A 230,686-nucleotide genomic window follows, 5' to 3' on the forward strand; every position below is an offset into this window, starting at 1 on the left:
CCCAATAGGCTATTGCAGTTCCTAGTAAAACAGAAACTACCACACCCAAATGCCAGCGTTTGATTTCTTTCAGGATCATAAATGCGCTGACCAAAATTAATCCGCAGAAAAATGACCAAAGGACTACAGGATGCTCAATCATCAGATAGGTGATGAGCCTGGAAAGAGTAAAAATACTGGTGAGTATCCCCAATAATAAACTCAGGAGAAAGCTGCCATTTACTGATTTGTAAAATCCCTTGAGATCAAACTTGACCAGCAATGTCAAATTTTCCCGATTGAAGGAATTGATACTATCCAGCAATCTTTGGTAGATCCCGGTGATCAGGGCAATAGAGCCTCCCGATACTCCGGGTACAATGTCCGCTGCCCCCATGGCCATCCCTTTGAGGTAGATCAGTAGGTATTTTTTGATTAAATCCATGAACAAAAATAAAGGCTGACCAGAATGAATTCTGATCAGCCCGATTAGATTCTGCTAATTACAATTTGATTTCTCCCAAAAAATGGTCGAATGTGTCGCCTCTGAGTCCGAGACGAATGGTCTCCAAAGGAATCACTTCCGCTGGACTGATGTTTCCAAGGTTTACATTGGCACCCAAAAGCTTGATAAACCAAACCTGCTGGGACTTAATTGGGGCTTCCCAAATGATGCGCTCTTCAGGAACTTGAGTGAGGATCTCCTCAACCAATCCCTGACGTACTTCACCCGAGTCTCTGAAAAGTCCTACGTTTCCACCTTCTCTGGCTTCCCCGATTACTTTCCAAGCACCCGCCTGAAGCTCGGTTTGCATCTGCTCGATCCACTTATAGGGAGGGATAATCTTGGCAGCGTCTTTGGAACCCACCTCAGACAAAACAGTCACCTGCTGGGAAAGGGTGGAAATAAACTCACACTTTTTGTCGTGATTTAGGGAAATGGAGCCGTCGGAAACCTCTGCGTAACCCAAGTCATATTTATCCAGAACCTTTCGGTAATCATCAAATTGACCTCGTACGATAAAGGCTTCGAAAAGTGTTCCTCCAAAATAAACCGGGATGCCGGCGGATTTATAGATCGCGATTTTCTCAGCGAGATGCTTGGTCACGTAAGATGTGGCCCATCCCAATTTGACAATGTCCACAAAATCGGAGCAGCTGTCTACAAAATCTTCCACGGCACGAAGGCTGAGGCCTTTGTCCATGGCCATAGTAAATCCCGTGGTACGCGGCTTTTCAGTACGTACAGGGATGTTCTTTAGCACATAATTCATTCGCTTGTATTAGTTTAGGGCTGGAGATTCTCATCTCTATACTGGGCAATCAGCTTGTAGATGGCCTTTTGCTTTTCCAGCTCGGGCATCAAATCATACAAAACTGTATGCCGATCAAAGTCCAAAGTTAAGCCATTTTCCAAATATGAAAACGCCTCTTTGTAATTGCCCATTTTGATTTGATAAACAACCATTCGATAATAGAGCTCCGCCTCCTCGGGCAACTCCTCTATTCCTTCCCGAATTACATCAATCGCTTCCTCGAATCTGTTCTGGTCAAAATAAATCACAGACAGGTTGACATAGGTTTCCATGATGCCGGGCTCCAGATTGATGGCCTCTTCATAGGCTTCCGAACTGGCCTGTAGATTTCCCAGGTTAAATTCCGCATCTGCCAATCCTACCCAATAATTCGGGTTTTCTTTGCTGAGATTCAGTGCTTTTTTGAAATAGTGGATGGCTTCAAAGAATTTCTCCTTTTTGAGCATGCACATTCCCAAGCCAAACCAAGCATCGTCATACTCCTCATCCAGCTTGGCGGATTTTTTGAAATATTTGAAGGCTTCATCAACTTTTCCCAACTTTTCATAGGCAGCACCCATGTAGCAGCAGTTTTCCGCATTGGCGCCTTCACAGTTGATGGTATTCTGGTACGCCTCTAAAGCAAGCTCGTATTGCTGGGTATTCATCAGGGCATTGCCCAAATTGAAATAAGCTGAAGCAAAGGAATCATCAATCAAAAGCGCATAATCATAGGCCTTGATGGCTTCTTCAAACCTGCCAAGCCGGTTATAAACTACCCCCAAATTGTACCATGCACCCGCACTGTAGGGATCTTGATCGATAAATTCCTGATAAAAAGTGAGGATCTCGTCAAAAGATCCATCCTCTTCGGTGATCATGGCCAGCTGAAACAGGGCGTCCTCATGGTTGATCCGGATCTTCACCGCCTCCTTGAAAGCCTCACTTGCTTTCTCATTGTCCCCTTTGGCTCGAAATAGATTTCCCAAGGAATAATAAACCTCGGCCTTATCCTCTGCAAGTGGAAGAAAACGCTCCAACAACTCAATGCCCTCTTGGGGATTTCCAGCAAGAATATAGGCATTGCCCAAGGCAAGTATAATTTCCTCGTTATTGGGAGAGATGTTGTTGATGTTTTCCAGGATACCCAACCCTTCCTCCAATTCATCATTGAAGATCAGGCACTGGGCTTTCAGTAATTTGATTTCCACTGAAAACGGGAATTTCTCCAGGGCGAATTCAGAGGCTCTTAAAGCTTTTAGGAATTTTTGCTGATCGAAATAAAATCGAATGATGTCTTCCAGTTCTTCCTCTTCAAAATAAAGATCGAGATTGGCTTTCAGGGAATTCTCAAACCGCTCAACAAGCTTTTTGTCGTTTTCCCAATCTTGGTCGTGATCTCCTGTCATTCAGATGTGTTATGGTTTACTTAAGATACCAAATATTCCGGTCTCTCAAAATCGTGATTTGTTAAATTTTTCCAAGCCTATCACTTTCTATTCAAGCTTGGAGTTGGTCTGCGGAATGTGGATAACGAAGGGGATGAAAAATAAGTTTATTTAGCCCATAAAAAGGTGTCTTTCAGGTCTCTGTATTTGAATTCTAGCAGGCTGGTAGCTTTGGTGTTGTCGTAGGTGATTTTTTGGGTTGAAAGCATCGCAGTTTTATTATTTAGGGGGTTTTTGCTCAACCCCAATTTTCTGGAAATTGAGGCATAAAGAACTGCAAGTCGCAACATCAGGGAATTGGTAGGACGGTGTGGCGCTTTTTTTCCAAAGGCCTCGGCCATTATCTGGAAAAACTCCTTATAAGGCATGCTTTCTTTATTCAGAATAAAACGCTTTCCCCAGGCTTCCTTTTCCACCAATAACCGCACCATCTCTGCAGCATCTCGCACATCCAGATAATTCACATTCCCGGAAGGGTAAAATGAATTTTCTTCCAGCACATAGTGATAAATGGCGGTACTGCTTCTATCGTCACTGATCTTCCCCAGCAAAACAGATGGGTTGACTACCATTAAATCCAGGCCTTCCTGTTCCCCTCTCCAGGCCTCTAGCTCTCCCCAGTACTTGGAAATGGCATAATCCGTATTAAAGGGAGATTCAGTCCATTTGAAATCTTCATCATAGAATTGCTGTTCCGGGGCTCTACCGATGGCCGCCACAGAACTCACATGAACAAGCTTTCTGACTTCGGTTTGGAGCATTGCATTGACCAGATTTGCTGTACCCCTGACATTGGTTTCATAAAGCTGATCTGTATCTGCCGGATCATAGGAAACCATTCCTGCCACATGAATTACCAGATCTTTTCCGGAAATAGCTGATTCCAGGGAATCCACATCCGATAGTGCTCCCTCATGCCAATGAATTGGAAAATCCACATCCTCAAGCAAACGCGTAGATGAACCGGGTCTTTTGATCCCATGGATCTCTCCAAGGGAGGCAAATTCCTTTGCCAAATAACTTCCCAAAAGTCCAGTGATACCGGTAATGAGGATTTTCATGCGTTCAAATTCTTATAAATCCGTGTTTTTCCAATTGGCCTCTTGAAGTTGCCGATAATATTTTGTTTGCGGAAGGGTCCCCAAGACCTCCAAATAGCGGTCATTGTGGCAATCCGTACCCAAGAACTTGATCAGGCCTTTTTTCAAGAGCATTTCTGCAAATTCCTTCACCTCTCTGGAATAAAAGCCGGTGAAGGAAAGCAAATTTACCTGAAACAAAATATTGCGATCAATCAGATCCTTGAGCAATTCCTTGTTGAAAATAAGATATTGATAGCGTTCAGGATGTGCAAGAATTGGTTTGTATCCTGCCATTTCCAATTGGAACAGTACTTCAAAGAGCATCTGGGGCTTATTAACAAAGCCTGTTTCCACCAAAATATACTGATCCCCAAAAGTAAGCAGTGGTTCACCGGCCTCCACCTTTTCCAAAAGAACCTCGTCCATGAAATATTCCGCTGCCGCTTCGATTTCCATAGCTATTCCCTCCGAGGCAACCTCCCGTTTCAGATCTTCCAGCCCCATGTGGATGATTTCAGGGGTGTTTCTGAAAAATTCCGACATGATATGAGGGGTAGTAATGAGTTTTCGAAGTCCAAAGTCAGCTAGTTGCTTGATCAGTCTAATTGATTCTTCCATAGACTTGGATCCGTCATCAATACCGGGGATCAGGTGGGAATGCATATCCACCTGCATCCAACTCAAATCCAGTGGCTCTTTGACTTGCTCCTTTTTTTTGAAAAAATCAAAAATCCCCATTACAGTCCTCCTTTGCTTATTTGCTTAAACTCCTCAAGAGTGGGCCAATAGCTGTCTTTTTCAGAAATAATGGGTTCACTGACCTGCCAGTCAATTCCCAAATCGGGATCGTTCCAGATGATCCCTCCTTCAGCTGGTTTATTGTAGTAATTGGAGCACTTGTAGACGAATACAGCATCCTCCAACACGGAAAACCCATGTGCAAATCCCGCTGGAATGTACAACAGGTTATGTTTCTCAGTGTCAAGGGTAACAGTCAATGATTGACCAAAGGTTGGGGAATCCTTTCTGAGATCCACAACGGCATCCAGTACTTTCCCTTGAATGACCCGCACTAATTTGGCCTGGGCAAAGGGCGAATGTTGGAAATGCAATCCTCTAACGGTTCCCTTTTGGGAATAAGACTGATTGTCCTGCACCCAGCCATGATCCACCCCAAAAGGGCTTAGCCAGTCCTCCCGGTACGATTCAAAAAAATAACCTCTTTGGTCCTTGAATACAGTCGGGAAAATCTCCAAAACACCGGAAAGTGATGTTTCTTTTACTTGAGCCATAGGGAGCTGTTGGTTTAATTCAAACAGACAGTAAAATAACCACGAGCAAAAACACTATCCTAATCAATTTTGGAGAAATATACCGAACTTTGCAGGCTACAGGCTGATTTTCAGTAGAGCATCCGTTTGATTCTGTTCAGAAAAGAAACTAAAAATCCCAAAGCCTGCTTTTATTCCTAGATTCAAACAGCACATGAGCAAATTTTCGCGCAAGCTTCAAAAATTACACGATACTGCACCCAAGCAGGAAACCGCAGTCTTAGTCAGCGTCATCCGACAAAACCAAAGCGAACAGGAAACGGAGGAGCATCTGGATGAACTGGCCTTCCTGACCGAAACTCTAGGCGTAAAGGCTGTTTACCGTTTTACCCAAAAAATGGAAAAACCCGATATCCGCACCTTTGTGGGTAAAGGAAAGTTGGAGGAAATCCAGGCCTATGTGGAGCATTTTGGGGTGGATATGGTCATTTTCGATGATGACCTTTCTCCTTCGCAGATGAAAAACCTGGAGAATGAACTGAAGGTAAAAGTCTATGATCGGTCTTTGTTGATTCTGGATATTTTCCTGAAACGGGCTCAAACAGCCCAAGCAAAAACCCAGGTGGAATTGGCCCGCTACCAATACCTTTTACCAAGATTGACCCGCATGTGGACGCACTTGGAACGTCAGCGAGGAGGAACTTCTACCCGAGGCGGTGCCGGTGAAAAGGAAATCGAAACGGATAAGCGGGATATCCGAAATAAAATCTCCCTCCTTAAAGCCAAATTGAAGGAGATTGAAAAACAAGGAGAGACCCAGAGAAAAGGCCGAAAGGGTATAGTCCGTGTTGCTTTGGTTGGTTATACCAACGTAGGAAAGAGCACCTTGATGAACCTCATCACCAAAACTGATATTCTGGCCGAAAACAAACTGTTTGCGACTGTGGATTCAACGGTTCGGAAAGTTGTCCTGGATAATATTCCCTTTCTGCTTTCGGATACGGTTGGGTTTATCCGAAAACTTCCGACCCACTTGATCGAATCCTTCAAATCTACCTTGGACGAAATTAGAGAAGCGGACCTACTGGTCCATGTGGTGGATATTTCACATCCCAGCTTTGAGGATCATATTTCCGTGGTCAATCAGACCCTGAGAGAAATCAAAGCCGGTGACAAGCCCGTTTTGTTGGTTTTCAACAAGATAGACTTGGTGGAAACTATGCCGTCCGAAGAAAAAATCCAAGAGATGAGCGAATTGGAACTGGAGGAAGCCAACTATTTGGATTTTCAGGCTTTATCCGATGCTTATGAAAAGAAAAATGGGATCAAGCCGGTATTTATGGCAGCAGCAAGTGGACTCCATGTTGAGGAATTCCGGGAGGCTCTGGTCAACGAAGTCAAAAAGCAGCATAGAAAAATCTACCCGCATTACCTGGAAGATCAGGTGGTCTCTTTTGATCAGACCGAAGAAAAGTAAACTGAATTTTGAAGGCCCTTTTCACTGAATCAGTCCAGAACTAAAAAAGTCCTGCTTCTCATGAGAGGCAGGACTTTTTAAATACCTAAAAACAAACTTTTAGAACTTCATACTCACTCCCAACAGGAAGTTGGTTCCTGCCATTGGGTAATAGTAATTTTCTGTAATCAATTCTCTTCCTGAATCTCCCGGCACGAAATAGCTAAAGGTGTAGCCATTCGGCTCATACATCTCATTGAAGATATTATTGATCAGGAGATTCACTTCCAATCCCTTGAAGAAACGAGGCTGTGCCACATAACTGATCCGAAGGTCATTGGTAAAGAATGCATCCAAAGATCTTGATTCATTGGAGGAATTGTCCAAAAACTGTCTGCCCACGTATTTGCTCAACCAGTTTAGCGAAAGGTTTTTCACCGGTTTAAATTCTATCATGGCTGAACTTACCACGTTTGGTGAAAATGCGATATCTGTATCGGTGTAGCTGAAGCTTTCCTGACGGAAATCCTCCACACTATAGTCATCCACATATTCGGTAAACTCCTTGATCTTGTTTTGGCTCAGGGCAATATTAGCTCCCAAGGTCCAAGCTTTGGATACTTGGTAAGCTCCGTCCAACTCAAGTCCTGCCCGGTAGGAAGAGGCCACGTTTTCGCGGATATAGGCTCCGACATCATTGATCTGTCCGGTAAGGATCAACTGATCTTTGTAGTCCATGTAGTAAAGGTTGGCATTGTAGGAGAAATTTCCTGCCTTGGCTCTGACACCAGCTTCAATATTGTTCAAGCGTTCCGGTCTTGGCACTTCGGTGATCGGGTTATCGGTAAAATCTGATCTGGTGGGTTCACGGTTTGCTACGGCATAACTAGCATACCAGGTCTTTCCTAGATTTTCATAGCTCAGACCAAACTTGGGATTGAAGAAGGTATAATTTTCTCCACCATCTACAATTCTTTGATCATCATTGACGCCTTCAAAAGAGTAATTAATCCCTCTTACCTGTAAATCACCAAATAGATTCAGGCCTGTACTTACCTCATAGGTTGCTTTTGCATAAATATTCCTATCATCCTTGATGGCATTGTTATCATAGTAGCGATCTCGGATATTGAGATCTCCGGCAATTCGTGCCCAGATGATTTCTCCAAAATGCCCTCCATCATATCGGTTGGCTCCTCCACCCAGAACCAAGTCCAGTTTACCATCTGTGGAAACGTAATTGACAGAGCCCACGAACCCAAAGAAATCATTGTCCAGCCATCTTCTGCGGATGATGTCTGTGCGGGAAATCAACTCCTCTCCGATCTGCACGTCTGGTAATCCGTACCTGGAAAACTTGTCATCAGCCCGAAACTGCTCATAATATCCTCTTCCATATGTATAATGCAGGGCCAGATTGGTCTTCCAGTTGGAGCCGTACTTTCCGGTATAGATCAACTGGTAATGATCCTGCTGATAATTGTCCGTTTCGTTATCGTAGGTGTAGTAATTGGAGGTTCTGTCAGTCTCCAACAAATACTCCGGAAGACCCCACCAAGACTGGTAGGTTTGCTCTTTTCCGGAGAAAACATTGACCTTCACCACATGCTTTTCACCATAATATCCACCGGAAACAAAATAACTTCCCAAATCCGAAAAGGCTCTGTCCACATATCCGTCAGAAGTAATTTTGGAAAGTCTGGCATCCACGGCAAAATGGTTGTTGAGCAATCCGGTCCCAGCCTTTACAGTGTGCTTCCACGTGTTGAATGAACCCACACTGTTGTCCACTTCTGCATAAGCCTCATCTCTACGGGTGTCGGTCTGGAAGTTCAAGCTGGCCCCAAAAGTAGCCGCACCGTTGGTGGAGGTACCCACTCCTCTCTGGATCTGCACATTGTCTACAGAGGAGGCAAAATCCGGCATATTCACCCAAAAAACCCCGTGTGATTCTGCGTCATTAAGCGGGATTCCGTTTACTGTTACGTTGATTCGGGTTTGGTCTGTGCCACGGATTCTTAGCCCGGTATAACCTACCCCTGCACCAGCATCGGAGTGAGTCACCACAGAAGGCGTAAAATTGAGCAGGATTGGAATATCCTGACCCAGATTTCGCTTTGCGATGTCTCTCTTGCCAATAGTTTGGAAAGTGGTTGGAGTTGTTTCAGAGGCCCTTGTGGAGGAAACGATAAATTCCTCTGTCATAAAATCCTGACTAGTCAGCCTGATTTCGAGCTCCCCAGAAAAAGGAAGAGTCAAAGTTTGTCTATAGGTCTCATATCCTAGATAAGAAACCCTCAGCTCAATTTCCCCTTGGGGTAATTTGCTCAATGTAAAATTTCCTTTGGAATCAGTAACGGCACCTCTTCCCAGTTTTTCAGTCCAAACGGAAGCTCCTGTAAGTGGCTCCCCGCTTTGGGCATCCAGAACTTTCCCGCTCAATGATTCCTGAGCCATAGCTGAAAATGCGGCCAGCCAAAAGGCCAGACCAAGTAATACGTTTTTCATTTGTTTTTACCCTTTCGGGTGATTGAGTGAAACATTAGAAAACTTAGGGGAAGCTTTCCGTGATTGTTTACCCGTGTCGCGCAATGAAATGGAACAGGAAAAACCGAATGGTACCAAGTCCGGCACTCCGAATTCAAATACTCTTTTACGCTTTCTCATTTGCCTTCGCCGGCATTACCCGGATCAGGTCGTATGGGTATGATCTCAGCCCGTTGTATTAAGGCACCCCTTATGATCTGAGAGCAAAGGTACAGTGGAAAAGTTTGTTTCCAAGGCTTCAAAACAAAAAAAGGGGCTTCAAAAAAGCCCCTACTTAAAATATCAAGAGAATTTCTTTACAAATCATCCTCCTCAAAATCGTCCTCTTCTCCGGCTCCCATATCAAACATAGAGCTGAACAAATCCTTGAACTGCAGACCTGTATCGAGCATTTTTTTACTCAATTGGGAATATTCGGCCAAACCATGCAGCGCGAATTCCATGAAAAATTCCTTCTCCTTTTCAGGAAGATTCTTGACCATCTGGGTCACTACATCTTCCAATCCCGGTACAGAATGCAGCAAGGTCTTGTATTCCTTATCGGATTGGGAGGCTAAAATGTCCAGGACATTTCCCTCCCCAAACCAGGCCAACGGAATCACGTAGGGGTTTCCTTCCCGGTCTTTTTTCTTTTGCTCCGGAGATGGAAAATAATTGGCAAACTGAGTTCGAATAGCTTTACCGATCAGATTGTAAGCCACCAAACCTGCACCTTCCTGCTCTCCCTCATAGACCAATTCCACTTTTCCGGTAATGGCCGGGATCACGCCAATGAGATCCGCAACCCGGACTACGGTATTGTTTTCCCCGTTCAGGTACAAACGTCTTTCCGCTGCTGAAATCAAATTCTCATAGGCAGAGATGGTCAATCGGGCAGAAACCCCGCTTTTTTCGTCCACATATTCAGAATTTCTGGCCTCTATCGCGATCTGCTCGATCAGATCCTTCATCAGCTCAGGTACATGGATTTGCTGTACGGGCTTCCCGTCCAAATTTGCCTCTTGAGCGGTAATCCTTTTTCCGATCTCAATGGATTTGGGATAGTGGGTAATAATCTGGCTTTCGATCCGGTCCTTCAGCGGGGTTACGATACTTCCCCGGTTGGTATAATCCTCCGGGTTGGCAGTAAAGACAAACTGAATGTCCAAAGGCAATCTCAGCTTAAATCCACGGATCTGAATATCTCCTTCCTGCAATATATTGAACAGGGCCACCTGGATTCGGGCCTGCAGATCCGGCAACTCGTTTATCACAAAGATGGAACGGTGGGAGCGGGGTACCAATCCGTAATGTATCACCCGCTCGTCATTATAGCTTAGCTTCAAAGTAGCTGCTTTAATGGGATCCACATCGCCGATCAGATCCGCAACCGAAACATCTGGTGTAGCCAGTTTTTCGGTATAGCGATCCTCTCTGTGCCACCAAGAAATCGGGGTCTGATCACCTTTGGACTCTATCAATTCTTTCGCATAGGAACTCAAAGGATGAAGTGGATCATCATTGAGTTCAGAGCCTTCTACTACGGGAACATACTCGTCCAGCAACAAAGTCATCATTCGGGCAATTCTGGTCTTAGCCTGTCCACGAAGTCCCAACAAATTGATGTTGTGACGAGACAAAATAGCCCGTTCGATGTCCGGTATCACGGTGTCCTCATATCCCCATATTCCGGCAAAGACATTTTCCTTTGCCTTGATTTTCTCAATCAAATTATCCCTAAGCTCCTCCTTGATGGATTTGGGAAGGTATCCGGCAGCTTTGAGCTGTCCCAGGTTTTTTATTTGGAGCAATTCGTGTGCGGTAAGTTTTTTATAATCCATGCTCAAAAGCGTTTCGTACGGTTTCTTCTGTAATCTTCGAAAATCAGGTCCCCAAGTCCTTTCAGGCTACTATAGTAAGCATTGCCGTTGTTGACTTTGGTAAACTCCTTGACAAATTCCTTCAGATAGGGGTCAGAAGCAATCATAAAGGTGGTTACCGGGATTTTCAGTTTTCGGCATTGAGCGGCCAATTTGAGGGTTTCACTCAGAATTTTGCTGTCTATGCCAAAGGCATTTTTATAGTATTTGATCCCAACTTTCAGACAGGTAGGCTTTCCATCAGTGATCATAAATATCTGCTTGTTTGGATTTTTCCTTCTGCGCAGGAGGTCCATGGCCAATTCCAATCCTGCTACCGTATTGGTATGATAGGGTCCAACTTGGAGATAAGGCAAATCCTTGATTTCGATTTGCCAGGCATCATTTCCAAAAACGATTATGTCCAAGGTATCTTTAGGATATCTCGTTTTGATCAGTTCGGCCAAGGCCATGGCAACCTTTTTGGCTGGAGTGATTCGATCCTCTCCATACAAAATCATGGAGTGGGAAATATCGATCATCAACACCGTGGAAGTCTGGGAACGGAATTCCTTTTCGTGGATTTCCAGATCATTTTCCGTCAGGAGGTAATCGCCCGAAAAACCATGATTGATTTGGGCATTTCGAAGTGAGTCTGTCAGGGCAATCTGATCCAGGTTATCGCCAAATTCATAGGCCCGACGGTCGGTGCCCCGCTCTTCTCCCTGACCTGAATGGGTGGTCTTATGCTGACCTGATTTTCCCCGCTTCAGTTTTCCGAAAATCTCTTCCAAGGCGCTCTTTCGGATGCTTTGCTCGGCTTTTCCGGTGATTTTGAATTCTCCTTTTTGGTTTTCCTCAGTCAGATAACCTTTGGTTTTCAGGTCCTCAATGAAATCGCCAATTCCATAATTGGGGTTAGTGAGATTATATCGTTTATCCAGATTGCTTAACCAACTCAATGCCTCGGCAACATCCCCACCGGACATGGTTACCAACTGCAAAAATATATTGAGCAGGTTCTCAAAGGTGTTTTTCTCAGGGTCCTGAGTTGGTATATACTGGGAAAATCGGAATCCTTTCATATGGGAAACAACAAGAGAAGGGGCTTTGGAGTTTAATAGATAGGACAATTTCAGAAAAAAGATGAAGAACTATCACCTAGCAGTGGGAATTGTGACGGGGGTTTTGATTGTTTTCGTCACGCTGATTCAGTTGGAAGTAGCCCTAGTTTTGATATGGCTTATTTTTATTTCGGGGCCTGTACTGATTTTTTGGATGGTCTGGGCTGTGCTGAAGGCCCCTGTAGAAATCAAGGACAGCTTTGATAAAAAGTGGTATCAAAACCATTGATTATTCCCATATACATTGAAATGAGTTTGATCTAAAATTTCCAGGAAAAGTATATATTTAACTCAACTGGAATCCATTAAAATCAATAAGCCTCAATTTTTCGATGCGTCTGAAATTTCTATTGAAAGCTTTTTTTGTCATTGTTTTATGGATAGGTTTTCAATCAAGTATTGTAAGAGCCCAATCAACAGCAATACTTTATGATGATTGGGCAGAAAAATTTCAGGAGCTGACATCAGAACAAAATTTTACAGATGAATCCTTATTCCGCAATTTATCTAGTCTCGATTCCCTAGAAGTGAACCGTTTTTTATTAGAAACTGAAAAGCAAATCCGTTCCGAATACCCTAATGCTTTAGCAAAATTCCTTTTTTTCAAAGTCCAATTTATGTTGGCGAAAAATCCCCATTTGGATTTCAATACGATTTTAGGCCTATTAAACGATATGTTATTGGCTGCTTATGAATCCCAAGACGAATTACTTATAGGACAAACTTACCGGAATTTTGCCTTTATAATGGTCCATTTTCAGCGGTACGACTTTGCTGCACCTTATGCCTTGGGAGGTGTGCAATTAGTAGAAAAAATAAAACCAAAACTCATTCAACCCTTTGATTATCTTATGCTGGGAGGGTTGCTTTTCGAGGCTAGAAATTATGAAGAAGCGATCTTCTATGCCAAAAAGGGTCTCACAGGCACAGAGAGTAAAGAATCAAAGGATCACATTATTTTCAATACCATTGGGCAGAGTTTTGAGCGGCTGAATCAATTGGACTCTGCAAAATCCTATTATAATCTGGTAGACAGCATCTGCGATCTAAATGGCCACCGACTGTGGAAATATATTAATCTCCAAAACATAGGAGAAATCCAATTTAAAGAAAAAAACATACCTGCGGCTAAGGAATCTTTTAGGTCTGTGTATAAAAATGGCATCGATGAAGTTTCTGAAATAGCTGCAAAATCTTTGGTTTGGTTGGCAAAAATCCAGCTTCAGGAGAATAATCTAGACAGTGCCTTAAGTAGCTTGGATGAGGCGGAATTCATTTTAAAAAATTTTTCGGACAGAAGACTGCAAACTGAGTATTTTCTGGAAGACTCCTATTTCACCAAATTAGTAGCATTTGAAAAACTGGGCCTTTCGGATAGCTCCTCTTTTTACTTTAGAAAGTATCTATCTCTTCATGACTCACTTGCGCATTTGGCATCATTGGCTGATTTGTCTGTCGTCCAGACGCGAATTGATCATGCGGAGAAGACCTACAACCTAGGTTTATTAAAGGTTGAAAAATATAAAGCCGAGCAAAGGCGAAATGCCATTATTGTAGCCATCTTAGTTTTTTCTGCAATTGGTTTCACCTACTTCAATTGGCAAAAAAAGAGGCTCCAATACAAGAATAAGATTACAACTTTAGAAAAAGAAGCTAAAGAATCGGAAATCAAAACCGTAAAAAATCAACTCAAAAGCTTCACCAATCAGCTTTTAGAAAAGGCTAAGCTTTTGGAAGAGTTGGAAAATGAATTGGATTCTAAAAACGAGGCGGAGTTACACTCTGAATACTTGGCAAAACTAAATTCATCCCGGATTCTAACTGATAAAGACTGGAGCGAATTCAAATTGTTGTTTGAAAAAGTATATCCAGGATTTTTTACTTCCATCAAGGAAAAATTCCCAACAATCACTCCTGCAGAGATGCGCATATCCGCTCTCATTCGATTACAATTTTCCGCCAAAGAAATGGCAGATATCCTTGGGGTCTCAGTAGACAGCGCTCACAAAACCCGACAAAGACTCCGTCAAAGAATGGAGCTTTCTTCTGACACCAATCTAGAAGAGTTTATATCAAATTTTTAAAATCCCTTTTCTGTGCATCAGGAAGGTTGTTTTGAAAAAGGAATGACAAGATTGTCCACTTTTTGTCCAGTCCCAAACTGATCATGTAATTCCTTCAATTCTCAAATTTAGGGTTCAACTAAAGCCCATATCTATGAGAAAATTTTACTTACTTTTCTTGATACCATTTTTTCTTTTGCACGGAAAAAATGTTCATGCACAAGCTGCTTTTGCAACACCCAATGCCGGAGATTTGATGGATGCATTGACCAAATTACTAAATGATCCTTCATTAACTGCCAAAGTTGATACTCTTGATTTAAGCCTAAACGGGATAGACGGGTCATCATACGATCTTTCCGTAATCCCTTCAAATGGGTTTCCGAGTAAAGTAAAAGTTACCGAAATCCCCTCGGATCCAGAAAATGTTCTTTTGGAAATAACGATAGATGGCGAAACCCAAACCCCGACGATGACTAGGACTTTTGGGGAATTTAAATTGGAAATTGTCCCATGGACGGGGACCTTGATTTTTGTTTACAATTGCGATGTAACTGCAACTTTTACTCAGGAGCAAGGGCAATACTATTGGGAGGATAAAGATGGGGACGGTTACATTCTAGAAAGTAATCCCATATTCGGATGCACAAGGCCTCCAGGATTCATTTCGGAGGAAGAAATATTGGGCCTCGATTGCGATGACAGCACAAGCTCTATTACCACCCAATGCTGTCCCCCGATTGAAAGCATCAATTACAATAACCCTGAGATCCAACTAATAGACGGTCAGGCCACTTGGACTATAGAAGGCTGTAGCTTGGGCTATTTGGAGTTGGTTACTGGATTGGGCTATTACACGGAATATGTTCCGAAACCCATTAGCATTTCTGATTTTGAGGAATTGGTAGGTACTATCGAAGGGGTTGACGGATGTTTAACGTCTGCAGGATATAAAGATGAACTGGTGCCCAATTCTAATGGATATTTAGAGGTCCATAGAACGTTTAGCTTACGAAATAGATATTATGGCAGAGGAGTCCCAAATACCCAATTGAAGTTGGTTATCATTATAAAAGATACCACTGCCCCATTTCCAGAATATGAAAGACTTCCTGATTTGGAAGCAGAATGCAGCTTTACACTTTCCGGAAATCCTCCCAGAGCATTTGATTGCGGTGTTGTCAATGGAGTTTTAACATCTGGACAGACTGAATTTACTAAACAGGGGATCTATACCTTGATTTGGACTTATTCAGATGGAAGAGGAAACCAAACCACTCAAGAACAAAAAGTAATAATTAATGATACCAGTAAGCCTGTTCCACATATACAAACTCTTCCTGATTTGGAAGGAGAATGCTCGGTACAGGTAGGCAATATTCCAACAGCTACAGATGCTTGCGAAGGAATAATCATTGGTGAAACTACAGATCCTCTTTTCTATGCTGAGCAAGGAGAATACTCAATTACTTGGGTGTTCGATGATGGAAATGGCAACCAAACCACTCAAGAACAAAAAGTAATCATCAAGGATAACTCCGCACCTGTTCCAGATTCGCAATCTCTTCCTGATCTGGAAGGAGAGTGCGAGGTGCAGGTACACGATTTTCCAACAGCGACAGATGCTTGCGAAGGAATAATCATTGGTGAAACTACTGATGACCTTTACTACACTGAACAGGGAGAACGCACGATTACTTGGGTATTCTATGATGGAAATGGCAACCAAACCACTCAAGAACAAAAAGTAATTATCAAGGATACTACCGCTCCTGTACCTGATCTGGAAACGCTACCTGATTTGACCGGGGAATGTTCTGTAGAAATCACAACCAAACCAACTGCTACTGATAACTGTGAGGGTCGAATAGAGGGATATGCCGATTCAATGATCTTTAGTAAGCAAGGTGAATTTACTGTCACATGGTCCTTCGATGATGGAAACGGAAACGTTTCTACTCAATATCAAAAAGTAATCATCAAGGATGTAACTCCTCCTGTGTTGTCACTTAAACCAATAGGAGTACGCCTCGATGATACAGGTAATGCCAGCATTTCAATGGATGATATTGATAATGGTACCAGTGACAATTGTTCCTCCTTTGAATACTTGGTATTTGAAATTTCACAGACTGAATTCAATTGTACAGATTTGGGTGAAGTTACTATTGAAGTTAAAGCAACAGACTCGGAAGGAAATACAAGTGAACCTTCATCTGTAATTATCACCATCCTTGAACCTCTTAATCCTTTGAATACGGTGATTGAATCTACTGTTTCAAAGAATGCCAATGACAATGTGGTGATTTTCTCAAATGCTCCTGCTTCTTTGGGACTGCCAAGTCAAACAACTTTGACCGCCGGAAACATACCTGGTACTTATACTGGTCTTTCTTTCAAATGGTATGTTGATTTGAATGAATCCGGTGACTTTGAATTAATTGATGGAGAAAACAACTCAACCTTAGAAGTGATTTCTTCTGGTGACTTTGTAGGGGTTTACAAAGTAGTGGTGACCAGTGATTCTGGCTGTGTCGCTGAGGATCAGATCAAAATTGTTTCTGTAGAAGCATCCTGTGATAAAGGAGGTGATAACAAAGTTCAGGTTTGTCACATTATCGGAGGCGATTGGAACAAACGAAAAACCATCTGTGTGAATGCAAATGCTGTGGATGCATTACTGGCAAACAGTCCTGGTTCATTCTTGGGAAGTTGCAGTGTCACCTACAGAGTGGAAAAAGAACCAGAGTTGATAGTCGTTCCTTGGAATTTTTCAATTCAGAAGATTGAGGAAAAAATCAATGAACAGGCATTGACTTGGTTTGCTCAGAAAAAACTGAAACTCAACATCTCATCAGCAGGTTTCGACCCTATCAAATCCGGAGTTTATGAATTTGAGGTGGATCTTGATGGATCTGAAGGATTCATTTTGGATGAACCGGTGAAAGTTCAAGTTCAAGTCTTGGAAAAGGACGCACCAATAGCAATAGAACTAAGCAAGACATCTGTTTCAAATCAATTGCAACATGGTGATGTGGTAGCAGAATTGAGAACGATCGATCCAGTTGACAATATCCATACGTATAGTATCGATTCGAATCCAAACTTTGCTATTCAGGGAAACAAACTCCTTTGGATTGGATCAGGTATACCTCCAGTTCATATGGAAATCAACATTTCCAGTATGGATAGAGCCGGTCAAACTATCAGTAAAAACATAAATCTCTATCGAGAAATCTTACCAAACGACTTTTTGGTATACCCTAATCCAGCGAAAAATGAAACGAATGTAGTGGTCCAACTTGAAGGAAGTTCATCAGTAAGCATTTTGCTTTTTGATGCATCAGGCAAGGTGATTTTCAATGAGACCGTTGTACATGAAGAGACTTTTGAGCAAAGGATCAATTTGGAGGGATTAGCACCGGGAATCTTCTATGTTCAGGTCAAGGTCGGCTACCTAGTCATGACCAAAAGGCTGATTAAAATGTAGAATTTTAATTCCCTGGATTTTTAAAAGGTATAGCCGTTCGATCAACATTGAACGGCTATTTTTTTTAATCCTGACAGAGAATTCCAATCCAGAGATTAATTTTTCAGGAAGTTTAGTCTCTTATCTTTACTTCATGAATTCCGCCGAAAAACATGCCCAAACCCTCAAAGCTATCGCTCAGCGTTTGGGCTTTGACTTCTGTGGAATTGCCAAGGCGGAATTTTTGGAAGACGAAGCTCCCCGATTGGAAAACTGGCTCCATCGGAACTACCAAGGTGAGATGGGCTATCTCGCCAATCATTTTGACAAGCGACTGGATCCTACCCTCCTCGTTCCCGGAGCAAAGACGGTCGTTTCCCTGATTTATAATTATTACCCCGAAAAAAAGCTTCCCGAAGACCCCAACTCCATCAAATTGGCCAAATATGCCTATGGAGAGGATTATCATTTTGTGATCAAGGAAAAGCTCAAAACCTTTTTGGAAATGCTGCGAGAGGAGATAGGCGAAATTGATGGTCGTGCCTTTGTAGACTCAGCCCCTGTGATGGAGCGGCAATGGGCTCAAAAAGCCGGACTTGGATGGCTAGGGAAAAACAGCCTGCTACTGAACCGCAAAATGGGAAGCTTCTTCTTTTTGGCAGAGCTGATTATCGATTTGGAAGCAGAACCTGACGCTCCCTTAACCAAAGACTTCTGTGGTACCTGCACTGCCTGTATCGATGCCTGTCCTACGGAGGCTATAGTACAACCGGGTGTTGTGGATGGAAGCCGCTGTATTTCCTATTTAACCATAGAGCTGAAAGATTCCATTCCTTCGGAATTTGCAGGGAAAATGGAGAATTGGGCTTTTGGATGTGATATTTGCCAGGACGTCTGCCCCTGGAACCGCTTTTCAAAACCCAACCGGGAGCAGGCCTTTCAACCCCATCCGGAATTGGCTGAATTTACCAACCGAGACTGGGAGGAAATGACTGAAGAGACCTTCCGAAAAGTCTTTAAAAAATCCGCACTAAAGAGAACCAAGTACTCCGGACTCCGCAGAAACCTCGAGTTTTTGAAACTTGGAAAACCAGAAAAATAGAATTTAGAAAGCCTTCAAGCTGATATCCATGCTTTTGACCGAATGGGTCAGGGCGCCCATGGAAATATAATCGACTCCACACTCTGCTACATCCACCAAAGTTTCCTCGGTAATCCCTCCTGAAGCTTCGGTTAGGTACCGGTCACCAATGAGATTGACGGCAGTTCGCATGGTCTCATAGTCCATATTGTCCAACATGATAAAATCCACGCCGCCAACTGCCATAACTTCTTCAACTTCTTTGAGATTTCGGGTTTCAATCTCAATCTTTAGATTCAGATTGTTGGTTTCCAAATAGGCTTTGGTCCGTTCGATCGCTGCACGGATTCCTCCTGCAAAATCCACATGATTGTCCTTCAACATGATCATATCATACAGAGCAAATCGGTGATTGGCTCCCCCTCCCAGATGTACAGCCCATTTTTCCATTAGGCGGAAATTAGGGGTAGTCTTCCGAGTATCCATCAGCCTTGCTTTGGTATGAAGGATTTGTTGGGTAAGGCGATGGGTAAGGGTGGCAATGCCACTCATTCTCTGCATACAATTGAGCACCAAACGCTCAGAAGAAAGGATAGATGCTGCTGGCCCGCTGACAATCAAACCTATATCCCCGTGTTTTACCTCAGCCCCGTCTTCAATCAACACCTCCACTTCCAGAGTTGGGTCGAAGGACTTAAAAACAAGAGTCGCCATATCTACCCCAGCTAGGATTCCCTCGTCCTTGATTAGGAGTCTGGCCTTTCCTGTTTTTCCCTCAGGAATGGAGGCAAGAGAAGAATAATCTCCCGGACCTATATCTTCCGCAAAAGCTGATTTGATAAACGTATCCAGGGCTTCTTCTGTAAGGTATGCAGGTCTCATGCCGCAAAAATAGGGATAAAGAAGGGATTAGCGGCTTTTTAAAAAAAATACCTCAGACTTTGACAAAGCCCAGGCTGTAGACTTTAGGTCTATTGTCCTGCTGATTTACTTTGATAAAGACCCGATAGGCAAATTGGCCACTTTGATAATCCCCAATGTAGGAACTCAAACTGGGATTATTTTCATCCCTAAAAACCAAGCTGAAGCCCATAGGAGGATTTTTCTTGAAAAAATCCCTCAGGATAATCTCTGCCTGATTCCGTGAAAAATCTCCCGTCTGCCCGTTGATATTCAGAAAAATGCTGGAATCAAAATAGCCGGCCAACTCATTGACCGAACCAGCGTCTATTGCAGACACTACCGGATCTATTGAAATTGGGATCTTTGATTCTCTGAGCGGAATAGCCAGCCAAAGCAGGATAGACAATATTAAATGATAAGGCAGCATAATGCCTTCTTTTGGCAAATACTACGCCAAAAAGAATCTTTTTAACTCAATTTTGGGTTTTATTCCCGAATCCGGATTCCGCACCTATGATGATTAGAATCAGGAAAGTTTGGAATGAAAAGTAATATATTTACGCCATGGAAAAGAAAGTACTTTTGATGATTTTGGATGGTTGGGGCCTCTCAACTGATCCCGCTGTTTCAGCAATTGACAAAGCAAAAACTCCATTCGTGGATAGTCTATATGTAAAATACCCTCATGCAACTCTGGAAGCGTCAGGCTTGGCAGTAGGATTGCCGGAAGGTCAGATGGGCAATTCCGAAGTAGGACATATGAATATAGGTGCAGGAAGAGTAGTCTATCAGGATTTGGTAAAAATCAACCAAGCCGTCAAAAATGGAGAACTCAATAACCATCCTGTTTTAAAAGAGGCTTTTGCCAAAGCAAAGGCAGAAAATAAAAAAGCCCATTTCATTGGTTTGGTTTCAGATGGGGGCGTTCACGCCCATATCAACCACCTAAAGGGACTTTGTGACGCAGCCAAGTTCAATGACATGGAAAATGTATTTATCCATGCCTTTACCGATGGACGTGACACCGACCCTAAAGGAGGTATTCATTATTTGGAAGATCTTCAAAACCACCTGAAAAACTCCGTTGGGCAGATTGCCTCTGTAGTGGGAAGATATTACGCCATGGACCGGGACAACAGATGGGAAAGAGTCAAATTGGCTTATGATGCCATGGTCCATGGAGAGGGAGAAAAGTCCAAGGACATCCTAGCCGCTATCAAAAAGTCCTATGCCAACAACGTCACCGATGAATTTATCAGACCGATCATCCATGTTGGCGCCGACAATCAACCTTTGGCTACCATTGAGGAGGGAGATCTTGTGATTTGTTTCAACTTCAGAACAGACCGAGGCCGTGAAATCACTCAAGTGCTTACACAGCGTGATTTTGAAGATTACAACATGAAAAAACTGAATCTGGAATACATCACCTTTACCAATTACGATGATACATTCCAGAATGTGAAGGTCCTTTTCGAAAAAGACAACCTCAACAATACCATAGGAGAGGTCCTGGAAAAGGCTGGAAAAAAACAGATCCGAATTGCCGAAACTGAAAAGTATCCACACGTGACTTTCTTTTTCTCTGGGGGAAGAGAAAAGGAATTCGAAGGCGAAAGCAGAATCCTTTGCCCTTCACCAAAAGTCGCTACCTACGATCTGAAACCGGAAATGAGTGCCTTTGAAATCGCCTCAAAAATTACCCCTGAACTGAAAAAGAAAAGCGCTGATTTCATCTGCCTCAACTTTGCGAATGCAGATATGGTTGGGCATACAGGAGATTTTGATGCAGCCATAAAAGCCTGTGAAGCGGTAGACAAAGCAGCAGAAAAAGTGACCGCAGCTGCCCTTGAAAACGGATATACCGTAATGGTGATCGCCGACCACGGCAACAGTGACCTGATGATCAATGAAGACGGAAGCCCAAATACGGCCCATACTACCAACTTGGTTCCATTAATCATGGTGGATAATCAGGAACAGATCAAAGTGAAAGACGGAAAACTGGGAGACTTGGCACCGACTATCCTGAAATTGATGGGTGTGGAAATCCCAGCAGAAATGACAGGGGACATCTTGCTAGCCTAATGAAAATCAAAGCATACCACCTACTTTTCTTCAGTATCCTTGTAGTCTGGACATCTTGCAGTACCCCTTCGGAAAATTCCAATGGGAAAATGGAAGTATTGCCCTACTATGACCTGAAGGGATTTATTGAACAGGAAGTAGACAAATTCGATACGGCTCAAGTAGTTATTTTATCCCGGATCAATCAAGAGGAGAACCAATCTACTGTCACGCTAGGCAGGACAGAATTATTGGAAGAACTGGACGTATTTTTGCGGGCAGATATCAACAAGCCTTCGTTGGTCAATTCTTATACTACAGAAGTGGTACGGGACTTTCTGATCCATCAATCAAAACCTAAGGAAAAAACCAAGGTAAAGGAAATCAAAGTCCGAATTATAAATGACAGGCCTGTTTGGATCACTTTCAAAATGGCCGAGGAAAACATGTTTTATACCTCATACACCATTGGGGAACTTTACATGAACAGCCAAACTGACCGAATTGATCATTACTCCATAGAAACCAGTCAAAAGATTTGGTTTCTGAAAGCAAACAACATGAAAATAAGCGGTGTGATCAAAAACTAAAAAGCTGCCCCAGGTCAGTTCTGGGGCAGCTTTTTTTGAATAAATCATTATCGATTGAACAGGGGTGGCCTTTTTGTCTGCCAATCGGAATTGTCCTGAATCAATTGCCCAAGCATTACCAATTTTTCCTCATCAAAGAGATTTGCCAATAAAGTTATTGAAGTAGGACTTCCACTATCATTAAATCCATTTGGTAGGCAGAGAGCAGGATGCCCTGTCAAATTGGTGATCTGTAATTGCTGCCCTGCGAAAGAAGGGGTCACAATCACATCATAATCCTTCATCAATTCATGCATTTCCTGGATCAGGAGACTTCTTTGTCTACTGAGATTGACGTATTCTACGGCAGGTATAAAACGTGCTGCACGGAACAGGTTCGGCCAGGCATTTCTATGCTGGGCCACCAACTGATCATCCCATCCTAGTCTGGTCAGTTCATCAAATGCCGCGGCTCCCTCCACCATCAACATCATGACAATTGGCCCCGCTTGTACGGAAGTTTTCAATTCCAATGGCTGCAATTCTATCCCTTGACTTTCCAGTAATTCCAGTACTTTTTTGTCATTTTCAAGATTGGGTCTGTCTCCTTCAAAAAATGGCTTGAAGTAACCAACCTTTAGTTTCTTTGGGTCATTCTTCGCAGAAAAGTTAAAACTGGCCTGAATAGAACTTGCGTCTTTTGCATCTTCCCCGTTGATGACAGAAAGCACGATTCCGTTGTCCAAGGCAGATCTCGAGATAGGGCCAATTTTGTCCATTGACCAGCTAAGGGCCATAGCCCCGTGCTTGCTCACTCTTCCATAGGTAGGGCGTAGGCCCGTGACACCATTTCGGGTTGATGGGGAGACAATAGAGCCCAGCGTCTCGGTACCAATTGCAAAAGGAACCAAACCGGCACTCACCGCTGAAGCTGATCCGGCAGAAGAACCACTGGATCCCTGCTCCAAATTCCATGGATTTTTGGTCACACCTCCATACCATACATCCCCCATGGCAAGGGATCCCAAGGTAAATTTACCTACCAGAACTCCACCCGCATCATTGAGCTTTTGGACGACTGTTGCCGTTTCATCAATCATCTGGTCCTTATAAGGCATGGCCCCCCAGGTGGTCTTGGTTTCTTTTACCGCCAACAAATCCTTGATTCCATAGGGGATTCCGTGGAGAGGCCCCCTATATTTTCCAGAAGCCAACTCCGCGTCCATGCTCCGTGCCTTTTCCAATGCAGAATCCTCCATCAAGGTAATTAGACATTGCAAAGTGTCGGAATATGTCTTGATCCTATCCAAATAAATCCGGGTCAGGCGTTCACTGGAGATTTGCCGGTTTTTGATCAAGACTGCCAATTGATGCACGGGCATGTAGGCGATATCGGAATCTTTTTCGGGCAAGGATATCTTCTCATCCAATCCCCAAATGATAGGGTGTTGCTCCTGGCTTGGGGAATATCCTGTGGGCAGGGGATTGAAGACTAAGGCTGGCGCCACCGAGTTATCCAGCTTTATTTTTCTGGAGTTTTCGATATTATTGAGCTGATTCTTCAGCGTATTGATCATGCTGTCTTTTTCGGCAGGGGTAAAGGACAAGCCGATCAAATCCGAAGCACCTTCAATGGACTGTGGGGTGATTTCTCCAGCCAACCTGCCAAAGGTAAAGCCTAATATCAGGCAGGATGCAGCTCCCAGTCCGATAAAAGCAGCATATCTTAATCTGTTTTTTCTTTCCATAGCTTAGTTTTGTATTATGCAAAAACATGAAGCCCTAAGGTGTTCATAAAGCAGAATAAAATCAAACCACCCATGGATCAAAAACCCACCTTTCCCGTATTTCCCATGCACTTCAGAGGCATCCTCCTTTTGGCAGGGATGTATACGATAGCTTGGTCAGCCTTCTTCAAATGGTTTGGCCCTGCCCTTTTGACTTGGCTGGCAATTGACAACGGTGTGATGGATAATCTTCCCGCTTCATATTATGGTTCCTTTGGACTCGTTGTAGGACTGCTTATTTTCATCAGCGCCTTTTACCCGGTCACTTGGGTCTACCTCATCATGGCGGGAATTACCGGAAAAATAATTTTGGCAATTTGGTTTAGCCTGGGGTTTCTTCCAGAACTGGGATGGAACAAGCGAACAGGATTCCATTTAATTTTCAATGAAATCCTCTGGCTGGTTCCTCTTTGTCCTGTCTTCCTTAGGGCTCTCCAGGTCAAACAGTATCTCAAAAGCCATGAATAAACCTCTTCGTTTTTTTGAATATAAATCCACTTCCGGCTTCCCTCAATTCGAAACAGAAGCGGATGGACAAAAAAATTGAAGGGGAATAGAATTCTTATAGGATAATAATCAGCAAAAGAATGATGATGATTGCCCCGGTGGAAATAAAAATCCCCCCACCATGTCTTTCTCTATATCTTTGCTGCATTTCCTTTAATTCCTCTTTGAGCTCCTTTCTTTCAACCTTGTCAAGGGAAGAAAAATCCATCGCACGGATTTCGGAAATTCTAGCCTCTATAGCGGCTATTTCTTCCAATTCGGCTTCCGTCAACTCCACTTTTTCCTTCTTCTCGGAATCTTTAAGCTTTTCAGCTGGGTAGGCAAGTGATACAGTCATCATCAATCCTGCCATTAGGATTAGTTTTTTCATGATTTGGAATTTTTCTTTCTCCCTAATTTATCAATTCCTGACTGAATTATTCCTAAGTTTTGGTAAAAGACATTGCCTTCCTTCCAAGGGTAATTTTGTACCTTAGACCGATATTTAGTCTGCTTTTTCATCGAAAAATCAAACAATGGCTCAAACACAACCGCATAAATTATTCCTGCTCGACGCAATGGCTCTCATCTACAGAGCCCATTTCGCATTCAGTAAAAATCCCCGCATCAACTCCAAAGGACTCAATACCGGGGTAATGCTGGGCTTTACCAACACTTTGTTGGAAATACTCGAAAAGGAAAAACCAAGTCATATTGCCGTGGCATTCGACACCAAAGCGCCAACCTTCCGTCATGAGCAATACGAGCCATACAAAGCCAACAGACAAGATCAACCGGAAGATATCACGGTGGGTACTCCCTGGGTGAAAGAAATTGTAAAGGCATTCCGTATTCCTGTGCTGGAAATGGACGGATTCGAAGCAGATGATATTATAGGAACCATTGCCAAAAAAGCTGAAAAGGAACACTATACTGTCTACATGATGACCCCGGACAAGGACTACGGACAGATTGTGGATGATCATATTTTCTTGTACAAACCTGCCTTCATGGGAAATGGGGTGGATGTTATGGGCCCTAAGGAAGTGTGCAAAAAATGGGGCATAGAGCATGTGGACCAAGTCCGGGATATCCTTGGGCTAATGGGCGATGCTGTGGACAACATTCCGGGAATTCCTGGAATAGGTGAAAAAACCGCGGTAAAACTTCTCAAGGAATTCGGCAGCATAGAAAACCTGCTAAAAAACACAGATAAACTCAAAGGCAAGCAGAAAGAAAACGTCGAAAACTTCGCCGAGCAGGGTTTGCTTTCCAAAGAACTGGCCACCATCAAAATCGATGTGCCTGTGGACTTTGTAGAGGAAGACTTGAGGTATGAAGGTTTTGACGAGGAAAAATTGAGAGCTCTATTTACTGAACTTGAATTCCGTACCCTTTCCAAAAGGATTTTCAAAGAACCCGGGAAAAAAGCAGCGATCAGCAAACCAGAGCAAATGGATCTTTTCGGTGCTCCTGCTCCTCCAAGCAAAGTGGCTCATGAAAAGATAGAATTTGAAGAGGAAACCGTCAATCCAGAGCCAGTAATGCTCGAAACCATCTCCGGCAACCTCCACCAATATCACAAGGTGAAAGGAAAGGATGCAGTGAGCGAACTCGTGGAATTCCTACTCCTGCAAAAAGCCATCTGCTTCGATACGGAGACCACGTCCCTGGATGCCATGCAAGCCGAACTCGTAGGTTTGTCTTTTGCCTACATCAGTGGGGAAGCCTACTACATCCCTGTGCCGGAAGATCAAAAGGAAACTCAAAAAATTCTTGAGCTCCTTCGCCCGGTCTTCGAAAACGAGAAAATCCTGAAAATCGGGCAGAATGTGAAATATGACATGCTCGTCCTGAAAAATTACGGGATTGAAGTCAAAGGCAAACTCTACGATACCATGCTGGCCCATTACCTGATCGAACCGGAAGGAAAGCACAACATGGATTGGCTGGCCCAGCAATATTTGAATTACAAACCGGTCTCTATCGAATCTCTGATCGGAAAAAAAGGAAAAAATCAGGGAAACATGCGGGATGTGGATGAGGACGAAGTGACCGCCTATGCATCTGAAGATGCTGATATCACCCTGAGGCTGAAGGAAAAATTTGATCCAATTCTAGAGAAAAACGAGTTGGAAAAACTCTTCAATGAAGTAGAAAACCCCCTGATCCGGGTCCTATGCGACATGGAGTTCGAAGGGGTAAAAATTGATACAGAAAGTCTAGGCGAGCTTTCCGGTTTACTGGAAAAGGAAAGCCAGGAAATAGAAAAACGAGTATATGAGCTCGCTGGAGTACGATTCAACCTAGCTTCTCCGAAGCAACTTGGGGATGTGCTCTTCGAAAAGCTCAAATTGGACCCCAAGGCCAAAAAGACCAAAACCGGACAATACGCCACCGGAGAGGAAATTCTCAGCAAATTGGCCAACGAACATGAGATCGCCCAAGCCATCTTGGACTACAGACAAATGGTCAAACTGAAATCCACCTATGTGGATGCACTACCCACCATGATCAATCCCAAAACCGGCCACATTCACACTACTTACAACCAGTTTGTAGCGGCTACGGGAAGGCTCTCTTCTGTCAATCCTAACCTACAAAATATCCCCATCCGTACCGACCGTGGGAAAGAAATCCGAAAGGCCTTTGTGCCAAGGGACAAGCACCATGTCCTGCTTTCTGCGGATTATTCCCAAATCGAACTCCGAATCATGGCTGCATTCTCGGGAGATGAATCCATGATAGAAGCCTTTAAAAAAGGCAGGGATATCCATGCCACTACCGCAGCAAAAATTTTTCAGGTACCCTTGGAAGAAGTCACATCCGACATGCGTCGGAAAGCCAAAACGGCCAATTTTGGGATCATCTACGGCATTTCAGCATTTGGCCTTTCTCAGCGACTGTCCATTCCCAGAACCGAAGCCAAGGAAATCATCGATGCTTATTTCAAAGAGTTTCCGGCTGTCAAAGAATACATGGACGGCGCCATTGAAAAGGCCCGAAAAAATGAATATGTAGAAACCATTCTTGGACGAAGACGCTACCTCCGGGATATCAACAGCCGTAACCAGACCATGCGGGGATTTGCAGAACGAAACGCCATCAATGCCCCTATTCAAGGTTCTGCTGCCGACCTGATCAAAGTGGCCATGATCCATGTATACGAATGGATGAAAAATGAAAAGCTCAAGTCAAAAATGATCCTGCAGGTACACGATGAATTGGTGTTCGATGCACATAAGGATGAGGTGGATCTTCTGAAAAAACACATTCCCAAACTCATGGCCAACGCCATTCCTCTGGCAGTGCCATTAGAGGTAGAAGTTGGGGCAGGAAATGACTGGTTGGAGGCACATTAATAATCAAGTGTTAACTCTCACAATTCAGGAATTCCTATGGCTAAAATCAAAACCTCTTTCTTCTGTCAAAACTGTGGAGCCCAAAGCCCAAAATGGCTTGGAAAATGCCCCGCCTGTGGGGAATGGAACACCTATGTAGAAGAAATCATCCAAAAGGAAGAAAGTGGAAAAGGGAGTTGGAAGCCTCAGGGCTCTTCAAGCAAAAAAGCCAGCAGTCCCAAAAAAATAGCTGAAGTCAAGTATGAGGAACAGGCCCGATGGATCACCGGAGATCCTGAACTGGACCGAGTGCTGGGCGGGGGCATCGTTCCGGGCTCCCTGGTTTTGATTGGGGGCGAGCCTGGAATCGGCAAATCCACCCTCATGCTTCAAATCGCCCTGACCTTAAAAGGAAGGACCATTTTGTATGTTTCTGGAGAGGAAAGTGAAGCCCAAATCAAAATGCGGGCAGATCGAATGGAAGCCCAAAATCCGGATTGCTATGTACTCTCCGAAACCAACACCCAACAGATTTTTCAGCAAATCGAAATCCTCAAGCCGGATTTCCTGATCATTGACTCGATCCAAACACTCAACAGCCAATATGTAGAATCCGCCGCTGGCTCAGTTTCCCAAGTTCGGGAATGCACTGCCGAACTCATGAAGTTTGCCAAGGAAACGGGCACTCCGGTTTTTCTAATAGGACATATTACCAAGGACGGATCCATTGCCGGCCCCAAAGTTTTGGAGCACATGGTGGATACCGTACTTCAATTCGAGGGAGACCGACATCTTACTTACAGGATTTTAAGAACTTCCAAAAACCGCTTTGGCTCTACCCATGAACTGGGAATCTATGAAATGAGAGCCGAAGGACTCCGTTCTGTAGCCAACCCATCTGAAATCCTGCTTACCCAGCGTGAAGAAGTGCTCAATGGGGTAGCCATAGGGGCTATGATGGAAGGAAACCGGCCCTTGCTGATCGAAATCCAATCCTTAGTAAGTCCAGCAACTTACGGAACACCCCAAAGAAGCAGTACAGGACACGATGCCAAGCGTTTAAACATGCTTCTGGCCGTATTGGAAAAACGAGGAGGCATGCGGGTAGGCAATCAGGATGTTTTTTTGAATGTTGCTGGTGGCCTCCGGGTAGATGACCCGGCCTTGGACTTAGCTGTTTGTGCCAGTTTGATCTCCAGCTATGAGGACAGCCCTGTTTCGGAACATATTTGCTTTGCAGGAGAAGTCGGGTTGGGAGGAGAAATCCGGGCGGTTTCACGGATAGAAAACCGGATTGCCGAGGCAGAAAAACTGGGATTTCAGAAAATCGTGGTTTCAAAATATGCCGTCAAGGGACTTGATTTCAAAAAATTCAAAATCCAAATCATTCCAGTCAGCAAATTGGAGGAAATGTATCAGTTGATATTTTGAAAAGAGATGGGAAGGGGCTTTTTCTAATTTAAGAAGCTTAAGATTTAAAAATCCACACAGCATTGAAGAAGGATAAGATTTTGAAGGGATTCCTAAATAAACCAAATGAAAACCCCTGAACTATGGCAACCTCAGCTGAGCATGATGCACGTATAGCTAAAATGACTTTCGCATCGGTCTACCCTCATTATCTGGCTAAGGCGGAGAAAAAAGGGAGAACAAAAGAAGAACTGGATCGGGTAATAGAATGGCTAGCGGGTTTTGATACAAAAGAAATCCAGAAACTGATAGAGGAAAAGGTAACTTTTGAAACCTTCTTTGAGAGAGCAAAATTGAACCCCAGCGCCCAACAAATTACCGGAGTGATTTGCGGGTATAGGATAGAAGAAATTCAAACTCCATTAACCAAACAAGTTCGGTATTTGGACAAGTTGGTAGACGAATTGGCAAAGGGCTCCAAAAAATATCGTTCGATTTGGGAGAAGGAATGAAAATAACAGATTGGCTAGCTGAAAAACCTGAATTTGAAGATTGCAAAACGTATCTTGGATAATGGTTAGTGGAAGAAAATATCCTGTCCGGCTAGCCACAAAGTCCAATGAATGAAAATGACATCAGGCTTTCCTTTAGAAACCGAAAAATAGTCGGGATTACCATTATTTCCCTGATTGCTTTACTCCATATTTTTGGTTTGGGAAGAAAGCTGAATGGCAATCTAAGCACCCTTTACCTAAGCTATGGCTCAGATCTGATCATGCCATTTGGAATCTATTTTCTACTTTGTATCAGTCAAATTCATATTACAATACTGGAAAAATGGTATGTGAAAGCTGCTCTGATTTTCGGATTGACCACAGGATTGGAAATTTTACAGTTTTTTGGAATATATGCACTAGGAGCAACATTTGACCCGATGGATATTCTTGTATATGCCTTGGGAGTAGGGATTGCCGTAGTGGTTGACAGATTCATATTTGATCGTTTAATTCCCTATTGGAGCATCTCAGACTCCAAACATTAACCCACTGAAAAATGAAAAAGGACAAAAGCCATTTGGAGGATTATTTAAGTCCTCATTTTATAACACGAAGCAATTGGCTGAGAGCATCTGTGCTTGGCGCCAATGATGGAATCTTATCCACAGCCAGTATCGCAATCGGTGTTGCAGCAGCAAGCGATGCACGGGACCCCATATTGTTGGCTACACTAGCAGGTTTGGTTGCTGGGGCTTTGTCCATGGCTGCAGGGGAATATGTATCCGTAAGCTCTCAAACCGATGTGGAAAGTGCGGATATCGAAAGAGAAAAACAGGAGTTAATCGATATGCCAGAATTAGAGCTACAGCGGTTAACTGAAATTTATGAACAAAGAGGACTGAAAAAGGAAACAGCCTTACTGGTAGCAAAAGAGTTGACGGAGAAAGATGCTTTAGCGGCACACGTGCGGGATGAGTTGGGGATCAATGAAATCAGTCAGGCCAAACCGATTGAGGCAGCTTTGGCTTCGGGAGCCTCCTTCACCGCCGGGGGGATTCTTCCATTTTTGGTTACGCTCTTGCTTCCTTTAAAAGGGATGGAATATTCCCTTTATGGATCCGCTATATTCTTCTTGATTGTGCTGGGAGCTATTGCTGCCAAAACCGGTGGATCTAGCATATCAAAGGCAATAATTAGGATTACATTTTGGGGTACAGCGGCTATGGGGCTGACAGCCTTGGTTGGATACTTTTTTGGAGTCAGTGTCGGTTAAAATTTTAAATCCTTAAAAACCGATGTCTGTTTGATTGATCCGAATTGGTGAAAAACAACTCTACAAATCTCCAAACCAAAACTCCCAGTGTTTACCACTTGGAAATGGGGGAGCATACCGGCACCCACGTAGATGCGCTCAACCATTTGGGAAGACAATTTGCCGGGCAATTAGACAGCATGCCGCTGTCCATGTTTTATACAGAAGGGATTTTGTCTGGATTTTTCACACAAAAAACTTAAAGATTTGATAGAGCCCGAGGAAATGGAACAGGTTTGCCAGCAGGCCAAAGTCGAAATTCACCAAGGGGACACTGTTTTGATTCGGACTGATCATTTTAGCAGGCATTTTGGAACAGAAAACTGGGGAAATGGACCGGGAATTTCCACTGCAGCGGCACGCTGGTTGAGAGCAAAGAAAATAGCTGCATTTGGAGTGGAGACCATGTCTCCGGGGATTCCAAAAATCTCAAACAAAGAAGTCCATTTGATCTGTGGGGAAATGGGCTTTACCCATTACGAAAACTTGATCAATTTGGACCCTCTCACTGGAATAGGACGTTTCCGTTTTATTGCTTTGCCCTTAAAAATCCGAGGGGGAACCGGCTCTCCGGTCCGGGCGATTCTTAATTAAAATCATACGGGGAAAGAAACTTTCTAGAAATTCCAATCATTCAGAGTAGATATTTCTATTTGGAAAATCGATTTTTAACTTAGGATTTAAGCTCAAGACCAAATAACAAATAAATACGCGCCTTCGGTAATTACCCTTCTAATAAATGGGCCCCATATGAACATTAGAAAAGCCTCTCCTTCAGACTACGACTCCATTTGGGAGATTTTTTCTGAGGTGATCCAAAAAGGGGACACGTATGTTTTCGACCCCAACACTCCCAAATCCGAACTGCAAAAACATTGGTTTGCCGATTATATGGACACTTTTGTGGCGGAGGAGAATGGACAAATTCTAGGAACCTATATTCTGAAGCCTAACCAACTTGGACTGGGAAATCATATAGCCAATTGCAGTTATATGGTAAGGTCAAAAGCCCAGGGAAAAGGAATTGGAACTGCCCTTTGTGAGCATTCCATCCAGTTTGCCAAAGAAAGTGGATACTTTGGGATCCAGTTCAATATAGTAGTCAGTACCAATACCAGAGCAGTAGACTTATGGACAAAATTCGGGTTTCAAATCATTGGTACTACACCCAAAGGATTCAGGCATTCCAAATTTGGGCTGGTAGACACGTATATCATGTTCAAAGAATTATAATCCCCATTGCTAGTAATTTAAGGGCCCGAGTTTCCACATTATCTTTCAGTCCATGAACCCAAAAGTCGATCTGTATTTCATTGAAGGCTGTGGCCGGTGCAAACTAGGGGGTACACCCCAGTGTAAAGTTCACACTTGGGAGGATGAATTACAGGAGCTGAGAAGTATTATTCTTGAAACTGGACTCAATGAGGAACTGAAGTGGAGTGTTCCCTGCTACACTTTTCAGGGAAAAAACTTACTTCTACTGGCGGCCTTTAAAGAGTACTGTGCCCTGAGTTTTTTTAAGGGCTCTTTGCTTAAAGACGAAAAGAAACTCCTCCACCAGCCAGGAGAAAATTCCCAAGCTACTCGGCAGTTCAGATTTACCCAACTCGGTGAGATCCAAGAGATGGAATCAATCCTAAAGGCTTATATCCAAGAAGCCAAAGAGCTAGAAAAAGCAGGATTGAAAGTGGATTTTAAGGAGAAAAAGGCACTTGTTTTTCCAGATGAACTTCTTCAGAAGTTCGAAGAAAACCCGGTGTTGAAAAGAGCTTTTGAGGCTTTGACTCCAGGGAGACAAAGGGCCTATACCCTTTATTTTTCTGCTGCTAAACAATCCAAAACAAGAGCATCAAGAATAGAAAAGTGTATTCCCCAGATTTTTGAAGGAAAAGGGCTTAACGAATAAGACCCAGTTTTTGGGATAACTAGACTAGGTAGCTGCATTCTAAATTTTCTAATTTTAACATTAGTATTTAGCTAAAAATCAGTACATTAAAGTTTCCCAACTATTGTTTAGACTGATCTTTTCACTCCCAAAACTATATACGCATGATCAGGAAAATTTTAACAGGGCTTGTACTGTTCGTACTTGTCCTTGGCTTGGGATTGATTATTCTAGCTCAAACCCGTTATGACCGTACTTTCGAGGCTCCCTATCCGGATATTAGGGCCAGCACCGATTCCGCCTTAATTGCCCGTGGCAAATACCTGGTTTATGGCCCTTCTCACTGTGCACATTGCCATTCCCCCATGGAGAACATCGCATTAGTTGATCAAGGTGAAATCACTCCTCTTAGTGGCGGATTCAATTTTGAACTCCCCATTGGTACCGTCTATTCCCCAAATATCACCCCAGATCCAGAAACAGGTATCGGAAACTATACCGATGGGGAACTGGCCCGAGTTCTTCGGTATGGGGTCAAAAAAAATGGCCAGGCTTTGATGGATTTCATGCCCTTCTATGATATGAGCGAATACGATATTACCGCTATCATTTCATTTCTGAGAAGCCAAAGCCCTATCAAAAACGAAAGGCCAAACCATGAGTTTAATCTGCTTGGAAAATTGGTTTTTGCCCTGGCCATCCAGCCTCAGGGTGACGGGGATGTCCCACCTACTCCTGCTGCTGAACCGACAGTTGAATACGGAAAATACTTGGTCAATACTGTGGCAAACTGTAAAGGCTGTCATACACAACGGAATATGGCTACTGGAGCCTACACTGCTCCGGACCTGTCTGGGGGTGCTCCCTTTGAATACATCACCGACGAAGGAAAAATTGACTTCAACCAGTATTTCCTTACCCCAAACCTGACTCCTGATCCTGAAACCGGAAGGCTTGAAGGGTGGACCGAGGAAACCTTTATCAACCGCTTCCGACAAGGAAAGTTAATTACTGGAAGCCCCATGCCTTGGGGTCCTTTCACTCGAATGAGTGACTTGGAGCTTTCTGCGATTTTTAAATACCTCCAATCTTTGCCACCCATTAAGAATCCTGTTCCTCTAGGAGTACAGCAAGTGAACGCAGAATAAGCTATTTGAAAAGAGGAGAGAAAAATCAAAATACCGATAAATGAAAATCGAATTGCTGAAAGGAGATATTACCCAGCTAGAAGTAGATGCCATAGTCAATGCTGCCAATTCCTCCTTATTGGGAGGAGGGGGTGTTGACGGTGCCATCCACCGGGCCGGGGGACCAGAAATACTCAAGGAATGCCAGGCTATCAGAGACCGACAGGGAGGATGTGAAGCAGGAGAAGCTGTCATCACGGGCGGAGGTAAGCTGAAGGCCCGATATGTCATCCACACCGTGGGTCCCGTTTGGCAAGGAGGTCATGCACAGGAGGCCGAAAAACTGAGACTTTGCTATCTAAATTCCCTCAAAATCGCCAGTGAACATCAGGTAAAAACCATTGCCTTCCCCAATATCAGCACCGGGATTTTTGGCTATCCTTTGGCTGAGGCTGCAGACATAGCCATTCAGACTGTTCGAGATGCCAAGTTCCCTGAGATCGAAAAAGTGCTTTTCGTCTGCTACAATGATGAAAATTACAGGCTTTATCAGGAGCGCTTGGACAAACCAAACTGAATTTCTTCAATGCCGATAAAGCCGGAAATTTGGAATTGAATACTTTTTCTTCTCTTTTCTGGCTTGTAGTCTTCACATCATCTCAATACCTTAGAACGACTTCGGGTTTTCTGGCTTTTGGAACAAACTAGCATTCCTTTTTCCAAACAGTTTTGGATTTCCTCGCATAAATGAATATCACCCTTACACAATGGAAAAAATCAAGGTATCAACCGCACAGTTTGAGAACAAAAGCGGAGACAAGGCATATAATCTTTCTGTCATTGAAAAACTGTCCAGAGATGCAGCATTAGAAGGTTCTCAAGTCATTGCCTTTCATGAATGTTCCATCACCGGCTATACATTTGCCAGGCATCTTTCTAGAGAACAGTTGTTGGATTTGGCGGAATTTATTCCCGAGGGGGAAAGCATACAAAGGCTTCAGGAAATTGCGGAAAAGTATAATATAACCGTGATGGCAGGCCTGTTTGAAAAAGATAAAGAAGACAAACTCTACAAAGCCTATGTCTGCGTGGACAAAGGAGGTTTGGTGGCGAAATACAGAAAGCTGCATCCCTTTATCAATCCCCATCTTACTCCGGGAAAGGAGTATTGCATCTTTGACCTCCATGGCTGGAAATGCGGTATACTGATTTGCTATGACAACAACATCATTGAGAATGTCAGGGCAACCCGCTTGCTGGGTGCACAAATCATTTTTATGCCTCATGTAACTATGTGTACTCCATCGACGAGACCGGGGGCAGGCTTTGTGGATTCCAAACTCTGGGAAAACCGTGAAATGGATCCAACTTCTCTTCGTTTGGAATTTGACGGAATGAAAGGAAGAGATTGGTTGATGAAATGGCTTCCTTCGAGAGCCTATGACAATGCTGTTTATGTAGTTTTTTCAAACCCAATTGGCATGGACGATGATCAACTGAAAAACGGCTGTTCCATGATCCTAGATCCATACGGAGACATCTTGGCTGAATGCCGAACCTTGGGTGATGACTACGTCAGCAGCACTCTTTTTCCGGAAAAGCTCAAACTTGCAGGAGGATATCGGTACATTCAAGCAAGAAGACCGGATTTATATAGGAACATTTTGGGTCAGGAACACCAATCGGAGCAAAAGGTGGTCTGGCTTTCTCCTGATACTAATCAATAGGTTACGGCTCTTTTGAAAAATACAACCTGAAGGCAATGAAAAAAGCCCAATTATTCGGCCTGGACAAAAATGTCTTTTTTACAGGACTGATAAGCTTTTTCACGGACACTTCCACCAAAATGGTATACAGTGTGATGCCGCTTTTTCTCCTTTCACTCGGAGCGTCCAAAACCTCGATTTCCCTGATCGAGGGAGTAGCTGAAAGTACCGCATCACTTCTAAAAGCATTTTCTGGTTACTGGAGCGACAAGATTGGCAAAAACAAGCCTTTCATGGTCATAGGCTATGGACTCACGGCCCTGATCACCCCGATCTATTCCCGGGCGACGGCCCCAATTCAGATCTTATTACTGAGGTTTTTTGAACGTATCGGCAAAGGCCTGAGAACGGCCCCAAGAGACAGTCTCATCAGTGCTTCTGTAAAAAATCATGAGGCTGGAAAAAACTTCGGATTCCACAAAGCCATGGACAACAGCGGAGCGATTTTAGGTCCTTTAATTGCATTTGTACTCCTTTATTTCTTTCCCTTGGATTATTCGGAAATTTTTTTGGTAGCGACAATTCCGGCACTTTTGGGATTGTTGTCCATTGTTCTTTTCATCAGGGAAGCCCGCAAACCCTCCCACACAAAGCCTGAAAAATTTCGTTTCAGGCAATTGCCGAGGCGTTATTATTTTTTTCTCCTGATCATATTTGTCTTTACCCTGGGAAATTCGGCAGATGCATTGCTTCTGGTCAAAACTACCGAAACAGGAATTGATCAGGCATACATCCCATTTGTATATATGATTTTCAATTTAGTCTCCGTCTTTCTGGCAATTCCGATTGGGAAGATTTCAGATAAAATCGGTCGGGAAAAACTGATCATCGCCGGATTTCTGGTTTATGCCATCACCTATTTCTCCTTCGGTAGATTCAATAGTCTTGGTGTTTTTATCCCGCTTTTTATCCTATATGGTCTCTACAGTGCCCTTACGGAAAGCAGTCAAAAGGCCTTTGTTTCCGATATAGTAAGCCCCGAAGTAAAAGGTACCGGTTACGGAATCTATCATTCAGTACTGGGCATAACGCTATTACCTGCCAACCTGATTGCTGGCTTGCTCTATGATAAGGTAGATTCCAGTGCTCCATTTTACTTTGGCTCTTCCATGGCAATCTTAGCATCTTTACTGATGGTAGTATTTACTTTAAAAGTGGGAAAGAAGCCCCATTCATCCCTTGAACTTTGTTGACGAAATCCTCCTATTTTAATTGGAAAAACCTACTTTTTTAAAAGATAAAATGGTTAACTTCCCAAAGGAGGCGAAGCTGAATCCATTCTGCTAAATGGAATCAAATTTTCATTTTTAGGAAGATTCGGCAGGTAGTTCACATCAATTTTCTACTTACATGAGCAATTCCAACAACCAAGGCCAAGAAGAGAGCAGTCCATATAATCCAATAGGGGAAGGGGGCGATGGCCGGGCTCCAAAAAAAATCCCTACAGGTGGAAAAACCTGGTTGGCCTTCCTGGCAATTTTGGTCCTGAATTACCTTTTGGTGAAATTCTTTTTGCCTGAAACCAGCCCTGCGGTAACTATTCCCTACACCCTGTTTAAACAGGAAGTAGCTGAAGGAAATGTAAAGGCGGTTTATACCAAGGGAGAACTGATTTCTGGAAAATTTTCAGAGGAAGTCAATTATACTGCTCCCCCACAAAATGAGGATGAAAGTGGTAAAACCACTCAAGTTGGCCATTTTAAGACTTTTGTGCCTGCTTTTGCCGATGAAGGACTGGAAGCCCTTTTGATAGAGCACCAAGTAGAAATCCTTGCGGATCCCATTGTTGAGGAGAGCAGTCCCTTTTGGGGCTTTTTGGCTTCCTTCGGGCCGGCCTTGCTGATTATAATATTTTACGTTTGGTTGTTTCGCCGGGCTCAATCCCAAGGAGGTCTGGGAGGAATGATGGGGATGGGACAAAGCAAAGCCAAACGCTTTGACGAAAATACCACCGAAAGAGTCACCTTCGATGATGTAGCAGGAATTGACGATGCCGAAAATGAGCTGGTAGAAATTGTGGATTTTTTGAAAAATCCCGAGAAATATACCCGACTTGGAGGAACCGCCCCAAAAGGGGTGCTTCTTGTGGGAGCTCCGGGAACAGGAAAAACCCTCCTTGCCAGAGCCGTAGCGGGAGAATCAGGAGTCCCTTTCTTTTCAATGAGCGCTTCTGAGTTTGTGGAAATGATCGTGGGCGTTGGTGCCGCTAGGGTTCGGGATCTTTTCAAGCAAGCCAGGGAAAACGCACCCGCCATTATATTCATTGATGAGTTGGACTCCATTGGGAGAGCAAGGGGTCAATACATCATGAGCGGCTCCAGTGAGCAGGAACAAACCCTCAACCAAATCCTAACCGAAATGGATGGTTTTTCCAGCAAAGAAGGAATCATCGTTTTGGCTGCCACCAACCAGCCGGATATCTTGGATAAAGCCTTGTTACGGGCGGGACGATTTGACCGACTGGTCATCGTCAACCCTCCAGACAAAAAGGGGAGGATTGACATACTCAAGGTCCATACGCGAAAAGTGCCTTTGGAAAAAGGTTTTGACTTCGAGGAAATTGCAGCTGTCACACCTGGGTTCACTGGTGCAGACCTCAAAAACCTGGTCAATGAAGCCGCCATGCAGGCCGCCCATAAAAATGCGGATTTTGTTTGCTTGGATGACTTTATGAATGCACTGGAAAAAATTGTGCTGGGCCCCGAAAGACCTATCATTTTGAGTCCCGAAGAGCGAGAACGGATCGCATACCATGAAAGCGGACATGCGATTCTGGGACTATTGGTTCCTGGAGCAGATCCGGTAAATCGCGTAACCATTGTACCCCGAGGACAGGCATTGGGCGTTACTTACCAACGCCCTGAAAGCGACCGTTACAATTACGAAGAAGAATATCTCCGGGCAAGGATCATAGGGATTCTCGGAGGGCGCTCGGCAGAGGAAGTGGTTTTTGGAACCAAAACGACCGGTGCCGAAGGCGATATTCAGCAAGCCTCGGAAATTGCCAGAGGAATGGTCACCCGCTGGGGTATGAGTGAGGAATTGGGGCTTATTCAGCTTTCTCCTCCCATCAACGAATACTTGGGAGTCAGTTACGGGGACATCTATTACAGTGAGGAAACTGCTAAAAAAATTGATGCTGAAATAGTAAAAATCATCAGTGAGTGCCATAAAGAAGCGGTTCGCTTACTGACCAAGAACAGGAAGCGTCTAGATGCCTTGGCCAGTGCCTTATTGGAAAAAGAAACCCTGGATGAAGAAGATATCCTGAAAGTCACCGGACTTCCACCTGCTCCTCCACTTCTTATCAAAAAGCTTTGAAAAGAGGGTTTAAACCAAGTTTTTCTTGCTGAAAATTTTGGACCTTTGCCGGATTTAATCCGGTTTTATGAAAGGACTACTCACCATTCTATTGTTGGTACTTTCCAACTCTTTTATGACCCTTGCCTGGTATGGGCATTTAAAATTTGCCGAATGGAAATGGTTTAGCAAACTGGGACTGTTCTCGGTCATCCTGATCAGCTGGAGCATCGCCCTTTTTGAATACATGTTTCAAGTCCCCGCAAACAAAATAGGATTTTCAGGAAATGGAGGTCCTTTTTCCCTGGTTCAGTTGAAAGTATTACAAGAGGTGATTACCCTGCTTATTTTCATGATTTTCACATTGATTGCTTTCAAATCAGAGACATTGAAACTCAACCACCTCATCGGAGCAATTTTCCTGATCTTGTCTGTTTATTTTATCTTTAAAAAGTAATTCAGGCAACTCCCCCCGGAGAATTCCAATCATTTCGGAAAAAAGAAAGCCTGATCAACCAACATGACTGAAGAAACCAAAAAGGATTTGACCCTTGATCCGCAAGACTGGGAAGCCATGCGAAGCCTGGGGCATCAGATGATCGATGATCTATTTGACTATTGGAAAGGAATCCGGGAGCAAAAAATCTGGAGACCTATTCCGGATGAGGTAAAGGAATATTTAGACCAACCCCTTCCTGAAAAAGGAGAGGCTCCAGAAAAAATCTACGAGGAGTTCAAACACTATATTTTCCCTTATAACAAAGGAAATATTCATCCCCGATTTTTTGCTTGGATACAGGGTACAGGAACACCCCTGGGAGTTTTGGCGGACTTACTGGCTTCAGGCATGAATCCCAACTGTACCATTGGAGAGCATTCTGCGATGTATGTGGACCATCAAGTAGTCAACTGGTGCAAGCAACTGATGAATTTCCCTACTGAGGCATCAGGAATCTTGGTCAGCGGTGGTTCCATGGCCAATATCACGGCTCTTACTGTAGCAAGAAATTCCTTTGGAGATGAAAAAATAAGAAGTAGGGGACTAAAAGCTGCCTCTGCGCAGTTGGTTTTATATTGCTCTGTGGAGACCCACTCCTGCATCCAAAAGGCGGCTGAAATCATCGGGCTGGGAACAGAATCCGTAAGAAAAATCGGAGTAAATGAGCGTTTTGAAATGCGGGTAGATGAATTGGAATCCCAAATCCAGGAAGATTTGAAAAATGGCTTATTACCCTTTGCTGTGGTTGGAACTTCCGGTACGGTCAATACTGGAGCCATTGATCCTATGGATGAATTGTTGGCCATTTCGAAAAAATACGGGCTTTGGTTCCATGTGGACGGGGCATATGGTGCATTGGCCAAACTGAACCCCAATTATTCCGGGAGATTAAAAGCCCTAGAAGATGCAGACAGTATCGCCTTCGATTTACACAAATGGCTTTATGTGCCTTATGAAGTCGGATGTACCTTGATCAGAGATTCCAAAAAACACCGGGAGGCTTTTGCCATTACTCCCAACTATTTACTTCAGGAATCAAGAGGTCTTTCGGGAGGCCTCGATTCCCTGAATAATTATGGTTTTGAATTGTCCAGAGGGTTCAAAGCTTTAAAAATCTGGATGTCTCTCAAGGAACATGGTCGGGAAAAGTATGCCCAAATGATCACCCAAAACAGTAATCAGGCTGAATATTTGGGAAAATTGGTTGAAAAAAACCCTAAATTGGAACTGACTGCTCCAGTCTCCATGAGCATTACCTGTTTCAGAATGATCAAAGAAGGATTTTCTGAAGAGGAATTGAGAGAGCTAAACCGGGAAATTTTACTTCGAATCCAAGAAGAAGGTATTGCTTCTCCAAGCTCCACCATTCTAAATGGCAAGTTCACTCTCCGCATTGCCAATACCAACCAGAGAACCCGAATGGAGGACATGGATTTACTGGTAAAAGAAGTATTGAGAATTGGAGATGAAATAATCAATGAGTGGGTAAATTCTTGAGATCTATCCCATTATTATGAAAATCCGAAAAAACTGAAGCTCAATGGATGGAAATTTCTTTGGAAAGGACAATGTTGGCTTAGTTTTCGCACTAGTATCTATTTATAACTCCTTTTTAAAAACCAATTATTTATGAAACTCTTAAAAATTTTCTCACTGGTTCTTTTCTTAGGCCTATTTGCAGCAATGGAATCTCATGCACAGGAAGTGGGTATCCGATTTGGAAATGTAAACGGTAACGATGTTGCCCTAGATGCTGTTTTCTCTCTGGGCGAATTCAGCAGGGTTCATGGTGACCTGAGCTTTGGAAATTCCGGTATGGGAATAGATTTGCTCTGGAACCCAATTTACCGACCTATTGAAAATTCTGATTTCAATTACTACATCGGTTTTGGACCATCCTTATTTTTGGGAGATCCTTTCAGGTTGGGAGCTGCCGGTGAAATCGGTGCAGAATACGCCTTTGCTGATGTTCCTTTGGTAATCGGCCTGGATTGGAGACCCTACTTTATCTTAGTTGAAGACACGGATTTCAATGCAGGAGGATTTGGCCTGAATGTGCGCTGGAGACTGAAATAATCCGATACAAAAATGAAAAGAGGCTGATTCACTTATTTTGATCAGCCTCTTTTTTTTCCTTAAAATTCCACAATGATACCTACGGTAGGCAAAAGGGTCCCAGCTGTATTTTCCAATTCTTTCAATTGATATCGGCTGGGATCATTGGGGTCAATCGAAATGCTTCCATCAGCAGCTCGAACCGGAACTAATAACGGAGCTTGTTTGGCTTGGAAATTATAGGCATTCTGAATATCCACATACCAGTTAAGGTTCCAGTTTTTGAAATAGTATTTCTTGTCCAGCCTCAAATCCAATTGGTGAAAGGCCTGTAGGCGGACTCCATTGATTTGGTTGAAATTCAGAATTCCCTGATTCCTTAAATCCCAATTGGCAATCAAGCTAGATGCTTGAAGATCAAATGGAGTATAAGGTGTTCCTCCCAAAAATCTCCATCTGGAACCAATCTCCCAATTTTTTCCAAAACGCTTTCCTGCTGTCAAACTGACAATAATTTTATTGTCCCAAGAAGATGGGACAAAACCATCCGTATTCGGATTGGTAAATTCACTCCGGACCAAAGTAAGAGCTGCGATCCCGTAGAAATTGTTGAGCAAGCGTTGCTGAGCCAAAAACTCCAATCCATAGGCACGGCCTTCTGCGTTGGAAATCACCGGCTCATTGCCAATTACACCGAAATCAGCTCCCAAATTTGCCAGTGCGATCCCATTTCTTAAGGAGGAAGGGTAATTGCTGTATTTTTTGTAAAAAGCCTCAGCTGTAAAACGCCTGTTCTTTTCCGGAACCACCAGTTCAAGTCCTGCAATTAGCTGTGAGTTACGGATGTAGCGTACGTCATTGTCACGATTGACCAGTGCCCCTTCATTATTCCGAAAACCCAACACTGTATAAGGTGGCTTTTGGTAATAAACACCGGCATTGGCAGTGGCATAGAGATTTGGACTTAATTGATAAGAGACCGATACTCGGGGACTGATTTGTCTAAAAGGATTGGAAGCAGTAGCAGCAAAATCACCGCCATCCAGTCGGACTCCACCACTCAACAGCAGACGATCTCCTGAATAATTTTTGCTCCCAGATACAAATGCACCATAGGTACTGAAATTGGAAGTCGAAGAGATGTCTATGACTTGGCCAATCGCTGACAGGGTAGCCCGGTCAAAATTGTCAATGAAATATCTGGAATATTGGTAATTGACTCCATATTTGAGCGTATAACCTGATCCAAAAATGCTGTTTTCGGCCCTAAACTTATTTTCGGATTCTTGAGATTTGTAATTGTAGAGTAGCTTATCCTCATCATTTTCCTGATTTCCTGCATACTTATATGCGGAATTGTCCAGCATATTCCTACTCAAAACAAAGGTCCAAAAACCATTGTCCCGAAAACGCTTCAACTTTACCCCCGTGGCATAATTCCACTGTGATTGCACTGGCAGGACATCGAGGAGGTAAAGCCGGTTTTCCAGATCTTCCCCGCTTTCATCATCAGGAATTTCCTTATTCAAGACAAAGTTGTCAATGGCACCCAGGCCCAAAATCGTTAATTCGGTTTTTTCATTCAGCTTGGTCTTGCTTTTAAACTGAAAATCATTGAAAGTGGGCAAGAAGGGAAGCCCCAGCAATCGGAACAAACCTTGCAGATAAGATCTTCTTGCGGAGAATAAATAGGTGGTTTTTTCACCAATTGGTCCTTCGTTGGAAAGTGTGAGTTCGGAAGCTCCCAAGGTCAATTGTGTAAACATTTTATCCCTGCGTCCTTCCTTGAGTTGAATCTCAAAAAATGAACTCATGGCATCCATTCGATTTGCAGGGAAACCTCCGGTGATAAGGTCCACATTTTTGATCAGATTCACATTCAAAATCCCTACTGGTCCTCCGGAAGAGCCCTGGGTAGAGAAATGGTTAATCACCGGAACTTCGATTTCATCCACAAAAAATTTGTTCTCGTTTGGCGCACCTCCACGAATCAGAATATCATTCCGAAAGCTCGGAGTACTTGCTACCCCAGGCAAAGCCTGTATCACTCGAGAAATGTCCCTATTGCCTCCCGGATAGCGTTCGATTTCATTGGTATTGAGCCTTCGGATAGAAAGTGGAGTTTCTTCTGAACGGGAAAACTCACTGCTAACTACCACCTCGCTGAGTTCAGCAGTTTCCTCCTCCAGCTCGATATCCAATTGTACCGGTCGCGCCTGACTTACTTGGATCTCATAAATTGTTACTGTCTTGAAACCCACAAAACTTGCCCTCAAATTGTAGAGCCCGGAAGGAATATCGCTGATTTCAAAAAAGCCATCCTCATCCGAAATGGTGCCAAAATCTGTGTCTAATATCAGAATGGAGGCAAAAGGAACAGGGTCATTATTGACAGGATTGATCACCCTTCCACGGATTATCCCCTGTGAAAAGACCTGAGCGGAAATGAGAAAAAAGAGTAAAATAAGAAATCTACTTTTCATGGGTAGTTGGTATAGCTTGTTAAGCAACAGGTAGAAGAAATACTCGAAATTTAAAGGCGTCAGATAACTTGCTATTCTTTCATCCTCCAAAGCCTCCACCAGGGAGTACCTGGAGAATCATGATGCTCAAAGTGATATCCAAAGAAATAACAGCTCAAAAACGCCCAAAGATGGTTTTTGGTTTGCGTATGGGAATGATGCACATTGTCCACTTCTCCACGATGCGGCAAAAAGGTACCAAAGTAAAACAGTTGAAATGTGGACAAGACTGCCGGCAGCATCCAAAATACAATCAGGTTTTCAGTTGGTAAAAAGAGCTTCAGGATATTGAAGGTTATGGCCATTAAGAAAATCTGAAAAAGACTTAGGTATTGTTTGATAAAACTGAAATACCAAATCAGAAACTTCCCGGAGGGATGAAAATCCGGATCATCTTCCGTAGCCACATGTCGATGGTGTGCATGATGTTTTGGAAATAGCCTCCAGTAGAAATTAAAGGAAAACAGAAGGGCAGCGATCCATCCTGTGAGATGGTTGAGTTTTTTGTTGCTGCTAACTACTCCATGCATGGCATCGTGAGCGGTAATGAAAAGCCCGGTATATAGATGCATTTGAAGCAAAACCCCAAAATATGTCAATGGGCTTTTCCAGTTGATCTGTACCTGCAACAAAAAATAAAGACAAGCAGCCCATAGTATTATAATGGACCAAGCGATTAGCAATCCCTTGGGGTCAATTTTTGAAATTCTGTGAGAAGTGTTCATAGGCTTTTCGCCATTTTCACTCAAAAGGTAAGGATTCGGGCTTTTACTTCCTCCATCAACCACATAGGTGTGGAAGTAGCTCCACAAATTCCGACTTTTTCATTCGGACCAAACCAGCTTTCATCAATCTGATCTGAATGGGAAACAAAAAAGGTGTTTGGGTTTTTCTCCTTGCAAACATTGAACAGCACCTTTCCATTGGAGGATTTTGTTCCGCTCACAAATACAATTTTATCAAACCTCGAGGCAAACTCTCTCAATTCCTTGTCCCTGTTGGATACCTGTCTGCAAATGGTATCATTGGTATTAACGGAAATTCCATTATTACGAAGAATCTCATTGATCTCGTAAAATTTATCCGTGCTTTTGGTAGTCTGGCTGTAGAGGGTAATATTTCTGGGTAGCTTTTCCAGATCCAGCTCAGAAATATCCTGAAAAACTACTGCCTCATTGTTGGTTTGACCCAAAAGCCCTTTTACTTCAGCATGTCCATGTTTCCCGTAAATGAAGATTTTCTCGTCTTTATCGTAGGAATTCTTGATGCGGTTTTGAAGTTTCAAAACCACAGGGCAGGAAGCATCTATTAGTGTCAGGTTATTTTTGATAGCCAATTCATAGGTTGAAGGAGGCTCTCCATGGGCCCGGATCAGGACTTTCTCGTCTTTTAAACCGTAAAGATCTCCATGATTGATGATTTTTAGCCCCTTTTTAACCAGACGGTTAATTTCCTCATCGTTATGGACGATATCTCCGAGACAATAAAGGCTGCCTTCTGCTTCCAAAATCTCCTCTGCCATTTCAATGGCATAGACCACACCGAAGCAAAAGCCGGAATGAATGTCAATTTCTACCTGGAGATTTTTCATAGCCTATTAACTTCTAGATACCTGAATTGTTTTTGGACTTCTGATTCTTTCGAAAATACTCACGTTTATCAACAACAAAGTCATGGAATAAATACTGTCCTCAATAGGAACTGTCCAGATTCTCAAACCCAGATTTTCTGCATTGTTGTAGATCACCACCGGCTCTTCGGTCACCCCGCCTGTTAGGATTCCATTACAAATAAAGAACGGAATCAAATGCACCAGATATGCGAAAAGAAATCTTCCCAGATACCGGTCATTGAATACCAAAAAATGGACAAGCAATACAACTGCTCCAATTAGAAAATTGACAGAAGTGTACATTTTGTCCAAATGCATGAAAGCCAATCCTATAAGAAAAGGAACCAAGACATAAACAAAAGGCTTGGCCCATTTCTGAAAATAATCCTTGGGAAAGAAATAGATCAAAACCTCATAAATAAAGATACAGGCAAAGGGAATGACAAAAAAGAAAAGCCATTCCTCTACCGGAAGATTCAAAAGATACCAACCGGAAATATAGGTTGGGTTAAATTCCCAGACGCCTATAGCTGTAAACCAAATATCCCATAGGATAAAAAAGGCCGCCGTAATAATCATCCCAGGTAAAATCTGCCCCCATTTGGTGGCATAGCGGATTCGATGCTCGAAAGATTGAGCTAAAGGATACGATATGGCAAAAAGTAACACACCGAAATACAGGTATTTTTCCATTAGCCCAAGCCCAGTTTGGTTTCAAAGTAGGTTCCCAACAACAAGGAAATCTTTCTTGAATTGGGGATTCGGATTCTCTTCTTTGTAATGGTCTCTGCAGGAAGCCCTTTGATCTTATCAAAAAGCTTCTGGTAATAGAGATAGGCGACTTTTACGCCCAATTTTGCTCCTACCGGAAGCTGCTCGATCCCAATCAAAGCCTCATCAAAATCCCGCTGTATATCCTCCTCAATCTGTTTTTTGATGGTTTTATCAAATAGTCGGTAATCCACTCCGGGGAAATATACTCTTCCTCTTTCTTCAAAATCACTTTTGATGTCGCGAAGAAAATTCACCTTTTGGAAAGCCGATCCAAGTTTACAGGCTGGCTTCCTTAAATGCTCATATACCGCTTGATCACCCTCACAAAAAACTTTTAGACACATCAGTCCCACCACTTCGGCCGATCCATAGATATATTCATTGTATCTGGAATCATTGTAGGTCTTGAAGTCCAAGTCCATCTCCATGCTTCGCAAAAATGCTTCGATCAAATCCCGATCTATCTGGTATTGGTTGACAATCAACTGAAAGGCATGAAGCACTGGATTCAGGGAAATCCTGGCTTCAATTGCTTCATAGGTGTCTTTTTTAAAACGCTGAAGTAAAGCTCCTTTGTCTTGATCATGGAAGGTATCCACTATCTCATCCGCATACCGGACAAAACCATAGATGGAATAAATGGCCATATGAAACTTTTTATCCAAAGTCTTGATGCCCAAGGTGAAGCTTGTACTATATCGCTGGGTAATTAACCGACTACATTCAAGAGTGGTTTGATCGAAAAGTTGTTTTGCATCCATGATTTAAATACCCATTACCGTTTAAAATGTTTCGCGCATCACTTCTTTGGCCACCACTCTTCCTGAAATCAAAGAAGGAGGAACTCCAGGACCCGGAACAGTAAGCTGCCCGGTATAATATAAGTTTTTTACTTTTTTATTCCTTAGGGACGGCTTCAATATTGCCGTTTGCAGGAGTGTGTTTGCCAAGCCGTAGGCATTGCCCTTGAAGGCATGATAATCCGCCTTGAAATCAGAATGGGCATAGGAGCGCTTTAAAACCACATGGGACCGTATTTCCTGCCCACTGATTCGCTCCAACCTATCCATAATAAGCTCGTAGTATTTTTCCCGCATATCCTCTGAATCTTCCAAATCCGGAGCCAAGGGCACCAAAAGGAACATGTTTTCCATTCCCTCCGGCGCTACAGTCGAGTCGGTAACAGAAGGAACTGAGGCATAAAACAAAGGCTTTTCCGGCCATCTTGGATTCTTGTAAATCGCATCAGCATGAGGCCCCAAAGGTTCATCAAAGAATAGATTATGATGCCTTAGGTTTTTTAATCGCTTGTTGATTCCCAGATAAAAAAGTAGGCTGGATGGCGCCATTACACGCTTTTCCCAGTATTCTTCGCTGTAATTACTGTAGTTAGGGTTCAGAAGATGCCTATCCACATGATGATAATCTGCTCCTGCTACGACTACATCAGCTTCTATTTTTTCTCCTGAGACCAGTCGGACCCGTTTTGCCAGGCCATTTTCTATTTCGATTTCTTCCACCTCCGCATCATATCGGATTTGGACTCCTTTTTCCTCAGCCAAGGCGACCATCCCCGAGATGATTTCATGCATTCCCTTTTTGGGATACCAGGTCCCCAAAGCAATATCCGCGTAGTTCATCAGAGAATACAGCGCAGGAATATTATTGGCAGTTTCTCCCAGAAAAAGTACAGGAAATTCCATTAGACGGATGATCTTTTCTGACTTGAAAAACTTGCGGACATGCTTGGACATGGACTGAAAAATATCCATTCGAATCATATCCATCAGTAATTTGGGAGAAGTAAACTCAAATAAGGAACGGCTGGGTTTATGGACTAGATCATGTATCCCCACTTCATATTTGTACTTGGCTTGTGCAAGAAACCGATCCAATTGTTTTCCGGCTCCTTGCTCGATTTTATCCAGCATGGCCTTAAACTCATCCAAATCTGCAGGAATGTCCAGAATCTCATTTTCCCCATAGACCACAGAATAAGAGGGATCAAGTCTGACGAGGTCGTAGTAGTCTGACGGCTTTTTACCAAAATGACTGAAGTAATCCTCGAAGACATCAGGCATCCAATACCAACTTGGGCCCATATCAAAAACAAACCCCTGGTGTTCGAACTTTCTAGCTCTCCCCCCGGGGGTATTGTTTTTCTCTAAAAGGGTGACTAAACAACCGGAATTTGCGAGATGGGTAGCCGCTGAAAGCCCAGCAAAACCTGAACCAATCACTACCACTTTTTTGGGATCCATACTTTAGTTTTTATGCTTGTAAACCACCAAGTTTTCTTTGAGGAGCTTTCTGGCAATATGGATTCTATTTTTTACAGTTCCAATTGGGATTTGGAGCTTGTCTGCAATCTCATGATACTTAAATCCCCGGAAATGCATCATGAAGGGAACTTTATATACATCCTCCAATTTGGAAATCGCATCTTGGATATCGTCCATGGCGAAATTTCCATAAACCCCGTTTTCGATCTGAACATCACTGGAGTTTAGGTAGTGCAGATTATCAGTGGTGTCCACAAAAGTCCCTCTTCTCACCATTCGCTGATAATTGGTGATAAAGGTGTTTTTCATAATGGTATATAACCACGCTTTCAAATTGGTGCCTTCGGTAAATTTCTCCCGATTGGTAAAAGCTTTGACCATGGTATCCTGCAAGAGATCATTCGCATCATCCAAATCTCTCGTAAGCTTCAGGGCAAATGGTTTCAGTGAACTGGAAAGCTTGTTTAGCGAGTAACTGAATTCAAGAGTCGTCATGGTTTTTGTTTTTGTTTAATCAAAGCTATAAAAGATTAAACAAAATGAAAAGCGTTTGTAAAATATTTTCTGAAAAATATTTCAGTATAAAGCCAGATTATCAGATAGTAGGGGAAAAAATAGGTTTAAAACCAAAAAAAGCATCCTGATACGGATGCTCTTTTGTTTAACAAATAGATGTTTTGTTTCAACTATTTTTCTTGAGGGATTTTAGAGATTTCATCCAGCATCGTCTTGATATCCCGGATATAATTGAGCTGGATGACATTGGAAGGCATCTCCAGATCCTGACCGATCACCTGATATCCAGTCAATAAGATTCGGGAATTTTCAAATTGTCCTGCCAGCTCATTGATATAAGCTTGAACACCCTCGGGACTTGGAGAACTGGTAATTACGGTTAGTAGAAAATCAGGATGATGCAGTTTATACACTGCAAGTAGATCTTCATTTGGAGTGCTTTGTCCAAGATAAATTACCTTATGTCCCTGGTTTTTGATGAGGTAAGCTGCAAAAAGCAAGGAGATTTCATGCAATTCTCCTTCTGGGAGATATAAAAGAAACTTTTTCCCATCGGAATGCGAAATCTGCCCGTCAATGGCAACAATGAGCTTTTGACGGACTAGATTGGAAATGAAATGTTCTTGGGCCGGATTGATAGCACCTGTCTGCCAAAGCACCCCAATTTTTGACATAAAGGGGTAAATGATATTGAGCATCGTCTGCTCAAAGCCCAATTTGAGAATGTTAGAGGATAGAATTTTTTCAAAGCGCTCTTCATCCATCTCTATCATACAGATGGTCAAGGCATTGATCTGATCGTCATGAACGAGGGATCGCTCGGTCAATTTCATCACTTCCTCTTGGATTTCCCCGGGTTTCATGGATGCGATCTTGCTGATCTTAAACCCATTGTCATTGAGCAAAGCTACATTGAGGATGAGTTTGAGATCATCGTCATCATAATAGCGAATATTGGTTTCAGTCCGTTTCGGGCTTAACAAATTATGCCGCTGCTCCCAAATTCGTAGAGTATGGGCTTTAATACCAGATAAATGCTCTAAATCCTTGATAGAATAGGTACTCACTTAATCTTCCTTTTTAAAATACGCCTTGGGTACAACAAACAATCCAAACGATACAGCATCATCCTTTTGATTCGTCTTATGATGAGCTTGATGCGCTTTGAATATTCCTTTGAGAAATGTGTTTTTGGGACGGTCAAACCATTTCAACCTTCGATGAACCATGATATCATGCAAAATGAAATAAAAAAAGCCATAGAGGCTGATCCCTACTCCTAACCAAAACCTATAATCCAATTCCCCAACCCCCAATAGGATCAATACTACAGCAATGCTTCCAAAGAGGACTGAAAACAGATCATTTAATTCAAAAAAGGATTTGGATGGCTGATGATGGGTTTTATGGATCATCCAAAGGGGGCCATGCATGATATATTTATGGATAAACCACCCTGAAAATTCCATCAATGCAAAACCAAGAATACCAAAAACAATTGCCTCAACCATTTAGAATTAACCAGTTTATGTAACTTTTGTTTTAACCTGTGATCACAAGATTTGTTTAGGATAATTATAAATATATTTTATCAAAACTCCTTTAGATTCAATCGAGTACAGTAAAATTCAGGATGGTGAAAAATAGGATCATGCTGACCAATAGAAAAAGAGCCAGGCGATTTTCCTTCTCAAAATTAGCCTTTCTATAGATGAAGTGGATCAGATAAGCAACCAGAAACCATCCTAGATAGTTGCCGGGAGGAATCACATCCCACTTCCAATACCAAAAGTCCAAGGCTACCGCTACCGGCTCAAGGATATAATCGATTGCTGTCATCGCCAAGGACCCCAAAAATGCCGCGTAATAGTCATTGGGAACCTTTTGGAAGACCGCTCCGGTTAGATACACAAGAATAAACCAGTTGACCCCGATGATGATCGGAACTTCCCAAAGCTGAGGACCTAATGTAGGCCCGTATACATAATCCCCAAACAAATAGCCCGTATGAATCCCGATGAGTTCAGCCCCAAAACCTATCCAAAAAGCGGATGCGGCAAATATTGGAAAGGCGTCATTCCAGCCCCTGTGGTAAGAAAGAATCAGGAATAGCGTGACCAAAAGCTGGGCAGGAGTAAGTAGGAGAAAGGTTTCTTTGAAGGATGGAATACTCAAACCAATCAAACCGACTCCATAAATCAAGACTATGAAAATCTTGGCAAGAGTTAATTTAAGGGAATTTCCTTTGGCTCGCTCGGGGACAACTTTATGCATGACAAGGTGTTTGAAAAAACCGAATTGAATAATTCAGTTTGGGATTCCTAACTTTGGATTCCCGAATTTGTTAACAAAAAAAGAAAATTCTACCCGTAACAGCGATATGATCCTCTATAACATCACCATAAATGTAGCTTCAGACATTGAGGAAGATTTCATTCAATGGATGAAAAGCACCCATATCCCCGAAGTAATGGCCACCGGAATATTTACAGAGCATAAGTTTCTGCGGCTTTTGCACGAATCCGAGGATGGCAGTACCAATTATGCCATTCAGTATTTTACTCACAGCCTGGATCATATGCAGGAATATGAAAACAAATACGCGGCATCCCTTCGTGCAAAGACTCAGGAACGGTACAAAGACAAGGCTTTGGCCTTCCGTACCTTACTCGAAATTCTTTAACTATGCCCAATTGGCTCAAATTAACCATTAGCCTCATTCTTCCACAACTGGTCGGTGGAACAGGGGCTTACTTCACCATTTCTTCGGTTGGAAGCTGGTATCAAACCATTGCCAAACCAAGCTTTAATCCACCGAGTTGGCTTTTTGGCCCGGTATGGACCACCTTATACATCCTGATGGGAATTGGTTGCTATTTAATTTGGAAAAGCGATCACCCCCAGAAAAAAAGCCTGTTGACCTTGTATTCTGTACAGCTTGCCCTAAATGGAATCTGGTCGCCGGCATTTTTTGGGATGGAATCTCCGATCTTAGGCTTGGTAGTGATACTTCCACTGTGGATCCTGATTTTCCTGTCGGTGAAAAACTTCAAAAAAATCAACCCTTGGGCATCCTGGCTAATGATTCCCTATTTGGCTTGGGTAAGTTTTGCGAGTGTACTCAATTTTTCGATTTGGTGGTTAAATTAGTGAAACACCAGTAAATCAACGAGTTTAACAAATTTTCACTAGTTTTTTAGCCGTAAAAAATTAGTTTTATGGGGAGTTTTACTGTTTTAGATGAAAAAATACATTCCCCTTTTATCCATTCTTTTGCTTTTTGCCTGTAAAAACTCCAATCAAGAAGGAGAAAAAAAACCAGGCTCTACTCAAACCTATACCGAAAACCAACTTGAAAATCTTCGAATTACAATGGACACCGTCAAAGTGGACGTCGGAGAAGAAATCATTAATGCCACTGCCTATTTTGGCTTTGGACTTAGCGCGGATAAGGAACGAATCTATTTAGCAGATGGCATGAATACGGAAGTTCATGGGTATAATTTGCCAGAAAGGAAGCTGGAGCATCGAATTGTTTTTGAAAAAGACGGGCCGAATCAAGCCCCGGATTTTATCAACTTTTTTCAAGTTCTCCCCAACGAAGAATTCATGCTAGCCAACTATGCCATTCAAGCAGTTTTTAACAATCAGGCAGAAAAAATCCTGGATATCAATGCCCAACCTGAAGAATACGAAGGTTTGGATGAATCCTTGAGCAGTCTGTATGGCTTTTTACATGTCAGCCCGAATAAAAAGTTGGCCATTTCCAGACCTTTAGAATACGGAAAGGAGTCCGTAAGCCTCGTTTTGATGGATTTGGAAAACAAAAAAGGACAAGTACTTTCTTTACCCGGATTGGAAATCACCAAGAAATTCAGGGCTTCCTTTTCACAAGGTGGAGGCACCACGACTATGGGGGATAATCTGATTATTCAGGAAGTTCGCAATCAACTTGTCATATATTCTGCCAGTACAGCCGACATCTATATATATGACTGGAATAGTAAAGAATTGAAATTGATCGAATTTGACCATCAATTGGTCCCCAATCAAAAAAGCGGCGAGTTTCCAACTGAGGCAGGATCGCGAGAGGAACTGATGGAAATTGCACAGCAAATCCGGAATCAGGTCTCTTTCATGGGTTTCCTTTGGGATGAGAGCCGTCAGCAATATTTCCGTTTTGCCTACAAACAAAATGGCCTTTTGGAAACCGGTGAACCGCGAAAATCCGATTGGTATCTTTTTTCATACGATGAAAACTTCAACTTACTCGGCGAAACCGAACTTGAAAAGCTCTCCACTTTCTTTTATCAAAGCTTTTTCTATGAAGGGAAAATATACAACTACCTTCCAGTGGACGAGGATCCCGGCTTTGTGATCATGACATTAGAATTCTGAACAGCTCTTTTATGAAAAAACTCCTTTTTCCAACCCTATTCGCAGCCTTGGCTTTTTCTTGTGGCGGAGAAAATGATTCAGCTGAATCAACACCATCCAATATCCTCGAAAACTTCACTTTCAGTGTGGATACGCTGGTTGTCGATCCAGGGGAAGAGATTATTAATTTATCCATGGGGGTGAGAAAAGGTTCCTTTAATGAAACCAAATCCCACTTTTATCTTTTTGATGATGCCACCACGAAGATCAATAAAATCAATTTGGATGAATTGGTGCTCGAAGAACAAATTCCATTCGAAAAAGAAGGACCGAATGGGGTGGGTTCCAATTTTATTGCGACAGCTCGATACCTGCCCGGCGAGGAGTTTCTTTTTTCTAATTTTCAATCAACAGGAGTTTTTAACAAACAGGGACAGAAAATACTCGATCTGACCCTTAAGCCGGAAGAGCTTGACATTGAAGGTCTGGGAGAAAATGCGAAATACAACATCACCAATTCCATCCGCTTCTCTCCTGACAGAAAAATAGCCTATTCGCTTCCAAGTGACTTTATGGAGGGTACCACCCAACTGGCAAAAATCAATCTGGAAACCAAAAGCGGAACTGTTCTACCCATTCCAGCCATGGAGATTGTGGGTGATTACCGAATTCTCCTTCAGTCCGATGATAGGATGTCTATCTATGTCGAGGAGATTTCATTTCAGGAGATAGAAGGTAGGTTTTATATTTCTGGAGCTACAACCAACAGCATTTATCGATTTGAGACGGGCCAGGATTCTTTGGAGTTGTTTGAATATGATTTTTCATTAGTGCCAAATCAAAAGGAAATCCCTATTCAACGGAAAGTGTCTTCCATGGAGGAGTTTCAGGCTGAAATGGAAAAGGCAAGAACCCAGATTGGGTTTGAAAAATTCCTGTATGATGAGCAAGCCAAGCTCTTTTATCGCTTTGGGAGAATCTATGAGCCCAGAGGTGATGATCCCGAAGCCCCTTCCAAAGCACAAGTTTTTCTTTTCGCTTTTGATGAAAATCTAAATCTTATTGGTGAGACTGAAATCCCGGAATTGGACCAAACGCCCAGTAACCCCTTCTTCAAAGACGGCAAGCTTTGGTCCTATGTCAATGTGGAAGATGAGCTAGGCTTTGCCGTGATAGATTTTAACTTTTGATAGACTATGAAAAAACTAACTCTGCTACTTTTACTTCCCTTGATTTTTTCCTGTGGAGGTACTTCTTCTGAGGACGATACCAATACCGGTTTCTTAGAAAATTTCTCCTATACCATTGATACCGTGATGATCGATGCAGGAAAGGATTTTATTTTTCTCCAAAGTCTGAATATCTCTTCACTTTCCCCTGACAGAAATCTGTTATACATCTACAATTACAAGGATGTGCAGCTCGAGGTGGTTGACCTGAATAAGTTTCAACTCAAGGAAAAAATAAAACTGGATAAGGAAGGGCCGTTGGGAGTAGGGAATCCTAATTCCTTGCTTATCGCCGAAAATGGGGAGTTTTTCTTCTCAGGCTTTCCGGGGATTCATCGCTTTGATCCTTCCCTTCAGCAGATGACCCAATTTGCCCTGAGAAAACAAAAGTTTGAAGCGCTGGAAGAGGATGAGGCGTTGGATTATGATATTTCGGTGTCGCAGGATGGTCAGTGGGCCTTTGGTGCTTATGGCAAAGATAATATGGAAGAATCCAAGAAAGGCCTTGCGGTCATTTCTTTAAAGGATCTGAGTCTTCGTAAAATTCCTGTCTCTATTTGGGAGACTCAAAAACCGTATGTCAGAACCTTGATTGAGGATGGGCAAATGCAGATGCAGACCATCGAAAAGGTATACGTGTATCCTCAGGATAATCGTATCATTCTTTCTTCAGGTAATATCAATGAAATCTACCTTGTTGACTTAGCGACCGATTCGGTTCGGACGATCAAGTACACATCTCAATTGACTCGAAATGCTAAAGCAGTTCCTGAAAAAACTATCGTAAATACCAATGAAGAGATGCGGGAGATGTTTCAGCAAGCCAACAGGGATGTGGAGTTTCGCCAGTTCTATTTTGATGAGCAAAGCCAAAAATTTTTCCGGTTTTCCAGAGATGTGTCCAAGACCATCGGGGATTCTGTAGTCTATAAAACGGTGATGACTTTATTTGATCAAGACCTTCAGCAGATTCACGAGGAGGAAGTTCCTTTGGACATTTTCAGTTTGAAATTCTTCAAAGATGGCAAGCTCTGGTCCTATGTCAATGTAGACGATGAGTTGGGCTTTGCGGTGATGGATTTAAACTTTTAAATACACTTTACTATGAAAAAACTACCCATTTACCTTTTGATCCTTACGCTTTTTTCTTGCGGTGGAGATCCTGAAAATTCTAACGCTACCGGTGACCTAGAGATCACCTACGTAATCGACACGGTGATGGTAGATCCGGGAGATCATTTCATCTTTGTACAATATGGTTTGGGGATGTCTGATGTAGATAAAAGCCAGAAATTGCTATATAATTTCAATAATCAGGATATGAAGATGGAAATCATCGATCTAGAAAACTTAAAACTGAAAGAGCTCCGGCAATATGAAAAAGAAGGTCCAAATGGGATCGGAGGAGGATTTATTATGCGAATTCAGGTGCTTCCTGATGAAAGTGTTTTGTTTTACGATTTTGTGGGCATCCATCATGTCGCCAAATCGGGTGAAAAACTCGCAACCTATAAATTGGAAGAAATAGCCTGGGAAGGAGACGCTTTAGCGGAGGAGGAAGAAATCAACGTTTCAAGTCTGGATACCAAGGATGGAAAAACCTTCTATGGCTTCTATGGTACCCAAGGGTTTGAAAGCAAAACCAATGGAATCGCCCAACTAAACGTGGAAGACAAAACCTTACGGCTTCACCCATCCGATTTCTTACAGTTCACCACAGCTTTTGACATCAGTTTTGAAATGGATGGAAGAGGTGCAGCCAAGTTTCCGGAGCAAAATCGCATCCGAATGGTGGGTGACAAAATCCTCATTACGACCACTGCCAAGAATGAATTATGGCAATGGGATTTGGCACAAGACAGCTTGATTTCACATAATTATCAATCTCAATTAACCTCGAATATCAAAAAGGGAAACTTTCCCATGCAAGTGAGTTCCCCAGAAGAATTTAGAGCTGCAATCAAAGAGAAAGATAAGGAGGTAAGTTTTGGAGAATTTACATTTTCCCCAGATCAAGACAAGTTTTGGAGATATCATAAGGAAATGGACCGAATGACAGCTGGTGATACGATTATTTACAAAAACGTACTGACTGCCTTTAACATCGATCTGAGCATGTTGGGAGAAACGCAGATGCCCGAGGACTTCAAGAATGGTAATTCTGTTTTTTACCTAGACGGAATGCTCTGGCAGTTTCTAAATATCGACGATGAGGTGGCGTTTGTACGGGTGAAACCGAGTTTGAAATGAAAAAAATGGCTTTTTTTTGTGGGTTGACACTATTTCTATTCGGATGTCAAGAGAAGCATGCAGGTTCAAATACTTTTAAAATTCCCACAGATTCACTCGAAGTCACCTTAAGTATCGACACGATATTGATTGATGCAGGTGATGACTTTATCTATTTAAACCACTATCTAAGACTGTCCGATTTTTCGGCTGATAGACGGTTTTTACATAATTTCAATCCCCTGAATTATGAAATGGAGCTGATTGATCTGCAGGAAAAAAGGTTGGTCGAGAAGTATAGGATAGAAAAAGAGGGGCCGAAAACCGTTCCAAACCACTTTTTCTATCGGCTACAAGTAGCTGAAGAGACTGAAGAACTGTTTTTTCAAACCACCAGTCATATTTATAAAACTGATCTTCAGGGGAAAGTCCAATCTAGTTATCGATTTATGAATGATAGCTTGAGCGACTTTCGATACAACCCCGAAAACCAGATTAATCTTCAAGGCTTTGTGTCTGAAAATGGGAAACATTTCTATTCATTCTATACCGATACTTTTCCAGATAGAAAGCGAAAAGGACTCGTACGAGTGGACTTCAAAGAGAAGCAAGTCGATTTCCGGGAGATGGATTTTTTTCATTGGGCAAATGATTTCGACCTCTATTATAGAGAGCCCGATGGACGATACAATCGAGGAGAATACCCTGAAATGAGTGGGATGGCCTTCAAAGGAGACAGTATTATTTTTTCGATTTCGGCTGTCAATAAACTCTGGGTTTATCATTTTCAATCTGGATACTTGAAAGAGCTTTCTTACGAAAGTACCCTGACTAAAAATCAGAAAGAAGGAAATTTTCCTAAAAGAGTGGAGTCCATGGAGGCTTTTCAGGAAGCAGCCAAACAAAAGAATGAAGAAGTTTATTTTCACCCTATTCAATACGATCCCAAAAACCAACGCTTTCTGCGAGTCACCACACAGTTTGAGGGCTATGACAAGAATGGAGAAGCTATTTATAATTCCTATCTCACAATTTTTGATAAGGAACTACAGCCTATTCAGGAGCAGCTTATCCCGGAGCCTGGCTTTTACCCTTCTAATTCCAAATCCTTTATCAAGGATGGCGTATATTATTCCTACCTCAATATGGACGATGAATTGGCATTCATTCGCTTAAAGGTTGAATAAGATGAAGAATATTATTTCGATTTTTGCGTTCGTCGTTCTTGTTTCTTGTCAAGAGAAGTCCCTAGAAAAAACTGATCCTATTCAATTTAAAATTAGCATCGACACGTTTTCCATCGATAGTCAGGACCATCTTTTATTTGTAGGCTATGGAATACCCAAAGCCAAGCTATCTCAAGATGAACGCTTGTTGTTTTTCTATGATTACATGAATCATTCGATCGAAACCATCGATTTGGAAGAAAACAAATGGATTCAATCGCTATATCTAGAAAAAGAGGGACCAAAAGGCGTAATGGATCGAAGCCGTTTTGACTTTATCCCACTTACAGACAGCACCTTTCGGTTTTTTACTCAACGAAATTTCATTGAGCTAAACCAGCGCAATGAGTTGCTTTTTGAGTCTCCAAGATTTGACAGCATGGTTCGGATAGCTCCCGAGAAGAACTTTGAAGCTTGGGCTAAACTGTCATCAGATAAGCGATATTTAGTTGGTCTGACCTCTAGTTTCAAGCAAGATCAAATGCTAGGCTGGGTGGATTTTAAGGATTCTGTCTATCGGGAGGCGAGACTTGATAGCATGGACTATCGAAAGGATTTAGAAATCAAAAACAGTCGAGTAATCATAAGTAGTCAAATCAGTGCTGATTTTATTCAGGAAAAATTCTTTGTCTATCATGCCGATGGGATCGATGTCTATAGGATTGATCCAAAAACTGGTGTGGCAAAATTCAAAGACAATTCCCCTCATCTTTTCCCAAGACGGAAATCAGGAAATTTTCCAAAAACTGCCGAGTTAGGAGAGTTTGATGCTGTATTTGAGAAAAAGGAATTAGAGATTTCTTACCGCGATTTGGTTTTTGATCAAGAGAATCAGCTTTTTTATCGATTTGCAGGAATGAATGCTCCCGAAACAGGGCGATCTCTTCAGTATTTTATGATTTTTGACAAGGAGATGAATTTGATCCATGAAATGGACGTAAGTGAAATGGGAATCGGCTTTCTGGAATATTTTGTAAGAAAGGGTAGACTTTACGTCAGAAATAAGGAAACGGAAGAGTTGGAGTTTTTTGTACTCAGAATCGAAAAAGAGTAGTGAGTTTTAATGAGCCCTTTTGCGATGAAAATGATGACACATAATCATATTGACCCTGTATCTCAGCGAGAAAATTTCCCAAATGAGTCAATCCAACCTCGGCAAACTCAACTTGTATTTCATCGCTATTAAGCGTATCCCTATGATCACCGACATGGAGATCAAGAGGTTGTAATTGCGGTGTACATCATATAGATCCAAAAAGACATATAAAGCTGCTCCCACCAAACAGGCAGTGGCATAGATTTCCTTTCGGAATAAAATTGGAATTTCATTCGTCAAGGTATCCCTAATGACACCTCCCATCACGGCAGAAAACATTCCCATGATAGCCGCAATCTCTGGTCTTACCCCCAAACTTAGGGCTTTTTCTACACCCAAAACCGTAAAAAATCCAATTCCCAAAGTATCAAACAGGAAAAAGGTTTTGCGCAGCTTGCTTAAGAAATTTGGAAAAATAAAAGCCCCCAATACTCCACCCAAAATGGCATACAGAAACCAAACATCCCCAATCCAAACCAAGGGATAACTCCCCAAAAAGATATCCCTCAAAGTTCCTCCACCAATCGCTGTGATAAAGCCAGTAAACCCAGCACCAAACAAGTCATGCTCCTTTTCCTTGATCGCCAAGGCCCCGGAAATTGCAAAAACAAATGTTCCTAAAAGTTCAAGTGTATACTGGAGCGTCATTTAATTTGTTTACAATTTAATTTTATTATTGACTTTTAATTGTCCGAAAACCTCGATTCAAGCACATTCAGCTAGTTTTTTCCAGAATAAAGACTCCCATTTCCCGCTTTCCAAAAAGAAAAACGGTCTTAGGGTCTTCCAAAAATCTAAAGCCTTTTTCCAATAACTCCTCCATCAACTTTGGAGTAAGTACGAATCGCTCTGTTCCGTCAGGTAAAATAAACCTTCCTCCCCCCAAGTCCTTGCTTCCTTCCAGCACATTCCCAAAATTGGTACACATTCTAAACCAGAAAATTCCTCCCGGCTTTAGAACCCGATGGATTTCGGCAACCATTTGCCAAAAGTTATCCACACTTTCAGCAAAATGCAGCACGGCAGAGCATATAACCACATCAAATGCCTGGGAATGAAACGGGATATCTTCCAGTTTTCCCGGTTGGAAACGATGCACATCATATTCTGGATTCAGACTTTTAGCCATATAGCGACAATACTGAATCGCAGTCTCATTAGGATCAATCCCAAAAGCCTGATAACCCGAATTGATAAAGAAAACGGAATTTCGGCCTTCCCCACAACCGGCATCCAGAATTTTCATTTCCTTTGAAAAACGCCCTTTCAGTATCTGGTCAAGGAGGTAGACATCAATATTTCCTAATAAACGGTTAAGTTCAGCTATTTCCATTTTCCCATTTGTCTAAAGCGTCTTCGGCTTTTTTTCTGCCAATTTCTATTAATTCCCCTGCCCTGTAAAACTCGAGCGTCCCAGCTTGGTTTCTGCTAATTTGAACCAATATATCCGGTTGATGAATTTCCAGAACCAAAGCAGAAAGTTGATCCTGAAGCAAATCAAAGGAGCGGTTGAGCAGGTCTATGGAGCCCAAGGACTCCATCTTTTCACTTTCTTCTTCTTCGAAAAATGACGTTAATTTAGTGGTATACTCCTTCATCCAAGATGGCATTTTTACCATTGACTTTTTCGTCTTGTTGGTAATTTTCTCTTTAAAAAGATCTGCCTCTCCGCCATTCAAACCAACCGCCAAGACAATATGATCCTCCCCGTCTTCTACTAGGGAAAGGGGAATGGGATTCATAATCCCTCCGTCAATCAATTCCTGCTGATGGTACTTTACAGGCTGCAGCACGGATGGAATACTTACCGAAGCCCTGATGGCCGTCATCAAAGATCCAGCGTCAAAGACCACTTCTTTACCTTTGGAATAGTTTACAGCATTGCACCGAAATGGGATGGATAAATCTTCAATTTTACAGTCCTTGACTACTTTTTCCAATGCTTTAAACACCCGATCTCCTTTGATAAAGCCCCGGCTTGAAAAAGTAAAATCCATCAGACTAAAAACATCAATCCGGTCAAGATTACAAATCCACTCCTTGAACTCAGGTAGCTTTCCAGCCGCATAAATCCCTCCCACCAAAGCTCCAGCAGAGCAGCCAACCACCTCCCGTATCTTATAACCTCTTTCTTCCAATACCTCAATTACTCCTATATGAGCCATCCCTCGGGCACCTCCGCTGCTTAATACCAAGGAGATAGATTTATTTTCGGACATACAATATTGGGGAATAAAAACTAAATTCAGGACTCAAAAATCACCAAACGAAAATACAGAATATGAGCCAATTTAAACCCTTTCACCTGGCTTTCCCTATCCGGGATATTGAAGAAACCCGCAAATTTTATGGGGATCTATTAGGATGTGAAATCGGAAGAAGCACAGACAAATGGATTGATTTCAATTTTTTCGGCCATCAGCTTTCCGCTCACATCAAGCCTGAAGAGTTAGCCAATGCAAAAACCAATATTGTAGATGGAAAAAATGTCCCGGTTCGTCATTTCGGGGCAATTCTTCCCTGGGATGAATGGCATGAATTGGCCGACAAACTGAAAGCCCATGGAATTGAGTTTGTCATCGAGCCATATATCCGATTCAAAGGAGAAGTGGGCGAACAGGCTACCATGTTTTTTCTGGATCCCTGTGGCAATGCCCTGGAATTTAAGTCCTTCCAAGACGAATCTCAGATCTTCGCAAAATAATCGTATCTCTTGAATACTATCTACCTAGATGAAAGAATAGATCGGGTTATCCACATACAAGGAGAGGATTACCTGTATTTCAGTGGAACATCCTATTTGGGAATTGGACAATCCGAGGACTATAAAAAAATACTGGTAGAAAATATATTCAGATATGGTCCAAACCACGGACAAAGCCGGAACAACAATGTCCGGCTCCGTGTATTTGGGGAATTTGAAGAAGAATTCGCTAAGGGCGCAAAAGCAGAGTCCTCCCTTGTCTTTAGTTCGGGCTATTTGGCGGGAATTGCTGCATGGCAGGTCCTTTTTCCGAATTCAGACCTATGCTGGGTAGCTCCCGACACTCATCCGGCCATAGTACCCAGCACATTAAAACCCAATACACAATTGGATTTTATACAATGGAAAAACACCTGTCTAGAAGTAGCAGAGTCCATTTCTCCACAAAAAATCCTAATTCTGGGAAATGCATTAAACCCCTTGTCTGCTGAAATTCACAGCTATCACTGGGTCGAAGAAATCGCCAAAAAACACGAAGTTACTCTGTTGATTGACGATAGCCATGCATTTGGTGTTTTGGGAGAAGGGCTTTATGGAACCTATCACAGGCATGCAAGCCCCAATTACGATTTGTTGGTTTCCGGCTCTTTGGGAAAAGGTTTAGGAATGCCAGCAGGAATCATACTAGGCCAATCCAAACACATAGAAAAAATCAGAAACCAAGCGCTCTATGGGGGGGCTTCACCTGGCTCACCGGCAAACCTTCAGGCATTTTTAGATTCAATTGATATCTATCTCCAGAAAAAAGAATGGCTAAACTCACTTTGCCAGTCTTTTTATCATAAAACAAAGGATATTAAACAGCTAAAAGGAGGTATTGACCTTCCTGTTTTCATTTATTCTGAGGATAGCTGGGTGGAGAAACTAGAAAAGGAAAAAATCATCACTTCATCCTTTCCCTATCCAACTTCGCAGGACCCAAGGGTTAACCGAATCATTATTTCAGGGTTTCACAGGGAAGAAGATCTCTTATTCCTAACAGAAAAATTGAACGAATTAAGCACTAGCTCATGAAGAACATCCTCTTTTCAATTGCCTTTCTATGGATCGTATTTTTTTCCTGCAGCCCAAAAGAAAGCATCCCTTTTCAAGACGGCTTGGAAGGTTATCCTGTTCTCAAAAAAGCATTAGACAGTTCTGACAAGTATCAGGTCCAGATTCTTTTTTCAAGAATAGACAGAAATGAGCATGGGAATCCCTTAATGGAAACATTCTCCTACAACCTAAATGATCAAACCTATTTTTATCCGGCCTCCACGGTAAAGCTTCCCGTTGCTGTTTTGGCTTTGGAATGGCTGGAAGAGCAAAATGTGGATAACTTGACCGCAGAAACCACTTTTTTGATCGATTCTGTTCGTCCTTCTCAGATCCCAGCCTATGTGGATAACTCTTCCAAAGACTCCCTTCCCAGCATTGCCCATTACATCAAAAAAATTCTTCTTGTTTCAGACAACGATGCCTATAATCGCCTCTATGAGCTTTTGGGGCTAGATTATATCAATAAAAAGTTGAAGGAAAAAGGCTTGGAAAACACGGTTATTTCCCAGCGCTTAAGCTTCTCTATTTCCCCTGAAGAAAACCGCTATTTCAATCCCGTCAAGTTTGTGGATAAGTCCGGAAAAATAATCTTAGCATTACCCGAAAGGCATACTGAAAAGATCTATAAAGTTGATTCAGAACCCAAAATCGGGAAGTCTCATTATGTCCAAGACTCCTTGGTGGATGGGCCCATGGATTTTACGTTCAAAAATAAATTTGCCCTATCTGACCTCCACGGTGTTGTCCAGAGAATAGTGTTTCCAGATGCTTTTATGGAAAAACAGCGCTTTCACATCAATGAGGAGCACCGCAACTTTATCCTCAAATACATGAGTATGCTACCGGGAGAAAGTGACTACCCCAAGTATAAGCTTCCGGATTACTATGACAGCTATTCAAAGTTTTTCAAGTTTGGAACAGATAAAAACCCCATTCCTAAAAATTTCCGAATCTTCAATAAGACAGGCTGGTCTTACGGTTATTTGATAGACGGAAGCTATTTCGTTGATTTTGAAAATAATGTGGAGTTTTTCGTTTCAGCTGTGATTTACGTCAACAAAGATGAAATCCTAAATGATGACAATTACGAATACGAAGAAATGGGCTTGCCTTTTTTTGCAGAATTGGGGGATTATCTCTACCAACTGGAGTTGAAACGAAAGAAAATGATTCTGCCTGAATGGAAGGAATTAAAAATAGATTATTAGTTTAGAAGGGAATCATTATTTCTCCTTGAATATGAAAAAAACTCATTTTCCAGAAGTTAAACTTTTTCTGAAATCACAGGGGTGGTGGATTATTTTAGTGAGTATTGTTCAACTTATTATCGTACAAGGAAACTATAGGTTAAAGCTGGGATTTGATTGGAGTTTTATTGATCGTCCGGAATCATACTTTATCCTTTTCTTTAATTGTATTTGTTGGTCCGCCTTCCATTACTTTATTTTTTGGAGGCAAAACCCAGCTTTTCGAGAGAAAATGAGGGAAAAATTCCAACAGAAAAAATAAGTTATCCACCAAGATCTTATCTTTTCAATTGCTTTCCATTTCGATCATTGCTTGTGGATAAGTTTTGTCTAGTTCTATGCCCAACTTTTGAAGTTCTGACATAGACAGATCCCAAGGCTGATGGATATCAAATCCTTGAATCATTGCCAATTCAGGAATCCAGAGTCGTACATAATCCCCATTTTTGTCATAATTTTTCCCCTGTCGCAAAATATTGAAATACCGATTTTCTCGAGGGTCATTGCCCACTCCTCCGACATACATCCAGTTGCCCCAATTGGAGCAAACATCATAATCGACCAGTATGCTTTCAAAATAGCTGGCTCCCCAAGTCCAATCAATCCCCAAATCGTTGACCAGAAAACTCGCTACATTCTGTCGGCCCCGATTAGACATGAATCCGGAATTTTTAAGTTCTCGCATATTGGCATCTACAAAAGGGACTCCTGTCTGCCCCTCACACCAGCGTTGAAAATCAACACGATCCCTTCGCCAGGAGTCCTCTTGATGTTTGATACCACCAATGTGGAAAACTTGACTGCCATGCTTTTTACAGATGAACCGAAAATAATCCCGCCAAATCAGCTCAAATACCAACCAATAGGTGCTTTGATTCTTTTTTCGCTCACGCTCATAGCGCTTAACTTCCTCATAGATGGTTCGGGGAGAAATACAGCCTAAGCTTAACCAAGCTGAAAATTTGGAGCTATAATCCGCTCCGATTAGCCCGTTTCGGGTTTCCTTATACACTTTCAATCGATCCTCTTCCCAAAAATAGGTTTGGATTCGCCTGAGACCGGCACTTTCTCCACCCTCAAACTGCATCACCGACCGCTGCTCAGCCTCAGGCTCCTCCAAACCATAGGTAGTTAAATCTGGAAGCGTTACTTCCAAAGGAATAAGATCTTTAGTTGGAAAATTAATGGAAGTTGGCTGTGGAAAAGTAGAACGAACAGATGCCATTTTTTCCACTGATTTTCGAAACTGCGTAAAAACCTCCGGAATTTGAGCTACCGGAAAAGGAAGGTCATCAATGTGATACAAGGTGCTCTGCCAAAAGCTTTCGGTCGCAATTCCCTTGGCCCATGCCGCTTTTTCTAGGGACTTATCCACATTTCGCTCCTCTGCCGTTACTTCTTCTGAGAAGAAAATGGCATCCGCCGCAATCCGTTCCGCCAAAGTGACAACTTCTACTTCTGGTTTACCTCTTAATAAGACCAGATTTCCACCCAATTCCTTAAAATTTTTCCGCAGATCGGAAATTGATTCCAAAAGAAATTTAGCCCGGAACTTATCCGTCTTGGGAAAGCCGAGGACTGTTGGTTCAAAATGTCTAGGATCAAAACAATAGACAGGTATCACCTCAGCACCTGTCTGGCAAGCCTTAAACAAGGCTTCCTGATCCTGAGTACGCAAGTCATTCCGAAACCAAACAATGATTCTTTTGAAATTCATGTCTTTCAAACAGACTGTGGAATCGAAGTGTTTGGGATTTTCTAAAAATGATTTCTAACCCAAATACCTTTTGCATTACACCTGATTAAGTATTTGAGGTCCATTACGGTTTAAAGGGATAAAGTACTTTAGCCTGTAACACGGGATAGTTTTGGACTGAATTGAAAGGCAGGTTAAAAAAAAGGCAGAAAAATCAATTTCTGCCCCCCATTCTTTAAATCCCGCGTGGGTAAAATGATTAAATATTCAGCCAATAATTCAGCTTAAACACCAAAGACCGCTGTTTTGGAAGAAAATCTCCGGGAAAATAGTTGTCTGTATACACAATAAACAAGTCTGAAACTGGAGCATATCTCCACTGCAGTCGGGTGTTGATGTTCAGGTTGTCAATTTGGTTGTTGTATTGGATGAAGGTCGTCCAGAAGAGACTTTTGGTAAAAGTCAAATCAATCCTTGGCCCAACTAAAAGGAGGTTGGCATCAGCCTGTGGCTCTGGAAGACGGATTTGAGAATAACTGAAATTCATGGAAATATTCGCCTTGTAGCCAATTCGGGCACCCATTTCACTTTTTACCTGGGCAAAATTGCCGGTATAATACTCCCCAAATTCAGTCTCCAAATCTATTCGGAACAAATTTCTAGGGTTACTTGCATATTTTACTCCGTAGGTTTTTGTCTTGTAATCGGAGCCTGCCGGTAATGGCTCTGCCCCGGTTCGAGTTGGGTCAAAATCATTGAACAAATACACGTACCGGTTTTTCTGGGTCAATGTCAACCTGGAAAGAGATTGGAAGCGAACCTCATAGCTCAGGTTTACGTCGCGGTCGGTTGTTCCAAGCGTTTCATTCCAATACCCTTCAAATTCAACTTTGGGTCCATGTCGGTTGATCAAATTGGATTTAGGGAACCATATATAAGCCAGATCCGGATTAAATCGCTTGAAGTCCACCCTTGGAAGATATCCAACTTCAGGATTGAAACTCTTCCCCACATCCTGAAAACTGAAGCTCCCTGCCCAATGAAGATCATTGTACAATACATAAGCATTGAAGGAATAGGGCTTATCCAAGTCCTGATCCTGGAAAGTCCGGTGGTAAAACACCTTTCCGGTCCAACGGTTGTCAGAAGAAGCCAGATTATAATCAAAACCCACTAAGCGGTTGAAACCAGTGGGGTCAAAAAGAGACTGATATTCGTCCAGAGCCAGAGATTCTTTGTTCACAAAGATCATCCCAACGTTGGATCGTGCAAAAATCTTCTTCTGAACAGCCAGCACAGAGTAATTTTTTCCATTGACTCCTGCCAGTTCATCGGTTGCGGTTTGCATATTCATCAAACCAACGCGCCAGTTTTCATTTACTTTTCCACTTAATCTGGCCCCATAGATGATTTTACTCTGAATATTCTGGCCTGTATTTTCATCCCTGTCAACACCAATTCTCCTGGAGAAAAAAGGCCTAGAACGAGGCTGTCCAAAACTTTCAAACAGGTCTGCATTTTCCAAAAAAAACTGCCTTCTCTCTGGAAAGAAAATCTCAAACCGGTCCAGATTGGTAACCTGCTGGTCCACTTCCACTTGGGAAAAATCCGGATTAAAGGTCAGATCAAGGTTCATTGCCGGCCCAATTCCGATTTTAGCATCTCCACCAACAGCAGGACTTAAGTCTTCAGAAGTTCCTTCCAGAAAATTTTTAGACGTTCTGGCCGCTACATAGGGAATCAATGAAATGTTGGCCGAATTCTTACGAAGGGGTTCCTCAAAAATCAGCTTACGGCTAAATGCAGTAGAAATAATAGGGAAATTTCTGGGAATGGGCGCCCAGGTACTTCTTTCTCCCAAATGGCTGTCAATTCTGTAGAAATTCACATTCCAGTTTTGGCCACCATCTTTGTATCTCAACGTGGATAAAGGAATGATCGCTTCCACCAACCAGTAGTTTTCATGGATCGTCGCCTTGGCATACCATTTATTGTCCCAGGCTAGATTCAGGTCTTCCGAACGGGAGCCTCCATTTGCCAACAAAGCCTCACGCTGCACTCCATAAGGATTTACCCCAAATTGAAACGCATTAGTTTTATCGTTGAAGGTATCAAACACAAAGCTGATCCCGTCATTTTGCTCTCCTCTGTAATCCCTGCGTAAGGAGGTGGACACATATTTTCTGGGTCCGTCATTCTCCATAATGGCAGCGATGTAAATATTGTTATCATCAAAAGCCACTTTTACCCGTGTTTGCACATTGGCTAGGGAGGTGTCCGATGGAAAATATTGCATGAAATCACTGTTCCAGCCTTCTTCGGAATCCCAAATTTCTTCATCCAGGACTCCATCCAACAGGATGGGCTCATTGATTTTAAAGGCAAAAGCATTGGGCTGTTGAGCCTGGCTCCAGGCATCAAGGCTAATACCGAGGAACAACCCCAAGGCAGTAAAACAGAGGGAGATTCTCATAGTCTAGTTGATAGCACAAAAATAAAATTGTTTGAACCTAAGAGACCGACATTTTTATAAGTGGTCTCATGCGAGTCTCAAACCAATTTATGTAGTGCCAAAAACAGTGAGAATCAGCATTCTTGGACTAGCATGTCTCCGAAATTCACATAGGTAAATTCCCTGCCAAATTCCCAATGCGAGTTTTCCACCTGAAATGGGAATTTGAAGGCTGGAATCAAAAAAACTGGCTTTAATGTGCGCAGGCATATCATCCGGACCCTCGTAAGTGTGCACAAAGTGTGGATAATTCTCCGGAATCAATTCATTTACAAAGGTTTGAAAGTCCTTTCTTACCGTTGGATCGGCGTTTTCATTGAGGGTAAGGGCTGCGGAAGTGTGCTGAATAAAAACCTGTAAAAACCCGACTCGGATCTGCTTGATTTCCGGAATGGCGTCCTCCACCATTTCAGTAATCAAATGGTACCCTTCAGGAAAAGCAGGCAAGCGGAGATTTTTTTGGAAAAATTCAGTCATCCAGCAAAATAAAAAAGCTGTTCCATTTATTGAAACAGCCTTTCAGTCAAATTCCATTCTTTCATTCCTTCGTAAAAAATAGAATAGGGCCATCGCAGGCATTCCAAGAACCTGTTAAGGTATTGGAGTCTTGGAAAGTTAGAGTTTCTGAACCTGGACTACAGGAGTGGATCAAAGGAAAACCATCCGAATCCTGATGCAATTGATAGGAGCTTTGACTGTATTCCAAAAGCATATACTCTCTTTGGTTGACCGGATCTTCTTTGAGTTCATAGCTGCCTGACAATTCATATGTTCCCAAAAACTTTGTAAAGCTCCCATTCTCATTGAAGCGATAGATGTACAAAGAATCAGAAATGGGATGGAAGTTCATGTCAGCAGACCAACTGCTTTGATATCCCGAAAAAACCCACTCCCGACTAAACATAGAATTCTCCGGGTTGGAAGTTTCCTGACAGGAAAAAAGAGTAACAAGTACTAAACTAAAAAGGATTAATTTTTTCATAAGAGCTCTGGTTTACCTTATTAGGACGAAACTCTGAAAAGAATAGCTACAGGCTTCTCAGATTTTCCCCACACGGTTCATCAAGGTTCCGATTCCGGCTATGCTGATCAAAACTTGATCCCCTTCCTCAAGTGTAAAGTCATCCGGAACAATTCCTGTCCCCGTCATCAGAAAGCACCCAATTGGAAATGTATTGGCACGGAAAAGCCAATCCGCCAATTCCTGTGGCTTTCGCTTCATTTGCTCCAGAGTTGTCAGACCGGAAGCCTCCATTTTTCCATCTCTATAAATTTCCAGGCTGATTTTGGTGGAATCCTCCAGAGGCTCTTCCTGAACCAAAATACATGGACCAATCGCCGCACACCCTTGATATACTTTTGCCTGGGGAAGGTAAAGTGGATTTTCTCCCTCTATGCTTCGGCTACTCATATCATTGCCAATAGTGAAGCCCTGTACTTTTCCTGAAGGGGAAATCAACAAGGCCAATTCAGGTTCGGGTACATCCCAGGTTGAGTCTTTTCGAATGTTGACAATTCCACCGGGAGGGGAAACACGGCTTGCGGTGGCTTTAAAAAACAACTCCGGTCTGTCTGCCATGTAAACCTTATCATAAAAATCCGCTCCACCTGCATCCTGAGATTCCTCCATCCGGGCTGTCCTGCTTCGATAATAGGTCACACCGGCAGCCCAAATTTCCTGATTCCCCATGGGAGCCAATAAGCCATCTTCCATGACCTTTCCGGCCTCTTCTTCGGTAATACTTGTCCAATGAGCAGACTCTGTAAGCAGCAACTGACCTAAATGCTCTCTTCCAAGTAGATCATCCCAATCTAATTCTGGGCCAAGAAAATAATTTCCTTCACGTTCAAGTAAAACACCGGAGGTAAGTTTGTATAGCCTCATAGCAATAGGTTTTTTAGGTTTAGAAATGCAAAATAACAATTAGCAGCAAAGGAACTAAGGCAGGAAATCCCTGAACCCAAAAGATCTTTTTGCTGGCGGTAAAACTGCTGTAAATCCAGGCTGCCAAAACCTTTGTTTTTGGAAAGAACTCCGAGGAAAACTGACGAAAAATCTTTTTTCCAATAGTTCCCCAGGCGAACATTTCAAACCCAAGAAAAAACAGGTGCAATAGGGCTACGAGAAAAATGATCCCTTTCAAGGCTACTTCCATACGTTTGGGTTTTCCTGAATTTACAATAATTCAGTTGATATACAGATTCCTAACGGACAGGATGCCCCTTCCTCAACTAATTTCCATTTCCCTATCTTTGCCCAAAATTCATCCCATGACAACAATCCAACTTCCTCCTGCTTTTGAAAAGCAAATGATTCATTTGTTAGGAGAGGAGGAATATGAGGAATTTCGAAATGCCATTGATCAGGAACCGAGAACCTCCATCCGGATCAACCCCTTCAAGCAATTTTCTCTTCCTGGAAATACGGAAAGAATTCCTTGGTCAGTAAATGGTTATTTTTTAGAAGAAAGGCCTTCATTTACCTTAGATCCGGCATTTCACGCGGGAGCTTATTATGTACAGGAAGCTTCTTCCATGTTCATTGAGCACATTCTAAGAAGTCATGAAATCCCAAAAGGCCTGTACTTGGATTTGGCTGCAGCTCCTGGGGGAAAATCCACTTTACTTGCCAGCTATCTTGGGGCAGATGGTTTTTTGGTTGCCAATGAAGTAATTCAGGCCAGAGCACAAGTGCTTAAGGAAAATATCATCAAGTGGGGTCTGGGCAATACCTTGGTCAGCAACAATGATCCAGAGCATTTTGAGCCTTTGGAAGGCTTTTTTGATCTCGTACTTGTAGACGCTCCATGTTCAGGAGAGGGGATGTTTAGAAAAGATCCACAGGCACGAGAGGAGTGGTCGCCAGATCATGTAAACCTGTGCAGTCTTCGTCAAAAAAGAATCATGGATAAGGCCGGTGCACTGGTAAAGGCCGGAGGCTACCTGATTTACAGCACCTGTACCTTCAATGAATCCGAAAATGAGGAGATGATCCGCTTTCTGACTGAGGAATTTTCCTATGAACCCGTCAGGATAGACCTTGACCCCAGTTGGAAAATCAGGGAAACCCAAACCCAAACTGAAGAAGGAATTTTTTATGGCTATCGCTTTTATCCACATAGGGTTGCTGGAGAAGGGTTTTTCATCACCGTTTTGAAAAGACCTGAGGATGCCTATTCTTCAGAACCGGGAAAGACGAAGGAGTTCAAACATCCCTTTTTGAAAGCCCAAAGTCAAAGGGAATCACAGGATTTGGACAGTGAAATCGGCTTGGATGGCAATGGACAATATTATATGTTGAATGACTCCTATTTCCGCATTGATTCTCAGTGGAAAGCTTATTTCGAAAAGCTAAGCCAACATCTCAGCATCCGGTATTTTGGTGTAGAGCTTGGGAAAAAACAAAAAATGGACTGGATTCCGAGCCATGAATGGGCTTTGTCAATATTGCCTAAAAAAGGTTTTCTAAAATTTGAACTCAATAAAGAGCAAGCCTTGGAATTTTTGAGAAAAAATGACCTGGAATTATCCGGGCTTCCATTGGGATGGGTCATGGTCACCTACCAAAACCTGCCTTTGGGATGGGTGAAAAACCTAGGCAATAGAGTCAACAATTACTATCCCAAAGAGTGGAGAATTCGTTTGGTCTAAGCTAAACTCTTCCCATACCTAAATAAAAAATGGCTTTGAAAGAAACACCTCCAAAGCCATCATCTATTTCGTTTTAATAGATCAACCGTAAATTTCTTCCAAAATCTGGGCAAGTCGCACACTTGCAGCAATCATACGCTCTTCAGCAATATGGTAGTTTTCATACATGTACTGATAACTGATTCTTTTGCTTTCAGGTAAACCATATACCATAGGTCTCAGGTTGACCGCTTCTTTCAACCATTCTTCCATCGTTGCGGATCGATATTTTTTCTGCAGTTCAGGAGTAATCCTTCGATAGAGTTCATCCGCAATTTCTGAATAGCTCATTCCTTGTCTTTCAATCATTCCACTGTCCCAAAGAGCATGAAGATTGGTAGGCTGGCCGAAAAATTCGATTTTCACGTCATTTCCTCCACGGTCTTCACCAGTCCCCACATGAAGAGGCTGATGAATATCTTCCACCATGTGGATTAGCATCTTCAATTTCTCAGCTTCATCCTTTGCAGACAGTCCACCTGCTTTCAGCTCTTCTTTTAATCTGTTGATTGCCTCATAAGCGTCACCGGTAGTTTCCTGATGAGCAGGATCATACTCCCCGTTTTTACTGGTGAGATAATGCCAAGTGGTTGCAAAATCGTAAGCCCTATCGGATCGGATTTCATCCATCCAAGTACCGCTTCGACCCAAAGACATAGGGTTGATGACTTTTTCCACTTTACTGAGCGTGGACTTTTTCATTTGTCTTTCCGCCATCAAACCAATCAGGTAATGGCCCAATTGACCCCAAGCAAAAGACTGGGAAGCCATCATCATAAAAGTCAGGCCTAAAGCAATTGTTTTTAGCTGTTTCATAGCTCAAAATTTTGAGATAAAATTAAGAAGGTATTGGGGTAAAAAGATGAAGTTAAGATTAAGCTTTCTGCAATTCGGAGACTGCCAGCCACGCCATTAATCCAGCTCCGATTTCCAGAGCATCTTCCTCGATATCAAAAGTAGGCGTATGCACCCCGGAGGTAATCCCCTTCGCTTCATTCCGGGTACCCAGACGATAAAAGCAACCGTTGATTTCCTGTGAATAATAAGCAAAGTCCTCAGCGGCCATCCAAATATCCAAATCCAGGACATTTTCCTCACCCAGGTACTCTTTTGCAGCTTCTGTGGCACTGGCAGTAAGTTCAGGATCATTTTGGAGGAAAGGATAGCCTTTTCGGATTTCAAAGTCCAGTTCTCCGCCCATTCCTTCAACTATACCGCTCGCAATTTGACGCATTTTTTGATGGGCTTTCGCTCTCCATTCCTCGTTGAGGGTGCGGAATGTTCCCTGAATTTTGACCTCATTGGGAATCACATTGGTCGCTCCAAGCGCCTCCACTCTACCAAAGGATAGGACCGAAGGGATTTTTGGACTTGCCGCACGACTGACCACCTGCTGCAGCGCAACAATTAAATGGGAAGCGATCAAAACCGGATCAATCAAGGTTTCGGGCATTGCTCCATGTCCTCCTTTTCCTTTGACGGTAATGTATAATTCATCCGCACTGGCCATGTACACACCCTGACGGAAACCAACTTTCCCCGCGGGGATGAAAGGCATCACATGTTGTCCGATAATTCCGGAAGGTCTTGGGTTTTCCAAAACTTTATCCTTGATCATGTAAGAAGCCCCACCGGGAGCAACTTCTTCTCCAGGTTGGAAAATCAATTTGATGGTTCCCTCAAACTGATCCTTAACTTCATTTAGAATTTTGGCCGCCCCAAGTAGGGAAGCAGTATGAGCATCATGACCGCAAGCATGCATGACACCGGGATTTTGGGATTTATAGGAAACCTCATTGGCCTCAATGATCGGGAGAGCATCCATATCCGCTCTCAGAGCAATTACCTTCTTATCAGGGTTTTTACCCTTAATCAACGCAGACCAGCCTGTATTGGCTTTTTGTTCAATATTGCTTACACCAATTTCCTCTAGCTTTTGCTTGACAAATTTGGCAGTTTCAAACTCCTGATAGGAAAGCTCCGGGTGTGAGTGAAGATGGCGACGGTTTTGAATTACTTCCTCTTTATAAGCCTTTGCCAAGGCTTTAATTTTTTCCTTCAACATTTTCATCGATGGTGGGGGCGGTAAATTCCTTTCTTTGGATACGATCCTGGATTATTCTCGCCGATGGAAATTCAGTTTTGATTAGGTTAAAGGTTTTCAAGGCTTCCACCTTATAGGCATATCTGCCGACTTTTACCAAATATCGGGGTTGCTGGTATTGGATTTCCGCCTGGAAATCAGGATATAATTCATTCAAGTCCTCCTGGGTTTTGAAAGCCAAATCCCGGTCCAGTCCTGAATATACCAACACCTTATACCCATTGAAATAGGGCTGGGTTTTGTTTTTTTCGTACTGGTAGACAGCAAGCTGGGCCAATTTGGAATCCAATGCCTGTGGGGAACTACTTGGCTCTTTGCTTTCCAAAGCTTCCAATTGCTCCTTATAATTCGGATAGACTGGGAGCGCATTGGAAAGATCCTCACTATAATTGGCATAAGCACTAGCTCCGGAAGTCATAGTTCCGGAACTTTTACATGCACCCAAGATCAACACAGAAGCCAATACCCAAAATACCCTCATATTTCCGCTGTTTAATGTTCAATAATTACACACTTGCCGTCATGAATGTCCTGCTCCACACTCTTGTACTTCACATCTTCCTTAGTGGAGCCATTGGTGTATTGAACAGTCACTTTGTCGTTTCGGCCATAGGTTTTATCGGACTTTCTAGGTGCAACTACTTGAGGAGCCGGTCTACCTGCTGAAGCAGCAGCGGCGGCGGCTCGGTTGGCACCTGGGTTCAAGGTACTGGATACCTCAGCTTTGGATGCCTGTACCTTTGGTTCAGAAGGTCTTTGGGCCTGAGCGGCAGTTACCTGTCCTGGTTCCTGGCGAGGCAAATCCGCACGGGTCAGGAAGGAAATCATATCTTCGTTCAGTTTCCCGATAAAGCGCTTGAACATCTCAAAAGCTTCAAACTTATAAATCAATAAGGGGTCTTTCTGTTCGTAAACCGCATTCTGAACAGACTGCTTCAGGTCATCCATATCCCGAAGATGTTCTTTCCAGTTTTGGTCGATGATGGCCAAAGTCACGTTTTTCTCAATAGCTCGGATCAAATCTCGCCCTTCAGTCTGGAGCAGGTGCTCTAAGTTGACCACGACACCGATTTGCTTGATTCCATCTGAAATCGGAACCATTATATCTTTTACCGTAGCGCCACGCTCCTCCTGTACTCTTTGAAGAATAGGAAGAGCTGTTTTGATGATCGTTTCGTTTTTCTTCTGATAGCTTGCAAAAGCCTCAGCGTAAAGCTCCTCGGTAAGTTTAGGGGCATCTTTTGCCTTCAGATCACTTTCGGAGATAGCATAATCCAATCCCAAGGTGGTGAAAACGTTCATTCTGAAGTTTTCCATATCCTCGGTGGATTTGCCCATTTCGACAAGACTTTCGCATACATCATACAAGATGTTCAAAATATCAAGCTCCAGTCGGTCTCCTTTAAGTGCATTTCTACGACGTTTGTAAACCACCTCACGCTGGGAGTTCATTACGTCATCGTATTCCAAGAGTCTCTTTCGGGTACCGAAGTTGTTTTCCTCCACCTTTTTCTGAGCTCTCTCTATGGATTTTGTGATCATGCTGTGCTGAATCACTTCTCCTTCTTCCAAGCCCATTCTGTCCATCAGCTTGGCAATACGATCGGATCCAAAAAGTCTCATCAGGGAATCTTCAAGAGAAACGAAGAACTGGGAAGAACCCACATCCCCTTGACGACCTGCACGACCACGCAACTGTCTATCCACACGACGGGATTCATGTCTTTCGGTACCGATGATTGCGAGACCACCCGCAGCTTTGGATTCAGGGGTCAGCTTGATATCTGTACCACGACCGGCCATGTTGGTCGCAATAGTTACCGTTCCGGCCTTACCAGCTTCAGCTACCACATCCGCCTCACGGGCATGTTGCTTCGCGTTCAAAACCTGGTGAGGGATTTTCTTCAAGGTCAGCATTCGGCTGAGTACTTCTGAGATTTCTACTGAAGTAGTACCTACCAAAACTGGTCTTCCCTGAGCGACGAGTTCGTTGATTTCATCCACTACCGCATTGAATTTCTCCCGAACGGTCTTATAAACCTTGTCTTCTCTATCTTGACGTTGAATTGGACGGTTGGTAGGAATTACAACCACATCCAGTTTGTAGATTTCCCAGAATTCTCCTGCTTCCGTTTCCGCTGTACCGGTCATACCCGCAAGTTTGTGGTACATTCTGAAGTAATTCTGCAAAGTGATAGTCGCATAGGTTTGGGTTGCGTCCTCCACTTTTACATTTTCCTTGGCTTCAATTGCCTGATGCAATCCGTCGGAGTATCGGCGACCTTCCATCACACGGCCTGTCTGCTCATCCACGATCTTTACTTTTCCATCCACAATGATGTACTCCGTATCCCGCTCAAACATACAATACGCCTTCAGCAATTGGTTGACGGTATGGATACGCTGGGCTTTTACTCCATAATCCTTGATTACCTCTTCTTTTCGGACCAGTTTTTCCTTTTCGTCAATGGACTCGTCCTTTTCAAGCTCTGCGATCACTACTCCTATATCCGGAAGAATGAAGAAATTGGCATCTTCATTTTTAGTGGTCATGGTCTCAATACCCCTGTCAGTCAAGTCCACCACATTGCTTTTCTCATCAATGGTAAACAAAAGCGGCTCGTCTGCCTCAGGCATGTTTCTCTTATTGTCCTGCAGGTAATAGTTTTCCGTTTTTTGAAGAATTACGCGGATTCCAGGCTCGGAAAGATATTTAATCAAAGGCTTGTACTTAGGCATCCCTCGATAAGCACGGAACAAGGCCAAGCCTCCGTCTTTTTCATTTCCTTCGGAAATCAATTTTTTGGCATTGGCCAGGAATCCCTGAACCAACTTTCTCTGCTCATCCACCAATGTAGAAACTCTAGGTTTCATCTGGTCAAATTCATGTACGTCTCCTCTTGGAACCGGCCCTGAAATAATCAAAGGTGTTCGCGCATCATCAATCAATACTGAATCGACCTCATCGACCATGGCGAAGTGGTGTTTTCCCTGAACCAAATCACCCGCATCGCGGGCCATATTATCTCTCAGGTAATCAAAGCCGAATTCATTGTTGGTACCATAAACGATATCACATGTATAGGCCTTCTTTCTAGCTGGGGAATTGGGCTGGTATTTGTCGATACAATCCACAGTCAATCCATGGAATTCAAACAATGGAGCATTCCATTCAGAGTCCCGCTTGGCCAGATAATCATTGACCGTTACGACGTGAACGCCTCTTCCGGCTAGTGCATTGAGGAAGGAAGGAAGGGTAGAAACCAGAGTTTTACCTTCACCTGTGGCCATTTCTGCAATTTTTCCTTTGTGGAGCACCATACCACCGATCAGCTGCACATCATAATGGACCATGTCCCAAACAACTTCATTGCCAGCTGCCAACCATTTGTTGTGCCAGATTGCAGTATCTCCATCAATTTCCACGTTCGGCTTACTTGCCGCCAATTCCCTATCCCGGAGATTTGCATTTACAACAAGTTTCCCGTTTTCCTTGAATCGCCTGGCAGTTTCCTTAACTACAGCAAAAGCAAGGGTCATAACTTGCTCCAAGACTTCTTCCAAAGCCGCATCCCGCTCTTTTTCAGTTTGGTCGATTTGGTTGAAAAACTGGTCTTTTTGATGGATAGCCTCAGCAGGAAGCTGTTCAATCTGAGCCCTCAATTCAGCGATTTTTTCGTCATAAGACTTCAGATGCTCATTGATCCGGTTTTTGATTTCCGCGGTTTGAGCACGGAGTTCATCATCGCTGAGACGCTGAAGACCCGAAAAAATCTCATTGATCTCCTTAACCTTGGGGAGTAATTCTTTGATATCTCTATCAGACTTGGTTCCGAATACCTTAGCAAGTCCTTTTGCAATTAAATCTAACATGTCTAGTAAAATGGGATTCTGAAATCAGGCTTTAAAATTAAGCCCTTTTTGTAATAATTGATAATTAAAACCTGAGCGGTGGCGATTAAGGCTTAAAGCTCGATTTCTCCTTGAAAAACCTGCTCAGCTGGCCCTATCAGCCAGATTTGATCAAATCCGCCTCCGTCTTTTTTGTGAAAGCGAACGGAGAGGTTGCCTCCAAGGGTTTTTATTTTTACTTCTGCTTGGTCTTTTTCCTGTGCATAGGCTATGGCAGCAGCAGTGACTCCTGTACCGCAAGACAAGGTTTCATTCTCTACACCACGCTCATAGGTTCTTACGAAAATCTCTCCATCAGAAATTGGCTGCACAAAATTCACATTGGTTCCTGCTGGAGAATATTCCTGAGAATAGCGTAAAGATTTTCCTTCTTCAAAAACGGGGTAATCCTCGATGTTTTTTACGAAACGGATATGGTGAGGAGAGCCTGTGTTGATAAAGCATTCCTCATTTTTCTTGGAAATTCCAGCCACATCACCCATCAAAAGCTCAACCTTATCCTCTGCGAGCAATGCTTCATGCGGTCCGTCGATAGCCCGAAAACTTGTTTTTCCTTCGATAATCCCAAGAAAACCGGCAAAAGCCACAGCGCAGCGGGCACCGTTGCCACACATGCTTTGACTACCATCGGCATTGAAATAAATCATTTCGAAGTCATAATTCGGGTGATTTCTGATCAATATCAGACCATCTGCCCCTATGCCGAATTTACGGTCACAAAGCCGGGAAACAAGTTTCAGGTCCTGATCATCAAATGAATGACTTCTATCGTCTATCATTACAAAATCATTACCGGTCCCCTGATATTTATAGAAGGTTTTTTTCATATTTTTTCTATTCCGCATTAGGAGTTCAAAAACCCGACCACGGACTTTTACAGTCTACAAACTTAACCAACTTGTCATAAAATCAGACTTATTGTCTGATTGTCAATTTCAAATTCTGATCAGAATAGTTAGCTTCATGAATAATTTCTTAAAATCAGCAATCCACAAATTGATTTTCTATACGATGAAAACTCCCGAAAGACTATTATCAAGAAGAGAATTTATGTCCAACAGTACCAAGGCAGGGCTGGCAGTAGGCCTAGTTGGAAGCGGTATTTTGACTGCATGCAGCAATGAAGTGAAAGGAGATGCCCAAGCCGTTTTGGCAACTAGCTTCACACAAACACCTCTTGCCTATGATTTTGCGGCATTGGAACCTCATATAGATGCCCAAACTATGGAAATCCACTATACCAAACATGCAGCTGGATATGCCAAAAACCTAGGCGATGCAATCGTCGATGAAAAAGTAGATACCAACAAGCCTTTGGAGGAAGTTCTGGCAAAAATCTCCTCCTATTCCACAAAAATGAGAAACAATGGGGGAGGACATTACAACCATGAATTGTTCTGGAAAATCATGAGCCCTCAGGGCGGAGGAAAACCGGAAGGTGCATTGGCTGAAGCCATCAACTCTGGGTTTGGAAGCTTTGAAACTTTTGTTGAGCAGTTTGAAACAGCCGCAAAGACCAGGTTTGGCTCCGGATGGGCTTGGTTGGTAGTGGGAGAAGATCAAAAACTGGCAATAGGATCAACCCCAAATCAGGACAATCCATTGATGGATATTTCAGATTTCAAGGGAACCCCATTGATGGGTCTGGATGTGTGGGAGCACGCTTATTATTTGCACTACCAAAACAGAAGACCCGAATATGTTTCCGCTTTTTGGAATGTAATCAACTGGAATGCAGTAGCTGAGCGATACAATGCTATCATCTGATTGGAAATAAACAAAAATTAAAAGGCCGGTTTTCCGGTCTTTTTCATTTATTTCAACCTCTGTAATAATTACCTTTTACCTTATGCAAGATCCTAAATCACTCACATCAGTAGCCCTATTTCACGAAACTTTCAAGCACCCGGTATTGGCTGAGCCTGCTATTCCCTCACAAACCCGTTGTAACTTGAGGGTGTCCCTTTTGGCCGAGGAACTCAAAGAGCTGGAAGAAGCCATTGAAAACAAAGACTTAGTGGAAATCGCCGATGCACTTTGTGATCTCCAATATGTGCTTTCGGGAGCGATCCTTGAATTTGGCTTAGGAGAAAAATTCAAAGAGCTTTTCGATGAGGTTCAGCGATCCAACATGAGTAAAGCCTGTAAATCAGAAGAAGAGGCCAAGGCAACTGTTGCACATTACGAAGCTAAAGGAACTCCCTGTTTCTATGAAAAAGAAGGAGATCTCTTCCTTGTGTTCAGAGAAGAGGATCACAAAACCCTTAAATCCGTCAATTATTCACCGGCTGACCTTGCCGGGATTCTGAAAAAATAAAAGACTTTTCAGGAATTAAGTAGGATAATCAAGCCGGTGTTTCGATGCCGGCTTTTTTATTGGAAAAAACTGCTGTTTCTCGAAATAAAGAAATGGCCATAAAACACAAAAGCCCCGCATAATTGCGGAGCTTTGAGTACCAGGAGCGGGAATCGAACCCGCACGGCCTAAAGGCCACAAGATTTTAAGTCTTGCGTGTCTACCTATTCCACCATCCCGGCGAATGATGTAAAGTTCGTCTAAACTTCTTTAAACAACAAAGCCCTTTGACAAGGGCTTTTATCGAGCGAGAGACGAGATTCGAACTCGCGACCCCGACCTTGGCAAGGTCGTGCTCTACCAACTGAGCTACTCTCGCTTATATTAAACCCGGAACTTGATCCGAGCGAATTGTGGATGCAAAGGTAAGTTCCCGATTGATTTATCCAATAATTAGAACAGGAAATTTTTTCAAAAATTATCAGAAAACCTCACATACACCTGATTTTCAGTGATTTTTTCAAAATTCATAGGAAGCTAAAATTTTGATCATTTCCCCAATATTGCGAGCACCTAGCTTTCTTAGGATATTTTTTCGGTGGGTAGCCACTGTATTAATGGAAATGTTGAGCTTCTCTGCTATTTCTCTGGACTCCATCCCTTCAAGCAAAAGGATCACTATTTCCTTTTCCTTTTTTGTAAGCTTCACCTCTTTGGAATTAGGAGAGTTCTTGCTCACAATTACACGTGTGCCATCCTCCTTGCTGTAAGAATAATTCCAGTCATAGCCTTTTACCTTGGGTGGATTAAATAGCTGAATGATAATGTGCAAATCCATGGCGAAGTTACCGTCCGAATCAATAAGATAGGGTCTTACTTTTCCCTGAACCCAGATTACTTCCAAACTTGTCCTATGAACCCATCGCGTGGTATAGGCAAATTCAAAAGTGTGCCGCTCTTTCAAGGTAAGTGAATGGAAAGCTTCAAAGACTATCTTTTGGAACTTGAACAGCTCATCCCTGTCATCAGGATGTATCAGGGTAAAAGATGCTTCCATCCCCTTTTTCCGTAAAATTGATTCGGGATAACCTGTGATCCTCTCCACATCACCAGTAAAGAAGTGAAGGCTCAAATTTCGATAATCAAAACAGGCAATAATAAAGCCCTCCTTGATCCCAATATTGTGACCAAGTTTCTGCAAGTCTTCAATTAGTTTAGGCTCATCAGGATGCTCTTTAAATTCCTGATTGGCCCAATCCTGAAAAAACTTGGTAAACTTCTCTTGCTTTTTAAGGTCTTTGATTAATACCTTATCCATGAAAGCTGCTTTAATTAGAACATTAGGAGGGAAAATAGTAAAAAAACTAAACTTATTATTCTAATTTTTTTTTGATTTCATGGAGTTTAAGAAGTGCTTCAATCGGTGAGATGGAGTTTATATCAATTTGATCCAATAAGTCCTTGACTTCCGAAAACTTAGGATCCATTTCAAATAAACTCAGCTGGAAATTATTTTTTGGGACGGATTTAAAAGTTTCTTTTTTTTCCAGATTTGCTTTGTCTTTTTCCAAATGGGACATGATTTCTGAGGCGCGCAAAACGACCGGGTTAGGCATACCAGCCATTTGTGCCACATGGATACCAAAGCTGTGTTCGCTACCTCCTTCTTTCAGTTTCCTCATGAAAATCACCTTATTGCCCACCTCTTTGACGGCAACATTGAAATTCTTGATTTTTGGAAAATCTGAAGCCAATTGGTTGAGTTCATGGTAATGAGTAGCAAAGAGCGTTTTCGCCTTATAGCTAGGATGATTGTGTAAAAACTCAACGATGGACCAAGCGATGGAAATACCATCATAGGTGGATGTACCTCTCCCGATCTCATCCATCAGGACCAAACTTCGGTCAGAAAGGTTATTCAAAATACTGGCCGTTTCGGTCATTTCCACCATAAAAGTGGACTCTCCCTTGGAAAGATTGTCCGAAGCCCCAACTCGGGTAAATACCTTATCGATGATCCCAACTCTAGCAAAGGAAGCCGGAACAAAACTGCCCATTTGAGCCATTAGAACGATTAAAGCGGTCTGCCTAAGCAAGGCAGATTTACCGGCCATATTGGGGCCGGTGATAATCATAATCTGTTGGCTATCATTGTCAAGATAGATATCGTTGGGCACATAGTCCTCTCCCGGAGGCAATTGCTTTTCAATGACCGGATGACGCCCGTCTTTGATTTCCAAAGTTTCCGTATCCGAAACTTTAGGTCTGCTATAGCCATTTGCCTGGGCCACGCTCGCAAAGGAAATCAATGAATCAAGAGTTCCGATAATTTTTGCATTCTGCTGGATCTGGGTTACAAACTGAGCCGCTTCCTGCACCAATTCCTGAAAGTATTTTTGCTCCAAGGCAATCATTTTATCCTCAGCATGAAGAATTTTCTCTTCATAATCCTTCAGTTCTGGAGTAATGTACCGCTCAGCGTTGACAAGGGTCTGTTTCCTGATCCACTCCTGAGGCACCTTGTCTTTATGCGCATGAGTAACCTCCAGATAGTAGCCAAAAACCTTGTTGTACGCGATTTTGAGTGAAGTAATTCCAGTATTTTGAACTTCTCTTTGCTGAATCTGTACCAGATAATCCTTACCCTTATTTGCGAGATTTCTGTATTCATCCAATTCAGCATCCACCCCATCCTTGATCACTCCTCCCTGATGAAGAAGCATGGGAGCATCTTCCTGAAGTTCTTTTTCAATTTTTTCAAGCAAAAACTCACAGGGGTGAATCTGATCCGAAAGCCTTTGTAGAGTAGGGTGGTCCTGATCTTTCAAAAGTGCCTTTATCGGTAAAGTAGCTTTCAAGGCCCGCTTGATCTGGTTCATCTCACGAGGATTCACTCTTCCCACTACCACTTTGGAAATCAATCGTTCCAAATCACCAATATGTCTTAGGTGTGATACGGCTTGCTCAATGAGTTCGGGGTTTTTATAGAAAAAATCTACTACGTTGAGGCGTTCCTCTATTTGAGCCTTATCCTTTAGAGGCAAAACCATCCATTTTTTCATCATTCTGGAACCCATAGGGGTCACAGTTTGATCCAAAATCTGGATCAAAGGAACTCCTCCCTCATGCTGGGGAAAAACCAATTCAAGATTGCGGATGGTGAATTTATCCAGCCAAACGTATTTTTCTTCGGCAATCCTGGAAATGGCCGAAATATGCTGGACCTCCTTATGCTCCGTTTCTTCCAAATAGTATAAAACAGCGCCAGCAGCTATAATTCCGGATTCCAAATCCTCTATTCCAAACCCCTTCAAATTGGCAGTACCAAAGTGATTTTTGAGTTTTTCGTAGGTAAAATCAAACTGATAAACCCAATCCTCACAATTGAAGGTGATGTAATCATTCTTGATGATTTCCGAGGCTGTCTTTTTTGCTGCCTTGGAATAAATGATTTCTGAAGGGGCAAAACTCTGCAATAGTTTTTCGAGGTAGGCAGCAGTTCCTTCAGCCGCCATAAACTCCCCAGTGGAAACATCCAAAAAAGCAATCCCGTGCTTTTCTTTTCCAAAATGGATAGAAGCCAGATAATTGTTTTTTCGGGTATCCAAAACCTGGTCGTTGTAGGATAATCCCGGAGTTACCAATTCCGTCACTCCCCTTTTGACGATTCCTTTGACGGATTTAGGATCTTCTAATTGATCACAAATGGCCACCCTATTGCCTGCACGAACCAGTTTGGGAAGGTAATTGTCAAGGGAATGGTGAGGAAAACCCGCCAATTCGATATGAGAAGCAGCACCATTGGCGCGTTTGGTCAAAACAATGTCCAGGACTTTGCTTGCCACCACTGCATCCTCTCCAAACGTTTCATAAAAATCCCCAACGCGAAACAAAAGCAAAGCACCGGGATGCTTGGCTTTGATCGCATTATATTGCTTCATTAGTGGGGTTTCTTTACCGTCTTTTGACTTACTCATGAGTGCTGCTTAATTCTCTTAAATTTGGGGGATCGAATAAAGTCTGAAAATAGAGGATAAGCAAGGGAGATCAAAAAAGATGAAGAAATTAAGCATGGACGAGCTGGAAAGGCTCTCAGTAGAAGAGTTCAAAGAGACCAAAAAGTCTCCGATCGTATTGGTTTTGGACAATGTGCGGAGCCTCAACAATGTAGGTTCAGCATTTAGAACAGGAGATGCTTTTCGGGTTGAGAAAATCTATCTCTGTGGAATTACCGGACAACCTCCTCATCGGGACATTCAAAAAACAGCACTTGGAGCCACCGAATCAGTGGATTGGGAATATAGTCTACATACCCTTGATACAGTGAAAAAGCTCAAATCAGAGGGATATCAAATCTGTGCGCTGGAACAGGTGGACCAGTCGGTAATGCTCAATGAATTTTCCCCGGATAAAGGAAAAAAATATGCCCTAGTCTTTGGAAATGAGGTTTTTGGTGTGGAAGAGGAAGTACTTAAAGCTTGTGATCAAGTTTTGGAAATTCCCCAATTGGGAACCAAACACTCCCTGAATATCTCTGTTTCCCTTGGGATTGCTGTCTGGGATCTAATGGTGAAACTCAAGCAACTTTAATTAGTACAAAATAGAGTTGTATAAAACTTACTGAACCCCCAAATCCTGGATCTTTACATGGGTTTTGATCAGATTGCTACTGGCCTTTGCGACAATTTTCCCTGATTCTTTGCGAATAATTGCCTCCCAGTGATTCACGTTTGATCCGAACCGAACAAGTTTGGCTGAAACTTCCAGCATTTCACCAATTTTTGCGGAAGCAAGAAAATCAACATTCAAATTGATACTGGTCATAAGATAATCCGAGCCTGCAACGAAATTTCCCATTCCGATTACATCATCCAACATGAGAGAAATCACTCCACCGTGTAGGATTTGGGCTGGATTGCACATCTCAGGCCTGACTTCAAACTGAACCTTGATGGAGTGTTGGTCTATTTCTAAAAGAGTACCTCCCAGCCAATTTCCTGCGGCAGAGGGTGTTTTATCCAGCTTTTTACCAATCTGGGATTTGAAAAATTCCAACTGGGGGCTAATATTATTAGTTGTTTTCATTTTTATTCCAATAGTCTATAAAAGTCATCCAAAACTGAGTTTAGACCTTCTTTTTCATTTTCATCGGTCCAAATAGGGACTGTTTTTCCATCTAGTATCAATTCAAAAGAATCAAAATCCCTTATAAAGGTCTCCAACTGTTTGACATAGCTCAGATGGTCAAATTTGTTTCCGTTTTGGAAAACAAAATCCTGAGCAGAACTATCTGAACTGACACGGATTTTTAGTGGCCAATCCGTATTTCTTGGTTCCAAATATAGATAAGCCTCGTCTTTCCTGGGATTCAAAATCAAAACCAAATCGACCGATGGTGATTCCTTGGAGGCTTCCATCGACTCATGTCTGAACAAAGTCATACCCGCATCTTGTCGATACTCCCGATCATAATTGATTGCTTTCAGGTTTAAAAAATAAAGCCGTGAAGAACTGGTAACTCTGAATGTTCGATCCTCTCCTGAGTTTTGGGCTCTTTTTGTATTGAAAAAAGAAAGACCCAAAACCAGAACAAATGAAGCTAAGCCGAAGATCTTAAGGACCTTTTTGAGTTCTGGAGTAAAAATTGGGTCTTTAGAAGACATCTTAAGATGGTTTTCTTTTCAGAGAAGTTTTCTACGTTCCTCCATAAGTAAACCCCAAGCATGACTAACGTGTTTTTCTTCCACATCAGTTTGGCCTATGACCCACCGGATCACGTATTTGCCATCCAACTTAGTATGTGAAAAGAAAACTTTGCCGGAGGCATTTACCCGAGCCATCCAAGTTTCATTGAACCGGTTCAACTCCTCTTCGGAATGTTGGGAATCCACATGTCTAAAACAAATGGTATTGAAATTTACTGGTGCCAGTATTTCCAAATTGCTTTCCGATTCAATCCAAGATTGAGCAAGCCTGGCCAACTGCAGATGCTTTCTCAGTTTTTCCCGTAGCCCTTCCAATCCATAGGAACGAATCACAAACCACAATTTGAGGGCTCTGAACCTTCTTCCCAGCTGAATTCCCCAATCCCTGTAATTATTTACCTCTGCATCCAGTTGGGTTTTTAAATATTCAGGTGTTAGAGAGAATGTATTTACCAAATATTGAGGTTCTCGCAGGAAAAACACCGTACAATCAAAATTGGTAAACATCCATTTATGTGGGTTAAACACATAACTATCAGCGAGTTCATGTCCTTTTATATGGTGTTGAAATTCAGGAAGTAACAAAGCTGTTCCCGCAAATGCTGCATCGATATGATGCCAAATACCGTGTTTCTGGCTGATTTGGCTGATTTTCCCAATTGGATCTACTGCTGTTGAACTGGTTGTACCTAGCGCAGAAACCACACAAAGTGGTCTGAAGCCATCCTTGAGATCCCTTTGGATTGCTTTTTCCAGTTCCTCAGGAATCATGGCAAAATTTTCATCTACCGGAATTCTCACCAGATTATTGACACCCAAACCGGCTATTTTTATTCCCTTATCAATGGAAGAGTGGACATGAGCAGAAGAATAAACCCTGAATTTCTCATTCCCATTAAATCCATTTTCATTGATATTGTACTGCGTAGCCTTTTCTCTGGCAGTTAGGATTGCACTTAAAGTTGCCGTGCTGGCAGTATCATGGATGACTCCTTTCCAGTTGGAATCAATTCCTTTTGCATCTCGAAGCCAATCACAAACCCTTTCTTCGAGTTCGGTAGCGGCAGGAGAAGTCAGCCAAGACATGCATTGTGCGCCCAAAGTGGACATAAGCATTTCAGCCAAAATAGATGGCTCGGAATTATTAGCGGGAAAATATGCAAAAAAGGAAGGGTGCTGCCAATGAGTCATTCCCGGAAGAATAATCTCCTTAAAATCCCGAAAAATATTTTCGAAAGATTCTCCTTTTTCGGGAGCAGAAGATGGAATCTGATTAAAAATATCCTTGGGCTGGATATTTGGAGTTACTGGATAGTTTTCCTTTTCCTCCAAATAATCAGCCATCCAATCCACCAGCTCATGGGCATATGCCCGGAAGTCTTCTTTTTTCATTCTAATGGCAATTATCGAACGTAGGAACCTGCATTGATATCAATGGATGTACCGGTGGCATGATCAGCCAAGCCTGAACAAAGCAATACAACCATGGGAGCAATATCCTCAGGAGTAGTCAATTCATTTAGGGCAATGTCTTTCAATGCAAACTCTTCCCCATATTCTGAAAGAATTTCATTTGCCATATCTGTCCTTGTAAATCCCGGGGCAATCAAAAAGGCTTTGATTCCTTCTTTTCCATAATGTCTGGCAATGGAGCGGGTCAAACTTACCAAAGCCCCCTTGGAAGCCGCATAGGCAAGATAGTCCGTAGTATCACCTCTAAATGCAGCTCTGGATGAAATGGTTACGATTCTACCTTGGTGTTGGGGTTTTGCCTGGTCTACGAATTCCTTGCATAAAATTCCTACCGCAGTAGCATTTACGGCCATGGTTTTTTCCCAAACCTCTAGCCATTTCCCGGTAGATAAGGTATCAGGAGCTGAGGGTGATATTCCTGCATTATTCACCAAACCCGTTATTGGGCCATATTTTTCCACTAATCTTGGTATAAAGCCAACGACTTCCGCTGATTGTGAAAGGTCACAAGCTTCAATATGGGCAGGGTTTTTCAATTGATTCAAAAGAGATTCCGCCTCTTCTTTGTTGGAATTGAAATGGATGATGACCTCGGCTCCAGAATCAGAAAGCTGCCGTGCAATTGCCCGACCAATTCCTCTTGAGGCTCCGGTAACCAGAATTCTTTGGTTTTTTAGGGAAATATTCATTTTGAAAATGCTAGGGTTCTTTGGTGGAGTTTATCGACTGCCAACAATTTTAATATGGGCCAAATGATGCTTACAATGCCATTCATAAATCAAGGTGGCTTCTTCCAAGGATATTTTACTTTTTGATTCAGGATGGAAATAGGTTTTTCCAAAATCCGAAGTACTCATCTCTTCCAAAAGATGACTCCATTTATAGTGGAGCCCTTTTAGAATATCGATAGAAAAAGATACAGGAAGACAAGAGTCCGGTAATTTTGCCCATTCAGCCTCATTGTAGGGTTTGATAGTCGGATTCTTTTCAGTTAAGGCAAGTTTAAAACGGATAAAAGCATTCAAATGACTATCGGCACAATGGTGTACGACCTGCCTTGCTGTCCATCCTCCATCTCTATAGGGCATATCCAGTTGTGCATCGGATAGGTTTTCAACCAGCGCTTTTAAATCGTCAGGAAAACTTCTGATCTCAACAATTGCTTTATCCAAAAGCGCTTTGGTAATTTTATCCGGCTTCTCAAACTTCCCAATAGGAAATTTCAATCGGTCTATTACATTCATTGTAATTGTTTTATATGCTTCCTCCGGCAGCAATGGTAGCCAAATCTACATTATTTGCCCCATTAGCCAAAAGTAGATTGGTACAAGAACACAGAGTTGCCCCTGTGGTGATGACATCATCTACCAATAGGATATTTTTAGCCTTAACAAGCTTTATATCAGATACTTGAAACACCTCGTTCACATTATCGAGCCTTTCAAGCCTAGTCTTTTTGGTCTGTGTTTCGGTGTATTTTTTTCTGTTTAGGAGGTTTTGGTAGGGTATGCCCAATACTTTGGAAAGCCCTTTTCCAAACTCTTCACTTTGATTGTACCCTCTTCGCAGCTTTTTCATTTCATGAAGAGGTACCGAAGTAATCACATCCCAGGTGGATGAAAACTGGTAAGAAAGAAGTTTTTCCCCATACCATTTACCCAAGACTTCAGCAAGTTCGGGTTTATCTTGGTATTTCAATTGGTGAAGAAGCTTTTGGGTTTTTCCGGCTTTTGTAAAACGAAGGTAGGAAATTGCGAGGCCTACTTGGGTCAAACCCTTAATTTTTGAGGTTATGTCATTATCAAAGGGACGAAGATGATAAGATGTTTCAGGTAAAGTCCCTTTACAGATGCTGCATAGACATTCCTCTTGGTCGAATAAGTTTCTCCCGCAAAGCAAACAGTTGCGAGGGAATATTAAATCAAAAAAATCTTTCCAAAAAAGTAAACGCATAAACCAAAAGAGCTGTTATTCAATCCACTGACAGATTAGCAGTATATTTGCCGTCTAAACCATTAATTTAATGAATCTGATAGAGGAATTCAACGATTACAGAGCCAAGATGAATGAGAAAATCATGGCAGAAGACAATAAGGTAATCAAGCGATTTTTCAACTTGGACACCAACGCCTATGCAGAGGGTGAATTGGATGTAAAATCCAAAGAAATGATCGGACTGGCCTGTTCTATGGTTTTACGCTGTGATGATTGCATCAAATACCATTTGGGTAAATGCCAAGAAGTAGGCTTGAACAAAAAGGAAATATTTGAGGTATTTTCCATAGCCACTTTGATTGGGGGCTCAATTGTAATCCCCCATCTTAGAAGAGCTGTTGAATACTGGGAGGAACTTGAAAACCAATAATTTAAGGTGTTTAAAAGAGACCTGGACCTAGAAAAAAGATGGGCAAAGCTTCTTGTGGGGCTTGGGGAAACCATAGGTAAAAAACCCAAAGACCTAAACGGCGTACTCTTTCTTATAGGGGTACAGGAATTGGGTCAGGGCACCAAAACATTCTCGAAAGAACAAAAGCAGGATCTAATGCATATTGCGGTCTGCAAAGTCTTGAGTTATGCAGGATTTTATGAGCTGGATCATATTGACCAGGATGGATGGCCCCATTGGAAACTCGTTAAGGAATTGCCTCACTTTGACTTGTTAGATCAAGAAAAACTATTGAAAATCCAGGTATTGGAATACTTTGAAAAAGAATATCAAATCGAGATTGAGTAAAAGATGAAGATTATCTCTTATAATGTCAATGGTATCCGTGCAGCGATGAACAAGGGTTTCGTGGACTGGTTGAAGGAAGAAAATCCGGATATTATTGGCATTCAGGAACTTAAAGCCTTAGAAAACCAAATTGACGCTAGTATTTTTGAGGATTTAGGGTATGAATTATATTGGTTTCCTGCCGTCAAAAAGGGGTATAGTGGTGTGGCCATATTTACCAAGGTAAAACCCAAATCCGTCAAATATGGAATGGGAATGTCCAAATATGACGATGAAGGTAGATTGATCCAGACCGACTTTGAGGGTTTTTCCTTTCTATCCGCCTATTTCCCATCCGGAACAACTGGAGATATTCGTCAGGATTTCAAATACGATTTCTTGGATGATATTTATGGATACATGCAGGATTTAAAGGGCGAAAACCCTAATCTGATCCTTAGCGGAGACTACAACATTTGCCATAAGGCAATTGATATTCATAATCCCATATCCAACAAAAATTCCTCAGGCTTCCTACCTGAAGAAAGGGCATGGATGGACAAATTCACAGAGTCTGGTTTTATTGACACTTTTAGATACTTCAACCAAGATCCACACCATTACACATGGTGGAGTTATAGAGCCAATTCAAGAGCAAAAAACCTGGGTTGGAGGATAGATTATCACATGGCAAGCAAGGAATTGCAGAACAAATTAAAAAGCTCTGTAATTTTGCCGGATATCATACATTCGGACCATTGTCCTATCTCATTGGAACTTGATACAGAAATAACAAAATAGAATCATCCTTTAAGAAAATATTCCCAATGAAATCTATAAAAATTTCAATCCCTTCTTTAATTGAAAACATAAAGATTATCGAAAGCTTCATTGACAATGCACGTGAAAACTTCGAAATCAATGATGACATCTATGGGAATATTATGATCTCCGTGACAGAATGCATCAGTAATGCCATCATTCATGGAAATCAAAGTGACAAGAACAAACTGGTTAACCTGGAATTGAGACTAGAAGATGATCTTTTAAAATTCACTATTGAGGATGAGGGAAAGGGGTTTGAATTGGAAGCTCTAGCAGACCCAACAGCTCCAGAAAATCTTGAAAAACCAGGGGGAAGAGGAATTTTTCTAATCAAGCACTTGAGTGATGAAGTTAAGTTTGAAGAAGGTGGGAGGAAGGTAATCCTCTCCTTTTATATGGATTAATCATGGCAATCAATTTCTTTACAGAGGACATCAAATTCCAACCGCAGCAAAAGCTCAAGCGAAAAAAATGGCTTAAAGAAATTGCAAGCCGGGAAGATTATGAGATTTCAGATTTGAATTACATCTTTTGCTCTGATGAATATTTATACAACATCAATGTTGAATATTTAAATCATAAAACACTAACTGACATTATCACCTTCGACAATTCTGAAGAAGAAGAATTAATTGAAGGAGATATATTCATCAGTATAGACCGGGTTAGGGAAAACGCCCAAAAACTTGGTCAATCAGAAGAAGATGAACTCAACCGGGTATTGAGTCATGGACTATTTCACCTAATGGGCTATAAAGACAAGAACCCAGAAGAAAGCAGATTGATGAGAAGCAAGGAAGAATTCGCCATCAACTTATTCAAAGAAATGTAAACGTTCCACGTGGAACACACTACAATAAATTTATCTGAGTCAGGTAGGTGTTTCACGTGAAACAGTAAAAGAAATCAGCATGTTTCCAAAATATGATGTAATAGTAGTAGGTGCAGGACATGCGGGCTGTGAAGCGGCTCATGCTGCTGCTGTAATGGGCTCCAAGGTATTATTGTGTACCATGAATATGAACACCATTGCACAAATGTCATGCAATCCTGCTATGGGTGGAGTAGCGAAAGGGCAAATAGTACGAGAGATAGACGCATTGGGCGGAATGTCAGGAATAATTTCTGACAAATCAATGATCCAGTTTAGAATGCTAAACCGATCGAAAGGCCCTGCTATGTGGTCACCAAGAACCCAAAATGACCGAATGCGATTTGCTGAAGAATGGAGATTGGCATTGGAAGCGACACCAAATGTTGATTTTTGGCAGGAAATGGTAACCGGTTTGTTGGTAAAAGACGGACGGGTCAAAGGAGTAAGAACGGGAATTGGAATTGAAATAGAAGCAGAATCTGTTGTCCTCACAAACGGAACATTCCTAAATGGAATAATACATATCGGGGAAAAACAATTTGGAGGAGGAAGAACAGGGGAGTCAGCAGCAAAAGGAATAACCGAACAATTGGTATCCTTAGGTTTTGAATCTGGTAGAATGAAGACAGGTACTCCTCCAAGAGTAGATGGAAGAAGCCTAGATTATTCTAAAATGGAGGTACAACATGGAGATGATCAACCAGAAAAATTCAGCTACTCCGAAGAAACAACTCCATTAAAAGCACAAAGAAACTGCTGGATCACTTATACCAATAAAGAGGTTCATGAAACATTGGAAACAGGTTTTGATAGATCACCCATGTTTAATGGGAGAATTCAAGGCCTTGGACCAAGATATTGTCCATCCATTGAAGATAAAATCAACCGGTTTGCAGAAAGAGAAAGACATCAAATCTTTGTAGAACCAGAAGGCTGGGATACAGTAGAGATTTATGTAAATGGTTTTTCAACATCTCTCCCAGAGGACGTACAATACGCAGCAATGAGAAAAATCCCGGGATTTGAAAATGCAAAAATGTTCCGTCCGGGATATGCTATAGAATATGACTTCTTTCCACCAACCCAACTGAAACTAACCCTGGAAACACAATTGATAGAAAACCTGTATTTCGCAGGTCAGATCAATGGAACCACGGGATATGAGGAAGCAGCATCCCAAGGATTGATAGCCGGAATTAATGCGAGCCTTAAAGTACAGGAAAAAGATCCATTCTTACTCAAAAGATCAGATGCATACATCGGTGTACTCATAGATGATTTGATCAACAAAGGCACAGAAGAGCCTTATAGAATGTTCACCTCCAGAGCAGAATTCCGTCTTTTGTTGAGACAGGATAATGCTGACTTACGATTGACAGAAATGGGATTTGAAATTGGCCTGGCCTCTGATACAAGATTCCAGAACATGATGGATAAAAAGAACAAGACAGCAGAACTCATCCAATTTTTGAAAGAGGTTAAACTTGCTCCAGAATCGATCAATGAGGGATTGGAATCCATAGAGACTGCAACAATTAAGGAAAAAATAACAGCGGAGAAACTTCTGAAAAGACCACAACTGGGAATCAATGAACTGAAAAACCTAGATCAGAATTTGGATCAGATCCTCAATAACTATTCAAAAGAGGTTAAAGAACAGGCTGAAATCCAAATCAAATACGATAGCTATATTCAAAAAGAACAGCTGATGGTGGAAAAGCTATCTAATATGGAAAACTTCAGAATACCTGAAAAATTCGATTACTTGGCAGTACCAGCACTCTCTGCAGAAGGAAAACAAAAATTACATAAAATTAAACCAGAAACCTTGGGACAAGCTTCTCGAATAAGTGGCGTTTCTCCTGCAGATTTATCTATATTGACAGTTTACTTAGGACGATAAAATGTCAGAAAGACTTAACAAATGCCCGCTCTGTAAAAGTGGGCTTTTTCTTAATCATTCAGAAATAAAGGATTTTGCAGTTAGCGGAGAGACCTTCGTTATCTGCAAGTGTCAGTCCTGTGATTTACTTTTTACAAATCCGAGACCAAAACAATCAGAAATTAACCCATATTATGATTTTCAGGAATATTACTCTCATAAGGATGAATCAAAAAGTTTCACTGGATATATCTATAACCAAGTAAGAAAACTAAACATCAAACAAAAACTCAAGCTCATCAACAAACTCCATAACAAAGGTAAATTGTTGGATTATGGATGTGGAACTGCAGAGTTTTTACAAGCAGCAAAGGAGGATGGCTGGAAAGTAAAAGGACTAGAACCAAACGATAAAGCAAGAGCACTTTCCAATATAAAACTGCCAAATAAAATCGTAGGTGAACTGGAAGAATTAAAAAATTCTCAAAAATTCGATGTCATCACCCTATTTCATGTTTTAGAACATATTCATAAACTGAGAAAAACCCTAAAAAAACTCATAACCATCTTAAATACAGATGGTTATATAATAATTGCAGTACCAAATCCAGAAAGTCCAGATGCTAAACTATACGGACAAAACTGGGCTGGTTGGGATGTCCCACGACATTTATATCATTTCAATGAGAAATCCATACAGACACTCTGTAAGGAATTCGATCTGGAAATCAAGGAGAAAAAACCGATGAAGTTTGACAGTTATTATGTTTCCTTACTTTCCGAGAAATATAAAAATCCAAACCAAGGATTGATCAAAAACTATTTAAAAGCTTTTATCAATGGAATGAAGTCCAACCTAAAAGCAAAGAAAGAAATTAACTACTCCAGTAATCTTTTTATTCTTCAGAAGAAGTGAAACAGATATTAAAAACATATTTCCAAATACTTGCAATAATCATTTTACTGAGTGCTTGTGCAAAACAAAGTACACCAACAGGAGGGCCTAGAGATGAAGATCCTCCAATTGTTTTGGAAATGCTTCCAAAAGACCAAAGCCTGAATACAAAACCGGAAAAAATAGTTTTGACTTTTGATGAATTTATCAAGCTGGATAATCCCAATAAAAACATCATCATCACCCCTAGAATCAACAAAGACGAAATAGAAATTCTTGCTTTAAAGAATACAGTTACAATAGAACTAAACCAGGAATTAGAAGAAAACACGACTTATGTATTTAACTTTCAGAAATCCATTCAGGACCTCTCGGAAGCAAATCCTGCAGAAAACCTAAAATTGGTTTTCTCAACAGGTAATACTATTGATAGCATTCAGTTTTCTGGAAAAGTCAATTTTTACTTTCCAGCAGCAAAAGAGGAATACAAAGACATCTTGATAGGATTATATCCAGTTGGAGACACCACAGATCTTTTCACATCCCAGCCATATTATTTAAGCCAAGTAGATACTTCGGGAAATTTCACTATACAGAATATCAAAAACGGAACCTATAGAGCCTATGCCTGGAAAGACAACAACAATAGCTTAAAGGCTGAATTCAAATCCGAAGCCTATGATTTTTTTACAGATACGCTCGATCTAAACCAAAATGTAGAAGGAGGTATTTTTAACTTATCAGTTGCAGATTTAACACCCATACGTTTATTGAGATCAGCTAGTTCAGGTAAAAATTATGATATCATACTCAATAAAGATCCTATTGAAATCAACTTGGAAAATGAAGAGATAGGTAAAAGCCTTTTTTATACTTACCAGGACAAAAGAATCAAAATTTATCCAACAGAAGCAAAGACGGATAGCCTTCCTCTAAAAATTGTTCTGCAAGATTCAATCGGATCAAAAATCGACACATTGCTTTGGGCAAAATTTCCAGATAGTGATCGAAGACCTGAAACCTTGACACTTACCGCCAATTCAGGAAAGAGCTTCATTGATACCCTTAAAGCTGAATTAAGCTTCAACAAACCCATTCTTAAAATCAATACGGACTCACTATACATCAAAATTGATTCAGCGAACAGTATCCGAATAACAAAAGAAATGATGAGGTATAGGGATTCGCTGAGAAGAGACAAATTACTTCTAAACATACCAGTTGAAGATTCTATAGCAATGGAAATTTTTACCATTACAGCAGCTGACTCAACCTTCATGGATATAGAAGATCAATACAATGAAAAAGCATTGACTGCCAATTACAGAAGATTAAAAAAAGAAACATTAGCGGATTTATTGGCGGGAATCATCCAAGAAGCTCAGGCTCCATTTATTATCCAATTACTAGACCAGAAGGCAGAGATAAGAGCCGAAAAATACGTCAATGAAAACAGGTTCAAATTTGAGCGTTTAGAAGCTGGAACTTATCGAATCAGAATCATAGAAGACAGCAATTCAAATCTTAGATGGGATCCATCCAATTTCACAGAAAACAGACTGGCAGAAAGAGTTTTTTATTACGTAAATCCAGAAAGCACCAGCAAAGATATTGTGATCAGAGGTGGTTGGTCATTGGAAGATCTATTGATTATACCAACAAAAAAGACTGGAATACATCAAAAATGAGGTAGTGGATAACCTAGCAATTCACGGTGGATAAGAGTTAAAATCCATGGTATAAAACCGAGCTTTTCCACTGAGACCATTGCCTCCAATACCAATCTCAAAATTAATGGGTAAAAGTCCATCTTTATACACAGTTCTTTATCAGGATTTCCACATTGAATTTACAAACAAAAAAGACTCAAGAATTAATCCACAAAAAGAATAGATTTTTAATAAAAACCTGTTATTCAATTAATTGCAATTTGATAAGCTGGGGATAAGTAGTAGATAAATACTGTAAAGATTTGAAAAAATTGTGGCTAAATCAGTTTACCCATTTTATCAACAAATCCACAGCCTTAATAACCTTAATAGATTTTTTTTAAAAATTAAACTAATAAGATTATAAGCATGTGGATGATGTGAATAAGTGAAATTCTTTGAGCTCTTTTTTCCTTATATTGGGTTAACAACCGAACAAACCCAAAATGAAGCTGACCCGCCTTTTCGACCTGATTCCTTATCAGATTTATCAATTTGATAAAGAAATCGCACTCGCGAGAAAAGAAAATCAAGAGTGGAAAACCTATTCCTCAAGAGATGTAAAAGAAATTATTGATAACCTGAGTTTGGGTCTATTAGAATCAGGGATTTCTAGGGATGATAAAGTGGCCATTATTTCTGAAAATCGTCCCGAATGGAATTTTATTGATTTGGCACTACAGCAAATAGGTGCGATTTCTGTTCCAATGTACCCAACCATTACCAGCGAGGACTATGCCTATATTTTTGAACATGCTGAGGTAAAAATGATTTTTGTGGGTGATTCTGTCATTTACGAAAAAGCCGCTGATGTAGCTGGGGATAGAAAAATCTATGCTTTTGATGAATTGCCTGGAGTAGAACATTGGACAGAGCTAATAGAAAAAGGAATAGGTGGAGATTTGAAGTCCTTGGATGATGCCAAAAAGCAGATCCAACCAGAGGATTTGTTTACCATTATCTACACCTCCGGTACCACTGGAAGACCAAAGGGAGTTATGCTTAGTCACCACAATGTACTCTCCAATTTGCTGTCTGTTTCCTACATCATGAGCCCTCCTCATGGAACATCCAAAGTTTTAAGCTTCCTTCCTCTTTGCCATATTTTTGAGCGAACGGCTTCCTTTGCCTTCATGTATCTAGGATATTCTATTTACTATGCTGAGAGTTTGGAGAAAATCGGAGAAAATATCAAGGAAGTCCAGCCCCATTTATTTAATACTGTCCCCAGATTACTCGAGAAGGTATATGATAAAATTGTGGCAAAAGGATATGAACTTCGAGGAGTCAAGAAACAACTCTTTTTCTGGGCTTTAAAACTCGGATTGAAATATGATCCAGGACAACCTATGGGTCGTTGGTATGATTTTCAACTGAATCTTGCCAATAAATTGATTTTCTCGAAATGGAGAGAAGCCCTGGGTGGTAATATCATGCAAATCAATTCTGGAGCCTCTGCACTTCAACCAAGATTGGCGAGAGTGTTCTGGGCGGCTGGCATAAGAGTTTGTGAAGGATATGGTTTGACAGAAACATCCCCAGTGGTTACAGCCTCTTTGAGTACAAAGGAAGAAATTAGGATTGGTTGGGTCGGAAAGATTGTAAAAGATGTACAAGTAAGGATTGCAGATGATGGGGAGATTTTGGTCAAGGGACCCAATGTGATGCAAGGTTATTACAAACAGCCGGACCTAACGGCTGAGGTACTTAAAAATGGATGGTTCCATACAGGAGATATTGGTGAGTTGGATGGGGATTTTCTTCGAATTACTGATAGGAAAAAGGAGATGTTTAAAACCTCAGGAGGAAAGTATATTGCACCTCAAGTGATGGAAAACAAGTTCAAAGAATCTCCTTTAATTGAACAACTGATTGTGGTGGGTGAAGGGAAAAATTATCCGGCAGCATTAATCGTCCCAAGTTTTGAAGGGCTGAGAGAATATTGTAAGCGGAAGGATATCCCTTATACCAGCGACGGGGAAATGATTCAAAACCATGAGGTATTAGAAAAATACGGGAAAGAAATCCAAAAGCTTAATAAGTATTTTGGCAAATGGGAACAGATCAAACGCTTCAAGCTCCTTCCTCAAATTTGGGGAATTGAAAGTGGAGAGCTAACTCCTACCATGAAACTCAAGAGGAAATTTATCCATCAAAAGTACGCTCAAGAGATTGAGGATATTTATAAGCTATAAATTCAAATTTTGATATGAATCAAATACGGGCTCTTTTCCAAAAAAGCCCGTTTTTTATTCTTCCAAAACATTCTTTCGGAATTAAGACGTTTTTTATATTTTTTTCTGTTTTACACCGAAAATTATTATTTTTTAGAATTATATTTTAAAAATTAGAATTTCAATTCTAATAAATTTGTGATGCATGCATAACTTTTTATAAAATTTAGTATGCATGCATACATTTATTTACTTAAATTAGGTCACGCTTTTTCCTAGCAAAGCGAGGCTTATGAAGAGAGAAGAGACGGTAGATTACCATATTAAAAGTGCTTGGCATGCAATTTCCCGGATGTATAACCAACAAGCTGCTGAGGAAGGATTCACCACGGCTATAGGTTTTGTGCTGATCAATATTAATTCCAAGGAAGGGACTCCTGCTACCAAAATCGCACCTCTGATAGGTTTGGAAACACGTAGCCTCACCCGCATGCTAAAAACGATGGAGGAAAAAGGCTTGATCTATAAAAAGCCCGATTCAGTAGACAAGCGTTCTGTGAGAATCTTTTTGACAGAGGAGGGAAAGAGAAAAAAAGACATTTCGGTTCAAACCATCATGGATTTCAATAACAAGGTCCGGGAGGTAGTGGATGAGGAATCATTAACCACTTTCTTTTCTGTTTTTGAAAAGATCCACCTAGTGATAGACCAAATCAACGAATCAGAAATCAACAAGCCCATATTTGAATTATAAACCTGAAAAATCCGCTTCGCGGATAACTACCAAAAACCCAAAAAAATGAACAAAACCATTAAAAAAGTAGCCGTATTAGGTTCTGGTGTAATGGGATCCAGGATTGCCTGTCACTTTGCGAATATCGGCGTTCAGGTACTTTTACTGGATATTGTCCCTTTCGAACTCACAGATCAGGAGCAAAAGAAAGGATTGACCAAAGAACATCCAGCGGTACGCAACAGAATCGTGGAGTATGCTTTACAAAGTACTCTCAAGGCTAATCCATCACCAATCTATGATAAGGCCTTCGCATCCCGGATCACTACGGGAAATTTTGATGATGATCTTTCCAAAATCAAGGATGTTGATTGGATCATTGAAGTGGTGGTAGAAAGACTGGAAATTAAGCAGCAGCTTTTTGAAAAAGTAGAGAAGTTCCGAAAACCTGGAACTTTGATTACATCCAACACTTCAGGAATTCCCATGCATATGATGTGTGAAGGAAGAAGTGAGGATTTTCAGGAAAACTTCGCTGGAACACACTTTTTCAACCCGCCTCGTTATTTGAGACTTCTGGAGATCATCCCTGGTCCTAAGACCAAACCAGAGTTGGTGGATTTCCTGATGGACTATGGAGATAGATTCCTTGGAAAAGAAACTGTTCACTGTAAAGATACTCCTGCATTTATTGCCAATAGGATTGGGGTGTATGCGATTATTTCAGCCATGCATACCATTGAGAAAATGGGCTTTGGAGTATCCGAAGTAGATAAACTTACAGGGCCGGTAATTGGTCGCGCCAAATCAGCCACGTTCCGTACCATGGATGTCGTAGGATTGGATACTACTGTCAATGTGGCTAACAACCTTTACAAAGCGCTCCCTCAAGATGAATCAAGGGAGAAATTCAAGCTTCCAAAAATTGTGGAAGTGCTTTATAACAATAAGTGGTTTGGTGACAAAACAGGTCAGGGCTATTTCAAAATGATCCGTCATAAGGATGGCAGAAAAGAACTGAAAGAACTCGATTTCACCACATTTGAATATAAGGATGTCGAAAAGCCAAAGTTCAAAGCCTTGGAGGCTTCCAAAGAGATTGAGGACCTCAAAAAGAGGATCAAGTTTCTAGTAAACTTTGAAGACAGAGCAGGAGAATTCTATAGAGCTTCTTTTTATGATTTGTTTAAATATTGCTCCAATAGGATTCCTGAGATTTCAGACGAGCTGTATAGAATAGACCAAGCGGTATGTGCCGGCTTTGGTTGGGAATTGGGCCCTTTTGAAACCTGGGATATACTGGGAGTGAGAGAAACTCTGGAAAAAATGGAAGCGGCTGGAGAAAAAGCTGCAGACTGGATTCATGAAATGCTTGCTGCCGGACACGAGACTTTTTATAAGGTTGAAGAAGGCAAGAAACTTTATTATGACATCTCATCTAAATCCTATCAGGAAATTCCTGGTATAGGGGATTTCATCATTCTGGACACTTTGAAATCTGCCGGAAAAAAAATCTGGGGGAATTCCGGAGCTACTGTGTATGACATGGGAGATGAGGTCATTGGTTTGGAATTCCATACCAAGATGAATTCCATGGGTGCAGAGGTTATTGAGGGTATCAACACAGCAATTGGAATTGCCGAAAAGTCCTACAAAGGTCTAGTGATCGGAAATGAAGGAGGAAATTTCTCCGCCGGAGCCAACCTGGCCATGCTTTTCATGTTTGCGGGAGATCAGGACTTTGATGAGATCAATCTTATGATTGCCCAGTTCCAAAATACCATGATGCGAGCTCGCTACTCTTCAATCCCAGTAGTAGTGGCTCCTCACAACATGGCTTTGGGAGGAGGCTGTGAACTTTCTCTTCATTCGGATCATATTCAGGCCCATGCAGAATTATACATGGGATTGGTAGAAGTCGGAGTAGGATTGATCCCTGCAGGAGGCGGTACCAAGGAAATGACCCTTCGTTTTTCGGACAGGGGAATTGACGGGGATGTGGAATTAAATCAACTACAGGAGTATTTCATGAACATTGCTACTGCCAAGGTTTCGACCTCTGCAGCTGAGGCAAAAGCTTTGGGTTACTTGAGAAAAAGCGATGGAATAACTCTGAACAGAAAACGTCAGTTAGCAGAAGCTAAGTCAAAGGTTATTTCCCTCTTTGATGCCGGATATACCCAACCTATTCAGAGAAATGATATCAAGGTATTAGGTAAATCTTCCCTCGCTTTGTTTGAAGCTGGAATTACTGGAATGCGATATGGGGCCTACATTTCAGAGCATGATGCCAAAATTGCCAGAAAACTAGCCTGGGTAATGTCAGGAGGAGATTTTTCCTCACCGACAGAGGTCTCTGAACAATATTTACTGGATCTTGAGCGTGAAGCTTTTTTGAGTTTGACCGGTGAACAAAAGACCCTGGAACGAATCCACAGCATTTTGTTCAAAGGAAAACCCTTGAGAAACTAATTTCAGAATCAATAAATAGACATAAATGGAAGCTTATATAATTAATGGATATAGATCGGCAGTAGGCAAAGCCAAAAAAGGTGGATTTCGATTTTACCGGCCCGATGATTTGGCCGCTGATGTCATTAAACATTTGATTGCAAATACCCCTGGTTTGGAGCCAAAATTGGTGGATGACCTAATTGTTGGAAATGCGGTGCCAGAAGCTGAACAAGGAATGCAGATGGGCAGAATGATTTCCTTATTGGCTTTGGGAATTGACAACCCCGGTTTTGTGATGAACCGATATTGTGGATCCGGACTGGAAGCAATTGCACTGGCTGTTGGCAAAATCAAAGCCGGGATGGCTGATTGTATTATAGCCGGTGGTACAGAATCTATGTCTTTGGTTCCTATGATGGGATACAAGACTGCATTGAATTGGAAAATTGCATCCCAAACGCCATCCTATTACCTCAGTATGGGATTGACTGCGGAGGAATTGGCCAATGATTACCAAATCACCCGGGAAGAAGCAGATGCTTTTTCCGTTAGGTCCCATGAAAGAGCACTTGCCGCAATCGCCGAAGGGAAATTCAAGGACGAAATCGTTCCAGTTGAGGTAGAGGAAACCTATCTGGATGAAAGCGGAAAGAAAAAAACCAGAAAGTTCGTGGTGGATACAGACGAAGGTCCAAGACCTGGAACTTCAATGGAGGGATTGGCTGCCTTGAAACCAGCTTTTAAAAACGGGGGACAAGTAACGGCTGGAAATTCCTCCCAAACATCGGATGGTGCATCCTTCGTGGTCGTAATGTCAGAAAGGTTGATGAAATCGCTCAATCTAGAACCCATCGCGCGCATGATGTCTTATTCAGTAGCCGGCGTGGATCCCAGAATTATGGGAATAGGCCCTAAAGAAGCAGTACCAAAGGCACTTAAGCAGGCGGGGCTTACCCTAAAAGATATTGAGTTAATCGAATTGAACGAGGCTTTTGCGGCTCAAGCATTGGCAGTAATTAAATCATTGGATTTCAATGAAGACATTGTCAATGTCAATGGTGGGGCCGTGGCTTTGGGTCACCCGCTGGGTTGTACAGGGGCCAAGCTTTCCGTACAGCTTTTCAATGAACTGAGAAGAAGAAATCAAAAGTATGGAATGGTGACAGCATGCGTAGGGGGAGGTCAGGGTGTAGCTGGCATTTATGAGTTATTGAAATAGGGAAGATTCCCAAAACAAATTGGAAAACGATAAACCTTAAACTATGGAAACATCTTCAAAATCCATCAAGGGAGGAGAATACCTCATCCGGGAAACAGATGCTCAGGACATCTTTATTCCCGAGCAATTTACTGAAGAGCAAAAAATGATGGCTCAGGCCTGCCAGGATTTCATCGATACGGAGATTACACCCAAAATCGAAGAAATTGACAGTATGAAAAACCCGGATCTTGTTCCTTCAATTTTCAAAAAGGCCGGCGAATTGGGATTGTTGGGAATTTCAGTTCCTGAGGAATATGGAGGAATGGGTATGAGCTTTAACACTTCCATGTTGATTGCTGATGTAATTGGTGCAGCAGGTTCCTTTTCAACTACCTATGGAGCACATACCGGAATCGGAACTCTTCCAATTTTGTATTATGGAACCGAAGAGCAAAAACAAAAATACCTTCCAAGATTGGCTACCGGCGAACTTGCAGCCTGTTACTGTTTGACTGAGCCGGATGCGGGTTCGGATGCCAATGGAGGAAAGACCAAGGCCACTCCAACAGAAGATGGTAAACACTACCTGATCAATGGACAGAAAATGTGGATTTCCAATGCAGGTTTTGCTGACCTTTTCATTGTTTTTGCCAAAATCGAGGATGATAAAAACCTTTCCGCATTTATTGTGGAAAAAGGATTTGGCGGAATTACCATGAATGAGGAGGAGAAAAAAATGGGCATTAAAGGCTCCTCTACCCGTCAGGTATTTTTCAATGATTGTAAGGTACCGGTAGAAAACCTGCTTTCAGAGCGACAAAATGGATTTAAAATCGCTGTGAATATTCTGAACATCGGTCGTGTGAAATTAGGTGCCGGAGTCTTGGGAGGTGTCAGAACTGTGACTACCCAAGCCATCAAGTATTCTACAGAAAGAAAACAGTTTGGAGTCAGCATTAATACCTTTGGGGCTATCAAGGCCAAATTGGCCGAAATGGCTACCCGGACTTTCGTTTCGGAATCCCTATGTTACAGAGCAGGTCAGGATATCGAGGATAAAATGAACTCTTTGGCAGCAGAAGGGATGCCTGATGCAGAAGCAAAACTAAAGGCTTTGGAACAGTTTGCTATCGAGGCTGCCATTGCAAAAGTTCATGGATCGGAAGTACTCGATTATGTAGTAGACCAAGGGGTTCAAGTGTACGGAGGCATGGGATATTCCGCTGAAGCACCGATGGAAAGAGCCTACAGAGACGCCAGAATTTCCAGAATCTATGAGGGGACCAACGAAATCAACCGCATGCTGATGGTGGGAATGCTCTTGAAAAGAGCAATGAAAGGGGAGATTAACCTATTCGAACCTGCCATGGCTGTTGCAAGTGAACTTACAGCAGTTCCATCCTTTGAATCCATAGATACTTCCGCACTTTTTGCAGCAGAGAAAGAAGTGATCAAAAAGCTGAAGAAAGTATTCCTTATGGTTGGCGGAAAAGCTGCGATGGCATTGCAAGACAGGATCGAAGATGAACAGGAAGTCATGATGAATCTTGCCGATGTGATGATCGAAATCTATGCAGCCGAGTCAGCTCTTCTTAGAACCGAAAAGCTGGTTTCAATAAAAGGAGAAGATGCCTGCAAAAACCAGATTGCAATGGTTCAGATTTACCTTTCTGAAGCTGTGGATAAAATCAACATGGCCGCAAAAGAAGCTATTGCCTCTTTTGCAAAAGGAGATGAGCAAAAAGTAATGCTGATGGGCTTGAAGAGATTTACAAAAGCAGATCCTGTCAATACCAAAGAACTGAGAAGACAAATTGCCGATTACATGATCGAGCAGGGAAAGTACCCTTTTTAAAATAATTAACCCAGATAGATTGAGTACCTCAACCTCCGGCTAAATTTTGAGCCGGAGGTTTTTTGTTTTAATTGCTTACAGTTGTAGAATCCGGTTTGGTTTTAGTGCTGTCTGGCTTGGTGGTTTTCTTTTTGATGAAACCTTTGAGCAGGTTTTTAGCTTCTTCAACCACTTTGTCCGTAGCCTCTCCTGTCTTTTTCTCGAGTTCTTTTTTCACACTGTCCTGAACAATTTCAGCTTTGTTTCGGATTTCCTGTTTAATACTGTCTTCCCTCGCTTTGAATTCAGCAGTTGCCTGCTCCTTGATTGCCTCCTTCTCACCTTGAACCCGTGCTTTTAAGGCGTTGGTAAGAAGGGATTCCATACTGTTGCCACCAGCTAAACTAATTTTCGGTTGGGTGTAGGATCCAGTTAAGTTCAAAGAAACCGGGATCAAAGTAGAAGCAGTTGCTTCTGTTCCACTGATGCTTGCTAAAATGGAGTTGGCCTGTGCCCCAAATTTTCCTGCTGGAACCTGCATATTCAAGAGATAATTGATACTTCCATCAAATCCTGCTGACCCCTGAATGGTGGTCTGGTAATCCCAAAGTTTTACCGTAAAGGGTTTAACCTCCATCATCCCATGTTCTATTTTGATCGGGATGGCTACGTTTTTTAATTGAAGGGAATGCAATTCATTTATCTTGGTTACTAAATTTATTTGCTCCACAATCTTGCTGCTTTTTAAAGCAGCCTCGGCCACCTTCAGTATACCGGAAACATCCAGAGAGGAAATAATAGGCATCATATCCTGTCCTAAGATTCCCGAAAAATCAATGTTGGTATTGATTTTCCCGGTGAGGTCTTTGGCAATTGGGGCAAATACCTTTACACTTTCAATTGCCTGAAAAGCCGCTGGAATGCTGATTTCGGATACATCCAAATTGAAATCAAATTTAGGACTACTGATTTCCCTTGGGTCATAGGCTCCATTCAGGGCGATCCTTCCATCCAGCGTCTTCATCCCAGCATCTTCAAATCGCAAGACTCCATCCTTCAGGGAGAGAGAGCCTTTCACTTCTTTGAGGTTGAGTTTGTCATAGAGTACTTCATCAGCATTGACGGCCATTTTGAAATCAATGTTTTCCGGAAGCTGTATGACAGAAGGTTCAGTCGAAGTGCTTTCTTCCGTTTCGCTGATCCATTCGTTTGCGTCAAATTTTTTGCTGAAGAGGCTCAATTCACCTTTCAGGACACCATTTTCAGAAAGAAGATAATCCATGTATTGCGAAAGGTATCCCGTGGCCTGGATTGGGCTGTTCCCGATTTTGGAATCGAATTTTTTAAGGTTTATCCGCTGTGGGTTAAAATCGGCCTCTGCCGCCTGAATTTGGACTCCCTGAGGAAGGTCTTCGGATTGATAAATAAGGTTTGCTATCTCCAGATCCCCGCTGGTTTTGATTTGGTTGTACTGTTTTTTTTCTATGGCCGAATAGGATCCTGAGCTTGAAATATCAGCAGTGATTCTTCCTTCAAGTTGAGTTCCTTCAATTGGGAAAATGGCCATTATTTTAGCCAAGTCTACGGTTCCCTCAATAGCTCCATCCCAATTCATGGATTTGAAATCATTCAATTTCAGATTTCCGTGGATACTCTCCCCTTCCAGCATAAAACCAAAGCTGCTTAAGTCCACTGAAAAATCATCCATTTTTCCACTTTTGTTTTGGATGCTTGCCAAGACATGCATTGCTTCCAGTGGAGCCGGGTAATCTTTACTTTTTGCATATCCGTTTTGGAGATTGACCTTTGCGTTGATAGTGGGAATGATTTCTGCAATGGAATCGTACCTACCATTGGCTTTAATGTCCATATCCATTGTTCCTTTTAGGTCCATTCCTTCTATTGGAAAAATGGAAGTAAGTTCTTCCAGGTCCAGTTTTCCCAGAAGTTCTCCGGCCATTTCATAGCTTCGGAGATTTTTTAAAAGGAAATTGCCCGAAACAGGATTTGAGCCAAAAACCAAGTTGAACACCGGAATGGAAACACTTGTATTTTCCAGTTGATCGGAGTCGTTTTTCAAGCCAAGGTCTAGATTGATCTTACTGACAGGTCTAGGAAGGTCCGGATATTTGAAATATCCGTCTTTTACCCTTAAGGATATGTCAAAGGCAGGAAAGGTCTCTTCCGTGTATAGCCCTTTTAGAAATCCCTGAAAGTCCATGCTTCCCGATGTCTCCAAATCTGAAAAACTCTCGGAGTAAATACCTGGGACAAGAGAAAGAAGACTTTTGAAATCGGTGTTTTGCCCATTAAAGGCTAGGTCGTAATCAACCCCATGTTCGGGTAATGCGATATAGCCAGACATGTTGAACAGGAAGTCATTTAATCCGAAGCTTCCATCTTTCAGAGAAAACTTCATTTTATCCATGTCCACATTGAGCAGGGTTTCGCCGACAAAGCTTTTGTCACTTAAGTAAGAAACCCCTTCATAAACTAAATCTACAATCTGGGCCTGTGCTTTCAGAGGCAAATCATAAACATCAGCTGTAAAATCCCCACTTCCGGATCCCTGAATATCTTTTAAGGCCATGAAAAATTGGAGAGCCCTGTCGTCATAAATCAAGTTAATTCCGGATACATCAATTTCTTCTATTCCAAGGCGAAAACCGGATTCTTCAGAGGACTGTTCTTCCGATGGTATGGTAATGTCATAATTGGCTTTCCCGTCCTCTAGGACTTTGACATATACAGTTCCTCCGTCAAGATGCAAGCCGGTTAGGGTTGGATATTCATCAAAAATCACCGACCATAAATCGAAATCAATTCCAAGTTCGTCCAAGTGAACCAAAGTATCAGTAGCAAATTCCCTCTTGCCAACAATTCCAAAATCTCCAATTCCTGCCGAAATGGAAGGAAAGTTTTTGAAGACACTTAAAGAGATATTATCTGAATCAAAATAGATAGTAGCATCAAGGTTTTTATTCAGTTCCTTATTGACTCTTGCAATGATCTTATCCTTAAAAAGGAGAGGTACGGCCAATGCTCCGGCTATCAGAAAAATGAAAATGCCAGCTACAATTAAAATGCTTTTTTTCATGGCAATGTTGGTTTACGTTACAAATTAAACGTTTAAAATTCCTCATTGATTCATGGGAAGCCATTTAAAAAAACAATGGGAACAGGACCTAAACTTGCTAATAACTAAAACAAGTAAACCAGGGGCTTATACCCCCGGAAATGATATCCCTTTTACTCTTCGGTACAAATTCAGGGCATATTTATCAGTCATGCCTGAAATAAAGTCCACCAAAGCACGAAGCAGAGGATAAGGGTTTACTTCCGCTCCCCAACCTTTCAGAGGAAAATCCTCAGGCAACAACCTCAAGATACTTTTGTCTTGGCCAGAAAATTGGTTGGGGTCATAAAACTGGTGGTAGAGTGCTTGGGAAAATACGGAAAGCAAGCCTTCCAAAACCTGAAATCCAGCAGCTTCTTTTTCAAGAACTATTTTGGACCTATAAATTTTCTGAACGGAAACCTCACTGATTCTTTGAAGGGCTTTTGCTGAAGGAATTATATCTGTAAGAGCTTTATCAAAGTTTCCCTTGCACATACTCTCCTCATAATTTGCAAAAACGGCTACGGTTTCTTGGATCAATTCTCCAATTGCCAAAGCCCGCAATGCTCCTAGATTTTGCGCTTGGGTTCTGTTTTTCAGCTTTTCGGCATCAAATTTATCCTTCAGGATAGGCGCCAAAAGGTTTACAGTTTCCTCAAAACTCACCAAACCCATAGTACAGCCATCCTCCAAATCAATGATGCTGTAGCAGATATCATCTGCGGCTTCCACCAAAAAAGCCAGGGGATGTCGAAACCAGCATTCGGGACTTGATTTTTCTATACCTAGGAAAGAGGTCATTTGCTCAAAATCCCCAAGTTGATTGATAAAAAACCCGAATTTCTTCTGACTTCTTCTGGCAATATCACGGTGGGGAATCAGGCTCGGTCTTGGGTATTTGGTGAAAGCCGCCAAAGTCGCATAGGTCAGTTTTAACCCGAATTTTTTGGAAACTAGCATCCGAAAGCCCTGGGCGTTTCCCTCAAAATTGCAGAGATCACCCCACTGTTCCATTCTTACATGGGATTCCCATACTTTTCCCGCCGGATGAAATTTGAAAAAATCCGAAATCGCTTCCTCCCCCGCATGTCCAAAGGGGGGATTTCCAATGTCATGGGTCAGTGCAGCAGCAGCCACAATGCTCCCGATTTCTGAAGGCGATATTTCTGATTTTTGAAGGTTGGGATATTTATCGATCAGGAATTCACCAGCGGCCTTACCCAAAGAACGGCCGACGGAGGAAACCTCCAGGCTATGGGTTAATCTCGTATGCACAAAGGCCTGCTCTGGCAATGGAAAAACCTGGGTCTTATCCTGCAGATTACGGAAAGGAGCCGAAAATATTATTCTATCATAGTCTATTTCAAACTCATTCCTGGCTGTTTGCGTTAAAACATTGCCTGTGGCTAGATCTCCAAATCTTCCTCGGGTGAGGAGTTTTTCCCATTTCATCATGCCCAAAAATAAGAAGCCCGGAATACATTTCCCGGTATTCTTTAAACTTTGAAACTGGCATGACTATTGGTAATTTCAGTGTCCATAAAAATTTAGATTAATATGAAAACTTTAATCAGAACCCTAGTACTAGCCCTTACAGTAGTTTTTGGATTTTCCTGTTCAGAGGATGATTCGATGGACGGAACTTCAGCCCGTGTCAACTTTTATTTAGTGGATGCCCCCGGTGATTACGATGAAGTCTGGGTGGAAGTCCTCGCCGTTGAGGTAAAGATGGATGACCCCAACCAAGAGGATGGAGATCCTGCTTGGATTGAAATCCTCAATGAGAATGAAGACAAAATGCTCAACCTTTTGGATTTGACAGGAAGCAATGCAGCATTGTTGGGTACGGAAGAATTTCCGGAAGGAGAAATTGATCAGTTGCGCCTTGTTCTGGGGACTGAAAATTATGTAATGAAAGATGGTGTTAGATCAGACCTGACTACACCAAGCGCTCAGCAAAGCGGTCTTAAAATCCAATTGGATCAGGAACTGGTAGCCGGAGTTGTTTATGATTTGGTGATTGATTTTGATGTAGCCAAATCTATTGTCAATGCCGGTGCTTCCGGAAATATTATTCTTAAGCCTGTTTTGAGAGCATACTTGACTCAATCTGCTGGTATTTCTGGACAGGTGCTTCCTTTAGAAGCTCAGGACATCCAGATCACAGCTACAGGTAATACCAGTGGAAAAACCTACAATACCTTTGTGGATGAAAATGGAAACTTCAAAATCCAGGGATTGGATGTGGAGACCTACACACTTGAAATCGTTCCGATTGAATCTTATGTTGGACAGACTGTTGAAGATATCGTGGTAGTGAAAGGAGAAATTACAAATTTGGATCCGATCACTTTGGAACTGGTTCCTACTCCTTAATCAAAAGTTAAAATCATTCTTTTGCCCCCAACTAGTAAATCTATTGGGGGCATTTTTTTACCCCATACGTATACTTCATTCATTTTTGAAGAATTGGCCTAAATTTGCTTTGTGAATCGTAGAAATTTTCTTTTAGTTTTCCTTCTGTCCCTCCTTTTTTGGGGAGCCTGTGAAAGTCTGGACAAAGAACCCAAGGCTCTCTTAAACCTGATTTTGGTTGACGCACCTGCACAATATGATTCTGTCTTTGTGGAAATTCTGGGAGTGGATGTTAAAATGATTCGGGAAGGAAGAAGCACGCAGGAAGAAACCTTTATGATACCCTATTCTCTGGGAGATAAACTGATCCGGGTTTCAGATTATGTCGCCGGGGAAGTATTATTGTTGGGAAGGGATCAATTGCCACTAGGAAGAATAACCGAACTGACATTACACTTGGGAACGCGACATTTTCTTTGGCTGGATGAAGAGAGGTATACCATGAGCCTGTCAGATCCATCCCTTGAAGAGATTACGATTCCGTTTTCTCTTGAAATGGCACAAGGTACCTCTTACGATGTGTTTTTGGATTTTGATCTGGAAAAATCCATTGAGGTAGTGAGTGAATCTCCGCTTTCTCTGGAGCTAAATCCGGTGGTCCATGTTTATTCTTCAGAAGGTCTGGTAGAAGTAAGCGGTTCGGTCGGACCTATAGCAAGTGATCCGGCTATCTATGCTAAAAATGGTGTAGAAACTATTTCCACCCATACCAATTCTTCCGGTACATTTTTATTCCGTTTGCCCGAAGGGACTTACACCCTGATTTTTGAGCCAAAAAATGAGCTATACCTTGGTGATACCTTGTGGAATGTGGAGGTCCTAAGTGGAGAACCCATTGTTTTGGATAGAGTCACCTTGAATCTAAAGCCCTAATGAATAAGCATCAGGAATTCATGCGTAGAGCTTTGGAGCTCGCCGAATTGGGAAGAGGGAATGTTAGCCCAAATCCTTTGGTAGGTTGCGTGATTGTCCATGAGGATAGGATTATTGGGGAGGGCTATCATCAAAAATTCGGGGAGGCACACGCGGAGGTAAACGCCATCAATTCGGTAGAGGACCCGAGTTTACTATCTGAATCAACGGTTTATGTGACTTTGGAACCCTGTGCACATTGGGGAAAAACCCCGCCTTGTGCCAATCTTTTGGTAGAAAAGAAAGTCAAAAAAGTTGTCATAGCTGCCCATGATTCCAACCCCTTGGTTGGGGGGAAAGGAATTCAAATTCTTCGTGATGCCGGGATAGAAGTAGAAACTGGGCTTTTGGAGAAAGAGGCAAGAAGTCAAAACTGCCGCTTTTTTACTCAGATTGAAAAGAAAAGGCCTTATGTCATTTTGAAATGGGCTCAAACTGCAGATGGGTTTGTGGCCAGAGAGGACTTTTCCTCGAAGTGGATCAGCAATTCCCTAAGCAGGCAATTGGTCCATAAATGGAGAGCGGAAGAGGATGCAATTTTGGTCGGGAAAAATACTGCTCAATTTGATAATCCTTCCCTCAATGTACGGGATTGGGTAGGCAATAACCCATTGCGATTGGTGATCGATAGCAGGTTGGAGCTTTCTTCCGACCTAAAGCTTTTCGACAAATCCATCCCAACTATTTGTTACAATACCCAGAAATACGAGAAGTCCGAAAATCTGGAATTCGTAAAGCTAAAGCGTGGCTTTCAAATTCATGATTTATTGGAGGACTTGAATCAGAGGAAAGTGCAGAGCCTTATAGTGGAAGGAGGCAGTTTTCTGCTCAATAAATTCATAGAATCCGAACTCTGGGACGAGGCGCGGGTGTTTACCAGCCAAAATAAGTTCGGCAAGGGAATTTCTTCACCGCTTCTTTCTCTTCCACCATCAGATATAATTTCAGTTCAAGACAACCTACTTTCCGTTTATTACCATGTCTGAAAATCTTTTTATCCCGGAATCCGCAAGCAAAGCTGAAAAGTATGAAGCTTTGATTCCTCAGATCGAAGCTTTGATTACCGGGGAACCTGATCTATATGCCAACCTTGCCAACCTTGCGGCAGCCTTGAAGCAAGCCTTTGATTTTTTCTGGGTGGGCTTTTATTTGGTAAAAGACGAGCAATTGGTGCTGGGGCCTTTCCAAGGTCCGATTGCATGTACCCGAATTGCCTTCGGGAAAGGTGTATGTGGAACTGCCTGGAAGGAAGCAAAAACCCAATTGGTTCCTGATGTGGATGCTTTTCCGGGGCATATTGCCTGCAGTTCCGCTTCCCGCTCGGAGATAGTAGTTCCGGTTTTCAAGGATGAAAAAGTAGCAATGGTTCTGGATGTGGACAGCGATCAACTGGATGATTTTGACAGTACTGATCAGCGCTTTTTGGAAGAGTTGATGCAGATTTTGGAAAAAACCCTTTGATTTAGCTCGTCTTTTCTCCTATCCAAATTTCCTCCGGGGATTTAAATTCGGTGATTCCCTCAGGTACTTCGATTTGGGTGATATATGTAATGGGAAGAATGAGCGTTCCGTTTTCGTTGCTGATTTCCACAGGAAGTCCTTCCCTTGCAAAAATCTCCAGAGTGGATTCAGGAAACCATTTTTTGAAGGAACCTGAAACGGGATAATATTTCCAGTCCCCTTTCAGAATAGTCAAGTCCATACCTTCTGAAAATTCTTTCAATTCAAGTGCTCTGTAATGTGGAAATCCCACTAAATGTGCCGCTTGGTGTTGGGTTGTCCTCAAATAAAGTAAGGAATCCTTTAGCATATTCTTCGGTGTAGAGGTGTAAAATCGAACAGGATATTGCTCCTCTAATAAATTCAGATTCTCCTTTTGGAATTGTTCTGTGGCCAGGATCACATCGATTTTGATTCCCCAACTCAGGACTTGTTCCAAGCAGCTTTCCCAAACCAAAACTGTGGGAACCCATTCCAATAAGGGGGATACTTGATCAAAGCTCATTTGAGAAGTGTCCAGAAATAGGACTGCGGGTTCCTGTTGCTCTTTTACAAAATGGTGGGAAGACATCAGTTCAGAAGTTTTTGGTAAAAAGAAGCAGCGTTTTCAAAAGAGAGTTTCCTGAGTTGCGTTTCAGTAAGATGGCCTTTTAGTTGGTCCAATAGGGAAGGATATTTTCCTGCGTTTTCTGCCAGTGGAAAATAAAATGGATGCCGGCTTTTATCCGGAAAATCCTTGGTATAGAAGAAATCAGCGCCAAAGCACTGGCTATTTTCCCCACCAATTTCAAATCCGTGCAAAATATGCTCGAATAGTCTTTCCGGAACTTCATTGTCCAAAAAGGCTCTTAGGAAATTAACTCCGATTATCCCCTCTCTTCTGATGATTTCCTTTGCAAATTCATCCGAGAGGTTTCTTTTGTGATTCCAAATGGAGCGGTAGTTGGAATGACTGGCGATTACGGGAATATCCAAATTATGCTGATCTATATGATTGAGGATCCCTTCTGCCAGCAAGTCCGAAGTATGGGAAAGATCTATGGGGATTCTTTTTCCATCCATATGGTTGAGTAGCTTTTTTCCATCCTCTTTCAGACCAATTCCTTCTGTATAATTTCCTCCTCCAAATCTGTTTTCGGTATGATGTGTCAAGCTGATATAGGCGAGTGTTCCCACTTTTTCCAAGATCAGATCAAATTGTTGGTAGATTTCTGGCCATGTTGCAGTTTCATTTCCAAGGCCTGCGGCATTTTCTATAGCGGCTAAAATCGAAATTCTGTTTTCATTTATTTGATCAGGGGAAATGGCAGACTCTGGGCCTTGAAGAAACTCGGAGTGTTTTTTGGGGAGTTCCGAAAAAATCTGGGCTTGAATGGCAGCCTGAGTCATGGAGTTTGGATCGACATTGGTATATATGGCACAAATTTGGGTTTTCACATGTCCTTCCTGAAGATAAGGGATGGCGCATGGAATCTCTTTTTTGTCAAAGAGGTTTGCTTCCGGAATTGTTGAAAGGTAGGAAAGAAGGTCACAGTGTAGATCGAAAACAGGAAATGACATGATAGGGGGCTTTTTAAGCAAAGTAAACCAAAAATGCCCTTGTTTTTTAATACTTTTAGGCCGGATTCCTGCTAAATACAGGATTGTTTAAAAAATAATTTTCACCCGAAAATTTTCACCACTATGGCACTGACCCCTCCTTTCAATTTCAAAAAATGGATTGATGATAACCGTCACCTGCTCAAACCACCAGTGGGCAACCAACAGGTTTTCAAAGGGAATGATGATTTTATTATCATGGTTGTAGGTGGACCGAATTCAAGAAAAGATTACCATTACGAGGAAGGGGAAGAGTTTTTCTATCAATTGGAAGGGGATATTGTGTTGAAAGTTATCGATGAAGGAGTCCCAAAAGATATTCCTATCCGAGAGGGTGAGATTTTCCTTTTACCCCCCAAAGTACCGCACTCCCCAAGGCGTCCTGCCAACACTGTTGGCTTGGTAGTGGAGCGCTACAGAAGACCAGGGGAAAAAGACGGATTTATCTGGCATTGTGAAAACTGCGGTCACCTTCTATACGAGGAATATGTGGAACTGACGGATATAGTCAACCAACTTCCGCCTATCATGGATCGGTTTTGGAACAATCCAGAACATACAACTTGCAAAAACTGCGGTACCGTAATGGAGAAATAACCGCATTAGATAAACGGTTTTTAGATTAGAAAAGCGGAAATGAACCCATACAAATTTGAATTTTCAGAGGCTTTTGCAATGGAAATGGATGCAAAGGACTCCTTAGCACATTTTCGAAACGAATTCCTTTTTCCAAAAGTAGACGGGCAGGAAGCACTTTATTTCTGCGGAAACTCACTGGGTCTTCAGCCCAAGTCTGTCCGTGAATACTTAAACAAAGAATTGGAAAACTGGGCAGACCTAGCCGTTGATGGTCATTTTCATGGAGAAGATGCCTGGTATTATGCCCGTAAAAAATCCAAACCGGCATTGGCAGAAATTGTCGGTGCCCATGAGCACGAGGTAGTTGCGATGAACAATCTGAGTGTGAATTTGCACCTGCTGATGGTTTCTTTCTACAGGCCCACTCCCCAAAGGTTCAAAATCATTGTGGAAGCAGGAGCCTTTCCTTCTGATCAGTATATGTTGGAAACTCAGGTTAAATTTCATGGGTTAAATCCTGAGGAAGTTATCGTAGAATTGAAGCCTAGACCAGGAGAGCATATCCTACGTACGGAGGATATTTTGGCGGAAATAAAGAAACAGGGCGATTGTCTTGCGATGGTGAATATGGCAGGACTTCAATACTATACGGGTCAGCTTTTTGACATGAAATCCATCACAGAGGCGGCACATGAAGTAGGGGCTATGGCTGGATTTGACCTGGCTCATGCGGTGGGAAATGCCCCTTTGAGTCTTCATGATTGGGGAGTGGATTTTGCCACTTGGTGCAGCTATAAGTATTTGAATTCCGGACCGGGTAATATTTCGGGCATCTTTGTGCATGAAAAGTATGCCGAACGACCTGATCTGCCTCGTTTTGCAGGCTGGTGGGGTCATGATGAAGGACAACGCTTCCTGATGGAAAAGGGCTTCATACCCATGTATGGGGCAGACGGTTGGCAATTGGCCAATTCGGATGTATTGGGTTTGGCTGCCCATCAGGCTTCCCTAGATATTTTTCAGAGAGCGGGAATGAAAAACCTAAGGGCAAAAAGTGAAAAGCTGACGGCTTATCTGGAATATTTAATTCGTGAAATCAGCGGAAAATCAGGGGTTTTGGAAATTATTACCCCTGAAAATCCAGAAGAAAGAGGCTGTCAGCTATCTTTGCACATCCATCGGGGAGGCAAGGAGGTCTTCGATGAATGGTATAGTCATGGTGTAGTGGGGGATTGGAGAAACCCAAATGTTATTCGTCTGGCACCTACTCCCTTGTACAACAGTTATTTGGATGTGTTTCGATTCGGCAAGATTTTGGAACAATCCCTCAAAAAATTCGCTTAAATAAAGCGTGGATAAACCAATCCAAATGAAAAACAATGAAATCACCATCTTGGGAGCCGGATTGATAGGTTCGCTGATGGCTATATATCTCAAGCGCCAGGGTCTTGAAGTATCCATTTACGACAAACGTCCCGATAAAAGAAAGACTCCCTATTACGAGGGTGGGCGATCTATTAACATGGCGCTGAGCCACAGAGGTTGGAAAAGTCTGGAGCAGGTTGGTTTGAAAGACAAAGTATTGCCTTTGGCTATTCCTATGTATGGACGAAAGGTTCACGATGAACATGGAGGAACCAATTTTATCCCTTACGGAAAAGAGGGGGAGGCCATTTATTCGATTTCTAGAGGGAAGTTTAATCAGATGCTTGCCGAAGAGGCGGAGAGGCTGGGAGCTAAATTGAGTTTTGAGCACAAAGCTCTGGATGTGGATTTCCAAAATCAGGAAATCACTTTTGAAACCCCGGAAGGAACTTTGAAAAAAATTGCACCGGTGATCATCGGAGCGGATGGGGCCTACTCTTCTCTCAGAATGGCGATGCAAAAGCAAATCCGGTTCAACTATAAGCAGGAATACATTTCCCATGGGTATAAGGAACTGACTATTCCTGCAACTGCTGATGGGGAGTTTGCCATGGACCCCAATGCGCTACATATCTGGCCACGGGGAAAATTCATGCTGATTGCACTTCCAAACCCTGATAAATCCTTCACCTGTACTCTCTTTTTACCATTTGAGGGATCTAAGGTCTGCTTTGAGAAGATCAATGATGAAGGAGATTTGGAAAGTGTATTCAAAAATTACTTTGACGATGCTTACCAGTTGATGCCGGATTTGAAGACTGAGTATTTCAAAAACCCAACAGCGGCACTGATCAACATCGAATGCTATCCATGGGTACAGGGACAGAGTCTTCTTTTGGGAGATGCTTCCCACGCTATGGTACCATTTTATGGACAGGGTATGAACTGCGGATTTGAGGATTGTAATATCCTGAATGCGTTGATTGATAAATACGGGCATAACTCCTGGGATTTGGTTTTTGAAAAATTCCAGAAGAAAAGAAAGCCGGATACAGATGCTATTTGCCAGTTGGCGATGGAAAATTTCATCGAAATGCGTGACTCGGTTGCTGATCCTAAGTTTTTGCTTCGCAAAAAGATTGAGGCCAAACTCTATGAGTTGTACCCCAACGACTGGATTCCTTTATATTCAATGGTGACCTTTTCGGATATGGGATATGCTGAGGCCTATGCTCAAGGTAAGCTTCAAGAAGCGATGATGGACAAAGTGATGGCCGACCCGCTGATTACTGAAAACTGGAATAAATTGGACTACGAAGACATTATTAATAAAATGGAAACTGCGAAAGCAGTATAAATCATATTTCTTATTCTATGCAAAAGCCTGATTTTAACATTGAGGAAGTAAACAAAATCATTCGGGGTCGTCGATCCATGTTTGTCGCCCAGTTTAAGGAAAACGATCCAGTGGACGATTCCATCATCGAGGAAATGCTGGAAAATGCCAATTGGGCGCCAACCCATAAATTAACCCAGCCTTGGAGATTTATCGTGTATACGGGTGATGGCTTAAAGAAATTTGCGGATTATCAGGCTGAGCTATACAAGCAAAGAGCCGAGAAAAACGGAACTCCTTTTGCAGAGGCAGCTTATCAGAGGTTTAAGGAAAATCCATTGAAGGCTTCTCATGTAATTGCGATCCTAATGAAGCGTACCGAAGGTTCCGGTATCCCTGTGATGGAAGAAATCGCAGCTGTTTCCATGGCAGTTCAGAACATGTATCTGACAGCTTCTGCTCATGGTCTGGCGGCTTATTGGGGAACAGGTGGACCAACTTTCTGGCCGGAAGCAAGAGAGGATTTTGGTCTTGAAGGAGAGGATATGTTGATGGGCTTTTTCTACGTGGCAAAGCCGGCCACAGATACATGGCCAGTTGGAAAACGTGAACCAATTGCCGACAAAGTCGGATGGATAAGAGAATAAATAATGAAATAGGCCGGTTTAACCGGCCTATTTTATTTAGAATCCCACAAAAGCAGGAGGTTCAACTCCATTGGCCCGCAAATAGGCAATGGCAGCACCTCTGTGGTGTGTGCTATGGTCCATTAGCAAAGCCATAACCTGTCTTCTAGATACCTCGAAGCCAAAGACATTTTGTACAACTCCGGCTTGCTCTGGAGATAGGGCTTTCATAGTCGCGGTAGCGTAGTCATAGCTTTTTGCCACATAATCCGCCAACTCTTCCCGAGTAGCTGTTTTTAAATCAATAGAAAATCCAGGTTCTGCCCCCAAAAGGAACCCCTGGGAAATTCCAACCATGGAAGAAGCAATGTGATGGATTTGCTCCTTGAAAGACATGGCAGATGGGTCGGTTTTGTAATCCATGCCGGAATCTGGCATCTTGTTGAGCACGTCGATCGTAAATTGCTTGCCGTTGTTCCATTTGGTCAAAAACTCATCCATGGTGGTTTGAGCCGATAGTCCTGAAAAAATCAGCATAAGCAATCCTGCTAAAAAGCTGATTCTTAACTTGTTTTTGATCTTATTCATATGCGTTTTGCCTTGGTTAGTTCGTTAAATTTCAATTATTCCCACCTGAAATCAAATTGATGAAGTAATTTTGAACCATGAGAAAACGATTTTTTCTTGCGCTTATGGGTTTCGGCCTTCTTGCCTGTGACACCAACTACCTCCCCAAACCTCCCGGATATAACCGAATAGATTTACCGGAACATTCCTTTCAGATCCTGAATGGAGATTATCCCTATGAATTGGCTTATTCGGAATATAGCATGGTAGAACCGGATTCTTTTAACCTTCAGGAGAAATCCTGGATTAACCTAAACTATAAGGATTTTGGGGCAAAAGTTCATTTGACCTATAAGGCCATCGATGAGAAAAATTCGGATTTCAAATCCCTGTCAACGGATGCCTTCAAACTCACGGCAAAGCATCAGATCAAAGCATATGGAATTCAGGAATCTGTTTTGGTCACTCCAAACGGTTATACGGGTGTGGTGGCGGAACTTAGCGGGGAGGTTCCAACCCAGTTTCAGTTTTTTGTGACCGACTCAGTCCATCACTTTCTCAGAGGAGCTCTGTATTTCAACACTGCGATGAAAAATGATTCTTTGGCTCCGGTCATAGAGTACATCAAGGTGGACATGGCCCACCTGATGAACTCCGTTAAGTTTCAGAATTAATTAAGTTTTTTCCAGGATTTGTAGATGATTACGCCCCCGATTATGGCGACAATCGAGGCAATACTTCCGCCTGTAGCATTTCCGTAAATCCAGAATCCGGTAGCAAATAGTGCAGCATAGACCATAATAGATCCGACCAACATCAGTCCGATTTCTTTTGGAAGCTGTCCTACAGTTTGTTTTTCGGCAGGATATCGGTCCAGAACTTTTTTCCAACCGAATGCTGCAGGATGGACTTTTCTGTAAAAGCTCAATAATACTTCATCCTTTTCGGGTTGGGTTAGGAAAGTAACCAGAAGCCAACCTATGGTGGTGATAGTTACACTGTAAATCAACTTAAGGTAAGCTTGGTTTTCTGGGATCAGAATCCAGTTGACTTTTGGATTGATAACCTCAAAGAATATGGCAACCACAAAGGATATGGCCATTGCCGAAATTTCGGTAAAGGCATTAATTCTCCACCAAAACCATCTTAAAATAAAAATCAAACCGGTACCTGCTCCGATCTGGAGCAATATATTAAAGGCATCCAACGCAGAAGAAAGTGCCAAAGCTAGGAATGCTGAAAGAACCATCAGGCCTACTGTAGAAATTCTTCCCACAGCTACCAATTCCTTATCAGAAGCCTCTGGCTTGACAAACCTCAGATAGAAATCATTTACGATGTAGGAAGAGCCCCAATTGAGGTGGGTGGAAAGGGTAGACATGACCGCTGCAATCAGGGAGGCCAAGACAATTCCGATCAGACCTGTTGGCAGATAAGTAAGCATGGCAGAATAAGCCAAATCATCCCCAAGTTTATCGGCAGGGATATTCGGGAAGGCTGCCTGCATGTCAGAAATATTCGGGAAGATGACCAGCGAAGAAAGCGCAATCAGAATCCATGGCCAAGGACGCATGGCGTAGTGTGCAATATTGAAAAACAAGGTAGCTCCAACTGCATTTTTTTCATCTTTGGCTGAGAGCATTCTCTGGGCAATGTATCCACCACCTCCTGGCTCAGCACCGGGGTACCATGTCGCCCACCACTGTATAGCGATAGGGAGAATAAACAATGGGATATAGACATTTGGATCGGTGAAATCAGGAACGAAATCCAATTTGTTGGCTACATTTTCATGGGCCAAAAGATTGTTCAATGAACCGATTTCAGGCAAATCAAGAATGAAATAAGCAGCTCCAAAAGAGCCGATCATGGCAATGAAAAACTGGAAAAAGTCCGTCAACAATACTCCTTTAAGACCTCCCAAGGAACTATAGATCACAGTAACTACGGAAGCCATTAGCAAAGTTTGGATAGGGCTCAAACCCAACATCACCCCTCCAATTTTGATGGCAGCAAGGGAAACAGTCGCCATGATGACCACATTGAAGAAAACACCTAAATAGAGTGCCCGGAAAGCTCTTAGAAAAGCTGCTCCCTTACCGGAATAGCGAAGCTCGTAAAATTCCAGGTCGGTGGTCACTTCAGATCTTCTCCAAAGTTTGGCGTACACGAAAACGGTAAGCATACCTGTCAGCAAAAATGCCCACCAGGCCCAGTTACCAGCCACACCGTTTTTTCTGACGATGTCCGTCACCAAGTTTGGAGTATCTGCCGAGAAAGTGGTTGCTACCATGGATACACCCAGGAGCCACCAGGGCATATTTCTTCCGGATAGGAAAAACTCTTTGGCTGAACTACCTGCTTTTTTGGAGGTAAATAGACCTATTAATAAGGAAATCACGAAAAAGGCTCCGATGATGGCCCAATCGATGGCGGTTACATTCATGGATGTTGGGTTTAATTATTGCGGACAATTAACAAAAAATTTACTTAAATGTTTTTTAACTTTTTTAATAAAATATAAAAACAACCAAAATAGCCTCGTTTCTTTGTGATGAAAGTGAAAAGGAGGCATTCGGAGCAATCCAAAAATTGTGGACAATAGCTAGTTTCGCAAAATGAAACAAAATCTGATTCAAGCGATTTCTGAAAAATATAAGTTGGGACCTGCAGATTCTTTGCAGATCAGCCCTCTGGGTGAAGGCCTGATTCATCAGACTTTTTTGGTTTCAGACGGAAATCAGGATTGGGTATTGCAGGGATTTAATAACTCTGTTTTCAAATTTCCGGATCGGATTTCCAATAACCTTGGCTTGCTCAGCAAATACATTTTGTCACATCCCCTCCCTTTTTCCCTTCCTCTTCCAATGGAAACTATGGAAGGCGACAATCTGCTGGAGGTAGAAGGAAAACTATATAGGTTGTTTGAGTTTGTAAAAGGGCAGACTATTCAACAGATTTCAAAAATAGAGCAGGCTTTTTTGGCTGCGGAGGCCTATGGGGTCTTTGCCGATTGGGCAAAAAATGTTTCTATTGAAAATTTTCAGGAAAGCATTCCCAATTTCCACCGCTTGGATCTGCGTTATGACCGCCTTGTGGAGGTAGCTGCACAGAAAAGCGGTCAAAGTGCTGAAGAGGAAGAGATTCTGCAGTTTTACATCGGCCAAAAGCCTCTGATCAAGGCCTACATTTCTTTAATTGAAAAAATCCCCTCACGCTTGACCCACAATGACACCAAAATCAATAACCTGATTTTTTCCGGGGATTTGACAAAGGTGGAGGCGGTCATTGATCTTGATACCCTGATGCCGGGATATCTGATGTACGATTTTGGGGATTTGGTCAGGACCGTTGCCTGTTCTCTTCCCGAGACTTCTACTCAGTGGGATCAGATACGACTTCAGGTTCCCGTTTTTGAGGCCTTGCTGAAAGGATATTGGAAGGGTATTAAATCCATGGCGACTCCTGAGGAAATCAATTCCCTCCTGCTTGCCGGAGAGATCATGACCTGTATTATGGGCCTTCGGTTTTTTACAGATCATATAGAGGGAAATGTGTATTACCGTGTGGCCTATCCGGAGCAGAACTTTCACCGAGCCAAGAACCAAATGATTTTTCTCAAAGACCAGCAATCCAAGCGGACTGAATTGGGGGAAATCTTACATTCCCTGACTCGGGTTGTCTAATGGATTCAAACATTATCCTGAATTTTATTGTCAATTGATACCTATGGGATTATTTTGCCTGAGCCATAAACCCTAATCCATTTGTCCGGTTTTTTTGATACGAAAATAGAGTTCCTGAAAGGGATGGGCCCTCAGCGCGCAGCCTTGATCAATAAGGAACTGAATATTTTTACCTACGGGGAATTACTGCAGCATTATCCATTCCGCTACGAAGACAGAACCCGGTTTTTCAAGATTCGAGAACTTTCTGCCGATCTCGAAAACGTGCAGATTATTGCGAAGATCATGAAGGTAGAGCTGATCGGTGCTGGTGGAAAGCGAAGACTGGTGGCCCATGTTGCCGATGAAACTGGGGAAATGGAAATGACCTGGTTCAAGGGCATTCAGTGGGTACAGAAAAAACTCCCTCCCGGGGCTACTTATATATTTTTTGGAAAGCCGGCTCTGTTTGGAAGAAGGTGGAGTATAGCCCATCCGGAGATGGAGCCATTGAGTCAAGCCTCTGAAAAGCGGAATAATTTCCAACCTGTATATTCCACCACAGAAAAGCTTCGAGCCCGATTCCTTGATTCCCGGGGAATTTCCAAAATTATGGAGCAGCTGGTGCAGGTTTGCTACCCACAGATACAGGAGACCTTGCCGGGAGAAATTCTACATCAATACCAGTTAATCGGGAAAAAGGAGGCCATCAGGCAAATCCATTTTCCAACCCAACCGGATCTGCTTCACAGAGCCCGGAAGAGATTGAAATTTGAGGAGTTCTTTTACCTTCAGTTACGCCTGCTCAAGATGAAAGTGGCCAGGACTGAAAAATTCCGGGGCCAGGTTTTGGCTAATACGGAACTGTTGACGGATTTCTATCAAAATCATATTCCCTTTGAGCTGACCAATGCACAAAAACGGGTAATCAGGGAAGCCTACCATGATTTGAAATCAGGGAAGCAAATGAACCGATTGATCCAAGGTGATGTGGGGAGCGGAAAGACCATGGTGGCATTTATCTGTACCTTGATCGCAATAGGTTCTGGTGCACAGGCTTGTTTGATGGCTCCTACAGAAATTTTGGCCAATCAACATTACGAAGGACTGAAGGAGTTTGCGGATAGTATGGGTTTGAAAATTGCCCTTTTGACAGGCTCTACGAAAAAAGCCCAGCGGAAAATCATCCACGAGGAGCTTCTAAGTGGGGACTTGAAAATCCTGATCGGAACCCATGCTTTGTTGGAAGATGTGGTTCAGTTCCAGAACCTAGGGCTGTCGATTGTGGATGAGCAACACCGTTTTGGGGTGGCTCAGCGTGCTAAACTTTGGGCAAAAAACGAAGATTTCCTTCCCCATGTATTGGTGATGACGGCTACCCCTATCCCAAGAACCCTTGCGATGACTTTATATGGAGACTTGGACGTTTCGGTTATTGATGAGTTGCCGGCAGGCCGAAAGCCCATTCAGACGGTTCACCGCTATGACAAGGACCGGTTGAAAGTGTTTGGCTTTATCAACCAGGAAATCAAAAAAGGAAGGCAGGTTTATATCGTTTATCCCTTGATTGAGGATTCGGAAACCATGGATTTGAAAAGCCTGATGGATGGATATGAAAGTATTGCCAGGGCTTTTCCCCAATATCCGCTAAGTATAGTCCATGGCTCCATGAAAGCGGATGCGAAAGACTATGAGATGCAGCGCTTCGTAAAAGGGGAAACCAAGATCATGGTGGCTACCACGGTAATTGAAGTGGGGGTGAATGTCCCGAACGCTTCAGTAATGGTGATTGAAAATGCAGAGCGATTTGGGCTTTCCCAATTGCATCAGTTGCGGGGAAGAGTCGGGCGTGGAGCGGAGCAGAGTTATTGTATTCTGATGAGCAAATATGAGTTGTCAAAAGACTCCAGAGTCAGACTGGAAACGATGGTGCGCACCAATGACGGATTTGAAATTGCGGACGTGGACCTGAGGTTAAGAGGTCCCGGTGATTTGATGGGTACCCAGCAGAGCGGGGTGACCGATTTGTTGATTGCGGATTTGAGTAAAGATGCTCCTATCCTGACTTTGGCCAGGGATGCTGCTCAGCAGTTATTGGCACAGGATCCGGATTTGAGCTTGCCCGAAAATGCCCCGGTATTGAGACAGGTTAAGCTGCAGAAGAAATCCGCAGTCAATTGGAGCAGGATTTCCTAAGCATTCTAGGGCTGAAAAGTTAAGGGAAATGGATTTTTCTTATTTCTTTGCCAAATCCTGAAATACTTCCAGATATTGATCCGTGACATAATCCCAGTTGTATTTTTTGGTAAGTCCCGCTCTTGCATTAGCTCTCAGGGATTCCAATTGTTCCGGTTCTCTTTCTGATTTTTCTACCAAGTCTTTTACAGCTTCCGCGTTCTTCTCAAAATACCATCCATGCTTGCCGTTTTGGAGCATTTCCTGATTGAATGGGGTATTCAGTGCCAGTATCGCACATCCATAACCCAAGGCTTTCAGCATGGCTGGATTGGTGCCTCCATATTCGTGTCCATGGAAATAGGCATAGCAATGGGAATACAGGGATGCCAATTCATTGGGATCCGTGACGTATCCGGTAAACAACAGCCGTTCGTCCTTCATGTTTTTGAGCCGGTTGGCCCACTCATCCTGAAAGGGAACATCCCCGACCACCACCAATTTTCTTTTGGAGTCTGATTTCAAAAATCCTTCAATGATTAAGTCCGCATTATTGTCCGGAACCAACCTCCCAACAATTAGATAATAACCCCGGCTTTCCAAGTTCCACTTTTGAATGGGTTGGGAATCAACAGACTCCCTGGGATTGGCTCCATAGGCAATAACCTTGGAGTCTTTGTCAAATAGATCCAGGTAGACTCTCCGCATTTCGTCCGAATCATTGATGATTTGATCGTAGAATTTGGTCGCCATCTTGGAAGCCCATTTGAAATACTTTGCCCCCATTCCTTTCCATTTGGGTCTCAGCCACTCCAGTCCGTCTACATTGATAGCCGTGGGCTTACCAAATAATTTGGGGATCAAGCCGAAGGGCCCGTTTCCGGAATTCACCACAAAAATCACATCCACATCCGAGAAGCAAGCATGGATCATTGAGAAAAAGGTGTGGGTCAACTGGGTGAGGCTTTTGGATTCTATGGCAGGAGTGTAGATGCATTCTATCCCATTGACAAAGCGAGGGCGGTCTTTGAATAATGACCTGTGGTTATATACCCGGACCTTTACCCCTTTTGCGACCAAGCGTTCTCCAAGTTCTTTGATCATGGTATCATATCCCCCATACACGTAGGGATAACCTTTTGCGCCCATGATCGCGATTTTCAATGCCTTTGGGTTTTTTGACACGTCTCTAAGGGTTTTTGAGAATTATTTTGATCCTCTTATACTTCCGAAACCAGTTTTCCGAAGTTTTCCAGATATTTCTCCTGGTTGAAATATTCATTTACTCTTTGCCGACCGGCTTTCCCCATCTTTTCCCTCAACTCAGCGGATTCAATCAGTTTTTCAAAAGCCACAACAGCCTCTTGAGGATTGTCCCAAGGAATCAGGAATCCTGTTTCCCCATCGATTACCATTTCAGTTGCTCCACCATGACGGGTAGCTATGACCGGTTTTGCTGCAGCCATGCCCTCCAAAACCGTGGTAGGTAAAGGGTCAGGCAAAATGCTTGGTACTACAAAAATATCCAAGCCGCTCAGGATTTCAGGGACATCTAATCTGAATCCCAGATTAGTCACGCAGTCCTCCAAACCTAGTTTTTGGGTAAGGGAACTAACCTCATCATAAAGGTACTCATAGCCGGGAAAAGCATCTCCCGCCATCACAAAGTGGAGGTTAGGATATTTCTTTTTTAACAGGGCTGCAATTTCCAGAAAATAGAACTGGCCCTTCCATAAATTGACTCTGGCCACCATCCCGATCAACAGCTTATTTTCTGGAATCCCGATTTCTGATTTCAGGTCATAGTCAGCTTTTGCATAAGGTTGGGTATCTATTCCGTTGTAAAGCAATTTCAGTTTCTCAGCTTTGATTCTTGAAAAGTTTTTGATCACCGCTTCCGAAACGCAGATGACTCTGTCTTCCGTGAGTTTGATATAGGTTTCCAATAGGGATTTAAACCATTTTGGACGTTCGATGATTTCATGGATATGCCAGATATGCGGAATTCCATGTCTCAGTTTCAGCAAACCCCCGATAATATTCGCATTGGAATTGGTGTAGATCAGGGTGATTTTTTCCTGTTTGATTAGGACCGATAACTTGAAGAAAGAGGAAAATACCTGTCCAAAAAGAGTCAAAAGCCCAATAGGATTGAGGTTTTGTCTTCTGAGAACTCCATGCTCCATCAATACCACCTCAAAGCCCATGTTTTTCATGATCTCCACCAAAGGGCCATCATGAGGCAAAACGGTAATGGATTTCCAGCCCAGTCGCCTAAACCCCTCCAAGGAACGGATCAGGTTTTTGCTGGCTCCATATAAATCCGCGGAACCGTATATGACTAAAACCTTCCTTTCTTTCATACAATTATATTTTTTCCTTGTAGGCTATATGGAATCTCGCATGGTATACAATCATCCCAGTGTGTGTCTCCTATATCATGCTCGACTTCATGAAGTAAATTTGAAATTATTTGGCGGGAACTCCCGAGGAAGGGCGGATCTATTTGGAAAAATCACTGTTTTACTATTCGGTGAATTATAAAATGAAGGGAGTTTTATTCCTATTTTATGAGTTTTGCTTTGCCTTTTTCAGGCCTTGATTTCTCTACGTTAAGGTTTTCGGCTTTTGATAACCTGGGCAGGGTTTCCGGCTACTATGCTAAATGGAGGAACATCTTTGGTTACTACCGCCCCTGCTGCCACTATGGAACCTTTTCCTATGGTAACCCCTGCCAAAATGATTGAATTAGCAGCGATCCAACAGTCATCTTCTATCTTGACAAAAGAACGGGTGACTCCCTGTTCGATCATGGGCCTTTCCGGATTCCCAAAATTATGATTTTCTGAATAAATACTGACCCTGGGGGACATCATCACGTTGTTGCCGATTTCTATATATCCGGAACAACCAATGTAGCTATAGGGACCAATGCTGCTGTTGTCCCCAACTTTTAGCCCAACTCCTGCCTCTCCACCATACAGGTTGGTAGGCCGGATGATGGCATAGCTGCCAATTGTTACCTTATCCCCAAACGTAAGACCCTTTTGGGAAAGACCGTTGATTTCACAATGATCCTGGGCAATGAAATTTTTTCCTGTGCGAATGTAATGGGCTTGTCGTATGGTAACTCCTTTTCCAATAAGAAACAGCCCTTTTGTACTTTTAAAGCGCCATCTTACTAGCAAGCCCCTCAGTAACCAAAAGCCCATTCGCAAAAGCAGCCCCAAAGTGGATATTCCGTCCCAATCTTTTCCAAATCGGTCCTTCAAATCAAGTCCGGTTATTTTATAGGTTATTTTGCTGAAAAAACTAGCCATTCAATAGTTCCTTAAAAGCTCGCTCCAAATGTAAGAAAAACTTATTCGTGGAAAATTCCTCCAGGCGCTTTCTGCCTTTCTGAATGAGATCTTCCCTCAGATCAGGATCAGAAGCCAGCTTTTGCATGGCTTCCAGAAGACGAGATACAGAGTTTTCTTCGAGTATCAGTGCTGCATTACCTGCCACTTCTTTCAGGGCACCTTGATTGGAAATGATCACTGGAAGATCGAAGGAAAAAGCTTCCAGAATCGGAAGTCCAAAACCTTCATTTTTAGAGGGGAAGACATAGGCCAGAGCATTCGAAAAATACCTTTTAAGCTCATTTTCGGAAAGGTATCCAGGGAATATCACCTTTTCCTGAAGGGAATATTTTCTGACCAGCTCCTGAAGGTTTTCAAAATCATCCAAGGTTTCCCTCGGCCCTCTTTGTCCGACCAGTACCAGTTTTAGGTCTGCAAACTCAGGCGCTTTTACCAATTGAGCAAAAGCCTCAATCAGCATTCCCAGGTTTTTTCTTTTTTCCATAACCCCCACATGTAGGAAATAGGGGAAGGGAAAAGGATCTTCCTTGGTCTTTGTGGAGGCCAGAAGACCTGAAGCCGGATGGGCAACTTGGATGGGGACATTTTGAAATAGACCCATTTCCTGCAATCGGTTTTTGGAGTGTTTGGTAATTGTCACGATCGCACCGTTTTTCTTCAATCCTTTATTGAGAAAGAACAGGTAATACTTTAACCAAAGCGCTTGGTAATGTTCCGGATTGTCCCAAAAAAAGGTGTCGTGGATTACCGATACCTTTTTGCCTCTGGCTACCCATGAGCTGAGTATATCCGGACTGAAAACGATACAGGTTTTATGATAATGGCTGAGAAAAGGGAGAACCAATTGTTTCCGAATCAAATAAAGGAATTGGAAAAGCAGGTTTTTCCATTTGGAGGTTTTGCCTCGGAAAAAACGGCTCCTTTCCACCTTTCGGTAGTCCGGGCTGATGATGTATTCAAACTCGCTTTCGGGATTTTTTTCCACCTCCCGGCAAAGGGAAAGGATGTAGGTTTTGATCCCGGTCTGGGCTACATGCAGATAAAAAACATCGATGAGAATTTTAGGCTTTGACATCGTTGGTTTTGGAGTATTCATTCATCGCATAACCCACCATCCACCAAGACACCCAGCTAACATAGACATACAAGTCTGCATTTGCTGTGAAAAGAGGAAGTAAAAGCCCCACTTTGACGGAGGCTGCTGTGAAAGCAACCCGGGCAGTCATCAAGTTTTCGGTAGTTCGGAAGACTTTTAAAGTGCGGGTAATGGCAAAGAACAAAAGTAAAATATATAGTACCAATCCAAGAACGCCGATTTGTACTCCATAAATCAAAAACTGATTTTCCCCTCCTATTCTCAACTCATCACTTACGCTTCCCAGGTTTCCGCTCATGGCTAGGCCCACCCCCAAGGGATTGGCAATGATGGAGTCTAGAGCAACTAGCCATTCCACCAAATGGCCAACACTGGAGGCGTTTTCAAATGTGAGGGTGTCGAGGACAAAATAATAGAAATCTTCTGAAGCAAAGAATAAGATGTACAAGGCAAAGGCAACCAAAATGAAAAACCCAAAAGCTAGGAGTTTATAGAGTCTAAATACCAAGGCTAGGAAAAAGAGCATGATAAAAAAGGCTCCAAAAGCTGCTCTTGAGGAGGAAAATACCAAGCTGCCCAAGGAAAAAACCATGATCAGAATATAAGGCCAGCTGAATTCCTTTCGGGAAGTCAAAAGCCAGATCAATCCTGCGGCAAAGCCCATCAGAACGGATGCGGCAAGTTCCAGTGGATCAGAAAAAAAGCTTGCCAATCGTTTCGTAATGGCTTGGGTTTCAAAGGTCCAGGAAAGCCCAAAATTCCCCGAAGGCTCAATATCATTGATGGCAGAATTGTACAAGGCATAGCCGGTATATTGCTGCAAATGAGCTCCCAATAGGTAGTTTTCTACCAAGTTGACCAAGAATGCCCCTATTGCGACTACAAAGATTATTTTGAAAATTCTCCCAATTTCCTCATCCTCAAACCGGGTATTTCTTCCCAGGAAATAAACCAGTCCGGGCATCAGCATATTTTTAAAATAGATGGCTTTGTTGGAAAAGGCAGAATCACCGATTGGAAGAACCAAAAACAAGAAAGCCAGAGATAAAAAAGCTAAAAAGGATTTGTCCACAGCGTTGAGTTTGAAAGGGTAATCCGCAATACCTTTTTGATACAGGATGAAAAGTAATACCCCCAAGATGACAATCAGGTCTTTTAAAAGCTGGAAAAGGGTAAGCAGAGGACTTGACTCAGTAGCCTGATAAACGATACTAAGTGTGGTGATATAAATTGGAAGATAAGCCAGCAAAAAGTAAATGAAATAGCTCCACTTTCCACGGAAGACCATTTCCTGTAAGACCCAAAGTAGGGCAGCCCCAATGGCTAATGCAATCACTATGAATATCAATGAGGACATTCAGGAGCAGCTTGAAGGTTTTGGCTAATTCCGTCTCGGATTCCTTTGGCGACGGACCTCAATTTTCCGATTCTTCCTCTCAAAAAAAAGTAGAGCATCCAAAGGCAAAAGCGAGTCAGATGATGGGGGAGTCCCAATAGGCTTTTTCGTCTTCGGATCAGAAAAAACTGATTCCGCACGAGCCAATAAAAGACCTGTGGGCTCAAGGTCCCTTCCGAATTTTTTTTCTTTGAAGAAGCACCAGCCTCATGGTAGATTTTTGCCTTTTCTGCTAAAAGAATGGAAAAGCCTTTTTCCCGGATGCGTAATGACCAGTCCACATCTTCGAAATAGGCAAAATACTGTTCGTTTAGGAGCCCTGCCTCCAATATTGCCTGTCGGCTTACCAGAATGCAACAGCCCGTGGCCCAATCCAGAATATCAGAAGAAGGAGAATAATCCTTTATGCTTTTTCGGTCTCCCAGAGTTTTTGCGCTTCCCAAGATTGAGTTCCACTTTCCTCCGGCACTCCATATTTTTTCCTTTTCCCCCAAAAAGCAGATCATAGGCTGAACAGCTCCAACTTTGGGATTTTCGTTGATTTTCCGGAGCATTAATTCTAAAAAATCCGGCTCTACCTCCGTGTCGTTGTTGAGAAGCAGAATATAGGAAAAGCCCATTTCCAAAGCCTTTCGAATGCCCACATTATTGCCACCGGAAAACCCCAGATTTTCTTGGTTTTCAATCAGCAGGATTTTGGGAAACTCATTTTTCAACTGCTGTCCTTCGGGATTCTTGGAGGCATTTTCCACCAAAATCACTTGAAAATTCGGATTTTTTACCTTGTCAAGGGATTTCAGGCAGGCCTTTGTAAAGGAATACCCATTCCAGTTGACCAGAATGATAGCAACCGATGCCTCAGAAGTAAAATCCATGGATCAGCTTTCGTTTGTGTCTGTACAATAAGACCAGACATATGAAAAATACGATTAATTCCGTGGAGATGATTGCATAACAAAGACCAACAGGCCCATAGAAATAGGTCAACAAGGCAGCGATACTGATCATACATATGCACATGTATAGACTACCACGGAAAAGTAGGTTTTTGAGATCACCGACAAGCATGAGGGTAATATTTCCCACATTGAGGCAGGCTAATAAGGGAACTGCCGAGAGGATCTGTAGATAAAGTACGGATTCCTGAAGGCTTGACCTGGATAAAACCCGGATTATCCAAGGGGCACAAAAATAGGTTCCAACCGTAATCAGTGCCCCCAATATCAGGGTCCGGATGTAAACCCGCTTGAGAAAGAAATAGAAACGCTCTTCATTTTCTTTGAAAAGCTTGGAAGCGTTGGGAAAGACAGCCTGAACGATCAGTGAAGGGAAAAGCCTCAAAATGATAATTACCCGCTCTGCCAAAGAATACATCCCGAGTGTTTCCGGAATAGTGAAAAAGCTCAAAATGATCAGGCCTCCATTGGTGGAGATATGACTTGCCAGATTGCTGAAAAACAAGAGGACATTGTCCTGAATGCTTTTCCAGATGGCTCCGAATTCCGGTCTATAAAAGGTAACACCTAAAAAATAATGGATATAAACAAGCAAGGATATATTGATCCCCAAGCCAAAAAAACCCAGCATGAAATTCACCCATTTGCTTTGCTCTGGGGAATGAATGAACAAGACTATCCCCATGAGGTAAAGAAGCTTGGAAAAAATATTGGCGATGGAGACCAACTTCATTTTTTCCATTCCCTGAAAAAACCAAAGAGGAAGCGTAGCTTCCGAAAAAAGCAAGAGAACGGAATAGACCAAAATGATTTGGTATTCACTGAAAAGATCCAGCCCAAATACACCTACAAATATCAGGAGGCTACCTAATGTGGCAAGAAGGAGCTTTGCGGAAAAAACATTGGAAACCAGATGGGAGAGGGCGTTTTTGTTTTTCTGGTTGAGGGCAACTTCCCTGGGTGAACTCAAGTTATAGCCAAAGCCTACCAGAATGTTCATCAGCACAATGACCGAAAGTGAAAGATTCACCAGACCAAACTGATCCAAACCTATTCCCTGAATCAGCAAAGGCATGGTAATAATGGAAATCAGCACATTGGATGACTGAATAACCGAAAGGAACAGAAAGTTCTGAATGGACTTGTTCCGGATAAAACTACTAAGGGGAAGTATGGATAATTTTTCAAACATGGCAGCTTAGTCTTTAGGATTCCTGCACATGTTTTTGATACAATCGTTGAAAATAAAGGGAGAAGAAGGTCAATAAACCTATAAGAATAGCTCCCAAGACCATTCCTTTGACCAGTCGGATTTCGGTTCGCCTGAGTGGATACCTCGGGGAATCGATGATCTGGATCAGAGGGGAATTGTTACGATGGTTTACCCTAGCGATTTCCAGGTTTTTGACGATTTCCTGGTACACCGAGCCACTGGCCTGTACATCGATTTGTTTTTTACGGGTATCTACTGTTGCGGATGAAAGCAAGGGGTTGGCATAGGGAACAGCATCCGTTGCGCTGGCGTATTCTGCCAGGTTTTCATCCAAAATAGCCCGTACACTATCTGCCTGACTTTGAAGGATGGCAAGATTCTCTCCTGTTTTCTTGGTTTTGGTCTCATGGTAAAAAGAATTGACCTTGTCGACCAAACGTTCATTGAACACCTTGGCAAAAGCTTCATCCTTTGAAGAAATGCTGACCATAATAATGCTCATTTTCCGGTCAGGCTTGGAAACACCTAGCTGATTTTCACGGATAAGCTTAGATACTTCTTTTAGAACGGAATCTTGGGCTACCGGAAAATTTTCTCTTGGAAGGGAAAAATCCATGGAGGTGATGTCAACCTTTGACGCCCATTTTCTGTCCAGCTTTTCAAATTCCACAAACCGGTCAATCAACAATTGGCTGTCATTGAAAGGACTCAGGAGAGTCTCTCCCAACATGCGGTCAGAGCGGTACAGTTCCATGATATTGTCTCCTTGAAACAGCCCACTGGTACTGCCCAAAGAGCCCAGGTTAACTCCCACCAGAGAGGCAAGGCCGGCCATTTGGTTCATACCTCCCTGATCTCCTTCTTCCAATACAAAAGAGGTTTCAGCATGGAAAACCGGTTTCTTCAATACCGAAACCAAGGCTCCCAGTACCAAACCTATTGCTCCTGCTATTGCCAGCACTTTCCATTTGGAAAGGAAGTAGGAAAGCCATTCAGAAAGGTTGTGAAGGACTTCTTTGAGGGTAAACTGATCGTTTGAAAAATGTTTACTTTCTGCCATTACATGTTGATTTGGGAAAGTACCAAGACTAAGGTGGCCAACCCTGTGCTGACTCCGACTATATCTCCGAATCGGATCGGAGCTTTGATTCCTTTGGTAGGAACAATTACTTCAGCGCCGGCTTCAACCGGAGGGAAACTGTTGATTCCCAAAAATCCCTTGGTTCGTTTGACTGCACCATTGGCATAGACCACATAGGTTTGCTTTCGGTTTGCTCTACGCTCAAAACCACCGGCTCCGTTGATATAGTGTTTGAGGCTTTTGCCACTTTCGTGTCGGAGTGTAGTAGGATAGACCACATCGCCCCTCATTCTCACAGTTTGGAGAAGCTTGGGTACAGAGAGGATATCCCCTTCTTCCAATAAAAGATCGTTCTCCGAACCTGGGTTAGCCAAAATCTCTTCCAAGTTAATGGCGACTGCTTCCGATTCCTTGATTTTCACGGCAAAGCCCGGAGTTTCTTCGGCTATTTGATCCAGAGATTCTTTTTTGGCTTGGGTGACTACCGTATCGTCTTTGACTGTTTGTTCTTTGGGAAGTTGCTTCAGCAATCGCTCAAGCAGTCTTTCCTGTGCTTCCGAACCATTGGGGTCGTCAATCAGGATTTGCTGAAGTGACTCTAGATTTCTTTGCCTTCTGATCTGCTCTGATTCAGTATTGAAAAACTCGGTCCTGCGAATTAGTGTGGCTCCTTTTGCGTAGGCAAACTGGTTTAGTCCTCCGGCTCTTTTGATCAGATCCGAGATTCGCTCTCCGGTACTTTGGATGGCAAAAATACCCGGTGAATTAACCTGGCCTTCCACCGATACCAGCTTTTGCATGGTGAAATTGGCTCGTTTTCTTACGATCACCTGATCAAATGGCATCAGGGGCGGTGACTGGGAATTGATGGACAAATCAATATTTACCTGAGTGGTAATGATGTCTGACAGGGTACCGAGGTCTGAATCGTCCAATCTTCTGGCAATTTCTATATCCTTGGGGTTGGCAGATTCCTGTAGACCTCCGGCAAGAATGATCAGTTCCTCGATTTTCATGGACTCGGAATACGGATAGGTGCCGGGTCTTTTTACCTCGCCCAAAATCTGTACATATCGCTCATTTTGGATATCGTAAATTCCCGAAATTCGTACTACATCGTCCCTTTGGAGTGGAGTGTCCTTTGCCGTTCCCGAAAGGATATCCCTAAGGTTTACTTCCAGCATTTCCGTACTCAAATCCTCCTTGGTTCGAAGAATACTCGCTCTCTCCTGATAAGCATCCCCTCTAAGGCCTTCTGCTTTTTTTACCAATTGGGAAAGCGTCATCCCTTCTGTCCAAGCATAGATTCCCTCTCGGTAAACGGCTCCTTTGATCTGTACCCGGTTGGAATATCGGTCCAAGATCCGCCCAACAGTGATCAAGTCTCCCCCTTTGAGGATAAACATACCAAATTGGTTTTGGTATACATCAGAAACGGAACGCTGATTGCCGGTAATTCTGGATATGGCTATTCTGTCTTTGAAGGCAAAATCTGTAAAGCCCCCTGCATATTCCAATAAATCTGCAAAGGTGTCTTCCTCCTTGATTTCAAAGTTCATTGCCCTTTTGATTTCACCGTTGATTTTGACTCTGGAAAGAAAGGGAGGAACCAAAATCACATCTTGGTCCTGAAGCTGTATGTCCAGATTTGCGGTTCCTTTTACCAAAAGATCATAAACATCGATCTCCGCGATAGGTTTGTTGTTTCTTACCAGCCTTATGGCCCTCATGGTTCCGTTTTCATTGGGTCCGCCGGCGGCGTAAAGCGCATTGAATACTGTTGAAAAAGCACTTAGCGTAAAGGTTCCCGGAAGCCTAACTTCCCCTAAAATGTGAACCTTGATGGACCGTATATTACCTAAGGTCACTTGTAGGAAGGTCGATGGACTCGAACCAGTCATGCCGGTGTAATATTGGGAAAACCTGTTTTTAAGTATTGCGGAGGTTTCGGAAATGGTTTTTCCCGAAACTGAGACTGGCCCGATATTGTCCAGCAAAACAAATCCGTCAGGGGAAACGGTTGCTTCGTAGTACTTTTCGGACTGCCCGTAGATATCCACAAAGATCACATCACCAGGACCCAAAATATAGCTTTTTGGAGTGGCTTGGTTTAGGCTGGGCTCAAAGCTCAGTCTTCTTTTCTTTTGATAGAAAAGGGAGGTTCCGAAGATTTCTTCCTCAGATTCAACTTCCTCCAATTCCTCTTGGGGTTCATAGACACCTTGAAGGATCTCACTAAGGTCAACTTGGTTTCTTAGACCACGAGTAGAGGAAGTTCTTCCGCTGGCACCCCCACCTCCGGAATACATGCTGTTGATCCTCATTTGGAGTTTTTCAACCTCCACAGAAGGCATGCCTCTTAATTGGGCCATCTGCAGGAAGTCCGAAATTCCCAAGCCTGCTTCGTTGGCCCGCTTGATGAGTTCCTCGATTTGATCATCGCTCAGATCATCTACCTTGATGGTAGACATGTCAAAAGTTTGTTGAGCTTGGGCCTGAGGTATTGCAGCCATTAAAAAGGCAAGCAGAGCAAAAAAGTACCAGAAATTTTTCTTTAAAATCATGCTTTAGGTGTGATCTCGGGTGATTACCAAACGAATATGTGGATTAAAAGTCCGTCAATTTCTCATTTTTCCCAAAAATAGTTCCAAAAAACCTTCTTTCCTCAGGCTTTTAGTGCACAGTTATTCAGTGCAATTTTTACAAATCTCAATTTGGGAGCGGTCCTGCAGCAACTGACCCCTGAATTTCTGATATTCATCCGAGTTCCAGACCTCAATTGGTTTTTGATGGTTCAAATTCCCTAGAACATGGTGGGCGTCCTTATCAAAGCAGCAAGGAACGACCAGTCCATCCCAAGTGACCACAGCACCTTGCCACATTCTCCAGCATTTGTTTTGGATTTTCTTTTTCAGTTTCCATTTCCCTTTTCCATCCGGGATGTAGCGTGAATAGCCCAAGTCGGAGGGGATCAATTCGGAGCCGTTTTCATATTCATAGATCTGGGTGGTTTTGAGTTGAAGTTCGTCCACACCAATTTCTTGGGCCCACTTTTTTACCTCCGGGATTTGATCTTCGTTTTGTCCGGTAACCAGAAACTGAAGGATCACCTGCGGAAAGAGTTGCCCGGATTTTTTGCGCTCTGATAGCAGCAAGTCAAGTCCTTCCTTCACTTTCTCCAATTTTCCCCCAACCCGATATAACTCATAGACCTCTTGAGTCACTCCATCCATGGAGACGATGAGTTGCTTGAGTCCACTTTTCAGGATGGAGTCTACCTGTTGCTTATTAAGGTAATGGGCATTGGTGGAGGTGGAGGTGAAAATCCCTTTGGAACTGGCATAGGCAATCATATCCGTGAACTTGGGATTTAAAAAAGGTTCACCCTGGAAATACAGATGAAGCCAAGTCACATGGGGATGTACCTGATCGATTACTTTTTGGAAAAATTCAGGCTGTAGCATTCCTGTGGGTCTGGTAAAAGAGCGCAAACCCGAGGGGCATTCCGGACAGCGAAGGTTACAGCTGGTGGTGGGTTCTATGCTGAGTACAGCGGGCTGGCCCCAGTATATGGGTTTTTGGAGGAGACGGCTGAGATGAAAAGAAAAATACAAGAGCAGGAAATTGCTGAACTTGTAAAAAGTCATTGATCTTAAAAGTGCAGCAGCGGTTACCCATTTATTTTTCACGGCAGTAAGTACGCAAATGAGCAAACAAGATACAAAGCAAGGAGAAATAGGGACGAGAATAATCCGGTAATTCCTAAACGTATAGACCCGGAAAGCACTTGTCAAGATGGGATATTTTAGGTTTGGACCTGCAAAGCTTAATTCCCCAATTCGGTGTAATTGACCATTCAATATCCCCCAGAATCTTCATTCTTGGGGGATTTTCTTTTTTTAAGGGATAGTAAAGACGGCAATTCCTGGATCACTGTCCGTAGTGATACCGTATATTTTTTTGTTTTCTATATCCAGTGCAATGCTACGGAGTGAACGATCCAAAAGATAATGCTCGAGTAGATTCCCATCGAAATCATAAACTCTTAAAGTTCTCGCTATCTCGGAAGTTTTTTTGATTTCAGGCCCACTGATACCCCCAAAAAGTGCATAAATTCTATCCTTGGTAATCTCAATATCGCGGTATTGGTAGGGAATATCTCTTGACCAAATCACAGAAGGACCGCTTTCGTCGTAATGAAGTTCAAAATCGAATACTTCCGGATCCGGGCCATAGATCGTTTTAAATTCTTTGGTTCTGGCATCAAACAAATCGATTTTGTCATAATAAATAGATGCTATGGCAAACACAGTTTTATCAGAGTTTGAATTGAACCACCCATCATTAATCTGAGACAGATTGAAATTATCCAGGTCCGTTCGCTCAGTAAAATTTTCCTGAGACCCATAGCCTTTTTCAAAATCATCATTGAGTCCGAATTCTATCAGGCGGTATGGTGAATCGACAAACATCCCCAAAAACGTCGAATCTGTAAGATAGAGGCAGGAATAAGCTTTGAAAAAATTGACAGGCTGCTTGATTTGATGCATCGCAAGCTCGGACTGCTCAAACAGAGAAAACTCACTGATCCGCTTCTCTATCGCACTATAAACCCAAAATGTGGAGTCATTGCTTCCAAAGTCAAAACCTGTTGCATCAGATATTTCCCCAGGGCCAAACCCGTTTTTTCCCTGTGAAAACATATAGATCATATTATCAGCATCAATAACATGAATCAGGGGTAATTCTGGAGAAACACGGGGACTTTCAGAAACCACCAGTTTCCCTTTTTTGTAACGGACTTTCTCAGGATTTATAAGTTCTTTAAAGTATACTTTCTTTGACTCGAGTTGGGTTATTTCTTTCTCCAGCTTTTTTTCTGAGCATCCAAAAGCAAGTATTAGTGGAATTTGAAGAAATGGTAAAAGTAATTTGATTTTCATGTACTGGATGAAAGTTAAAATTGCGCACGATTTCGTGCGCAATCAAGGAAAAGGATTTACTCTAAGATTGGACCACATGGACGAGTCCCCAGTCGATCTTTTGGATAATAAGTCCCATATCGATCAAAACATCCTGTTGATTCATCTTGACAGCAATCCGCGGCAACAGATGCAAATGTTACCGACATTGCACCCACAAAAGCCAACAAAAACAAGGGCTTGGCTAAAATTCTCAGTTTTTTCATAAATAATTAAGTTAAAAGATTAAGTAGTTCAATATTAAAAAAAAAAATTATTTACCCAAACTTTAGTTAAAAAAATTATTTTTTAATATGATTATCCGCAATCATACCAGTATGGATAAATTGAAGCAATGATGAGTCTGTCAAAGAGTTTTTGACCGAAGTATCTTCGGTTGAGTTTGTAACAAAACTCGTCCAGGTAGTTCTGCATCATTCTTTCGCTGATCATATGGTAGGTGTGCAGGTGTTTCTTTAAGTTGCTGATGGCAATGTGAACCCATTTGAGATTAAACTTGCCCTTGTCTGTTCCAGAGATTTCTCTGACATGGACATCAATACAATCACTCAGATCTGAGAAGGTGGTACTCTTATCTGTTTGAAGCACCGAGTCTGAATCAATGTATTCTTTGATTAAATTCTGCGCTGTTTTTGCCTCCAAGTTCTTTATCTTCTTCATTTTAAAGTATTTGCAACTCTTGTCGACTTTGCCCGACTCAGGATCTTCCAAGGGCGTGGATTCAGCCATCACAGCCACTTTGGACTGTTTTTGACTACCTCTTCCTCGCTTGAGTTGGCTTCGGACTTTGGCCTTGGTAGCTTTTCCAACGAAAGCCTCATCGTATTCCGCCATGTCCTCAAGTCGGTAGCGTTCATCTCGTTGTCCCATCACCACGCGGAGCTTGTGATACATCCTGAAAACCGGTTCATAGCGTTTCATACCCAGTTGTCGCTGGAGTTCGGCCGCACTGAATCCTTTCTTGGTGGCTGTGATGAAAGTAATAGCCATCATCCAAGTCCTGATTGGCAAATTACTGCTCTGCATAACTGTACCGCTCTTGATACTGGTTCTGAATCCACAGGAAGCACACTGGAAGGAAAGCTTGTTTTCAAGCCAATAATGCTTGATTCCAGCACACTTCTTACAGACGATCCCCTGCTGGATCCTTTGTTCTTTGATGAATTCAATACAGGAGGATTCGTCTGGAAACCGATTAATGAAATTGATAATATTCATGGTCAAAACCGTTTATTTTGACCTAATTTATAATGAGTTAAACCCTCAATAAAACTATTGTCACCAACTGTCAATAAAAACTTATTTGGTTAATGGTGACTTTACGGATATACATATTTTTTAAATACCCTGCTGTAGTTTCCTGATATCCTCAGACTAGTAGAGCTGGTGCTCTCCACTTGCGTGTAATATATGATTGATTATTAAAAAAGGCGTTTGCCTGAGCGTAGTCTCCAGACTACGCTCGACTATTTAAGGGAATTTGTAATTCCCAACCTAGTACCTCCAACCCATCCTCTTCTTTTATCCGTCCTCCGTCATTTTGTTGGCCTATTTCCACCATGACCCTGCCCTGTAGAGGATGGCTTTTTGATTCTTTATACCATGGGTCTTCCCCCATGGTTGCCATATATCGCCTCTCTAGGGCTGTATATTAAAAAAATCTAATTGAATAAAATTAGTGGTTTGGAAATGGGTTTGTTACCAGCAAGAATGATGAATTGAGTTACTAGGCTGTGAGTTATGGGTGGACCCTACTATTGGTTTGCCAGCAAGATGGAGACGACAAGTCAGATTGGAAATCCTGCAATGATTGGATACAAAACACAAAGCAAGGGAATAAAATGAGGAGAATAATCCAGTAATTCCTAAACTCACTGACCTTGAAAGAGGTTACCAAGATGGAACATTGCTACTCCTTCCCACATATAATTCGTACCTTTGCCCTTTAAAATTGTCCCCTGATTTATGAGTCAATCCCCTGCTGCCCAGGAAGAATTTATAGAAATATTCGGAGCCAGAGAGCACAATCTCAAAAATCTGGACCTGAAAATACCTCGCAACAATTTAGTGGTAGTAACCGGCCTAAGTGGAAGCGGTAAAAGCTCCTTGGCTTTTGACACCATCTATGCAGAAGGACAGCGCCGGTACATGGAAAGTTTTTCAGCCTATGTCCGTTCATTTTTGGGTGGGATGGAGCGGCCTGATGTTGACAAGATCAACGGGCTCTCCCCAGTAATTGCCATAGAGCAGAAAACCACATCCAAAAACCCCCGATCTACAGTAGGTACCGTCACTGAGATCTATGATTTCATGCGATTGCTTTTTGCCAGGGCAGGTGAAGCTTATTCCTATTTGACGGGAAACAGAATGGTCCGACAGACAGAAGACCAGATTATCGAGCAGCTGTTTGCCAATTTTTCCGGAAAAAAACTCTACATCCTGGCTCCGGTGGTCAAAGGGCGAAAGGGACATTACCGGGAGCTTTTTGAGCAAATCCGAAAAATGGGCTTTTCCAAAGTCCGCGTGGATGGGGTGGTCATGGAAATGGTGCCCAAAATGCAGGTGGACCGGTATAAGATCCACGATATTGAAATAGTCATTGACCGCATTGTAGCGGACGAGTCCGATAGATTCCGTATTACCCAGTCTTTGAAATCTGCTTTGCAGCATGGCAAAGGGGTCATTATGATCCGGGAAGAGGCGGGGGAAATCCATCATTTTTCCAAGTACTTAATGGATCCCGAGACCGGGCTTTCCTATGATGAGCCTGCTCCCAATACTTTTTCATTCAACAGCCCCTATGGAGCATGCCCTACCTGTAATGGACTTGGAGTAACCGAGGAAATCACCAAAGAAAGTATCATTCCTGATCCCAGTTTGAGCATCACCCGTGGAGGAATTGCTCCTTTGGGAGAATATAGGGATATCTGGATTTTCAAGAAAATCGAAGCAATTCTCAAGCATTACAAATGCAGCATGAGTATGCCGATCCGGGATCTACCTGAAAATGTGGTCGATGTGTTGTTGTATGGAGACAAGGTGGAGGTTGCTGTGGATTCAACCAAATACCCCGGGACCAAGTGGCATACTACCTTTGAGGGGATTGTCAATTTTCTTCAAAAGTATCAGGAAGGAAGTTCCGACAAGATCCAGGATTGGGTTTCGGAGTTTACTGTCACCCAGACCTGTCCGGACTGTCACGGATACCGTCTTAAGAAAGAAGCCCTTCATTTCAAGATTGCCGATAAGCATATCGGAGAATTGGCGATGATGGACATTCGGGTTTTGGGAGATTGGTTTGAGAATTTGGAAAGCAGGCTGAGTGAAAAGCAACAGCTCATTGCCCAGGAGGTTTTAAAAGAAATCCGCAAGCGCATCGGTTTCCTGCTCGATATTGGTTTGGATTATCTGACACTCAACAGGCCGCTGAGAACCCTTTCCGGAGGAGAGGCTCAGCGAATCCGTCTTGCCACGCAGATCGGAACCCAGCTGGTAGGGGTATTGTACATTCTTGACGAACCGAGTATCGGCTTGCATCAGCGGGATAATGTCAAATTGATCAAGGCTCTACAAAGTCTCCGCGATCTTGGAAATTCAGTCTTGGTGGTGGAGCATGACAAAGACATGATGTTGGAGTCAGACTATATATTGGATATGGGGCCGGGAGCAGGGAGACACGGCGGACATGTGGTGGCATCCGGCACACCTCAGGAAGTGGTGAAGAAAGGCGGGGTCACGGCCAGTTATCTGAGCGGGAAACTTGGACTCCCCATTCCAGAAGTTCGCCGCAAAGGCAAAGGCAAGTCTTTAATTTTAAAAGGAGCTTCTGGAAATAACCTGAAAAATATCACCCTAAATATACCATTGGGGACGCTTACCCTGATTACCGGGGTTTCGGGAAGCGGTAAAAGTACCCTGATTCATGAAACCCTGTATCCGATTCTCAATAGGGAGTTTTACAAGTCCAAAAAGGAACCCATGCCTTTTGGGAGTATTTCCGGTCTGGAGGAATTGGACAAGGTCATTGAAGTGGACCAATCTCCCATCGGAAGGACCCCAAGATCCAATCCGGCGACTTATACAGGTGTGTTTTCAGATATTCGAGCCTTGTTTACAGAAATGCCGGAGGCCAAAATCAGAGGTTACAAACCAGGAAGGTTTTCATTTAATGTAAAAGGAGGCAGGTGCGAGGACTGTGAAGGAGCAGGTATGAAGCTGATTGAAATGGATTTTCTTCCTGATGTGCACATTCCCTGTGAAACCTGTAAAGGTAAGCGCTACAACAGAGAGACCCTTGAAGTCAGGTTCAAAGGGAAGTCCATATCGGATGTACTTGAAATGACTGTGGAGCAAGCCGTGGAGTTTTTTGAAAACCAACCCAAAATTCTTCGGAAAATCAAAACCCTGAATGATGTGGGTCTAGGCTATATCACTTTGGGACAGCATGCCACCACCCTTTCCGGTGGGGAAGCCCAGCGCGTCAAATTGGCGACAGAGCTTTCCAAAAAGGACACAGGCAAGACTTTTTATATTCTGGATGAGCCCACCACAGGACTGCATTTTCAGGATATCGAATTGTTAATGAATGTACTTCAGCAACTGGTGGACAAGGGAAATACGGTATTGATTATCGAGCATAATCTAGACGTCATCAAAGTAGCTGATTACGTGGTTGATTTGGGGCCGGAAGGAGGTAATAAGGGAGGGTCCATCGTGATCGAGGGGACACCGGAGGAGGTTGCGGCCGATCCGAAAAGTCATACAGGAAAATTTCTCAAGCTGGAGTTAAATGCTTGATTCAGGGGAAAATCAGGGCAATCTTCCTTTTATCACAATCCAAAATCTGGAGAGAGGCGCTTATTTATCTTTGCCATGCAATGAATAGGATCAGGTTATATTGGTTGCTACAGATCATCGGGTGGGGAGGTATTGCATTAGTAAATATTTTCTTTGCATCCCTGTCCCCTAGAGGGATTGCTTCTGTACAGGTGTGGGCATTTGTTGTCCTGGCCCTGTTTTATATTTTTTCCACACATTTCCTGAGATACATAGTCAAGACGTTTGATTGGTTCAAACTGGAAATCCCCCAATTGATTTTCCATTCAATTCTGGCCATGTTGGCCCTGAGCTTTGTCAATGTGGCCGCTCAGATTCTGATCAACATTGCCTTTGGCACCCTGAATCCGGAAGAGGATTTCAAGATTCTGGTGATTCTGGTCAATCTTTTCGTGGCATTTCTGTTTTATGCCATGTGGTTTATGTTGTATTTCCTTTTCCATTTTCTGGACAACTACAACACCTCCCTGAAATATGAGGCTAAAATCAATCAGATTCGATTGAATCACCTGAAAAGCCAACTCAACCCCCATTTTATTTTCAATGCGCTGAACAGCGTGAGAGCCTTGGTGGATGAGGATCCTACCAAAGCGAAAAGTGCTATCACAAGAATTTCGAATATCCTGAGGTTTTCCCTGATGATGGATAAAAAACAGACCATTGAATTTGCGGATGAACTCAATACGGTCAAGGATTACTTGGCATTGGAATCTATTCGCTTTGAGGAGCGTTTGCAAATAGTATATCAAATTGAGGACGAGGCCTATAGCTACAAGATTCCCCCAATGATGCTGCAGACTATTGTAGAAAATGCAATCAAACATGGGATTTCAAATCTGGTAAAAGGCGGTCTTATAGAAATCAAGTGTAGGGAGGGATTGGAGGATGATCTGTATATTCAGGTGAAAAACAGTGGTCAGCTGCTCACTCCTCCCAGCCTAAAGACCAATTCCGACGGGGGACATGGTCTGAGCAATACGGTACAAAGACTTAAACTGATTTATGGAGATAGGGCGAGCTTCCGTATCTTCAATTCGGGGAATCAGTTTGTGATCACGGAAATAAAAATCCCGAAACAAAGAGTTACTTTAGACTAACAAACTAAATGAAAATGCGAGCCATTGTAATTGATGATGAAAGACTGGCCCGAAAGGAGCTGATCAACCTGTTAAATCAACTTGAAAGTGTGGAAGTAGTTGGCGAGGCGGTCAATGTGGAAGATGCGAAGGAGAAAATAGACCAACTCAATCCCGATGTCATATTCCTGGATATTCAGATGCCTGAAAAAACAGGTTTTGACCTCTTGGAAGAGTTGGACAATGTGCCTCATGTGATCTTTACTACTGCATATGATGAATATGCCCTGAAAGCTTTTCAGGTGAATGCGTTGGACTATTTGCTCAAGCCAATTGAGCCAAAAAGACTGGAGGAAGCCATCAATAAACTTTCAGGAAAGATCGATTCCAACAGAAAGAAGGAAGAGGAATCCAGTACTTTCAACAACAAAAAACTGACCCTTGACGACCAGGTTTTTGTCAAAGACGGGGACCGATGCTGGTTTGTCAGACTGTCCAATGTCCGTCTTTTTGAATCGGACGGCAACTACATCAAGGTTTATTTTGACAACTTTAAACCCATGATCCACAAATCATTGAATGCTTTGGACGAAAGATTGGACGAAAAATCCTTCTTCCGTGCCAGTCGGAAGCATATCATTAATTTAGGTTGGGTGGAGGCTATTGAGCCTTGGTTCAACGGTGGATTGGTCGTGACACTGAAGGGTGGAGATAGAATTGAAGTCAGCAGAAGGCAGGCTGCCCGCTTCAAGGAAATGATGAGCCTTTAAATTTCATAGACAAAAAAAAGCATTTGATTTTCCGAATTAAATTCTGTTATTAGTGGAAGATTGGAGTTGATCCAACTGAAAAGGTATAATACTTCCACTAAAACGCATGATCTGCTACTAGCAATGAAAGACGAGCGGATATTAATCGTCGAGGACGATATCAGCATTGCAGAAAACATTCAGGAAATTCTTGAGCTATTGGGTTATGTCAATATTGACGTGGCCAATTCTGCCAATCAGTGTATCAAGGTGATCAAAAAATATCGCCCTGACCTGATTTTTATGGACATCAAACTCAAAGGGGACAAGGACGGGATCGAGCTTGGAGAAATCGTCAAGCAAATGGTCGATGCCCCACTTGTGTTTGTGACTTCCTACTCCGACCCAACGATCATTGAGCGGGCAAAAAGAATCTCTCCCGCGGGCTTCATCGTGAAGCCATTCAACACCAATGACATCCACGCCATTGTTGAGATTGTCCTGTACAACAAGAGGACAAAGCCACCTTTGGAAGCTGCAGTGGTGAAAGGAGGCAGCGAAAGCCCGTATTTGGTCACGGATGCGGTGTTCATCAAAGCCGACAATGCTTTTGAACGGGTGCAATACGAGGACATCTATTATGTGGAGGCCAATGGAAACATGGTCACCATTTTCACCAAAAACCGGGATTACAGTATCCGAAAGTCCATGAAGGAAATTGAGGAAATCCTCCCTTCACAGTTTTTCCTGAGAGTACAGAAATCCTTCATTGTCCACCTTGGACAGATTGAAAGCTTCAATACCAAGGAAATTACCTTGAAAAGGGGAGCGGTGGTTCAGGTCGGAAGACAGTATTACAACAGCTTCCTGGCCAAATTGAACACCATTACTGAAAGTTGATTGATCAGGGATTCCCAATTGGTGCATATTAAAAGAAAAAGGCGGGCAAAACCCGCCTCTTTAGCTTAACCAAACAATCAACCAAATTAACCCTTACGAGTTTTTCTTAAGAATGTTGAGCCTCGGACTTCCTTTCAAAAGGGGATTCCGGGGCTTTGATTTTTTTATGATCAGAGAACATCATCTCTGCACCTGATGCTTTGCCGATTGGAGTAATAGTTGGTTCAGAATATTCAAATCGGGCAGTTTGCTGTGCAAGACTGGATTCAACTTTTGCTTTCCATACAATGGTAAGTGCCATAAGGAATCCCAGTGCCGCACAGACATTTTTTTGGGAAAAGATTAGCGTTTTCATGGCAATAAGAGTTGGTTTAATTTTGTATACCTCCCTATATGCCAAAAAGTGACCCAAACTTAAAAAGCCCCTCTATTTGCTTGTTTTAGCACTTTTGTGCTTTATGTCCTGTACGAAAGCGTACACCACTTCCCCAGCTACGGACAAAAAACCGAACATTATTTGGTTACAGATTATTGTCCTTTTTTGAAAAATTAAGAAATCAGGAACCTGTCCGACTGGATAGCAAGGAAATACTCTTCACTCGTTCTTTAAGAAAAGAGTATTCAAAGCCCCAACCCTACTTAGAAAACCCCGTTTCCAAAAAAACTGATTTGGTTCACCCCTTTTTGAAAGGTGTACCATATACTAATACCAACTTAAAAATTAAATATGCCGCATTTCGTTATTGACTGTTCCAAAAGTATCCTCCAACAAGAGACTCCTGAAAAGATAATTCAGAAAGTATATGATACAGCCGAATCCACTCAGCTTTTTGACAAAGGGGATATTAAGGTTAGAATTAACCCTTTTGAATATTTTACTATTGGAAACTCACAAGAGGATTTCATCCACATTTTTGCCAATATAATGGAGGGAAGGAGTATCGCTCAGAAAAAGAATCTCTCGGAAAGGATTGTAAGTGAGCTGAAGCTTATGTTTCCTGAGGTTCCGATTATCTCCATTAATATCAGGGACTTTGAACAAGCAACCTATTGCAACAAATCCATGGTTTAACTTGGATTAGGTTAATTAAAAACAAAGAAAAAAGTGCAGCTCTTGGGCTGCACTTTTCATTTTTTTAAAAGCTTCCGCAATTACAATAACTCATTGGCCAAGTTTGCGAGCTCAGATCGCTCGCCTTTTTCCAACTTGATATGGGTGTATAGCGGGTGGTCTTTCACCCGATCGATCAAATAAGACAAACCATTGGACTGAGAATCCAAATAAGGTGTATCGATCTGATGCACATCTCCGGTGAACACAATTTTGGTGTTTTCCCCGGCACGCGAGATGATCGTCTTGATTTCATGGGGGGTAAGGTTTTGGGCCTCGTCCACGATAAAGAAAATATTGGAAAGAGATCGTCCACGGATATAAGCCAGAGGCTGGATCACCAGCTTTTCGGTATTGACCAACTCGGTGATTTTCTGGAATTCCTTGTCTGTCTCCTTATACTGGTTTTGGATAAATTTAAGGTTGTCCCAAAGTGGTTCCATGTAGGGGTTGAGCTTGGATTTGATATCTCCGGGCAAGTAACCAATATCTTTGTTGGATAGGGGCACGATGGGCCTCGCCAGAAAGATTTGCTTGTAATCCCTTCGCTGTTCCAAGGCTCCAGCCAAAGCGAGAAGAGTTTTCCCAGTACCTGCCACACCCTGTATGGATACCAACTTGATATTGGGGTTGGTAATGGCGTGCATGGCAAAGGTCTGCTCCGCATTTTTTGGTTTGATATTGTAGGCCAGCTTTTTGTCCACGCGCTCCAGTATATTTTCTTCGGGGTTAAAGAAAGCCAGTACCGAATGCTTGTCACTCTTGAGAATGTAATAAGCATTGGCTTTGCGCTTTCGTGTACCCAATACGGATTTGGCATCGATGTATCCTGACTCATAGAGTTTGTTGATGGCATCAGGGCTTACATCATCCAGAATGTATTTTCCGGTGTTTTCAAGTTCATCTATGTTCTTGATCTTACCGGTTTCATAGTCTTCTGCCAGGATTTCGAGGGATTTGGCTTTGAGCCGGAGGTTGATGTCCTTGCTGACCAAAATGACCTTTCGGTTGAGTTCATGCTGCTTGAGGTAAAGTGCGGCATTGAGGATTTTATGGTCGTTTTTTTCCTCCCCGAAAATGATATTGGCGTTTACCTTGTTTTCGGGGTTCATCAACACCTTGAAGTTTCCCTTGCTTTTCCCGTTGAGTGGAGTCCACTCGTGGATCATCTGGTCCTTGGACAGATTGTCCAACAAACGGATAAATTCCCGGGCTTCGAAATTCTTGGTATCGTTGCCTTTTTTGAACTGATCCAGCTCTTCCAATACGGTTATTGGTATCACTACATCGTGTTCGGCAAAATTCATGATGGAATTGTGCGCATAGAGGATTACGGATGTATCCAGCACAAAAATTTTCCGATCTTTTTCGGCTTTGGCTCTAGGCATGTGCAGGCTTGGTGTTAAAGTGTGGCGTTGATATAATTTAAAAAATTATCAAGTCGATTTCCTATGAATTGCCAATAAATTATGATTAATAAAAAGGTTAAATTCTCTATACACTTGAAAGTCAACCCAATAAAAAAGGGTGAAGACCTGTCCTCCACCCTTTTTAAATCCTTGAAGGACTTTTAATCCAACAAGGCAGCAATATCCTGTTGGTCCAGACTTTTCATAAAGCTTTCTTCCGTGGATATCAGTTCCCCCGCTAAGGCAAGCTTCCTTTCCTGAAGGGCCATGATTTTTTCTTCTACCGAACCTCTACTGATAAACTTGTAAATGATGACCTTGTTTTCCTGTCCTATTCGGTGTGCCCGGTCTATTGCCTGTGCTTCTACGGCTGGATTCCACCATGGATCCAGTAGGAATACATATTCTGCTTTGGTAAGATTGAGACCAACCCCTCCCGCTTTTAAGGAGATTAGGAAGACTTTTACCTCTTCCTGCTCCTGGAATCTTTCCACCTGTCCCTGACGGTCCTTAGTGGCACCATCCAAGTAGGAATAAGGAATTTTTTCCTGCTCCAAATATTCCCTCACAATCGCCAGATGCCGCACAAACTGACTAAAAACCAGCACCTTGTGTCCTTCGGATATGGTAGACTGTAGCATAAAGGTGATGTCCTCCAGTTTTCCGGATTCGCCGTTATAGTCTTCCCTTACCAATTTGGGGTGATTGGCAATCTGACGCAATTGGGTCAAGCCGCGTAACAAGGTAAACTGTTGGGGACCACTTCCCACAAATCCCAAATCTCCGATGATCTTTTCCCGGTAATAGGTTTTAACTTCTTCGTAGACTTTTTCCTGCTCCGGCGTCATTGCGGAGTACTTCACATTGGTGATCTTCTCCGGTAGATCTGTAGCCACCTGGGATTTGAGTCTTCTAAGGATGAAAGGCTTGATCATCGCATGAAGTTTGATCGCTTTATCTTTGTCGCCCTGCTTTTCTATAGGCTGAAGGAACTGCTTTTTAAAGGAGTTTTGTGTGCCCAGCAATCCGGGGTTGACAAAGTTCATCTGGGACCAAAGATCCATGGTGCCGTTTTCCACAGGGGTACCGGTCAGAATCAGGCGATGTTTGCACTTGAGCTTGTTTACTGCATGAGCAATATTGCTACTTGGGTTTTTGATCGCCTGGGACTCGTCCAGAATGATGTAATTGAAGTAAAAGTCCTTTAGAATATTCACATCCAGACGGGTGATCCCATAGGAAGTAAGTACCAAGTCATACTCCCTGAACTTCCAGGGATCTTTGATTCGTTGGGTACCGGAATAAACCAGGATTTTCAGTTCAGGGGTAAATTTTTTCGCTTCAAGCTCCCAGTTGTAGATCAGGGATGTCGGCATGACCAAAAGGGAGGTAAAACCCGGATTTTCTTCTTTTTCATGGGCCAAAAGGGCCAGGGTCTGTACGGTTTTACCCAAACCCATGTCATCTGCAAGGCAGCCACCAAAGCGGAATTCATTCAGGAACCTCAGCCAGTTGTAACCGGCCTTTTGATAAGGTCTCAGGTCTCCATGGAAATACTCAGGCATCTCATAATCGTCTATGGATTCAAAATCCCTGAGTTGCTCCAGCTTTCTGCTGAGGCTCAGTTGAACCAGATTGCCTTCTTCCAATTGCTTGGCCAATGCCAGATGGTGTTTTCTCATAATCAGGGAATCCTGGCTGCTGCCCTCTTCCATGAAAGAGAATAGTTCTGAATAATTGACAAACCATGAGGCCGGGATGACGGCTATTTCTCCGTTTGGAAGTTCAAAGTCGGTTTTTCCCTGCATGATCAATTTGCGGATTTTGGCAAAAGGGACGAGGTATATCCCAAACTTGATCATGGCTTTGACGTCAAACCAATCTATATTTTCATTGACTTCAATGCTTATTTGAGCCTTTCCAATGTGGTAAACCCTTCCGTCTGGAACTCCACGCTGGACAATCTTGATGTTTTTTTCCTGTAAAAATTCCTCGTTTTCTCCGATCCATTCAAAGGCCTTAGCTTTTGACCAGGCGATTTGTCCCTCCCGAACAGGAAGCCCCAGATCATGAAGAAGTTTGCCAAAGGATTTTTCTTTCTGAAGACTTCTAATGGTTTTTTTGAATACGAACTCTCCGTTTTGTTCTACCAGAGATACAGAATTTCCAGCTGAGTGGTCCTTGCCGTTTTCAATGGGAAAATCGTTTTCCCCATACTTGAATCTCAGCTCAAAAACGATCTTATCCTCTTCAAGGGCTTCTGTTTCATTGCCAAATAAGTCCTCTCCCCGGCTTCCGGGAAGGTCTTTGATGCAGAGTAGTACCTCGGGTGTACCTCGGTCAACGGTAATTTCAAAACCCCTTGCATCTACATCATATTGGGTCAGCAATGGAGCCATGAACTTCCTAAAGTAGGTGGGCTCCATTTTCTTGTCGATGACAATAAACTTCTTGTTGAGAAAAGGCAGTAGCTTTTTGCCGTCTATGTCTTTTTCAAAATGGTAGAGCTGCTGGTTGACGATTAACCAAGCGGGGTCTTTGCAAATCAGGTAGCCCCCCTTATACTGCCACTCCAGCCTTTCTCCCCGGAATTTAATGGTGGGATAGTAATGAGTATTGTCCGGATTTTTATGAAAATGAAAAATCACGGTAGCTTTTTCAGCATTCACTTCGATTTCCTTCCAGGCTGGATTTCCATCGCTTCCCATTTCGAATAGCCTTTTCCCTATCAACAAAGGAAGGATTTTGGACCTCTGGATTTCCAAGCGGTTTTCCAGGAGAGTTTGCACATTTTTATCCTCTGTTTTGGGATCGTATACTTTTTGCAAGTAGTCCTTTGGCCTGATGTTTTTCTTTTTGGCCATATAGGGCTTGATCACCACTTCTGGTTGCATGGCATCCATGAGTTTGACCAGCTCATAGTCTTTTTGGTCCAAGCCTGAATCAAACTCAGCAGCATTGGCCGAACTGATGTTTTGATAGGCATAAGAAAGCCTTCCTTGATCATCGAGTTGAACTACAAAAGATTCAAAAAGTAGACCTAAATACTCATGATTAAAAATGGAATAAACAATCTGAAAGGGTTTGTCAGAATCTACAATCATTTGTTAGGAAGAAAATAGAGATTAAGTAGATTTTGAAAAGGGTGTAAAAGCAACAAAAGCTGACTCAAATCTCAGTATTTCGAAGATATATAGCTTGAAATTTACATAAAATCCCATACCTATTTAAGCCTAGGCACTATTTTTTGGAAAAATGTTAAAAAAACCCGGCCAATTGATATTGACCGGGTTTAAAATTAAGATGCTATATGATCCTCGGAGACATGTTCTGGGTTTGTTTTTTCCTTGCTATGCTCCGGGAAAAAGCGGTTTTGGAAAATAAGTATAATCGCTACCCCGATGAAAATAGCTGCATCTGCCACATTAAAAATGGGCCAAAGTGCAGTGTATTGTTCCCCCCATAAAGGGACCCAACTGGGTAAATATCCTTCCCAAATGTCAAAATAAAACATATCTACAACCTGTCCATGAAACCAGGGAGTAGGTGCATCATAGGGAGCATTATTTAGCCAAACACCATAAAAAACAGAGTCCACTAGATTCCCAATTGCACCGCCCAAAATCATGGAAATACATACTGTATATACAGGGTGCTGTTTCTTTTTAATTATATAATGTAGATAATAACCTATACCAAACATGGCTACCAAACGGAAGGAGGTTAGGATCATTTTTCCATATTCAGAACCCAACTCCATTCCAAAAGCCATTCCTGGATTGGTGGTATAATGTAGCTTAAACCAGTCCCCAAATATTTTGATCTGACCGGGAGTCCCAAAGTCCATTTGGAAATGCACCAGCATTTTTACCGCCTGATCGATGGCGATGACTAAAAACGCGATGCCGAAATATTTTAGGTAGTTGTTCATCTATTATTCAGAATCAGGCCTTTTCAACTTTTACAGCCAGTTCAAAATCATCCATATCCAAAAGATTTGCATCAGTCAGATTGGAAGCCATGCTCAGGCTATTTGCTTGTGTTTCGGACTGAATATATTCTCCAAAAGCTTTAACGGACTGGTTCACCAATTCATTGGCGTCCGAAACAAGAATAGTAATCTTATCCTGTACTTCCAACCCCATTTCCTTTCGTAGGTTCTGAATCCTGTTGACCAAGTCACGGGCAACTCCTTCTTGCCTCAACTCTTCAGAGATGGTCACGTCCAGAGCAACAGTCACTCCTTGGTCTGAAGCCACTGACCATCCCGGAATATCCTGGGAAGTGATCAGCACCTCTTCCAACAACAACTCGAGCGGCTCGCCATCTACGTCAACATTGATTTTTCCTTCCCGTTCGATGGTGGCGATTTCGCTTTGTCCCCAAGAGTTGATCGCGGCTACTACAAATCGCATCTTTGGTCCCAACTTTTTACCCAAAACAGGAAGATTTGGTTTTACATTTTTGACCAAAATCCCGGATGCATCATCGATGTATTCGATGGTCTTGATATTGACTTCAGATTTGATCAATTCCTCGACATGCTGGATCTGGGCTTTGATTTTTTCAGAAAGCACAGGGATCAAAATCCGCTGAAGAGGTTGTCGAACCTTGATTTTTTCCTTCTTTCTCAAGGAGTGCACCAAGGAGGAGATGGTTTGGGCCAAGTCCATACTGGACTCCAGATCAGTATCAATCAGGCTTTGATCAGCAGAAACCCAATCGGTCAAATGGACAGATTCCTTTCCGGATCCTCCGGTTGCGGTCAGGTTCTTATACAACCAGTCTGAGTAGAATGGAGCAAAGGAGGACATCAACTGGGAAAGGGTCAACAGACATTCGTACAGCGTCTCATAGGCCGCCTGCTTGTCTGGGTTCATTTCCCCTCTCCAGAATCTTTTTCTAGCCAAACGCACATACCAATTGGAAAGCTGATCCACGGTGAAGTTCATGATGGCCCTGGTCGCAGGGGTTGCATCATAAGTGTCCATGGAGTTTTCCACCTCCTGAATCAAAGTTTGGAGTTTGGAGATGATCCATTGATCCAACTCAGCGCGTTGCTTGACAGGGATCGCTTTGGATTTGTCATAGACGAATTCGTCTAGATTGGCATACAGCGCAAAGAAATTATATGTATTCTGAAGTGTACCGAAGAAGCGTCTTTGCACTTCCAATACTCCATCAAGATTGAATTTCAGGTTGTCCCAAGGATTGGCATTGCTCAGCATGTACCAGCGCAAAGCGTCCGGTCCGTATTCCTTGAGGGTTTTAAATGGATCGACGGCATTGCCCAAACGCTTGGACATCTTGTTTCCGTTCTTGTCCAATACCAAACCATTTGCAATTACGTTTTTGAAAGAAACGCTGTCAAAAAGCATTACTGCGAGGGCATGAAGTGTAAAGAACCAACCTCTGGTTTGGTCTACACCTTCTGCAATATAATCTGCCGGATAGTTGGCTTTGAAAATATCCTGATTTTCGAATGGATAGTGCCATTGTGCATAAGGCATGGCTCCGGAGTCAAACCAAACATCGATCAAGTCCGGCTCGCGGAACATTTTTTCGCCCTTGTCAGAAACAAGGATCACATCATCCACATAAGGTCTGTGAAGATCGATTTCCTTGCCTTCGTAAGGAGACTGGGCCATGAATCCAGCCGCAATGGATTTTTCGATTTCGGCATTCAACTCAGCAATGGACCCAATGCATTTTTCTTCCGAACCATCGGTAGTTCTCCAGATTGGAAGAGGGGTTCCCCAGAAACGGGAACGGCTGAGGTTCCAGTCTACCAGATTTTCCAACCAGTTTCCAAAACGACCTGTACCTGTAGCTTCCGGCTTCCAGTTGATGGTTTTGTTGAGCTCCACCATTCGGTCCTTGTAGACTGTGGTTTTGATAAACCAGCTTTCCAAAGGATAGTATAATACAGGCTTGTCAGTTCTCCAGCAGTGTGGATAACTGTGCTCGTACTTTTCGACCTTAAAGGCCTTGTTTTCATTTTTGAGAATGATGGAAATAATCACATCGGTATTCTTGTATTCCGATGCATTTTCATCATCCTCGGTATAGTTTTTCACAAAGAAATCATTCGGCCCAAATTCTTTATGGGCAGTGATTCCATGTTCTTTCATCTTGGTGGCAAGGTATTCACCCACTACAGGTAGAAATTTTCCCTGCTTGTCCACAACCGGGATTTCATTTCCCTTTTCGTCTTTTACAAAGATCCCGGGAACATTGTTTTGGACCAAGGTTCTAAAGTCATCCGCTCCAAAAGCCTTAGCCAAATGCACGATACCGGTACCGTCTTCTGTAGTCACATAATCTCCGGATACTACCGTAAAGGCAGGATGTGGAAGCGCCAATTCTGCGATTGGGAACAGCTGCTCATATTCCCAGCCCAGCATGTCTTTTCCTTTGAATTCTTCTTCGATTTCAAAAGGAATTAGCTTATCGCCCGGCTTGTAGTCTTCAACTTTTAATTCTTGGGCTTTCGGGTTGAGGTAGGCTCCCATTCTCGCCTTTGCCAAAATCACATGGACAGGCTCATGCGTGTAGGGATTGAAGGTTTTAACCTTTACGTAGTCCAGGTTTTCACCGATTGCCAAAGCAGAATTGGATGGCAAGGTCCAAGGTGTAGTAGTCCAAGCAAGGATGTAGGTGTTTTCCTGTCCTTTCAGCTTAAACTGAGCAGTAATGGAGGTGTCTTTGACATCCTTGTAAGTTCCCGGCTGGTTCAGCTCGTGAGAAGAAAGTCCGGTTCCCGCAGCAGGAGAATAAGGTTGGATAGTATAGCCTTTATACAGAAGCCCTTTTTCGTATAGCTTCTTCAGCAAATACCAAAGCGTCTCTATGTATTTGGGTTCGAAGGTGATATAAGGATCATCCAAATCCACCCAATAGCCGATTTTTTCAGTCAGGTCATCCCATTCGTTTTTGAATCGCATCACCGTCTCTCTACAACGCTTGTTGTATTCCTCAACGGAGATTTTTTTACCGATATCTTCCTTGGTGATGCCGAGTTCTTTCTCTACCTGGAGTTCTACAGGAAGTCCATGCGTATCCCATCCCCCCTTACGTTTTACCTGAAAACCTTTGAGAGTTTTGTAACGGCAGAAAATATCCTTTAGGGTTCGGGCCATGACGTGGTGAATCCCCGGAGTACCATTTGCAGAGGGAGGACCCTCGAAAAAGGTAAAAGTTTCTGCCCCTTCCCGGTTGGCAATGGACTTTTCGAAAATCTGGTTTTCTTTCCAGTATTGAAGTATAGACTCTCCTATGTGTGGATAATCTACCTGTTTAAATTCCTGATACGTTTTCACAATTTCCTTTCTGTGTGCCAGTAGCTAATGAACTAAATGGGCAAAAATGCCATCCTGCTCAAAACAAGGCACAAAGATAGCAGAAATGGGCTTTTGGGGGAAAGAAAATCCAAATACCTGAGTGAAGAATTAATACCTAATGGTTTCAAAATGGAAATAGCTACCGGATATTTCGTTATTCCATCTAAAAATCCCTGGAAATTACTTCCAACATTCTCTAAAGGGGAGATTAAGGTAGAATTCAAATTTTTATCACATTGTGGTCAAACTTCATTGAATTCAAGGTTATCCACCTGTTTTAATAGGTGCTTTTTGATCAGGGCTTTAATTTTTCGGAGTTAGATTGATTTATTCAAGGATAAGGCCCTTTTCCTAAAAAAATTCTGATTGAGGTATATCAAATAGCCAAAAAAACAATTTGAAAAATAAGGTATAGCGTTTACTTTCAGGGATTAATCATTTTTAAGTTTGTCAAATTTTAAATTCATTGTCGTCCTTTTTCTGACTATCATCTTTTCAACTACTTCCAGGGGGTTTCAAAAGGAAAGATTGGATAGTTTAGAGCAAGTCTTTCAAAATCAGAGTCTCTCTGATTCGCTTCGCTTTCTGGCTATTCAACAGCTTACTTTTTCCATGATTTTCAGCGAGGGAGAAAAGGCAAAATTGAAGATTCAGGAAGTGCTGAAAACCGCCGAAAAGGAGGTCGGCAAAACGAGAATTTATTATGAAATTCTACAAAATCTGGGCATCTATTATGATGTCAACCAGCAAACGGATAGCTCCCTGATTATTTTTTCGGAAATTTTGGGCGAAAGCCAAAGGCAGGGTTGGAAAGTCTTGGAGCAGCGCGCTTTCAATAACCTGGGAATGAACCGTCTCAACTCTTCGGATTACCGAGCTGCAATTGATTATTTCTCCAAATCACTGGAAATCAGCCGAAATGATCCCAATGCACAAGAAGCCAATTTTGTCCACAGCATTTCCAACCTTGGATTGGCAAACCAGGAACTTGAACTCTATGATCAGGCCATCAAGTATCATCTGGAAGCTTTGGAAATCCGGGAACGTTTAAACGATCCAAACGGAATTGCGATTTCATCTGCGAACCTTGGAATTTGCTACAGGCTAATGGGAGAAGAAACACGAGCCGAACAGTATTACCAACAAGCTATTGAAAATGCCAAAATCGCCGGGAATAAGGTGCTTTTTCACCGAGTGCATGACAACCTGGGAGCGCTATACATCGGGCAGAAAAACTATGAAAAAGGACTGTTGATGCTGAATATTGCACTGGACAGTTCGGATGGCTTTACCCCCGACCCAAAAATGGAACTGAGCATCGTAAGCAATGCCTCTGCAGCATTCATTGAAATAGGGCAAACTGAAAAAGCGCTGGAATTTGCCAATCGTGGACTGCGAGTATTGGAAGAAAATCCGGAGTTGATTAATTATGCATTGACCCTGAAAAATACCTTGGCAAAGATCTATTTCCGAAAAGGAGACTTTGAGAAAGGCAATGCCTTCTTAGAAGAATATCAGGAACTGAATAAAAAGGTCTTTAGCGAAGAAACCGCACGGTTACTTACCGACCTGCAGGTCAAGTATGATCTGGAGAAAAAGGAGAACCAAATCGCTTTACAAACAGCAGAATTGCAAGAAAAAAATGCTACCCTTCAACGGAATTACTTCGCCTTTGCGGCTTTAGGCCTTTTGATTCTCCTTATTGTAGGCACCTTTGTTTTTTACCAAAACAGAAACAAACGAAAGCAGGAACTCCTCGTCAAAGACCGGGAACTGAAAGTGAAAGAAGCCTACATCCAAGCTTCGCTTGAATCTCAGGAACAAGAACGTCGAAGGATGGCCCAAGACCTTCACGATGGGTTTGGTCAATATATTTCAGCCCTTCGGATGTATGTATCACAACTCAAAAGCGATCAGGCCAAAGAGGAATTGAAAACAGAACTGGTCAATCGGACAGATTCAGTCTTGGATGAAATGTCCAGAGAAATCAGCAATGTGGTCTACGATCTCATGCCGGCAACCTTGATTCGCTTCGGATTAATCGCAGCATTAGAAGATTTGGCTCATCGCATCAATGCCGGACAAAAAGTAAATCTTCAAATCGATGCCAAAAATCTTCCCGAACGCCTAGATGAATTGACAGAAATCAACCTTTTCAGGATCTGTCAGGAGTGGATTAATAATGTACTCAAATACGCGCAAGCAAAGCATATCATGCTGACTGTTTTACAAGATGATGGACAGGCACAATTACAGATTAAAGATGACGGGAATGGCTTTGATGTCCGTGTTTTCCAACATAGCAAACGAAATGGTTGGAAAAATATCACCACCCGTACCGAGTTGCTCAATGGGAAACTTCGACTTTTTACACAGGAAGGACAGCAAGGAACTGAGCTTTTGGTGAATTTCCCTTTTGTTCATCGTGCTAATTAAACCGACTTTTAAAAAATGAAAATTCTACTTGTTGACGATCATCGGATCCTTTTGGATGGATTGAAATTTTTGATTCAAATTCAACCGGAAGTGAATCAGGTCGATACGGCAAATACTGTGGAGGAAGCACTGGAAAAAGTCAGAGAAGTAGTCCCAAATCTAATCATTTCGGATATTTCCATTCCGGAGATCGGAGGAATCGCTTTTGCTCAAAAGGTTAAGAGTCAGTTTCCCCAAACCCGATTGATATTTTTAAGCATGCACGAAGAGCCCTACCGAGTAAAGGAGGCGCTTTCCACCGGTGCTGAAGGTTATGTCTTGAAAAAGGCAGCCCATGAAGAACTCCTCAAAGCTGTACACGAAGTGGCAAATGGTGGGATGTACTTTAGCCCCGAAATTCAGAAAATATTGATTCAGCGTATGCGATTTCCGGAGGATGAACGGATTTTGACAAACAGGGAAAAGGAGGTGTTGGAGCTTATTTTCGATGAGTTTTCGAATAAGGAAATCGCAGATAAGCTAAATATCTCTGAACGCACGGTAGAAACTCACCGCAAAAATATCTACCAAAAAACAAAGACCAACACATTGGTTGGTCTTTTGAAATTCGCCCTGGAAAATAATTTGGTTCGAGGTCTGAGTTAGTCTTTTGTCATCCCAATAAAATTCTCCACCCCGGTATCTATTAGATCTTTCATAGCTCCAGAAGCTGCATTGACATAAGCATCGTGGTCGCATTCTGCAAAATGGGAGGCTACTGTTTTTTGATCTCCAGAAGTCATTACCAATTGGGTATATCCAGTTTTAGAAAACATGTCAGACTGGGCAGCAGTAGTTTCTCTGATCTTTTTGTCTTTAAATACACCCTCGAAAGAAACCGCTTTTTTAGGCGCTACCTTGGCATGAAATAAGGGGCTGTTCCCGATATCCAATCCGGACATAAAACTCACCTGAGAAAGCAAATTGGGGCCACCTGGCAATGATGCCTTGTTTTCAGCGGGATCCATAATAGGTTCGATCCGGTAGTCAATTTTTGCTTTAACCGAGGTCGAATTGGTCCAAGTATCTGAGTCTGCATCCAGATTGACAAAAGGAAACACAAAATTGACATCTGCAATAAAGACATTTTCAAGTTCTTTGGACATTTTTGGAGTATTGTCCAGAAAACCACCGCCAATTTTTTGTTTTCCACTTGCTGTAATTTTTTTCACCAAGTATTCAAATCCTTCAGGAGTTACCATCACAAAACCAGCAGCTTGAGCATCTGAACTTGCCCCTCCTTCCACCTTTGTCCAATCTTCAAAGTATTCGTATTTCAAAGCTTCGTCGGCGCTCATGATTTCAAACCCTTCGCTAGTCAGTTGCGCAACATAGTTTGCATATGCTTCATTAACTATTTGTTGGAAATCGTCCACATCCACTCCGGATATCTGCACCCCCATTTTGGTCATGGTCCCGGATGTAAAGGTCGTGCGATTAGCTCGGTCTGATCTTCTGCTTGACGTTTTTGCAGAGGCTTCTTCATACACTTCGAAGAGTGCATTAAAACCGCGAATAAATACCTTCTTTGGAGCTTTGGATCCTTGATTTTTCTTATTGTAACTAGTGACTTTGATGTCTTTTTCCGTCAATACCGTCAGAGGTGCCACTTCTAAAAATAGAAGGAGGAATACGAGTAGTAAGCTTTTCATAGAATTAAAATAATTAGGCAGGATAAAGTTCTATGCTTTCGCCCTCTCGGGGTATACCCTCAATCCCTGGTTTTGATTCCGTGCCAGTACGGATTTTTCATCCCTTATTCAAAAAAAGGAAGGCAAATACTCCCCCTGAGGTGATCTATTAATGCAGTTCTTGGAAAATTCTTGTAGATCCAGTAATTCTATCAATGGAAAAATAAATTGGATATTTCGGAATGATAAAAAAAATGTAAGGAGCCCATCGATTCATTGAAGGGCCCTTGACAATCTGAGTTATTTCTTTTGCAATCGGGCAATGTAGAACCCATCGAACCCGCTTTCCTGTGCCAGTACTTTTCGGTCTTCGATCAGCTCAAAATCCTTTCCGGCTTCTGATTCCAGGAATTTTTTGACCTGAAGTTCATTCTCGGAAGGTAAAATACTGCAGGTTGCATACACCATTTGCCCTCCTTTTTTGAGCATGGAAGTATAGGTTTGCAAGATCTCCTGCTGGGTTTCCTGTACCTTGGCGATGGATTCCGGACTGAGTTTCCATTTGGTATCCGGGTTTCTTCTCAAGACGCCCAAGCCTGAACAAGGAACATCCAGCAATAGCCTGTCAGCAGACTCCTTCAGTCTTTTGATGGTTTTGGATCCCTCTATCACCTTGCGTTCAATAATGGATACTCCATCCCTTCGGGCGCGAAGTTTGGTTTGTTGAAGTTTCCATTCCTCCAGATCCATGGATAGGATTTTTCCTTTATTTTCCATCAAGGCTGCCAAGTGTAGGGATTTTCCCCCTGCTCCTGCACAGGCATCGATCACCCGCATGCCCGGTTCTACCGCCAAGGCGGAAGCTACTAGCTGGGATGAGGCATCCTGAACTTCAAAAAGCCCTTCTTTGAAGGCAGGGTGTCGAAAAACATTTTGTCTTTCTTCCAGAACCAGAGCGTCCGGATAACCTTTGACGATATAGGTTCGGATTCCGTCCTCGGCTAGACGGTTTTTCAAGCGTTCGCGGGTAGTTTTAAGCGTATTGACACGAAGGACCACTTCTGCCTCTTCATTGAGGCTGTGGATTTCCGCATCCCATTTTTCTCCAAGCTCCTTTTTGCCAATTTTTTGAAGCCAATCAGGAATAGACTCTAAAATCGCCGGATCTTCCAGGCTTTCATATTTTACCTGAATCTTGTCTGGGTTAATTCCGGAAAACTCCTCCCAAGGTGGCAATGTGTGTCCCTGCATCAACCAATAGGTACCAAATAGATCCCAATAGCCTTCTGAGGGGCTTAAATAGTTGATCAATCTCCACCAGCGTACCATTTCATAAGTGGTTTCCGCAATAAAGGAGCGGTCACGTGCTCCCCATTTTGGGTTGGACTTGAGAGTCCGTTCGATCACTTTGTCGGCATATTGACCCTCTTCAAAGATAGCCTTCAAGGCGGAGTGGACTCCGCGTATGGTGTTGTTGTGTAACTTCATCAGAAAGAAATTCTGCACAAAGGTAGGCTTTCTTTCCGAGTCTTGGGAGTCAATGCCTCAAAAGGGCTTGAAAGTCAGGCTTAGCCTTATCCCTTCCCTCGATAAAGCAGATCCAAAATCATAGCGGTCACCATACAAACTCCTGCTTGCATCATATATTGGTTCGTACATGATGTTTGTTATTTGCCCTCTTGGGTCTATGAGAGATCTTTTTCTGAACTCCAGGAAATTGGCGCGAACTCCCAGGTCCATCCATGGTTTGAGCTGCCAGGCAAAGGCGAGATCCAATCCAAACCTCCAGTTTTTCTCTTCCATTGGTGCTTGCAAAGGTCCTGGATTTATAGTGAGGCAGTTGAGACATGGAAGAAAAGGATAGAAGTAGGTGAAGGAATAAATTTCGAAGTTTCCGTTTTTTCCGCTTTCCCTCATCCCGTAGAAATTGAGATTTAAGGAAGTTTTCTCTCCCAATTGGATTGATTTTCGAAGGAAAACTCCCCAACCAAAAAATTCATTGCTCATTCCGGTTTTGGCGTTGGCCTCGGAATAACTTATGATTTGGGGAAACTCTGGAGTTTCTTCCGGGTAGAAATAAATGGGGTTGTATATTTTGAGGTCTTGTTGCTGCTCGAGGTAAGATTGATAGTTTCCCATCAATCCAATAGCCCATGAATTTTTTAAATTCCATCCTATCATAGGCCTAATACTACCAAAGCGACTTTTTTCAGGCCCAATATACTGTTGGTTTCCAAGGGATTTTTCCCAATAGATCCCATCGATTTCTATCCAAAACGATTTGTTGCTTTGGGAAAAAGCCAGAAAAGGCAGAGCCCCAATCAAGAAAAGTAGAATTAGTTTTTTCATGGGAATAAGAGTGTTTATTTACCTTTACGTGCTTAGCAAGCAATCTGCTACAGATATGACTACCTATAATGAACTCGTAAAAAAATGGTCCCAGCAGCTGGAGATTTATGATCCCTCGGAAGCGGAATCTCTTATACACTGGTTACTGGAGCATCATTTAGGCTTGAGAAGGGTGGACATGATGCATTTTTTGGAGGAAAAGGATTTGCCAGAGGCCTTACACCGGGATTTTGAACGCTTGAAAAGGGGTGAACCTATCCAGTATATCCTCGGAAAAGCTCCATTTTACGGAAGGGAATTTTTGGTCAACTCGGCTACCTTGATTCCGAGAAATGAAACTGAAGAGCTGGTCCATTTAATCCTTAAGGAAAACCCACAGCAAGGCTTGAGGATTTTGGATATTGGCACCGGAACAGGTTGTATTCCGATATCTTTGTCCTTGGAAATGAAGAGCCCGGAAGTTTTTGGACTGGACATTTCTCAGGAAGCTTTAGAAGTAGCAAGACAAAATGCCAAATTACTGAAGGCTGAGGTCAAGTTTTTGCAGGTGGATATTCTCAGAGAAAAGATTCCTCTTGAAAACCTCGATATTCTGATCAGTAACCCACCCTATATTCCTGAAAAAGGGAAGACCGAAATGCACCAAAACGTGTTGGATTTTGAGCCCGGATTGGCCTTATTCGTGCCGGATGAAGATCCCTTGTTGTTTTACAGGAGGATTGCAGCCCTTGGGCGGGAACACCTCAAAAAAGGAGGGAAACTCTACTTTGAGATCCATGAGGATTTTGGTACTGAAACGGTGGAATTATTGCAGTCCATGGCTTACCAAAAAATTCGCCTGATCCAGGATCTCAATGGGAAAAACCGAATGGTGGCGGCAGTTTGGGAGGGCTGATCAGGAATTTTTCAAACAAAAATCCCGGATGATCTCCAGGCTTTTTTGCTTCTCTTCGATCATTCCCATATGACCGGTCCCCTCCAGTTCGAAATAATCTGTGACGGCTTCTTTTTGCTGTCGGCTTCGCTCGATCCTCACCGCTCCGTCCTCTGTTCCTGCAATCATCAGCTTGGGCCCCGAAAAAGCCTTTAAGACTTCAAACCTGTCTTTTCTGTCCCGCATCGCTTCGGTAAAAGCGATTAATCCCTCCAAAGTTGACTGTTTGGCCTGCTCCACAGCACGGTCGATTTCGGTCTGGAACTGACTGCGGTGTTCTTCAGAAAAAAGCGGAGGGATAAAAGACGTGACAAATTTTTCCACTCCGTTTTTCTTTAAGAAAACAAGGGTTCGGTTTCTTATGTCTTTTTTCTCCAAATCGTCAGCGAAGGAAGTGGAGTGAAAAAGTCCTATTCCTTTGATTTTGCTGCTCATCAGTTCCAAGAGTGCAAGACATACATAGCCACCCAAGGAATGGCCGATGAGAATGGGGTCATGAATGGAATTTTCCTCCATCCATTCTTCCAGAATCACAGCGGTTTCTTCAAGGGAAATCTGTTTTTGGGGAAGAGGACTTTGCCCAAAACCCGGAAGGTCGGGACAGATGACTCTGAAACTCCTGCTTAGCTCCTCAGCAAAATCAGCCCACATAACTCCGATTTCACAAAAGCCATGGATCAAAACCAGAGGCTGGCCTTGTCCCTTTTCAAAAAAATGGACTGATGCCATGATTAGCTTACTTTGGATACTTCAGAAAAGGCACGCACCGCACGGGCTATTCCCTCTGGATCAAATCCACAAAGGCGATGCAATTCGATTTGTTCGCCATGTTCAATGACTTGGTCAGGAATACCGAGTCTTTTCACCTGTGCCTGATAGCCATGATCCATCATCCATTCTACGACTGCAGAACCGAATCCTCCCATCAGACATCCATCTTCCACGGTGATTACTTTTTTGAATTTGCCAAAAACTTCGTGAAGTAATTCTTCATCCAGAGGTTTTACAAAACGCATGTCGTAATGTGCAGGGTTCAGGCCTTCTTTAGACAGAATTTCGGTTGCCTCCACTGCATAATTTCCAATATGCCCAATTGTCAAAATGGCTACCTCTTCTCCCTCTTTGACGATTCTACCCTGTCCAACAGGTATTTCGCGGAAGGGTGTTCTCCATTCCGGCATCACCCCGTTTCCTCTTGGGTAGCGGATCGAATAGGGGCCATTATGCTTGGTTGCAGAGTACATGAGGTTTCTTAATTCCTCCTCATTCATGGGGGCTGATACCACCAGATTTGGGATGCAACGGAAGTAGGCTAAATCGTAAGCTCCATGGTGGGTTGGTCCATCTGCACCAGCAAAGCCTGCACGGTCCAGACAGAATACGACCGGTAAATCCTGAAGGCAGACATCATGGATCACTTGATCATAGGCCCGTTGCATGAAAGTAGAGTAGATATTGCAAAATGGGATCAATCCCTGAGTAGCCATACCTGCGGAAAAGGTAACCGCATGCTGCTCAGCAATCCCCACGTCAAAGGCCCTGTCCGGCATGGCCTCCATCATAATGTTCAAAGAAGATCCTGAAGGCATGGCCGGGGTTACCCCCATGATGCGCTCATCTTCTTTGGCAAGTTCTACAATGGTATGACCGAACACGTCCTGATACTTTGGAGCCTGGGGTTTGGAAGGACTCTTTTTGAAGATTTCGCCTGAAACCTTATCGAAAAGCCCAGGTGCATGCCAAGTCGTTTGGTTTCCTTTTTCGGCAGGCTCGTATCCTTTTCCTTTTACGGTGATGCAATGGAGGATTTTCGGTCCCGGGATATCCTTCAAATCTTTTAGAATTTCAACCAGGTGATTGACATCATGCCCATCTACAGGGCCGAAATAACGGAGATTCAGGGATTCAAAGAGGTTGCTTTGCTTCAGGACAGCAGATTTGATCGCTCCCTCAATTTTGGAAATGACTTCCTGTGCTGAGCTACCGAATTTGCTGAGTTTACCCAGCATTTTCCAGACTTCGTCCTTGACCTTGTTGTAGGTATGGGAAGTGGTGATATCGGTTAGATAATCTTTCAAAGCCCCCACATTGGGGTCAATGGCCATGCAGTTGTCGTTTAGGATAATCAGCAAGTTGGAATCGCTGACTCCTGCGTGGTTCATCCCTTCAAAGGCCATTCCCCCTGTCATGGCTCCATCGCCAATGACCGCTACATGCTGTATACCAGATCCTTTGTATTTGGAGGCCACGGCCATTCCCAATGCCGCCGAAATGGAGGTGCTGGAGTGACCGACACCAAAAGCATCGTACTCGCTTTCTTTTCTTTTTGGAAAACCCGAAATCCCTCCAAAAATCCGGTTGGTATGAAAATCGTCTCTTCTTCCAGTCAGAATTTTATGACCATAAGCCTGATGTCCTACGTCCCAAACCAGCTGATCTTCAGGAGTGTTGAGGACATAATGCAGGGCTACGGTCAGCTCCACTACGCCCAGACTTGCCCCAAAATGTCCCCCATAGACAGAAACATTGTCTACGATGAAATTTCTAAGTTCATCACAAATCTCTACCAGCTTGTCCTTGGGAAATTTCTTCAGGTCAGCGGGACTGTTGATTTGGGCTAGTAATTCTCCTGGTTGAATCAGCATTTATTTAGCGGTTTGTGGTCAGGTAAGGTAAACCTTATCACGAGGAGTTTGTTTTTTTGTTAGCATAGCAACAAAATTTCTGCAACTCATTCCCTGACCGGAAATCCAATTAATTTCTAGTAATTGAATATCTTTGGCTACAAGGTGGCAAAATTAACCATTAATTTAAATATCCCTTGAGTTTCGAAATCAAATTACCGCTCTTTGAAGGTCCCTTTGACCTCATGCTCTTTTTTATTGAGCGGGATGAATTGGATATTTACGACATTCCTATCTCCAAGATTACCAATGACTTTCTGGAGTACATCCATCACTTGGAGCAAATGGAAATCGAAGTGGCCAGTGAGTTTATCCTTTTTGCGGCAACTTTGATGAAAATCAAATCCCGAATGCTATTGCCTAGGCCGGAACTCAATGAGGATGGGGAGGAAATTGATCCCAGGGAGGAGTTGATCAGAAATCTGCTTGAATACAAAAAATACAAATCAGTCGTCGAAGAGCTTTCTAATATGGAAGGAGAACGGCTTTCCAAGGAAAAGAGAGGGAATATAGCCGCCGAACTCAAGGCTTTGAGCAAAATGGAGGATGTGGATGCGGAAATGCAACATGTCGATTTGTATAAGCTGTTGAAGGTTTTCCAGAGGACCATGGCTAAGATGGCCGCACGTTCGGAGGAGACCAAACATACAGTGATCCAGTATCCTTATACAATCGAGCAACAAAAAGACTTTGTATTGGAAAAAATAAGCTTTAAAAAACAAGTACCATTTACGGATTTTATCACTTATAAACCTGATAAAATATTTGTTATTTATACGTTTCTGGCCATTCTGGAGCTATTACAGCTTTCTCAAGTGACCATCATCATCGGTGAGGGATATAATAATTTTTGGGTAGAAAAGACTGAGCCTGTCGCTGCAGCCTGATATGAAGTTGGATAACAAAAAGATTTTCAAGACCCTTAATCCCAATAAGGTTTGGTTTCCGGTACTGATAGGCTTGGGAATTGTCTTTGCCATGTTTTACTTGGACCCCTCGGTCAACGCAAGTACACTAAAAGGGGTTTTTGACGCTTCTCCAGCATTTATTTTCTTGGCTATTTTGGTCATCCTTTTCCGGGATGCCGGCTACGTGTATAGAATTCGGCAAATCACTCAAAAGGAACTTACTTGGGTTCGGGCGATTTATGTCATCATTATTTGGGAGTTTGCGTCTGCTGTCACTCCCTCTGTAGTAGGGGGAACTGCCGTTGCGATTTTCATTCTCAACAAAGAAGGGATCAAACTGGGGCGAGCCATTTCATTTGTCATGGTGACCGCAATTTTGGACAATTTGTTTTTTGTCATCGGTGCTCCTATCATCCTCTTTTTTGCGAAGGGAAATATTTTTCCGGAAAGCAAAGTGCTGGAATCCCAGTTGGAAAACAGCATGAAAGCGATCTTTTGGGTCAGCTATGGCTTGTATGCAGCCTACAGTCTCATCATGGCCTTGGCTTTGTTCTACAGACCCCGGGTTTTCAAATGGGTTTTGATCAAGCTGTTTTCCATCAAATGGCTTCAAAAGTGGAAACATGATGCCCAAGAGTACGGAAACCAAATCATCGATGCCTCAAAAGAATTGACCGGAAAAAGCTGGAATTACTGGACTTCCATCATCCTGGCAACGATCTTCATTTGGAGTTCCAGGTATCTCATGCTCAATGCACTGATTTCTGCCTACGTTCCCTTGTCCTTTGACAATCAGATCATTGTCTTTGCCAGACAGGTGATCATGTGGATTGTGATGATGATATCCCCTACACCGGGCAGCTCGGGTACGGCTGAGTTTTTCTTCGGGCAGTTTTTCACCCAGTTTTTGGGTAGTTATACATTCGTGACCAGCATTTTCTGGAGGCTGTTATCGTATTATCCTTATCTGATCATTGGAGCTATATTTCTCCCCAGGTGGATTAGCCAGGTGTTTTTCAAGAAAAAAAAGAAAATCGAGGACTGAAATGATACAGGATCTAAGTCTGAAAAAAATCACTGAAATCATAGAAGGAAAACTTCTGCGAAATCAGGAAGAACTTGTGGTATCTCAGTTCAGTATTGATTCCAGACAGATTCTCAATCCAGTCACCACACTTTTTTTTGCGCTGAAAGGAGCTAAAGCAAACGGAGAGTCCTTTATTCCTGCTTTGGTTCAGTTGGGAGTACGGGCTTTTGTGGTCTCTGAATCCTACGACACTCCTGAGAAACCCGTTTCAGGCTTGTCCTTTATTCAGGTCAAAGACCCCAGAAGAGCCCTACAGAAATTGGCCCGATATCAAAGGGAACAGTTTAAAAATCCAGTTTTGGGAATAACGGGGAGCAATGGTAAAACCATTGTAAAGGAATGGTTGGGTCAGGTTCTTAGCCAGAAATACTCCATTGCCAAGAGTCCAAAAAGTTACAATTCGCAAGTCGGAGTACCCCTGTCCATATTTGGAATAGAGCCCTATCACCAGTTGGCGATTTTAGAGGCAGGGATATCCACTGCCGGGGAAATGGAGATCTTGGAGGAAATGATCCGTCCGGATATTGGAATTTTTACCAATATCGGAACCGCCCACCAAGAGGGATTTTCCAGTCAGGAAGCCAAAATCCGCGAAAAACTGAAGCTATTCACAAATTCCCGATTTCTGATTTACTCCAAGGATCATGAGCTGCTCAGGGAAGAAATTGAGGCTCGTTTTGATGCAGATAAACTAATTTCCTGGTCTGATCATGCCGGAGCGGACTTTGCCCGTTCGGTTAAAATCAGGCAGGGGGGCGCCAACATCATTTTGATGAAGACAGATCTGAGCACCCTGACCTTTCAGGTACCTTTTTCGGATCAGGCTTCTCTGGAAAATATCACTCATGTCATAGTTGCTGCATTGACTTTGGGAATGGATGCCTCCAGTATTCAGGAAGGCCTGTCTCATCTGAAGGGAGTAGAAATGCGCCTGACCCTGAAGCCTGGTGTCAATGATTCCCTACTCATTGACGATACCTACAACAATGATTTGGCAGGGCTCAAGGTGGCTTTGGATTTTATGCAGCAGCAGCGTCCCAAAAGACGGAAGATCCTTATTTTGTCGGATCTCCTTCAGCAAGGTCAGCCTGAAATAATATATCCTGAAGTAGCCAAACTGATCCAAGCCCATCATATCAATCAAGTTATTGCTGTGGGGAATGAGATCCGGACTTTGTCTGGGTTTTTGAAGGAGGATTTTTTGTCATATCCCGACACAGAGGCTTTGTTGAGGGAAATTGAGCCAGGTCAGTTTGAAAATGACCTGATCCTGATTACGGGTGCGAGGCCATTTGGCTTTGAGCGAATCGTCAATAAGCTTCAGCAGCGAATTCATGGAACAACTCTGGAAATCAATCTGAATGCACTGACCCATAACTTCAACTTCTATAAAAAACTTCTCAACCCTCAAACCAAGGTCATGGTCATGGTCAAGGCTTTTGCCTACGGGGGAGGTGCTGTGGAAATTGCCAACCATTTACAAACCATGGGGGCGGACTATCTTGCAGTAGCCTATTCTGATGAGGGGGTGGCTTTGAGAAAGCATGGGATCCGGCTTCCGATTATGGTTCTGAATCCAGTCGAGGAGTCCTTTGAGCTTTGCAGCGAATATGAACTGGAACCTGTGGTCTTTAGTCCGGAGTTCTTCAAAAGCCTGGCGGCTTGGTGTTCCCATCAGGGAAAAAGCATGTCCGTTCATCTGGATTTGGACACAGGCATGAGAAGACTTGGTTTTGAAACAGCCCAGTTGGAGGAATTGAAAAAGTTGATCCAGATGCATCCTGAATTGAAGATTGCCTCTCTTTATACCCATCTGGTTGGGGCAGATGAAGAAATTCACCGGGATTTTTCCTTGGAGCAGCTGGAATTGTTTACCAAAATGAAGGATGAACTTCTAGGGATTTTGCCCAACCGTCCTTTGATTCATGCGCTTAACTCAGCAGGCATAGTAGGGTTTCCGGAATATCAATTTGATATGGTCCGCTTGGGAATTGGGCTTTACGGAGTAGAGGTTTCCGGAAGATATGACTCCCAATTGAGAGCCATTAGCACCCTGAAGACTACGGTTTCCCAGGTGAAAGACATAGCTCCGGGTCAAAGTATCGGTTATTCAAGAAAAGGCAAGTTGGATTCCAAAGGACAGATAGCCACCCTTTCCATTGGTTATGCAGATGGTTATGACCGGAGGTTTTCCAACGGAAAAGGCTATGTACTGATCCATGGCAAAAAAGCCTCGGTGGTAGGCAACGTCTGTATGGATATGGTTATGGTGGATGTGTCGGGAATGGATGTAAAAGCTGGAGATGAGGCAATCATCTATGGAGAGCAAATTTCCCTCAAGGAATTGGCCGAGCAAATCGGGACAATTCCCTATGAGTTGTTGACCAACATCAGTACCCGTGTCAAGAGGGTGTATTACCTGGACTGAGGGGTCTTTGAATCTACTTTTTTAATAAATTCAGGAATGAAACTGAGCAAAAAGCGACTGGCACATATTGTTTTCGAATCGAATGATGTCCCTTCCCGGACCTTTGATGTGGTTTTGCTGATTTTGATTTTTGGGTCGGTAATCGTGGCCATTTTGGATTCGGTGGCTGACCTCCGCAGCCGATTTGGGGACCTCTTTTACATACTCGAACTGGTCTTTACTTTACTCTTTACCATAGAATATATTCTCAGGATCTGGTTGACCAGCAAGACCTGGAAATATGCATTTAGCTTTTATGGGATAGTAGATTTGCTGGCTATTCTTCCTGTATATCTGAGTTTTTTTGTGGCCAATACCCATCTGCTGACGGTTGTTCGGGCGCTACGTTTGCTCCGGGTGATCCGGATTTTAAAACTTGGAAGATATTTAGCTGAGGCGGAGTTTATTACGAGTTCCCTGAAGGCAAGCATGACCAAAATCCAAATATTTTTATTTACCGTGCTGACGGTGGTGCTGATTATGGGAACCCTGATGTTTTTGATCGAAGGTCCGGAATCCGGATTCACTTCCATTCCCCGGTCCATGTACTGGGCTATTGTTACCTTGACGACCGTGGGTTTTGGGGATATTACTCCCCAGACGCCTCTGGGGCAGTTTGTCGCTTCTTTGATTATGCTTTTGGGTTATGCCATCATCGCCGTTCCTACAGGCATTGTCTCTGCAGAAATGGCAAAACAGAAGCCGGCAAAGCATCATGAAACTACCCGAACCTGCACTCATTGTGGAAAGGATGGATTGGATCCAGATGACAAGTTTTGCAGAAATTGCGGGGAGGAGCTGTAAGGTGCTCCACTGTATTTGGAAATTCATTTTTCCCCTTGATTTTTAATTCTGCAATTTTCCTTTTGAATGACTTTATAGGCCTGGCTCTATATAATGGGAATGAACTTCTTTGGCTTTTACAAAATGGTTGGGCAATACAATGAAGTTTAATATGCATTCCTAATCATTTTTTGTTCTTTCTCTTCGTTAAGGATTAAGTACTGAATTAAGCCCGAATTGGAGTTTCCTCCTAAGGGGAGTTATTAGCCTGTTTTACTCAAAATATCCCTGAATTCTGGGATTGAAATTGCTCTTGATATGAAGGAATTTGAAACCTAATCAGGCTTTGACTTCCATGAAACTACAACATCTCTTTTTTGCAATCCTTTGTTCCATTATTCTTAAACCTAGTTTTGGTCAAGAGCAACTCTACTACCAAGGTTTTCAAGACAGCCTTTTCTCGGAGATATTGGGTGAAAAGCGGCAACTTCTCATCTATCTTCCCCAAAGCACCCGAAGCCTGAAAATGGGCCAATCTTCCAGCCCGGTAGTATACTTGCTGGATGCCAATAGTCAATTTTCCATCAGCTCACAGATCATCAAGCAGCTCAGCTTTGATGCGGTACCTCCATCCATTCTCGTTGGTATTGTCAATACCAACCGGACCCGCGACTTAACACCGACTCCCATAGCGGATGATCCTACCGGTTTTGATGTGTCCCAATCTGGAGGAGGAGAGTCTTTTCTGGATTTTATCGAAAAGGAACTGATTCCCTACATCGACCAAAAATATGCCACCACCCCCTATCGAACCTTTATCGGCCATTCCTTGGGAGGTCTGTTTTCAGGCTACTTATTGGCTACCCGGCCTCATTTGTTCAAGAATGTGATTTCATTGGACCCTACTTCCAATTGGGATAATGGCCTTTTGGTCAAGAAACTTAAAGAAGCTGCTGATCAGGGAAAATTAGCAGGCAAGGGTTATGTCTTTGCTGTGGCAGACCCCGAGCCTACCGGAATATTCAAAATTGATTCCTTAATGTCGACTTTCCGGATTCCCAATGAGCAGATTAGAGACTACCTCAATCCACGGTCTGATGTACGGTTTTTGTATAAAAACTACTCGAAAGGGTCACATAGCGACATGGTCATTCCGGGAATCTATGATGGGATGAAATTCTTGTTTTCCTGGTATGCAGACTTGCAGCAGGAGTTGGTAGATGCTGCCGACCCAATCGTAGGAACAAGCCAGACTACCGAGGAACTCATCACCAAAATCGAATCCATCTATCAACGCATGTCAGACGAATTTGGCTATAAGGTGAAACCCCAGGAAGACCTCATCAATAATTTGGGCTATTGGTCCTTGCAGGCAGGGGATTTGGAGCGCAGCAAACTGTTTTTTGAAATGAATGTCCAAAACTACCCCGAAAGCGCCAATGTATATGATTCGATGGGGGATTATTATTTGGCGGCTGAACAGCCGGAGGATGCAGCCCGGTTTTTTGAGGTGGCACTAATGCGGGATGAAAATCAACAGACCAGGAAAAAGTTGGAGGAATTGCAAGCTCGATCCAAAAACTAAATGCGAATAGCATATTTGTTCCTCTGTTTTCAGATTGGCTTTGTCCAATTGCTCTTTTCTCAAGAAGTCAAGGAAAAATTTCTACTGGCCAACGGGGTCAACTTGCACTACTTGGACTTTGGGGGTGAAGGATCACCTATAATCTTTATGCAATCCTTTCACGAAGATGCTTCCGAGTGGTATACCGGCGAAATGGCCGGAATAGCCAATGAGTTTCTGCCGAACTATCGGGTTCTGGCCGTCACTCGAAGAGGTTGGGGTAAATCGGACCATACAAAATGGGGCTATGATGTGGCTACGCAGTCAGAGGACTTATTGGGTTTTATGGATGCCTTGGGCTTAAAGAAAGCTGTTTTAATCGGACGAATTCCTGCCAATCAGGATATGATTTGGATTGCAGAGCATCATCCAGATCGAATCGCTGCAATGATTATGATTGGGAACCCATATTTAGGTTTGAATTCCTCCATTTCTGAAATAAGAGAATACGAAACTGAGTTGCTGGCTATGTCCTGGGACCTGGGTGAACGTGCGCTGGAAATGCGCGGGCCGAGAGGCAGTTGGAGTCCACACTTTCTAAAGGATTCTACCAAAGGAATTGACATTTCTACACTGCGATTTTTAAGTAAAATGGATGTTGAAAGTCTGCCCGGCGGAAGGAATCTATTCTACATGGACCGAACCATTCGGCAAGTTTCCGCACCGGATTTCAAACCCTGGAATGATCGGGTGGCTAAGGCTGCCATGTACTTCAGGGAGTTGGGAAAGGATCAGGGCAGACAAGAATTTATCCGAGCCTACCTGATGGAACATGATCCGGGGCCAACGTTCAGGGCAAGTTTGGAGCGGGCATTTGGTGAAAATCTTAAAACTACTTGGGAACCGGAAATCCCTGAAAATGCCGATCCGGACCTGTTTTGGATTGAGGTGTACGCACCGTTTTTTGTTGATGAAATTAAAGCTTTTCTGAGAGAGCATAAACTCTAAAACATGAAAATGAAACCACTTAAAACCCCTTATTTTCTATCAGTCCTAATTGGACTTTTAGGGATCAGTTTGCCGATCTTCGCCCAGGAAAGCCAGCCTCGCTATGTGTCGAAAATGGCGAACCTAGGAGAAATCCAAATGGAATATTATGACCATGGGGGAACAGGACCACTATTGATCGAAGTACAGGATTTTCACAACTATTACGAGGGTCCCTATTACAGACCTGATTCCCCGGGATTTGATTTTTTGGAAGAGTTGACCCAAGACTTTCACGTGGTAGCCCCTATGCGCAGAGGCTATGGCAAAAGTACAGATACCAAATGGGGAATGGATGTGGCCACACTCGGCAAGGATTTACTCCTTTTTATGGATGCGCTTGGGGTAGAAAAGGCATTTTTCTATGGTCGCTTTCCGGGCAGTCAGGAGCTGACCTGGATAGCCGAGCATCATCCCGAGCGGGTGTTGGGTTTGATTTATTTCAACAACCCCATCGTGTTGGTGGAGTGTTCTGATTTGGAAGTTATCGAGTACTTTGAAAACATCAGTGTCTTCACCCCGGATTTTGACAAAGAAAAACTGCAACGCATCATGGGTTCCCGTGCGATGTGGCGCCCTGATTTTCTGACAAACGAAGAGTTGCGTATTGATGTACCTGCTCTACGCTTTATCAATCCGGAGTTTGAGCGATTCAATTTTAACCTGGCTATGTTTGAATCTGGGGAAATCAAAATCATGAGTGAAGAAGAGTTTCCCGGCCGGGAAAAGGAACAACAATACCTAAAAGAGCTACTAGCAGACTCGATTCGCTATAATCAAATGTATGAAAAACTGAAAGCCTGCAATCTAACCGATGAAATAGAAGAAGGGATGAAGCGTGCCTTTGGGGGAAATCTAATTACCCGATTGGAGCAAGATTTCCCTCAGAAACTAGACAGTGAGCAGGCTTTTGCGGACTACCTCATTTGGCAGGCTGAGCATATTTTGGCTTTTAAGGAAGAGGTGATGAAAGAGTAGTCAGCGCATTTACCTTAGAGATATTTTAAGGAAAATGGTTTTAAAGGGGACCTTGGATAACCTATCGCTCTTATTTTTCCATCAACCCCTCAATAAAATCCATAGTAGCTCCTATCATGTATAGCCCAGCTAAGGGTCCATCAGGTTCTACTCCGTGGCCTGCGCCATTTGCTTTAATGTAGCGAACTTGACCTCCTGCACTTTTGATGGCTTCGGCCATTTTATCACTGTTTTGATAAACTACCCTGGGATCAGCAGTTCCATGCATCAAAAATAAAGGTTCGGTGATATTGGCCGCATGCGTCAAGGGGGATAGCCCGTCAATGATTGGTTTTTTAACAGGATCGGTAAAATCTCCGAACTCATGTTTGTACCATCTGCTGTGGAAGTTGTTTTCGTGCATTACCAGACTGAAATCTGATACTCCTGCTACACTTACCCCTCCCAAAAACTCTCCAGGAAACTGAGCTAGAGTAGCCATCACTAGATAGCCCCCGTGAGATTGACCCATGAGCAAAACCCTGTCACCATCCAAGTCAGGTTGGCTTTTGATCCATTCAAGCAGGTATTTAATATCCTCCACCTGTTTGGTTCTTTGATCAAAATTGTCTGCTTCAGCAAAGCCAACTCCGTAACCGCTGGAGCCTCTATAATCTGGTGCTATGACTGCTATTCCGTGATTGATGAAATAGTTGCCTAGATCAATGGCATAAGGAAAAGCCGGCATATCCGGGCCACCATGCAAACTGATGATGACGGGTATTTTTTCATACTCCGATTGCAGGGGCTTATATAGGTATGCGGGAATATCTGCTCGGACTCCGATCGAATCGTCTGAAGTAGGATAAGTGAAGGCCGTAAATTCCAATGCATCTTTTTGCTGCTCATGGATACTTTCATCTACAGTCTGTTGTTCGCCTGTTTTCAAATCATGGACCAGGATTTTTCCTCCGGAATAATTCCTCACGGCAAAGACCACTTGATTGTCTTCGGTGACCAGGAATGGATTTTTGGTAAGCCAATTCAGGGCGAAATCCAGTTGATCGTAGACGGTTTGAAGCTGATTGGTTCTGCGATCGAGCGCAAAAATTTTCCCGAAGCCACCGGCATTGGCAGAAAAGACGAGGTATTTTTCATCGGGGCTTAAGGCTAAATGATGAACATCTGCAGCCATGGGAGGAGATACCTGCCAAACCGAATCGTGTTGCATCGCAAACAGGGTGTTGAACTCTTTGGACAAGCCTTCCGAGCCAACTCGGAGAAAATAGGTGGTGGTAAAATCTTTAGTATAAACCTGAACGTCAAATAAAAGAATGGAAGGGTTACTCTGTTGATAGGTCAGGCTGTCTGCAGCGTAGGCTGTTTTGCGGATCGTCTTATTTTTCAGATCAAGTTCCAAAGGCGTGTATGAATTGGAAACCAGCACCTCATTCATGACCAGGGTATTTCGTTCCAAATCAAAATCTTGAAGCGAAAGGAGTTCAGCGTTTTCTAGCATGACTTCCGGTGTTGCATTTTTATCTGCAGCTAACCGGTACACGAAATGTTTACCGGTTTGCTGGTCTTCATCTGCCGCTAGAATATGTGTGCCATCCCGGCTGATAGCGATATCATACAATCCACCATGCCCGGTGATCAAGGTATCGATGGTACCGGTTGCCTCCTCCATTTTCATCAGGATACGATCTTCTGTACTCCTGTTTTCATCCAGAAAATAGTAAAATCCATCCCTGAACTGAAGCTGCCCCAACATCCCGACCATGGGCACATGCCCTTCAAAGGGACTCACCTGCTTATCCTCGGTATTCAGGCTAATAGTCTGACCATTTTTTCTGAATATCACCTGCTCACCTTCTGTGCGGATCAATTCGTAAAAAACATTTTGATAAGACATCAAATTCATGAAGTCGCTGACCTGACCGAAGGAGACCTTATCAATATTTTTTACTTCTAATGATCCTGGTTTGGGGAATCCTGCGAAACTCAAATAGGCCACAAGAATTATGACCAAAGAGAAAATACCTAAAAAAAGAAAGCCGATGACTTTGAAAAATTTCTTCATTATTGATTGATTTTAGACAGGTAAAAATGAAAAGTTTAAGGATAGAGGTCAATCCCTGATTTCAGGGATATGGTTCAGGGTTCTTGCTTGAAAAAAGTTTCTCCAAAAACTTCTAGACTGCCAGATTTAAACTCAAAATATTCCTCCCATCCAATAAACTTTTCCTGAGTTTTTCCCAAATAGCTGTCCCCGTACCAATGTTCTAACTCAAAGCTGAGATACTGGTTAAACCGTACAAAAAGACGCTCATTTTCCTCTTGAACCACTGCCTCTCCATACATGGGGTGTAAGTAAGAGCCCATTAATTCCTTTTTTTCCAAAGAGGGAGAATTAGCGGGATTTCTATCCTTGGCTTTTTGATCCTCCCATTCTTGGATGAATTGCTTGGCTGGATTGATGGCCAATTGTGAATGATCTCTACTGTTATCTTGGAAGGCCCAAAGATCTATTGCCTTATAGAACAAACTGCGCCAAAGCTCTGCCCAATCCCGATTGCATAGGGTGAAAAAGGCCAGTTTTTTGGAAGGAGCAAATCCCACTTGCGCATTGAGACCTTCGATGCTTCCGGGATGGTAAACCACTTTTTCACCCCGATAATCGTGCAAGAACCAGCCTATACCGTAATTCCGAAAATTGGATTGAAGTCCGGCATATAAAGGGTCCATTTCTGGAGCATTTTCTATTGTATGTGACTGAGTTAAATAGTGAAAGGATTCGGATGTGATCAATTGCTTTCCTCTGTAGGTACCTTCTCCGACCAAAAACTCCAAGAAATGTTCCATATCCTCCATGCAAGACCAAATATTCCCTGATGCTCCCATTTGATCGGCCAAATTAAGAGGGTGAGGGATCCACTGATCGTTTTGATACAAATAGGGCGTAGCATAATTGCCGTAGGGCAACACGTCCACCGCCCGAGCAAAACTATGATCCATTTCCAATGGCTTAAAAATACTTTCTGCCACGAACTCACTCCAATGCTTGCCGGAAACAGCTTCGATCACTTCTCCGGCAATCACATAGAGCATATTGTTGTACTCAAAACCGGCCCGAATGGGATGAACCTTTTCAGAATGCGAATAGCGTGAAAGCATCTCTTCAGTGGAAGTGCTATCCAAGGTCCAAAGCAAGTCATTTGAGGCTATGCCCAAATTGTGAAGAAATAAGTCCTTGATTCGGGCATCCTCAGTGATACAGGCATCAGAAAGCTTAAAATCAGCATAATGATCCTTTACCTTATCGTCCCAGTCCAATTTCCCTTGTTCGACCAGCATAGCCATGGCAATTCCTATAAAAGGCTTGGTTGCTGAGCCCAGATTAAAAACCGTATTTCGATCCACCAGAAGTTGATTTTCAATGTTTTTCAACCCATGAACTTCACTGTAAACCAAGCTATCCTGATAATATACGGCCGTGATCATACCGGGAACTTGACGTTGCCTCATACCGGCCAAGACACTTTCTTCAAATTGACTGGAGAGGTCTTGCCCATGGATCGAAAAAACAATACTGATCAGGAAAAACAGAAAAAATGAAGATGTTCTCATCGCTTTTTCTTCTAAGCTTAGTGTTCAAAAGCTAAAGAGTCAATCCCAGAATTCAGGGATTTGACACCTTTGAGAGAAGTGAACCCTAGTTAAGTGAATAGAAAAAGCTATCCCAAAAAACCGCTTCAGAATGTTTGGCCGAAATAGTTTCAAACATTCGTTTTTTGATGGGTTTGGCATTGGGAAGGCTTACCAAAACAAAATAGCTGATGGCAACAATGGCCAGGATAAAAAGGCTTATAAAAACGTAGGAAATAATTTTAGGACAATCTTTCATTCTAAAAAGCATCGGTTTGTAAACCCCTAAACTCCTTATTTTCAATATTTTAATCAATCCCAGAATTCAGGGGTATTTTCCTTACACTTTTTAGAATTTTATTTTTGAGGCATTTCCTTTACTCAAGTTCGGAACTATTTCCTCACAAAGGGCTGCACCTTTCCATAAGTCAAACTTCTCCAAAGCCACTCCAAAGGCCCGAAAAGGAATTTTTTCAGCCAAATAGGACTGATGACCAACTGGAAAACCCAAATGCCCAGTACCAAAAAATACAGTTGATAGTATTCCCATTCTGCATATTGATTGAGTCCGTAGCCAAAGAAAATCAGGGTGCAGATTACCGAATGCATCACATAATTGGTAAAAGCCAATTGACCCACCGCTCTTAACCCATTCATCAATTTTTTAAAATAGCCCTTTTGATAAAGAAGTATGACCACAGAGACATGTGCCATCATGATCAAAATGCGTTGAAAATCATAAATCAGCGGAACCCAGTTGATCGAATGCGTTTCAATATACTTTAAGCCTGCCTCCACAGAGTGGAAGTGAATGGTGTTGTAAACAAAGGAGAATATTACCAGCGGAAGTCCGATTCCGTAGCCTATCCAGATCGTTTTACGGTATTGTGCCTGCGTCCATTTCATGCTGAGGAAGCCCCATTTGAATAGCGCTATACCCAGCATCATCAGTGCCAGCATATCCCAAATCGAAAAAACCAAAAACTTAAACTGACCATCCCAGGCCTTTGGGCGCACATGGCTTGCCACCTCGGCATAGCTCCCTTTCATCAATGCCGTGTTTTCGGCTATTTCCTCTTTGTTGGGAATGTATTGCCGCTGCAGTTCCGTCCAAGTTTCGATGGCAGTAGTTTGGGTCTCAGAAAGAGATGAACCCTGCTCTTGTAATGCGATCACTTCCTTATATTCTAGGTATTTGCCACGAATATCCTGCATGAAAAGCGTATTGGCCACAAAGCCAATAACAGCGACAATTGGCACTCCCATGGCCAGATACTTGGGTTTCATCTTCCGGAAAAGGAAAGCCAACATGCCAATCAAACCATAGAAATATAAAATATCTCCCACCCACAGAATTAGATGCGCATGAGCCAAGCCAAAGAGCGTCAACCAAATCATCCGCTTGTAAAACAGCCAAGTGACCGACTTACCCGTTTTCTCCTTTTTGCTTGTAAAGAGAACAATACCTGCTCCGAATATCATGGAGAAAAGGGCTCTCATTTTTCCCTCAAAAAGGATGATATTGATTGCATGCGTCCAAAAATTGATACTGGAAGTATCTTGTGACCATGGCTCAGAAAAGTACTCCTCCATTGAAAAATAGGGAATATTCAGAATCAAAATTCCCAACAAGGCTACTCCCCTGATGATATCGATGATGGCTATTCGCTCCGTAAAGACGGCAGGTTTCGGAGCCTCTTCAATCAATTCTATTTCTTTGGTAGTTTCGAGTTCCATCTCTTTCTGTTTTAAAAAAAATGAAGATTCATTTATTGAGAGAGAAAAACAATCCCTGAATTCAGGGATTGTGCACTGAGGATCAGCTTCCTAGTTTTGGAAAAAACGCGTCGCATGTTTAAGTCATTTCTAACATTCTTTCTTTTCCTCCTCCTGTTTTCACCGGCTTTTGCCCAAAATTCCTGGCCGGACGGCAGCAAGCTTGAAGGACTTCGTCTGGTACAACGTGTTGAGAATATCCACGTTTATACTTCAGAAAATGCCCAGATGGACAGTCTCAGTTTGGCCTACCTACTGGATGCCAAGAGCTATTTTGATGGGCTTTTTGGATTGGATTTCCCCGTGGCAATTCTGTTTGTTTCCAATGCCGAATGGAATAGCTATGCCTACTATCCGCCACCCGGGATGCCACAGGCTTGGGCTGGAAATATTTTCTTGGGTTCTGATAAATCAATCGTAGCAATGCAGGCAGAGCAGCAACTGAAAAACTTGCCTCAAGCCCAGTTGGCTGAATTGCAATCCCATTTCGGAGAGCCTTTAAACCTGGATTTGTTTTACCGACATAATGTGGCCATCCATGAGTTAGGACATCTCTACCAGTTTTATGAGGGATTTCGGGGACAGCGAAGATGGCTTCAGGAAGTTTTTGCCACTTGGGCTGCCAGAGCCTATCAGCTTCAGTACCAACCCAAACTTGCAGCGGCAACTGTAGCCTATGCGCGAATCGGTTCGGGGCTTCATTTTCCGCAAATCAAACATACCTCCTTGGATGATTTTGAAGCACTTTATCTCAATGGTCTTGGGCCCCAGAATTACGAATGGTACCAATTTCAGTTGTTTAAAAAGGTGGTTCAATTGCATGAGAAGTTCGGGGAAAAGGGGCTTATTGATTTGCGGGAATTTTTGGTCCAAACGGATGTGAGGACTACTGAAAAAATGGAGGATCTCCTGCTTCGAAAAACCTTAGAAGAAAAACTAGGCGAAGAAATGACGGAGTGGCTGTTGATCTGGGAATTTTGAATCTAATTCCAAGATCAAAATCAAAACTGATTTAATTTATAGACCAATTCCGCCGTATTTTTCGCTTCCAGCTTGATCAGCAAGTTTTTGCGATGGGATTCTACGGTATTGAAACTGATATTCAGCTGGTCGCTGATACTTTTGGTGCTGTGCCCTTCAGAAAGCAGCTGTGCAATTTCCTTTTCTCTTGAAGATATCCGGTTTTTGGCCCGAATAATTTGATATCGGTCAGGTTTGGCTCGGAAATACGTGGATTTTATCTGAAGCAGCTTTTCCCTGAGGGAAGTTTCAATCAATTGAATTTCATGTTCTGATTTGTTTCTTATATCAATCCAGGAGCAAAAGACCAAATAAGAGATGGGATCAAACACCTTTGAATCCAAAAGAACTGCATTGTAATTGACGGGTATTTCTTCCTTTTCAAGATTATAAACGGCTGCATTAATATGCAATAACTCCTCTGCAAAAAGATATTCGGGATGGTTTTGTATGGCCTCAGCCTGCGAATTCATGGTCTGGTAGATGTTTTCGATCAGATTAGGCGGAATGATACTGGTGAAAAACACCATTCCGTGTTTTTCAAAATTTTTAAAGGAATGACCCGTTACCTGCTCGATACTCGGGCTGAGATACATAAAATCATGGGTATATAGCCAAAAGAGTCCGTAAAATGTATCCGGCATGGCCTCTAATTCAGCTTGTAGGCCGTCTATTTGATTTTTTTCTGATTCGGATGTAATGGAAAGAGCTTCAGAAATTGACGAAAAGAACATTTTTTGGAACATTAAAATGTTTGCAATCAAATCTTTAGGAAGTTAATTTAATAAGAAAAAGTATTTGTTTAGATTAATTATAAAGATCTGGCACTTTCTTTAGGCTTTTTATCCCTGAATTCAGGGATTGTGTTCAGGGAGATTTTAAAGGATATTGACTTTTTGTCTTTCGAGTAAGACTTGTCCATCTTTTCCTAAACATGATAAGTACTGGTTATGCCTAAATTTTTCCTGATCTTTTCCTGGGTTCTATTGAGTAGTATCGTAACAAAAGCCCAAAAAAGGCTGTTTTTTAGCTCTTTTTCTCCGGAGACCTGGGAGATTTACCTTTCTAAAGATGAGGGAAAAAGTTTCTTTCCTCTCACAGACCAGCCCGCTTTGGATTATGACGCGAAAATTTCTCCGGATGAAAAATGGGTGGTCTTCACTTCTGAGCGAAGTGGGGTTCCGCAGCTTTATGTATTGCCCATTGATGGAGGGGCCGAAGCACGTCGTTTGGTTCAATCGGATTCATTCCAAGATCAAGTAGCTTTTTCTCCCGACGGGAATCAGATTGCTTTCGTTGCCTCTCATGAGGGCAATGCAGACATTTATTTGCTGGATTTTTTTCCGGACTCTACCCAGCATATTGCGCATGCAAAAAACCTCACCAATCATCCAGGAGGGGATTTTCGTCCCAGTTTTTCACCTGACGGCAGGTATCTGGCATTTTCCAGCGACCGTGGTCATGCCATCCAGCCTCATCCGGTTTTCCCTTTTGCCATGTTTCGGATTGGGGATCTTTACAGACTGGATCTGGAGCAAGATGAATTGATACGGCTCACGGAAGAAGCCTATTGGGATGGCAGTCCCATTTGGTCGGAGGATGGAGAAAAAATCTATTTCTACAGTGCCAGGAAAAATAACCAACCCGCTGTTTTCAAAATGAATCATGATGGGACTGACGTGCAGCAGGTGAGCGATTCCGGCCATTTGGGGATTTCCCCGAGTTTGGTTTCCTCGGCAAAAATAGCATATACCACCTTAGATGAACCCGCAGATCGGATTCATAATCTGACCTTGGATTTGGAGACTGGAGCCTTGGATACCCTCTATCGTGGCGAGCTGGACCTCTTCAATCTGCATGGGACTAAATCCGGCCTTTGGGTAGCCCACGGAGCCAAAACAGCCCGGGAAGTTGAGAGTAATCTAGGAGGATTTGCAGGGAATTTGATTGGAGCAGGGTTCCCGAGGATATTTGATCAAGACTCGATGAATTTGGAATTGATTGCAGTTAGACGGGGATTTGTGGCACCTCCTGATCCGACTGGCCCCTACCTCGTATATGAATATTTAGACCTAAATGATCCAGTCAATAGTTTTTTTGAAGCAAGTACTCCCTGGTTTTGGCCTGCTTTGGGATTGCTTCTGCTTGGAATTTTTATGGTCTTTAGAGGGATTTTTCTCGGCATCCATAATCGAAAAAAGGTAAAAATTTGGAAGTTTTTGCTTGCCAGTTTGGTCCTACTCGTAACCTTAATCTTGGTTCTAGGAATTTTTGTAAACTTCTTTTTTATCGATCTGCCAAGTTTCGACCACTTGCTTCCTGTTGCCCTGATTGTTGCGGTAATACTGGGCATTCTAGCTAGTTGGGCTTATTTCAAAAAATCAACCTTGCAAAAACAGCAATCTCTCCGATCTAAGTTATTTGGCTTTCTTTTCATTGGTTTTGCTCCGATGAGTGTGCTGATGGGGTATTTGGGGATTTTTGGAGCTAACTTATTTCAGGTCCAAGCTGACCTGATCCGGGTAAACTATCAGACGCTTGAAACCGAAAAAATCCATGTTTTTGAGCCAAATTATGGAGTTCATCCGGCATTCAGTACCGTAATCGACTTGAAATACCTAGCGGATGGATCGGGCCTGTCTTTCACTACAGGGATTTTTAGGGGAGAAAAAAACAGTAAAGGCACCATTTGGCAGTATGATTTTGAGCAAAAAACTCAATCCAAATTGACAGATTCGGATTGGAATAATGGCTTTGGGGATCTGTCCTTATCTAAGGAGACCTTTGTTTACCGAAGTGACAGGGAGGGTAATAATGATATTTATGTGCAGGAAAATGGGAAAATTCTGAACCTGACTTCCAGCCCTAACAGAGAAAACTTCCCTGTGATTTCTCCGGATGGAAACAAAATCGTTTTTGTAGGCGATCAAAATGGGAAGGATGTGGGCAAAGGGATCAAAACCATGGATTTGTATCTGATCCAGCGCGAGGGCGAAGGCTGGTCAGCACCTGAGCAACTCACCTTTATGCAAAGTCAGACGGGCCATCCCCATTTTTCTCCTGACGGAGAGTGGATCATTTACACAACCGAAGAGTATGGCATCAATGACGAGCAGCCCCTTTCCCAGAGTTTTATGTTCTCCCCGCAGCCCTACGGAGAAATCGTCGCTCTGCGCTTGCGGGATCGCAAAAAAGTCAAACTCACCCATAATAAGTGGGAGGAAGGAGCTCCACTTTGGGTAAGGGGATTGGAGGATTAGCTTTTCCCTTGGCGGACTATTTGGAACGTCTAGTTTGCTTGCTTTTATCCGGGTTTTTCTACTTTTCCCAAATAGACAGAATCCGAAACAAAGGTTTTTTTCATCCTTGTCTTTTCTTGGCTAAAGGCCAGGTAAATATGCCAGGTTTTTTCACTGGGATAGTCTGCTAGGGAAAGAATGGCCTCTCCTTTTTGCCTGGGTTCTGCCTCTTTTTTCCAAACCCGGACCTCCTCTTCCATGCCAATTGCAATCAATAAGGAGCGGTCAGTTGGTAGTGCCGATCCGGTCCAGGAATTATCCGTCCAGGTGAATTTTATCCCTTCCTCTGTCCATTCTGCCGTGGCCCCTACTGCTCCTGTGAGCGTTCCGGCGCTCAATTTCAGCAAACTGGGATCAATGACCTTTTGATCCCCCTCTCGGACAAATGAATTTTTGGCCATATAGGCTACCGCCGCATGATAAGGTTGACGTGCTCCCTGCTTCATTTCCTGAAAACTATACCGAAGTAAGGGAACCAGGGTCCTTAGAAACTGATGGGTTTGCTTCATAACGGATTGAGATAATCGCTTCCTTTTGGAAGTTCGCTTTTTGACTGCCTTGCTTTGTTTGCCGGAAGCTTGCCTTACGTAGGTATTTCCCCCGGATTGGTAAAAAACCAGTCCACCGATTTTTCCAGTAATTCCCTTTAATAAAGGATTGACTACTCTTCCCATGTTCTTAATTGTTGATTTACAACATATTAACATCTTTAAAGGAGGAAACCTATAAAATGTTGAGTTCTTTTTGTAAATAACACCTATTCCTGACTTATATTTTATTACTTCAGATTAAGTAAAATACTGGATATATATTGGTGAGATATTGGTTAGGATGCTGATTTGAGACTATTATTCACCAAGTACTTGGGTGCTCAGGTGGAGGGGAAAAGGTAGGAGATAGTAGAGGAGCGCTAGGCTTCTTAATGCTAGACCTGTCAGGTTTTCAAAACCTGACAGGTCTTTTCAAGGGTTTGCGTGAATATTTCATGAGTTTTTATAAGTTGAATCCAATGCTGTTTTTTATCAAAAAATTGAACCATGGCTTTTACTGCAATTCAACTTAGGACTATCGAATCCATTCTGACCCTATGGAAAGTATCCCACCGTCCGGATGAAGAAGTACGTGATAAGGTGGATTTGGACTATACGGTAAAGGGGCAGGATATATTCCTGGAGGAAATCCGCCCAGTCTATCGGAATCCAGGGGAGATTGGCAGGTATCCTTTTGCTAAAATCAAATTCGAAAAGTCCACCGGGCTCTGGAAAATCTATTGGATGCGGGGTAATCTCAAGTGGTATCCCTATGAACCCAAACCTCAAGTAGGCAATTTGGACTTGGCTTTGGAGGAAATCATGAAGGATCCCTACCATTGTTTTTTTTGGTGAAATCCATCATTAAATACCTTAATTCAAAAAATACCCTATTTAAGGTATTTTTTAACTAATTATTTTTTGGTAAAATTCGATTTAAACTAATCTTTTTATGAGTTCTCATTTTTTAGTGATTGATTTTGAATTTCAAATTCCGGACAAATCCTGTCCCCAGATCTAAAAAATGAGCCTGAAGTTTTCCTAATCGATTAGATTTAAAAAATGAATTTTCCCCTAATGGCAAAAAAGACTACCCAAAAGATTACCAAATCCATGGAAGAAACCCTCTGGGATTCTGCCAATAAACTACGAGGCACCGTAGAAAGCTCGGAATACAAGCATGTCGTCCTCGGATTGATATTTTTAAAGTTTGCCTCGGACAAATTCGAAGAGCGACGTGCCGAACTGATTGCCGAAGGCAAGGAAAAGTACCTGGAGATGAAGGAGTTCTACAACATGAAGAATGTTTTCTTCCTCGCTCCGGAAAGCCGCTGGTCTCATGTGATGGAAAACTCCAAGCAGGATCAGATCGCCCTGATCGTGGATACGGCCCTGCATACCATCGAGAAAAACAACCCTTCCCTGAAAGGGGCCCTGCCGGACAATTACTTTTCCCGACTGGCCATGGACCCAAGCAAGCTGGCTGCCCTCCTGGACACCATCAATAATATCGACACCGTCGGGGACAAGGAAGAAGACGTAGTCGGCCGGATCTACGAATATTTCCTTGGACGCTTTGCGGCTGCTGAGGGCAAGGGAGGCGGGGAATTCTATACGCCTAAATCCATTGTGAACCTGATTGCCGAAATGCTGGAACCCTACAAGGGAAAGATCTATGACCCCTGCTGCGGTTCGGGCGGGATGTTTGTTCAGTCCATCAAGTTTGTGCAGAGTCATCAGGGCAATACCAAGGACATCTCCATCTATGGACAGGAGTTTACCGCGGTGACTTACAAACTCGCCAAGATGAACCTCGCCATCCGGGGCATTGCTGCCAATCTGGGCGAGGTACCAGCCAATACCTTTTTCAGGGATCAGCATCCCGACCTGAAGGCTGACTTCATTTTGGCCAATCCTCCCTTCAACCAAAGTCAGTGGCGGGAGAAAAGCGAACTGGAAGATGATCCGAGGTGGTCAGGCTTTACCACTCCGCCCACTGGCAATGCCAACTATGCCTGGATGCTGCACATGCTCAGCAAACTATCGGAAAACGGTACGGCAGGCTTTGTGATGGCCAATGGGTCCATGAGCTCCAATACCTCCGGGGAGGGAGATATCCGTCGCGAACTGGTCGAAAAGGACTTGGTGGACTGCATGATTGCCCTGCCGGGACAGCTGTTTTACACCACACAGATTCCGGTTTGCCTCTGGTTTGTAACCAAGAATAAGTCGAGACGCCCCCATCCTGAGGATCCTACCAGAGAATTTCGTGACCGAAGAGGAGAAACCCTCTTTATCGATGCGCGCCAACTCGGTACCATGATCGACCGCACGCAGAAGGAACTGACCAAGGAAGATATAGACCTGATCGCGTCCACCTATCACAACTGGAGAAACACCCCCTCGATCCCAACCCCCTCAATCCCCCTGAAGGGGGAAGAAGCGGGTGGGCTTTCCCCCCTTCAGGGGGGCCAGGGGGGCAGGGAGGGCTGGGTGGGTGATATACCCGGCTTCTGCAAGTCCGCTACCCTCTCCGAGATCGCTGCCAACGACTACGTCCTGACTCCGGGACGCTATGTAGGCATCGCTGAAGAGGAGGACAACGGAGAAATCTTCGAGGAAAAAATGATCGAACTGACCGCCACCTTCAAATCCCAACTGGCACAAGCCCAAGAATTGGATCAGGCGATATTGGAGAATTTAAAGGGATTGGGGTATGAGTGAGTGGAAGGATGGGCAATTAAATGAGATTGCAGAAATAATTATGGGGCAATCTCCCAAAGGTGAAGATGTTAACTCATTTGGAAAGGGCGTGCCTTTGCTAAATGGCCCGACTGAATTTGGATACAGTTATCCTTTGCCAATCCAATATTCTGACTCTTGTAAAAAGATAGCACCAAAAGGAAGTATTCTCTTTTGTGTAAGGGGATCTACTACTGGAAAAATGAATTGGGCAAATCAAAATTATGGGATTGGGAGAGGGCTTGCATCAATTACCCATAAAAAAGGTGAGAGCTTAAATGCTTTCTTAAAAGGAATTATTGATTATAACCTTCCTTCTCTTTTAGTATCTGCTACTGGGTCAACTTTTCCTAATGTAAGTAAAGATCAGATTAATGGTTTAAAGATTTCTATTCCCCCTCTCCCCGAACAAAAAGCCATCGCCCATATTCTAGGCACCTTGGATGAAAAGATCGAACTCAACCGCCAAATGAACCAAACCTTGGAGGCCATGGCCCAGGCACTGTTTAAGTCCTGGTTTGTGGATTTCGATCCGGTGTTGGATAATGCCATCGTCCAAGGCAATGAAATTCCGGAGGAACTTCAAGGGAAAGCTGCCAAGCGGCGCCACGTTATTGCGCCTGCCCGCCGTGGCGGGAGCGAGGAACGACCGAAGCAATCTCCCAACGATAAAGGGATAAAGCAATCTCAATCTCTCAAACCCCTCCTCCATACCAATCCCAGCTTAGCGGCTCAGTTTCCTGCATCTTTTGTCTTTAATGAGACACTTGGAAAGTGGATTCCGGAGGGGTGGGAGGTGAAGAAGGTTGAGGATATTGCGATGCCTAGAAAAGGAAAAAATATTACAAAAGACACGGTTGTACCTGGACAAGTACCTGTCGTTGCTGGTGGATTAGAACCATCAACATATCATAATGAATCCAACACAAATGCTCCTGTTATTACTATTAGTGCCTCTGGGGCAAATGCAGGCTTTGTCAATCTCTACCATAATCCAGTTTGGTCTTCAGATTCATCATTCATTGATAACACTGTAACTGATCATCTTTTTACAATGTATTTGTTTTTGAAAGGGAATCAGAAAATCATTTTTGACATGCAGGAAGGAAGTGCTCAGCCCCATATTTACCCAAGGCATATAGGTTCTCTAGAGTTTTGCCTGGCTCCAAAGGCCATACTCGAAAAATTCGAACTGATTATGAACGGTTATTTCAGAAAGATTAAAACTTCTAAAGCTGAGATCGAAACTCTGACCCAACTTCGAAATAGGTTGTTGCCGGAGCTGATTAGTGGGAGGGTGAGGGTTGTAAAAACTAAATAAAAAAAAGATGAAATTCCTTTTTCAAAGAGAACTATTTCGAATAAGAAAGTTTTTAGCTTCAAAGTCATTTGAAATAGCAAGAATTTTTAATGAGCCAATTCTGAAAAAAGAGATGGAGGAAAATCCTTCTATCCTTTCTATGGCACCAAAAGTTTTATTTGATCCAAAAGACTTAAAATTAATAAATCCTTACTTGTCTCAATTAAAAAAGGCAATGCTTGATAAGGATATTTTAAATATTGCAATAACAGGAAATTATGGTTCAGGGAAAAGTACGGTAATTAAGACATTTCAGTACCAAAATCCACAATATAACTACATAAATATTTCATTAGCATCTTTTAAAGAGCAATCTGACAATAATGAACTTGAAAAAAAATTAGAAATAAGTATTTTACAACAAATTTTTTATCATGTAGATCCATCAAAAATTCCAGATTCTAAATTTAAAAGAATCAAAACATATGGATGGGGAAAATTAGGCTTAATTTCATCAGTTTTATTTTTATGGATTTATTCCGCATATGCGATTATTAATTTTGATTTATTAAAATGGTTGAACCCTTCAAATTGGAGATTCAATCAAGACTTTGAAATACTAACACTTGTATTTTATTCTATTTTTATCTCAGGTTTGATATTAATTATGAAAGACATTATTAGAGTCTGGTCAAATTCTAAGATTAATAAAATTAATATTAAAGGTGAATTAGAAATTGGAGAAAAAGCAATTAAATCAGTATTTAACGAACATTTGGAAGAAATACTATATTTCTTTGAAAAAACGAATTTTAATACAGTCATTTTTGAAGATCTTGATCGTTTTGAAAATACACAAATATTTACAAAACTAAGAGAGATTAATACACTCTTGAATAACTTTGAGTCAATTAGTAATAGACGTAAAATTAAATTTATTTATGCTGTAAAAGATGAAGTCCTTACAGATAAAAAGCATAGGGTAAAATTCTTTGATTTAATTATTCCAATAATTCCATTTATTAATCAATCAAATGCATCAGAACAATTAACAAATTTAATTCAGAAAAGCGGATTACAAAATTCACTTTCTCCCGAATTTAAAGACGATATAATGACCTTTATTAATGATATTGACATGAGGTTATTGATAAACATATTTTTAGAGTATAATGTATTTAAAGAAAGCATGAGCCCTGACTTAAATCAAGATCAATTATTCGCTCTGGTGACATATAAAAATCTATTTCCAGAAGATTTTGCCAAATTATATAGAAATGAAGGTGATCTTTATCAGGTTTTAACAGATAAGAATATATACCTTGATTCCCTAAAAGAAAAGGTATTAAAAGAAATTGAATCAATTGAAAATCAAATTAGAGAAATCGAAAAGGAAAAAATTGATAATCTTGAGAATTTGAAAAGAATATATTTTTCTAAAATAATAGAAACCTATCCAAATATTACCGAAATATCTTTATCAAGCTTAATTCCAATTGGAGAATTACTTAAAGATGAGTATTATAACCAATTAGTTGAATTAAATGAAGTGCCCTATTACTTTACTCAACATTATTCAGACACCCATTACAGAAAAAAGCGCGGCAATTTAAGGTTCTCGGAGGTTGAAAACTCAATTTTCTCTGATAAATCCTACAATGAGAGGAAAGAAGCAATTCGAGATAAAGACAATAATCTAATTAATTTAAGAAACAAGATAAAATCCTTAAACCAAAGCTTAATTAGCTTTGAATCTTTGAGTTTGGCTGATATTTTTCAAGAAATATCTCTAGAAGATTATTTGTTTGGAGACACTGATAATGATTTGGTTAAAAATTTGATAATCAATGGTTACTTAAATGAAAACTATCAAAATTATATATCCATTTTTCACGATGTTAGCATAACAGAAAGTGATTTCAAATTTTATAACACATTATTAACAGGAGGTAAACTTCCTTTTGATTTCAGATTAACCAAAATAGAAAATTTAATAAAGAAAATAAGCAAAAAGTACTTTTCTAGATATTCAATACTCAATTTTGATGTTTTAGATTTCTTGATTGTCGAATCAAATTACTTAGAACAAAGGAATCTGGTTTTTAATTATTTGTCATCTGGAAATGAAAACGCCATTAAATTTATCCATTCTTACATTAATAGAGATAAGAACTTAGATAGCTTTATAAATATTATTTGCAATTCTTGGGAAGGCTTTTGGGATAACATTAATTCCATGAATTTTACAATTGAAACAAAGGATTTATATTTTAAGCATATTATAGAATTTGGTGAAGTTGCGGACGTAATTAAATTTAATAATGGCACACACTCTTTAATTGAATTCATTCAAGATAGGGGCAATTTTTTCGAACTTGTTAACAATGTTATAAATAAGCAAAAAGTTAAAATAATCTTAGATAGGTTAGATATAAAATTTCTAAAAATAGAGCGACAAGACTCATTAAATAAATGGATTTTTGATTATGTATATGACAATAATTATTACGAAATAAACATTCATAATATAAATATTTTATTAAACAATAATATAAACAATAGCTCTATTTATACGAGCATATATAATTCAGATTTGCTCGCCTTGTTACACTACGTTAAAACTAATATTAATCATTTTGTCAGTAAAGTACTATTGATGTATAGTGAATCTATGCAAGAGTCCTCTGTTGCACTAATAGACCTTTTAAATAACTCTGATCTAAATCTAGATTTAAAACATAGAATTATAAAAAAACAAAATGGTTTTGTGGAACAGCTTTCTGAGATCTCCAATCTAGAGGTGAAAAAACTATTATTGAAAGAATTAAAAGTAATTCCCGAATGGATGAATGTTGTTGACTATTACAATTCATTAGAGAATGAGACGGACTTAGATGATATATTATTGGACTACCTTAATAATTTAGCTGTATTCAAAAAACTAGAAGACTCAACAATCAGCCCAGTTAGTAATGCAACAAATGATGAGGTTGAAGGGTTAGTTGAAAAAATTCTTCAATCAAGTAATTTAAGTGATGAAAGTTTTATTGCTTTAAGAAAATCTGTTCCATTTGAATACGCATGGCTTGATTTTGATAAACTCTCTGAAGTGAAAGTTAAATATGCTATCGATTCAAAGTTAATTTATTTGGATATTGATGGTGCCAAAAAATTAAATGAAACTTATCCTGAACTTAGGATAAGTCTATTTGAAAAATACCAAAATGAATTTTTTGAATATTTCTCCGATTTGGATGTTTCTGCAGAAGAAATTGTGCAATTATTAGATTCAAATGAATTTGAATTCAAGAATAAATTTGAACTTATTAAAGTAATGAATCAAAGTCTTCTAATTGAAAATTCTAAAATTGCTAGTCGTTCGTGCGATATTTTGGCAAGTTCTGAGTACTATCCTTTAAGTTTTGCTCAACTTGAATTTATGTTTAAATTTAATCTTAATTGGGAATCTAAAATAGAAATGTTGATTACTCACTTCAAAACACTAGACTTTGATGAAATTCAATCTCTTTCAAAAAGATTGACTCCAGATGGTTATTACTCTAAATTATTCCAAAAACAGAAAAAACCTACTTTTGATAAAAACGCTTATAATGAAGCTTTTTTTGAGTTGTTAGAGAGTAAATCCTTTATAAGGAGCTTTGGTATTAGTCCTTGGGATAAAAATAAGTATAGGGTAATAGCAAATTATTAATAGCTAGAACTTTTCTATTTTAACTAATGAAATCCACCGAATCCCAACTAGAACAGGTATTTATCTCGCTTTTGGGGCGCAGGGTTATCCCTACGTGCCCGGGGAAGAGATTGTCCGATCCCAAGAGGAAGCATCCTAACCCAAAAAAGGGAAAGAACTAAAAGGCTTGCAAAATCAAGATTTAAAGCTCATTTCTATCGTCCTTTTCCAAAGTATTGTATCTTGGCTATATGATCACACGAATTGAAATACAGGGCTATAAAAGTATTAAGTCGCTGGAAATTGACCTAAGACCCATCAATATTTTATTGGGAGGAAATGGGGTTGGAAAAAGCAATTTCATTTCGATTTTTTCGCTAATCAGGAATATCTACAATCAGAATTTTCAGAACTACGTCCAAAAAAAAGGCGGGCCTGATAGCCTCCTACATTTTGGAAGGAAGACTACTGATGCGATTTCCCTTGCCATTTTTTTTAAAGATAAATTAAATTATGAAAACAAGTTTTTGGTAGAGTTGGAATTGGGGCAAAACAACTTGTTTATCAGGTCTATTTCGACCGGATATAAATGGTCCACTGGCTGGAAGGAAATAGAATATGAGCGGAATATCGCTGAGTCTAAGTTTTCTGAGATCAAAGGCACTCAGGCACCGCATGTAAACAAAAGATTAAAAGAATTTGATGTTTACCATTTTCATGATACCAGCGACACCTCACCCATTAAAGGGTTGTCTGATCTCAAGGACAACCATTATTTAAAACGGGATGGGTCCAACTTAGCGGCATTTCTCTACTACCTCAAAATGAAAGAACCCAAACATTTCAAAAGAATTGAAATGATGGTTAAGTCTATTGCGCCATTTTTTGACCGATTCGATCTTGAACCGAACTTCCTCAATGAAAATAAAATAGAGCTTGAATGGAAGGAAGTTGGCTATCCTGACAGCTATTTTAATGCCTATCACCTTTCTGATGGTACGTTGAGATTTATTTGTTTGGCGACCCTGCTTATGCAACCCAATCCACCGGAAACCATCATCATCGACGAACCGGAACTTGGTCTTCATCCTGTTGCAATCAACAAATTGGCTGCAATGATTAGGAAGGCATCAGAAAAAGTACAGGTTATTCTATCTACTCAATCTACCAATCTGATCGATAATTTTAGCCCGGAAGACATCATAGTAACGGATCGGGAGGGAAGTGAATCTGTATTTAAGAGGTTAAGGAGTGAAGACCTTTCTTCTTGGTTGAATGATTATACACTTGGAGATTTGTGGGGGCAAAATAAACTTGGAGCACAACCCTACAGCGTTTGATGAAGCGATTAGTTTTTATTGTTGAAGGGGACACAGAAATAATTTTAGTCCAAAATCATATCGTTCCCTATCTGATTGGATTAGGTTTCACTATTTCAATGCATGCTCAGACGATCACAACCAATCGAAAGCAACACAAGAAAGGAGGGGTTACAGATTATGCCAAATTCAAGAACGAGGTAATCCGAACTTTTGCCCAAGGAAATGTGATTATTACCACGCTGATAGATTTTTTCAGACTTCCGAATGACTTTCCCGGATATACTTCCAATTCTAACCTAATTCATCAAGTCGAGGCGTCGATTCATGAGGATTTTGGAAACAATCCAGATTTTATTCCTTACATCCAACGCCATGAATTGGAGGCATTGATGTTTTCGGGAAGGGAAGGTTTTGAATTGGTGATAGATCAAGGTGATCAACTAGCAAAAATTGATCAAATTCTGAATACCTACTCTAATCCGGAGGATATCAATAACGATCCTGAAACAGCTCCATCTAAGCGGTTGATCAAGATTTTCGGATACGACAAAACAGGAGACGGCGAAATGATTTTGGAAATGCTTGGGATTGACCAGATGCTTCAAAAATGCCCAAGATTTAAAGAGTGGATTGATAAACTCATTCAAAAACTTTCGGAATGAAATTCACTGAATCCCAACTCGAACAGGTATTTATCTCGCTTTTGGAAACGCAGGGTTATCCCTATGTACCCGGAGAGGAGATTATCCGATCCAAGGAGGAAGTTCTGATTCGGGAGGATTTGCAGCGATTTCTCAAGGAGCAGTATGCCGAGGAGCGAATCACTCCCAACGAGATTTTTGGTATTATCCGTGATCTGGAAAAGTTGCCTGCCTCCGATCTCTACGAGACCAACAAAACCATTATGCATTGGGTGCGGGATGGCTTTCTGCTGAAGCGTGAAGACCGAAAGCAGAAAGACATCTACATTTCCCTGATTGACTATCAGCATCCCGAGCGCAATATTTTCAAATTTGTCAATCAGTTGGAGATCCAAGGCTTTGAACGCCGGATCCCTGATGGGATTCTTTATATCAATGGACTACCCTTGGTCGTATTTGAATTTAAATCTACCATCCGGGAGAGTGCCACGCTTTTTTCGGCCTATGATCAGCTGACCAATCGCTACCGAAGGGATATCCCGGACCTGTTTAAGTACAATGCCTTCTGCGTGATCTCCGACGGGGTCAATACCAAGGGGGGAAGCTTCTTTGCTCCTTATGAATTCTTCTATGCCTGGCGGAAAATCGAAGGTTTGGACAAGGAAATTGATCCAAAGACCGGAAAGTCCACCCAAGTCCATGGAATTGACAGTCTCTACACCTTGGTCAAGGGTATGCTGGATCAAAGGCGACTGATCGATATCATTCATAATTTTATTTACCTCCCAGATACCTCTAAGCGGGAGGAGAAGATCGTGTGCCGCTATCCTCAGTATTATGCAGCGACCAAGCTTTTTGAAAATATCAAACTCCATCAGCATCCCCATGGAGACGGCAAAGGTGGTACCTACTTCGGGGCGACGGGCTGTGGGAAGAGTTTTACCATGCTCTACCTGACTCGATTGTTGATGAAGTCTGTGGACTTTGCCAGTCCGACCATTGTGCTGATTACCGACCGAACGGATCTGGATGATCAGTTGAGCGGACAGTTTACCAATGCCAAGCGCTTTATCGGGGATAATGTGATCAAGAGTGTGGGAAGCCGGGCCGAGTTGCGGGAAGAACTCAAAGGGCGAAACAGCGGAGGGGTATTTCTGACCACCATCCACAAGTTTAATGAAGACACCGAGCTCCTGACCCAGCGCAGCAATGTCATCTGTATATCTGATGAAGCCCACCGCAGTCAGACCAATCTCGATCAGAAAGTACGGATCACCGAAAAGGGCGTGAAAAAGAGCTTTGGTTTTGCCAAGCACCTCCACGACTCCCTTCCCAATGCGACCTATGTGGGCTTTACCGGTACTCCGATCGATGCGACCATGGATGTGTTTGGAGAAATTGTAGACAGCTATACCATGACCGAGTCCGTGATGGATGAGATCACGGTACGAATAGTTTATGAGGGCAGATCCGCTAAGGTGTTGGTGGAAAACCAAAAACTCCAAGAGATCGAGCAGTACTACAAAATGGTCGCGGAAGATGGAGGGAATGAATACCAGATCGAAGAAAGCAAAAGACAGATGGCCCAGATGCGGACGATCTTGGGGGATCCGAGCCGAATCCAAGCCATTGCGGTTGACTTTGTACACCATTACGAAGATCGGGTAGCAGAAGGCAGCACCATTGCTGGCAAGGCCATGTTTGTATGCAGTACCCGGGAGATTGCCTATCAGTTATATCAGGAGATTTTAGCACTTCGCCCAGACTGGGGAGAGATCCGGATCACTGAGCCGGGCACAGAACTTTCGGAGAAAGATAAGCGAGAGCTCAAGCCTTTGGCGAAGCTGAATATGGTCATGACCCGAAGCAAGGATGACAAACAGGAGCTTTGGAACTTGCTGGGGACGCAAGAATATCGAAAGGAGCTAGATAAACAGTTTAAGAACATCAAGAGCAATTTCAAGATTGCCATCGTAGTAGACATGTGGCTTACTGGATTTGATGTACCCTTTTTAGATACCATGTATATCGACAAACCCCTGCAGCAGCACACCTTGATTCAGACCATTTCGAGAGTTAACCGGAAGTTTGAAGGAAAAGAAAAAGGCTTGGTGGTGGACTACATCGGGATCAAGAAGCAGATGAATCTGGCACTGAAGCAATATTCCAAAGTGGACAGCCAGAATTTTGAAGATATCGAACAGTCCATTGTGGTGGTCAAAGATCACCTGAATCTGCTGGAGGCTGTCTTTCATAAATTTGATTCCGGAAAGTACTTCGAAGGAAGTCCTTTGAAACAGCTAAACACCCTGAATCAGGCCGCTGAATTTGTCCAGCTCACCCAGCAATTGGAGCGGAGATTTATGAATTTAGTGAAGCGGATGAAGGCAGCATATGACATTTGTTCGGGAAGTGCTGTGTTCAGCAATTTTGAAAAGGATCGAATTCATTTCTACATCGCGGTGCGATCCATTGTCTTTAAACTCACCAAAGGAGAAGCTCCGGATACCGATCAGATGAATGCCAGGGTGAGAGCGATGATTCATGAAGCTATCATCAGTGAAGGTGTAGAGGAGATTTTTAAACTGGGGGAAGAAGATGAGAAAGAGGTAGATATTTTCGAGGCGGACTATTTGGCTAAAATCGACAAGATCAAGCTTCCAAATACCAAGATCAAGCTACTCCAAAAGCTGTTGGCCAAGGCTATCGATGCTTTCAAGCAGGTAAATCGCGTGAAAGGGATCGAATTCTCTAAGAAAATGCAGCAGCTGGTCGAGAAGTACAATGAGCGCAAGGAGGCTGATGTTTTGAGAAGCGAGGTATTGGAGGAATTCACAGATGAAATCATAGACCTCTACTATGCTATGAAGAAGGAGAAAGACTCTTTTGCCGAGTTGGGGATTGATTTCGAGGAAAAGGCCTTTTATGATATTCTCAAAGCCTTAGCGATCAAGTATGACTTCGTGTACCCTGAGGACAAATTGATTCACTTGGCCCAGCAGGTAAAGGATGTGGTAGACGATAAGGCCAAGTACACCGACTGGAGCAAGCGGGATGATATAAAGGCAGAACTCAAAGTGGATTTGATTATTCTATTGGCAGAAAACGATTATCCTCCGGTAGATCGGGACGAGGTGTACAAGGAGATTTTTGAGCAGGCGGAGAATTTTAAGAAGTATAACTCCTAGAAAGAGGAAGGATTTTGCAAGGCTGGTACTTATCTTTTTGTCTATTTTCTTTTCCAATACATTGTTTTAAAAAGATTGCCATCGGCTGGCTTCAAAGCAACTTCAGGCATCATTAGATTTTTTATTCCAGACTTTAGGCTCAAAAATCAATAAAACCAATTCTTCTTCCAGCCCAGATCCTGGGAAGCATAGATACTGGATTTTCCGCTGGCTACATAGGCGGCCTAACAGGCAATACCCAGATAGATTCCAACTTCCCAGCCAAAGAGTTCGGGCAAGTTGAAGCCCATTGGTTTATTTTAAGTCAAAGTCAGGCTTGAATCAAAAATCCCTTTTATTAAAAACCCGGGCTGTTGAAATAGTGGGAATCAATATCCAAAGAGCCAATGAACCGATTGCCACCGACACTCCTGATCCAGATGAGAAAAACTGCTGGAAAAAGGCTCCTGTATAGCCCATCAAAGCCGAAATGTCCAATTGCATCAGCATTAGAATTCGTCCCAAATCTACGGGGTTGAGCATGACAAGTGCCAATGTCGTTTTTTCCAAAGGATAATCCGCAAAGCTGTAAATGATGTACAAGACCAGTCCGTCGTAAACTAGGGAAAAGTAAATCCAAAGGGCCAGGCTAAGCCCAATTGCTTTCGCTTTATCCCTGGAAAGTACACTTGCCCAGAATGCAAATCCCGTGAACACGGTACTTAAAATGACTCCAACAGCCAATAGGGTCAACAAACTACTATCAGCTCCCCAGAGAATCATCGGCAATCCAAATCCCAATATCAGGGAAAGGCTCAGCATAATTATTACTGCCAAAAGTTGGCTACTAATCACGTGAATGCGCTTCACCGGCTGCGCAAGCATCAGTTCTATAAACTCCAGATTATTGTAAAAATGAGTGGTGGCAAACACTGCCGAGATGAGTGGGATAAAAAGGATCATGATGTTCATCAGACTGAGAGAAACTTTGCTCAGGTCGTCTGAAACTTGGTAAATCGAAATCGCCACCAAGGCCAAAAACACGGTATAGATGATGGCAAAGCGGGATTTAAGAATATCGTAAAGTGCGTATTTCAGTAACTTAAACATGGCTCAATTGGGGATTAGTTGACTTTTTTTTTAGGGTCCACTCCATCAGCCTGGCGATGGCAGGGGAAAACTTACTTTCTCCGGTGATTTCCTTCAGTTCCTCTATGGTATCGGAGAAAAAGACCTCGCCTTCGTAAATGTAAACGGCCCGGTTGGTGAGTTCCTCCAGGTCACTTAGAATATGGGAAGTAATCAGAATCAGCTTTCCTTTTTCGCGTTCCTTTTTGATTTTGGCTTTGAACAATTCCACGGCAATCGGATCCAATCCGGCTGTAGGTTCGTCAAGAATGAGGATTTCCGGATTGAAGAGAAATGCCAAGGCCGCGGAGACTTTTTGTCGGGTTCCACCTGAGAGGGTGCCCAGTGCTTTTTCTTTCATCTCTTCCAATCCAAAAGCCTCCATCAGGTCCAAATCGTAAGTTTTGATCTCAGGACGCATGTCCTTCATCATAGAGAAAAGCTGTCCTATCTTCATATTGGAGGGGTAGTGGCCGATCTGAGGCATATAGCCGATCTGCTTGCGGTAGGTCACGTCACCTTTGATGGATTGGCTAGCGACAGTGATGTCTCCACTGTCCGGGATGACCATGCCGAGGATGGTTTTGATGAGTGTGGTTTTGCCTGAACCGTTTGGACCCATTAGGGCGTAGCTGTTGCCTAGCTCAAACTCCAGATTGAATTCCTTTAGCACCTGTAGCTTGCCAAACTTTTTGGATATGTTTTTAACCGAAATCATAGGGTCGCATTTTAGGGGAGTGATCGATCATTTCATTGGGAGTCATGGTGGGAAGGATTTTCTCCATCTTATCGAGAAGTGTCACCATAAAACTCCGCCAAAGCATCACCGAAGCGGGGATTTTCTCAACAATCACACTGTATAAGTTGATGGGACGATAGGGCACATCACCGATTTTGTCACGGTTGAGATCATAGCCCTCGTACTTGTCCCAGTAGTTTTCTTTTAATTCGTTGAGAACCGTATTTCCATTGGTACTGATGTCAAAAGTGTTTCTAGTAAAGTTATTAGCCTCAAAGAGATTTTGGTCACAACTCGCCATCAGCTTGAGTGCCCAGCCGTTTTCCTTAAAGTTATTGTCCTTAAAGTCGATTCGGCTGCTGCCCTCCATGTAGATTCCCACTGTGTTTTTTTGAAAGACATTCCCGATCACTTTGCTATCGGAAATATCTTTGAGGAGAATCCCATAAGCACTGCTGCCCCAGTTTTCTTCAAAGCGGTTTTCCTGCATGGTTACGTTTTTGGTGTACATGACCGCTACTCCGGCACCATTTCTCCGGAAGGTATTTTTCAAGTAGGTATTGTCATGAGCAAACATGAAATGTAGGCCATAGCGCATATTTCCATGGATCAGGTTTTCTTTGGCCAGGGAGTTGGTCACAAATTCCAGGTAAATCCCATCCCGGTGACCCGAAACCTCATTTTTTTCAATCAGGTTGTCCTTGCATTTCCAAAGGTGAATACCATTTCCAACCTCAAACTCTCGTGAAGCAGAAGCTTTGATCTTGTTGTTTCGGATGGTTAGGTGAGAGGAGTTGGAGAAGTGAAGTCCAAAGAAAGTCTCTTCGAGTATATTGTTTTCGATGACACAGTTTTTTGAATCAAAGAATTTGATCGCGGCTGAATCATCCATATTTGACTTACCTGTGTTGATAAATTTCAGCCCCCGGATCAGCACGTTTTCGGCAGCTACCAGGAAAATATTTCCTTTGCCTTCACCGTCCATCACGGGGTAATTTTCCCCGATCAGACTCAGTGGCTTTCGGATTGTCACCGCTGAAGCTTGGTAATTTCCCGGAGAAAAAAACAAAGTGTCCCCTGGTGTTGCACGATCCACCGCAGCTTGAATAGATTGACCGGGCTTGAGGATGATCTTGGCCGCCTCTGCAGAAAACCCTAGAAAGATCAGCGTCAAAGCCAATAGAAAGAGTCGTTTCATGGCTATTTGAATTGAGTGGTGAGCTCTCCCCAAGCGAGGTAAACGCCCCCATTTTTGGTTTTAAATTCTTCCAAGAGGTCAAACTCCGGAAATGCCACGACATTGGAAGCCATAGGCGTTTTGAAGTCTGGTGACTTGAGGTAATGGGCGAAATTGGCATCGATCAAGGTACCGGGATTGAGGTAGTCCATGACGAGTATATGCTTAAAAGTCTGGGCTTTGCCCTCTTCAGAATCCATATAGCCCATCATACAGTTGACATCGTCAAAGATGAAAATCTTTCCTTTCTCAGTGACCAGTTCGGCTCCATATTTGGGATCCATGAGGGTCATTTTACAGTGATGGCAGGCATCCTGGCCCAAGAGGATGGGTCTTGGTTCAGAACTACAAGCTGCCAGTATCAGAAGAGAAATCAGTACTATCGGTAATCGTTTCATAGCAAGGGTTAATTAATGGTCATTAGGTCATTTAATCGATAAATTATTTTCCTTTTCGATCAAGGAACACCGCCAGAATCATCAATCCTGCACCTCCCATCAAAATCCAACTACCGATATCCGGGCCTGAATAAGCGAGAAAATTGAGGAGTTGTTTGTATCCAATGAGGGGTGGCTGGTAGCTCATGCCTTCTACTTTGATGGCGGCTTTGGGGTCAAGCTCGTGTCCGTATTCATAGCCCCAACGGTACATATCTATCAGGATGGCAATGCCAAAGAGAGTAATCAGTCCAAGGAAGGAATAAAGAGACCACTTTTTCCCAATCAGAAAAAAAGCGACTCCCAAACCGATCATTGCTCCCATGAAATATTTCAGGTAGGTGAATTCGGGAAACATCTCTACTCCGATGTGCCTCATTCCGATGTAGTGGTTGACCCCGTTGATCTGATCCACATTGCCACTGAGATGGTCTATCCAGATTTTCATATTCAGTCCTTCTGGATATTGTGGAGCCCAAAGGCTGATCTGCCAAAGCGGAGTGAAATAAGCGGGAACCAGAGTCAACACCGCTAGTAAAAGTAAGATCCGGTTGGAGGGACTAATGGATTTCATAGTTTTTGGGGAGAAAATCGCCGGTGGAATTTCCACCGGCGAAAGTGGATTGGTTTATTCAGCAACTCCGGTTGAGTATTTCAAAGGCACGTTTGTTCCTTTGGGGGATACTCTCAGGTAGCCCTGCATTTCTTGGTGAAGTGCCGAGCAGAAGTCTGTACAATAGAATGGGAATACTCCTACCCGATCGGGAACCCATTTCAGGGTGGATGTTTCACCCGGCATGATCAAAAGCTCGGCAGTATTGGCACCTTTGATGGCAAATCCATGAGGCACATCCCAGTCTTGCTCGAGGTTGGTCACATGGAAGTACACTTCGTCACCCACGTTCACCCCTTCAATATTATCAGGACGGAAATTGGAACGGATAGAAGTCATGTAAACATGGATTTCGTTCCCTTTGCGCTCCACCCGCGCATCATTAATCCCTTTCAGAGCTACAGGACTATGGTTTTTCTCAATTGGATAGAATTTCACCTGTCGATCCTTGATCAAGGAGGCTGGGAAAGCCTCTGCATAGTGGGGTTCGCCTATGGTTGGGAAATCAAGCAAGAGTTGCATTTTGTCACCGGAGATATCATACAACTGAGCTGAATGCGCCAGTTCAGGACCGGTGGGTAGGTAGCGGTCTTTGGTGATTTTGTTGTATGCCACTAAGTATTTGCCATGGGGCTTTCCGGTTGGTCCACCGGGGATACTCAGGTGACCTACAGAATAATAAGTAGGAGCTCTATCCAAGACTTCAAGCGTTTCTATGTTCCACTTCACAATCTCTGAAGACACAAACATGGAAGTATAGGCATTTCCTTTTCCATCAAACTCGGTATGCAATGGGCCTAATCCCGGCTTTTGAACTTCTCCATGAAGTACAGATTCGTATTTCAAAACAGGCATGCCGTTGAAATCACCTTCGAAATCTTTGTTTTCGATTGCGGCCAACATTTTGGTAAATGAGAATACCGGGATAATTGCTGCGAGTTTGCCGGAACCTATGATATATTCTCCGGTAGGATCGGTGTCAGTTCCATGCGGAGACTTTGGACAAGGAATGAAATAGACAATATCCTTGAGGACGGTGGGATCCAGAGTCAAGACTTCCTCCTTGATGGTGGAAGTAGCCGAATGGGTTTCTTCATCCCATTTGTTGTGGGCATATTTCACTTTTTTCTTGGTTCCCTGCCCAGCTTTTATGTACTCCTCCGCTTTTTTCCAGTTGACAGCCATGATGTAGTCCTTATCCTTTTGCGAAGCATTTACTTCCAAAAGGGTATGAGCCATCTCTGTATTATAAGTGGAGAAAAAGAACCATCCATGCGATTTGTTTTTACCGGCTCGGGCTAAGTCAAAATTGAAAGGGGGGGCTTCAATCTGGAAGGAAAGGTCCATGTCACCCGTTTCCGGATTTACGCCAATGAATGAAATATAGCCTTTGAAATTGTCCTTGTAGGAATCAATGGAGACATCTTGATTGTCCCCTACCGGAACAGAAAAGCGGGTTCCTGCCACGACATACTCGGTATTCTGAGTAATAAACGGAGAGGAGTGATTTCCGGCGGAGTTGGGAATTTCGATTATTTCTACGGTTTTGAAGCTGTTCAGATCCACCCGGGCGATACGAGGAGTATTATTGGCATTGCCAAAGGCCCATCGGGCATCATGTTCTGCATTGGTAGTAGAGATAGCGATGTGGTGCAAATCATCCCAAGGCACAAATCCATTTGCCGTGTTGAGCATAGGTTTTGACTGTTCGGAAAATCCCCAGCCATTTTCTGGGTTCACAGAGAAAACAGGAAGGATTTTCAAGACCCGACCGGAGGGAAGACCCACAACGGACATTTGACCATTAAATCCACCGGAGACAATGTTATAAAATTCATCATGTTGACCAGGGGCCACATAAACTTTGGAGGCGGCATCTCCTGTGATGGCGGTTTGTGCGCCTTTTGGCTTACATCCCGGTGCTACTGCCGCTATTAAAAGTCCGGCGGCAAGGAGCCAATTGTTTGTTTTCATTGGATTAAAGTTTAATTGGATTATTGGATGGCAGCATCACGCTGACCAGCTTTTTCTTCATCATTTTTTCTCATGTATTCCAGAATTCCACGCGCATCATCAGCCGTGATGTTTTGATTGGGCATTCGGGTAAGACACTCTTCCAAAAGCTTTTGGGCCTGAGGGTCTTGATCCAGCATCACATCCACATTGGTAATCATGTTCATGATCCATTCAGGTCTGCGTCGGTTGGTTACCCCCTGAAAACCGGGGCCTACCAAACGCTTGTCATTCAATTGGTGGCAGGCGGTACATTTCATATCTACAATGGCTTTGCCTTTTTCTGCCAGTGAGGCATCGACATCTGCACCGATGTCCACTGATTTGAATTCTCCGATTCCTTTGGGATCAGCTGTAGGGGCAACAGCTTCTGCGGCAGGAATATTTGATTTGGAGGAGGAGGTTTTGGATTCACTTCCGCCGCTGCAAGAGGTCAGGATCATCGCTACGATGCCCAAAGACCAAAACATCATTTTTTTCATAGTTTGAATGTTCAATTGACTTGGATTAGAGGATTGTTTGAATTGTTGCTTGAGATTATAATTGGCTGCAAAAAGGCTAGCAAAGGATAGGGTAAGCCCGAAAGGGAATAATGCCGAAAGGACAACTAGTCCGAAGTGATACCAAGAGAGATATCCCCACTCAAGCCATACCATTGTTCCCTGCCCAAACAGCAAGAACTCAGTACCAAAAAAGGCAATGGAAACCAGTGTCCAGCCGATTTTGGAAGAAATGGAATTTGGTAGGTGACCTTCTGCAATGGCCTTTCCGGCAAGTCCCAAACTCATAAAGCCTAATAAAACCAGATGTAAAAAACCGATTACATACATCCGGATTGTATATGAAATCACAGCTACTTCTGGAAAAGTCAGTAAAGCTTGAAGCAGGGCTTTTGCTATAAGGGAAATCATCGCGATTCGAATCAGGAATAAAGGAAGTCCCGATAAATAAAGCAGGGGGATGGTCCTCCAGATTTTTCGAATCAGCATAAAGTAGGCAAAGGCCTGGAGCCAGACTGCCAGGGAATTGATCCAAAAAAACACCGGTGTTGGCTCAGCCCAAGTGATTACTAGTGCAAAAGTCAATACCACAGAACCTAGCAAGATCACTTCCTCAATACCGGAAAAAGGGATCTGAATACCCCTTTTTTCAGCAAAAAAAACGAGTAGACCAAGTGTTCCTAGGACAAACCAACCGTTGAGTTGAAAGTGCAAAAACCATTGGATGGACATAAAATACAGCTCATGCATCCGGCCCAGGGTGGTAGTTACAGGTCCGAGAGCCCAAAGCCCAAATGTGGAAATCAGATATCCGATCAAAGACCAACGAATCAAGCGGATACCCGGGGTGTTTGTTCCTTGGCGGAGTGTATGCCAGAGCTTGGCGATAAACCCATACGAAAGCAGTACGAATAGAGTGGAGAATGTGATACTTGCTGTGCCATAACCCTGTACCGGAAAGGAAAAGAGCATGCCGAGAATCGAAATTAAAAGAGCTATAAACAGCAATCCGTATTTTTTCACATAGCTTCCTTTGTCCTCCAGACTGAAAATCATGGCACCCATCAGCATCATAAATCCCCATCCCAACAATGCGATATGCGAATGGGCATGAAGAAGATGACGATATTCCAGGATTGGGATTTCCACCACATGAAAGGACCGCATGCTCAGACCAAAAAGAGATGCAACAAGGAAAAATCCAAGTGCCCACCGGGTCCAAATGCGTGTAAACAATTCGTTGTGTGTTGAAAAGCCCATGATATTCAGACAAAAAGTTTTTTTATTTAAGGATTTAATTCAGAATAAAGAACCAGTGCTTTTGGAAACAAGACATTGTTCTCTAAATGGATGTGCGTATGGAGATCCTGTTCAAACTCCTGAAGCATTGAAAATGCCACCCGATACGTCTGACAGGCATCAGCAGGAGGCGTATATCCTTGGGTCAGGGAATCGATCCGTCTAAAGCGTTCACCTTCGGTATCATGCTCCTCTTCCATCATCGCAATGGGGTTTTCGATATGGCCAAAATGTGGCTTGGAAAGTGGGAAATCGCTATGTTTTGCCTCTTCCATGGCCTTTATATAGGGGAATAGGATAAACTCTTCTTTTTTCATATGAATGGTCAGCGCATCTGCTGCTTCAAAAAATTCCTGGCAAACAGCAGTCAATTCTGGATGGCGATCACCGTGCACCCGCTCGATCTTTTCAAGGTAAAATTTCAAAGCCGGGATGGTTTCTTCCACATACTTATGATGGACACTCACGATATGGTCAATGAGCCGACTGAGGGACATTTCCTGATAGGGGGACTGATCCGCCACCTGCATGATGGCCTCCAGTTTCTCGACCACTTCCTCGATATCCAGTCCACGGGTAGAGCAGGCATCACTGAGCTTGACCGCGCCTTTACAACAGAAGTCGATTCCATACTCGGTGAATACTTTGGCGGTGCGAAAGTTTTCCGCTACGATTTTACCTACTTTCTTTTCTGCGATAGTTGCCATATTAATTGAATTTAAAGGATAAATTTATCTTTTATTTTGGTAAATTTTTTTAGGTTTTTAGAAAACTTACCCCGGTGTTTATGCTTAGAGCCATATCCTGTAGGGTAGTTGTCATCATCATACCAGTCAGGTGGTCTCGGATGGCCTTAAACTTATGGTGAACCGAACAGGGATGCTTTTCCGAACATTCCTGCAATCCCAGTGCACATCCTTTGAAAATGGAATCTCCGTCAATCACCTGCACGATACGATAAAGGGGGGTTTTCCTTCCCTCATCACTGATTTCAAAACCTCCATTGGGTCCTTTGATAGACAAAAGGAGATTTTCTCTGACCAAGGTTCGTAGGATTTTGGCTGTAAAAGCCTCCGGTGAATTGGCCGCAAATGCGATTTCTTTCAGCCCAGCCCTTTCCTGACCTTCTGGCAGAGTGGCCAAGAAAACCATGGAGTTGATTGCGTATTTACAGGCCTTGGAAAACATCTATTCTCTGATTGATGAACCAAATGTAAATGAAAAATAATAAAAGATAAAAATATCCGGTAATATTTTTTAAATATTCCTTCCTCTGTAAAAAATCAATTTGGTCAATTGCCAACCTTGAATGATTGTTACCATTGGATATTGTAGTATCTTTTGCTACTTTTAAACAGAATGAAACTTCACTCCCATCCATCTTACCACTTTTTAACTGCTGACGGGTCCTCCATGGACTGGGTCAAAAGGATGGTTGTATGTCATAGCAGAGCTTTTATCAATTAACCCTCCGTAGAGGATTCGGAGGGCAAAATCAGGATTAATATTTAAAGATTAGGGACTAGTCCATTTGGATTAGCCAATTCCTATTTACCATTATTGATATACGATATGAAGCCTATTCTGAGTGAGTCAGACTATAAGACCATACATACCTTTTTACAAAACCTTCCTCTGCATCTCAAGGGAAAAGAGGTAAGTCAACTCCAACAGGAAATAAAATCTGCCAAAATCATCGCAGATGATGCCATTTCGGATGAAGTCATCCAGATAAATTCCAGATTTGAAGTATCTGAACTTTCTAGCGGCACAACGATGAACTTTCAACTGGTGCTTTCCCATCAAGCAGATTTGAAGAAAAACAGAATTTCGGTATTAAGCCCGCTTGGCGTGGCCCTGATCGGTTTCCGCCAAGGTATGACCGTTGAATGTATGCTCCCCGGAGGACTGAAAAAACTACAGATTAATTGGGTCGAAAAATCAGGACTATTGATTCAGTCAAGCCATTCATCTACAGAAAGGACCTTAAAATGAAATGGGCTTACCAAATTCCAGGAAAACTGAAGCTCTCCCTGTTACTGACAGGGGTGATCTGTTTAATCATGTTTAACAATCTCAGCGAACGCTAAAAATCCCGTGAACTCAAAACAGCCTTTGAGTCCATGTACACCGATCGCTTGATGGCCGAGAGCTACATTTTGCAGCTCTCGGACGAACTTCATACAATCCAAAGTATATTAGAAAAATATCCTTTCCTACCCCAAAAAGTCCTAAATTCCCACCTTCAACAAATCGAGCAGATCAACCGGGAATATCTGGAAACTCAGCTTACTGAAGAAGAAAAATCACACTTCCAATCTTTTGAAAAGCATACCTTTAGCATGGGTAAAGAGCTTCAAAATGGGGGAAATGCAGAAATTCAGATTCATGCCGCATTGGCAGAGCTGAAGGCCCTTTCTCAAATTCAGGTAAAAGAGGCTCAGACCCTGATCAAAAGGTCAAGTCAAATCTTCTCCTCCGATGCTGCCAGCTCCCAGCTAGAAATTGCTCTTTTAATCGTGGTAGTACTGGTGGTTCAGACCATTTTGTTTGCCTCTAAAACTTTAAATGTGGCATCAAAAGTACCCTCGCATTTGAATTAAATCCGCTCTGTATCGGTTGATTTTGGAATTAAATCATTAAGGCTCTCTTTTTTGATTAATTTCTCCTTCAACCCATCCACTGTCTCATAGACGACCGGCACCAGATACACCGTCAATACCAAAGAAGAAAGCAGCCTTCCTATAATCACCCAAGCCAGGCCATTTTTCCATTCGCTGGCTGTGCCGCTTGCCAAGGCAATGGGTAGCATTCCGATCACCATAGAGAGTGTAGTCATCAAAATGGGTCACATCCTTCCTTTTCCGGCTTCGAGGAGTGCTTCGCGAGTTTCCATTCCTCTTTCTTTCAGCTGATTGGTGAAATCCACGATCAAAATCGCATTTTTGGCCACCAAGCCCATCAGCATGATCAAGCCCAAGAGGGCAAACAAACTCAGGTTGTTCATCGACAGATTGAGAGCCAAAAAGGCACCAATCACCGCAACAGGAATGGAAAACAGTACCACAAATGGATAGACAAAACTATCGTACAGTGCCACCATAATCAGGTAAATCAACAGAAAGGAAATCAACAAAACCTGTCCCAAAGTCCCAAAACTGTCATTTTGCCGCTTGATATCCGAACCCCAAACCATGCTGATTCCTTCGGGAAGTGGATTGTCCTTCAAGTAGGCCACTACCTCATCAGCCACCGTACCGGAAGGTCGGCCCAAAGCATCAGCGGTAATGGTTAAAGCTGACTGTCTGTCTTTTCGCTCGAGCATGGAAGGAGAATTTGCCTGAATTACTTCTTCAACTCGAACTTCATTAATCTGGAAAAAGCAGAAGATTTTCCGAAGCCTAGCCTAGGTTTTCAATCAAATTAGCAGCAAAGGTCAAAAATGGCGGATCTGATGGGTCCGTCTTTTTTTTTTATTTAAATGACTAGCCTAACTCCTATTTTTTATTTTCGATAAATTTGTCGGAAATGATTTTTGTCATACTTTTGGTCAATTCGATAAATAGAATGTTTTCAAAAGCATGTGAATACGGCATCAAAGCCATGATCTATGTGGCGACTCAGTCTCTGAAAGGTGACCGGGTAAAAATCGGTGACATCGTAGAAAAAGTCGGTTCTCCGGAAGCTTTTACCGCCAAAATCCTCAGCGATCTGGTAAAAAGCGGTCTGATTGAATCCTTGAAAGGCCCTTATGGTGGCTTTTTCATCCAACCCAATCAGATGGAATCCATCAAAGTGATTCAAATTGTATCTGTGATTGATGGAGACTCCATTTTTATGGGTTGCGGACTGGGACTGAGCGAGTGCAATGCTCAAGAGCCCTGTCCCATGCATTCAAAAATTGTAAAAATCCGCTCAGAACTGAAGCATGCACTGCAGACTACCAACCTGCTGGATCTCGCCAATGGCATCAAATCCGGAAAAACCATTCTGATTCGGTAAGCCCTTTTTTTGAATCTATTTCCGATAAAAAGATCGAAAATACCTGCAATTCCAATAGAAAATTAAATCATGAGTATCCTATCAAAATGAATCGCATTATCCTTACCCTTCTGGCTTTTTTCCTTCTCATCGGAGAAGCAATGGCCCAGACCGTACGCAATCCCGAGATCGATCAATGGTGGTCGAGCCCGGGAATCATCGGCACCGCCTTATTGATTGCCATTATCTCATTTGTGGCCATCCTGATCATCGGGGCAAGACTTTCGGCTTTCATCCAAGGACTGCAAAAACGATCCCAACTCCGAGACAAGGAGGAGATCAAATCCGAACTGGTCAATTGGGATGAGGAAGATTTGGACTGGATTTTGGAAAATCGAAAAGCTGCCAAAAAGTACCGGCTTTCGGGATCGGAACATTCCGGGAGGAAAATTTCGGAAGACAAGCGGGGTTTGATTGCCAAAGTCACCCAAGATCCAGAGAATCCCCTTGTTGACGAAAAGAAACATGAAACACTCCAGCTCGAAACTCCCCAACCCCTGAGAAGTCTGATCGTGTGGTACCTCGGAGCTGCTGTTTTTTGGTTGGTCTTCGGCACCTTGGTCGGACAGTACATGGGCATGAAATTCATCTGGCCTGAAATGGATCAAATTCCCTGGCTCTCCTTTGGACGACTTCGGCCCGTCCATACCAACACCGTATTTTGGGGATGGGCTTCGATGGCCATGGTGGGATTGGCATACTTTATCATTTCCCGTACCTCCAACACCCGAATTTTTTCTTATTCACTAGCCAAAACCGCTTGGTACCTGATGAACTCGGCTGTTGTCTTGGGGAATTTTCTCCTGATGAATGGCGTAAACAACGGTGGAGGCGAATACCGGGAATACATTTGGCCGATAGCTTTATTATTTGCAGCAGGCTTGATCCTCACTTTCTACAACTTCTACCAAACGGTAGCCAAGCGAAAAATCTCCGAAATCTACATCTCCAACTGGTACCTGCTGGGGGGGCTGATCTGGACGATCACGCTAGTTGTCATCGGGTACCTGCCCACCTTTCAGGACGGACTTGGGGAAACGGTCATCCAGGGGTATTACATGCACCAAGGTGTCGGGATGTGGTTTATGACCTTCACGCTGGGATTGGTTTATTATTATCTCCCGACTTCTCTGAACAAACCTATTTATTCCTATTCCCTGGGAGTGTTGGCCTTTTGGACACAGATGCTCTTTTATACCCTGATCGGCACACATCATTTTGTCTTCAGTCCATTGCCTTGGTGGCTTCAGACGGTGGCAATTGTCTTCAGTGCGGGGATGTTCATCCCGGTTCTTTCTGGCACGACCAACTTCCTGATGACCATGAAGGGTAGCTGGAGTGCGATTTCCAAAAGCTATGTTCTCCCGTTCTTTTTAGTGGGTGTTGTATTCTATTTTGTCGGATCGACACAAGGAAGCTTACAAGCCTTCCGACTGACCAACTTCATCTGGCACTTCACGGATTTCAACGTGGCCCATTCCCACATGACCATGTACGGGATTATCACCTTTATCCTTTGGGCTTGCATTTACGCCATTTTACCCAAAATCACCGGCAAAGAGCCGCCCGCATTGGGGGTAGGAATTCATTTTTGGCTGGCCTTCGTGGGACTTTTTGCTTACATGATCTCGCTGATGGCCGGAGGAACGCTCCGAGGATTGAGCTGGATTGAAGGTGAATCCTTTATCAATTCAGTCGTCTTGATGCAGCCCTATTGGGTTTGGAGAGCAATCGGTGGCTCCCTGATGTTTGTCTCGCATTTGGTCTTTGCTTACAACTTCCTGGAAATGACCCGGAGTGAAAAACCAGCCCCTGCTCAGGTTTCGCCAGCCATTTCCCCTGCTCACGCTTAATCCCGCCACTCATGTTTGACTTTCATAAAAATCATAAACTTCTCGTCCTTACCGCATTTTTGGGTTTTGCGGTGCTCAGTACGGTCATTGCGGTATTTCCTGCCCTGCAGCTTCAGCAAGTGAAGCCCCTGCCGGGCATGAAGGAAATGAGTTCGGAAGAACTCAAAGGCCTGCAAGTCTATGTCTCTGAAAACTGCATGGCCTGCCACACTCAACAGGTGAGAAACATCGAAATGGATCAAGTTTGGGGTCAGCGGCCTTCCCTGGCCTCAGACTACTACTACAGCAAGCAGCGACTGGATTTTTGGCGACAGTCTCCCTCCGTGCTTGGAAGCGAACGGACCGGGCCTGACCTGACCGAAGTGGGAAAAAGACAACCCGGCAAGGAATGGCATCTCCTCCATCTCTTCAATCCGCGAATCGTCGTCAAAGAATCCGTGATGCCGGGATATCCTTGGCTATTTGAAGAAAAATCTCCTGCTATGGTCACCAAAGGAGACCTAGTCGTGCCGGTACCCGGAGAACTCCTGAAAAATCCCGATCATAAGTTGGTGGCCAAAGAAGAGGCATTGCATCTGGTAGCCTACCTTCAATCTCTTGTCCAAACCGATCTGGGTGCTGAACTGAGCCCGGACTTTATCCCCTCAACCCGAAAGAAATCCGAGGCGAAACAGGCTGACACTTCCATAGGATTAGACGGGCTTCAACTTTACACCGAAACCTGCTCGGCCTGTCATCAGGCAACCGGAGAGGGAATCGCCGGAGCATTTCCGCCCCTTGCAGGCAGCAAAATCGTCAACGACCCCGATCCCAATATCCTCGTGCAGATCATTTTGTCGGGATACGATGCCCGCCCTGAGTTTGGCGCGATGCCTCCGTTTGCCGATCTCCTCACGGATGAAGAAATCGCCGCCATTGCTACCCATGAGCGAAAAAGCTGGGGGAACACGGCCCCTGCCGTCACTCCTGAGCAAGTCGCCGAGATCCGAAAATTTGTCCAAAACCAATAATTCCAATCCCATGCAATCCTCAGAAATCTACCTCGAATCCCTGATCACGGCCACTCCACAAGAAGGCAGAGAATTAGCCATAAAACTGGCACGGAAATCTATCGGCGCCATCCAAACCGATCCTGAAATCCGCAAAAAACTCCGCGCTGACTACGCCGAAGACACCGCTCAGTTGATTGCCTCTGCCAAGGTGATCGCCATCGAATTCCAAACCATCGCCATGGCAAACAATTACTGGAAACCATGAGGAAGCTCCGCCTAGTTCTTTTGGTTTTCTTCGCTTCTGTCGTTCAGGCCTTAGCCTGTGATGTTTGCAAAAGAAATCAGCCGGAGTTGCTCCAAGACATCAGTCATGGCACTGGACCTCAGGCCGATTCCGAGTACTACATCATCGGCGGAGCAATACTCCTGGTTATTTTCACCCTCATCTACAGTGTCAAATTCCTGATCCAACCGGGTGAAAGAAGTCCAAAGCATATCAAACACAAGATTCTCAAACCCAGTCCAGAACTATGAACGACAATCGAAAAATCAGGGTATTTCTCGATGAAGACCCTGTGCCTTTTGCGGAATTCAGTCCTCCGGTCAAGTTTGTCCTAGACACCACCAAGATTCCCGATGGCAAGCATCACTTGCGAATCGTGGCCCAATCGACCTCGGGCAAAGAAGGAGTAAAATCAGTCCCCTTTGAGGTGAGAAACGGGCCATCCATCTCTGTGGTCGGCCTCCAAGAGGGAGACATTGTCACTGACCAAGTCCCTGTCACAATCAATTCCTACGGGAGCGAGCGGAATGACTTCTTCCTGATTCGTGGTTCGGAAACGCCCAAAGGAATCCCAGCCTGGGTCTGGGCCACCCTAATCTCCTTTGTGGGATTTGCCCTCTTTTACTTTATCATGTACTGGAATCCTGACCATTACCAATCCTTCTTCTAATGAATAAATCAGACATACTCGACCTGAGCGACATCCAGATCTTGGTCGATCAATTTTACGGTAAAGTCCGAGAGGACGACCTGTTGAAACACATCTTTGAAAATGTCATTGAAGACCGCTGGCCGGAGCATCTGGAGAAAATGTACCGGTTTTGGCAAACTGTCCTCCTCGATCAACACACGTATCAAGGAAGTCCATTTGTCCCGCATGCACATTTGCCGGTGGAAAAAGCCCATTTTGAACGCTGGATCGAACTTTTCTTCAAAACTGTAGATGAAAACTTCACCGGAGAAAAAGCCGAGCGTGCCAAATGGCAAGGAGAAAGAATGGCCGAAATGTTTCATTTCAAAATCAATTATTACCGAACTTCCACTGTAGATCCCATCTTGTAGTCAAAATCAACCCGATCAACACCCATGGAAAAGAAATCTCCTCTCAAGCGCCACCCAACCCTCCATCACCTCAGCCATGACCATCACCATGGGCTATTGCTTTGCTGGAAAATCCGCCAGGGATTCAAACTGGGAATCGGACCCAAGCGAATCAGAGTTTACTGTGAATGGTTTTGGGAAAATTATCTTCAGGCCCATTTTGAGGAAGAAGAAAAAACCATTTTCACCGTACTTCCGGAAGATGACCCGATGATCAAGCAAGCGTTGAGTGAACACAAGCGCCTACGAAAACTCTTTTCCAATTGGGAAAATTCTGAAAAGACGCTGGGACAGATCGAGGAAAAACTGGAACAACACATCCGATTTGAGGAGCGGGTTCTTTTCCCCGTGATTCAGGAAAAAGCTTCACCCATACAATTGGATGAAATTGCAGCGCATGGAGAGCGGGAAAAATTTGTAGAGAACGAAGCAGATCCATTTTGGATTGTATCAGGCTAACGCCGCTTCCAAAACTGAATTTTGTCCCAATAACTCAGCTCACGAACATTCACATCCCAATAAGGATAAAGCCGATTTTTCGACAAATTATTGATCAAAACTGAGGAAAGAAACAGGGTCAAAATCCCCGTCATCACTGGATTGACCACGTAGAAATAGCCAATCTGACGAACTTCCTCTGAACCGATATTGGCGATAAGGGCAATAGCGCCACCCGGAGGATGAAGGGTTTTGGTGTACTGCATCGCCAATATGGATAAGGAAACGGCCAAAGCCGGAGATATCCAGATGTAATCTGTACTGGAAAAAAGCTTATATACACTCACTCCAATAAAAGCCGAAATCAAACTTCCTAAAATCAGCATTCTGGGTTGTGCCGCAGGACTGTTGGTCATACCAAAAAGCAACACCGAACTGGCTCCAAATGCCCCGATCAAAAACAAGGCATCTAGATTTCCCACGGTGTGGAAAATATTCTGCAACAAACCGATGCTGCTCAAACCTAAAAATGAACCAACAAAGGCCCAAAGATTATCGATTGGGTTATGAGAGGTTTCCCTATATGCAATTATGCGGGCTTTACGTATTCCTCTTTTGATTTTTTCAGTCGGCATGGAAAAATGAGCGAGCCGCAAAAATAAAGACAAGACACTCCCTTACCAAAGAATTTCTCTCTTCTCAACCTGCCAAAGCTCTGTTTCCCGATGTTCTGTCAAAGCCCTTCCAACATACTCATCAGCTTAGCTCGGACTTCTCCAGCGAGGGATTCAATAGCGGAATTTTTGACCACAGACATGGCGGCTGCAGGATCCATGATGGTCACCTCATAATCGTCCCCGCCCAGACTTCGGATGGTCACATTGCAAGGCAACAGGGTGCTAACATGTGGTTCTGCGGTGAGCACTTTATCTGCAAAAACCGGATTGCAAGCACCCAAAATCAGAAATGGCGGATAGTCCTTGTCCAATTTCTTTTTCATGGTGGCTTGAATGTCGATTTCGGTCAGGACACCAAAGCCAACTTCTTTAAGGCCGGCCTCCACTTTAGCACGAAGCGTAGCCAAATCTTCGGATTTCAGGGTGCGGGATTGATAGTAAGTCACAGTATGAAGTGTTTGATGTGAATTCTGAAAGTAAAACTGGATAAAAAAGTCCTTTTAGACAGTGACTTGGGTTACATTTTACGAATTCAATTTCTCCACACCGCAGATTCGGTTTTTAAGCCTTGCTTTTTACTTTCTCCCAACTCACCGAGGATTTGCTTATCTCCCCGAAAGTGTTGCAGGTAATACGTCCCGGAATAGCCTTTTGCTCGAAGCCAATTCTCCATTTTCTGAAGATCTGAGGCGGCCAATTGATCCGAATGAACCGTAGTCCGAACTTCAAAGCGAATTCCGGATGAAAGCAGGATTTCCAGCGTTTTCTCAAAAGGCAAAAACAAATCAGAACGGGTGACCTGCCAATACTTCTCCGGCAAGGCCTTAAAATCCAAGGCCACATAGTCCAGCAGGTTTTCGTCAATCAGCTGCCTGATCACCTTAGGCCGGCTTCCATTGGTATCGATTTTCACTTCAAATCCCATCTTTTTCACCTCCCGAACAAAGGGAATCGCCTGAGGGTGAATAGTGCATTCCCCTCCACTGAACACCACGCCATCCAATAATCGACGACGGCTAAGCAAGAAGTCCAGCACAGCAGACCAACTCAGTTTGCCTTTTCCCCTTACAATCTCAGGATTGTAGCAATACCCACAGCGCATGTTGCAGCCGGCAAACCAGAGGATGCAGGCCGTGCGATCAGGGAAATCCAGCAAGGTAAAAGGGGAGATACTGAAGACAGGCCTCCCCTTTTCCAGGCTACTCGGTGAAGTGTGTACGTTGCTTGTGTTCACCTTTTTTGCCGATGTTGAAACTCTCCACGGGACGGTGATAGCCCATCACGCGGGTGTACACGAGACATTTGGTGCGCTTGGCTTCGTGCTTTTCGAGTAGCGCTTGAGTTTGGATAGATTCAGTGTTTGTCTGCATAGTCTATTGGTTTTTGGTTAAGGGAATTGAGTAAGTCTTCGTCACAATGCGGGCAGTATTCATGCTCTCCGTTGAGATATCCATGGACAGGGCAGATGCTGAATACCGGGGTCACCGTGATGTATGGCAATTTGAAATTGGCAAGCACCTTCTTCACCAATCTACGACAAGCCTCCGGTGAGGAGATTTTTTCCCGCATGTAGAGATGCAGCACGGTACCACCGGTGTATTTGCATTGGAGTTCGTCCTGAAGCATAAGCGCCTCAAAAGGATCATCGGTGAAGTCCACCGGAATCTGACTACTGTTGGTGTAGTAGATATTTTCCTCCATCCCAGCTTGGATGATTTCAGGAAAGCGTTTTTTGTCCTCCTTGGCAAAGCGGTAGGTGGTTCCTTCGGCAGGGGTAGCCTCTAGATTGTAGAGATTTCCTGACTCTTCCTGAAATTCCTTCATCCGAGCACGGATGTATTCGAGGAGTTCAGCCGCCAGATTTTGGCCATAGTTGCCGGTGATATCTTCTTTTCCTTCGGTAAAATTGAGAATCATCTCATTCAACCCATTCACTCCGATGGTGGAGAAGTGGTTTCGGAAATGCTTCAGGTAGCGCTTGGTGTACGGGTACAATCCCCGGTCGTACATTTCTTGAATAAAGGCCCGCTTTTTCTCCAGGGTGGATTTGGCAATCTGCATCAGGTAGTCCAGTCTTTCATATAGTCCGGCTTTGTTTCCGGCATACAAATAGCCCAATCTAGCCATATTGAGGGTCACCACCCCAATGCTTCCGGTCATCTCCGCACTTCCGAAGAGCCCATTTCCCCGCTTGAGCAACTCCCTCAAATCGAGCTGTAAGCGACAGCACATGGATCGAACCGCATTGGGTTTGTAGGCATGGGGATTTTCGACCTTTTGACCATTTTCGTCATACGTGTATTGACTGCCTATGAAATTTTGAAAATAGGAGGAGCCGATTTTGGCTGTGTTTTCAAAAAGCAAATCCGTATTGGGACCGTACCAGTCAAAGTCCTCCGTGATATTGACCGTGGGAATGGGGAAGGTGAAGGGCTGTCCATTGGCATCGCCCTCCGTCATGATGGTGTAATAAGCCTTGTTGATGAGCTGCATTTCAGGCTGAAAATGCTTATAGGTCAATTCTTCCAGAGAATTTACTCCTCGCTTCCTGGCTTTTTCCAAAAGCAAATCAGAGTCGATTCCCAGGAAAAGATGCAGGTCATTTCGGTTCGGCATCTGATCTTTGAGGTCCTCAGGCACCACCCAATCCAAGGTCACATTGGTAAAAGGAGACTGACCCCAACGAGCTGGGACATTGAGATTGTAGACAAAAGAGCGGATAGCCTTTTCGATCTCCTTGTAGTTGAGTTGATCTTTGAAGACATAAGGAGCCAAGTAAGTATCAAAGGAACTGAAAGCCTGCGCACCCGCCCACTCGCTCTGGAGAATCCCCAGAAAATTGGCCATCTGACCCAAAGCCTCTCGAAAATGTGCCGGAGGACGACTTTCTACCCTACCCCTCACCCCGTTGAACCCTTCATTCAGCAATCCCCTCAGGCTCCACCCGGCACAATAGCCCGTGAGGCAATCCAAATCGTGAATATGAATATCCCCGTTGCGATGGGCATAGCCTTCTTCTTTGCTGTACACTTTGTCCAGCCAATAGTTGGCGATGATCTTCCCGGCCACATTGTTGACCAAACCGGCATTGGAGTAGGAGGTATTTGCATTGGCATTGATCCGCCAGTCGGTTTGCTTGATGTATTCTTCGATGGTCTGGGTGCTGTCTACATAAGTCGTGTCTTCGTTGAGCCCTTCCACATGCTCCCGCTGCAACTTGCGGGTATGCCGATAAAGCATAAAAGAGCGCATCACCTGGAAGTGTCCCGACTGGAAAAGCTCTTTTTCGATGATGTCTTGGATTTCCTCAACTGACCAAGTGGTATTGATTTGGAGTTTTTCGAGGACTTGATCAAAAATCTTGGGATCATACGTCGCCGAAACGCTCTGAAACCCTTTTTTAAGGGCATCCTCTATTTTGTAGGGTTCAAAAAGAGCATATTCTCCATTTCTTTTAATAACATAATGATCCATAGTGGCGTGAGTTAGTGATTGATTTGAAGTGGTGATTTTAGAGAAAAAAACAGGCCACACTCTCATTTTCCGAGGTAACTTTTGACAGGAATAGAAATGATCTAAATCAGACTTTTTTGTCTTAAATAGAAGGTCAAAAATTTAGGAAACACCGTAATATCAGGATACATTTGTCCTTTTTTAAAAACTGGAAAAAATCTTACCTGATGATCACACTAACCAAAAAATTCGAATTTGAGGCCGCTCACCGAATCAGTAACTACGAAGGTCCCTGCCTGGAAATTCACGGACACACTTACAAGCTAGAAGTTACCATCTCCGGCCCCATAGATCCGGTAACTGACATGATTTTAGATTTCAAAACCTTTAAAAATCTGGTCAAAAAATCAATAATTGAACAATTTGACCATGCACTCCTCCTCAAGGACAATGAGGAAAACCGGAAACTTTTTGAGGGCTACGCTGGTAAAATCGCATGGATGAACTCCGAACCTACTGCCGAGCGGATGCTCCAAGGAATGGCAGACACCTTGCAGCGGTTGATTTCTGCACCCGCTCAACTCGATTCTCTCCTTTTGTATGAAACCTCTAGTTCCTTTGCTTGCTGGAAAAATAGTATCGGATAAATTTGTCCCTTTTAATTTTGTTTTTACATTTGAATCAAATAGGGGCTAAATCGCCCTTTCCTTTAATTCTAATACAGGATATTTTTATCCTTTATTTATGGATCAGCTGGCCAATCAAAGTATTTTGGAAATTCAGAGTCTCCACTCTCTTCCTAAGGAGTTTTTCCTAGGGCATGGAATCGACCCGGAGTCGATGGGAAATCTGACTGCGGTTGACCTCTGCGAATCCCAACACCTTAACCTGGGGAAATTTTTAAACGCACTGAAAAAAGCTTTTGCCGCTAAGCTGCCAGAGATAGCAGATTTACACACCTGTCCTTCCGACTTATTGGCCCATTATTTTGAGGTGACACAACACGCCTGGATTCGGGAAAAACGGTTTGAAATCCTCCAATCCTTTCAGGACTTCAAGAACAACCTAGTCAAGGAATCCGATGAATTCCATCAATTAGAAGACCTGTTTTCAAAAGCAAGCGAGGAACTGATTCTGTACCTTGAACGTGAGGAACTGATCATTTTCCCCTATATCAACACAATTGCACAAAACCCAGAGAAGCTGGATCTGTTTCGACAACCTCCTTTCGACCAAATAGCAGAAAAAATCCATCTCCTGATGAAAGAACATGACCGGTTGAAGGAACAATTTGACCGGATAAGTCAGCTGACTGACCACTATGCTATCTGTGAGGAATTTGGCGAGGGAGGCAAGGAATTGATGGATCAATTAAGAGAGTTTCACCTTCATCTCAGCGAACATTTAGCGCTGGAACATCGGGTTCTATTTCCAAGGGTACGGGAACCTGAGGGATTCTCAGACTCTAATACAGATGAAATTTCCCATGAAAAGTAAATTTCTACAACCACACTTTCTGCTTCCATTGGTCCTGATTGGACTTTTGACTGGAATTTCGGGAGGCTGGATCCGGTTGGGAAGCTTGCTCATCCCACTACCCTCGGCGGCCGCCAATCACGGCTTGTTAATGGTGGGAGGTTTTTTGGGCACCCTGATTTCTATTGAGCGAGCGATGGTCATGTCTCAAAAAACTTGGCTGCTTATTCCCCTGCTCACGGGATTATCCACCATCCCCTTTTTGATGGGAAATTCTGAAACAGGATTACTTTTACTGATGGCCGGTTCCTTAGGTCTCAGCGTGATCATGCACCTTCAGACTCTAAAGCATCCAAAATTCCATACTGTCTTACTCTATTTGGGCGCCGCATCTTGGTTTGTGGGGAATTTTCTAGCCTGGCAAAGCGGGCTGATCGCCGCGGGTAGCACCTGGTGGATTGGATTTCTAATGTTCACCATCGTGGGCGAGCGACTGGAACTGAGCCAGTTTTTACCCGTTCCGTCTTGGTCCAAAAATGCTTTAAAATCACTCCTGGCCTTGTTTTCTCTTGGACTCATCATCCCTTTTCATACTTGGGGCAATGAGATAATGGGACTTTCCTCCCTCCTCATTTCGGCTTGGCTGCTGGTTTTCGATATGGCAAAAGTGGCCTCCAAAAAGCCCGGGCAATTCCGATACATTGGAATCGGACTTCGGGTCGGATATGTGTGGCTAGGTCTCCATGGACTGATTTTGCTCGGAATGGAAAGCCATGCGCTCTATTATGATCTGATGCTGCACACCTTCTTTTTGGGATTCACATTTTCCATGATTTGGGCCCATGCTCCGATTATTTTCCCGACCATTTTTGGAATACGGGAGACTCCTTTCCATCCTATTCTGTGGGTTTCCTGGCTGGGATTTCAATTAAGCTTGGCAGGAAGAATTGGGATGAGCGTGGTTGGGCAGTTTGAATTTCGCAAAATCTTTGGGGTGACAAATGGATACCTCATTTTGCTTCATTTTATCCTGATGGCAGGAATAATCCTTTGGAAAATGAACCAAAGAAAAAAGTTAAGCTCTAGGGTAACCGAAGTCACGCAGAGGAACTCAAAAAACCAATCACTTTTTCATACCCGTGTCTAAAACTTGGCTATATATTGCCCTTATCCTGCTTATCTTGCTCAACGGAATGGGCTACACGCTGATTCAAGTTCACTTTTACATGGACAGGGAGCAAATCACGGCACTGTACTGTGTCAACAAAGACAAACCTGAAATGGAATGTAACGGGAAATGTGAGCTTTCCAAGCGGCTCTTTGAAGCCAAAGACCAAAACGAAAGTGAAGCCGAAATCACCTTGGAAGAACTAAACCTGACCTTTTTGACAAAAAGTAGGGAGGTAGGTTTGCTCTTTATCCCCGAGGCAAATCATCAAATCGTGCATATTCCAAGGTATCAAATGCCACATTCTTTGGATTTAGGTAAGAATTTTTTCCATCCCCCTCAGGGCTGATTTTTTCTTCAGAAAAGAATCGGGAATCTCTCGATTCAGGACAAAGTCCTTTTTGATTTCCTAAATCCATTATCATGAAAAAGCTCATTTTGCCAGCTGCAAGGATGATTTTTGCCCTTGCCCTGGTACTTCATACCCTCATTCCTGCCTTTGCTCAGGAAAAACAATCCCTCCGCATCCTCGATCAAACCACCCTTGAAGGAATCCCCGGAGTCACTTACCGCTATGGCTTCCAAAAAGGAATTTCAGACGAAAGCGGCACCATTTACCTATTGACGGATAAAGAGACCTGGCTTTACCTCAGCCATCTCAGCTATGGCAGTTGGTCACTTGATCCCTTGGAAGTAGCTCAAGCCCTTCAAAATGGAAGCATTTCTCAGAAAGAACAGCTTCACGGTCTTCAGCCTGTATCGGTGATTGCCCTGAAAATGACCGAAGAGAAAGATAAAAAAATTCTCATTTCCGATCAGGAGCGACTTCACCATGACGCCGGGGCTATTCTCGGTTTGGATCCGGTAGTCTCCGGGATTCGCAAAAGCAGCAGCTTTGCCTTTGATCCGGTCATGCGTGGATTCAAATACGATCAGCTCAATATCGTGGTCAATGGCCTCCAATCTGCCAATGCTGCCTGCCCTAACCGTATGGATCCCCCTACTTCCCAAGTGGCCCTCAATCGAATCCGAGAAGTAGAAATCCTCAAAGGTCCACATGCCTTACGCTACGGAATTGGCATAGGAGGTACGATCAACTACATTCAAGAAGCCCCTGATTTTACCTCGACTCCGGGAATCTACGGAAGGGTTTCTTCCCTGTTTGAAACCAATGGAGGTGTATGGAGAAATGATGCCCGAGTGGGTTTTCAGGGATCGAAGTATGACATCGGCGTCTTAGGGAGTTACTCGACAGGAAATGATTACCTGGATGGGGACGGAAATCCAGTCCCTGCCAATGTCAAGAGAGGAACTTTGGGAATATATGCGGATTTCCAAGCGACTTCAAAGGATTTGCTCCAAGTATCGGTCAATAGAAACTTTGCCCGGGATGTGGATTTCCCCTCTTTGGGAATGGACTTGCGCACCGATGACACCTGGATGGGAAGTCTAAAGCACACCCGGACTTTTTCCGGCAAACCTCTTGCCCAGTGGACCAACTCCGTGTATTTCACCCGAGTGGATCACCTGATGGACAATCTGCTACGCGAACCCCGCATGATGGACGCCTCCACCCCTGCCATCACCCAAAACTGGGGATTCCGAAGTGAAGGTGAATGGAAGTTCACTCAGGGAAAACTTTTTGCCGGTGTGGATTTCAAAGAGGAATCAGCCGACGGTACCCGAACCCGTACCATGACCATGGGGCCGATGAAAGGAAAAGTATTTTACGACAACCTGTGGCAGGACTCACAGATCCGAAAAACCGGACTTTTCGCTAATTACCTGATTCCTGTAGGAGGAACTGTCTTCAGTGCTTCTGGTCGATTGGAAGTGAATCAGGCGGTTGCAAATAATCCTGCTGAGGAGTTCACCCAATTACATAGCGAGGTAGAAAACTCCCAACTCAATCCCGGAATCAGCATCGGTGCACAGCGAGATTTGGGAAAAGCATTTAGCCTGGGAATCTGGGCAGCAAGCGTCCGAAGAAGCGGAAGCCTTTTGGAGCGATACATCAACTACCTAGCGGTAGGAATGGATCCTTGGGAACTGGTAGGCGACCCTCAGATCAAACCTGAAACCAACAATGAACTGGATGTGGTCTTAGGCTATGGCCGGGAAAAAATATCCCTCGAACTCACACTTTTCGGTTCGTACATGACGGACTACATCTCCTCGGTCAAAACCGACTTGAAGCCCCGATTGGCCACCAGCCCCGGAGTACGTCAATACGTGAATGTGGATGAAGCTATGAAGACCGGATTCGAACTCAATTTTAAGCAACAAATCAGCGGCAGTTTCAGTCATTCGCTCGGTGTGGCCTATACCTATGGAAAAGACCTGGTTTTGGCCGCTCCACTTCCTGAGATTGCTCCTTTGGATCTTCGATATGGGGTAAGAGGTCATTTCTTGGATAGAAAGCTTCAGGCAGGACTTAACCTGAGGCATGTATTAGCACAAGAGCGAGTTTCGGAGGCCTTTGGGGAAGGAACCACTCCCGGTTTTACCTTGCTTGACCTGGATGCCAGCTATCCGATCAGAAAGATGCTCCTGATCAAGGGGGGAATCCAAAACCTTTTGGATGAAACTTACTATGAGCACTTGAGTCGCCCAATTGGAGCAAAAAGAACACCGATGTATGCACCGGGAAGGAATTACTTTCTGATGGTGAGTTTTAAATTTTAAAAGAAAAACAAATTTCCAAAAGACGGCTCCAAATGAAGCCGTCCTTTGTTTTTAAAAGTGATCAAAATCAGTTTTTTATTTAAAGGACTCTTTTGTCTTTTTTTAATTTGCGAATTACTTTTATCAAATAATGACGAGTTCAAGAATTAAAATGTAGCCTGAAGTCAGGTAGTCCCTAAATCCAAAAACCATGAAAAAGTTGTTTTATCTCCCTAGCTTACTCTTGGCTCTGGTTCTCTTCTCATGTGGAGGACATTCTCAAAAAGGTGCGTTCACGACGAGTGGAGCTGCACCAGGTCCCGGTCAATCGGCTGTTCAGGATGCTGATTCCAATCCAAACATAGTGCAGGTAGCTGTAGGTTCTCCCGATCACAGTACTTTAGTGACCGCCTTAAAAGCTGCGAATTATGTCGATGCACTAACAAATGTTGGCCCGTTTACGGTGTTTGCGCCAACCAACACCGCCTTTGATGCCCTTGCATCAGGCACCTTGGACGAACTCGTCAAGCCAGAAAATCAGCGAAAACTTCGGGATATTCTTGAATACCACGTGCTCTTAGGTGTGTATAAGACCGGAGACTTTGTGAATGGAAGAGGTCTAGGAACTGCCGATGGACGATCAATAGCTGTAATGGTAACTGAAGACGGAACGGTGACTATAAATGGTGCGAAAATCGTCGGAACAGTGCAAGCTTCCAATGGCATCATTCATGTCGTAGATCAAGTATTACTACCAGAATAGATTGATTATCAAAAATTTTTATGATTTTCTAAATTCAAGTCGGAGACCATTGATCTCCGACTTTTTCCATTTCCGAGAATAAGAAACTATATTTCGGATAAATAAGTCTGTTATGTTTTCTCAGGCCGCAAAATATGCTATAAAGTCCATCATTTACATCTGGACACAAAGTCTCGAAGACCGAAAAGTAGGAGTTAAGGAAATTGCCTCTAATATCGGCGCTCCGGAAGCCTTTACTGCTAAAATCCTCCAAAATCTTTCCAAGGCAAACTTTATCGGATCAGTTAAAGGCCCAAATGGAGGCTTTTACTCAGATGAATCTCATGCTAAGGTAACTCTTAAAGATGTCATCAAACTGATAGATGGAGATCACCTATTTTCTGGATGTTCCTTAGGACTTCCAAAATGTTCAGAAAAAAATCCTTGTCCTCTTCATTTTGAAGTGGTTAAAGTTCGGAAGGAAATTGACATCATGCTTACCTCAAAAAGCCTAAAACATCTGGCGGTGGAAGTAATAAAAGGTTTAACGCAATTGAATCAAATTTAATTTGTCTATCTTCTTCATAGACTACTCCTGAATTACATTTAGATTTTTACAGAAACTCTGAATAGTAATGTCAATTCTTCAATAAAACCAATTCTTCTTCCAGCCCAGATCCTGGGAAGCATAGATACTGGATTTTCCGCTGGCTACATAGGCTATCAAACAGGCAAGTCCAAGATAGATTCCAGCTTCCCAGCCAAAGAGTTCCATTCCCATTACCGTACAGGCCAAGGGAGTATTGGTGGCCCCGGAAAATACCCCGACAAAACCCATTCCGGCCAATAAGGCCAAAGGCAGGGGAATCCAAGTTGCCAAGGCATTGCCCAAAGTCGCCCCCGTAAAGAACAGCGGGGTTACTTCTCCACCCTTGAATCCCGCTCCAAGGGTGAATCCGGTCAGGCCGGTTTTCGCCAGCCAGTCATACCAAGGGAGAGGCTGTTCAAAGGCTTCCAAAATCCTCGGAACTCCCAAACCTATATAGGTGGTATTGTCCGAAATCCAGACAAAGAGGGCAATAAATAGTCCGCCTATGACCGGACGCAGAGGAGGCCAGGCGATGAGCTTGGAAAAAAATCTGGAAAAAAAATGGTTGGTTTCTGCGAATAATTTTCCTGAAAGACCAAAGGCTATTCCCGCAGGAATGATCCATATCAGATTGAGTAAAGTATGTGGAGGGATTTCCGTGACTGAATAATGGGTATGCCCTACTCCCCAGGCATAAGCACAGACCCAATGTGCTACAAAAGCGGTCCAGAATGCAGGAAATAGGGTTTTCCATTTGAAATTCCGCTGATGCATCCATTCCAGTGAAAAAAGTGCCCCGGCCAAAGGGGTGCCGAAAACTGAGGCAAATCCCCCAGCCACGCCTGCTATCAGGATTAATCTTCTTTCAGAAGGGTTCAATTTTAGCCATTGTGTGGCCTGATCTGCAAGAGATCCACCCATTTGTACAGCCGTGCCTTCCCTTCCTGCTGATCCTCCGAATAAATGGGTGAAAACCGTCCCCAGAAGCACCAGGGGCGTCATTCTGAGCGGAATAGGCTTTTTGTAGTGGTAGAGTTCGTCGAGTAGTAAATTGTTTCCTTTGATGGAGTTTTGGCCCATTTTATAGTAACTCCAACCAATCAAAAAACCTGCTGCAGGTAGTAAGGCAATGATCCAGAGGTTGGATTCCCGGTAATCGGTTACCCAATCCAGGGATAGAAGAAAAACGGCGGATGCACTGCCCGAAAGGACCCCAACCAGAAGGCCCAAGCTAAGCCAAAGGAATATGTATTTTAGAAAAGGAGGCAGGTTCAAAACGTCTGGAAAATTCAATTTTGGCAAATTAGGAATAGAAATTGAATTTTGGTTTGGGAAATTAGGTGCAGATTCTGGGTTTAGGTCCCAACTAAATTTGCCAAAATTGGTTATCAACACAAATATCACCCATGAAAAATATACTCATCACCGGAGGGTCTGGCATGATCGGCCAAAAAGCCACAGGGGTTCTGGAGGCCAATGGCTATGAAGTGGCTTGGCTAAGCCGCAGTCCTCAGTCCCAAAAGACTTTCCTTTGGGATATCCACAAACAGGAAATAGATCCAGAAGCCATGGAATGGGCTGATGCAGTCATTCACTTAGCCGGAACCGGGGTTGCAGAAAAAAGATGGACGGCACAGAGAAAGAAGGAAATATTGGAATCCAGAACACAGAGTACGGCTTTGTTGATGAAGGGAATTGAAAGAGCGAGTAACAGACCCAGTACCTTTATTTCAGCCTCTGCGATAGGTTTTTATGGATTGGATACCGGCACAGCCCTGATGGAAGAGAGCTCCAAAGCTGGTGAAGATTTTTTGGCCCAGGTAGTGGTAGCCTGGGAAAATGAAGTGAAAAAAATAGAGGCACTTCATTTGAGAACCGTCATGTTTCGAATCGGAATTGTATTGGACACGGAAGGGGGAGCATTGGTGGAAATGCTCAAGCCACCGGTAGCAGCACCTCTTGGTTCGGGTGACCAATGGATGAGTTGGATCCACAGGGATGATTTGGTTCGAATGTTTGTTTTTGCCTTGGAAAAAACCACGCTTCAGGGAGTCTATAATGCCGTTGCACCCAATCCCGTGACCAATCAAAAACTCACTCAGTTAGCTGCGAAAGAGAAAGGGAAACCGTATCTGGGGATAGGTGTACCCGGATTTGCCCTGAAATTGGTTTTGGGAGAAATGGCGGAAATGGTCCTTGGGGGAAGTAGAGTGTCTTGCAGCAAAATCCAAAAGGCAGGCTTTGAGTTCGAATTTCCCCAATTACAAGCCGCCCTGAAGGATTTGTTTCGTCATTGAATTCTTTTGCCCCTGCCCACCAAAAACCATAATATCGTCCCCAGTACCGGCAGGAAGATGACGATCAGTATCCAGATGATTTTATCGGTTTCGTTGAAAAATCTGCTGGTTACCACCTCGTAGATGGTATAGGCATAGATGGCAAGTCCGAGTATTCCTAGTCCAAACATAGCTTACTTAAGGGTTGTTTTTGTACTTTTTCCTATTGCCAGATAGACCAATGCGCCTATGACTTGGGCAAACAGAATGATGATGATCCAAATCAGTTTCATGTTGGGATCTTTGAAGTTGGACCTGAGAATGTCAACCAGGCAATACACCCAAAGCACTGTGTAGAGAAGGCCGAAAATCAAAAATGGACCACCACCTATGTTCTGAATAAAAAGAATGTTCATGGACTTTTAGTTTCTTTTTGAAAATTGAGGGTCAAACTTTCTTTTGCTTTTGCTTCGCCTCCCCATACTTAGATAAAGGAAAGTCCCAATCACAGGAGCAAACAATATGATCAGTAACCACATCAGTTTTTCGTGGGCATGACGGAATTCCGAGCGGACCAAGTCCACCAAGGCATAAATCCAAAAACCTATGTAGATCAGTCCGAAAAGTTGCCAAAAAATCAATCCGCTACTAGGACTAATTAAATCCATATCAATTCTTCAATTATTTTTACCACTGTTCTAAAATAGCTTTTTTTAAGAAATATAAGTAAGAATTTAGTCGAAAGTTTAACCATCAATCTTTATGAAGAAAAGTGTTCTTGTACTGCTCATGTCCCTGTTTGCAAGTTTTGCATTCGCACAGGTGGATTTGAGTTACTATCTGCCGGAAGGCTATACTTATAATCCGGCTGTCCCTACACCCAAGCAGGTTTTGGGTTATGAGGTGGGTGAATGGCATGTGACTCACGATCAATTGGTCATGTACATGAAGGCTGTGGCAGCAGCCTCTGATCGGGTAAAATTTGAAGAAACTGGACGGTCTTATGAAAAACGTCCACAGACACTTTTGACAATTTCCTCTCCGGCTAATCTTGCCAAACTGGACCAAATTAAAGCCGAAAGGGCAAAGCTTCGGGATCCCAATGCTTCGGTGAACATTGCCTCCATGCCTGTAGTGATGTTTATGGGCTATTCCGTTCACGGAAATGAACCTAGTGGAGCCAACGCTTCTCTATTAGCTGCATATCATTTTGCAGCTGCAAATGAAATTGAAGCTGATCTGGAAAACATGGTCTTGCTTTTGGATCCGGCCATTAACCCTGATGGATTAAACCGCTTTGCTTCTTGGGTGAATTCCCACAAGGCGTATAACCTCAATGGTGACCCGAATGGAAGAGAATACAATGAGGCTTGGCCTAGAGGCCGTACCAACCACTATTGGTTTGACCTCAACCGTGACTGGTTGCCGGTACAGCATCCTGAATCCAGAAATCGGGTACGGGTTTTCCAGAGCTGGTTGCCTAATGTGCATTTGGACTTTCATGAGATGGGAACCAACAGTACATTTTTCTTTCAACCGGGGGTTCCAGCAAGAATGCACCCTTTGACTCCTACCAAAAACTTTGAGTTGACCGAAAAAATCGGGCGCTACCATGCCAAGGCTTTGGATAAGATCGGTTCGCTTTACTTCAATCAAGAAAATTACGATGACTTCTACTATGGAAAAGGCTCTACCTATCCGGACGTACAGGGTTCTATTGGAATTTTGTTTGAACAGGCGAGTTCAAGAGGACATTTGCAGGAATCTGCCAATGGAATGCTGAGCTTCCCATTTACGATTAGAAATCAATTCACTGCCAACCTTTCTTCCTATCAAGCTGCCAAGGAAATGAGGCAGGAATTGAACCAGTGGATGAAGGACTTCTACAAGGAAATCAAAACTGAAACGGACGCAGATGTCAACAAAGCCTATATCTTCGGGAGCACTGAGGATGATGCCAGAAGCTTTCACCTGGCTGATCTGATTTTGCAGCATGACATCAAAGTTTTTAGCCTGAAGGAAGACATTACTGTCAACGGTCGTCAGTTTAAAAAGGAAAATTCTTACATCGTGCCGGCTGACCAGCCTCAGTATAGATTGATCAAGGCCATGTTTGAAACCCGTACCAGCTTTGCGGATTCTCTTTTCTATGACATTTCTGCCTGGACTTATCCTATGGCTTTTAACTTGGATTACATGGCTCTGAATAGCCGAATCCTGAACCTCGCTAGCGTGGAGCAAATCAACAAGAGCAACTTTGCCCTTGCCCCGGGAAAAGTTGTGGGTAATGCGGGAGCCTACCAATATGCAATGGAATGGACAGATTATTA

General features: G+C 42.8%; 203 protein-coding genes, 2 tRNA genes, 1 pseudogene and 1 riboswitch (2 of these 207 running past the window's edge). Of the genes and pseudogenes, 107 read left to right on the forward strand and 99 right to left on the reverse strand.

The features are described from left to right. From P2G54_RS00530 to rfbC, 6 genes are all read right to left on the reverse strand, one after another. Positions 1 to 424, reverse strand: partial view of a DUF368 domain-containing protein gene (locus tag P2G54_RS00530; RefSeq protein ID WP_275867142.1) — the start only. 512 nt of this gene lie to the left of the window's left edge; only the first 424 of its 936 coding nucleotides appear in the window; it begins with the start codon at positions 422 to 424; its stop codon lies off the left edge, out of view. A gap of 58 nt (positions 425 to 482) precedes the next feature. Continuing rightward, the gene (locus P2G54_RS00535) at positions 483 to 1,253 is read right to left on the reverse strand and encodes a phosphosulfolactate synthase (RefSeq protein ID WP_275867143.1); all 771 of its coding nucleotides are present in this window, start codon (positions 1,251 to 1,253) and stop codon (positions 483 to 485) included. Between the two features lie 14 nt (positions 1,254 to 1,267). Continuing rightward, entirely contained in the window at positions 1,268 to 2,683 is a 1,416-nt protein-coding gene (locus tag P2G54_RS00540; RefSeq protein WP_275867144.1) for a tetratricopeptide repeat protein, read from the reverse strand. Between the two features lie 146 nt (positions 2,684 to 2,829). Further along, entirely contained in the window at positions 2,830 to 3,783 is a 954-nt protein-coding gene (locus P2G54_RS00545; protein WP_275867145.1) for an NAD-dependent epimerase/dehydratase family protein, read from the reverse strand. A gap of 12 nt (positions 3,784 to 3,795) precedes the next feature. Next, a complete protein-coding gene (locus P2G54_RS00550; protein WP_275867146.1) occupies positions 3,796 to 4,542 on the reverse strand; it encodes a CpsB/CapC family capsule biosynthesis tyrosine phosphatase in 747 nt (248 codons plus the stop codon). Further along, positions 4,542 to 5,096 (reverse strand): dTDP-4-dehydrorhamnose 3,5-epimerase, encoded by a 555-nt coding sequence (gene rfbC, locus P2G54_RS00555; protein WP_275867147.1) that lies wholly within the window; start codon positions 5,094 to 5,096, stop codon positions 4,542 to 4,544. Before rfbC ends, P2G54_RS00550 begins: the two co-directional genes overlap by 1 nt. A 193-nt stretch (positions 5,097 to 5,289) precedes the next feature. On the opposite strand from rfbC, the gene hflX reads away from it, so the two are divergent. Continuing rightward, entirely contained in the window at positions 5,290 to 6,552 is a 1,263-nt protein-coding gene (gene hflX / locus P2G54_RS00560) for a GTPase HflX (protein ID WP_275867148.1), read from the forward strand. Positions 6,553 to 6,651: 99 nt separating this feature from the next. Here the strand turns inward: hflX and P2G54_RS00565 are convergent, their stop codons facing one another. From P2G54_RS00565 to P2G54_RS00575, 3 genes are all read right to left on the reverse strand, one after another. Next, positions 6,652 to 9,039: a TonB-dependent receptor gene (locus P2G54_RS00565; RefSeq protein ID WP_275867149.1), complete on the reverse strand. Its 2,388-nt coding sequence runs from the start codon at positions 9,037 to 9,039 to the stop codon at positions 6,652 to 6,654. Positions 9,040 to 9,182: 143 nt separating this feature from the next. Beyond that, a riboswitch (TPP riboswitch) is annotated at positions 9,183 to 9,279 on the reverse strand. A gap of 95 nt (positions 9,280 to 9,374) precedes the next feature. Further along, positions 9,375 to 10,898 (reverse strand): magnesium chelatase, encoded by a 1,524-nt coding sequence (locus P2G54_RS00570; protein ID WP_275867150.1) that lies wholly within the window; start codon positions 10,896 to 10,898, stop codon positions 9,375 to 9,377. Between the two features lie 2 nt (positions 10,899 to 10,900). Continuing rightward, the gene (locus tag P2G54_RS00575; protein ID WP_275868423.1) at positions 10,901 to 12,001 is read right to left on the reverse strand and encodes a VWA domain-containing protein; all 1,101 of its coding nucleotides are present in this window, start codon (positions 11,999 to 12,001) and stop codon (positions 10,901 to 10,903) included. Positions 12,002 to 12,062: 61 nt separating this feature from the next. Between P2G54_RS00575 and P2G54_RS00580 the strand changes: the two genes are divergently transcribed. The 4 genes from P2G54_RS00580 (at position 12,063) to queG (ending at position 18,674) form a co-directional block, all read left to right on the forward strand. After that, complete coding sequence (locus P2G54_RS00580) at positions 12,063 to 12,269, forward strand: hypothetical protein (protein WP_275867151.1); 207 nt, start codon at positions 12,063 to 12,065, stop codon at positions 12,267 to 12,269. A gap of 388 nt (positions 12,270 to 12,657) precedes the next feature. Further along, positions 12,658 to 14,124: a hypothetical protein gene (locus tag P2G54_RS00585; protein WP_275867153.1), complete on the forward strand. Its 1,467-nt coding sequence runs from the start codon at positions 12,658 to 12,660 to the stop codon at positions 14,122 to 14,124. Positions 14,125 to 14,257: 133 nt separating this feature from the next. Further along, entirely contained in the window at positions 14,258 to 17,593 is a 3,336-nt protein-coding gene (locus P2G54_RS00590) for a T9SS type A sorting domain-containing protein (protein ID WP_275867155.1), read from the forward strand. Between the two features lie 133 nt (positions 17,594 to 17,726). Next, the gene (queG, locus tag P2G54_RS00595; protein ID WP_275867157.1) at positions 17,727 to 18,674 is read left to right on the forward strand and encodes a tRNA epoxyqueuosine(34) reductase QueG; all 948 of its coding nucleotides are present in this window, start codon (positions 17,727 to 17,729) and stop codon (positions 18,672 to 18,674) included. Positions 18,675 to 18,677: 3 nt separating this feature from the next. Here queG and nadC read toward each other — a convergent pair whose 3' ends face one another. After that, positions 18,678 to 19,535, reverse strand: coding sequence for a carboxylating nicotinate-nucleotide diphosphorylase (gene nadC / locus P2G54_RS00600; protein ID WP_275867158.1), 858 nt, complete (start codon positions 19,533 to 19,535; stop codon positions 18,678 to 18,680). Between the two features lie 52 nt (positions 19,536 to 19,587). Then, positions 19,588 to 19,983 (reverse strand): DUF4783 domain-containing protein, encoded by a 396-nt coding sequence (locus tag P2G54_RS00605; RefSeq protein WP_275867160.1) that lies wholly within the window; start codon positions 19,981 to 19,983, stop codon positions 19,588 to 19,590. A 137-nt stretch (positions 19,984 to 20,120) separates the two neighbouring features. Here P2G54_RS00605 and gpmI point away from each other — a divergent pair, with 137 nt between their 5' ends. Beyond that, positions 20,121 to 21,644: a 2,3-bisphosphoglycerate-independent phosphoglycerate mutase gene (gene gpmI, locus P2G54_RS00610; RefSeq protein WP_275867161.1), complete on the forward strand. Its 1,524-nt coding sequence runs from the start codon at positions 20,121 to 20,123 to the stop codon at positions 21,642 to 21,644. Continuing rightward, positions 21,644 to 22,213 (forward strand): hypothetical protein, encoded by a 570-nt coding sequence (locus P2G54_RS00615; protein ID WP_275867163.1) that lies wholly within the window; start codon positions 21,644 to 21,646, stop codon positions 22,211 to 22,213. The genes gpmI and P2G54_RS00615 overlap by 1 nt, the downstream gene beginning before the upstream one ends. A gap of 47 nt (positions 22,214 to 22,260) precedes the next feature. Here P2G54_RS00615 and P2G54_RS00620 read toward each other — a convergent pair whose 3' ends face one another. Further along, entirely contained in the window at positions 22,261 to 23,940 is a 1,680-nt protein-coding gene (locus P2G54_RS00620) for an amidase (RefSeq protein WP_275867164.1), read from the reverse strand. Positions 23,941 to 24,012: 72 nt separating this feature from the next. Between P2G54_RS00620 and P2G54_RS00625 the strand changes: the two genes are divergently transcribed. Further along, entirely contained in the window at positions 24,013 to 24,447 is a 435-nt protein-coding gene (locus tag P2G54_RS00625; RefSeq protein ID WP_275867166.1) for a hypothetical protein, read from the forward strand. Between the two features lie 94 nt (positions 24,448 to 24,541). Here the strand turns inward: P2G54_RS00625 and P2G54_RS00630 are convergent, their stop codons facing one another. Then, positions 24,542 to 24,856, reverse strand: a complete 315-nt coding sequence (locus tag P2G54_RS00630) for a hypothetical protein (RefSeq protein ID WP_275867167.1) — start codon at positions 24,854 to 24,856, stop codon at positions 24,542 to 24,544. A 145-nt stretch (positions 24,857 to 25,001) separates the two neighbouring features. Between P2G54_RS00630 and polA the strand changes: the two genes are divergently transcribed. From polA to P2G54_RS00715, 17 genes are all read left to right on the forward strand, one after another. Next, positions 25,002 to 27,827, forward strand: a complete 2,826-nt coding sequence (gene polA / locus P2G54_RS00635) for a DNA polymerase I (RefSeq protein ID WP_275867169.1) — start codon at positions 25,002 to 25,004, stop codon at positions 27,825 to 27,827. Between the two features lie 36 nt (positions 27,828 to 27,863). Beyond that, positions 27,864 to 29,237, forward strand: a complete 1,374-nt coding sequence (gene radA, locus P2G54_RS00640; protein ID WP_275867170.1) for a DNA repair protein RadA — start codon at positions 27,864 to 27,866, stop codon at positions 29,235 to 29,237. A gap of 122 nt (positions 29,238 to 29,359) precedes the next feature. Beyond that, complete coding sequence (locus P2G54_RS00645; protein ID WP_275867172.1) at positions 29,360 to 29,728, forward strand: DUF2200 domain-containing protein; 369 nt, start codon at positions 29,360 to 29,362, stop codon at positions 29,726 to 29,728. 107 nt (positions 29,729 to 29,835) lie between these two features. After that, the gene (locus tag P2G54_RS00650; RefSeq protein ID WP_275867173.1) at positions 29,836 to 30,258 is read left to right on the forward strand and encodes a hypothetical protein; all 423 of its coding nucleotides are present in this window, start codon (positions 29,836 to 29,838) and stop codon (positions 30,256 to 30,258) included. An 11-nt stretch (positions 30,259 to 30,269) separates the two neighbouring features. Further along, positions 30,270 to 30,986 carry a VIT family protein gene (locus P2G54_RS00655; protein WP_275867175.1) on the forward strand — a complete coding sequence of 239 codons (717 nt, stop codon included), beginning with the start codon at positions 30,270 to 30,272 and terminating at the stop codon, positions 30,984 to 30,986. Between the two features lie 47 nt (positions 30,987 to 31,033). Next, a complete protein-coding gene (locus P2G54_RS00660; protein ID WP_275867177.1) occupies positions 31,034 to 31,228 on the forward strand; it encodes a cyclase family protein in 195 nt (64 codons plus the stop codon). Positions 31,229 to 31,232: 4 nt separating this feature from the next. Then, positions 31,233 to 31,619 (forward strand): cyclase family protein, encoded by a 387-nt coding sequence (locus P2G54_RS00665; protein ID WP_275867178.1) that lies wholly within the window; start codon positions 31,233 to 31,235, stop codon positions 31,617 to 31,619. Between the two features lie 156 nt (positions 31,620 to 31,775). Next, positions 31,776 to 32,258: a GNAT family N-acetyltransferase gene (locus P2G54_RS00670; RefSeq protein WP_275867180.1), complete on the forward strand. Its 483-nt coding sequence runs from the start codon at positions 31,776 to 31,778 to the stop codon at positions 32,256 to 32,258. Positions 32,259 to 32,310: 52 nt separating this feature from the next. Beyond that, positions 32,311 to 32,931, forward strand: coding sequence for a YdeI/OmpD-associated family protein (locus P2G54_RS00675; protein ID WP_275867182.1), 621 nt, complete (start codon positions 32,311 to 32,313; stop codon positions 32,929 to 32,931). A 143-nt stretch (positions 32,932 to 33,074) separates the two neighbouring features. Beyond that, on the forward strand, positions 33,075 to 34,058 hold the full coding sequence (locus P2G54_RS00680) for a c-type cytochrome (protein WP_275867184.1): 984 nt from the start codon (positions 33,075 to 33,077) through the stop codon (positions 34,056 to 34,058). Positions 34,059 to 34,098: 40 nt separating this feature from the next. Continuing rightward, positions 34,099 to 34,614: an O-acetyl-ADP-ribose deacetylase gene (locus P2G54_RS00685; RefSeq protein ID WP_275867186.1), complete on the forward strand. Its 516-nt coding sequence runs from the start codon at positions 34,099 to 34,101 to the stop codon at positions 34,612 to 34,614. Between the two features lie 190 nt (positions 34,615 to 34,804). After that, the gene (locus P2G54_RS00690; protein WP_275867188.1) at positions 34,805 to 35,764 is read left to right on the forward strand and encodes a nitrilase family protein; all 960 of its coding nucleotides are present in this window, start codon (positions 34,805 to 34,807) and stop codon (positions 35,762 to 35,764) included. Between the two features lie 35 nt (positions 35,765 to 35,799). After that, positions 35,800 to 36,996 carry an MFS transporter gene (locus tag P2G54_RS00695; RefSeq protein ID WP_275867190.1) on the forward strand — a complete coding sequence of 399 codons (1,197 nt, stop codon included), beginning with the start codon at positions 35,800 to 35,802 and terminating at the stop codon, positions 36,994 to 36,996. A 157-nt stretch (positions 36,997 to 37,153) separates the two neighbouring features. Continuing rightward, positions 37,154 to 39,124: an ATP-dependent zinc metalloprotease FtsH gene (ftsH, locus tag P2G54_RS00700; protein WP_275867193.1), complete on the forward strand. Its 1,971-nt coding sequence runs from the start codon at positions 37,154 to 37,156 to the stop codon at positions 39,122 to 39,124. 67 nt (positions 39,125 to 39,191) lie between these two features. Further along, on the forward strand, positions 39,192 to 39,560 hold the full coding sequence (locus P2G54_RS00705) for a DMT family protein (protein ID WP_275867195.1): 369 nt from the start codon (positions 39,192 to 39,194) through the stop codon (positions 39,558 to 39,560). Between the two features lie 63 nt (positions 39,561 to 39,623). Continuing rightward, positions 39,624 to 41,099, forward strand: a complete 1,476-nt coding sequence (locus P2G54_RS00710) for an aminotransferase class V-fold PLP-dependent enzyme (RefSeq protein ID WP_275867197.1) — start codon at positions 39,624 to 39,626, stop codon at positions 41,097 to 41,099. A gap of 132 nt (positions 41,100 to 41,231) precedes the next feature. Next, positions 41,232 to 41,678, forward strand: a complete 447-nt coding sequence (locus tag P2G54_RS00715) for an outer membrane insertion C- signal (protein ID WP_275867199.1) — start codon at positions 41,232 to 41,234, stop codon at positions 41,676 to 41,678. 59 nt (positions 41,679 to 41,737) lie between these two features. Here P2G54_RS00715 and P2G54_RS00720 read toward each other — a convergent pair whose 3' ends face one another. From P2G54_RS00720 to P2G54_RS00765, 10 genes are all read right to left on the reverse strand, one after another. Continuing rightward, positions 41,738 to 44,140, reverse strand: a complete 2,403-nt coding sequence (locus tag P2G54_RS00720; RefSeq protein ID WP_275867200.1) for a TonB-dependent receptor — start codon at positions 44,138 to 44,140, stop codon at positions 41,738 to 41,740. Positions 44,141 to 44,211: 71 nt separating this feature from the next. Beyond that, the gene (locus P2G54_RS00725; RefSeq protein WP_275867202.1) at positions 44,212 to 44,904 is read right to left on the reverse strand and encodes a fatty acid desaturase; all 693 of its coding nucleotides are present in this window, start codon (positions 44,902 to 44,904) and stop codon (positions 44,212 to 44,214) included. Between the two features lie 20 nt (positions 44,905 to 44,924). Continuing rightward, positions 44,925 to 45,770 carry a 4-hydroxy-3-methylbut-2-enyl diphosphate reductase gene (locus P2G54_RS00730; RefSeq protein ID WP_275867204.1) on the reverse strand — a complete coding sequence of 282 codons (846 nt, stop codon included), beginning with the start codon at positions 45,768 to 45,770 and terminating at the stop codon, positions 44,925 to 44,927. A 6-nt stretch (positions 45,771 to 45,776) separates the two neighbouring features. Continuing rightward, a complete protein-coding gene (locus P2G54_RS00735) occupies positions 45,777 to 46,484 on the reverse strand; it encodes a lycopene cyclase domain-containing protein (RefSeq protein ID WP_275867206.1) in 708 nt (235 codons plus the stop codon). Then, complete coding sequence (locus P2G54_RS00740) at positions 46,484 to 47,326, reverse strand: phytoene/squalene synthase family protein (protein ID WP_275867208.1); 843 nt, start codon at positions 47,324 to 47,326, stop codon at positions 46,484 to 46,486. The genes P2G54_RS00735 and P2G54_RS00740 overlap by 1 nt, the downstream gene beginning before the upstream one ends. Before the next feature lie 21 nt (positions 47,327 to 47,347). Continuing rightward, on the reverse strand, positions 47,348 to 48,826 hold the full coding sequence (gene crtI, locus P2G54_RS00745; protein WP_275867210.1) for a phytoene desaturase family protein: 1,479 nt from the start codon (positions 48,824 to 48,826) through the stop codon (positions 47,348 to 47,350). A gap of 3 nt (positions 48,827 to 48,829) precedes the next feature. After that, complete coding sequence (locus tag P2G54_RS00750; RefSeq protein ID WP_275867212.1) at positions 48,830 to 49,342, reverse strand: RNA polymerase sigma factor; 513 nt, start codon at positions 49,340 to 49,342, stop codon at positions 48,830 to 48,832. A 191-nt stretch (positions 49,343 to 49,533) separates the two neighbouring features. Next, positions 49,534 to 50,430: a MerR family transcriptional regulator gene (locus tag P2G54_RS00755; protein ID WP_275867214.1), complete on the reverse strand. Its 897-nt coding sequence runs from the start codon at positions 50,428 to 50,430 to the stop codon at positions 49,534 to 49,536. Next, positions 50,431 to 50,874 (reverse strand): sterol desaturase family protein, encoded by a 444-nt coding sequence (locus P2G54_RS00760; RefSeq protein WP_275867216.1) that lies wholly within the window; start codon positions 50,872 to 50,874, stop codon positions 50,431 to 50,433. It abuts the gene before it with no gap. A 97-nt stretch (positions 50,875 to 50,971) separates the two neighbouring features. After that, positions 50,972 to 51,637, reverse strand: coding sequence for a carotenoid biosynthesis protein (locus P2G54_RS00765; RefSeq protein WP_275867218.1), 666 nt, complete (start codon positions 51,635 to 51,637; stop codon positions 50,972 to 50,974). Between the two features lie 106 nt (positions 51,638 to 51,743). Here P2G54_RS00765 and P2G54_RS00770 point away from each other — a divergent pair, with 106 nt between their 5' ends. The 8 genes from P2G54_RS00770 (at position 51,744) to P2G54_RS00805 (ending at position 59,478) form a co-directional block, all read left to right on the forward strand. Next, complete coding sequence (locus P2G54_RS00770; protein ID WP_275867220.1) at positions 51,744 to 52,046, forward strand: DUF4286 family protein; 303 nt, start codon at positions 51,744 to 51,746, stop codon at positions 52,044 to 52,046. 2 nt (positions 52,047 to 52,048) lie between these two features. Further along, entirely contained in the window at positions 52,049 to 52,513 is a 465-nt protein-coding gene (locus tag P2G54_RS00775) for a TspO/MBR family protein (protein WP_275867222.1), read from the forward strand. Positions 52,514 to 52,603: 90 nt separating this feature from the next. Beyond that, the gene (locus tag P2G54_RS00780; RefSeq protein WP_275867224.1) at positions 52,604 to 53,761 is read left to right on the forward strand and encodes a DUF4221 family protein; all 1,158 of its coding nucleotides are present in this window, start codon (positions 52,604 to 52,606) and stop codon (positions 53,759 to 53,761) included. Positions 53,762 to 53,772: 11 nt separating this feature from the next. Beyond that, the gene (locus tag P2G54_RS00785) at positions 53,773 to 54,930 is read left to right on the forward strand and encodes a DUF4221 family protein (RefSeq protein WP_275867226.1); all 1,158 of its coding nucleotides are present in this window, start codon (positions 53,773 to 53,775) and stop codon (positions 54,928 to 54,930) included. A 6-nt stretch (positions 54,931 to 54,936) separates the two neighbouring features. Further along, positions 54,937 to 56,061 carry a DUF4221 family protein gene (locus P2G54_RS00790; protein ID WP_275867229.1) on the forward strand — a complete coding sequence of 375 codons (1,125 nt, stop codon included), beginning with the start codon at positions 54,937 to 54,939 and terminating at the stop codon, positions 56,059 to 56,061. A 12-nt stretch (positions 56,062 to 56,073) separates the two neighbouring features. Further along, positions 56,074 to 57,219, forward strand: a complete 1,146-nt coding sequence (locus tag P2G54_RS00795; protein WP_275867231.1) for a DUF4221 family protein — start codon at positions 56,074 to 56,076, stop codon at positions 57,217 to 57,219. Next, the gene (locus tag P2G54_RS00800; protein ID WP_275867232.1) at positions 57,216 to 58,385 is read left to right on the forward strand and encodes a DUF4221 family protein; all 1,170 of its coding nucleotides are present in this window, start codon (positions 57,216 to 57,218) and stop codon (positions 58,383 to 58,385) included. Before P2G54_RS00795 ends, P2G54_RS00800 begins: the two co-directional genes overlap by 4 nt. Position 58,386: 1 nt before the next feature. Beyond that, positions 58,387 to 59,478 (forward strand): DUF4221 family protein, encoded by a 1,092-nt coding sequence (locus P2G54_RS00805; protein WP_275867234.1) that lies wholly within the window; start codon positions 58,387 to 58,389, stop codon positions 59,476 to 59,478. A gap of 87 nt (positions 59,479 to 59,565) precedes the next feature. Here P2G54_RS00805 and P2G54_RS00810 read toward each other — a convergent pair whose 3' ends face one another. From P2G54_RS00810 to P2G54_RS00820, 3 genes are all read right to left on the reverse strand, one after another. After that, positions 59,566 to 60,168 carry a trimeric intracellular cation channel family protein gene (locus P2G54_RS00810; RefSeq protein WP_275867236.1) on the reverse strand — a complete coding sequence of 201 codons (603 nt, stop codon included), beginning with the start codon at positions 60,166 to 60,168 and terminating at the stop codon, positions 59,566 to 59,568. A gap of 67 nt (positions 60,169 to 60,235) precedes the next feature. Beyond that, positions 60,236 to 60,853 (reverse strand): class I SAM-dependent methyltransferase, encoded by a 618-nt coding sequence (locus tag P2G54_RS00815; protein WP_275867238.1) that lies wholly within the window; start codon positions 60,851 to 60,853, stop codon positions 60,236 to 60,238. Then, positions 60,840 to 61,739: a patatin-like phospholipase family protein gene (locus tag P2G54_RS00820; protein WP_275867240.1), complete on the reverse strand. Its 900-nt coding sequence runs from the start codon at positions 61,737 to 61,739 to the stop codon at positions 60,840 to 60,842. The genes P2G54_RS00815 and P2G54_RS00820 overlap by 14 nt, the downstream gene beginning before the upstream one ends. A gap of 62 nt (positions 61,740 to 61,801) precedes the next feature. On the opposite strand from P2G54_RS00820, the gene P2G54_RS00825 reads away from it, so the two are divergent. The 3 genes from P2G54_RS00825 to P2G54_RS00835 are packed head-to-tail and all read left to right on the forward strand — an operon-like array spanning position 61,802 to position 64,530. Beyond that, positions 61,802 to 62,224, forward strand: a complete 423-nt coding sequence (locus P2G54_RS00825; RefSeq protein WP_275867242.1) for a VOC family protein — start codon at positions 61,802 to 61,804, stop codon at positions 62,222 to 62,224. A gap of 9 nt (positions 62,225 to 62,233) precedes the next feature. Next, complete coding sequence (locus P2G54_RS00830) at positions 62,234 to 63,298, forward strand: aminotransferase class I/II-fold pyridoxal phosphate-dependent enzyme (protein ID WP_275867244.1); 1,065 nt, start codon at positions 62,234 to 62,236, stop codon at positions 63,296 to 63,298. Further along, positions 63,295 to 64,530, forward strand: a complete 1,236-nt coding sequence (locus tag P2G54_RS00835) for a serine hydrolase (protein WP_275867246.1) — start codon at positions 63,295 to 63,297, stop codon at positions 64,528 to 64,530. Before P2G54_RS00830 ends, P2G54_RS00835 begins: the two co-directional genes overlap by 4 nt. Before the next feature lie 325 nt (positions 64,531 to 64,855). On the opposite strand, the gene P2G54_RS00840 is transcribed toward P2G54_RS00835, so the two are convergent. From P2G54_RS00840 to P2G54_RS00860, 5 genes are all read right to left on the reverse strand, one after another. Continuing rightward, complete coding sequence (locus tag P2G54_RS00840) at positions 64,856 to 66,286, reverse strand: DASH family cryptochrome (RefSeq protein WP_275867249.1); 1,431 nt, start codon at positions 66,284 to 66,286, stop codon at positions 64,856 to 64,858. A gap of 238 nt (positions 66,287 to 66,524) precedes the next feature. Continuing rightward, positions 66,525 to 68,738 carry a DUF5916 domain-containing protein gene (locus P2G54_RS00845; RefSeq protein ID WP_275867251.1) on the reverse strand — a complete coding sequence of 738 codons (2,214 nt, stop codon included), beginning with the start codon at positions 68,736 to 68,738 and terminating at the stop codon, positions 66,525 to 66,527. Between the two features lie 87 nt (positions 68,739 to 68,825). Then, entirely contained in the window at positions 68,826 to 69,254 is a 429-nt protein-coding gene (locus P2G54_RS00850) for a secondary thiamine-phosphate synthase enzyme YjbQ (protein ID WP_275867253.1), read from the reverse strand. 61 nt (positions 69,255 to 69,315) lie between these two features. Next, positions 69,316 to 69,759, reverse strand: coding sequence for a hypothetical protein (locus P2G54_RS00855; RefSeq protein ID WP_275867255.1), 444 nt, complete (start codon positions 69,757 to 69,759; stop codon positions 69,316 to 69,318). 57 nt (positions 69,760 to 69,816) lie between these two features. Next, on the reverse strand, positions 69,817 to 70,662 hold the full coding sequence (locus P2G54_RS00860) for a fumarylacetoacetate hydrolase family protein (protein ID WP_275867257.1): 846 nt from the start codon (positions 70,660 to 70,662) through the stop codon (positions 69,817 to 69,819). A 386-nt stretch (positions 70,663 to 71,048) separates the two neighbouring features. On the opposite strand from P2G54_RS00860, the gene P2G54_RS00865 reads away from it, so the two are divergent. Then, positions 71,049 to 72,428 (forward strand): tRNA/rRNA cytosine-C5-methylase, encoded by a 1,380-nt coding sequence (locus P2G54_RS00865; RefSeq protein WP_275867259.1) that lies wholly within the window; start codon positions 71,049 to 71,051, stop codon positions 72,426 to 72,428. An 81-nt stretch (positions 72,429 to 72,509) separates the two neighbouring features. On the opposite strand, the gene P2G54_RS00870 is transcribed toward P2G54_RS00865, so the two are convergent. From P2G54_RS00870 to dapF, 5 genes are all read right to left on the reverse strand, one after another. Beyond that, on the reverse strand, positions 72,510 to 73,283 hold the full coding sequence (locus P2G54_RS00870) for a S1/P1 nuclease (RefSeq protein WP_275867261.1): 774 nt from the start codon (positions 73,281 to 73,283) through the stop codon (positions 72,510 to 72,512). A gap of 58 nt (positions 73,284 to 73,341) precedes the next feature. After that, on the reverse strand, positions 73,342 to 74,532 hold the full coding sequence (locus P2G54_RS00875; protein ID WP_275867263.1) for a M20 family metallopeptidase: 1,191 nt from the start codon (positions 74,530 to 74,532) through the stop codon (positions 73,342 to 73,344). Then, positions 74,513 to 75,052, reverse strand: a complete 540-nt coding sequence (locus tag P2G54_RS00880) for a hypothetical protein (RefSeq protein WP_275867265.1) — start codon at positions 75,050 to 75,052, stop codon at positions 74,513 to 74,515. The genes P2G54_RS00875 and P2G54_RS00880 overlap by 20 nt, the downstream gene beginning before the upstream one ends. A gap of 11 nt (positions 75,053 to 75,063) precedes the next feature. Beyond that, on the reverse strand, positions 75,064 to 78,444 hold the full coding sequence (secA, locus tag P2G54_RS00885; RefSeq protein ID WP_275867267.1) for a preprotein translocase subunit SecA: 3,381 nt from the start codon (positions 78,442 to 78,444) through the stop codon (positions 75,064 to 75,066). A gap of 92 nt (positions 78,445 to 78,536) precedes the next feature. Further along, a complete protein-coding gene (dapF, locus tag P2G54_RS00890) occupies positions 78,537 to 79,310 on the reverse strand; it encodes a diaminopimelate epimerase (RefSeq protein ID WP_275867270.1) in 774 nt (257 codons plus the stop codon). Positions 79,311 to 79,494: 184 nt separating this feature from the next. On the opposite strand from dapF, the gene P2G54_RS00895 reads away from it, so the two are divergent. Together P2G54_RS00895 and P2G54_RS00900 are read left to right on the forward strand one after the other, a co-directional pair. Beyond that, positions 79,495 to 80,250 (forward strand): superoxide dismutase, encoded by a 756-nt coding sequence (locus P2G54_RS00895; RefSeq protein ID WP_275868425.1) that lies wholly within the window; start codon positions 79,495 to 79,497, stop codon positions 80,248 to 80,250. A gap of 82 nt (positions 80,251 to 80,332) precedes the next feature. After that, on the forward strand, positions 80,333 to 80,800 hold the full coding sequence (locus P2G54_RS00900) for a nucleoside triphosphate pyrophosphohydrolase family protein (protein ID WP_275867272.1): 468 nt from the start codon (positions 80,333 to 80,335) through the stop codon (positions 80,798 to 80,800). A gap of 137 nt (positions 80,801 to 80,937) precedes the next feature. Here P2G54_RS00900 and P2G54_RS00905 read toward each other — a convergent pair. From P2G54_RS00905 to mutS, 4 genes are all read right to left on the reverse strand, one after another. Beyond that, positions 80,938 to 81,021: transfer RNA gene (locus P2G54_RS00905), tRNA-Leu, on the reverse strand. Between the two features lie 64 nt (positions 81,022 to 81,085). Further along, positions 81,086 to 81,158 (reverse strand) — tRNA-Gly (locus P2G54_RS00910). A gap of 141 nt (positions 81,159 to 81,299) precedes the next feature. Continuing rightward, the gene (locus P2G54_RS00915; protein WP_275867275.1) at positions 81,300 to 82,097 is read right to left on the reverse strand and encodes a LuxR C-terminal-related transcriptional regulator; all 798 of its coding nucleotides are present in this window, start codon (positions 82,095 to 82,097) and stop codon (positions 81,300 to 81,302) included. Positions 82,098 to 82,152: 55 nt separating this feature from the next. Next, a complete protein-coding gene (gene mutS, locus P2G54_RS00920; RefSeq protein WP_275867277.1) occupies positions 82,153 to 84,756 on the reverse strand; it encodes a DNA mismatch repair protein MutS in 2,604 nt (867 codons plus the stop codon). Between the two features lie 79 nt (positions 84,757 to 84,835). On the opposite strand from mutS, the gene P2G54_RS00925 reads away from it, so the two are divergent. After that, complete coding sequence (locus tag P2G54_RS00925) at positions 84,836 to 85,369, forward strand: RNA methyltransferase (RefSeq protein ID WP_275867279.1); 534 nt, start codon at positions 84,836 to 84,838, stop codon at positions 85,367 to 85,369. A 27-nt stretch (positions 85,370 to 85,396) separates the two neighbouring features. On the opposite strand, the gene P2G54_RS00930 is transcribed toward P2G54_RS00925, so the two are convergent. The 6 genes from P2G54_RS00930 to P2G54_RS00955 are packed head-to-tail and all read right to left on the reverse strand — an operon-like array spanning position 85,397 to position 89,730. Beyond that, positions 85,397 to 85,864 (reverse strand): PaaI family thioesterase, encoded by a 468-nt coding sequence (locus P2G54_RS00930; RefSeq protein ID WP_275867281.1) that lies wholly within the window; start codon positions 85,862 to 85,864, stop codon positions 85,397 to 85,399. A 2-nt stretch (positions 85,865 to 85,866) separates the two neighbouring features. After that, positions 85,867 to 86,442, reverse strand: a complete 576-nt coding sequence (locus tag P2G54_RS00935) for a hypothetical protein (RefSeq protein WP_275867283.1) — start codon at positions 86,440 to 86,442, stop codon at positions 85,867 to 85,869. 18 nt (positions 86,443 to 86,460) lie between these two features. Continuing rightward, complete coding sequence (locus P2G54_RS00940) at positions 86,461 to 87,876, reverse strand: pyridoxal-dependent decarboxylase (protein WP_275867285.1); 1,416 nt, start codon at positions 87,874 to 87,876, stop codon at positions 86,461 to 86,463. A gap of 11 nt (positions 87,877 to 87,887) precedes the next feature. Next, entirely contained in the window at positions 87,888 to 88,646 is a 759-nt protein-coding gene (locus P2G54_RS00945) for an SDR family oxidoreductase (RefSeq protein WP_275867287.1), read from the reverse strand. A gap of 30 nt (positions 88,647 to 88,676) precedes the next feature. Then, complete coding sequence (locus tag P2G54_RS00950) at positions 88,677 to 89,201, reverse strand: YfiT family bacillithiol transferase (RefSeq protein WP_275867289.1); 525 nt, start codon at positions 89,199 to 89,201, stop codon at positions 88,677 to 88,679. Between the two features lie 10 nt (positions 89,202 to 89,211). After that, positions 89,212 to 89,730 (reverse strand): ComF family protein, encoded by a 519-nt coding sequence (locus tag P2G54_RS00955; RefSeq protein WP_345795458.1) that lies wholly within the window; start codon positions 89,728 to 89,730, stop codon positions 89,212 to 89,214. Positions 89,731 to 89,980: 250 nt separating this feature from the next. Here P2G54_RS00955 and P2G54_RS00960 point away from each other — a divergent pair, with 250 nt between their 5' ends. From P2G54_RS00960 to P2G54_RS01020, 13 genes are all read left to right on the forward strand, one after another. Beyond that, entirely contained in the window at positions 89,981 to 90,322 is a 342-nt protein-coding gene (locus P2G54_RS00960) for a carboxymuconolactone decarboxylase family protein (RefSeq protein WP_275867297.1), read from the forward strand. Between the two features lie 6 nt (positions 90,323 to 90,328). Further along, positions 90,329 to 90,691, forward strand: a complete 363-nt coding sequence (locus P2G54_RS00965; RefSeq protein ID WP_275867300.1) for a hypothetical protein — start codon at positions 90,329 to 90,331, stop codon at positions 90,689 to 90,691. Positions 90,692 to 90,694: 3 nt separating this feature from the next. Continuing rightward, positions 90,695 to 91,471: an exodeoxyribonuclease III gene (locus P2G54_RS00970; RefSeq protein ID WP_275867302.1), complete on the forward strand. Its 777-nt coding sequence runs from the start codon at positions 90,695 to 90,697 to the stop codon at positions 91,469 to 91,471. Positions 91,472 to 91,497: 26 nt separating this feature from the next. After that, positions 91,498 to 91,899, forward strand: a complete 402-nt coding sequence (locus P2G54_RS00975; protein WP_275867304.1) for an ATP-binding protein — start codon at positions 91,498 to 91,500, stop codon at positions 91,897 to 91,899. A gap of 2 nt (positions 91,900 to 91,901) precedes the next feature. Continuing rightward, complete coding sequence (gene ybeY / locus P2G54_RS00980; RefSeq protein ID WP_275867307.1) at positions 91,902 to 92,327, forward strand: rRNA maturation RNase YbeY; 426 nt, start codon at positions 91,902 to 91,904, stop codon at positions 92,325 to 92,327. Between the two features lie 79 nt (positions 92,328 to 92,406). Then, on the forward strand, positions 92,407 to 94,272 hold the full coding sequence (gene mnmG, locus P2G54_RS00985; protein ID WP_275867309.1) for a tRNA uridine-5-carboxymethylaminomethyl(34) synthesis enzyme MnmG: 1,866 nt from the start codon (positions 92,407 to 92,409) through the stop codon (positions 94,270 to 94,272). Position 94,273: 1 nt separating this feature from the next. Next, on the forward strand, positions 94,274 to 95,167 hold the full coding sequence (locus tag P2G54_RS00990) for a class I SAM-dependent methyltransferase (RefSeq protein WP_275867311.1): 894 nt from the start codon (positions 94,274 to 94,276) through the stop codon (positions 95,165 to 95,167). Beyond that, positions 95,164 to 96,834: an Ig-like domain-containing domain gene (locus P2G54_RS00995; RefSeq protein WP_275867313.1), complete on the forward strand. Its 1,671-nt coding sequence runs from the start codon at positions 95,164 to 95,166 to the stop codon at positions 96,832 to 96,834. Before P2G54_RS00990 ends, P2G54_RS00995 begins: the two co-directional genes overlap by 4 nt. Positions 96,835 to 97,301: 467 nt before the next feature. Beyond that, positions 97,302 to 99,050 (forward strand): long-chain fatty acid--CoA ligase, encoded by a 1,749-nt coding sequence (locus P2G54_RS01000; RefSeq protein ID WP_275867315.1) that lies wholly within the window; start codon positions 97,302 to 97,304, stop codon positions 99,048 to 99,050. Positions 99,051 to 99,321: 271 nt separating this feature from the next. Then, positions 99,322 to 99,783 (forward strand): MarR family transcriptional regulator, encoded by a 462-nt coding sequence (locus P2G54_RS01005; RefSeq protein WP_275867318.1) that lies wholly within the window; start codon positions 99,322 to 99,324, stop codon positions 99,781 to 99,783. Positions 99,784 to 99,828: 45 nt separating this feature from the next. Beyond that, on the forward strand, positions 99,829 to 102,234 hold the full coding sequence (locus tag P2G54_RS01010) for a 3-hydroxyacyl-CoA dehydrogenase/enoyl-CoA hydratase family protein (RefSeq protein ID WP_275867320.1): 2,406 nt from the start codon (positions 99,829 to 99,831) through the stop codon (positions 102,232 to 102,234). A 25-nt stretch (positions 102,235 to 102,259) separates the two neighbouring features. Further along, the gene (locus P2G54_RS01015; RefSeq protein WP_275867322.1) at positions 102,260 to 103,435 is read left to right on the forward strand and encodes an acetyl-CoA C-acyltransferase; all 1,176 of its coding nucleotides are present in this window, start codon (positions 102,260 to 102,262) and stop codon (positions 103,433 to 103,435) included. A gap of 43 nt (positions 103,436 to 103,478) precedes the next feature. Next, positions 103,479 to 105,272, forward strand: a complete 1,794-nt coding sequence (locus tag P2G54_RS01020) for an acyl-CoA dehydrogenase family protein (protein WP_275867325.1) — start codon at positions 103,479 to 103,481, stop codon at positions 105,270 to 105,272. A 67-nt stretch (positions 105,273 to 105,339) separates the two neighbouring features. Here the strand turns inward: P2G54_RS01020 and P2G54_RS01025 are convergent, their stop codons facing one another. Together P2G54_RS01025 and dgt are read right to left on the reverse strand one after the other, a co-directional pair. Next, positions 105,340 to 108,348 (reverse strand): AsmA family protein, encoded by a 3,009-nt coding sequence (locus P2G54_RS01025; protein WP_275867326.1) that lies wholly within the window; start codon positions 108,346 to 108,348, stop codon positions 105,340 to 105,342. A 126-nt stretch (positions 108,349 to 108,474) separates the two neighbouring features. Beyond that, positions 108,475 to 109,821 (reverse strand): dGTP triphosphohydrolase, encoded by a 1,347-nt coding sequence (gene dgt, locus P2G54_RS01030; protein WP_275868427.1) that lies wholly within the window; start codon positions 109,819 to 109,821, stop codon positions 108,475 to 108,477. 105 nt (positions 109,822 to 109,926) lie between these two features. Between dgt and P2G54_RS01035 the strand changes: the two genes are divergently transcribed. The 4 genes from P2G54_RS01035 to P2G54_RS01050 all read left to right on the forward strand — a co-directional run bounded on the left by P2G54_RS01035 (position 109,927) and on the right by P2G54_RS01050 (position 113,157). Beyond that, positions 109,927 to 110,745, forward strand: a complete 819-nt coding sequence (locus tag P2G54_RS01035) for a DUF4382 domain-containing protein (RefSeq protein WP_275867328.1) — start codon at positions 109,927 to 109,929, stop codon at positions 110,743 to 110,745. A gap of 111 nt (positions 110,746 to 110,856) precedes the next feature. Then, on the forward strand, positions 110,857 to 111,657 hold the full coding sequence (locus tag P2G54_RS01040; RefSeq protein WP_275867330.1) for a DUF4382 domain-containing protein: 801 nt from the start codon (positions 110,857 to 110,859) through the stop codon (positions 111,655 to 111,657). Beyond that, the gene (gene ribD / locus P2G54_RS01045; RefSeq protein ID WP_275867333.1) at positions 111,657 to 112,682 is read left to right on the forward strand and encodes a bifunctional diaminohydroxyphosphoribosylaminopyrimidine deaminase/5-amino-6-(5-phosphoribosylamino)uracil reductase RibD; all 1,026 of its coding nucleotides are present in this window, start codon (positions 111,657 to 111,659) and stop codon (positions 112,680 to 112,682) included. Before P2G54_RS01040 ends, ribD begins: the two co-directional genes overlap by 1 nt. Further along, positions 112,675 to 113,157: a GAF domain-containing protein gene (locus P2G54_RS01050; RefSeq protein WP_275867335.1), complete on the forward strand. Its 483-nt coding sequence runs from the start codon at positions 112,675 to 112,677 to the stop codon at positions 113,155 to 113,157. The genes ribD and P2G54_RS01050 overlap by 8 nt, the downstream gene beginning before the upstream one ends. 1 nt (position 113,158) lies before the next feature. On the opposite strand, the gene P2G54_RS01055 is transcribed toward P2G54_RS01050, so the two are convergent. Continuing rightward, positions 113,159 to 113,767, reverse strand: a complete 609-nt coding sequence (locus tag P2G54_RS01055) for a thiamine pyrophosphokinase (RefSeq protein WP_275867337.1) — start codon at positions 113,765 to 113,767, stop codon at positions 113,159 to 113,161. Beyond that, entirely contained in the window at positions 113,767 to 114,756 is a 990-nt protein-coding gene (locus tag P2G54_RS01060) for a membrane dipeptidase (RefSeq protein WP_275867339.1), read from the reverse strand. The genes P2G54_RS01055 and P2G54_RS01060 overlap by 1 nt, the downstream gene beginning before the upstream one ends. A 123-nt stretch (positions 114,757 to 114,879) precedes the next feature. Between P2G54_RS01060 and P2G54_RS01065 the strand changes: the two genes are divergently transcribed. From P2G54_RS01065 to P2G54_RS01080, 4 genes are read left to right on the forward strand one after another with little or no spacing between them, the layout of a single operon-like run. After that, positions 114,880 to 115,392 carry a 3-hydroxyanthranilate 3,4-dioxygenase gene (locus P2G54_RS01065; protein ID WP_275867342.1) on the forward strand — a complete coding sequence of 171 codons (513 nt, stop codon included), beginning with the start codon at positions 114,880 to 114,882 and terminating at the stop codon, positions 115,390 to 115,392. 39 nt (positions 115,393 to 115,431) lie between these two features. Next, the gene (kynU, locus tag P2G54_RS01070; RefSeq protein ID WP_275867345.1) at positions 115,432 to 116,718 is read left to right on the forward strand and encodes a kynureninase; all 1,287 of its coding nucleotides are present in this window, start codon (positions 115,432 to 115,434) and stop codon (positions 116,716 to 116,718) included. A 25-nt stretch (positions 116,719 to 116,743) separates the two neighbouring features. Further along, positions 116,744 to 118,096, forward strand: coding sequence for an NAD(P)/FAD-dependent oxidoreductase (locus P2G54_RS01075; RefSeq protein WP_275867347.1), 1,353 nt, complete (start codon positions 116,744 to 116,746; stop codon positions 118,094 to 118,096). Between the two features lie 17 nt (positions 118,097 to 118,113). Then, the gene (locus P2G54_RS01080; protein WP_275867349.1) at positions 118,114 to 118,722 is read left to right on the forward strand and encodes a nitroreductase; all 609 of its coding nucleotides are present in this window, start codon (positions 118,114 to 118,116) and stop codon (positions 118,720 to 118,722) included. Positions 118,723 to 118,758: 36 nt separating this feature from the next. Here the strand turns inward: P2G54_RS01080 and P2G54_RS01085 are convergent, their stop codons facing one another. Then, a complete protein-coding gene (locus P2G54_RS01085; protein ID WP_275867351.1) occupies positions 118,759 to 119,289 on the reverse strand; it encodes a DinB family protein in 531 nt (176 codons plus the stop codon). Between the two features lie 77 nt (positions 119,290 to 119,366). Here P2G54_RS01085 and P2G54_RS01090 point away from each other — a divergent pair, with 77 nt between their 5' ends. Continuing rightward, positions 119,367 to 119,942 (forward strand): gliding motility lipoprotein GldD, encoded by a 576-nt coding sequence (locus P2G54_RS01090; protein WP_275867353.1) that lies wholly within the window; start codon positions 119,367 to 119,369, stop codon positions 119,940 to 119,942. On the opposite strand, the gene P2G54_RS01095 is transcribed toward P2G54_RS01090, so the two are convergent. Beyond that, on the reverse strand, positions 119,939 to 121,714 hold the full coding sequence (locus P2G54_RS01095) for a sodium:solute symporter family protein (RefSeq protein WP_275867355.1): 1,776 nt from the start codon (positions 121,712 to 121,714) through the stop codon (positions 119,939 to 119,941). The genes P2G54_RS01090 and P2G54_RS01095 overlap by 4 nt on opposite strands. A gap of 172 nt (positions 121,715 to 121,886) precedes the next feature. Between P2G54_RS01095 and P2G54_RS01100 the strand changes: the two genes are divergently transcribed. Further along, entirely contained in the window at positions 121,887 to 122,954 is a 1,068-nt protein-coding gene (locus P2G54_RS01100) for an aminoglycoside phosphotransferase family protein (protein WP_275867357.1), read from the forward strand. 81 nt (positions 122,955 to 123,035) lie between these two features. Further along, on the forward strand, positions 123,036 to 125,129 hold the full coding sequence (recG, locus tag P2G54_RS01105; protein ID WP_275867358.1) for an ATP-dependent DNA helicase RecG: 2,094 nt from the start codon (positions 123,036 to 123,038) through the stop codon (positions 125,127 to 125,129). 39 nt (positions 125,130 to 125,168) lie between these two features. On the opposite strand, the gene P2G54_RS01110 is transcribed toward recG, so the two are convergent. From P2G54_RS01110 to P2G54_RS01170, 13 genes are all read right to left on the reverse strand, one after another. Beyond that, positions 125,169 to 126,257 carry a glycosyltransferase gene (locus P2G54_RS01110; RefSeq protein ID WP_275868429.1) on the reverse strand — a complete coding sequence of 363 codons (1,089 nt, stop codon included), beginning with the start codon at positions 126,255 to 126,257 and terminating at the stop codon, positions 125,169 to 125,171. 71 nt (positions 126,258 to 126,328) lie between these two features. Continuing rightward, a complete protein-coding gene (locus P2G54_RS01115) occupies positions 126,329 to 127,471 on the reverse strand; it encodes a glycosyltransferase (RefSeq protein WP_275867360.1) in 1,143 nt (380 codons plus the stop codon). A gap of 249 nt (positions 127,472 to 127,720) precedes the next feature. Next, positions 127,721 to 128,428, reverse strand: a complete 708-nt coding sequence (locus tag P2G54_RS01120) for an acyltransferase (RefSeq protein ID WP_275867361.1) — start codon at positions 128,426 to 128,428, stop codon at positions 127,721 to 127,723. Beyond that, the gene (locus tag P2G54_RS01125) at positions 128,421 to 129,545 is read right to left on the reverse strand and encodes a glycosyltransferase family 1 protein (RefSeq protein ID WP_275867363.1); all 1,125 of its coding nucleotides are present in this window, start codon (positions 129,543 to 129,545) and stop codon (positions 128,421 to 128,423) included. The genes P2G54_RS01120 and P2G54_RS01125 overlap by 8 nt, the downstream gene beginning before the upstream one ends. Further along, a complete protein-coding gene (locus P2G54_RS01130; protein ID WP_275867365.1) occupies positions 129,532 to 130,923 on the reverse strand; it encodes an O-antigen ligase family protein in 1,392 nt (463 codons plus the stop codon). Before P2G54_RS01130 ends, P2G54_RS01125 begins: the two co-directional genes overlap by 14 nt. Beyond that, a complete protein-coding gene (locus P2G54_RS01135) occupies positions 130,911 to 131,837 on the reverse strand; it encodes a glycosyltransferase family 2 protein (protein WP_275867366.1) in 927 nt (308 codons plus the stop codon). The genes P2G54_RS01130 and P2G54_RS01135 overlap by 13 nt, the downstream gene beginning before the upstream one ends. Continuing rightward, positions 131,821 to 133,110 carry an oligosaccharide flippase family protein gene (locus P2G54_RS01140; RefSeq protein WP_275867368.1) on the reverse strand — a complete coding sequence of 430 codons (1,290 nt, stop codon included), beginning with the start codon at positions 133,108 to 133,110 and terminating at the stop codon, positions 131,821 to 131,823. Before P2G54_RS01140 ends, P2G54_RS01135 begins: the two co-directional genes overlap by 17 nt. A gap of 13 nt (positions 133,111 to 133,123) precedes the next feature. Then, positions 133,124 to 134,191 carry an exopolysaccharide biosynthesis protein gene (locus tag P2G54_RS01145; protein WP_275867369.1) on the reverse strand — a complete coding sequence of 356 codons (1,068 nt, stop codon included), beginning with the start codon at positions 134,189 to 134,191 and terminating at the stop codon, positions 133,124 to 133,126. Further along, the gene (locus P2G54_RS01150; RefSeq protein ID WP_275867371.1) at positions 134,191 to 136,776 is read right to left on the reverse strand and encodes an SLBB domain-containing protein; all 2,586 of its coding nucleotides are present in this window, start codon (positions 136,774 to 136,776) and stop codon (positions 134,191 to 134,193) included. Before P2G54_RS01150 ends, P2G54_RS01145 begins: the two co-directional genes overlap by 1 nt. A 120-nt stretch (positions 136,777 to 136,896) precedes the next feature. Then, the gene (locus tag P2G54_RS01155) at positions 136,897 to 137,859 is read right to left on the reverse strand and encodes a radical SAM/SPASM domain-containing protein (RefSeq protein ID WP_275867373.1); all 963 of its coding nucleotides are present in this window, start codon (positions 137,857 to 137,859) and stop codon (positions 136,897 to 136,899) included. A 252-nt stretch (positions 137,860 to 138,111) separates the two neighbouring features. Continuing rightward, entirely contained in the window at positions 138,112 to 139,155 is a 1,044-nt protein-coding gene (locus P2G54_RS01160; RefSeq protein WP_275867374.1) for a BF3164 family lipoprotein, read from the reverse strand. Between the two features lie 56 nt (positions 139,156 to 139,211). Then, a complete protein-coding gene (locus P2G54_RS01165) occupies positions 139,212 to 139,400 on the reverse strand; it encodes a hypothetical protein (protein WP_275867376.1) in 189 nt (62 codons plus the stop codon). 91 nt (positions 139,401 to 139,491) lie between these two features. Continuing rightward, complete coding sequence (locus tag P2G54_RS01170; protein WP_275867378.1) at positions 139,492 to 140,412, reverse strand: IS1595 family transposase; 921 nt, start codon at positions 140,410 to 140,412, stop codon at positions 139,492 to 139,494. A gap of 747 nt (positions 140,413 to 141,159) precedes the next feature. Here P2G54_RS01170 and uvrA point away from each other — a divergent pair. The 4 genes from uvrA (at position 141,160) to P2G54_RS01190 (ending at position 146,755) form a co-directional block, all read left to right on the forward strand. Next, a complete protein-coding gene (gene uvrA, locus P2G54_RS01175; RefSeq protein WP_275867379.1) occupies positions 141,160 to 143,991 on the forward strand; it encodes an excinuclease ABC subunit UvrA in 2,832 nt (943 codons plus the stop codon). Between the two features lie 80 nt (positions 143,992 to 144,071). Then, the gene (locus P2G54_RS01180) at positions 144,072 to 145,127 is read left to right on the forward strand and encodes a histidine kinase (protein ID WP_275867381.1); all 1,056 of its coding nucleotides are present in this window, start codon (positions 144,072 to 144,074) and stop codon (positions 145,125 to 145,127) included. Positions 145,128 to 145,141: 14 nt separating this feature from the next. After that, complete coding sequence (locus P2G54_RS01185; protein WP_275867382.1) at positions 145,142 to 145,876, forward strand: response regulator; 735 nt, start codon at positions 145,142 to 145,144, stop codon at positions 145,874 to 145,876. 123 nt (positions 145,877 to 145,999) lie between these two features. Continuing rightward, positions 146,000 to 146,755: a response regulator gene (locus P2G54_RS01190; RefSeq protein ID WP_275868431.1), complete on the forward strand. Its 756-nt coding sequence runs from the start codon at positions 146,000 to 146,002 to the stop codon at positions 146,753 to 146,755. Between the two features lie 106 nt (positions 146,756 to 146,861). Here P2G54_RS01190 and P2G54_RS01195 read toward each other — a convergent pair whose 3' ends face one another. Next, positions 146,862 to 147,110, reverse strand: coding sequence for a hypothetical protein (locus P2G54_RS01195; RefSeq protein ID WP_275867384.1), 249 nt, complete (start codon positions 147,108 to 147,110; stop codon positions 146,862 to 146,864). Between the two features lie 372 nt (positions 147,111 to 147,482). Between P2G54_RS01195 and P2G54_RS01200 the strand changes: the two genes are divergently transcribed. Continuing rightward, positions 147,483 to 147,827 carry a 5-carboxymethyl-2-hydroxymuconate Delta-isomerase gene (locus P2G54_RS01200; RefSeq protein WP_275867385.1) on the forward strand — a complete coding sequence of 115 codons (345 nt, stop codon included), beginning with the start codon at positions 147,483 to 147,485 and terminating at the stop codon, positions 147,825 to 147,827. An 80-nt stretch (positions 147,828 to 147,907) separates the two neighbouring features. Here the strand turns inward: P2G54_RS01200 and P2G54_RS01205 are convergent, their stop codons facing one another. The 4 genes from P2G54_RS01205 to ileS all read right to left on the reverse strand — a co-directional run bounded on the left by P2G54_RS01205 (position 147,908) and on the right by ileS (position 156,594). Next, positions 147,908 to 149,254, reverse strand: coding sequence for a PhoH family protein (locus tag P2G54_RS01205; RefSeq protein WP_275867387.1), 1,347 nt, complete (start codon positions 149,252 to 149,254; stop codon positions 147,908 to 147,910). Between the two features lie 182 nt (positions 149,255 to 149,436). Beyond that, a complete protein-coding gene (locus P2G54_RS01210) occupies positions 149,437 to 152,379 on the reverse strand; it encodes a DEAD/DEAH box helicase (protein WP_275867388.1) in 2,943 nt (980 codons plus the stop codon). A gap of 194 nt (positions 152,380 to 152,573) precedes the next feature. Further along, positions 152,574 to 153,206, reverse strand: a complete 633-nt coding sequence (locus tag P2G54_RS01215; RefSeq protein ID WP_275867390.1) for a lipoprotein signal peptidase — start codon at positions 153,204 to 153,206, stop codon at positions 152,574 to 152,576. A gap of 13 nt (positions 153,207 to 153,219) precedes the next feature. Further along, entirely contained in the window at positions 153,220 to 156,594 is a 3,375-nt protein-coding gene (gene ileS / locus P2G54_RS01220; RefSeq protein WP_275867391.1) for an isoleucine--tRNA ligase, read from the reverse strand. Between the two features lie 468 nt (positions 156,595 to 157,062). Between ileS and P2G54_RS01225 the strand changes: the two genes are divergently transcribed. Together P2G54_RS01225 and P2G54_RS01230 are read left to right on the forward strand one after the other, a co-directional pair. Continuing rightward, the gene (locus tag P2G54_RS01225) at positions 157,063 to 159,051 is read left to right on the forward strand and encodes a tetratricopeptide repeat protein (RefSeq protein WP_275867393.1); all 1,989 of its coding nucleotides are present in this window, start codon (positions 157,063 to 157,065) and stop codon (positions 159,049 to 159,051) included. A 15-nt stretch (positions 159,052 to 159,066) separates the two neighbouring features. After that, positions 159,067 to 159,696 carry a response regulator transcription factor gene (locus P2G54_RS01230; protein WP_275867394.1) on the forward strand — a complete coding sequence of 210 codons (630 nt, stop codon included), beginning with the start codon at positions 159,067 to 159,069 and terminating at the stop codon, positions 159,694 to 159,696. Here P2G54_RS01230 and P2G54_RS01235 read toward each other — a convergent pair. From P2G54_RS01235 to P2G54_RS01245, 3 genes are all read right to left on the reverse strand, one after another. Further along, entirely contained in the window at positions 159,693 to 160,742 is a 1,050-nt protein-coding gene (locus P2G54_RS01235; protein ID WP_275867396.1) for a hypothetical protein, read from the reverse strand. The two genes, P2G54_RS01230 and P2G54_RS01235, sit on opposite strands and share 4 nt — an antisense overlap. Positions 160,743 to 161,021: 279 nt before the next feature. Next, positions 161,022 to 162,209, reverse strand: coding sequence for an RsmB/NOP family class I SAM-dependent RNA methyltransferase (locus P2G54_RS01240; RefSeq protein ID WP_275867398.1), 1,188 nt, complete (start codon positions 162,207 to 162,209; stop codon positions 161,022 to 161,024). A gap of 57 nt (positions 162,210 to 162,266) precedes the next feature. Next, positions 162,267 to 163,070, reverse strand: a complete 804-nt coding sequence (locus P2G54_RS01245) for a hypothetical protein (RefSeq protein WP_275867399.1) — start codon at positions 163,068 to 163,070, stop codon at positions 162,267 to 162,269. Here P2G54_RS01245 and prmC point away from each other — a divergent pair. Continuing rightward, positions 163,069 to 163,965 carry a peptide chain release factor N(5)-glutamine methyltransferase gene (gene prmC, locus P2G54_RS01250; protein WP_275867401.1) on the forward strand — a complete coding sequence of 299 codons (897 nt, stop codon included), beginning with the start codon at positions 163,069 to 163,071 and terminating at the stop codon, positions 163,963 to 163,965. The two genes, P2G54_RS01245 and prmC, sit on opposite strands and share 2 nt — an antisense overlap. Here prmC and P2G54_RS01255 read toward each other — a convergent pair whose 3' ends face one another. Together P2G54_RS01255 and dxs are read right to left on the reverse strand one after the other, a co-directional pair. Continuing rightward, positions 163,966 to 164,733 (reverse strand): alpha/beta hydrolase, encoded by a 768-nt coding sequence (locus P2G54_RS01255; protein WP_275867403.1) that lies wholly within the window; start codon positions 164,731 to 164,733, stop codon positions 163,966 to 163,968. A gap of 2 nt (positions 164,734 to 164,735) precedes the next feature. Next, positions 164,736 to 166,649, reverse strand: a complete 1,914-nt coding sequence (gene dxs, locus P2G54_RS01260) for a 1-deoxy-D-xylulose-5-phosphate synthase (RefSeq protein WP_275867404.1) — start codon at positions 166,647 to 166,649, stop codon at positions 164,736 to 164,738. A gap of 176 nt (positions 166,650 to 166,825) precedes the next feature. On the opposite strand from dxs, the gene P2G54_RS01265 reads away from it, so the two are divergent. The 7 genes from P2G54_RS01265 to P2G54_RS01295 all read left to right on the forward strand — a co-directional run bounded on the left by P2G54_RS01265 (position 166,826) and on the right by P2G54_RS01295 (position 175,522). Then, positions 166,826 to 167,575 (forward strand): segregation/condensation protein A, encoded by a 750-nt coding sequence (locus tag P2G54_RS01265; RefSeq protein WP_275867406.1) that lies wholly within the window; start codon positions 166,826 to 166,828, stop codon positions 167,573 to 167,575. 1 nt (position 167,576) lies between these two features. Beyond that, the gene (locus P2G54_RS01270) at positions 167,577 to 168,641 is read left to right on the forward strand and encodes a lysylphosphatidylglycerol synthase transmembrane domain-containing protein (protein WP_275867408.1); all 1,065 of its coding nucleotides are present in this window, start codon (positions 167,577 to 167,579) and stop codon (positions 168,639 to 168,641) included. 1 nt (position 168,642) lies between these two features. Then, the gene (locus P2G54_RS01275; RefSeq protein ID WP_275867409.1) at positions 168,643 to 171,111 is read left to right on the forward strand and encodes a bifunctional UDP-N-acetylmuramoyl-tripeptide:D-alanyl-D-alanine ligase/alanine racemase; all 2,469 of its coding nucleotides are present in this window, start codon (positions 168,643 to 168,645) and stop codon (positions 171,109 to 171,111) included. Positions 171,112 to 171,147: 36 nt separating this feature from the next. Then, the gene (locus P2G54_RS01280; RefSeq protein ID WP_275867411.1) at positions 171,148 to 171,954 is read left to right on the forward strand and encodes an ion transporter; all 807 of its coding nucleotides are present in this window, start codon (positions 171,148 to 171,150) and stop codon (positions 171,952 to 171,954) included. Between the two features lie 334 nt (positions 171,955 to 172,288). Then, a complete protein-coding gene (locus P2G54_RS01285) occupies positions 172,289 to 173,518 on the forward strand; it encodes an alpha/beta hydrolase-fold protein (RefSeq protein ID WP_275867413.1) in 1,230 nt (409 codons plus the stop codon). Beyond that, a complete protein-coding gene (locus P2G54_RS01290; protein WP_275867415.1) occupies positions 173,519 to 174,505 on the forward strand; it encodes an alpha/beta hydrolase in 987 nt (328 codons plus the stop codon). A gap of 9 nt (positions 174,506 to 174,514) precedes the next feature. Further along, a complete protein-coding gene (locus P2G54_RS01295) occupies positions 174,515 to 175,522 on the forward strand; it encodes an alpha/beta hydrolase (protein ID WP_275867417.1) in 1,008 nt (335 codons plus the stop codon). 70 nt (positions 175,523 to 175,592) lie between these two features. On the opposite strand, the gene P2G54_RS01300 is transcribed toward P2G54_RS01295, so the two are convergent. From P2G54_RS01300 to P2G54_RS01310, 3 genes are all read right to left on the reverse strand, one after another. Beyond that, complete coding sequence (locus tag P2G54_RS01300) at positions 175,593 to 177,584, reverse strand: alpha/beta fold hydrolase (RefSeq protein WP_275867419.1); 1,992 nt, start codon at positions 177,582 to 177,584, stop codon at positions 175,593 to 175,595. A gap of 74 nt (positions 177,585 to 177,658) precedes the next feature. Continuing rightward, entirely contained in the window at positions 177,659 to 179,131 is a 1,473-nt protein-coding gene (locus P2G54_RS01305) for a serine hydrolase (protein WP_275867421.1), read from the reverse strand. A gap of 411 nt (positions 179,132 to 179,542) precedes the next feature. Continuing rightward, positions 179,543 to 180,886: a DUF418 domain-containing protein gene (locus tag P2G54_RS01310; protein WP_275867423.1), complete on the reverse strand. Its 1,344-nt coding sequence runs from the start codon at positions 180,884 to 180,886 to the stop codon at positions 179,543 to 179,545. Positions 180,887 to 181,000: 114 nt separating this feature from the next. On the opposite strand from P2G54_RS01310, the gene P2G54_RS01315 reads away from it, so the two are divergent. Further along, positions 181,001 to 181,906 (forward strand): hypothetical protein, encoded by a 906-nt coding sequence (locus tag P2G54_RS01315; RefSeq protein WP_275867425.1) that lies wholly within the window; start codon positions 181,001 to 181,003, stop codon positions 181,904 to 181,906. Positions 181,907 to 181,926: 20 nt separating this feature from the next. On the opposite strand, the gene P2G54_RS01320 is transcribed toward P2G54_RS01315, so the two are convergent. Next, positions 181,927 to 182,679, reverse strand: coding sequence for a LuxR family transcriptional regulator (locus P2G54_RS01320; protein WP_275867427.1), 753 nt, complete (start codon positions 182,677 to 182,679; stop codon positions 181,927 to 181,929). Positions 182,680 to 182,895: 216 nt separating this feature from the next. On the opposite strand from P2G54_RS01320, the gene P2G54_RS01325 reads away from it, so the two are divergent. Next, positions 182,896 to 185,205, forward strand: coding sequence for a hypothetical protein (locus tag P2G54_RS01325; protein ID WP_275867429.1), 2,310 nt, complete (start codon positions 182,896 to 182,898; stop codon positions 185,203 to 185,205). A gap of 44 nt (positions 185,206 to 185,249) precedes the next feature. Here the strand turns inward: P2G54_RS01325 and P2G54_RS01330 are convergent, their stop codons facing one another. Continuing rightward, complete coding sequence (locus P2G54_RS01330; RefSeq protein WP_275867430.1) at positions 185,250 to 185,918, reverse strand: DUF6266 family protein; 669 nt, start codon at positions 185,916 to 185,918, stop codon at positions 185,250 to 185,252. Positions 185,919 to 186,281: 363 nt separating this feature from the next. On the opposite strand from P2G54_RS01330, the gene P2G54_RS01335 reads away from it, so the two are divergent. The 7 genes from P2G54_RS01335 to P2G54_RS01365 all read left to right on the forward strand — a co-directional run bounded on the left by P2G54_RS01335 (position 186,282) and on the right by P2G54_RS01365 (position 198,658). Further along, the gene (locus P2G54_RS01335; RefSeq protein ID WP_275867432.1) at positions 186,282 to 186,629 is read left to right on the forward strand and encodes a DUF3024 domain-containing protein; all 348 of its coding nucleotides are present in this window, start codon (positions 186,282 to 186,284) and stop codon (positions 186,627 to 186,629) included. 207 nt (positions 186,630 to 186,836) lie between these two features. Continuing rightward, positions 186,837 to 188,498, forward strand: coding sequence for a class I SAM-dependent DNA methyltransferase (locus tag P2G54_RS01340; protein WP_275867433.1), 1,662 nt, complete (start codon positions 186,837 to 186,839; stop codon positions 188,496 to 188,498). Continuing rightward, complete coding sequence (locus P2G54_RS01345; protein ID WP_275867435.1) at positions 188,491 to 189,837, forward strand: restriction endonuclease subunit S; 1,347 nt, start codon at positions 188,491 to 188,493, stop codon at positions 189,835 to 189,837. Before P2G54_RS01340 ends, P2G54_RS01345 begins: the two co-directional genes overlap by 8 nt. Before the next feature lie 7 nt (positions 189,838 to 189,844). Then, entirely contained in the window at positions 189,845 to 193,528 is a 3,684-nt protein-coding gene (locus P2G54_RS01350; RefSeq protein ID WP_275867437.1) for a hypothetical protein, read from the forward strand. 230 nt (positions 193,529 to 193,758) lie between these two features. Further along, a complete protein-coding gene (locus P2G54_RS01355; RefSeq protein ID WP_275867439.1) occupies positions 193,759 to 194,847 on the forward strand; it encodes an AAA family ATPase in 1,089 nt (362 codons plus the stop codon). Continuing rightward, positions 194,847 to 195,491, forward strand: coding sequence for a DUF4276 family protein (locus P2G54_RS01360; protein ID WP_275867441.1), 645 nt, complete (start codon positions 194,847 to 194,849; stop codon positions 195,489 to 195,491). The genes P2G54_RS01355 and P2G54_RS01360 overlap by 1 nt, the downstream gene beginning before the upstream one ends. After that, entirely contained in the window at positions 195,488 to 198,658 is a 3,171-nt protein-coding gene (locus P2G54_RS01365) for a type I restriction endonuclease subunit R (RefSeq protein ID WP_275867442.1), read from the forward strand. Before P2G54_RS01360 ends, P2G54_RS01365 begins: the two co-directional genes overlap by 4 nt. Positions 198,659 to 198,979: 321 nt before the next feature. On the opposite strand, the gene P2G54_RS01370 is transcribed toward P2G54_RS01365, so the two are convergent. From P2G54_RS01370 to P2G54_RS01410, 9 genes are read right to left on the reverse strand one after another with little or no spacing between them, the layout of a single operon-like run. Then, positions 198,980 to 199,747 (reverse strand): ABC transporter permease subunit, encoded by a 768-nt coding sequence (locus P2G54_RS01370; protein ID WP_275867444.1) that lies wholly within the window; start codon positions 199,745 to 199,747, stop codon positions 198,980 to 198,982. Beyond that, a complete protein-coding gene (locus tag P2G54_RS01375) occupies positions 199,740 to 200,483 on the reverse strand; it encodes an ABC transporter ATP-binding protein (protein WP_275867445.1) in 744 nt (247 codons plus the stop codon). The genes P2G54_RS01370 and P2G54_RS01375 overlap by 8 nt, the downstream gene beginning before the upstream one ends. After that, positions 200,470 to 201,702 carry a nitrous oxide reductase family maturation protein NosD gene (locus tag P2G54_RS01380; protein WP_275867447.1) on the reverse strand — a complete coding sequence of 411 codons (1,233 nt, stop codon included), beginning with the start codon at positions 201,700 to 201,702 and terminating at the stop codon, positions 200,470 to 200,472. The genes P2G54_RS01375 and P2G54_RS01380 overlap by 14 nt, the downstream gene beginning before the upstream one ends. Positions 201,703 to 201,704: 2 nt before the next feature. Beyond that, complete coding sequence (locus tag P2G54_RS01385; protein ID WP_275867448.1) at positions 201,705 to 202,139, reverse strand: nitrous oxide reductase accessory protein NosL; 435 nt, start codon at positions 202,137 to 202,139, stop codon at positions 201,705 to 201,707. 43 nt (positions 202,140 to 202,182) lie between these two features. Continuing rightward, positions 202,183 to 202,752, reverse strand: a complete 570-nt coding sequence (locus P2G54_RS01390; RefSeq protein ID WP_275867451.1) for a hypothetical protein — start codon at positions 202,750 to 202,752, stop codon at positions 202,183 to 202,185. Between the two features lie 54 nt (positions 202,753 to 202,806). Continuing rightward, positions 202,807 to 204,765, reverse strand: a complete 1,959-nt coding sequence (gene nosZ / locus P2G54_RS01395) for a Sec-dependent nitrous-oxide reductase (RefSeq protein ID WP_275867453.1) — start codon at positions 204,763 to 204,765, stop codon at positions 202,807 to 202,809. A gap of 20 nt (positions 204,766 to 204,785) precedes the next feature. Further along, on the reverse strand, positions 204,786 to 206,564 hold the full coding sequence (locus P2G54_RS01400) for a cytochrome c (RefSeq protein ID WP_275867455.1): 1,779 nt from the start codon (positions 206,562 to 206,564) through the stop codon (positions 204,786 to 204,788). A 26-nt stretch (positions 206,565 to 206,590) separates the two neighbouring features. Further along, positions 206,591 to 207,310 (reverse strand): iron-sulfur cluster repair di-iron protein, encoded by a 720-nt coding sequence (ric, locus tag P2G54_RS01405; RefSeq protein WP_275867457.1) that lies wholly within the window; start codon positions 207,308 to 207,310, stop codon positions 206,591 to 206,593. 49 nt (positions 207,311 to 207,359) lie between these two features. Further along, positions 207,360 to 207,791, reverse strand: coding sequence for an Rrf2 family transcriptional regulator (locus P2G54_RS01410; protein WP_275867459.1), 432 nt, complete (start codon positions 207,789 to 207,791; stop codon positions 207,360 to 207,362). 384 nt (positions 207,792 to 208,175) lie between these two features. Here P2G54_RS01410 and P2G54_RS01415 point away from each other — a divergent pair, with 384 nt between their 5' ends. Continuing rightward, positions 208,176 to 208,598 carry a GreA/GreB family elongation factor gene (locus P2G54_RS01415; protein ID WP_275867461.1) on the forward strand — a complete coding sequence of 141 codons (423 nt, stop codon included), beginning with the start codon at positions 208,176 to 208,178 and terminating at the stop codon, positions 208,596 to 208,598. A 128-nt stretch (positions 208,599 to 208,726) separates the two neighbouring features. After that, the gene (locus P2G54_RS01420; protein ID WP_275867463.1) at positions 208,727 to 209,206 is read left to right on the forward strand and encodes a hypothetical protein; all 480 of its coding nucleotides are present in this window, start codon (positions 208,727 to 208,729) and stop codon (positions 209,204 to 209,206) included. Here the strand turns inward: P2G54_RS01420 and P2G54_RS01425 are convergent. Continuing rightward, positions 209,203 to 209,994: pseudogene (locus tag P2G54_RS01425) on the reverse strand (efflux RND transporter permease subunit). The gene P2G54_RS01420 and the pseudogene P2G54_RS01425 sit on opposite strands and share 4 nt — an antisense overlap. 176 nt (positions 209,995 to 210,170) lie before the next feature. On the opposite strand from P2G54_RS01425, the gene P2G54_RS01430 reads away from it, so the two are divergent. From P2G54_RS01430 to P2G54_RS01465, 8 genes are all read left to right on the forward strand, one after another. Next, a complete protein-coding gene (locus P2G54_RS01430; RefSeq protein WP_275867465.1) occupies positions 210,171 to 210,605 on the forward strand; it encodes an Rrf2 family transcriptional regulator in 435 nt (144 codons plus the stop codon). Positions 210,606 to 210,691: 86 nt separating this feature from the next. After that, positions 210,692 to 212,497, forward strand: a complete 1,806-nt coding sequence (locus tag P2G54_RS01435; protein WP_275867467.1) for a cbb3-type cytochrome c oxidase subunit I — start codon at positions 210,692 to 210,694, stop codon at positions 212,495 to 212,497. Positions 212,498 to 212,508: 11 nt separating this feature from the next. Then, positions 212,509 to 213,507, forward strand: coding sequence for a cbb3-type cytochrome c oxidase subunit II (locus P2G54_RS01440; RefSeq protein WP_275867469.1), 999 nt, complete (start codon positions 212,509 to 212,511; stop codon positions 213,505 to 213,507). 10 nt (positions 213,508 to 213,517) lie between these two features. Then, on the forward strand, positions 213,518 to 213,754 hold the full coding sequence (locus P2G54_RS01445; RefSeq protein ID WP_275867471.1) for a hexameric tyrosine-coordinated heme protein: 237 nt from the start codon (positions 213,518 to 213,520) through the stop codon (positions 213,752 to 213,754). Beyond that, positions 213,751 to 214,023, forward strand: a complete 273-nt coding sequence (locus tag P2G54_RS01450) for a hypothetical protein (RefSeq protein ID WP_275867473.1) — start codon at positions 213,751 to 213,753, stop codon at positions 214,021 to 214,023. The genes P2G54_RS01445 and P2G54_RS01450 overlap by 4 nt, the downstream gene beginning before the upstream one ends. Next, positions 214,020 to 214,442: a cytochrome C gene (locus P2G54_RS01455; RefSeq protein WP_275867475.1), complete on the forward strand. Its 423-nt coding sequence runs from the start codon at positions 214,020 to 214,022 to the stop codon at positions 214,440 to 214,442. Before P2G54_RS01450 ends, P2G54_RS01455 begins: the two co-directional genes overlap by 4 nt. Further along, positions 214,442 to 214,834 (forward strand): group III truncated hemoglobin, encoded by a 393-nt coding sequence (locus tag P2G54_RS01460; RefSeq protein WP_275867477.1) that lies wholly within the window; start codon positions 214,442 to 214,444, stop codon positions 214,832 to 214,834. Before P2G54_RS01455 ends, P2G54_RS01460 begins: the two co-directional genes overlap by 1 nt. 24 nt (positions 214,835 to 214,858) lie before the next feature. Next, a complete protein-coding gene (locus P2G54_RS01465; RefSeq protein ID WP_275867479.1) occupies positions 214,859 to 215,332 on the forward strand; it encodes a hemerythrin domain-containing protein in 474 nt (157 codons plus the stop codon). Here the strand turns inward: P2G54_RS01465 and P2G54_RS01470 are convergent. From P2G54_RS01470 to P2G54_RS01485, 5 genes are all read right to left on the reverse strand, one after another. After that, a complete protein-coding gene (locus P2G54_RS01470) occupies positions 215,329 to 215,946 on the reverse strand; it encodes an HPP family protein (RefSeq protein ID WP_275867481.1) in 618 nt (205 codons plus the stop codon). The two genes, P2G54_RS01465 and P2G54_RS01470, sit on opposite strands and share 4 nt — an antisense overlap. A gap of 98 nt (positions 215,947 to 216,044) precedes the next feature. After that, entirely contained in the window at positions 216,045 to 216,434 is a 390-nt protein-coding gene (locus P2G54_RS01475; RefSeq protein ID WP_275867483.1) for a DUF302 domain-containing protein, read from the reverse strand. Between the two features lie 86 nt (positions 216,435 to 216,520). Further along, the gene (locus tag P2G54_RS01480; RefSeq protein ID WP_275867485.1) at positions 216,521 to 217,222 is read right to left on the reverse strand and encodes an anaerobic ribonucleoside-triphosphate reductase activating protein; all 702 of its coding nucleotides are present in this window, start codon (positions 217,220 to 217,222) and stop codon (positions 216,521 to 216,523) included. Beyond that, positions 217,188 to 217,358 (reverse strand): anaerobic ribonucleoside-triphosphate reductase, encoded by a 171-nt coding sequence (gene nrdD, locus P2G54_RS16465; protein WP_345795459.1) that lies wholly within the window; start codon positions 217,356 to 217,358, stop codon positions 217,188 to 217,190. The genes P2G54_RS01480 and nrdD overlap by 35 nt, the downstream gene beginning before the upstream one ends. Beyond that, the gene (locus P2G54_RS01485; protein ID WP_275867488.1) at positions 217,342 to 219,462 is read right to left on the reverse strand and encodes a ribonucleoside triphosphate reductase; all 2,121 of its coding nucleotides are present in this window, start codon (positions 219,460 to 219,462) and stop codon (positions 217,342 to 217,344) included. Before P2G54_RS01485 ends, nrdD begins: the two co-directional genes overlap by 17 nt. Before the next feature lie 206 nt (positions 219,463 to 219,668). On the opposite strand from P2G54_RS01485, the gene P2G54_RS01490 reads away from it, so the two are divergent. From P2G54_RS01490 to P2G54_RS01520, 7 genes are all read left to right on the forward strand, one after another. After that, on the forward strand, positions 219,669 to 220,088 hold the full coding sequence (locus P2G54_RS01490; protein WP_275867490.1) for a 6-carboxytetrahydropterin synthase: 420 nt from the start codon (positions 219,669 to 219,671) through the stop codon (positions 220,086 to 220,088). Between the two features lie 97 nt (positions 220,089 to 220,185). After that, entirely contained in the window at positions 220,186 to 220,938 is a 753-nt protein-coding gene (locus P2G54_RS01495) for a hemerythrin domain-containing protein (RefSeq protein WP_275867491.1), read from the forward strand. Further along, entirely contained in the window at positions 220,928 to 222,064 is a 1,137-nt protein-coding gene (locus P2G54_RS01500) for a hypothetical protein (RefSeq protein WP_275867494.1), read from the forward strand. Before P2G54_RS01495 ends, P2G54_RS01500 begins: the two co-directional genes overlap by 11 nt. Further along, positions 222,057 to 222,434 carry a hypothetical protein gene (locus P2G54_RS01505; protein WP_275867496.1) on the forward strand — a complete coding sequence of 126 codons (378 nt, stop codon included), beginning with the start codon at positions 222,057 to 222,059 and terminating at the stop codon, positions 222,432 to 222,434. Before P2G54_RS01500 ends, P2G54_RS01505 begins: the two co-directional genes overlap by 8 nt. Before the next feature lie 74 nt (positions 222,435 to 222,508). Then, positions 222,509 to 224,770 (forward strand): TonB-dependent receptor, encoded by a 2,262-nt coding sequence (locus tag P2G54_RS01510; RefSeq protein WP_275867498.1) that lies wholly within the window; start codon positions 222,509 to 222,511, stop codon positions 224,768 to 224,770. 190 nt (positions 224,771 to 224,960) lie between these two features. Beyond that, positions 224,961 to 225,512, forward strand: a complete 552-nt coding sequence (locus P2G54_RS01515; RefSeq protein WP_275867500.1) for a fasciclin domain-containing protein — start codon at positions 224,961 to 224,963, stop codon at positions 225,510 to 225,512. Between the two features lie 112 nt (positions 225,513 to 225,624). Continuing rightward, positions 225,625 to 226,059 (forward strand): Rrf2 family transcriptional regulator, encoded by a 435-nt coding sequence (locus P2G54_RS01520; protein ID WP_275867502.1) that lies wholly within the window; start codon positions 225,625 to 225,627, stop codon positions 226,057 to 226,059. Positions 226,060 to 226,137: 78 nt separating this feature from the next. Here the strand turns inward: P2G54_RS01520 and P2G54_RS01525 are convergent, their stop codons facing one another. After that, positions 226,138 to 227,373 carry a voltage-gated chloride channel family protein gene (locus tag P2G54_RS01525; protein ID WP_275867504.1) on the reverse strand — a complete coding sequence of 412 codons (1,236 nt, stop codon included), beginning with the start codon at positions 227,371 to 227,373 and terminating at the stop codon, positions 226,138 to 226,140. A 113-nt stretch (positions 227,374 to 227,486) separates the two neighbouring features. On the opposite strand from P2G54_RS01525, the gene P2G54_RS01530 reads away from it, so the two are divergent. Next, on the forward strand, positions 227,487 to 228,377 hold the full coding sequence (locus P2G54_RS01530) for a TIGR01777 family oxidoreductase (protein WP_275867506.1): 891 nt from the start codon (positions 227,487 to 227,489) through the stop codon (positions 228,375 to 228,377). Here the strand turns inward: P2G54_RS01530 and P2G54_RS01535 are convergent. Genes P2G54_RS01535 through P2G54_RS01545 form a run of 3 tightly spaced genes read right to left on the reverse strand, consistent with a single transcriptional unit; the run spans position 228,371 to position 229,024 of the window. Then, on the reverse strand, positions 228,371 to 228,547 hold the full coding sequence (locus P2G54_RS01535) for a PLDc N-terminal domain-containing protein (RefSeq protein ID WP_275867508.1): 177 nt from the start codon (positions 228,545 to 228,547) through the stop codon (positions 228,371 to 228,373). The two genes, P2G54_RS01530 and P2G54_RS01535, sit on opposite strands and share 7 nt — an antisense overlap. A 3-nt stretch (positions 228,548 to 228,550) precedes the next feature. Further along, positions 228,551 to 228,772, reverse strand: a complete 222-nt coding sequence (locus P2G54_RS01540; RefSeq protein ID WP_275867510.1) for a PLD nuclease N-terminal domain-containing protein — start codon at positions 228,770 to 228,772, stop codon at positions 228,551 to 228,553. Positions 228,773 to 228,778: 6 nt separating this feature from the next. Further along, positions 228,779 to 229,024: a PLD nuclease N-terminal domain-containing protein gene (locus P2G54_RS01545; protein ID WP_275867512.1), complete on the reverse strand. Its 246-nt coding sequence runs from the start codon at positions 229,022 to 229,024 to the stop codon at positions 228,779 to 228,781. Positions 229,025 to 229,118: 94 nt separating this feature from the next. On the opposite strand from P2G54_RS01545, the gene P2G54_RS01550 reads away from it, so the two are divergent. Next, positions 229,119 to 230,686, forward strand: the 5' portion of a protein-coding gene (locus P2G54_RS01550; protein WP_275867514.1) for a M14 family metallopeptidase. Its footprint extends 988 nt past the window's final position; the window shows 1,568 of its 2,556 coding nt (coding positions 1-1,568); the start codon lies at positions 229,119 to 229,121; the stop codon falls past the right edge of the window.

This window comes from Algoriphagus sp. CAU 1675 (genome assembly GCF_029222925.1).
Classification (GTDB): Bacteria; Bacteroidota; Bacteroidia; order Cytophagales; family Cyclobacteriaceae; genus Algoriphagus.

Coding starts and splice junctions, on each gene's coding strand:
- P2G54_RS01075 (WP_275867347.1), top strand. CDS start 116,744: ATGAAAAACAATGAAATCACCATCTTGGGAGCCGGATTGATAGGTTCG.
- P2G54_RS00805 (WP_275867234.1), top strand. CDS start 58,387: ATGAAGAATATTATTTCGATTTTTGCGTTCGTCGTTCTTGTTTCTTGT.
- P2G54_RS00735 (WP_275867206.1), bottom strand. CDS start 46,484: ATGGAAAAATACCTGTATTTCGGTGTGTTACTTTTTGCCATATCGTAT.
- rfbC (WP_275867147.1), bottom strand. CDS start 5,096: ATGGCTCAAGTAAAAGAAACATCACTTTCCGGTGTTTTGGAGATTTTC.
- P2G54_RS01015 (WP_275867322.1), top strand. CDS start 102,260: ATGGAAGCTTATATAATTAATGGATATAGATCGGCAGTAGGCAAAGCC.
- P2G54_RS00585 (WP_275867153.1), top strand. CDS start 12,658: ATGTTGGCGAAAAATCCCCATTTGGATTTCAATACGATTTTAGGCCTA.
- P2G54_RS01245 (WP_275867399.1), bottom strand. CDS start 163,070: ATGAAAAAACTAATTCTACTTTTCTTGATTGGGGCTCTGCCTTTTCTG.
- P2G54_RS00875 (WP_275867263.1), bottom strand. CDS start 74,532: ATGTTGAAGGAAAAAATTAAAGCCTTGGCAAAGGCTTATAAAGAGGAA.
- P2G54_RS00835 (WP_275867246.1), top strand. CDS start 63,295: ATGAAGAACATCCTCTTTTCAATTGCCTTTCTATGGATCGTATTTTTT.
- P2G54_RS01340 (WP_275867433.1), top strand. CDS start 186,837: ATGAATTTTCCCCTAATGGCAAAAAAGACTACCCAAAAGATTACCAAA.
- P2G54_RS01035 (WP_275867328.1), top strand. CDS start 109,927: ATGAAAACTTTAATCAGAACCCTAGTACTAGCCCTTACAGTAGTTTTT.
- P2G54_RS00620 (WP_275867164.1), bottom strand. CDS start 23,940: ATGGAAAGAAAAAACAGATTAAGATATGCTGCTTTTATCGGACTGGGA.
- P2G54_RS01545 (WP_275867512.1), bottom strand. CDS start 229,024: ATGGATTTAATTAGTCCTAGTAGCGGATTGATTTTTTGGCAACTTTTC.
- P2G54_RS01270 (WP_275867408.1), top strand. CDS start 167,577: ATGAAGTTGGATAACAAAAAGATTTTCAAGACCCTTAATCCCAATAAG.
- P2G54_RS00795 (WP_275867231.1), top strand. CDS start 56,074: ATGAAAAAACTACCCATTTACCTTTTGATCCTTACGCTTTTTTCTTGC.
- P2G54_RS01020 (WP_275867325.1), top strand. CDS start 103,479: ATGGAAACATCTTCAAAATCCATCAAGGGAGGAGAATACCTCATCCGG.
- P2G54_RS01510 (WP_275867498.1), top strand. CDS start 222,509: ATGAAAAAGCTCATTTTGCCAGCTGCAAGGATGATTTTTGCCCTTGCC.
- P2G54_RS01415 (WP_275867461.1), top strand. CDS start 208,176: ATGAAGCCTATTCTGAGTGAGTCAGACTATAAGACCATACATACCTTT.
- P2G54_RS01150 (WP_275867371.1), bottom strand. CDS start 136,776: ATGATTTTAAAGAAAAATTTCTGGTACTTTTTTGCTCTGCTTGCCTTT.
- P2G54_RS00845 (WP_275867251.1), bottom strand. CDS start 68,738: ATGAGAATCTCCCTCTGTTTTACTGCCTTGGGGTTGTTCCTCGGTATT.
- P2G54_RS00710 (WP_275867197.1), top strand. CDS start 39,624: ATGACTGAAGAAACCAAAAAGGATTTGACCCTTGATCCGCAAGACTGG.
- P2G54_RS00950 (WP_275867289.1), bottom strand. CDS start 89,201: ATGAATGTAATAGACCGATTGAAATTTCCTATTGGGAAGTTTGAGAAG.
- P2G54_RS01275 (WP_275867409.1), top strand. CDS start 168,643: ATGATACAGGATCTAAGTCTGAAAAAAATCACTGAAATCATAGAAGGA.
- P2G54_RS00880 (WP_275867265.1), bottom strand. CDS start 75,052: ATGAGGGTATTTTGGGTATTGGCTTCTGTGTTGATCTTGGGTGCATGT.
- P2G54_RS01300 (WP_275867419.1), bottom strand. CDS start 177,584: ATGAAGAAATTTTTCAAAGTCATCGGCTTTCTTTTTTTAGGTATTTTC.
- P2G54_RS01520 (WP_275867502.1), top strand. CDS start 225,625: ATGTTTTCTCAGGCCGCAAAATATGCTATAAAGTCCATCATTTACATC.
- P2G54_RS00570 (WP_275867150.1), bottom strand. CDS start 10,898: ATGGATTATAAAAAACTTACCGCACACGAATTGCTCCAAATAAAAAAC.
- P2G54_RS00850 (WP_275867253.1), bottom strand. CDS start 69,254: ATGACTGAATTTTTCCAAAAAAATCTCCGCTTGCCTGCTTTTCCTGAA.
- P2G54_RS01200 (WP_275867385.1), top strand. CDS start 147,483: ATGCCGCATTTCGTTATTGACTGTTCCAAAAGTATCCTCCAACAAGAG.
- P2G54_RS01010 (WP_275867320.1), top strand. CDS start 99,829: ATGAACAAAACCATTAAAAAAGTAGCCGTATTAGGTTCTGGTGTAATG.
- P2G54_RS00970 (WP_275867302.1), top strand. CDS start 90,695: ATGAAGATTATCTCTTATAATGTCAATGGTATCCGTGCAGCGATGAAC.
- P2G54_RS00930 (WP_275867281.1), bottom strand. CDS start 85,864: ATGAAAACAACTAATAATATTAGCCCCCAGTTGGAATTTTTCAAATCC.
- P2G54_RS01125 (WP_275867363.1), bottom strand. CDS start 129,545: ATGTCAAAGCCTAAAATTCTCATCGATGTTTTTTATCTGCATGTAGCC.
- P2G54_RS00690 (WP_275867188.1), top strand. CDS start 34,805: ATGGAAAAAATCAAGGTATCAACCGCACAGTTTGAGAACAAAAGCGGA.
- P2G54_RS01230 (WP_275867394.1), top strand. CDS start 159,067: ATGAAAATTCTACTTGTTGACGATCATCGGATCCTTTTGGATGGATTG.
- P2G54_RS01280 (WP_275867411.1), top strand. CDS start 171,148: ATGAAACTGAGCAAAAAGCGACTGGCACATATTGTTTTCGAATCGAAT.
- P2G54_RS00535 (WP_275867143.1), bottom strand. CDS start 1,253: ATGAATTATGTGCTAAAGAACATCCCTGTACGTACTGAAAAGCCGCGT.
- P2G54_RS00580 (WP_275867151.1), top strand. CDS start 12,063: ATGAAGAACTATCACCTAGCAGTGGGAATTGTGACGGGGGTTTTGATT.
- P2G54_RS01460 (WP_275867477.1), top strand. CDS start 214,442: ATGAATAAATCAGACATACTCGACCTGAGCGACATCCAGATCTTGGTC.
- P2G54_RS00540 (WP_275867144.1), bottom strand. CDS start 2,683: ATGACAGGAGATCACGACCAAGATTGGGAAAACGACAAAAAGCTTGTT.
- P2G54_RS00815 (WP_275867238.1), bottom strand. CDS start 60,853: ATGGAAATAGCTGAACTTAACCGTTTATTAGGAAATATTGATGTCTAC.
- dgt (WP_275868427.1), bottom strand. CDS start 109,821: ATGAAATGGGAAAAACTCCTCACCCGAGGAAGATTTGGAGATCTAGCC.
- P2G54_RS00655 (WP_275867175.1), top strand. CDS start 30,270: ATGAAAAAGGACAAAAGCCATTTGGAGGATTATTTAAGTCCTCATTTT.
- P2G54_RS01535 (WP_275867508.1), bottom strand. CDS start 228,547: ATGTTTGGACTAGGAATACTCGGACTTGCCATCTATGCCTATACCATC.
- P2G54_RS01160 (WP_275867374.1), bottom strand. CDS start 139,155: ATGAAAATCAAATTACTTTTACCATTTCTTCAAATTCCACTAATACTT.
- P2G54_RS01065 (WP_275867342.1), top strand. CDS start 114,880: ATGGCACTGACCCCTCCTTTCAATTTCAAAAAATGGATTGATGATAAC.
- P2G54_RS00575 (WP_275868423.1), bottom strand. CDS start 12,001: ATGAAAGGATTCCGATTTTCCCAGTATATACCAACTCAGGACCCTGAG.
- P2G54_RS01130 (WP_275867365.1), bottom strand. CDS start 130,923: ATGTCCTCATTGATATTCATAGTGATTGCATTAGCCATTGGGGCTGCC.
- P2G54_RS01060 (WP_275867339.1), bottom strand. CDS start 114,756: ATGTCATTTCCTGTTTTCGATCTACACTGTGACCTTCTTTCCTACCTT.
- P2G54_RS00925 (WP_275867279.1), top strand. CDS start 84,836: ATGAAGAAATTAAGCATGGACGAGCTGGAAAGGCTCTCAGTAGAAGAG.
- P2G54_RS00765 (WP_275867218.1), bottom strand. CDS start 51,637: ATGCATAAAGTTGTCCCCGAGCGAGCCAAAGGAAATTCCCTTAAATTA.
- ric (WP_275867457.1), bottom strand. CDS start 207,310: ATGGCAACTATCGCAGAAAAGAAAGTAGGTAAAATCGTAGCGGAAAAC.
- crtI (WP_275867210.1), bottom strand. CDS start 48,826: ATGGATCCCAAAAAAGTGGTAGTGATTGGTTCAGGTTTTGCTGGGCTT.
- P2G54_RS00645 (WP_275867172.1), top strand. CDS start 29,360: ATGGCAACCTCAGCTGAGCATGATGCACGTATAGCTAAAATGACTTTC.
- P2G54_RS01470 (WP_275867481.1), bottom strand. CDS start 215,946: ATGCCGACTGAAAAAATCAAAAGAGGAATACGTAAAGCCCGCATAATT.
- mnmG (WP_275867309.1), top strand. CDS start 92,407: ATGTTTCCAAAATATGATGTAATAGTAGTAGGTGCAGGACATGCGGGC.
- nadC (WP_275867158.1), bottom strand. CDS start 19,535: ATGAGACCTGCATACCTTACAGAAGAAGCCCTGGATACGTTTATCAAA.
- P2G54_RS00855 (WP_275867255.1), bottom strand. CDS start 69,759: ATGAAAAAATTAATCCTTTTTAGTTTAGTACTTGTTACTCTTTTTTCC.
- P2G54_RS01440 (WP_275867469.1), top strand. CDS start 212,509: ATGTTTGACTTTCATAAAAATCATAAACTTCTCGTCCTTACCGCATTT.
- ribD (WP_275867333.1), top strand. CDS start 111,657: ATGAATAAGCATCAGGAATTCATGCGTAGAGCTTTGGAGCTCGCCGAA.
- P2G54_RS01235 (WP_275867396.1), bottom strand. CDS start 160,742: ATGAAAAGCTTACTACTCGTATTCCTCCTTCTATTTTTAGAAGTGGCA.
- P2G54_RS00725 (WP_275867202.1), bottom strand. CDS start 44,904: ATGAACACTTCTCACAGAATTTCAAAAATTGACCCCAAGGGATTGCTA.
- P2G54_RS00545 (WP_275867145.1), bottom strand. CDS start 3,783: ATGAAAATCCTCATTACCGGTATCACTGGACTTTTGGGAAGTTATTTG.
- P2G54_RS00990 (WP_275867311.1), top strand. CDS start 94,274: ATGTCAGAAAGACTTAACAAATGCCCGCTCTGTAAAAGTGGGCTTTTT.
- P2G54_RS01305 (WP_275867421.1), bottom strand. CDS start 179,131: ATGAGAACATCTTCATTTTTTCTGTTTTTCCTGATCAGTATTGTTTTT.
- P2G54_RS01205 (WP_275867387.1), bottom strand. CDS start 149,254: ATGCCTAGAGCCAAAGCCGAAAAAGATCGGAAAATTTTTGTGCTGGAT.
- P2G54_RS01530 (WP_275867506.1), top strand. CDS start 227,487: ATGAAAAATATACTCATCACCGGAGGGTCTGGCATGATCGGCCAAAAA.
- P2G54_RS01140 (WP_275867368.1), bottom strand. CDS start 133,110: ATGTTTGAAAAATTATCCATACTTCCCCTTAGTAGTTTTATCCGGAAC.
- P2G54_RS01335 (WP_275867432.1), top strand. CDS start 186,282: ATGGCTTTTACTGCAATTCAACTTAGGACTATCGAATCCATTCTGACC.
- P2G54_RS00615 (WP_275867163.1), top strand. CDS start 21,644: ATGAAAATCAAAGCATACCACCTACTTTTCTTCAGTATCCTTGTAGTC.
- radA (WP_275867170.1), top strand. CDS start 27,864: ATGGCTAAAATCAAAACCTCTTTCTTCTGTCAAAACTGTGGAGCCCAA.
- P2G54_RS01515 (WP_275867500.1), top strand. CDS start 224,961: ATGAAAAAGTTGTTTTATCTCCCTAGCTTACTCTTGGCTCTGGTTCTC.
- P2G54_RS00960 (WP_275867297.1), top strand. CDS start 89,981: ATGAATCTGATAGAGGAATTCAACGATTACAGAGCCAAGATGAATGAG.
- P2G54_RS01025 (WP_275867326.1), bottom strand. CDS start 108,348: ATGAAAAAAAGCATTTTAATTGTAGCTGGCATTTTCATTTTTCTGATA.
- P2G54_RS01095 (WP_275867355.1), bottom strand. CDS start 121,714: ATGAATGTAACCGCCATCGATTGGGCCATCATCGGAGCCTTTTTCGTG.
- mutS (WP_275867277.1), bottom strand. CDS start 84,756: ATGAGTAAGTCAAAAGACGGTAAAGAAACCCCACTAATGAAGCAATAT.
- P2G54_RS01165 (WP_275867376.1), bottom strand. CDS start 139,400: ATGAAAAAACTGAGAATTTTAGCCAAGCCCTTGTTTTTGTTGGCTTTT.
- P2G54_RS01110 (WP_275868429.1), bottom strand. CDS start 126,257: ATGGGCGCAAAAGGTTATCCCTACGTGTATGGGGGATATGATACCATG.
- prmC (WP_275867401.1), top strand. CDS start 163,069: ATGGGAATAAGAGTGTTTATTTACCTTTACGTGCTTAGCAAGCAATCT.
- P2G54_RS00715 (WP_275867199.1), top strand. CDS start 41,232: ATGAAACTCTTAAAAATTTTCTCACTGGTTCTTTTCTTAGGCCTATTT.
- P2G54_RS01170 (WP_275867378.1), bottom strand. CDS start 140,412: ATGAATATTATCAATTTCATTAATCGGTTTCCAGACGAATCCTCCTGT.
- P2G54_RS00975 (WP_275867304.1), top strand. CDS start 91,498: ATGAAATCTATAAAAATTTCAATCCCTTCTTTAATTGAAAACATAAAG.
- dxs (WP_275867404.1), bottom strand. CDS start 166,649: ATGCTGATTCAACCAGGAGAATTACTAGCCCAAATCAACAGTCCCGCT.
- P2G54_RS01155 (WP_275867373.1), bottom strand. CDS start 137,859: ATGACTTTTTACAAGTTCAGCAATTTCCTGCTCTTGTATTTTTCTTTT.
- P2G54_RS00915 (WP_275867275.1), bottom strand. CDS start 82,097: ATGGATAAGGTATTAATCAAAGACCTTAAAAAGCAAGAGAAGTTTACC.
- P2G54_RS00770 (WP_275867220.1), top strand. CDS start 51,744: ATGATCCTCTATAACATCACCATAAATGTAGCTTCAGACATTGAGGAA.
- P2G54_RS01090 (WP_275867353.1), top strand. CDS start 119,367: ATGAGAAAACGATTTTTTCTTGCGCTTATGGGTTTCGGCCTTCTTGCC.
- P2G54_RS01005 (WP_275867318.1), top strand. CDS start 99,322: ATGAAGAGAGAAGAGACGGTAGATTACCATATTAAAAGTGCTTGGCAT.
- P2G54_RS00825 (WP_275867242.1), top strand. CDS start 61,802: ATGAGCCAATTTAAACCCTTTCACCTGGCTTTCCCTATCCGGGATATT.
- P2G54_RS01180 (WP_275867381.1), top strand. CDS start 144,072: ATGAATAGGATCAGGTTATATTGGTTGCTACAGATCATCGGGTGGGGA.
- queG (WP_275867157.1), top strand. CDS start 17,727: ATGAATTCCGCCGAAAAACATGCCCAAACCCTCAAAGCTATCGCTCAG.
- P2G54_RS00790 (WP_275867229.1), top strand. CDS start 54,937: ATGAAAAAACTAACTCTGCTACTTTTACTTCCCTTGATTTTTTCCTGT.
- P2G54_RS00605 (WP_275867160.1), bottom strand. CDS start 19,983: ATGCTGCCTTATCATTTAATATTGTCTATCCTGCTTTGGCTGGCTATT.
- P2G54_RS01100 (WP_275867357.1), top strand. CDS start 121,887: ATGAAACAAAATCTGATTCAAGCGATTTCTGAAAAATATAAGTTGGGA.
- hflX (WP_275867148.1), top strand. CDS start 5,290: ATGAGCAAATTTTCGCGCAAGCTTCAAAAATTACACGATACTGCACCC.
- P2G54_RS01495 (WP_275867491.1), top strand. CDS start 220,186: ATGGATCAGCTGGCCAATCAAAGTATTTTGGAAATTCAGAGTCTCCAC.
- P2G54_RS01350 (WP_275867437.1), top strand. CDS start 189,845: ATGAAATTCCTTTTTCAAAGAGAACTATTTCGAATAAGAAAGTTTTTA.
- P2G54_RS00900 (WP_275867272.1), top strand. CDS start 80,333: ATGCAAGATCCTAAATCACTCACATCAGTAGCCCTATTTCACGAAACT.
- P2G54_RS00895 (WP_275868425.1), top strand. CDS start 79,495: ATGAAAACTCCCGAAAGACTATTATCAAGAAGAGAATTTATGTCCAAC.
- P2G54_RS00630 (WP_275867167.1), bottom strand. CDS start 24,856: ATGAAAAAACTAATCCTAATGGCAGGATTGATGATGACTGTATCACTT.
- P2G54_RS01450 (WP_275867473.1), top strand. CDS start 213,751: ATGAGGAAGCTCCGCCTAGTTCTTTTGGTTTTCTTCGCTTCTGTCGTT.
- P2G54_RS01370 (WP_275867444.1), bottom strand. CDS start 199,747: ATGTTTAAGTTACTGAAATACGCACTTTACGATATTCTTAAATCCCGC.
- kynU (WP_275867345.1), top strand. CDS start 115,432: ATGAACCCATACAAATTTGAATTTTCAGAGGCTTTTGCAATGGAAATG.
- P2G54_RS01445 (WP_275867471.1), top strand. CDS start 213,518: ATGCAATCCTCAGAAATCTACCTCGAATCCCTGATCACGGCCACTCCA.
- P2G54_RS01420 (WP_275867463.1), top strand. CDS start 208,727: ATGTACACCGATCGCTTGATGGCCGAGAGCTACATTTTGCAGCTCTCG.
- P2G54_RS01380 (WP_275867447.1), bottom strand. CDS start 201,702: ATGAAACGACTCTTTCTATTGGCTTTGACGCTGATCTTTCTAGGGTTT.
- P2G54_RS00740 (WP_275867208.1), bottom strand. CDS start 47,326: ATGGATGCAAAACAACTTTTCGATCAAACCACTCTTGAATGTAGTCGG.
- P2G54_RS01240 (WP_275867398.1), bottom strand. CDS start 162,209: ATGAAGTTACACAACAACACCATACGCGGAGTCCACTCCGCCTTGAAG.
- P2G54_RS00705 (WP_275867195.1), top strand. CDS start 39,192: ATGAAAGGACTACTCACCATTCTATTGTTGGTACTTTCCAACTCTTTT.
- nosZ (WP_275867453.1), bottom strand. CDS start 204,765: ATGAAAACAAACAATTGGCTCCTTGCCGCCGGACTTTTAATAGCGGCA.
- P2G54_RS01135 (WP_275867366.1), bottom strand. CDS start 131,837: ATGGATTTTACTTCTGAGGCATCGGTTGCTATCATTCTGGTCAACTGG.
- P2G54_RS01540 (WP_275867510.1), bottom strand. CDS start 228,772: ATGAACATTCTTTTTATTCAGAACATAGGTGGTGGTCCATTTTTGATT.
- P2G54_RS01355 (WP_275867439.1), top strand. CDS start 193,759: ATGATCACACGAATTGAAATACAGGGCTATAAAAGTATTAAGTCGCTG.
- P2G54_RS00720 (WP_275867200.1), bottom strand. CDS start 44,140: ATGAAAAGTAGATTTCTTATTTTACTCTTTTTTCTCATTTCCGCTCAG.
- P2G54_RS01050 (WP_275867335.1), top strand. CDS start 112,675: ATGTCTGAAAATCTTTTTATCCCGGAATCCGCAAGCAAAGCTGAAAAG.
- ftsH (WP_275867193.1), top strand. CDS start 37,154: ATGAGCAATTCCAACAACCAAGGCCAAGAAGAGAGCAGTCCATATAAT.
- gpmI (WP_275867161.1), top strand. CDS start 20,121: ATGGAAAAGAAAGTACTTTTGATGATTTTGGATGGTTGGGGCCTCTCA.
- P2G54_RS00775 (WP_275867222.1), top strand. CDS start 52,049: ATGCCCAATTGGCTCAAATTAACCATTAGCCTCATTCTTCCACAACTG.
- P2G54_RS01435 (WP_275867467.1), top strand. CDS start 210,692: ATGAATCGCATTATCCTTACCCTTCTGGCTTTTTTCCTTCTCATCGGA.
- P2G54_RS01190 (WP_275868431.1), top strand. CDS start 146,000: ATGAAAGACGAGCGGATATTAATCGTCGAGGACGATATCAGCATTGCA.
- P2G54_RS00625 (WP_275867166.1), top strand. CDS start 24,013: ATGGATCAAAAACCCACCTTTCCCGTATTTCCCATGCACTTCAGAGGC.
- P2G54_RS01315 (WP_275867425.1), top strand. CDS start 181,001: ATGTTTAAGTCATTTCTAACATTCTTTCTTTTCCTCCTCCTGTTTTCA.
- ybeY (WP_275867307.1), top strand. CDS start 91,902: ATGGCAATCAATTTCTTTACAGAGGACATCAAATTCCAACCGCAGCAA.
- P2G54_RS00675 (WP_275867182.1), top strand. CDS start 32,311: ATGAACCCAAAAGTCGATCTGTATTTCATTGAAGGCTGTGGCCGGTGC.
- P2G54_RS01215 (WP_275867390.1), bottom strand. CDS start 153,206: ATGAACAACTACCTAAAATATTTCGGCATCGCGTTTTTAGTCATCGCC.
- P2G54_RS01345 (WP_275867435.1), top strand. CDS start 188,491: ATGAGTGAGTGGAAGGATGGGCAATTAAATGAGATTGCAGAAATAATT.
- P2G54_RS00785 (WP_275867226.1), top strand. CDS start 53,773: ATGAAAAAACTCCTTTTTCCAACCCTATTCGCAGCCTTGGCTTTTTCT.
- P2G54_RS01290 (WP_275867415.1), top strand. CDS start 173,519: ATGCGAATAGCATATTTGTTCCTCTGTTTTCAGATTGGCTTTGTCCAA.
- dapF (WP_275867270.1), bottom strand. CDS start 79,310: ATGAAAAAAACCTTCTATAAATATCAGGGGACCGGTAATGATTTTGTA.
- P2G54_RS01085 (WP_275867351.1), bottom strand. CDS start 119,289: ATGAATAAGATCAAAAACAAGTTAAGAATCAGCTTTTTAGCAGGATTG.
- P2G54_RS01385 (WP_275867448.1), bottom strand. CDS start 202,139: ATGAAACGATTACCGATAGTACTGATTTCTCTTCTGATACTGGCAGCT.
- P2G54_RS00750 (WP_275867212.1), bottom strand. CDS start 49,342: ATGACGACTCTTGAATTCAGTTACTCGCTAAACAAGCTTTCCAGTTCA.
- P2G54_RS01360 (WP_275867441.1), top strand. CDS start 194,847: ATGAAGCGATTAGTTTTTATTGTTGAAGGGGACACAGAAATAATTTTA.
- P2G54_RS01055 (WP_275867337.1), bottom strand. CDS start 113,767: ATGTCTTCCCACCATTTTGTAAAAGAGCAACAGGAACCCGCAGTCCTA.
- P2G54_RS00810 (WP_275867236.1), bottom strand. CDS start 60,168: ATGACGCTCCAGTATACACTTGAACTTTTAGGAACATTTGTTTTTGCA.
- P2G54_RS00695 (WP_275867190.1), top strand. CDS start 35,800: ATGAAAAAAGCCCAATTATTCGGCCTGGACAAAAATGTCTTTTTTACA.
- P2G54_RS00760 (WP_275867216.1), bottom strand. CDS start 50,874: ATGGTTGAGGCAATTGTTTTTGGTATTCTTGGTTTTGCATTGATGGAA.
- P2G54_RS00565 (WP_275867149.1), bottom strand. CDS start 9,039: ATGAAAAACGTATTACTTGGTCTGGCCTTTTGGCTGGCCGCATTTTCA.
- P2G54_RS00550 (WP_275867146.1), bottom strand. CDS start 4,542: ATGGGGATTTTTGATTTTTTCAAAAAAAAGGAGCAAGTCAAAGAGCCA.
- P2G54_RS00840 (WP_275867249.1), bottom strand. CDS start 66,286: ATGAATTTCAAAAGAATCATTGTTTGGTTTCGGAATGACTTGCGTACT.
- P2G54_RS01375 (WP_275867445.1), bottom strand. CDS start 200,483: ATGATTTCGGTTAAAAACATATCCAAAAAGTTTGGCAAGCTACAGGTG.
- polA (WP_275867169.1), top strand. CDS start 25,002: ATGGCTCAAACACAACCGCATAAATTATTCCTGCTCGACGCAATGGCT.
- P2G54_RS00685 (WP_275867186.1), top strand. CDS start 34,099: ATGAAAATCGAATTGCTGAAAGGAGATATTACCCAGCTAGAAGTAGAT.
- P2G54_RS01080 (WP_275867349.1), top strand. CDS start 118,114: ATGCAAAAGCCTGATTTTAACATTGAGGAAGTAAACAAAATCATTCGG.
- P2G54_RS01115 (WP_275867360.1), bottom strand. CDS start 127,471: ATGAAAGAAAGGAAGGTTTTAGTCATATACGGTTCCGCGGATTTATAT.
- P2G54_RS01410 (WP_275867459.1), bottom strand. CDS start 207,791: ATGTTTTCCAAGGCCTGTAAATACGCAATCAACTCCATGGTTTTCTTG.
- P2G54_RS00650 (WP_275867173.1), top strand. CDS start 29,836: ATGAATGAAAATGACATCAGGCTTTCCTTTAGAAACCGAAAAATAGTC.
- P2G54_RS01000 (WP_275867315.1), top strand. CDS start 97,302: ATGAAGCTGACCCGCCTTTTCGACCTGATTCCTTATCAGATTTATCAA.
- uvrA (WP_275867379.1), top strand. CDS start 141,160: ATGAGTCAATCCCCTGCTGCCCAGGAAGAATTTATAGAAATATTCGGA.
- P2G54_RS00940 (WP_275867285.1), bottom strand. CDS start 87,876: ATGAAAAAAGAAGACTTCCGGGCATATGCCCATGAGCTGGTGGATTGG.
- P2G54_RS01145 (WP_275867369.1), bottom strand. CDS start 134,191: ATGGCAGAAAGTAAACATTTTTCAAACGATCAGTTTACCCTCAAAGAA.
- P2G54_RS00865 (WP_275867259.1), top strand. CDS start 71,049: ATGACAACAATCCAACTTCCTCCTGCTTTTGAAAAGCAAATGATTCAT.
- P2G54_RS01485 (WP_275867488.1), bottom strand. CDS start 219,462: ATGGATCATTATGTTATTAAAAGAAATGGAGAATATGCTCTTTTTGAA.
- P2G54_RS01320 (WP_275867427.1), bottom strand. CDS start 182,679: ATGTTCTTTTCGTCAATTTCTGAAGCTCTTTCCATTACATCCGAATCA.
- P2G54_RS01330 (WP_275867430.1), bottom strand. CDS start 185,918: ATGGGAAGAGTAGTCAATCCTTTATTAAAGGGAATTACTGGAAAAATC.
- P2G54_RS00780 (WP_275867224.1), top strand. CDS start 52,604: ATGAAAAAATACATTCCCCTTTTATCCATTCTTTTGCTTTTTGCCTGT.
- P2G54_RS01325 (WP_275867429.1), top strand. CDS start 182,896: ATGCCTAAATTTTTCCTGATCTTTTCCTGGGTTCTATTGAGTAGTATC.
- P2G54_RS01430 (WP_275867465.1), top strand. CDS start 210,171: ATGTTTTCAAAAGCATGTGAATACGGCATCAAAGCCATGATCTATGTG.
- P2G54_RS01400 (WP_275867455.1), bottom strand. CDS start 206,564: ATGGGCTTTTCAACACACAACGAATTGTTTACACGCATTTGGACCCGG.
- P2G54_RS00870 (WP_275867261.1), bottom strand. CDS start 73,283: ATGAAACAGCTAAAAACAATTGCTTTAGGCCTGACTTTTATGATGATG.
- P2G54_RS01210 (WP_275867388.1), bottom strand. CDS start 152,379: ATGATTGTAGATTCTGACAAACCCTTTCAGATTGTTTATTCCATTTTT.
- P2G54_RS01285 (WP_275867413.1), top strand. CDS start 172,289: ATGAAACTACAACATCTCTTTTTTGCAATCCTTTGTTCCATTATTCTT.
- P2G54_RS01500 (WP_275867494.1), top strand. CDS start 220,928: ATGAAAAGTAAATTTCTACAACCACACTTTCTGCTTCCATTGGTCCTG.
- nrdD (WP_345795459.1), bottom strand. CDS start 217,358: ATGCAGACAAACACTGAATCTATCCAAACTCAAGCGCTACTCGAAAAG.
- P2G54_RS00935 (WP_275867283.1), bottom strand. CDS start 86,442: ATGTCTTCTAAAGACCCAATTTTTACTCCAGAACTCAAAAAGGTCCTT.
- P2G54_RS01185 (WP_275867382.1), top strand. CDS start 145,142: ATGCGAGCCATTGTAATTGATGATGAAAGACTGGCCCGAAAGGAGCTG.
- P2G54_RS00820 (WP_275867240.1), bottom strand. CDS start 61,739: ATGTCCGAAAATAAATCTATCTCCTTGGTATTAAGCAGCGGAGGTGCC.
- P2G54_RS01365 (WP_275867442.1), top strand. CDS start 195,488: ATGAAATTCACTGAATCCCAACTCGAACAGGTATTTATCTCGCTTTTG.
- P2G54_RS01195 (WP_275867384.1), bottom strand. CDS start 147,110: ATGAAAACGCTAATCTTTTCCCAAAAAAATGTCTGTGCGGCACTGGGA.
- P2G54_RS01490 (WP_275867490.1), top strand. CDS start 219,669: ATGATCACACTAACCAAAAAATTCGAATTTGAGGCCGCTCACCGAATC.
- P2G54_RS01455 (WP_275867475.1), top strand. CDS start 214,020: ATGAACGACAATCGAAAAATCAGGGTATTTCTCGATGAAGACCCTGTG.
- P2G54_RS00860 (WP_275867257.1), bottom strand. CDS start 70,662: ATGAGGCTATACAAACTTACCTCCGGTGTTTTACTTGAACGTGAAGGA.
- P2G54_RS00680 (WP_275867184.1), top strand. CDS start 33,075: ATGATCAGGAAAATTTTAACAGGGCTTGTACTGTTCGTACTTGTCCTT.
- P2G54_RS01390 (WP_275867451.1), bottom strand. CDS start 202,752: ATGAAATCCATTAGTCCCTCCAACCGGATCTTACTTTTACTAGCGGTG.
- P2G54_RS00945 (WP_275867287.1), bottom strand. CDS start 88,646: ATGAATATTTCCCTAAAAAACCAAAGAATTCTGGTTACCGGAGCCTCA.
- P2G54_RS00730 (WP_275867204.1), bottom strand. CDS start 45,770: ATGAAAAATCTCCAGGTAGAAATTGACATTCATTCCGGCTTTTGCTTC.
- P2G54_RS00590 (WP_275867155.1), top strand. CDS start 14,258: ATGAGAAAATTTTACTTACTTTTCTTGATACCATTTTTTCTTTTGCAC.
- P2G54_RS00670 (WP_275867180.1), top strand. CDS start 31,776: ATGAACATTAGAAAAGCCTCTCCTTCAGACTACGACTCCATTTGGGAG.
- P2G54_RS01295 (WP_275867417.1), top strand. CDS start 174,515: ATGAAACCACTTAAAACCCCTTATTTTCTATCAGTCCTAATTGGACTT.
- secA (WP_275867267.1), bottom strand. CDS start 78,444: ATGTTAGATTTAATTGCAAAAGGACTTGCTAAGGTATTCGGAACCAAG.
- P2G54_RS01465 (WP_275867479.1), top strand. CDS start 214,859: ATGGAAAAGAAATCTCCTCTCAAGCGCCACCCAACCCTCCATCACCTC.
- P2G54_RS00800 (WP_275867232.1), top strand. CDS start 57,216: ATGAAAAAAATGGCTTTTTTTTGTGGGTTGACACTATTTCTATTCGGA.
- P2G54_RS01255 (WP_275867403.1), bottom strand. CDS start 164,733: ATGGCATCAGTCCATTTTTTTGAAAAGGGACAAGGCCAGCCTCTGGTT.
- P2G54_RS01120 (WP_275867361.1), bottom strand. CDS start 128,428: ATGGCTAGTTTTTTCAGCAAAATAACCTATAAAATAACCGGACTTGAT.
- P2G54_RS01310 (WP_275867423.1), bottom strand. CDS start 180,886: ATGGAACTCGAAACTACCAAAGAAATAGAATTGATTGAAGAGGCTCCG.